214 protein-coding genes, 3 tRNA genes and 1 riboswitch (2 of these 218 only partly in view) are annotated in these 230686 nt (G+C 61.9%); of the genes, 80 read left to right on the top strand and 137 right to left on the bottom strand.

Translation table 11 applies throughout. The features are described from left to right. Nucleotides 1-720 carry the 5' portion of a ribosome hibernation-promoting factor, HPF/YfiA family gene (gene hpf, locus EU811_RS11585; RefSeq protein ID WP_142938555.1) on the bottom strand. Its footprint begins 9 nt before the window's first position, so 720 of the gene's 729 nt are visible here — the first part of the coding sequence; the start codon lies at nucleotides 718-720; the stop codon falls past the left edge of the window. Nucleotides 721-862: 142 nt separating this feature from the next. Further along, nucleotides 863-1111, bottom strand: a complete 249-nt coding sequence (locus EU811_RS24190) for a phosphoribosyltransferase (protein ID WP_223940543.1) — start codon at nucleotides 1109-1111, stop codon at nucleotides 863-865. A 186-nt stretch (nucleotides 1112-1297) separates the two neighbouring features. Between EU811_RS24190 and EU811_RS24185 the strand changes: the two genes are divergently transcribed. Beyond that, on the top strand, nucleotides 1298-1588 hold the full coding sequence (locus EU811_RS24185; protein WP_223940544.1) for a hypothetical protein: 291 nt from the start codon (nucleotides 1298-1300) through the stop codon (nucleotides 1586-1588). A 366-nt stretch (nucleotides 1589-1954) separates the two neighbouring features. On the opposite strand, the gene EU811_RS11575 is transcribed toward EU811_RS24185, so the two are convergent. From EU811_RS11575 to mtrA, 3 genes are read right to left on the bottom strand one after another with little or no spacing between them, the layout of a single operon-like run. After that, nucleotides 1955-3673: an LpqB family beta-propeller domain-containing protein gene (locus tag EU811_RS11575; RefSeq protein WP_142938553.1), complete on the bottom strand. Its 1719-nt coding sequence runs from the start codon at nucleotides 3671-3673 to the stop codon at nucleotides 1955-1957. After that, entirely contained in the window at nucleotides 3670-5658 is a 1989-nt protein-coding gene (gene mtrB / locus EU811_RS11570) for an MtrAB system histidine kinase MtrB (RefSeq protein WP_142938552.1), read from the bottom strand. Before mtrB ends, EU811_RS11575 begins: the two co-directional genes overlap by 4 nt. Further along, nucleotides 5630-6304 (bottom strand): MtrAB system response regulator MtrA, encoded by a 675-nt coding sequence (gene mtrA / locus EU811_RS11565; RefSeq protein WP_090818324.1) that lies wholly within the window; start codon nucleotides 6302-6304, stop codon nucleotides 5630-5632. The genes mtrB and mtrA overlap by 29 nt, the downstream gene beginning before the upstream one ends. Before the next feature lie 223 nt (nucleotides 6305-6527). Here mtrA and EU811_RS11560 point away from each other — a divergent pair, with 223 nt between their 5' ends. From EU811_RS11560 to EU811_RS11535, 6 genes are read left to right on the top strand one after another with little or no spacing between them, the layout of a single operon-like run. After that, nucleotides 6528-7877, top strand: a complete 1350-nt coding sequence (locus tag EU811_RS11560) for a DUF7847 domain-containing protein (protein ID WP_238703388.1) — start codon at nucleotides 6528-6530, stop codon at nucleotides 7875-7877. Further along, on the top strand, nucleotides 7874-8563 hold the full coding sequence (locus EU811_RS11555) for a DUF4129 domain-containing protein (protein WP_142938550.1): 690 nt from the start codon (nucleotides 7874-7876) through the stop codon (nucleotides 8561-8563). Before EU811_RS11560 ends, EU811_RS11555 begins: the two co-directional genes overlap by 4 nt. Beyond that, nucleotides 8560-9753 carry a DUF4350 domain-containing protein gene (locus EU811_RS11550; RefSeq protein WP_142938549.1) on the top strand — a complete coding sequence of 398 codons (1194 nt, stop codon included), beginning with the start codon at nucleotides 8560-8562 and terminating at the stop codon, nucleotides 9751-9753. Before EU811_RS11555 ends, EU811_RS11550 begins: the two co-directional genes overlap by 4 nt. Then, entirely contained in the window at nucleotides 9750-10823 is a 1074-nt protein-coding gene (locus EU811_RS11545; RefSeq protein WP_223940548.1) for an AAA family ATPase, read from the top strand. The genes EU811_RS11550 and EU811_RS11545 overlap by 4 nt, the downstream gene beginning before the upstream one ends. A gap of 32 nt (nucleotides 10824-10855) precedes the next feature. Next, the gene (locus EU811_RS11540) at nucleotides 10856-12148 is read left to right on the top strand and encodes a DUF58 domain-containing protein (RefSeq protein ID WP_142938548.1); all 1293 of its coding nucleotides are present in this window, start codon (nucleotides 10856-10858) and stop codon (nucleotides 12146-12148) included. Nucleotides 12149-12202: 54 nt separating this feature from the next. Continuing rightward, nucleotides 12203-12916, top strand: coding sequence for a DUF4166 domain-containing protein (locus EU811_RS11535; RefSeq protein WP_142938547.1), 714 nt, complete (start codon nucleotides 12203-12205; stop codon nucleotides 12914-12916). A gap of 12 nt (nucleotides 12917-12928) precedes the next feature. Here EU811_RS11535 and EU811_RS11530 read toward each other — a convergent pair whose 3' ends face one another. The 7 genes from EU811_RS11530 to mnmA all read right to left on the bottom strand — a co-directional run bounded on the left by EU811_RS11530 (nucleotide 12929) and on the right by mnmA (nucleotide 21337). Next, entirely contained in the window at nucleotides 12929-13963 is a 1035-nt protein-coding gene (locus EU811_RS11530) for a hypothetical protein (RefSeq protein ID WP_142938546.1), read from the bottom strand. Nucleotides 13964-13966: 3 nt separating this feature from the next. Next, nucleotides 13967-14356 carry a chorismate mutase gene (locus EU811_RS11525; protein WP_142938545.1) on the bottom strand — a complete coding sequence of 130 codons (390 nt, stop codon included), beginning with the start codon at nucleotides 14354-14356 and terminating at the stop codon, nucleotides 13967-13969. Nucleotides 14357-14478: 122 nt separating this feature from the next. Next, entirely contained in the window at nucleotides 14479-16185 is a 1707-nt protein-coding gene (locus EU811_RS11520) for an ABC transporter ATP-binding protein (RefSeq protein WP_142938544.1), read from the bottom strand. After that, complete coding sequence (locus EU811_RS11515) at nucleotides 16182-17195, bottom strand: ABC transporter permease (protein ID WP_142938543.1); 1014 nt, start codon at nucleotides 17193-17195, stop codon at nucleotides 16182-16184. The genes EU811_RS11520 and EU811_RS11515 overlap by 4 nt, the downstream gene beginning before the upstream one ends. Before the next feature lie 2 nt (nucleotides 17196-17197). Continuing rightward, entirely contained in the window at nucleotides 17198-18289 is a 1092-nt protein-coding gene (locus EU811_RS11510) for an ABC transporter permease (protein ID WP_142938542.1), read from the bottom strand. A 129-nt stretch (nucleotides 18290-18418) separates the two neighbouring features. Beyond that, on the bottom strand, nucleotides 18419-20047 hold the full coding sequence (locus tag EU811_RS11505) for an ABC transporter substrate-binding protein (RefSeq protein ID WP_142938541.1): 1629 nt from the start codon (nucleotides 20045-20047) through the stop codon (nucleotides 18419-18421). A gap of 168 nt (nucleotides 20048-20215) precedes the next feature. Continuing rightward, nucleotides 20216-21337, bottom strand: coding sequence for a tRNA 2-thiouridine(34) synthase MnmA (mnmA, locus tag EU811_RS11500; RefSeq protein WP_238703393.1), 1122 nt, complete (start codon nucleotides 21335-21337; stop codon nucleotides 20216-20218). Nucleotides 21338-21515: 178 nt separating this feature from the next. Here mnmA and EU811_RS11495 point away from each other — a divergent pair, with 178 nt between their 5' ends. Then, nucleotides 21516-22757: an NAD(P)/FAD-dependent oxidoreductase gene (locus EU811_RS11495; RefSeq protein WP_142938539.1), complete on the top strand. Its 1242-nt coding sequence runs from the start codon at nucleotides 21516-21518 to the stop codon at nucleotides 22755-22757. 3 nt (nucleotides 22758-22760) lie between these two features. Here EU811_RS11495 and EU811_RS11490 read toward each other — a convergent pair whose 3' ends face one another. The 4 genes from EU811_RS11490 to EU811_RS11475 form a co-directional block, all read right to left on the bottom strand. Continuing rightward, nucleotides 22761-23993: a cysteine desulfurase family protein gene (locus EU811_RS11490; protein ID WP_142938538.1), complete on the bottom strand. Its 1233-nt coding sequence runs from the start codon at nucleotides 23991-23993 to the stop codon at nucleotides 22761-22763. Nucleotides 23994-24019: 26 nt separating this feature from the next. Beyond that, nucleotides 24020-24703 (bottom strand): helix-turn-helix transcriptional regulator, encoded by a 684-nt coding sequence (locus EU811_RS11485; RefSeq protein WP_142938537.1) that lies wholly within the window; start codon nucleotides 24701-24703, stop codon nucleotides 24020-24022. 63 nt (nucleotides 24704-24766) lie between these two features. Then, complete coding sequence (locus tag EU811_RS11480) at nucleotides 24767-25438, bottom strand: hypothetical protein (RefSeq protein WP_187697143.1); 672 nt, start codon at nucleotides 25436-25438, stop codon at nucleotides 24767-24769. A gap of 147 nt (nucleotides 25439-25585) precedes the next feature. Continuing rightward, complete coding sequence (locus EU811_RS11475; RefSeq protein ID WP_238703387.1) at nucleotides 25586-26512, bottom strand: diacylglycerol/lipid kinase family protein; 927 nt, start codon at nucleotides 26510-26512, stop codon at nucleotides 25586-25588. A 123-nt stretch (nucleotides 26513-26635) separates the two neighbouring features. Here EU811_RS11475 and EU811_RS11470 point away from each other — a divergent pair, with 123 nt between their 5' ends. The 4 genes from EU811_RS11470 (at nucleotide 26636) to EU811_RS11455 (ending at nucleotide 29772) form a co-directional block, all read left to right on the top strand. After that, a complete protein-coding gene (locus EU811_RS11470; RefSeq protein WP_142938536.1) occupies nucleotides 26636-27580 on the top strand; it encodes a J domain-containing protein in 945 nt (314 codons plus the stop codon). A 59-nt stretch (nucleotides 27581-27639) separates the two neighbouring features. After that, nucleotides 27640-28107, top strand: a complete 468-nt coding sequence (locus EU811_RS11465) for a tRNA (cytidine(34)-2'-O)-methyltransferase (protein ID WP_142938535.1) — start codon at nucleotides 27640-27642, stop codon at nucleotides 28105-28107. Nucleotides 28108-28295: 188 nt separating this feature from the next. Next, entirely contained in the window at nucleotides 28296-28901 is a 606-nt protein-coding gene (gene sigK / locus EU811_RS11460) for an ECF RNA polymerase sigma factor SigK (RefSeq protein ID WP_165450183.1), read from the top strand. A gap of 1 nt (nucleotide 28902) precedes the next feature. Beyond that, nucleotides 28903-29772, top strand: a complete 870-nt coding sequence (locus tag EU811_RS11455) for an anti-sigma factor (RefSeq protein ID WP_142938533.1) — start codon at nucleotides 28903-28905, stop codon at nucleotides 29770-29772. On the opposite strand, the gene EU811_RS11450 is transcribed toward EU811_RS11455, so the two are convergent. From EU811_RS11450 to EU811_RS11425, 6 genes are all read right to left on the bottom strand, one after another. Continuing rightward, nucleotides 29747-31150: a GntT/GntP/DsdX family permease gene (locus EU811_RS11450; protein ID WP_142938532.1), complete on the bottom strand. Its 1404-nt coding sequence runs from the start codon at nucleotides 31148-31150 to the stop codon at nucleotides 29747-29749. The two genes, EU811_RS11455 and EU811_RS11450, sit on opposite strands and share 26 nt — an antisense overlap. After that, nucleotides 31147-31692 carry a gluconokinase gene (locus EU811_RS11445; RefSeq protein ID WP_142938531.1) on the bottom strand — a complete coding sequence of 182 codons (546 nt, stop codon included), beginning with the start codon at nucleotides 31690-31692 and terminating at the stop codon, nucleotides 31147-31149. Before EU811_RS11445 ends, EU811_RS11450 begins: the two co-directional genes overlap by 4 nt. Nucleotides 31693-31766: 74 nt before the next feature. After that, on the bottom strand, nucleotides 31767-32546 hold the full coding sequence (locus tag EU811_RS11440) for a PIG-L deacetylase family protein (protein ID WP_142938530.1): 780 nt from the start codon (nucleotides 32544-32546) through the stop codon (nucleotides 31767-31769). Nucleotides 32547-32551: 5 nt separating this feature from the next. Further along, nucleotides 32552-33505, bottom strand: a complete 954-nt coding sequence (locus tag EU811_RS11435) for an electron transfer flavoprotein subunit alpha/FixB family protein (protein WP_142938529.1) — start codon at nucleotides 33503-33505, stop codon at nucleotides 32552-32554. 14 nt (nucleotides 33506-33519) lie between these two features. Then, on the bottom strand, nucleotides 33520-34323 hold the full coding sequence (locus EU811_RS11430) for an electron transfer flavoprotein subunit beta/FixA family protein (RefSeq protein ID WP_142938528.1): 804 nt from the start codon (nucleotides 34321-34323) through the stop codon (nucleotides 33520-33522). Nucleotides 34324-34600: 277 nt separating this feature from the next. Then, nucleotides 34601-36226 (bottom strand): S1C family serine protease, encoded by a 1626-nt coding sequence (locus tag EU811_RS11425; protein WP_165450179.1) that lies wholly within the window; start codon nucleotides 36224-36226, stop codon nucleotides 34601-34603. Between the two features lie 321 nt (nucleotides 36227-36547). On the opposite strand from EU811_RS11425, the gene EU811_RS11420 reads away from it, so the two are divergent. Together EU811_RS11420 and EU811_RS11415 are read left to right on the top strand one after the other, a co-directional pair. Beyond that, nucleotides 36548-38599 carry a TPM domain-containing protein gene (locus EU811_RS11420; RefSeq protein WP_187697141.1) on the top strand — a complete coding sequence of 684 codons (2052 nt, stop codon included), beginning with the start codon at nucleotides 36548-36550 and terminating at the stop codon, nucleotides 38597-38599. A gap of 99 nt (nucleotides 38600-38698) precedes the next feature. Continuing rightward, entirely contained in the window at nucleotides 38699-39487 is a 789-nt protein-coding gene (locus tag EU811_RS11415; RefSeq protein WP_142938525.1) for a PspA/IM30 family protein, read from the top strand. A gap of 101 nt (nucleotides 39488-39588) precedes the next feature. Here EU811_RS11415 and EU811_RS11410 read toward each other — a convergent pair whose 3' ends face one another. From EU811_RS11410 to EU811_RS11390, 5 genes are all read right to left on the bottom strand, one after another. Continuing rightward, the gene (locus EU811_RS11410) at nucleotides 39589-40404 is read right to left on the bottom strand and encodes a GntR family transcriptional regulator (RefSeq protein WP_223940558.1); all 816 of its coding nucleotides are present in this window, start codon (nucleotides 40402-40404) and stop codon (nucleotides 39589-39591) included. A gap of 107 nt (nucleotides 40405-40511) precedes the next feature. Beyond that, nucleotides 40512-40585 (bottom strand) — tRNA-Met (locus EU811_RS11405). A gap of 257 nt (nucleotides 40586-40842) precedes the next feature. Beyond that, nucleotides 40843-40916 (bottom strand) — tRNA-Met (locus EU811_RS11400). 133 nt (nucleotides 40917-41049) lie between these two features. Further along, nucleotides 41050-44046, bottom strand: a complete 2997-nt coding sequence (locus tag EU811_RS11395) for a UPF0182 family membrane protein (protein WP_142938524.1) — start codon at nucleotides 44044-44046, stop codon at nucleotides 41050-41052. 125 nt (nucleotides 44047-44171) lie between these two features. Beyond that, entirely contained in the window at nucleotides 44172-45308 is a 1137-nt protein-coding gene (locus EU811_RS11390) for a YlbL family protein (RefSeq protein ID WP_142938523.1), read from the bottom strand. Between the two features lie 210 nt (nucleotides 45309-45518). Here EU811_RS11390 and EU811_RS11385 point away from each other — a divergent pair, with 210 nt between their 5' ends. Next, the gene (locus EU811_RS11385; RefSeq protein WP_142938522.1) at nucleotides 45519-46976 is read left to right on the top strand and encodes a zinc-dependent metalloprotease; all 1458 of its coding nucleotides are present in this window, start codon (nucleotides 45519-45521) and stop codon (nucleotides 46974-46976) included. Nucleotides 46977-47075: 99 nt separating this feature from the next. Here the strand turns inward: EU811_RS11385 and EU811_RS11380 are convergent, their stop codons facing one another. The 3 genes from EU811_RS11380 to nudC are packed head-to-tail and all read right to left on the bottom strand — an operon-like array spanning nucleotide 47076 to nucleotide 50820. After that, nucleotides 47076-47702, bottom strand: a complete 627-nt coding sequence (locus EU811_RS11380; protein ID WP_142938521.1) for a M48 metallopeptidase family protein — start codon at nucleotides 47700-47702, stop codon at nucleotides 47076-47078. Then, a complete protein-coding gene (locus tag EU811_RS11375; RefSeq protein ID WP_142938520.1) occupies nucleotides 47702-49834 on the bottom strand; it encodes an ATP-dependent DNA helicase UvrD2 in 2133 nt (710 codons plus the stop codon). The genes EU811_RS11380 and EU811_RS11375 overlap by 1 nt, the downstream gene beginning before the upstream one ends. Then, the gene (gene nudC, locus EU811_RS11370; RefSeq protein ID WP_142938519.1) at nucleotides 49831-50820 is read right to left on the bottom strand and encodes an NAD(+) diphosphatase; all 990 of its coding nucleotides are present in this window, start codon (nucleotides 50818-50820) and stop codon (nucleotides 49831-49833) included. The genes EU811_RS11375 and nudC overlap by 4 nt, the downstream gene beginning before the upstream one ends. A 193-nt stretch (nucleotides 50821-51013) precedes the next feature. Here nudC and EU811_RS11365 point away from each other — a divergent pair, with 193 nt between their 5' ends. Further along, nucleotides 51014-52159 carry a macrolide 2'-phosphotransferase gene (locus EU811_RS11365; RefSeq protein ID WP_223940559.1) on the top strand — a complete coding sequence of 382 codons (1146 nt, stop codon included), beginning with the start codon at nucleotides 51014-51016 and terminating at the stop codon, nucleotides 52157-52159. Nucleotides 52160-52177: 18 nt separating this feature from the next. On the opposite strand, the gene EU811_RS11360 is transcribed toward EU811_RS11365, so the two are convergent. Genes EU811_RS11360 through EU811_RS11350 form a run of 3 tightly spaced genes read right to left on the bottom strand, consistent with a single transcriptional unit; the run spans nucleotide 52178 to nucleotide 59432 of the window. Continuing rightward, the gene (locus EU811_RS11360) at nucleotides 52178-55681 is read right to left on the bottom strand and encodes an ATP-dependent helicase (protein WP_142938517.1); all 3504 of its coding nucleotides are present in this window, start codon (nucleotides 55679-55681) and stop codon (nucleotides 52178-52180) included. Beyond that, the gene (locus EU811_RS11355) at nucleotides 55678-59019 is read right to left on the bottom strand and encodes an ATP-dependent helicase (RefSeq protein WP_142938516.1); all 3342 of its coding nucleotides are present in this window, start codon (nucleotides 59017-59019) and stop codon (nucleotides 55678-55680) included. Before EU811_RS11355 ends, EU811_RS11360 begins: the two co-directional genes overlap by 4 nt. After that, complete coding sequence (locus EU811_RS11350; protein ID WP_142938515.1) at nucleotides 59016-59432, bottom strand: MGMT family protein; 417 nt, start codon at nucleotides 59430-59432, stop codon at nucleotides 59016-59018. Before EU811_RS11350 ends, EU811_RS11355 begins: the two co-directional genes overlap by 4 nt. A gap of 66 nt (nucleotides 59433-59498) precedes the next feature. Here EU811_RS11350 and EU811_RS11345 point away from each other — a divergent pair, with 66 nt between their 5' ends. The 4 genes from EU811_RS11345 (at nucleotide 59499) to EU811_RS11335 (ending at nucleotide 63026) form a co-directional block, all read left to right on the top strand. Next, nucleotides 59499-60209 carry a 3'-5' exonuclease gene (locus tag EU811_RS11345; RefSeq protein ID WP_142938514.1) on the top strand — a complete coding sequence of 237 codons (711 nt, stop codon included), beginning with the start codon at nucleotides 59499-59501 and terminating at the stop codon, nucleotides 60207-60209. Between the two features lie 355 nt (nucleotides 60210-60564). Further along, on the top strand, nucleotides 60565-61515 hold the full coding sequence (locus EU811_RS23910; RefSeq protein WP_202979310.1) for an ABC transporter substrate-binding protein: 951 nt from the start codon (nucleotides 60565-60567) through the stop codon (nucleotides 61513-61515). Between the two features lie 12 nt (nucleotides 61516-61527). Further along, nucleotides 61528-62292: an amino acid ABC transporter permease gene (locus EU811_RS23905; RefSeq protein ID WP_202979309.1), complete on the top strand. Its 765-nt coding sequence runs from the start codon at nucleotides 61528-61530 to the stop codon at nucleotides 62290-62292. Next, complete coding sequence (locus tag EU811_RS11335; RefSeq protein ID WP_024817418.1) at nucleotides 62289-63026, top strand: amino acid ABC transporter ATP-binding protein; 738 nt, start codon at nucleotides 62289-62291, stop codon at nucleotides 63024-63026. Before EU811_RS23905 ends, EU811_RS11335 begins: the two co-directional genes overlap by 4 nt. Nucleotides 63027-63121: 95 nt before the next feature. Here the strand turns inward: EU811_RS11335 and EU811_RS11330 are convergent, their stop codons facing one another. The 10 genes from EU811_RS11330 to hemE form a co-directional block, all read right to left on the bottom strand. Next, nucleotides 63122-64396: a glycoside hydrolase family 3 N-terminal domain-containing protein gene (locus EU811_RS11330; RefSeq protein WP_142938513.1), complete on the bottom strand. Its 1275-nt coding sequence runs from the start codon at nucleotides 64394-64396 to the stop codon at nucleotides 63122-63124. A gap of 112 nt (nucleotides 64397-64508) precedes the next feature. After that, nucleotides 64509-65828, bottom strand: coding sequence for a glutamate-1-semialdehyde 2,1-aminomutase (gene hemL / locus EU811_RS11325; RefSeq protein WP_142938512.1), 1320 nt, complete (start codon nucleotides 65826-65828; stop codon nucleotides 64509-64511). Between the two features lie 43 nt (nucleotides 65829-65871). Beyond that, entirely contained in the window at nucleotides 65872-67005 is a 1134-nt protein-coding gene (locus tag EU811_RS11320; RefSeq protein WP_187697139.1) for an LLM class flavin-dependent oxidoreductase, read from the bottom strand. Then, entirely contained in the window at nucleotides 67005-67985 is a 981-nt protein-coding gene (gene hemB / locus EU811_RS11315; protein WP_142938511.1) for a porphobilinogen synthase, read from the bottom strand. Before hemB ends, EU811_RS11320 begins: the two co-directional genes overlap by 1 nt. After that, nucleotides 67982-68860: a uroporphyrinogen-III synthase gene (locus EU811_RS11310; protein WP_142938510.1), complete on the bottom strand. Its 879-nt coding sequence runs from the start codon at nucleotides 68858-68860 to the stop codon at nucleotides 67982-67984. Before EU811_RS11310 ends, hemB begins: the two co-directional genes overlap by 4 nt. Continuing rightward, nucleotides 68847-69845: a hydroxymethylbilane synthase gene (gene hemC / locus EU811_RS11305; protein WP_142938509.1), complete on the bottom strand. Its 999-nt coding sequence runs from the start codon at nucleotides 69843-69845 to the stop codon at nucleotides 68847-68849. Before hemC ends, EU811_RS11310 begins: the two co-directional genes overlap by 14 nt. Then, nucleotides 69842-71065 carry a ferrochelatase gene (locus EU811_RS11300; RefSeq protein ID WP_142938508.1) on the bottom strand — a complete coding sequence of 408 codons (1224 nt, stop codon included), beginning with the start codon at nucleotides 71063-71065 and terminating at the stop codon, nucleotides 69842-69844. Before EU811_RS11300 ends, hemC begins: the two co-directional genes overlap by 4 nt. Next, nucleotides 71062-71763, bottom strand: a complete 702-nt coding sequence (gene hemQ / locus EU811_RS11295) for a hydrogen peroxide-dependent heme synthase (protein WP_142938507.1) — start codon at nucleotides 71761-71763, stop codon at nucleotides 71062-71064. Before hemQ ends, EU811_RS11300 begins: the two co-directional genes overlap by 4 nt. Before the next feature lie 87 nt (nucleotides 71764-71850). Continuing rightward, nucleotides 71851-73338 carry a protoporphyrinogen oxidase gene (hemG, locus tag EU811_RS11290; RefSeq protein ID WP_142938506.1) on the bottom strand — a complete coding sequence of 496 codons (1488 nt, stop codon included), beginning with the start codon at nucleotides 73336-73338 and terminating at the stop codon, nucleotides 71851-71853. A gap of 5 nt (nucleotides 73339-73343) precedes the next feature. Further along, nucleotides 73344-74459 carry a uroporphyrinogen decarboxylase gene (hemE, locus tag EU811_RS11285; protein WP_142938505.1) on the bottom strand — a complete coding sequence of 372 codons (1116 nt, stop codon included), beginning with the start codon at nucleotides 74457-74459 and terminating at the stop codon, nucleotides 73344-73346. 158 nt (nucleotides 74460-74617) lie between these two features. Between hemE and EU811_RS11280 the strand changes: the two genes are divergently transcribed. After that, nucleotides 74618-75937 carry a glutamyl-tRNA reductase gene (locus EU811_RS11280; RefSeq protein ID WP_142938504.1) on the top strand — a complete coding sequence of 440 codons (1320 nt, stop codon included), beginning with the start codon at nucleotides 74618-74620 and terminating at the stop codon, nucleotides 75935-75937. A 14-nt stretch (nucleotides 75938-75951) separates the two neighbouring features. On the opposite strand, the gene EU811_RS11275 is transcribed toward EU811_RS11280, so the two are convergent. After that, complete coding sequence (locus tag EU811_RS11275; protein ID WP_142938503.1) at nucleotides 75952-76941, bottom strand: SDR family NAD(P)-dependent oxidoreductase; 990 nt, start codon at nucleotides 76939-76941, stop codon at nucleotides 75952-75954. Nucleotides 76942-76979: 38 nt separating this feature from the next. Beyond that, nucleotides 76980-78182, bottom strand: coding sequence for a molybdopterin-synthase adenylyltransferase MoeB (gene moeB / locus EU811_RS11270; protein WP_142938502.1), 1203 nt, complete (start codon nucleotides 78180-78182; stop codon nucleotides 76980-76982). A gap of 6 nt (nucleotides 78183-78188) precedes the next feature. Between moeB and EU811_RS11265 the strand changes: the two genes are divergently transcribed. The 3 genes from EU811_RS11265 to EU811_RS11255 are packed head-to-tail and all read left to right on the top strand — an operon-like array spanning nucleotide 78189 to nucleotide 79538. Further along, complete coding sequence (locus EU811_RS11265; RefSeq protein WP_142938501.1) at nucleotides 78189-78923, top strand: TetR/AcrR family transcriptional regulator; 735 nt, start codon at nucleotides 78189-78191, stop codon at nucleotides 78921-78923. Nucleotides 78924-78973: 50 nt separating this feature from the next. Next, complete coding sequence (locus tag EU811_RS11260) at nucleotides 78974-79198, top strand: DUF3107 domain-containing protein (protein WP_142938500.1); 225 nt, start codon at nucleotides 78974-78976, stop codon at nucleotides 79196-79198. A gap of 37 nt (nucleotides 79199-79235) precedes the next feature. Further along, nucleotides 79236-79538, top strand: coding sequence for a hypothetical protein (locus EU811_RS11255; protein ID WP_011775413.1), 303 nt, complete (start codon nucleotides 79236-79238; stop codon nucleotides 79536-79538). 153 nt (nucleotides 79539-79691) lie between these two features. On the opposite strand, the gene EU811_RS11250 is transcribed toward EU811_RS11255, so the two are convergent. The 3 genes from EU811_RS11250 to thiO form a co-directional block, all read right to left on the bottom strand. Beyond that, nucleotides 79692-80492 (bottom strand): thiazole synthase, encoded by an 801-nt coding sequence (locus EU811_RS11250; RefSeq protein ID WP_142938499.1) that lies wholly within the window; start codon nucleotides 80490-80492, stop codon nucleotides 79692-79694. Between the two features lie 3 nt (nucleotides 80493-80495). Continuing rightward, the gene (thiS, locus tag EU811_RS11245; protein ID WP_011775416.1) at nucleotides 80496-80732 is read right to left on the bottom strand and encodes a sulfur carrier protein ThiS; all 237 of its coding nucleotides are present in this window, start codon (nucleotides 80730-80732) and stop codon (nucleotides 80496-80498) included. Continuing rightward, nucleotides 80729-81997: a glycine oxidase ThiO gene (thiO, locus tag EU811_RS11240; RefSeq protein WP_142938498.1), complete on the bottom strand. Its 1269-nt coding sequence runs from the start codon at nucleotides 81995-81997 to the stop codon at nucleotides 80729-80731. Before thiO ends, thiS begins: the two co-directional genes overlap by 4 nt. After that, a riboswitch (TPP riboswitch) is annotated at nucleotides 81990-82108 on the bottom strand. It overlaps the preceding gene by 8 nt. A 27-nt stretch (nucleotides 82109-82135) precedes the next feature. Here thiO and thiE point away from each other — a divergent pair. Next, complete coding sequence (thiE, locus tag EU811_RS11235) at nucleotides 82136-82813, top strand: thiamine phosphate synthase (RefSeq protein WP_142938497.1); 678 nt, start codon at nucleotides 82136-82138, stop codon at nucleotides 82811-82813. A gap of 22 nt (nucleotides 82814-82835) precedes the next feature. Here the strand turns inward: thiE and EU811_RS11230 are convergent, their stop codons facing one another. Then, entirely contained in the window at nucleotides 82836-83504 is a 669-nt protein-coding gene (locus EU811_RS11230; RefSeq protein ID WP_142938496.1) for a ferritin-like fold-containing protein, read from the bottom strand. A gap of 156 nt (nucleotides 83505-83660) precedes the next feature. Here EU811_RS11230 and EU811_RS11225 point away from each other — a divergent pair, with 156 nt between their 5' ends. From EU811_RS11225 to EU811_RS11210, 4 genes are all read left to right on the top strand, one after another. Then, nucleotides 83661-84620 (top strand): TM2 domain-containing protein, encoded by a 960-nt coding sequence (locus tag EU811_RS11225; RefSeq protein WP_142938495.1) that lies wholly within the window; start codon nucleotides 83661-83663, stop codon nucleotides 84618-84620. 115 nt (nucleotides 84621-84735) lie between these two features. Continuing rightward, nucleotides 84736-86220, top strand: coding sequence for an RNB domain-containing ribonuclease (locus EU811_RS11220; RefSeq protein WP_142938494.1), 1485 nt, complete (start codon nucleotides 84736-84738; stop codon nucleotides 86218-86220). A 277-nt stretch (nucleotides 86221-86497) separates the two neighbouring features. After that, nucleotides 86498-88210, top strand: a complete 1713-nt coding sequence (locus EU811_RS11215) for a DEAD/DEAH box helicase (protein WP_142938493.1) — start codon at nucleotides 86498-86500, stop codon at nucleotides 88208-88210. A gap of 8 nt (nucleotides 88211-88218) precedes the next feature. Further along, on the top strand, nucleotides 88219-89133 hold the full coding sequence (locus EU811_RS11210; RefSeq protein ID WP_142938492.1) for a DNA-methyltransferase: 915 nt from the start codon (nucleotides 88219-88221) through the stop codon (nucleotides 89131-89133). Here the strand turns inward: EU811_RS11210 and EU811_RS11205 are convergent. Together EU811_RS11205 and EU811_RS11200 are read right to left on the bottom strand one after the other, a co-directional pair. Continuing rightward, on the bottom strand, nucleotides 89106-89714 hold the full coding sequence (locus EU811_RS11205; RefSeq protein ID WP_142938491.1) for a MarC family protein: 609 nt from the start codon (nucleotides 89712-89714) through the stop codon (nucleotides 89106-89108). The two genes, EU811_RS11210 and EU811_RS11205, sit on opposite strands and share 28 nt — an antisense overlap. A gap of 31 nt (nucleotides 89715-89745) precedes the next feature. Further along, the gene (locus EU811_RS11200) at nucleotides 89746-90591 is read right to left on the bottom strand and encodes a PHP domain-containing protein (protein WP_142938490.1); all 846 of its coding nucleotides are present in this window, start codon (nucleotides 90589-90591) and stop codon (nucleotides 89746-89748) included. A gap of 80 nt (nucleotides 90592-90671) precedes the next feature. Between EU811_RS11200 and EU811_RS11195 the strand changes: the two genes are divergently transcribed. Then, complete coding sequence (locus EU811_RS11195; RefSeq protein WP_142938489.1) at nucleotides 90672-92246, top strand: aminopeptidase P family protein; 1575 nt, start codon at nucleotides 90672-90674, stop codon at nucleotides 92244-92246. Between the two features lie 124 nt (nucleotides 92247-92370). Here the strand turns inward: EU811_RS11195 and EU811_RS11190 are convergent, their stop codons facing one another. Then, the gene (locus EU811_RS11190; RefSeq protein WP_187697137.1) at nucleotides 92371-93207 is read right to left on the bottom strand and encodes a general stress protein; all 837 of its coding nucleotides are present in this window, start codon (nucleotides 93205-93207) and stop codon (nucleotides 92371-92373) included. Between the two features lie 76 nt (nucleotides 93208-93283). Between EU811_RS11190 and EU811_RS11185 the strand changes: the two genes are divergently transcribed. From EU811_RS11185 to EU811_RS11175, 3 genes are read left to right on the top strand one after another with little or no spacing between them, the layout of a single operon-like run. After that, nucleotides 93284-94567, top strand: a complete 1284-nt coding sequence (locus EU811_RS11185; RefSeq protein WP_142938488.1) for a magnesium transporter MgtE N-terminal domain-containing protein — start codon at nucleotides 93284-93286, stop codon at nucleotides 94565-94567. Beyond that, complete coding sequence (locus EU811_RS11180) at nucleotides 94548-95279, top strand: DUF1003 domain-containing protein (protein WP_142938487.1); 732 nt, start codon at nucleotides 94548-94550, stop codon at nucleotides 95277-95279. The genes EU811_RS11185 and EU811_RS11180 overlap by 20 nt, the downstream gene beginning before the upstream one ends. Nucleotides 95280-95283: 4 nt before the next feature. Beyond that, nucleotides 95284-96411, top strand: coding sequence for an Mrp/NBP35 family ATP-binding protein (locus tag EU811_RS11175; RefSeq protein ID WP_142938486.1), 1128 nt, complete (start codon nucleotides 95284-95286; stop codon nucleotides 96409-96411). 60 nt (nucleotides 96412-96471) lie between these two features. Here EU811_RS11175 and EU811_RS11170 read toward each other — a convergent pair whose 3' ends face one another. The 3 genes from EU811_RS11170 to sigE all read right to left on the bottom strand — a co-directional run bounded on the left by EU811_RS11170 (nucleotide 96472) and on the right by sigE (nucleotide 98444). Then, nucleotides 96472-96855 (bottom strand): Sec-independent protein translocase TatB, encoded by a 384-nt coding sequence (locus EU811_RS11170; RefSeq protein ID WP_142938485.1) that lies wholly within the window; start codon nucleotides 96853-96855, stop codon nucleotides 96472-96474. 10 nt (nucleotides 96856-96865) lie between these two features. Continuing rightward, a complete protein-coding gene (locus EU811_RS11165; RefSeq protein ID WP_238703386.1) occupies nucleotides 96866-97708 on the bottom strand; it encodes a hypothetical protein in 843 nt (280 codons plus the stop codon). Nucleotides 97709-97820: 112 nt separating this feature from the next. After that, nucleotides 97821-98444, bottom strand: coding sequence for an RNA polymerase sigma factor SigE (gene sigE, locus EU811_RS11160; RefSeq protein ID WP_142938484.1), 624 nt, complete (start codon nucleotides 98442-98444; stop codon nucleotides 97821-97823). Nucleotides 98445-98680: 236 nt separating this feature from the next. On the opposite strand from sigE, the gene EU811_RS11155 reads away from it, so the two are divergent. After that, the gene (locus EU811_RS11155; RefSeq protein WP_142938483.1) at nucleotides 98681-99313 is read left to right on the top strand and encodes an O-methyltransferase; all 633 of its coding nucleotides are present in this window, start codon (nucleotides 98681-98683) and stop codon (nucleotides 99311-99313) included. Nucleotides 99314-99399: 86 nt separating this feature from the next. Here EU811_RS11155 and EU811_RS11150 read toward each other — a convergent pair whose 3' ends face one another. The 4 genes from EU811_RS11150 to EU811_RS11135 all read right to left on the bottom strand — a co-directional run bounded on the left by EU811_RS11150 (nucleotide 99400) and on the right by EU811_RS11135 (nucleotide 102293). Next, nucleotides 99400-99567, bottom strand: coding sequence for a DUF3117 domain-containing protein (locus EU811_RS11150; protein ID WP_009357720.1), 168 nt, complete (start codon nucleotides 99565-99567; stop codon nucleotides 99400-99402). Nucleotides 99568-99793: 226 nt separating this feature from the next. After that, nucleotides 99794-100993, bottom strand: coding sequence for a hypothetical protein (locus EU811_RS11145; RefSeq protein ID WP_187697135.1), 1200 nt, complete (start codon nucleotides 100991-100993; stop codon nucleotides 99794-99796). Nucleotides 100994-101094: 101 nt separating this feature from the next. After that, on the bottom strand, nucleotides 101095-101427 hold the full coding sequence (locus EU811_RS11140) for a DivIVA domain-containing protein (RefSeq protein WP_142938482.1): 333 nt from the start codon (nucleotides 101425-101427) through the stop codon (nucleotides 101095-101097). Between the two features lie 26 nt (nucleotides 101428-101453). Further along, the gene (locus EU811_RS11135) at nucleotides 101454-102293 is read right to left on the bottom strand and encodes an LOG family protein (protein ID WP_187697133.1); all 840 of its coding nucleotides are present in this window, start codon (nucleotides 102291-102293) and stop codon (nucleotides 101454-101456) included. 163 nt (nucleotides 102294-102456) lie between these two features. On the opposite strand from EU811_RS11135, the gene EU811_RS11130 reads away from it, so the two are divergent. The 4 genes from EU811_RS11130 to EU811_RS11115 all read left to right on the top strand — a co-directional run bounded on the left by EU811_RS11130 (nucleotide 102457) and on the right by EU811_RS11115 (nucleotide 105736). After that, complete coding sequence (locus EU811_RS11130) at nucleotides 102457-103212, top strand: amino acid ABC transporter ATP-binding protein (RefSeq protein WP_062072913.1); 756 nt, start codon at nucleotides 102457-102459, stop codon at nucleotides 103210-103212. Between the two features lie 56 nt (nucleotides 103213-103268). Further along, nucleotides 103269-104147, top strand: a complete 879-nt coding sequence (locus EU811_RS11125) for a glutamate ABC transporter substrate-binding protein (RefSeq protein WP_142938481.1) — start codon at nucleotides 103269-103271, stop codon at nucleotides 104145-104147. 93 nt (nucleotides 104148-104240) lie between these two features. Beyond that, nucleotides 104241-104891 carry an amino acid ABC transporter permease gene (locus EU811_RS11120; protein WP_011775440.1) on the top strand — a complete coding sequence of 217 codons (651 nt, stop codon included), beginning with the start codon at nucleotides 104241-104243 and terminating at the stop codon, nucleotides 104889-104891. Beyond that, nucleotides 104888-105736 carry an amino acid ABC transporter permease gene (locus EU811_RS11115; protein WP_142938480.1) on the top strand — a complete coding sequence of 283 codons (849 nt, stop codon included), beginning with the start codon at nucleotides 104888-104890 and terminating at the stop codon, nucleotides 105734-105736. Before EU811_RS11120 ends, EU811_RS11115 begins: the two co-directional genes overlap by 4 nt. 78 nt (nucleotides 105737-105814) lie before the next feature. Here EU811_RS11115 and dapE read toward each other — a convergent pair whose 3' ends face one another. Continuing rightward, nucleotides 105815-106939, bottom strand: a complete 1125-nt coding sequence (gene dapE, locus EU811_RS11110) for a succinyl-diaminopimelate desuccinylase (RefSeq protein ID WP_142938479.1) — start codon at nucleotides 106937-106939, stop codon at nucleotides 105815-105817. Nucleotides 106940-107024: 85 nt separating this feature from the next. Here dapE and dapD point away from each other — a divergent pair, with 85 nt between their 5' ends. Continuing rightward, complete coding sequence (gene dapD, locus EU811_RS11105) at nucleotides 107025-108050, top strand: 2,3,4,5-tetrahydropyridine-2,6-dicarboxylate N-succinyltransferase (RefSeq protein WP_142938478.1); 1026 nt, start codon at nucleotides 107025-107027, stop codon at nucleotides 108048-108050. Between the two features lie 13 nt (nucleotides 108051-108063). Next, nucleotides 108064-108906, top strand: a complete 843-nt coding sequence (locus EU811_RS11100) for a hypothetical protein (protein ID WP_142938477.1) — start codon at nucleotides 108064-108066, stop codon at nucleotides 108904-108906. Between the two features lie 63 nt (nucleotides 108907-108969). Here the strand turns inward: EU811_RS11100 and EU811_RS11095 are convergent, their stop codons facing one another. Both EU811_RS11095 and EU811_RS11090 read right to left on the bottom strand, forming a co-directional pair. Beyond that, nucleotides 108970-109581, bottom strand: a complete 612-nt coding sequence (locus EU811_RS11095; protein WP_142938476.1) for a hypothetical protein — start codon at nucleotides 109579-109581, stop codon at nucleotides 108970-108972. A gap of 110 nt (nucleotides 109582-109691) precedes the next feature. Further along, nucleotides 109692-110318 carry a TetR/AcrR family transcriptional regulator gene (locus tag EU811_RS11090; protein WP_142938475.1) on the bottom strand — a complete coding sequence of 209 codons (627 nt, stop codon included), beginning with the start codon at nucleotides 110316-110318 and terminating at the stop codon, nucleotides 109692-109694. Between the two features lie 80 nt (nucleotides 110319-110398). Between EU811_RS11090 and galE the strand changes: the two genes are divergently transcribed. Then, nucleotides 110399-111439 carry a UDP-glucose 4-epimerase GalE gene (gene galE, locus EU811_RS11085; RefSeq protein WP_142938474.1) on the top strand — a complete coding sequence of 347 codons (1041 nt, stop codon included), beginning with the start codon at nucleotides 110399-110401 and terminating at the stop codon, nucleotides 111437-111439. Nucleotides 111440-111517: 78 nt separating this feature from the next. Here galE and EU811_RS11080 read toward each other — a convergent pair whose 3' ends face one another. The 3 genes from EU811_RS11080 to fdxA form a co-directional block, all read right to left on the bottom strand. Beyond that, nucleotides 111518-112801: a citrate synthase gene (locus tag EU811_RS11080; RefSeq protein WP_142938473.1), complete on the bottom strand. Its 1284-nt coding sequence runs from the start codon at nucleotides 112799-112801 to the stop codon at nucleotides 111518-111520. A 232-nt stretch (nucleotides 112802-113033) separates the two neighbouring features. Further along, complete coding sequence (gene dapC / locus EU811_RS11075) at nucleotides 113034-114182, bottom strand: succinyldiaminopimelate transaminase (protein WP_142938472.1); 1149 nt, start codon at nucleotides 114180-114182, stop codon at nucleotides 113034-113036. A 14-nt stretch (nucleotides 114183-114196) separates the two neighbouring features. Then, entirely contained in the window at nucleotides 114197-114523 is a 327-nt protein-coding gene (gene fdxA / locus EU811_RS11070; RefSeq protein ID WP_017200392.1) for a ferredoxin, read from the bottom strand. 135 nt (nucleotides 114524-114658) lie between these two features. On the opposite strand from fdxA, the gene EU811_RS24725 reads away from it, so the two are divergent. Then, a complete protein-coding gene (locus EU811_RS24725) occupies nucleotides 114659-114910 on the top strand; it encodes a putative acetyltransferase (protein ID WP_446698051.1) in 252 nt (83 codons plus the stop codon). Here EU811_RS24725 and EU811_RS11060 read toward each other — a convergent pair. After that, nucleotides 114843-115274, bottom strand: a complete 432-nt coding sequence (locus EU811_RS11060; RefSeq protein WP_142938471.1) for a hypothetical protein — start codon at nucleotides 115272-115274, stop codon at nucleotides 114843-114845. The genes EU811_RS24725 and EU811_RS11060 overlap by 68 nt on opposite strands. 33 nt (nucleotides 115275-115307) lie before the next feature. Continuing rightward, nucleotides 115308-117224, bottom strand: coding sequence for a translational GTPase TypA (gene typA / locus EU811_RS11055; RefSeq protein ID WP_142938470.1), 1917 nt, complete (start codon nucleotides 117222-117224; stop codon nucleotides 115308-115310). Between the two features lie 284 nt (nucleotides 117225-117508). On the opposite strand from typA, the gene EU811_RS11050 reads away from it, so the two are divergent. Next, complete coding sequence (locus EU811_RS11050) at nucleotides 117509-118351, top strand: SGNH/GDSL hydrolase family protein (RefSeq protein ID WP_238703385.1); 843 nt, start codon at nucleotides 117509-117511, stop codon at nucleotides 118349-118351. A gap of 173 nt (nucleotides 118352-118524) precedes the next feature. Here the strand turns inward: EU811_RS11050 and EU811_RS11045 are convergent, their stop codons facing one another. From EU811_RS11045 to ychF, 8 genes are all read right to left on the bottom strand, one after another. After that, complete coding sequence (locus tag EU811_RS11045; RefSeq protein ID WP_223940589.1) at nucleotides 118525-120240, bottom strand: ABC transporter ATP-binding protein; 1716 nt, start codon at nucleotides 120238-120240, stop codon at nucleotides 118525-118527. Between the two features lie 11 nt (nucleotides 120241-120251). Beyond that, a complete protein-coding gene (locus EU811_RS11040) occupies nucleotides 120252-121235 on the bottom strand; it encodes an ABC transporter permease (protein ID WP_062072945.1) in 984 nt (327 codons plus the stop codon). Then, nucleotides 121225-122154, bottom strand: a complete 930-nt coding sequence (locus tag EU811_RS11035; protein ID WP_142938468.1) for an ABC transporter permease — start codon at nucleotides 122152-122154, stop codon at nucleotides 121225-121227. Before EU811_RS11035 ends, EU811_RS11040 begins: the two co-directional genes overlap by 11 nt. A gap of 209 nt (nucleotides 122155-122363) precedes the next feature. Continuing rightward, nucleotides 122364-124001: a peptide ABC transporter substrate-binding protein gene (locus tag EU811_RS11030; protein WP_142938467.1), complete on the bottom strand. Its 1638-nt coding sequence runs from the start codon at nucleotides 123999-124001 to the stop codon at nucleotides 122364-122366. 313 nt (nucleotides 124002-124314) lie between these two features. Next, the gene (locus EU811_RS11025; RefSeq protein ID WP_142938466.1) at nucleotides 124315-124647 is read right to left on the bottom strand and encodes a HepT-like ribonuclease domain-containing protein; all 333 of its coding nucleotides are present in this window, start codon (nucleotides 124645-124647) and stop codon (nucleotides 124315-124317) included. Further along, nucleotides 124644-125087, bottom strand: a complete 444-nt coding sequence (locus EU811_RS11020) for an XRE family transcriptional regulator (protein WP_142938465.1) — start codon at nucleotides 125085-125087, stop codon at nucleotides 124644-124646. Before EU811_RS11020 ends, EU811_RS11025 begins: the two co-directional genes overlap by 4 nt. Nucleotides 125088-125124: 37 nt before the next feature. Next, complete coding sequence (locus EU811_RS11015; protein WP_142938464.1) at nucleotides 125125-125637, bottom strand: DUF1877 family protein; 513 nt, start codon at nucleotides 125635-125637, stop codon at nucleotides 125125-125127. A 102-nt stretch (nucleotides 125638-125739) separates the two neighbouring features. Further along, a complete protein-coding gene (gene ychF / locus EU811_RS11010; protein WP_026546223.1) occupies nucleotides 125740-126825 on the bottom strand; it encodes a redox-regulated ATPase YchF in 1086 nt (361 codons plus the stop codon). Between the two features lie 111 nt (nucleotides 126826-126936). Here ychF and EU811_RS11005 point away from each other — a divergent pair, with 111 nt between their 5' ends. Next, complete coding sequence (locus EU811_RS11005; protein ID WP_142938463.1) at nucleotides 126937-128211, top strand: DNA recombination protein RmuC; 1275 nt, start codon at nucleotides 126937-126939, stop codon at nucleotides 128209-128211. A gap of 89 nt (nucleotides 128212-128300) precedes the next feature. On the opposite strand, the gene EU811_RS11000 is transcribed toward EU811_RS11005, so the two are convergent. Together EU811_RS11000 and EU811_RS10995 are read right to left on the bottom strand one after the other, a co-directional pair. After that, nucleotides 128301-129386 carry a 4-hydroxy-3-methylbut-2-enyl diphosphate reductase gene (locus EU811_RS11000; RefSeq protein ID WP_142938462.1) on the bottom strand — a complete coding sequence of 362 codons (1086 nt, stop codon included), beginning with the start codon at nucleotides 129384-129386 and terminating at the stop codon, nucleotides 128301-128303. Between the two features lie 24 nt (nucleotides 129387-129410). Further along, nucleotides 129411-130274: a hypothetical protein gene (locus EU811_RS10995; protein WP_142938461.1), complete on the bottom strand. Its 864-nt coding sequence runs from the start codon at nucleotides 130272-130274 to the stop codon at nucleotides 129411-129413. Nucleotides 130275-130456: 182 nt separating this feature from the next. Here EU811_RS10995 and xseA point away from each other — a divergent pair, with 182 nt between their 5' ends. Beyond that, the gene (xseA, locus tag EU811_RS10990) at nucleotides 130457-131734 is read left to right on the top strand and encodes an exodeoxyribonuclease VII large subunit (RefSeq protein ID WP_142938460.1); all 1278 of its coding nucleotides are present in this window, start codon (nucleotides 130457-130459) and stop codon (nucleotides 131732-131734) included. A 73-nt stretch (nucleotides 131735-131807) separates the two neighbouring features. Next, a complete protein-coding gene (locus EU811_RS10985) occupies nucleotides 131808-132074 on the top strand; it encodes an exodeoxyribonuclease VII small subunit (RefSeq protein ID WP_142938459.1) in 267 nt (88 codons plus the stop codon). Here EU811_RS10985 and EU811_RS10980 read toward each other — a convergent pair. The 9 genes from EU811_RS10980 to EU811_RS10940 all read right to left on the bottom strand — a co-directional run bounded on the left by EU811_RS10980 (nucleotide 132071) and on the right by EU811_RS10940 (nucleotide 141663). Continuing rightward, nucleotides 132071-132925, bottom strand: coding sequence for a polyphosphate kinase 2 family protein (locus EU811_RS10980; protein ID WP_142938458.1), 855 nt, complete (start codon nucleotides 132923-132925; stop codon nucleotides 132071-132073). The two genes, EU811_RS10985 and EU811_RS10980, sit on opposite strands and share 4 nt — an antisense overlap. Before the next feature lie 53 nt (nucleotides 132926-132978). Next, a complete protein-coding gene (locus tag EU811_RS10975) occupies nucleotides 132979-134199 on the bottom strand; it encodes a pyridoxal phosphate-dependent aminotransferase (protein ID WP_142938457.1) in 1221 nt (406 codons plus the stop codon). A 120-nt stretch (nucleotides 134200-134319) separates the two neighbouring features. After that, nucleotides 134320-135276: an ABC transporter substrate-binding protein gene (locus EU811_RS10970; protein WP_142938456.1), complete on the bottom strand. Its 957-nt coding sequence runs from the start codon at nucleotides 135274-135276 to the stop codon at nucleotides 134320-134322. Next, nucleotides 135273-136016 (bottom strand): ABC transporter permease, encoded by a 744-nt coding sequence (locus EU811_RS10965; protein WP_142938455.1) that lies wholly within the window; start codon nucleotides 136014-136016, stop codon nucleotides 135273-135275. The genes EU811_RS10970 and EU811_RS10965 overlap by 4 nt, the downstream gene beginning before the upstream one ends. Further along, nucleotides 136013-136753: an ABC transporter permease gene (locus tag EU811_RS10960; protein ID WP_142938454.1), complete on the bottom strand. Its 741-nt coding sequence runs from the start codon at nucleotides 136751-136753 to the stop codon at nucleotides 136013-136015. The genes EU811_RS10965 and EU811_RS10960 overlap by 4 nt, the downstream gene beginning before the upstream one ends. Next, nucleotides 136753-137847, bottom strand: coding sequence for an ABC transporter ATP-binding protein (locus EU811_RS10955; protein ID WP_142938453.1), 1095 nt, complete (start codon nucleotides 137845-137847; stop codon nucleotides 136753-136755). Before EU811_RS10955 ends, EU811_RS10960 begins: the two co-directional genes overlap by 1 nt. Nucleotides 137848-138001: 154 nt before the next feature. Beyond that, entirely contained in the window at nucleotides 138002-139120 is a 1119-nt protein-coding gene (rsgA, locus tag EU811_RS10950) for a ribosome small subunit-dependent GTPase A (RefSeq protein ID WP_446698050.1), read from the bottom strand. A 264-nt stretch (nucleotides 139121-139384) separates the two neighbouring features. Beyond that, on the bottom strand, nucleotides 139385-139837 hold the full coding sequence (locus tag EU811_RS10945) for an NUDIX hydrolase (RefSeq protein ID WP_142938451.1): 453 nt from the start codon (nucleotides 139835-139837) through the stop codon (nucleotides 139385-139387). Between the two features lie 29 nt (nucleotides 139838-139866). Next, the gene (locus tag EU811_RS10940; protein WP_142938450.1) at nucleotides 139867-141663 is read right to left on the bottom strand and encodes a glycoside hydrolase family 35 protein; all 1797 of its coding nucleotides are present in this window, start codon (nucleotides 141661-141663) and stop codon (nucleotides 139867-139869) included. Between the two features lie 50 nt (nucleotides 141664-141713). Between EU811_RS10940 and EU811_RS10935 the strand changes: the two genes are divergently transcribed. Further along, nucleotides 141714-142745: a pirin family protein gene (locus EU811_RS10935; protein ID WP_142938449.1), complete on the top strand. Its 1032-nt coding sequence runs from the start codon at nucleotides 141714-141716 to the stop codon at nucleotides 142743-142745. Nucleotides 142746-142808: 63 nt separating this feature from the next. On the opposite strand, the gene EU811_RS10930 is transcribed toward EU811_RS10935, so the two are convergent. Beyond that, a complete protein-coding gene (locus EU811_RS10930) occupies nucleotides 142809-143744 on the bottom strand; it encodes an N-acetylglucosamine kinase (protein ID WP_142938448.1) in 936 nt (311 codons plus the stop codon). 41 nt (nucleotides 143745-143785) lie between these two features. Between EU811_RS10930 and EU811_RS10925 the strand changes: the two genes are divergently transcribed. Beyond that, complete coding sequence (locus EU811_RS10925) at nucleotides 143786-144817, top strand: NAD(P)H-dependent flavin oxidoreductase (protein WP_187697131.1); 1032 nt, start codon at nucleotides 143786-143788, stop codon at nucleotides 144815-144817. Here the strand turns inward: EU811_RS10925 and EU811_RS10920 are convergent. Beyond that, the gene (locus EU811_RS10920; protein ID WP_142938446.1) at nucleotides 144792-145766 is read right to left on the bottom strand and encodes a LysR family transcriptional regulator; all 975 of its coding nucleotides are present in this window, start codon (nucleotides 145764-145766) and stop codon (nucleotides 144792-144794) included. The genes EU811_RS10925 and EU811_RS10920 overlap by 26 nt on opposite strands. A 97-nt stretch (nucleotides 145767-145863) precedes the next feature. Here EU811_RS10920 and EU811_RS10915 point away from each other — a divergent pair, with 97 nt between their 5' ends. Genes EU811_RS10915 through EU811_RS10905 form a run of 3 tightly spaced genes read left to right on the top strand, consistent with a single transcriptional unit; the run spans nucleotide 145864 to nucleotide 148327 of the window. After that, the gene (locus EU811_RS10915; RefSeq protein WP_142938445.1) at nucleotides 145864-147093 is read left to right on the top strand and encodes an MFS transporter; all 1230 of its coding nucleotides are present in this window, start codon (nucleotides 145864-145866) and stop codon (nucleotides 147091-147093) included. 31 nt (nucleotides 147094-147124) lie between these two features. After that, nucleotides 147125-147766 carry a TMEM175 family protein gene (locus tag EU811_RS10910; RefSeq protein ID WP_142938444.1) on the top strand — a complete coding sequence of 214 codons (642 nt, stop codon included), beginning with the start codon at nucleotides 147125-147127 and terminating at the stop codon, nucleotides 147764-147766. A 54-nt stretch (nucleotides 147767-147820) separates the two neighbouring features. Beyond that, a complete protein-coding gene (locus tag EU811_RS10905; protein WP_026539896.1) occupies nucleotides 147821-148327 on the top strand; it encodes an Lrp/AsnC family transcriptional regulator in 507 nt (168 codons plus the stop codon). Nucleotides 148328-148330: 3 nt separating this feature from the next. Here EU811_RS10905 and EU811_RS10900 read toward each other — a convergent pair whose 3' ends face one another. Next, nucleotides 148331-149602 (bottom strand): MFS transporter, encoded by a 1272-nt coding sequence (locus EU811_RS10900; RefSeq protein WP_142938443.1) that lies wholly within the window; start codon nucleotides 149600-149602, stop codon nucleotides 148331-148333. A gap of 155 nt (nucleotides 149603-149757) precedes the next feature. Here EU811_RS10900 and EU811_RS10895 point away from each other — a divergent pair, with 155 nt between their 5' ends. The 5 genes from EU811_RS10895 to zapE (EU811_RS24585) all read left to right on the top strand — a co-directional run bounded on the left by EU811_RS10895 (nucleotide 149758) and on the right by zapE (EU811_RS24585) (nucleotide 152638). Continuing rightward, complete coding sequence (locus EU811_RS10895) at nucleotides 149758-150291, top strand: Lrp/AsnC family transcriptional regulator (protein WP_142938442.1); 534 nt, start codon at nucleotides 149758-149760, stop codon at nucleotides 150289-150291. 19 nt (nucleotides 150292-150310) lie between these two features. Then, entirely contained in the window at nucleotides 150311-150736 is a 426-nt protein-coding gene (locus EU811_RS10890; RefSeq protein WP_142938441.1) for a DUF1761 domain-containing protein, read from the top strand. Nucleotides 150737-150746: 10 nt separating this feature from the next. Beyond that, the gene (gene corA, locus EU811_RS10885; protein ID WP_142938440.1) at nucleotides 150747-151742 is read left to right on the top strand and encodes a magnesium/cobalt transporter CorA; all 996 of its coding nucleotides are present in this window, start codon (nucleotides 150747-150749) and stop codon (nucleotides 151740-151742) included. Between the two features lie 201 nt (nucleotides 151743-151943). Next, nucleotides 151944-152267 carry an AFG1/ZapE family ATPase gene (gene zapE / locus EU811_RS24590; RefSeq protein WP_274595834.1) on the top strand — a complete coding sequence of 108 codons (324 nt, stop codon included), beginning with the start codon at nucleotides 151944-151946 and terminating at the stop codon, nucleotides 152265-152267. After that, nucleotides 152243-152638, top strand: coding sequence for an AFG1/ZapE family ATPase (zapE, locus tag EU811_RS24585; RefSeq protein WP_250821119.1), 396 nt, complete (start codon nucleotides 152243-152245; stop codon nucleotides 152636-152638). The genes zapE (EU811_RS24590) and zapE (EU811_RS24585) overlap by 25 nt, the downstream gene beginning before the upstream one ends. A gap of 42 nt (nucleotides 152639-152680) precedes the next feature. Here zapE (EU811_RS24585) and EU811_RS10875 read toward each other — a convergent pair whose 3' ends face one another. From EU811_RS10875 to arr, 7 genes are all read right to left on the bottom strand, one after another. Beyond that, entirely contained in the window at nucleotides 152681-153211 is a 531-nt protein-coding gene (locus tag EU811_RS10875; RefSeq protein WP_142938439.1) for a ferritin, read from the bottom strand. Nucleotides 153212-153265: 54 nt separating this feature from the next. Continuing rightward, on the bottom strand, nucleotides 153266-153637 hold the full coding sequence (gene crcB, locus EU811_RS10870; RefSeq protein ID WP_142938438.1) for a fluoride efflux transporter CrcB: 372 nt from the start codon (nucleotides 153635-153637) through the stop codon (nucleotides 153266-153268). Next, nucleotides 153634-154077 (bottom strand): fluoride efflux transporter FluC, encoded by a 444-nt coding sequence (locus EU811_RS10865; protein ID WP_142938437.1) that lies wholly within the window; start codon nucleotides 154075-154077, stop codon nucleotides 153634-153636. The genes crcB and EU811_RS10865 overlap by 4 nt, the downstream gene beginning before the upstream one ends. Beyond that, nucleotides 154064-154585 (bottom strand): universal stress protein, encoded by a 522-nt coding sequence (locus EU811_RS10860; protein ID WP_142938436.1) that lies wholly within the window; start codon nucleotides 154583-154585, stop codon nucleotides 154064-154066. Before EU811_RS10860 ends, EU811_RS10865 begins: the two co-directional genes overlap by 14 nt. A gap of 28 nt (nucleotides 154586-154613) precedes the next feature. Then, a complete protein-coding gene (locus tag EU811_RS10855; RefSeq protein ID WP_142938435.1) occupies nucleotides 154614-156317 on the bottom strand; it encodes an ABC1 kinase family protein in 1704 nt (567 codons plus the stop codon). A gap of 5 nt (nucleotides 156318-156322) precedes the next feature. Next, the gene (locus tag EU811_RS10850; protein ID WP_142938434.1) at nucleotides 156323-156859 is read right to left on the bottom strand and encodes a PadR family transcriptional regulator; all 537 of its coding nucleotides are present in this window, start codon (nucleotides 156857-156859) and stop codon (nucleotides 156323-156325) included. A 115-nt stretch (nucleotides 156860-156974) separates the two neighbouring features. Further along, nucleotides 156975-157385, bottom strand: a complete 411-nt coding sequence (gene arr, locus EU811_RS10845) for an NAD(+)--rifampin ADP-ribosyltransferase (protein WP_142938650.1) — start codon at nucleotides 157383-157385, stop codon at nucleotides 156975-156977. A 221-nt stretch (nucleotides 157386-157606) separates the two neighbouring features. On the opposite strand from arr, the gene EU811_RS10840 reads away from it, so the two are divergent. From EU811_RS10840 to EU811_RS10830, 3 genes are all read left to right on the top strand, one after another. Beyond that, nucleotides 157607-158215: a TasA family protein gene (locus EU811_RS10840; RefSeq protein WP_142936802.1), complete on the top strand. Its 609-nt coding sequence runs from the start codon at nucleotides 157607-157609 to the stop codon at nucleotides 158213-158215. Nucleotides 158216-158386: 171 nt separating this feature from the next. Next, nucleotides 158387-159097 carry a signal peptidase I gene (locus tag EU811_RS10835; protein ID WP_142938433.1) on the top strand — a complete coding sequence of 237 codons (711 nt, stop codon included), beginning with the start codon at nucleotides 158387-158389 and terminating at the stop codon, nucleotides 159095-159097. After that, nucleotides 159081-159491 carry an Hpt domain-containing protein gene (locus EU811_RS10830; protein WP_165450178.1) on the top strand — a complete coding sequence of 137 codons (411 nt, stop codon included), beginning with the start codon at nucleotides 159081-159083 and terminating at the stop codon, nucleotides 159489-159491. Before EU811_RS10835 ends, EU811_RS10830 begins: the two co-directional genes overlap by 17 nt. A 23-nt stretch (nucleotides 159492-159514) precedes the next feature. Here EU811_RS10830 and EU811_RS10825 read toward each other — a convergent pair. From EU811_RS10825 to galU, 4 genes are all read right to left on the bottom strand, one after another. Then, nucleotides 159515-159587: transfer RNA gene (locus tag EU811_RS10825), tRNA-Ala, on the bottom strand. A 115-nt stretch (nucleotides 159588-159702) separates the two neighbouring features. Beyond that, nucleotides 159703-160593, bottom strand: coding sequence for a hypothetical protein (locus EU811_RS10820; protein WP_142938648.1), 891 nt, complete (start codon nucleotides 160591-160593; stop codon nucleotides 159703-159705). A gap of 145 nt (nucleotides 160594-160738) precedes the next feature. Next, entirely contained in the window at nucleotides 160739-161350 is a 612-nt protein-coding gene (locus EU811_RS10815; protein ID WP_142938647.1) for a GNAT family N-acetyltransferase, read from the bottom strand. Nucleotides 161351-161357: 7 nt separating this feature from the next. After that, entirely contained in the window at nucleotides 161358-162263 is a 906-nt protein-coding gene (gene galU, locus EU811_RS10810; protein WP_142938432.1) for a UTP--glucose-1-phosphate uridylyltransferase GalU, read from the bottom strand. A gap of 129 nt (nucleotides 162264-162392) precedes the next feature. Here galU and EU811_RS10805 point away from each other — a divergent pair, with 129 nt between their 5' ends. The 3 genes from EU811_RS10805 (at nucleotide 162393) to cpaB (EU811_RS10795) (ending at nucleotide 164299) form a co-directional block, all read left to right on the top strand. After that, nucleotides 162393-163007, top strand: coding sequence for a 5-formyltetrahydrofolate cyclo-ligase (locus tag EU811_RS10805; protein ID WP_142938431.1), 615 nt, complete (start codon nucleotides 162393-162395; stop codon nucleotides 163005-163007). 154 nt (nucleotides 163008-163161) lie between these two features. Beyond that, nucleotides 163162-163425, top strand: coding sequence for an FmdB family zinc ribbon protein (locus tag EU811_RS10800; protein WP_142938430.1), 264 nt, complete (start codon nucleotides 163162-163164; stop codon nucleotides 163423-163425). Between the two features lie 64 nt (nucleotides 163426-163489). After that, nucleotides 163490-164299: a Flp pilus assembly protein CpaB gene (cpaB, locus tag EU811_RS10795; protein WP_142938429.1), complete on the top strand. Its 810-nt coding sequence runs from the start codon at nucleotides 163490-163492 to the stop codon at nucleotides 164297-164299. Nucleotides 164300-164325: 26 nt separating this feature from the next. Here the strand turns inward: cpaB (EU811_RS10795) and EU811_RS10790 are convergent, their stop codons facing one another. The 7 genes from EU811_RS10790 to EU811_RS10760 form a co-directional block, all read right to left on the bottom strand. Further along, a complete protein-coding gene (locus EU811_RS10790; RefSeq protein ID WP_142938428.1) occupies nucleotides 164326-168480 on the bottom strand; it encodes a DUF4011 domain-containing protein in 4155 nt (1384 codons plus the stop codon). A gap of 163 nt (nucleotides 168481-168643) precedes the next feature. Beyond that, nucleotides 168644-170233, bottom strand: a complete 1590-nt coding sequence (gene guaA / locus EU811_RS10785) for a glutamine-hydrolyzing GMP synthase (protein WP_142938427.1) — start codon at nucleotides 170231-170233, stop codon at nucleotides 168644-168646. Between the two features lie 106 nt (nucleotides 170234-170339). Next, complete coding sequence (locus EU811_RS10780) at nucleotides 170340-170840, bottom strand: DUF3817 domain-containing protein (protein ID WP_142938426.1); 501 nt, start codon at nucleotides 170838-170840, stop codon at nucleotides 170340-170342. Continuing rightward, the gene (locus EU811_RS10775; protein WP_142938425.1) at nucleotides 170837-171706 is read right to left on the bottom strand and encodes an SURF1 family protein; all 870 of its coding nucleotides are present in this window, start codon (nucleotides 171704-171706) and stop codon (nucleotides 170837-170839) included. Before EU811_RS10775 ends, EU811_RS10780 begins: the two co-directional genes overlap by 4 nt. A gap of 42 nt (nucleotides 171707-171748) precedes the next feature. Beyond that, on the bottom strand, nucleotides 171749-172237 hold the full coding sequence (locus EU811_RS10770; protein ID WP_142938424.1) for a PTS sugar transporter subunit IIA: 489 nt from the start codon (nucleotides 172235-172237) through the stop codon (nucleotides 171749-171751). 47 nt (nucleotides 172238-172284) lie between these two features. Continuing rightward, nucleotides 172285-174039, bottom strand: coding sequence for a glycerol-3-phosphate dehydrogenase/oxidase (locus tag EU811_RS10765; protein ID WP_142938423.1), 1755 nt, complete (start codon nucleotides 174037-174039; stop codon nucleotides 172285-172287). 82 nt (nucleotides 174040-174121) lie between these two features. After that, nucleotides 174122-175255 (bottom strand): GuaB3 family IMP dehydrogenase-related protein, encoded by a 1134-nt coding sequence (locus EU811_RS10760; RefSeq protein ID WP_024817526.1) that lies wholly within the window; start codon nucleotides 175253-175255, stop codon nucleotides 174122-174124. Nucleotides 175256-175433: 178 nt separating this feature from the next. Here EU811_RS10760 and EU811_RS10755 point away from each other — a divergent pair, with 178 nt between their 5' ends. From EU811_RS10755 to EU811_RS10745, 3 genes are read left to right on the top strand one after another with little or no spacing between them, the layout of a single operon-like run. Beyond that, entirely contained in the window at nucleotides 175434-176333 is a 900-nt protein-coding gene (locus tag EU811_RS10755) for a WXG100 family type VII secretion target (protein WP_142938422.1), read from the top strand. Nucleotides 176334-176382: 49 nt separating this feature from the next. Beyond that, nucleotides 176383-177012 (top strand): hypothetical protein, encoded by a 630-nt coding sequence (locus tag EU811_RS10750; protein WP_142938421.1) that lies wholly within the window; start codon nucleotides 176383-176385, stop codon nucleotides 177010-177012. A gap of 5 nt (nucleotides 177013-177017) precedes the next feature. Next, nucleotides 177018-177668, top strand: coding sequence for a hypothetical protein (locus tag EU811_RS10745; protein ID WP_142938420.1), 651 nt, complete (start codon nucleotides 177018-177020; stop codon nucleotides 177666-177668). A 3-nt stretch (nucleotides 177669-177671) separates the two neighbouring features. Here the strand turns inward: EU811_RS10745 and EU811_RS10740 are convergent, their stop codons facing one another. The 9 genes from EU811_RS10740 to EU811_RS10700 all read right to left on the bottom strand — a co-directional run bounded on the left by EU811_RS10740 (nucleotide 177672) and on the right by EU811_RS10700 (nucleotide 191377). Further along, a complete protein-coding gene (locus EU811_RS10740; RefSeq protein ID WP_142938419.1) occupies nucleotides 177672-179564 on the bottom strand; it encodes an ABC transporter ATP-binding protein in 1893 nt (630 codons plus the stop codon). Between the two features lie 104 nt (nucleotides 179565-179668). Then, a complete protein-coding gene (gene guaB, locus EU811_RS10735) occupies nucleotides 179669-181180 on the bottom strand; it encodes an IMP dehydrogenase (protein ID WP_142938418.1) in 1512 nt (503 codons plus the stop codon). 242 nt (nucleotides 181181-181422) lie between these two features. Further along, a complete protein-coding gene (locus EU811_RS10730) occupies nucleotides 181423-183507 on the bottom strand; it encodes an acyltransferase family protein (RefSeq protein WP_142938417.1) in 2085 nt (694 codons plus the stop codon). Further along, on the bottom strand, nucleotides 183504-185567 hold the full coding sequence (locus EU811_RS10725; RefSeq protein ID WP_142938416.1) for an acyltransferase family protein: 2064 nt from the start codon (nucleotides 185565-185567) through the stop codon (nucleotides 183504-183506). The genes EU811_RS10730 and EU811_RS10725 overlap by 4 nt, the downstream gene beginning before the upstream one ends. Before the next feature lie 216 nt (nucleotides 185568-185783). Next, on the bottom strand, nucleotides 185784-186881 hold the full coding sequence (locus tag EU811_RS10720) for a flavin-containing monooxygenase (RefSeq protein ID WP_142938415.1): 1098 nt from the start codon (nucleotides 186879-186881) through the stop codon (nucleotides 185784-185786). A gap of 150 nt (nucleotides 186882-187031) precedes the next feature. After that, nucleotides 187032-188666: a response regulator transcription factor gene (locus tag EU811_RS10715; protein ID WP_142938414.1), complete on the bottom strand. Its 1635-nt coding sequence runs from the start codon at nucleotides 188664-188666 to the stop codon at nucleotides 187032-187034. A gap of 162 nt (nucleotides 188667-188828) precedes the next feature. Continuing rightward, entirely contained in the window at nucleotides 188829-190442 is a 1614-nt protein-coding gene (groL, locus tag EU811_RS10710) for a chaperonin GroEL (protein WP_062073085.1), read from the bottom strand. Between the two features lie 84 nt (nucleotides 190443-190526). Continuing rightward, the gene (groES, locus tag EU811_RS10705) at nucleotides 190527-190823 is read right to left on the bottom strand and encodes a co-chaperone GroES (RefSeq protein ID WP_011775524.1); all 297 of its coding nucleotides are present in this window, start codon (nucleotides 190821-190823) and stop codon (nucleotides 190527-190529) included. 191 nt (nucleotides 190824-191014) lie between these two features. Then, nucleotides 191015-191377, bottom strand: coding sequence for a hypothetical protein (locus EU811_RS10700; protein ID WP_142938413.1), 363 nt, complete (start codon nucleotides 191375-191377; stop codon nucleotides 191015-191017). Nucleotides 191378-191444: 67 nt separating this feature from the next. On the opposite strand from EU811_RS10700, the gene EU811_RS10695 reads away from it, so the two are divergent. Beyond that, nucleotides 191445-192674, top strand: a complete 1230-nt coding sequence (locus EU811_RS10695; protein ID WP_142938412.1) for a class I SAM-dependent methyltransferase — start codon at nucleotides 191445-191447, stop codon at nucleotides 192672-192674. A 20-nt stretch (nucleotides 192675-192694) separates the two neighbouring features. On the opposite strand, the gene EU811_RS10690 is transcribed toward EU811_RS10695, so the two are convergent. The 3 genes from EU811_RS10690 to EU811_RS10680 are packed head-to-tail and all read right to left on the bottom strand — an operon-like array spanning nucleotide 192695 to nucleotide 194843. Continuing rightward, a complete protein-coding gene (locus EU811_RS10690; protein ID WP_142938411.1) occupies nucleotides 192695-193507 on the bottom strand; it encodes a shikimate 5-dehydrogenase in 813 nt (270 codons plus the stop codon). A gap of 38 nt (nucleotides 193508-193545) precedes the next feature. Beyond that, nucleotides 193546-193668: a type B 50S ribosomal protein L36 gene (gene ykgO / locus EU811_RS10685; protein ID WP_011775528.1), complete on the bottom strand. Its 123-nt coding sequence runs from the start codon at nucleotides 193666-193668 to the stop codon at nucleotides 193546-193548. A gap of 29 nt (nucleotides 193669-193697) precedes the next feature. Continuing rightward, nucleotides 193698-194843, bottom strand: a complete 1146-nt coding sequence (locus EU811_RS10680) for a GTP-binding protein (RefSeq protein WP_142938410.1) — start codon at nucleotides 194841-194843, stop codon at nucleotides 193698-193700. A gap of 166 nt (nucleotides 194844-195009) precedes the next feature. On the opposite strand from EU811_RS10680, the gene EU811_RS10675 reads away from it, so the two are divergent. Then, complete coding sequence (locus tag EU811_RS10675) at nucleotides 195010-196161, top strand: glutamate--cysteine ligase (RefSeq protein ID WP_142938409.1); 1152 nt, start codon at nucleotides 195010-195012, stop codon at nucleotides 196159-196161. 25 nt (nucleotides 196162-196186) lie between these two features. Here EU811_RS10675 and tsaD read toward each other — a convergent pair whose 3' ends face one another. The 6 genes from tsaD to EU811_RS10645 are packed head-to-tail and all read right to left on the bottom strand — an operon-like array spanning nucleotide 196187 to nucleotide 201484. Beyond that, on the bottom strand, nucleotides 196187-197323 hold the full coding sequence (gene tsaD, locus EU811_RS10670; RefSeq protein WP_142938408.1) for a tRNA (adenosine(37)-N6)-threonylcarbamoyltransferase complex transferase subunit TsaD: 1137 nt from the start codon (nucleotides 197321-197323) through the stop codon (nucleotides 196187-196189). After that, nucleotides 197320-197823 carry a ribosomal protein S18-alanine N-acetyltransferase gene (rimI, locus tag EU811_RS10665; RefSeq protein WP_142938407.1) on the bottom strand — a complete coding sequence of 168 codons (504 nt, stop codon included), beginning with the start codon at nucleotides 197821-197823 and terminating at the stop codon, nucleotides 197320-197322. Before rimI ends, tsaD begins: the two co-directional genes overlap by 4 nt. A 13-nt stretch (nucleotides 197824-197836) precedes the next feature. Beyond that, a complete protein-coding gene (gene tsaB, locus EU811_RS10660; RefSeq protein WP_142938406.1) occupies nucleotides 197837-198508 on the bottom strand; it encodes a tRNA (adenosine(37)-N6)-threonylcarbamoyltransferase complex dimerization subunit type 1 TsaB in 672 nt (223 codons plus the stop codon). After that, nucleotides 198508-199083: a tRNA (adenosine(37)-N6)-threonylcarbamoyltransferase complex ATPase subunit type 1 TsaE gene (tsaE, locus tag EU811_RS10655; RefSeq protein ID WP_142938405.1), complete on the bottom strand. Its 576-nt coding sequence runs from the start codon at nucleotides 199081-199083 to the stop codon at nucleotides 198508-198510. The genes tsaB and tsaE overlap by 1 nt, the downstream gene beginning before the upstream one ends. Then, entirely contained in the window at nucleotides 199080-200333 is a 1254-nt protein-coding gene (gene alr, locus EU811_RS10650; protein WP_142938404.1) for an alanine racemase, read from the bottom strand. The genes tsaE and alr overlap by 4 nt, the downstream gene beginning before the upstream one ends. 56 nt (nucleotides 200334-200389) lie before the next feature. Beyond that, nucleotides 200390-201484: a carbohydrate kinase family protein gene (locus EU811_RS10645; protein ID WP_374206979.1), complete on the bottom strand. Its 1095-nt coding sequence runs from the start codon at nucleotides 201482-201484 to the stop codon at nucleotides 200390-200392. Between the two features lie 64 nt (nucleotides 201485-201548). Here EU811_RS10645 and EU811_RS10640 point away from each other — a divergent pair, with 64 nt between their 5' ends. Further along, nucleotides 201549-202919, top strand: coding sequence for a 6-phospho-beta-glucosidase (locus EU811_RS10640; RefSeq protein ID WP_142938402.1), 1371 nt, complete (start codon nucleotides 201549-201551; stop codon nucleotides 202917-202919). On the opposite strand, the gene EU811_RS10635 is transcribed toward EU811_RS10640, so the two are convergent. Beyond that, nucleotides 202916-203434, bottom strand: a complete 519-nt coding sequence (locus tag EU811_RS10635) for a GNAT family N-acetyltransferase (RefSeq protein ID WP_142938401.1) — start codon at nucleotides 203432-203434, stop codon at nucleotides 202916-202918. The genes EU811_RS10640 and EU811_RS10635 overlap by 4 nt on opposite strands. Before the next feature lie 111 nt (nucleotides 203435-203545). On the opposite strand from EU811_RS10635, the gene mshA reads away from it, so the two are divergent. Next, nucleotides 203546-204790, top strand: coding sequence for a D-inositol-3-phosphate glycosyltransferase (gene mshA, locus EU811_RS10630; RefSeq protein ID WP_142938400.1), 1245 nt, complete (start codon nucleotides 203546-203548; stop codon nucleotides 204788-204790). Nucleotides 204791-204888: 98 nt separating this feature from the next. Next, nucleotides 204889-206577: a formate--tetrahydrofolate ligase gene (locus tag EU811_RS10625; protein ID WP_142938399.1), complete on the top strand. Its 1689-nt coding sequence runs from the start codon at nucleotides 204889-204891 to the stop codon at nucleotides 206575-206577. 211 nt (nucleotides 206578-206788) lie between these two features. Here EU811_RS10625 and EU811_RS10620 read toward each other — a convergent pair whose 3' ends face one another. The 8 genes from EU811_RS10620 to glmS form a co-directional block, all read right to left on the bottom strand. Continuing rightward, nucleotides 206789-207874: an inositol-3-phosphate synthase gene (locus EU811_RS10620; RefSeq protein ID WP_090817844.1), complete on the bottom strand. Its 1086-nt coding sequence runs from the start codon at nucleotides 207872-207874 to the stop codon at nucleotides 206789-206791. 169 nt (nucleotides 207875-208043) lie between these two features. Then, nucleotides 208044-209081, bottom strand: a complete 1038-nt coding sequence (gene mgrA / locus EU811_RS10615; RefSeq protein ID WP_142938398.1) for an L-glyceraldehyde 3-phosphate reductase — start codon at nucleotides 209079-209081, stop codon at nucleotides 208044-208046. A gap of 79 nt (nucleotides 209082-209160) precedes the next feature. Beyond that, nucleotides 209161-210933 (bottom strand): malto-oligosyltrehalose trehalohydrolase, encoded by a 1773-nt coding sequence (gene treZ / locus EU811_RS10610; RefSeq protein WP_142938646.1) that lies wholly within the window; start codon nucleotides 210931-210933, stop codon nucleotides 209161-209163. 90 nt (nucleotides 210934-211023) lie between these two features. Next, nucleotides 211024-213336, bottom strand: a complete 2313-nt coding sequence (gene treY, locus EU811_RS10605) for a malto-oligosyltrehalose synthase (protein ID WP_142938397.1) — start codon at nucleotides 213334-213336, stop codon at nucleotides 211024-211026. Further along, nucleotides 213333-215615, bottom strand: a complete 2283-nt coding sequence (glgX, locus tag EU811_RS10600) for a glycogen debranching protein GlgX (RefSeq protein WP_142938396.1) — start codon at nucleotides 215613-215615, stop codon at nucleotides 213333-213335. Before glgX ends, treY begins: the two co-directional genes overlap by 4 nt. A 69-nt stretch (nucleotides 215616-215684) precedes the next feature. Continuing rightward, entirely contained in the window at nucleotides 215685-217262 is a 1578-nt protein-coding gene (locus EU811_RS10595; protein WP_187697124.1) for an NAD(P)H-hydrate dehydratase, read from the bottom strand. 16 nt (nucleotides 217263-217278) lie between these two features. Further along, entirely contained in the window at nucleotides 217279-217626 is a 348-nt protein-coding gene (locus EU811_RS10590) for a holo-ACP synthase (RefSeq protein WP_011775548.1), read from the bottom strand. Nucleotides 217627-217630: 4 nt separating this feature from the next. Then, nucleotides 217631-219514, bottom strand: a complete 1884-nt coding sequence (glmS, locus tag EU811_RS10585; RefSeq protein ID WP_142938395.1) for a glutamine--fructose-6-phosphate transaminase (isomerizing) — start codon at nucleotides 219512-219514, stop codon at nucleotides 217631-217633. A gap of 139 nt (nucleotides 219515-219653) precedes the next feature. On the opposite strand from glmS, the gene coaA reads away from it, so the two are divergent. Next, on the top strand, nucleotides 219654-220625 hold the full coding sequence (coaA, locus tag EU811_RS10580; protein ID WP_142938394.1) for a type I pantothenate kinase: 972 nt from the start codon (nucleotides 219654-219656) through the stop codon (nucleotides 220623-220625). A 1-nt stretch (nucleotide 220626) separates the two neighbouring features. After that, nucleotides 220627-221496, top strand: coding sequence for a M15 family metallopeptidase (locus EU811_RS10575; RefSeq protein WP_142938393.1), 870 nt, complete (start codon nucleotides 220627-220629; stop codon nucleotides 221494-221496). Nucleotides 221497-221609: 113 nt separating this feature from the next. Here the strand turns inward: EU811_RS10575 and glmM are convergent, their stop codons facing one another. The 3 genes from glmM to rplM all read right to left on the bottom strand — a co-directional run bounded on the left by glmM (nucleotide 221610) and on the right by rplM (nucleotide 224120). Then, nucleotides 221610-222974, bottom strand: a complete 1365-nt coding sequence (gene glmM, locus EU811_RS10570) for a phosphoglucosamine mutase (RefSeq protein ID WP_142938392.1) — start codon at nucleotides 222972-222974, stop codon at nucleotides 221610-221612. Between the two features lie 153 nt (nucleotides 222975-223127). After that, a complete protein-coding gene (gene rpsI, locus EU811_RS10565) occupies nucleotides 223128-223637 on the bottom strand; it encodes a 30S ribosomal protein S9 (protein WP_024817562.1) in 510 nt (169 codons plus the stop codon). Nucleotides 223638-223676: 39 nt separating this feature from the next. Continuing rightward, entirely contained in the window at nucleotides 223677-224120 is a 444-nt protein-coding gene (gene rplM / locus EU811_RS10560; RefSeq protein WP_024817563.1) for a 50S ribosomal protein L13, read from the bottom strand. A gap of 289 nt (nucleotides 224121-224409) precedes the next feature. Between rplM and EU811_RS10555 the strand changes: the two genes are divergently transcribed. From EU811_RS10555 to EU811_RS10520, 8 genes are all read left to right on the top strand, one after another. Next, nucleotides 224410-225054, top strand: coding sequence for a prepilin peptidase (locus tag EU811_RS10555; RefSeq protein WP_142938391.1), 645 nt, complete (start codon nucleotides 224410-224412; stop codon nucleotides 225052-225054). 324 nt (nucleotides 225055-225378) lie between these two features. Next, a complete protein-coding gene (locus EU811_RS10550) occupies nucleotides 225379-225576 on the top strand; it encodes a Flp family type IVb pilin (protein WP_142938390.1) in 198 nt (65 codons plus the stop codon). A gap of 96 nt (nucleotides 225577-225672) precedes the next feature. Further along, on the top strand, nucleotides 225673-226122 hold the full coding sequence (locus EU811_RS10545) for a TadE family protein (RefSeq protein ID WP_142938389.1): 450 nt from the start codon (nucleotides 225673-225675) through the stop codon (nucleotides 226120-226122). Continuing rightward, a complete protein-coding gene (locus tag EU811_RS10540; protein ID WP_142938388.1) occupies nucleotides 226110-227174 on the top strand; it encodes a TadE/TadG family type IV pilus assembly protein in 1065 nt (354 codons plus the stop codon). Before EU811_RS10545 ends, EU811_RS10540 begins: the two co-directional genes overlap by 13 nt. A 44-nt stretch (nucleotides 227175-227218) precedes the next feature. After that, nucleotides 227219-227965, top strand: a complete 747-nt coding sequence (gene cpaB, locus EU811_RS10535; RefSeq protein ID WP_238703384.1) for a Flp pilus assembly protein CpaB — start codon at nucleotides 227219-227221, stop codon at nucleotides 227963-227965. Continuing rightward, nucleotides 227962-229158, top strand: coding sequence for an AAA family ATPase (locus EU811_RS10530; RefSeq protein WP_142938387.1), 1197 nt, complete (start codon nucleotides 227962-227964; stop codon nucleotides 229156-229158). The genes cpaB (EU811_RS10535) and EU811_RS10530 overlap by 4 nt, the downstream gene beginning before the upstream one ends. Further along, nucleotides 229155-230597 (top strand): CpaF family protein, encoded by a 1443-nt coding sequence (locus EU811_RS10525; RefSeq protein ID WP_142938386.1) that lies wholly within the window; start codon nucleotides 229155-229157, stop codon nucleotides 230595-230597. The genes EU811_RS10530 and EU811_RS10525 overlap by 4 nt, the downstream gene beginning before the upstream one ends. Further along, nucleotides 230594-230686: the 5' portion of a type II secretion system F family protein gene (locus tag EU811_RS10520; protein ID WP_142938385.1), read on the top strand. The gene runs 855 nt beyond the window's last position; the window shows 93 of its 948 coding nt (coding positions 1-93); it begins with the start codon at nucleotides 230594-230596; its stop codon lies beyond the right edge, outside the window. Before EU811_RS10525 ends, EU811_RS10520 begins: the two co-directional genes overlap by 4 nt.

Genomic DNA, 230686 nt, shown 5'->3' with positions numbered 1-230686 from the left:
TGTGGCGGCCTGATCATCGGAGCGGTAGGCGTGGATCTTCTCTTCCACGGCTTCCTCGCCGGGCTCGCAGTTGGAGTCGAGGGTGATCACGCCATAGGTCCAGCCACTGCGCCGATACACAACCGACGGCGCGTTCGTTTCCTTGTCCAGGAACAAGTAGAAGTTGTGTCCAACAAGCTCCATGTTGTCCACAGCATCATCGAGGGTCAGCGATGCTGCGGGAAATACTTTCCGGCGGATCAGGACAGGTGAGTCGCCTGCCGGAATGTCGTTCTCGATGTCGTAAGGAGACCGCTCATCTACCGCCGGTGCGGACTCATGATGATTGCTTGCCTCGACGTAAAGCGGCTCACTCGTACTGGCTGGTTCAAGTGTGGCCGTGGCTTCGCGCACAGCCTTGGGTGTGTGGCGGCCGTGGTGCACCTTCTTACGGTCCTTCGCACGACGAAGCCGCTCAAGCAGCTTGTTGTACGCCAGGTCGAAGGCAGCGAACTTGTCGGCGGCTGTGGCCTCGGCACGGATAACGGGGCCCCGGCCCAGGACGGTGACTTCTACGGTGAGCTCGCCAGGCGTCTGCCTGGGGTTGGTTTCCTTGGAAACCTTTGCGTCAACCCGCTGGACCTTATCCCCCAGCGATTCAATCTTTGAGATTTTTTCGCCGGCATATTCGCGAAAGCGGTCAGAAACTGTCAGATTTCGTCCGCTGATCATGAACTCCATGGTGCCCTCCAATAACTCAGGTGACACGACAACGGCGCTGTTGGGGGCTTGTCTGACGGACAGTCGAGCCCCTTTCCGAGCCGCTATCGACAGGTACATCTTTTCTTGGTACCCACAACCGACGTTAGTTCATCGCCACCGGTTATTCATCCTTTAGCCACTTATTTTTTGATTGAGTCTTAAGGACCGAACCGGGGTGGTCCATGGCCGCTGCGGAAGCGTAGGCTGGTGGCCTCGTGGCTGCGAGTACAACTGCGCCTGATACCAAGCCACCGGCAGCCGTGACCGCCCTTGCCGCCTCAGCGAGTGTGGCACCAGTGGTCAGGACATCGTCAACAAGTATGCATTTGCGGCCTTTGAGCTTGTCCGCTTGTCCCCGCCGTACTCTCATGGATCCTCGGACCCGGCGGGCGCGCTCACCTCTTCCAAGCCCCTTTTGACCTCCGCCTCCATATCGAACGGAAGCACGTCCCAGAACTTCGTCACCAAGCCGGGCCGCTCTCTGCCGGACAGAGTCGGGGCCCGCCACAAATACCCTCCACTCCCCCGACTTCTCCAGCACGTCAAGAATGGGGCAATGGAGCAGCATTCGGCGGATTCGGAGGAAAAAGAGCAGAAGGTGTACCGGGCTGAATCCTCGCCTCCGGAACGCCTTACCGCTACTGGGAACGGGCACAAGGCAGTAGCCGGAGCGGCCGCCGATGGCAGCATCCACGGCTTTGCCCAAGCAGGGAGCCAGAACAGAGGCAAGGCGCCATTGGCCGTGGCTCTTGAACGAGAGGAGGCACCGGGCGAGCTCATCCCGATACGGCCCCGCCGCCACCACCCCGATCTTCGCTGTTCCATTGATGTCAATCAAAGCGGGTGACTCAAGTTCGGCCCGAAATGGGTGCCGGCACAGCTGACGGATTCTTCTTGCGCAACTGCTGCAAAGCACCGCATCTTCCATCTCACAGCAGACGCAGTCCACAGGAATGAGCACTGCCAGCAGGTCAACCACAGTGCCATGCAGGGCGGCGATGATCCGGCCCGTTCTTCCTCGAAAAGGGCCACGACGCCGCGCCCCGGCAGGTTCAGGAAAACCGAGGTCGGGATCGATACGGCGGCGGAGCCGGTTACGGAACCATGGACCAAGGGAGGAGAACGTCATTCTGGCAGTTTGAACGTGATGTTCGCCTTGAGGAGGGCACGAGGGGAGCTATGTGGATAAAGGAGGGAAACAGGCGCCGGGCGCTCACCCCGGGAAGGCTGGTTCGGTAGGTCCCTTGAGCTGGAGCTCCCAGCCATTTCCGACGCGTTGGAAGATCCCTGCAGCCGACTGTCCGTAAATTTGCTCGGCGCCGTTTCCGACGCTGAGGCTGGTCAATCCATCCCAAGGGGCCAACTGCTGCGGTTCACCGGATGCCAGCGACAGGAGTTCCGGAACCACTGTTGAAGTAGCCGAGCCGGACATCACCGCCACCGTGGACCCGTTGACCCAGGCGCCTTGATCGGCAGCACTACTACTGAGCAGTGTGATGGGAAGCGTGAGGTCCTTGGGAACACCGTCCGGGTTGCGGACGATGCCCGTGATCTGCACGGCGGATTTACCGTTTGCCTCGGAAATGACCAAGGCCCTGGTTCCCTCGCGAGAAACCCTGAAATCCTTGACTGTTCGTCCCGTGAGCCAGGCCGGCGTCATGGTGACACTGGGAATCGCGGCACCTGGAGCTATCCCTGTGGGTTTGTAAGCCACAACTTCGGCGGCACCGGTTGCACCGGGCCCCGCTGTCCAGACCCAATCGTTCGGACTGAAGGAGGGTCCGGTAAGAGTGCTTCTGGTGGTTAGCTGTCGCGCTGCCTGCCCTGGTTCGATGGAGTAAAGCGTCGTTTTGTCGCCGTTGAGGAAAGCAGCGGTCTGGGAGACCGGCGACTCAGCGGGCGAGTGGGGACCAAGCCCGGCAACCGACTGTATGTCCGGCAGCGGAGTGACCCTGTTGTTCTCGTAGCGCACCAGATCGCCATTGTTCACTGCGATCTGGCGGGCAGGAACACTCTTGTCCAGCACCGGGGGCAGAACTGTCCCGTTGTCTTCAACACGCACCAGGTCCTGGTCGGCACGGAGCTGAACGTTAATGACATCGGGCTGACTACGGAACGTCAGTGCCAACTGATTTTGCATCCTCTGCCGGTCCTCGGCGGAGGCGTCAAAGAGTTCCTTGGCTGAGAGGTCCACCTGAGCTGCGCCGGAAACAACCGGCACAGATTCCCGTGCGAGCTTCATCCCCGAGGGGAAGGCGCTGACCACTGCCCCTCGCAGGTAAGGGGCCGGCCCGGCAAGCAACGCGCTGGTCATGGACTTCACGGTGTTCTTCTTGATGAACCATCGATAGTCCGGCACCGCGTAGGTAAACGTCGGGTCATAGAAGTAGATGGGGTTGGCCCCGTAAATCACTTTGAACGTCTCTTCGGGGATGGCGGTGCCATCGGGCACCTTGGAAATACGCCATTCGCCCTCCACCTTCTCGAGCGTCAAGGGGATGGTTTCCTTGGTTCCGGGAGGGAACTGCGTTGCAACGCCGTCAGCATCCACTGAATAGGCAACGTCGAGCTCGTAAAGGTATTCGTTCTCCCCCGCTGCCTTGACTACCCGTTGCTCGCGAAACACCAAGGCGCGTTTGTCCGGTTTCCACGTCACCGACTGCGCCTGCGTCAGGAACTGGCGTGCCACGGGGTAGTCATCCTCATAACCGCTACCTGCCATGTAGAAATCCTCGATCACGGTTTCCGGGCTGGAACCTGCACGCGGAGCGGCAGGGAAGAAGACCGGGGCGTTGGGATTGCCGGCGCCCTCGTCCTTACTCTTGCCAACAGGCCCGGAGCGGGGAATTTGGGCGCAGGAAGCCAGCAGAATCATCAGCACGGCAAACAATGCGACCACTGCCCTGCCGCGTTGTGACCTTCCCGCACTCATGAGATCTCCCCTGTTCTGCCCTCGCCGGGACCGGGATCTCCCCCGGCGGCTTGGGGTTGCGCCGGAGTGTTGCCGGATTCCGGGGCCAGTACAAGCATCTGCCGTTCGCTTGGCGACCCGGGAAATTTAATGTCCGCAGGCTCCAACTGAAGGGGAGACTTCACAATGGTGCCGCCTTGCCGCAACGGAAGTGTCAACCGGAAGTTGGAACCGGCGCCCTTTCGCCCCCATGCCTGGAGCCAGCCGTTATGGAGCTTGGTGTCCTCGGCAGCGATGGAGAGGCCCAGTCCGCTTCCACCGGTGGTCCGGGCCCGTGCAGGATCTGCCCGCCAGAACCGGTCGAAAACCCTGGCAGCCTCAGCCTGGGTCATCCCAATACCGTGGTCCCTTACTGACACCGCTACAGCATCATGGTTGGCCGCAACGGAGATGTGGATTGGCTTTCCCTCGCCGTGTTCCAGGGCGTTGAGCAACAAGTTACGGAGAATCCGGTCGATCCTGCGCGAATCCATCTCCACGATGATGCTCTTCTGGCGGGCGTTCAGTCGCACTTCGGAGCCGTACTCCGCAGCAACCGGTGCCGCACCCTCCATGACGTGCGAGATCACTTGGAAGATGTCCTGCGGTTCTGCATCAAGGACGGCGGCTCCAGCGTCAAACCGCGAAATCTCCAGCAGATCCGACAGCAAGGACTGAAAGCGCTCAACCTGGTGGTAGAGCAACTCTGCCGACCTCTTGTTCATGGGATCAAAATCTTCGCGGGCATCGAACAGAACCTCGGCCGCCATGCGCACGGTGGTCAGTGGGGTACGCAGTTCATGGGATACATCGGACACAAAGCGCTGTTGCATCTGCGACAGGGTGGCCAATTGGGTGATCTGTTCCTGGAGGCTTGCGGCCATGTGATTGAAGGACGCGCCCAATCTCGCGACCTCGTCTTCCCCCTTGACCACCATGCGTTCCTGCAACTGGCCGGCAGCAAGCTTTTCCGACACCACGGCAGCATGGCTTACCGGACTGACGACGTTACGGGTCACGTACCAGGCGATGGCACCAATCATGAGGACAAGTGCCGCACCACCCGCCCACAGGACGTTCTGGATCTCGTCCAGTGTCTGTTGGGCTGTGTTGAGGTCGTAGATCAGATATAGCTCGTAGGCTGTTCCGTTGAATGTGACAAGGTTCCCCACGGCAATACCGGGTCTGTCCTCGTTTCCCACCGGGAACTGTGTGGAGGCCCAAAATTGCTGCTTGCCACCGCTTTGCACGGCCTTGCGCAGCTCGGGGGGAATGACGCGGACCGTTAGTTGGTCCGAAGCACGTGACTCGACCCACCGGTTACGGGGTTTTGTTTGTTCCGGGGCGGCTTCAAAAACGTATCTACGCTGTATAACCGAGCCGCGGCCTTCCACGGCAGTCAACGTGTCATAGACCAGGGTGATCACGCTTGACTGGTCGGTGACCTGCGCGCCGTCGAACGTGTCCTGTACTTGTTTGACGTTGAACCGTGACTCGGATTCCGCCTGGGCCAGCCGTTCCTGGAACAGGTTGTTGGCGATTTGGTTGGACAGGTATGCGCCCACAATGGCGAATGACGTCACTGCCAGAAGCAATGTGGTGAGGACCGTGCGGAACTCCAAGGACCGGCGCCAACGCCGCAACAGTGAACGCCAGACGAAGCGCAGTCCTGGCCTGATTTGCCTCATGCCAAGAGACACAAGGCGCGTAATCCGAAGGACGAGAATCAGGCCGCGGCGTGTCCAGATCCGTGCCCGGGACAGGAGCCAGGAAAGACTCTTGGTGTTCCTGGCGGGCCGCTCGTGGGTGGCGCCCACTGGCTCAGGGGAAGTTTCCGGGGACTCTGACTGTGCCGGGGTCACATGCTCGACTCCGGCCGCGCCGGGATCCTTGGCCCCCGGGTTCTCGCCCTCCGCGCCGGTCTTTCCGACCGGCGACTCAGGAACCTGCTTTATATCCGACACCACGCACCGTCAAAACGACCTCGGGCGCTTCGGGATCACGTTCAATCTTGGAGCGCAGCCGTTGGACGTGGACATTGACCAGCCGCGTGTCGGCGGCGTGGCGGTATCCCCACACCTGCTCAAGCAGAAGTTCACGTGTAAACACCTGCCACGGCTTGCGGGCCAACGCAACCAGGAGATCAAATTCAAGGGGAGTCAGCGAGATCCGCTCTCCGCCCCGGGTCACCAAGTGACCTGCAACGTCAATAGTGACATCGGCAATGCGCAGGGTTTCGGGGGCCTTCTGGTCCCCGGGCCGCAACCGCGCACGAACCCGCGCTACAAGCTCAGCGGGCTTGAAGGGCTTGGGCACGTAGTCATCGGCGCCGGATTCAAGGCCACGAACCACATCCGAAGTATCAGATTTTGCGGTGAGCATGACGATGGGAACGTCCGACTCGCCGCGGATTTGGCGGCATACCTCGATCCCGTCCGAGCCCGGGAGCATCAGGTCCAGGAGCACCAGGTCCGGCTTCGAGGAGCGGAAGATCTCCAAGGCCTGGCCGCCGTCTGCGCAGAACACCGGCTCGAAGCCATCATTGCGCAGGACGATGCCAATCATCTCTGCGAGTGCTTCGTCGTCGTCAACTACCAGAATGCGTGCCTTCATAGTTATATATTCCCTTATCGCCAAGTCTTTGTCCCGTTGGGCGCAGCGCACGGCATGGCGCCCCCGGGGCACTTCCACCGTACTGCACTGTTATTCACCACGCTCCGTGATGGCCGCGCGGGCGGCAGGCTATGAGGGACGACGGCGGGACTATAGGCTGGGTGCGAAGGTCCGTGTGGGGGACGTCGGGAGTCGGCGGGCCGGATCTTATGGGGAGGAAATCGTGTCACAGCCAGAGCACGGCCAGAATCCACCGCCGGGTGGTCAGCCCGCGTGGGGTAACCAACCACAAGGCGGCAATCAGCCACCGTGGGGCGGCCAACCACAAAACGGCAATCAGCCACCGTGGGGCAGCCAACCACAAGGCGGCAATCAGCCGCAGTGGGGCGGCCAACCACAGTGGGGCGGCCCCCAGGCTTGGGCTGCGCCGCAGGCTGGCGGGCAATATCGTCCAGGTCAACCTCCTGGCGGCTGGCCTCCAGGTCCACCCTACGGGCAACCCTTTTATGTCGCGCCTCCCAAGCCCGGAATCATCCCCCTGCGTCCGCTGCAATTCGGCGAGATCCTTGATGGCTCGTTCCAGACGATCCGCCGCAATGCCGCTTCCATGTTTGGCTCCGCGCTGATCGTGCAAGCCCTCGGGGCAGTCCTGATCGGCATTGTCACGGTGGGCATGGTCCAGTTGTCCACTACCTTTGAATCCGTCAGTTCGGAAGCGGAGTTTGCCGACGCGATGGGTCCGTTCTTCGCGTTCATGGCCGGCACCCTAGGGGTTTCGGTGCTGATTGGGTTCCTGGGATCCGTCCTCCAAGGTGTCCTGGTGGTGCCCGTCTCCCGTTCGGTGCTCAACCGGCGGACAGGATTCAAGCAGATGTGGAAACTGGCGGGCCCCCGGATAATTCCTCTGCTGGGCGTTGCTGCGCTGCTGACGCTGGGCGGCCTTCTCGCCGTTGCCGCGGTGATCGGGATTGCGATCTTGCTGTTCACCGCCATGGGACCTGCCGCGCTGCTGATCGTCCTGCCTCTGGGGCTGGGTGCAGTGGTGGCCTTTGTGTGGATCGGCCTGAAGTTGATGCTGGCCCCTGCAGTGATAGTGGTGGAGCGGACCGGAGTTTACGACGGACTTCTCAGGTCGTGGAAGTTGACCAGGAACAACTGGTGGCGCATTTTCGGCATCACGCTGGTGGTAGCCATCATGGTGGGAATCATCGCCCAAATTGTCCAAATTCCCGTGTCCTTGGTCTCCGCCGCCATCGGTGGAGTAGTGGCCCCCCACCCCGACGCGGAGTCGATGACCTCCACGCTGGTTCTGACGACCGTGATTTCCACGGCGATCGGGGCACTGGTGGGGTCTGTAACGTTCGCCTTTCAAGCGTCCGTTTCCAGCCTGATCTACATGGACCTACGCATGCGGCGGGACGGTCTGGATGTTGAATTGATGCGGCTGATGGAAACGGGTTCCGATCCTGAAGGGATCCCCGGCGGACCATCCAATGCGCCCGCTAACACCGCCTGGCCACCGAGCGAGGGACAGTTTCCGTCCGCTCCCCCAGGGCAGCAACCTCAGGCATGAGGGCAGCCGCGATCGATGTATTTTCGTCATGGGCATTGATGGAACCGCCTGTGATCCCGGACCGGGACGAAGCGCGACGCTGGGCCGTTGAGGAGCTATCTAACCCCCGGTACCCGGACGCGACGCCCGGCTGGCTTGAACAGATGTGGCGGGATTTCATGGATTGGCTTTCATCCTTGGATGGTGGATCCGGTGCCGGGCCCAACATCGCTGTTCCGTTGATGGTGGTTCTGGCTTTGGTGCTCATCATCGCCGCCATCTTCTTCGTGAGGCCGAGGTTGAACGCCCGGAGGGCTAAAGAGGCGGAAGACCTCTATGGAAACGACCGCACAGTCGACGCAGAGGGCTACCGTGCACGGGCGGCGACAGCAGCCGACGGCGGCAACTGGCCGGCCGCCGTCGTCGATCAGTTCCGAGCTCTTGTCCGCTCCGCGGAAGAACGGGACATCATTGATGCTCGAGCCGGCAGGACCGCAGACGAAGCCGCCGCTCAATTGGGCGGGGTTTTTGGTGCGGCACAAGCCAAGCTGATCGCCGCTGCCGGTGTTTTCGATGCCGTGCGGTATGGCGACCACCCGGCAACACGCGCGGACTACGAGTCGGTCCGCCAGCTGGATGCTGAACTTCTTGCGCTGAAGCCTGACTTCGCAGGACAGGCCAACGCTGGATTCGCGGTTCCCCGATGACCACGAAGGAACATGTGGGCCAGGAGGAAATCACTACCACAGGGTTCCCGGCCGGTCGGGGCTTCAAAGCCTGGTTCCAAAAACACCTCGTGTGGATTGCTTTGGGGGCCTTGCTTGCTGGTTTGGTAATTTTCCTGGCTATTGACAGCGTTGCAGGCGCCACCGACTCCCGGCGCTTGTCAGCGCGGAACCCGGCACCGGACGGCGGAATGGCGGTAGCCGAGATCCTGGGGCGCCACGGCGTGTCCGTCACTCCGACCGAGACGTTCGAGGACACGTTGGAGGCGCTATCAAACAAAGATGACGCCACGGTATTCCTCTTTGACGCACAGGGCTTCCTTGATCGGTCCCAGCTTGAGGACATCACAGCAGCAGCAGACCGTGTAGTGGTGGTGACTCCACGCCTCAGGACGCTCAACGGCCTGGCTGAAGGTATCCGCCCTGGCGGCGTGGTTCCGGAAGCGATACAGGTCATTGAACCGGGTTGCGGGCAGGACGATGCCTTGGCAGCGGGCCGCGTATCGGCGCAAGGATCCGTCTTTTCAGGACCCGTAGTTTGCTACGCCCCGCGAGGGAGCGGACCCGGGTTGTACGCGGAATCAGCCGATGGCAGGGTCATTGTTTTGGGCAGCAGGGAGCTCTTGGACAATCAACACGTTGCGCTGGAGGGAAATGCGGCCCTCGCCCTCCGAACGCTGGGCAACAACGCGGACCTCGTGTGGTACCTCCCCGGGATCGGAGATATCCCTGCGTCAAATTCAAGCCCCACGCTCAACGAGCTCGCGCCGCGATGGCTTGCCTTCGCCGGCCCCTGGCTGGGCTTCGTAGCCCTGCTGGCCATCGTATGGCGGGGCCGGCGCATGGGCCCTTTGGTTTTCGAGCCACTGCCCGTGGTGGTCAAGGCCGCCGAAACAGCAGAAGGGCGTGCTCGCCTTTACCAGGACTCACGTGCTGTGGAGCGGGCCGCCCGGAATTTGAGGGCCGGAACCCTGTCACGGCTGGCCCGGCACTTCAACCTTGGAGCCGACGCCACCACCGAAGCAATTCTGGATACAACAGCCCGCCATGTGAAGCTGCCGGCCACGGAAGTGCGGTCCGTCCTGATCGACTTCATGCCCGAAAGTGAAGGACAGCTGGTGCAGTGGGCACAACAGATTGAACGAATCGAACAGGAAGCGATCGCCAGATGAGCAGCCACACGGACAGCAACAGCCACTACGCGGAGACGACGTCCCAGCAGGAAGCCCTGCAGAACGAGGCGTCGCAGCACGAGGCGCCACCTTCAGAAAACGGGCAGAGGCACCCCCTTGAGGATCCGGCACGGCAGTCGTTGCTCAATGTCAGAGCCGAAGTGGGCAAAGCTGTAGTCGGTCAGGACTCCACGGTTACCGGCATGCTGATCGCCCTGCTATGTGACGGACATGTCCTCCTCGAGGGTGTTCCCGGCGTGGCCAAGACCCTTTTGGTCAGGGCTTTGTCCACCGCTCTGAGCTTGGACACCAAGCGTGTTCAGTTCACTCCGGACCTCATGCCCGGTGACGTCACGGGCTCTTTGGTCTATGACTCCCACACGTCCGAGTTCACTTTCCGTGAAGGCCCGGTGTTCACCAACATCATGCTGGCCGACGAGATCAACCGAACTCCGCCGAAGACCCAGGCTTCACTCTTGGAGGCAATGGAAGAGCGCCAGGTTTCCGTGGACGGCGTATCGCGTCCACTGCCAAGTCCGTTCATTGTTGCGGCCACCCAGAACCCTGTGGAGTACGAGGGAACCTATCCCCTGCCGGAGGCGCAGCTGGACCGTTTCCTCCTCAAGTTGACCATGCCGCTGCCCGGCCGGGCTGAGGAGATTGAAGTCATCCGCCGCCATGCCAGCGGGTTTGATCCCCGCAACCTTTCCGCAGCCGGCGTGCGCCCGGTGGCTGGCGCCGTCGAGCTTTCCAACGCCCAAGCAGCCGTTGCGCACGTGGCTGTGGCTCCGGAGATCCTCGCGTACATCGTTGACGTTGTTCGCGCCACAAGGTCTGCGCCCTCATTCCAACTCGGCGTTTCGCCGCGCGGGGCAACCGCGCTGCTCAAAACCTCAAAAGCGTGGGCGTGGTTGTCCGGCAGGTCCTTCGTCACCCCGGACGACGTCAAAGCGTTGTCCTTGCCGTGCCTGAGGCACAGGGTAGGTCTGCGGCCGGAAGCCCAGATGGACGGCATTGTGGTGGACGATGTCTTGGGCAGTATTCTCGCCTCCGTCCCGGTACCGCGATGATCGCCGGGGCGACGTTGGCCGAGGGGGCTTGAGTGGCCATAACGGGTCGTTTTGTGTTGCTTTCTCTGCTGGGTCTGGTGCCGTTGGTGGCTTTTCCCGCGTGGAGCACTGTCCTGTTGGTTGGCGCGGGGCTGGTTCTTGTGCTGGTGTTGGATCTGGTGCTGGCGGCGTCGCCCGCTCAGCTTGCCCTGGAACGCGTCCTCCCTGGAAACGTGACGCTCGAGGGCAAAGCTGACTCTGTAGTGACCATCACCAACCCCACCCGGCGCACATTGCGGGCGGAAGTCAGAGATACCTGGCAGCCCTCAGCGGGGGCCGTGAACTCTGCGCAATCCCTTGTGGTCCCGGCTGGTGAGCGCCGGCGCATGACAGTGACCTTGGTCCCTCGGCGACGCGGCGACCTTACAAGCCCCCATGTGACCATCCGCTCCATGGGTCCCCTGGGAATGGCGGCGAGGCAGCGCACACGCGTCCTGCCTGGCCAGTTGCGGGTCCTCCCGCCGTTCCACTCGAAACGTCATCTCCCATCCAAACTCCGGAAGCTCCGGGAACTGGACGGCAGGGCCGCCGTGCAGATCCGCGGGGCAGGTACCGAATTCGACTCGTTGCGTGACTACGTCCGCGGTGACGACGTCCGGTCCATCGACTGGCGCGCTACCGCACGCCGCACATCGGTGGTGGTGCGGACGTGGCGCCCCGAGCGCGACAGGCGCGTGGTGATTGTTCTTGATACTTCCCGGACGGCGGCAGCAAGAATCGAAGATGAACCGCGGCTCGATACTGGAATTGAGGCCGCTCTGCTGCTCGCCGTGCTGGCCGAGCGCGGAGGCGACCGTGTGGATTTCCTCGCCTACGACCGGAGGCTCCGCGCACGGGTTGAGTCGGCGTCGAAAGGAAATTTGCTGGGTCAGCTCGTTCAAGCCATGGCTCCCTTGGAGGCTGAACTGATCGAGCTCGATTGGCAGCAGGTTCCTGCTCAAGTGCGTGCCGTCTCGGCGCATCGCTCCATGGTGGTGCTGTTGACGGCGCTTGACGGCGGCGCCCCGGAAGAGGGCCTCCTGCCTACCGTTGCCCAACTGGCACGCCAGCACGTTGTGGTGGTGGCATCCGTCCGGGATCCCTTGCTTTCTGCCATGAAGAAAGAGAGGACTACGGCGAGTCAGGTTTTCCGGGCAGCGGCGGCCGAACGCGCGCTCTTGGAACGCTCAGCGGTGATGGCTCAGCTCCGGCAGCTTGGAGCCGAGGTGGTGGATGCCGAACCCCACGATGTTCCTCCACTGCTCGCTGATACGTATATTCGCCTCAAAGCAGCCGGCCGGCTCTAAAGCAAAGCTCCAGCCTAAGTACGGCTCCGATGTTGTGTTCAAGGAAGGACTGCCATGAATAGCCCCATCTACCAGCTGGCGCTGGGCGAGGATTTCGCCCGGCTCACCCCGGAACTCCAAAAGTATTTCTCGTTGGCGGCCGGATCGGGTTTCTATGGAATAGGCGAAGGCGTCTTTGACGTGGTGGGGTGCCGGCAGAAATGGTTGCGGCCGCTCCTCGCATTGACAGGAGGCGAGGAAGCCTTCTTTCCAGAGTACGGCGAGGGAATTCCGTTCCGGATCGAAAACCACGCCCATGTGGATCCTTTCGGACGCCCGGCACTAACAGCGCGCCGGGAGATCTACTTCCCGTCCGGAACACGGCTCTTCCACGATACGACCAGCGCCATCCTGCCTGGCCATGGGGATCGAAACGCCCGCTTGGTGGACCATGTAGGCCGTTACCGCCGACTGGTCACGGACCTGGATGTCAGCGTCACCTCCCAAGGCCGCCTCCGTGGTGTGTCCCAGGCGAGCAGGCTCTTCCTGGGCCCCCTGCGCATTCCGCTGCCGGCAGCCCTCGACGCACGAGCGTATGCCGAACAATGGTGGGACAACGACGAGGGCAAGCACCGCATTCAGGTCAAGGTCATCCAGCCACAGATCGGTCTGGTTCTTGTCTATGCAGGACGCTTCGACTACCGCCTGGCACCGTACTTGCCAGGAATGGCCCCCGGTAACTCCCTCCCCCGCTATGCCGAACCAGACCGCTGGGAAAAGAGAATCTGACTTTCCCTGAGGTCAGCCCTGAGCCAGCTGGTCCAGTCCGTCAGCCACTTGTGTCAGTTTCGTCAGAACGTCTTTGGCCGTTGAAGGAGTGAAGTCTGCCAGTCCAGTGGAGGGTGTGACGCGCAGTCCCGCCAAGCCGGATGCAGGAAGGCCCAGCTGGCGCCACGGTTTCCAGATGCTTTCAACTACCTCGGCCGTACGCGGTAGTTGCGCCCGGGGATCGCTGGTGGAAAGCGCCCCTGCCCACACACGCTTACCGTCCTCCACGGCTGCGGCCAGCTGTTCCCACTGGCGTGACGTCAGGGCCTTCAGGGGAACTGCGACGCCATCAGCACCGGCGGCGAGTACCCTGTCGATGGGCGCTTCAATTTCCGGTATGGAGACCACTGTCTCCATGACGCCAGCAGATTTCAGGGCGTCGATCACCAGCTTCCAGGCACCTGTGACTTCCTCACCGGAGATGGACCTCAACGTGCGGTAGCCACTGGCTGTTGGAATGGTCCCTGCCATGACGGAGGCAATGTCCGGTTCGTCTATCTGGACCACCAACCGGGCGCCCGGGACACCGGCGGCAATGCGGCTGAGGTGCTCTCCCACGCCTGCGGCCAAGGATTCAGCAATGTCCCTCCGAGCGCCGTAGTCCAAGAGTGCCCGTTCGCCACTGTGCAGGTGAAGATTGGCCGCGAGACTCATGGGTCCCAGCACCTGGATCTTGAACTCCGTTGCTGAAACATCCTCGGCGCCGGCGACGTCGGCCAAAATGTTGATGTCGGTCAATAGTGCCGAGCTGGCGCGACGGGCATCTTTACCGGGCCTGTCCACCAAACGCCAGCCGTGGGGTTGGACGTCGAGTGCGAGGTCAATCAGCAGGGAACCTGTCCGCCCAACGGCGTCCGATCCCACCCCTCGCTCCGGCAGTTCGGGCAGGAACGGAAGATGGGGGTCTCCCAACTCGCCCCTGATGATCCGGTTGGCTTCCGCGGGATCGGTGCCGGGCCACGGCCCTAGTGCGGTGGCGCTGGCGCGTACGCTTTCCACTTCTGTCACGGGTTAGGCCTGCTGGCTGGAGATCTGGTGATCCTCGGCGATGGCCTCGTGATGGCGGATCACTTCACTGATGATGAAGTTGAGGAATTTCTCTGCGAAGGCTGGATCGAGGTGCGCATCCTCGGCGAGCCTGCGCAAGCGGGCGATCTGGGCGGATTCGCGGCCCGGATCTCCGGCGGGAAGCTTGTGTGTGGCCTTCAGGATGCCAACTTTTTGGGTGGCCTTGAAGCGTTCAGCGAGCAGGAAAACAAGTGTTGCGTCAATGTTGTCGATGCTGGACCGGATGGACAGCAGCTCATCCATGACGGCACGGTCCACGTGGCCGGCCAAGGAGCTCGCTGCCGGGTTGAAGGAATCGGCGTCATGGGGAAGGGCGTTGTTCTGCTCGGTCATGCACCCCAGTCTATGGTGTGAGGTTGTACCGCCGTGGGTGTTACCTGACGTGATGGCGAAGGCACGCCCTCCGCAGATGAGGGGGCGTGCCTTCGCTTCTTACCAACGTCCTTTCGAACGGTTTAGCCACCCAGCAGCGATCGGTGGGCATCCCGCCGTCGTGCTTGTTCATCCGGGTCCGGTACCGGCAGGGACGCGATGAGCCGCTTGGTGTAGTCGTGTTGCGGTGAGCCCATCACTTGGTTGCCGATCCCCTGCTCCACCAGCCGGCCCTTATACAACACGCCAACCCAGTGGGACAGCATGTCCACCACTGCGAGGTCGTGGCTGATGAAGAGAGCCGCGAAACCGTACTGCTCCTGGATGTCTTTGAACAGGTCCAAGACTTTGGCCTGCACCGAGACGTCAAGGGCGGATGTGGGTTCGTCGGCGATCAACAGGCGCGGATTAAGCGCCAGGGATCTCGCCAGGGATGCGCGCTGCCGCTGCCCGCCCGAGAGCTCGTGCGGGTAGCGTTCGGCGTACGACGCCGGCAACTGGACTGATTCGAGCAGCTCACCTACCTTTTTCCTCGCCTCAGCGGCGCCCGGCCGGGTGTGGATCAGCAGCGGTTCGGCGACGCATTCGCCAATGGTGAGGTGCGGGTTGAAGGACGCCGCCGGATCCTGGAACACGAAGCCGATTTCCTTGCGGAGGGGTCGGAACGAACGCTCCTTGAAGTCCAACATCTCGTACCCGAGGACCTTCAGGCTTCCCCCTGTGGTCCGGGTCAGGCCGGCTATCGCTCGTCCAATGGTTGACTTTCCGGAACCGGATTCACCCACCAACCCGAAGACCTCGTTTTCGGACACCGTAAAGCTGACATCGTTCACGGCCTTGAATCCGTGCCTGCCGAAACGGCCGGGGTATTCGATGGTGAGGTTCTTTGCCTCCACCAGGATTTTGCCATCTTGGTGGAGCCGGCCTCGGGCACCCTCGGAGGCGGAGTTCCGTCCGAGGTGCGGCACAGCGGCCAGCAGTTTCCTGGTGTACTCCTGCCGGGGTTCAGCAAACAGGACCTTGGCCGGGGCCTCCTCCACAACGTCGCCCTGGTACATCACCACTACACGGTCGGCCAGATCTGCCACGACGCCCATGTTATGGGTAATGAGCACGATCGAGGTGCCGTAGTTGTCCCTCAAATCGCGCAGGAGCTGGAGGATTTCGGCCTGGACTGTCACGTCCAGGGCCGTGGTGGGCTCATCGGCCACGATCAGTCCGGGATTGAGTGCCAACGCCGCGGCTATGACCACGCGTTGTTTCTGTCCGCCGGAGAACTGGTGAGGATAGTAGTTGACCCGCGTTTCGGGGTCCGGGATGCCAACCTTGCGAAGTGCCTCGGTTGCCCGTTCCTTGGCTTCCTTGGCGGAGATGCGCCGTCCGTCAGTGGAATGCGCCCTGATGCCTTCGGCAATCTGCCAGCCCACGGTGAAGACCGGGTTGAGGGCTGTGGAGGGCTCCTGGAACACCATGGCCACATCGCGGCCGCGGATTGTGCGGAGGGTGGATTTGCTGACGCTGATGACGTTGTTGCCGTTGATCACCACGGCGCCTGAGCTGATGGCTGTTTCCGGAAGCAGGCCGAGGATGGTCTTGGCCGTCACGGTTTTACCGGAACCCGACTCGCCCACAATGGCAACTACTTCTCCGGCTCCAACGTTCAGGCTTACGTCTTTGACGGCATGAACGTCGCCGCCGTCAGTGGCGAAGGTGACTTGGAGCCGATCAATGGTAAGTACCGGCTGTTCCGTGCCTGTCCCGTCTGAGAGGTTTCCAAGGTTGGTGGTCATGACTTTCCTGCCTCTGCCGGGTTTACCGACGATTCCGGTCCTGCCGGTGTACCGGGTACTGGTGTTCGGCCCGCGCGTTTGCGGCCACGGATCCTGGGGTCGTTGAGGTCGTTGATGCTCTCGCCCACCAGGGTCAGCCCCAGGACGGTGAGGACGATCGCGATGCCGGGGAAGACGCCTGTCCACCAAATACCGGAGGAGGTGTCAGCCAAGGCTTTGTTGAGGTCGAAACCCCATTCGGCCGCGGACGTGGGTTCGATCCCGAAGCCAAGGAATCCCAAACCGGCCAGTGTCAGGATCGCTTCGGAGGCGTTGAGGGTGAACATGAGCGGCAAGGTTCGGGTGGCGTTCTTGAAGATGTGCCGCCCGATGATTCGCACACTGGACGCCCCGAGGACCTTGGCCGACTCCACGAAAGGCTCGGCCTTGAGCCGGATGGTCTCTGCACGGATCACCCGGAAGTACTGCGGCACAAAGACCACAGTGATGGAGAAAGCACAGGAGAAGATGCCGCCCCAGAAGCTGGACTGGCCGCGGCTGATCACAATTGAGATCACAATCGCCAGGAGCAGTGTTGGGAATGCGTAGATGGCGTCCGCAACGACGACCAAAATTCTGTCCAGCCATCCGCCGAAGTATCCGCTGAGAAGCCCCAGCACCACGCCGAGGAACAAGGACATTGCCACGGACACAATGATGACTGTCACTGCCGTTTGGGAACCCCAAATCACTCGAGACAGGACGTCGTAGCCACCAACGGTCGTTCCCAGCAGGTGTTTGCCGCCAGGGGCTTCCTGGGTGGGAAACGAGCCGGAGGCATCGCTGAGTTGGGAGTAGCCATAGGGAGCAAGGAGCGGGGCGAAGATGCTGGTGAGAAGGAATACTCCGCTGAGGACAACACCCACCACCAGCATGCCTCGCTGGAGGCCTACGCTCTTCTTCAGGTGGCTGATCACGGGAAGCCGTGAGAACAAGGGCTGCTTGGCCCGGGTCAATTGAGGGGTGCTCATGGTCAGTACCTCACTCGGGGGTCGATGAGCGCGGCAATGATGTCCACGATGAAGTTGGTGACGGCCACGATGATGGCCAGCAGCACCACGATCCCTTGGACGGCCACGAAGTCGCGGGCATTCAAGTACTGCACCAGCTGGTAGCCAAGGCCTTTCCACTCAAAGGTGGTTTCGGTGAGGATCGCGCCGCCCAGCATCAGGGCAATTTGCAGGCCCATGACGGTAATGATGGGAATCAGCGCGGGTTTGTAGGCGTGCTTGGTCACCAGGCGGAACTCGCTGACGCCTCTGGAGCGCCCTGCCTCAATGTAGTCCTTTCCCAATGTTCCGATGACGTTGGTGCGGACCAGGCGAAGGAACACACCTGCGGTGAGTAGGCCAAGGGCGACTGCCGGAAGAACTGCGTGGGACGCTATGTCACCGAGGGCGGTGAAGTTTCCGCTTCGCAGCGCGTCGAGCCAGTAGATACCGGATGGAGCAGCCAAAGCGCTCATGGTTAGTTCCGTACGAGTGGAGGCGCGGCCTGCTACCGGGAACCATCCGAGCCATACGGAAAACGTCAGCTTGAGGAGCAGCCCTGAGAAGAAGACCGGAGTGGCGTAGCAAAGGATGGCGAAGAACCTCAGCAGGGCATCGGGAGTCTTGTCCCGGTGTTGGGCGGCAATCAGCCCGAAAGGGATACCGACTGCGAGCGCCACGATCAGCGCGTTGATGGAGAGTTCAAGGGTGGCTGCGCCGAAGGTGGTCATCACCTCAACTACAGGACGCCGGTCAGTGATGGTGGTTCCGAAGTTCCCGGTGATCAGCTGGCCAAGGTACTCGAAGTACTGAACCAGGACCGGACGGTCGTACCCGGCATCATGGATGCGTTGGGCCAGGACGTCCGGGGGAAGCCGTCCGCCTTGTGATGCGGTGATGGGATCGCCGATGACCCGCATCAGGAAGAAGACCAGTGTTACCAGGATGAAAACGGTGGGAATGATCAGGAAGAACCTGATCACGATGTATCTGCCCAGCCCTCCCCCGGCTTTGGACTTGCTCTTGGGAGCGACGATGCCGGGTTCAGCCTCGGGAACCTCAATAAGTGTTGTCATGTGCTACCTGCATTTCTTGCCCGTGGATTACGCGGGACTGTCTGATGCGTGCCGGCCACGTTGGTGGTCAGCAAAGGAGGCGGAACACCGGATCAGTGTCCCGCCTCCCTTCTCTTCACAAAGGTGCGGTTACTTGGAAATTACGCCCAGACGGAACTTGAAGGACGGATCCAGGGTCTTGTCGACTCCGTTGACGCCGCTTCCGACGACCGCCACCTGCGCACCCTGAAGCAGGGGCAGTGTGGAGATGTCCTTGGCGAGGGCGTTCTGGACTTCCTTGATGGCTGCCTCACGCTTGGTCTTGTCCGCTTCAGTGAGCTGCTTGCCGATGAGTTCGTTGACCGTGGCGTTGTTGTAGTGGTTCTTCAGGAAGCCGCCCTCGGGGAAGAACGGGGTGAGGTAGTTATCGGCATCGCTGAAGTCCGGGAACCAGCCAAACTGGAACAACGGGTATTCGTCAGCACGGCTGGCCTTGCTGTAGGTGACCCATTCGGTGGACTGCAGGTTCACAGTGAAGAGCCCGGACTTTTCCAGCTGCTCCTTGACCATGGCGTATTCGTCTCCGGAGGATCCACCGTAGTGGTCCGGGTTGTACTGCAGGTTCAGGGCAACGGGTTCGTTGATGCCGGCGTCCGTCAGGACTTTCTTGGCCTTATCCAGGCTTGGCTTTCCGTCATCGCCGTAGGCGTCCTTGAAGGATTCGTTGGCGCCGAGGAATCCGCTGGGGACGTTGGAGTACAGCGGCAGGTAGGTGCCCTTGTACACCTGGTCGGCTATTGCCTGCCGGTCCACCAGGTTGGCTATCGCCTGGCGTACGGCCAGGGCCTTGGCGGGGTCCGCCCCGGTCGCTTTGGTTCCGTACGGCATGGTGTCGAAGTTGAACGTGATGTAGCGGATTTCGCCGCCCGGGCCAGTGAGGACCTTGACCTTGGAGTCCTTGCGGAGATCGTCGATGTCGGTCGCGCTGAGGCTGCGGAAGGCAACGTCAATGGCGCCCTGTTGGATTTCCAGCTTCAGGTTGGTGGGGCTGGCGTAGTACTTGATGGTGGCGGCATCGTTGGCCGGCTTGCCCAGGACACCGTTGTAGTCGGCGAAGGCTTTGAAGCTGACAAGTTCGTTTTTCTTGTAGCTGTCAATCGTGTACTGGCCGTAGAACGCGTTCGCCTTGATGATCTCGTCGTCGGAAAGGATCTTGTCGGCCGGGAAGACTTCATCGTCCACGATCGGCGCGGCGGGGCTGCTGAGGATCTGGCTGAATGTCTGGTCGTTGGCGTTCTTCAATTTGAACACCACCGTGGTGGCGTCTGGCGTGCTCACGCTGTCGATGTTGGTCAGGAGCGAGGCTGGTCCGGCGGGGTCATTGATGGCCACCTGCCGATCGAAGGAGTGCTTTACGTCCTTGGAATCCAGAGTGTGCCCGTTGGCCCATTTGAGCCCGGACTTGAGCTTCACGGTGTATTCCGACGGCGCCGTGAAAGACGACGATTCGGCGAGGTCCGGAACGGGTTCCGCGCCGCCGGGCTTGGAATTGAGCAGGAATGAGTAGACCTGGTTCATCACCATAAATGAACCGTTGTCATAGGATCCTGCGGGGTCCAAAGACGTGACTTTGTCAGTGGTGCCGTAGGCGATGGGGCCTGCGGCGGCCGGAGCGGAAGATGAGCCGCCGCCGGAGGGTCCCGTGCATGCCGTCAGGGCGAGCGCGGAGATGCCCGCCAGCGCGATAGCGCCGTGCAGGGCCTTCTTGTTCAGTGCCATCTGGTGAACCTTCTGTTCGATGGATTCGGCGCGCCGCCGTCAGATATTTGTGACGGCGCGCACTCTTGATTCCACGATTCAACCAGACTTCGCAGGCCGCGAACCCCTCATTTTGTGATTTGAGACACAAAATTTACTTTCCAGTAGCTTTTGCTCTGAACGCCCGGACTATAGGACTTCCCGCTGAAGGGAACGGGCGGCATCTATGGTTGCCTGTCCCAGGACACGACTACCTTGATAAAGAACGATGGTCTGCCCCGGGGCAACGCCGCGCAACGGATCCGTCAACGTGACAACCAGCTGGGCGCGCTCAACGCCTGAATCATCAGCGACGGCTTCCACCCGGGCACGCGCCGGAACGGGATCGCCATGAGCCCTCACTTGGGCATGGCAGTCGAACTCGGCGCCGCTTGCTACCTCGGAAATGGGCAAACCGGCCCACGAAACCTTGATGCCGCGAATCTCGTCGATCGCCAGCAGGGCTTCCGGCCCCACAACCACCTTGTTTTCCTTGGGACGGATCTCCAGGACGAACCGAGGCTTGCCATCTGCCGCGGGCGTACCCAGCTTCAGGCCTCGTCGCTGCCCCACCGTGAAGGCGTTGGCACCTGGATGTTCACCAACCTTGGCACCGGTTTCGTCAACGATGTCCCCGGTGGTCATGTCAATTTTCTCGGCCAGCCAGCCGCGGGTGTCGCCGTCGGAGATAAAGCAGATGTCGTGGCTGTCGGGCTTGTTGGCCACGGACAAGCCCCGGCGTTCTGCCTCGGCACGTACCTCGGCCTTGGAAGGAGTGTCCGCCAGCGGGAACATGGAGTGCTTCAGTTGCTCGTGGGTCAGGACGCCCAGAACATAGCTCTGGTCCTTGGCCCAATCGGCGGCGCGGTGGAGTTCCCGGTTACCGTCAGCGTCTTCGATGACCTTGGCGTAGTGTCCGGTGCACACAGCATCGAAACCAAGGGCGATGGCCTTCTCCAGAAGTGCTGCGAACTTGATCCGCTCGTTGCACCGCATACACGGGTTCGGTGTCCTGCCAGCGGCGTACTCGTCAATGAAGTCCTGGACAACGTCTTCCTTGAAGCGCTCCGAGAAGTCCCACACGTAGTAGGGAATTCCAAGGACATCGCAAGCACGCCAGGCATCGCGGGAATCCTCGATGGTGCAACAACCCCGGCTTCCTGTGCGCAGGGTGCCGGGCATCCGCGACAACGCAAGGTGGACCCCGACGACGTCGTGTCCGGCCTCGACTGCCCGGGCTGCGGCCACAGCGGAGTCAACTCCGCCGCTCATTGCTGCAAGTACTCGCATGCTGGCTTTCTGTCTGTGGGAGTTGGAGCAACTGATCCGGCTGGGAACAGCCGGCGTGCCCATCTATTCTAGCCTGCCGTGCCACGCCTACCCTAAAACCCTTGACTGACCCCACCCGTGCTTCTAAAGTCAAAATAATTGGTTTTAGAATCGAGCTGACATGGCACACGAACACATAGTTATCGTCGGCGGCGGGCTTGCCGGCGCCACCGCAGCCAAAACCCTCCGCGCCGAAGGCTATGAAGGGCCCGTAACCTTGGTGGCCGCAGAGAACCGACCACCTTATATACGCCCTCCCCTTTCCAAGGAATTCCTCCTTGGCAAAGCTGAGGCAGATGCTGCTCTGGTGGTGCCGGATAAATGGTACGGGGAAAACGGCGTCGAGCTTCTTCTCGAAAGCCTCGCCAGCCGGATCGACCCCCGGGGGCACGCTGTGGCACTGGCCGACGGCCGAAGCCTTCACTACTCCAAGCTGCTCCTCGCCACGGGCGCCCGGCCTCGAACCATTCCGCTTCCAGGTGCGGACCTTGACGGGGTAATGACCTTCCGAACCTTCGATGACAGTGTGCAGCTTCAGAACCTCCTTAAGGACGGAGGCAAGAAGGTGGTCATGATCGGCTCCGGGTGGATCGGCATGGAACTGGCGGCAGCAGCCCGCACATATGGCAACGACGTCACACTGCTGGGGCTGGAAGACATACCGCTGAGTGCCGCCATCGGACCTGAACTTGGTGGATTCTTTCATCGGCTCCACGAAGATCAGGGCGTGACGTTCCGCCTTCCGGCAAGCGCTGCCGGAATTGAAGGACAGGACGGCAGGGCGACGGCGGTCCGCACCAATACCGGCGAAACGCTGCCCGCCGATGTGGTGATCGTTGCCGTCGGCGTGGTACCTGACACCGCACTCGGCGAAGCCGCAGGGCTTGCCATCCGCAATGGAATACTGGTGGATACCGGGCTAAGGTCCAGTGCACCGGATGTGCTGGCTGCAGGAGATGTAGCCAACGCACTCCACCCATTTACCGCCGAGCACCATCGCAGCGAACATTGGGCCAACGCGCTCAACGGCGGCAAGGTGGCTGCAAAGTCCATGATGGGCCGGGATGCCCAACTGGACGTGGTGCCGTACTTCTATACGGACCAGTTCACCGTCAGCATGGAGTACTCGGGGTTTCCCTCCTTGACCTCCGGAATCACACCGATGATCCGCGGCTCGCTTGATGACGGCAGCTTCATCGCTTTTTGGTTGAGGGAGGGGGTGGTAGTTGCCGGAATGAGCGTCAACCAGCGCCGGGTTCAGAAGCCCATCAAGGCCTTGATTTCAACCCGCACCCCTGTGAACGTCAACAAACTGACGGATCTCGGGGTGCCACTGGACGAACTGCTGCCCGATGAGCCGTAAGAGCTAGAAAGGTTCCGACGAGGCCTGCCGAGCCACCGTCGCTGCTGTTTGAATGCTGGATTCATGACCGGCCATTCCGGCCTGCCGGGCCCTTAAGCACGCCTCGGGCAGGGCTTTCAAGAGCGCGTCCACATCCGCATCGGTGGAACTGTGCCCCAGCGTAAAGCGCTGGGCGCCGCGTGCAGTATCTTCATCCAGGCCCATTGCCAGGAGGACGTGCGAAGGCCGTGGCACCCCTGCCGTGCACGCCGAACCCGTGGAGGATTCAACGCCTGCCAGGTCCAGGAGAAAGAGCAATGAGTCGCCTTCACAACCAGGGAAGGTGAAGTGGGCGTTCCCCGGCAGCCGCCCGTCCCCGGGAGCACCCCTCAGCACCGCGCCCGGCACGGAATCGTGTACTCCGTTGATAAGGCGGTCGCGCAACAAACTGAGACGTTCTTTTTCAACGGGCAGGTTTGCAGTGACAGCCTCCGCGGCTGCGGCAAAAGCGGCGATTGCGGGAGTGTCCAGTGTTCCCGAGCGCACATCGCGTTCCTGCCCGCCGCCGTGCTGCACCGGCGTCAGCTTCACGGCCCTTCCCAGGAAAAGTGCGCCGACCCCCACCGGACCACCAAGCTTGTGCCCCGAAACGGACATTGCAGAGAGTCCCGAGCCACGAAAGTCCACGGGAATCGATCCGAAAGCCTGGACGGCATCGGAGTGAACCGGGACTCCATGCGGTTTTGCCAGCTCCACAATCTCCGTCACCGGCTGGATGGTACCTACTTCATTGTTGGCCCACATCACTGTGACCAAGGCAATTGATTCGGGATCGCGTTCGATTTCCTGCCGGACGACCTCCAGCCGAATAGCGCCTTCGCTGTCTACCGGAATCCACACAACGTCAGCACCTTCATGCCTTACAAGCCATTCGACGGTATCCATGACCGCATGGTGCTCGACGGCGGAGCAAAGGATGCGTGTACGGCGCGGATTCTCGTCCCGCCTGGCCCAGAACAGACCCTTCACCGCCAGGTTGTCCGCTTCCGTCCCGCCTGAGGTGAAAATAACCTCGGATGGGTGTGCCCCGGCAGCCGCCGCCAGCGCCTCCCTGGCATCCTCCACCGCTCGCCTCGCGCGGCGGCCCGCACCGTGAAGCGACGAAGGATTACCGGTCCGCGCCAGCTCGCGCGTCATCACAGCGAGCGCTTCGGCCGACAGGGGCGTGGTTGCGGCGTGGTCAAGGTATACAGGCACCTTGTAATTCTACCGATGCCTGGCGTTCAGGATTCCTTACCAAGGGCATTGATGCGCGCACAGCAGTGTCCCGGACCATGGTCCGGATCCGGCACGATGATGCCGGCACTGAGTCCGGAGGCCGCAGCAGCACCGCTGAGGAACGCGCCGTTCATTGCGCACACCACTTCCGTGTGGTCCCGCGACAAGCGATGGAACGGACAGTTGAGCAGGCGGTATCCCCCGGCAGCGTCCGGCGAGGGGTCGTATCCGAGTTCCGAGAGTGCACCCAGGAAATGGCCAGGGCGTCCAACCTCGCGCCCTGCAGCTGCAGCGACATCGCGCATCGCTTCCAGCGCCGGCACACCGTCGGCCTGAGAGCGCGTGATCGCCGCGGCCATGAGGTGACCGGCGAGGTCGTAGTGCCGCTCAGGAACAGAGACGCCCACCTCGTCCATGACGGGCCTGTAGAGCTTTGATGGCCGCCCCGACCCAGGCCCTGTCTTCTCAGGGGATTTCCTGAACTCAACCCGCAAGAGCCCTTCGCGGACCAAACGGTCCAAATGGAAGGAAGCCGAACTGCGGGGCAGCTCGAGTGCCAAGGCCGCCCCATCCCGGCTGACGGCCTCCCCTGCACTCAGAACGTACTCATATAGCCTGCGGCGGTTTTCATCGCCCAAGGCAGCAACAGCAGTGATTTTCCGGATCCACGGGAGTTCGGACGTGCCCATACACCAAAGATATATCTAAAAATAAGAATCGTTGCTTTAGCGGAATAGCCAAGAAAGGCAGGGTCAGGACGGCGGTACCACAACGAGCTGGGCCACAGTTTCCGCACGGGCGGCGCTCAACGTTGCGTCGTCCGGGCACGACAGGGAAACATAGACGGAGGACGCGGGGGCGCTGAACAACCTGGCCAGGACCAAGGCAGGCTTACCGCCGGATGCGGCCGAAGACTCCAGGCTCAGGAACTCCACGCTACGCTGCGGTTTATCGGATCCTTCTCCCCAACGCAGAGTCGCCGGCTTCAGGCCGTCCAGCGCACCAACGTTGAGGTAGGTGAACAATTCCTTGGTTGAGGCGACGTCGTCAGCGGCCACCACCAGCGGGCCCTGATTCACGCTCACGCGGACTGCGAGCGTGCACCCGTCAGCCTTCTTGTATCTGCTTTCGCCCTGCAAGCCGGAGTGCACCACTGACCAACCGGGAACCTCCTCCAACCGTGTGGAAACTGTCACGGGCTCCCCCGCAGCCAACGTGCTCCCTGCCGCAAGCGGCAAGTCCTTCGCAGCCACCGCGGCCGCGTCGTGTCCTGGAGTGATGGTGGGCGTCGCCAGCGTGGAGACCGACGGCGACGGCTTAGGCGCAGTAGGGTCAGGGACGTTGACGCTGCAGCCTGCCAGCAGGACACCGGCGGTTCCGAGGGCAGCCAAGCCGGCCAGTCGTCGTCGAACGTTGCTCGCCACTATGTCTCCTTGCCGTGCGCTCTGGAATATGGTGTGGGGACCGCGCCGATCGACTCGCCTGCCACCGCGATCGAGTCTAGCTGCCCGTCGCAGCGAGGCTGCGTCAGTACGGAAGCGCGCTTGAGGACTCACTCATAGACGGACGCACTAGGCGAGAACCCGCAAACCAGCAGGAACCACCTCCACCTCCACCGGCAATGGGCCGATTCGTTCCCCGTCCGCATATGCCACCACCCCGTCAGCCTCCAAGCGCACTTTCCGGACGCGCATGATCTCCACGGCAGGATGGCTGGTGTGCTTTCCGGCGAAAACCTTGGGAAACACGCCCAGGAAACGGAGCCTGGACAGGGGCTTGACCACAAACATGTCCAACCACCCGTCATCGGGCACTGCCTCAGGGGTGATCTTCATGCCCCCGCCAATGAACTGTCCGTTGGCCACTGAAATGAGCAGGGCAGGCTGGCTCCACAACACGCCATCGGCAGTCACGGAGTAGGTGATCCGGCGAAAAGAGCCCAGCTCCCGGAGCATAGCAAGGTTGTAGCGGCTCCTTCCGCGTGGCCAGCTCCACGAATTGGCGCGCTCGTTGACGGCTGCATCGAATCCGGCGGACAGCACGCCTGCGAAGTAGGTGGTCTCACCACCAGCGGTGACCCTTCCGGCGTCGATCCTGCGCCCGCCGGCCTCCAACGCAAGCAGCAGCCTACGGCACGCGGCCGCGGTGTCGTTCAACGGTAAAGCCAACAGCCGCGCCACATCATTGCCTGTCCCGGCGGGAACGATGCCGAGAGGGAAGTCCAGCCCCACGAGCGCGTTGACGCCAAGGTGGACCATGCCATCGCCGCCCACCACTACCAACGCCTCCACCCCGGTTTCCAGCGTCCGGTCCACCGATCTGCGCAAAGCGTCATAGTTCTCCGCTTCAAGTACGACGACGTCCCATCCGGCGGCGCGGATGTACTCTGCGGCTTGGTGCCCGGCACTGCGCCGACGACCAAAAGATGCCTCAGGATTAATGGCAACAGCGATCTTCATCGGCGCGATGGATGGGTTCTTCGCTGCCGGAGGATTCACAGCCTGAATTATGCCAGCGGGAACCACACGCCACGTTACCGACGTTCACAGAGTGGCTGGATAAACTTGCCAGTACCGCACCTCTCCAGAGGCGCGACCACCATCATAGAGAAGGGCCCGTGCTTGGCCGAGGGCAGCAGTTCGCACTATCAGGTTCTCCGCGTTTCCGTCACCGCTACGGACAAGGAGATCAAAGTGGCCTACCGCAAGGCTGCCCGGAAAGCCCACCCCGATCACGGCGGAGAAGCGGAGATGTTCCGGCGGGTGACCCTCGCATACGAAACTCTCATAGATCCCCAACGCAGGGCCGACTACGACCGAAGGTACGGCCGCGGTGCCTCCGATGTGAGCCAGCCTCGGGCGGGCGACTACACAGGCGCTGCGGCACCGGGGCCCTTCGCGACCGCAAACCTCAAACGACCCCAGGCCCAGCGCAACACTGCCGGCGATCCTGCAGTCTATGTTCCCCCCTTTGATGATCCCAACGAGGTTCCGCTCATCCCAGCGGCGGAAGCGGCCCAACAGGTTCACGGCCTCCCCCGCAAACGAGGCATCTTTGGCGCCGAAGCCCGCATCCAACGCGAAATGCGCACGGTCCAGCTCATCAGCCGGCAAGTCCTTCCCGCCATACCCGCAGCCAGGCTCATCAATGGGTTGCGCTCGCCGTCGGACAACAACCACATCGACCACGCCGTCCTGTCCGGCTACAGATTGGCACTGATAGGTTCCATGCTGCTGCCCAAAGGGGCATACGCCTGGGACGGCCATTCGCTGCGCCATGGTGGTCGTTCGGTGGCTCCTCCACAGCTCGGCCATATCGTCCGGCATATGCAGGACCTCTTTCCGGAGCTCAATGTCACCGGATGGGTGGTCCTTCACAGTCCTGACGGAAATCTTCACGAACCTGTCATTGACCAATATGGCAAGGGACAATCGAGCAACACTGCGGTGGAGGTAGTCAATGCGGCGGGGCTGGTAAGGGGGCTGAAGCAGTTCCTCAGCTCCGGGCCGGCGCCGAACACCGTAGTCGTGCCGGTCCTGGCGAGGCTGATTCGCGGAATGCACTAGTCACAGCGGTGCCGTCTCTGGACGCGGCCCTAGCCGCACGGGCTGACTAAGATGGGACGGTGTTCCGCATCCTCTTCCATACTCCAGAAATCCCGGGCAATACGGGCAACGCCATCCGCTTGGCCGCCATCACGGGGGCCGAGCTTCACCTGGTGGAGCCACTCGGCTTTGATTTTTCCGACGCCAAGTTGCGTCGTGCCGGTCTCGATTACCACGATCTGGCCGTAGTTACTGTCCACAAAGACATCGACGCCGCCTGGGCTGCCCTCACCCCGGAACGGGTTTTCGCTTACACCTCCGACGGCGAGACCTCCTATACGGACATCAGCTACCGCGAAGGTGACGTCCTGATGTTCGGGCCCGAATCCGTGGGTTTGCCGGACAGGCTCAAGCAGGATCCACACGTAACCGCTCGTGTCCGCCTTCCCATGAAGCCTTCTCTGCGTTCGCTCAACCTGGCCAACGCTGCTTCAATCGCCGTGTTTGAAGCCTGGCGGCAGAACGGATTTGCCGGCGCCAAGATGTAGCCCATCCAACGGCGCCCCGGCACCGAATACCTTGTGCAGGACAATTCCTGCCTTGGACATTCGTTGAGGGAGCCTACGTGAGCGCGTTGCAGACCAGGGTGATGACGGCAAGTCAGAGCACCGCCGCGCCGCCGACGCGACCCCATGATGCTGCCGCTTTCAAACGGGACGACATATGCTGGACCGTGATGGACATCCCCAACAATCCCGGCCCCCCGGTCTTCGAAGCTACAGGCTCTTCGACTGATCTGAATTCGCAGCTTGCCCTCTTGCTCGAACTCGTGGCAGCAGGCGACCAGCAGGCATTCGCCGAGCTCTATCGCCTCACCTCCAGGCGTGTCTTCGGCATGGCCAGGCGCGTCCTGATAGACCCTGACCTCAGCGAGGACGCAACCCAGGAGGTTTATCTCCAGGTCTGGCAGGGAGCTGCAAAATTTGACCGCGCTGCAGGGACACCGCTGGCCTGGCTCATGACTATCGCACATCGGCGCGCCATTGACCGTGTCCGCGCCGTGCAAGCGGCAACTGACCGGGAAGCCAAGTACGGCGCAGCGAGCCAGGACCCGGACCGGGACCTGGTAACCGAGGAAGCCGACACCAACTTGGAAGCTGAAGCTGTCAGCCGATGCCTCGGTACCCTGACGGACACGCAGCGAGAATCCGTCAGGCTCGCGTACTACGGCGGGCTGACGTATCGGGAAGTCGCCGAGCATCTCGGTGCCGCAGTCCCCACCATCAAGTCCCGCATCCGTGATGGACTACTGCGCCTGAAGACGTGCCTGGGGGTGGGTTGAAATGAGTGAAAACACCAGTGGAGGCTTTATCCGCAGAATGTTTGCCAACGACATCGCTACAGACCTCGCCGAGGGCCGTGTCCTCGAACTCGCCGAACTCTACGCCCTGGACGCCGTGAGTGACGACGAACGGGCCATGATTGACCATTACATCAAGGACGCCCCCGAACGTCCTGAATTCCTGGAGCGGGTACGCGAAGCCCGCGAGACCCTTGCCGTGAGTTTTGCCCCGGAGGAAGAACCGCCTGCAGGTCTCTTCGACGATATCCTGGAGCGCATCACCAAGGATGCCGCCGCCCAGCCCTTCGCACAGCCGGTGGCTCCCTCAGTGGGAAGCCCCGCCGTCGATGACCTCGCTGCCGCCAGGATGAGGCGTGAGGAGCGTACGCGCGTTGGTGGCGCACGCCGGTGGATCGTGGGCGCCGCCGCCGCAGCCGTCATCGCACTCGGTGGCATCGGGGTGGGCGCCTACGTCTCTGCACAAAATGACCCGGTGAACCAAGTACTCCAGGCCCAGGACGTCCAGAAGAAGTCTGCACCGGTTCCCGGCGGCGGTACCGCCACCATCTCCGCATCGTCGGCCAAGGATTCCTTTGTGGTGCTCATGGATGGCGTTTCGCCCGCACCGGAGGGCAAGGTCTACCAGTTGTGGACCCTCCCCAAGGACGGCTCTGCCCCTGTACCGCAGGGCACCATGGATGCTGAGACACTCTCCAAACCGGCGGTAGTGAAGGGCTTGTCCTCAGCGTCGTCCGTAGCCATCACGGTGGAACCCACGGGCGGCTCCAGCGCCCCCACCACGGATCCGGTGCTGGTGGTCGGGCATTTAGCAGTTGTTTCCGCAGCTACAACACGAGCGATAAAAGCATGACGAAGCCGAAGGCCACCACGGAGATCAACGTCTCCATGACAGACCATGTCTTGAAGGTCTGCCCCACGGTAAGTCCGAACAACTCCTTGACCAACCAGAATCCAGCGTCGTTGACGTGGGACAGGAACAAGGAACCCGCACCTATGGCAAGTGCCAACAAAGCCGCGTGCGTGGGGCTCAGGCTGCTGGCAAGGGGTGCCACGATGCCGGCGGCCGTTACAGTGGCCACCGTTGCCGAGCCCGTGGCCAGCCGGAGCGCCACAGCCACGATGAAGCCCAGCACCAGAACTGACATGTTGGTGCCCTCGGCCCACTTCTTGACGGAGTCACCTACCCCGGCACCGATCAGGGTCTGCTTGAAACCGCCGCCCGCGCCAACAATGAGGAGGATCCCCGCAATGGGTCCAAGGCTTTCACCCAGCTTGGCTGTGATCTTGCTGCCGGTGAACCCAACAGCGTATCCGAACGTCACCATGGCCAGAAGCACAGCCAACGTCATGGCCACCAAGGGCTGACCCACGAAGTCGAAGAAGGTCCGGAGGGCTGGTGCCGTCTCCGGGTCCGGCCAGATAATTCCACCCACGGCCTTCAACAGCATGAGGACCACAGGGAAAATGATGGTCAGCAAAGTCACCAGGAACGAGGGCTGGCGTTTGACCGCGCTGAGGTCCACTGCATGCTGCGTGTCTATCCCGCCGGCCACGGCGGGCGCGTCGACGGGTACCCAGCGGGCAGCAAGCCTGGAGAACAGCGGGCCGCAGATAATCACCGTGGGAATGGCCACAAGAATGCCAAGTGCCAACGTTGTGCCAAGTTCGGCTTTGACTGCGCTGATCGCAATCAATGGCCCCGGGTGCGGCGGCACCAGCCCGTGAAGCACGGACAGGCCGGCCAGCGCCGGGATCGCGATGCGCATCAGCTTCATCTTGGAGCGCTGCGTTACCAGGACGATCACCGGAAGGAGCAGGACGAGCCCAATTTCGAAGAACATGGGCAGGCCGATGATCACGGCCACCAAGGTCATCATCCAGACGAGCTTGTTCCCGCTGGCCTTGGCCAACAGGGTATCCACCACCCGGTTTGCGCCACCGGAATCGGCCAGCAATTTACCAAGCATTGCCCCGAGCGCAATGAGTAAGCCGACTTCCTTAAGGACACCCCCCACACCGTCCTCGAAGTTGGAGATGACCTTGCCAAGCTCGACGCCGGACGCCAGGCCCACAAAGGCCGAGCCCAGAACCAGCGCTAGGAACGGGTGAAGTTTGAGCTTTGCGATCAGCACCACAATCAGTGCAATGCCCAGTGCAGCCACCACAAGGAGTTGCGTGTCGTGGGCCGTCCATTCCTGTATCTGCGTCGCTGTATCGAGGACTTTCACGAGGCGGTCGCTTCGGTACCGGCACCTACAGGCCGGAGACCGAGCCGTTCAATAACTTCGTCGGCTTCCTCTGCGGGGGACGCGGAAACACACAAGGAAATGTAGTTCTCGTCCCGGGTGGGTTCCTCAAGTGCGTCGAACTGCGATTCCAAGAGCGACGGCGGCATGAAGTGGCCATGCCTGGAGGCCAGGCGGTCGGAGATCTTGTCCTTGCTCCCCTGCAGGAAGACGAAAACAACGTTGTCGCCGCGGAGCACGTCGCGGTACTTCTTTTTGAGTGCCGAGCACGTAATGATTGCCGGTGTTCCGGCATCCGCGCGCTCACGGATCCAGTCCGAGATGATGCTCAGCCAGGGCCACCGGTCCTCATCGCTCAGAGCCAGCCCCGACTGCATCTTGGCCACGTTGGCCTCCGGGTGCAGGTCGTCGCCTTCGGCAAGATCCCATCCAAGCTTCCCGGCGAGAACGCCGGCCACCGTCGACTTGCCGGAACCGGAGACTCCCATAATCACCAGTACGGGTTGTTGCGCAGTCTTCGCCATCAAAGTCTGCCTTCCTCGAATAAATATGATTTAACCGAGATCAAGCATATGACACGGGTTACACCACAGCAACGTCAGAAGCCGGCGATCGTAGTGGAACCGTTGACTGGGACAACGTGGAAATACTCTGCGCTGGCTCCTTCGGGCAGCCCGGCCCGCTCGCCATTGCCGAGCATCATGGACCTCACCACACGCTCCATGCCCTCGATATCGGGGTGCTGGCTCGCATGAATCCTGATGGCGTCAAGCTTGGCGTCGACATGATCCGAAACATCCACAGAGTGGTTCTCCCTGGCCTCCGGGCTGGAGATGAACCACAGCCACGGTAGCTTGTAGGCCTTTAGTCCGGCCGCATCCAGTTCCGGGTAAGCGAACGGATTCTCCACTGCCGGATAGACTGCCCGGGTCACGGCTTCCCCCGCTGCAAGGTGGTCCGGGTGGCTCTTCTGGAGCCGGTCCCAGTTCCTTTCGGGGTGCATGGTCAACACGATGTCCGGCCGGACTTCCCGGATCAGCTTCACCACCTGCTTGATGACGTCATGTGTCGGCTCCAGATGCCCGTCCCGTTCGTGAAGATAGTGGATATCCGTAACGCCCACCAGAGCAGCAGCACGCTTCTGCTCCTCAGCCCGCAGTTCGATGATCCGTTCGCGGTCCACGGGATCGAAGCCTCCGGCATCGCCGTCGGTCATGATGCAATAGCTGACCTCGACGCCGGCAGCCGTCCAGGCCGCGATGGTCCCGGCCGCGCCAAAATCGATATCGTCGGGATGGGCAGTAAAACAAAGCACCCGCTCAACGCGCTCCGTGGAGGCATCGAACGGGCTCTTTGCTGACGTGATGTCAGTGGTCAAAGGGATCAGCCTTTCCGCTTCTTGATCTCTGCGGTGGCCTGCGGAAGGACCTTGAAGAGGTCACCGATGATGCCGTAATCGGCAATCTCAAACACCGGCGATTCCGCGTCCTTGTTGATGGCCACAATGACCTTGGAAGTCTGCATTCCAGCTTTCTGCTGGATTGCACCTGAAATACCGGCTGAAATGTACAGCTGCGGAGACACCGTGACACCGGTCTGGCCAACCTGCGCATCATGGCCAATCCATCCCGCATCAGTAGCGGCGCGGGAAGCACCTACAGCAGCGCCAAGGGCGTCGGCAAGCTCTTCGAGCGGGCCGAAGTCACCATCTACGCCACGGCCGCCCGCAACCACGATCCTCGCTTCGCTCAGATCAGGCCGCCCGCTGACGGGCTTCTCGGTACGGGCTGCGATCCGTGCGGAGTTCGCCAAGCCATGAGCGGGAACCTCAACAGTGGCAGTTGCCGGTGCAGCGGCGGCACCGGCAGGAACAGGTTCCACGTTGTTGGCCTTGACCGAAAGGACGGTCACAGGAGTAGTAGCTTTCGCCGTGGTGTTGTAAGAGCCCGCCAAGACGGACTTGTGCGCAGTGCCGTCAGCGTCAACACCCACGACGTCGGTAATGACGCCGGCACTGAGCTTAATGCCCAGCCTGCCCGCAATCTCCTTGCCCTCAGGCGAGTTGTCCACGAGGACTGCTGTGGCGCCGGATGCTGCTACAGCAGCGGCAAGGTAGGCGGCCTTCGGGCCCACCAAGTAGTTGTCGAGGTCGTCCACCGACGGCTGGTAAACCGTCGTGGCACCGTAGGCACCCAAAGTGGCGGCGACGTCGTCGTTCAACTCCCCGGTGAACGCGACGGCGGTCTCCCCCAGCGAGCGGGCGATGGTCAGGAGCTCCAGGCTGCTCTTCTTGAGAGCTGATCCCGGGTTGTCAATGAAAACAAGTGCATTTGCCATGGTTCGAGTCCCCTTTAGAGCAGCTTCTGTGCGGCTAGGAAGTCCACCAGCTTGATGCCGGCGTCGCCGTCGTCGGTAATGATGGTTCCTGCTGTCCGCGGCGGGCGGGCCTCTGCGGACTCCACCACTGTCCAGGAGCCAGCCGAGCCCACCTGTGAAGCGTCCACGCCAATGTCAGCAAGTGACAGGGAGGCGATCTTCTTCTTCTTGGCCGCCAGGATGCCCTTGAAGTTGGGGTAACGGGGCTCGTTGATCTGGTCCGTGACGGAAACAACGGCCGGGAGCTCCGCCTCAACGGTTTCCGAGAAGGCGCCGGCGTCACGGCGGGCGCTGACCCGGCCACCCGTAACCTCAAGGCTGGAAGCGAACGTGACCTGCGGGAACTGCAAGCGCTCGGCAAGTTGGGCCGGGATGAGCGAAGTCTCGCCATCGGTGGAAGCCATGCCCGTCAGGACCAGGTCCACCGGGCGGCCATCGGCCGAGATGTGGCGAATAGCAGCGGCAAGCGCCAGCGAAGTGGCAGCCGCATCCGAACCAGCCAAAGCGTCGTCGCTGAGGTGCACGCCGGAATACGCGCCAATCTGTAGGGACTTCTTCACAGCATTGACCGCACCGGACGGGCCCATGCTCAAAGCAATGACCTCATTCCCGGCCTTCGGTCCGCCGCGTTCCTCCGCCAATTGGAGCGCTGCCTCGAGGGCGTACTCGTCCAATTCAGACAAGATGCTCTCATCACGGTCGGTCGTGTTGCCAGGTCCGGTGATGTGCCGGTCAAACTGGGCGTCCGGGACGTGCTTGACCAGAACGACAATCTTCAATGTCTCTTCCACTGTCTTCGAAGCAGCCTTCCATGCTTGTGGACGGCCAAACGCAGCAGCGTGGCCGTGAATAACCCAGCGCGTGGGCTCGTCCTAGCTAAGCATATTGCCCGCAGAAAACCACTCCCAGCGTTAAGCCCTGTTTCAGCTACGCGCGATGCTCTTGTGCTGCAGCGTGCGGTGCCGGGACACCCACAAACGGCGGGCGGCACCGCCAAGGTGCCGTCCGCCGTCGTGGGTTGCTCCTGCCTCCCGCTGGGCCGCCTACTGCTGAGCGCTACTGCTGAGCGGCGTCGAGGGTGACCTCAACCTCTTGTGTCTGTCCCCCGCGCTGAATGGTTACCTTGACCTTGGCACCGGCAGGTTGCTCCCGAACCGCCGCAGTCAGCTGGTTGGGATCGCTCACGGCGTAGTCGCCGAACTTGGTCACCACATCGCCAACCTTGAGTCCTGCCTTCGCAGCAGCAGAACCCGAGGTCACCGACGCAACCTCAGCACCCACCGAGAAGCCTGAATCGCTGCCCGAGGACGACTTCGAACGAACTGACACACCGAACTGCCCGTGGCTGGCTTTACCGGTTTCGATGATCTCCTGCGCCACGCGCTTGGCGTGGTTGATGGGAACACTGAAACCGACGCCGATGTTACCGCTGGACGATTCGGACGTTCCACTGCCCGCCGAAGCGATGGCCACGTTGACGCCGATTACTTCACCCTTGCTGTTCACGAGCGCGCCCCCGGAGTTGCCGGGGTTGATGGCAGCATCAGTCTGGATGACGTTGATGGCAATCGAGCCTTCGTTGGCTGTGCTCTGGCTCTGGCCACCATTTGGCGGCGCGAACTGGAAGCCTTCGTCTCCGCCCTGGCTCTCATCCGGCGTGCCTTCCGGCACAGCAGAGGACGCCACGCTGATGGTTCGGTTGAGCGTGGACACGATGCCATCGGTCACCGTGCCGGTAAGACCCAACGGTGAACCGATGGCGACGGCGGTGTCCCCCACATTGATCTTGGAAGAGTCACCAAGCGTTGCCGGGACGAGGCCAGAGGCATCGCTTACCTTGATGACTGCAAGGTCGGACAAAGGGTCAGTGCCAACCACAGTGGCCTTGAGGACCTTGCCATCGCTGGTGCGGACCTCAATTGCGGCGTTTGCGGTGGCGCCATCGAGCGTGACGACGTGGGTGTTGGTGAGGATGTGGCCCTGGTCATCCAAAATGATGCCGGAACCAGTACCGCCCTCATTTCCGCTGGTCGCCTTGATGGTCACCACGCTGGGCGAAGCCTTGGCGGCCGCAGCGGTAATGACGTTGACGTCATCTTTGTTATTCACGATAACGGTGCTGGATTGTCCGCCGGTTGAAGCAGCCGGGGCGGGGTTATCCCACAGAGCGTTACTGCCGGCCACCACGCCGCCACCGATCAGACCTGCTGCCAGCATGCTTGCTACAAGGGTGCCGACGCCGAAAGCCGGCTTGCGCTTGGTTGTCACCGCGGAAGAGTCCCCTGGAGTGTGCTGCATCCCGGGGCTGTTGTGCCCGTGCTGTTCCTGGAAACCTTGCTGGTTGTGGAACTGGGAAGCGGCATTGTGTCCCGGGTTCGAGCCCCCGTAGAACGGCTGGTGCTGCGGGTAGCTTGGGCGATGAGACGGGTCATGCTGCTGGTAAGACTGATTGTGCGGCTGCGGAGCGCCGTAGTATTGCGGCTGCTGAGGAGCGGCGGGAGGCTGGAAGGCAGGCAGCGGAGTAGTGGGCTGCGCCGGGTTTTCGGTCCCCGCCTCCTGCCGGGAAGTCCACGCGGGCTGCTGCGGAGTGGTGCCGGCATCGCCCTGCTCCCCCGTGCTGTCCCGCGGCTCCGACGGCTCGCGGTTCTCTGGTGCAGTGCCCTGCGCTGGGTTCTCCGTCATGGGTCTTCCTTTCATCCTCGTCTTCAACCACTATGTACCCAATAACTGGAACAAAAGCGGACGTTCGCTGGGAGCTTGCTGAAAGGAAGTCGTCGCTGGTAGCCGCCCCCTCAAGAAGACCCTCAACGGCTCACCAATCCAGCTCTCTCCTATATTTCGCTGGTGGCATATTCAACCCTGTGGACGGGTTCGGGGGTGCACCATAGAATCAAGAGGAATTGCCACAGCGACCTGCGGCTTTACACCATGCGTGGGGGCGCTGAGCATTCTGTGACGATTGGTACGCCTTGTTCCAGTCGCAGACGTGCTGAAGGGTTGCACATGCGGTCAATAGTTAAACGCGTACTCGCCGTAATCGGCCTGGCTGGAATGTTGGCCCTACCGGCCACTTCCGCTTGGGCTGCAGATCCGGTGACCATTCCGTCCGGCCAGAACATTGTGGATGACGCCAATCTTCTGGGTAGCCGTAAGGGCGAAGTTCAGGAAGCGATCCAAAAGACGCTCAAGGACCACAAATACAACTTGTATGTGGTCACTGTGGACTCCTTCACGAATCCCTCCGAACCCCCCGCCTGGGCGGAGGCCGTAGCCAAGAACAAGGGCATGGGTAAGGCAGACGCGATCCTGGCAATTGCCGCTTCCGGCCAGTACACCTTCGTACTGAATTCCGGAAGTTCCATCCGCTCCAAGCAGTCCGCCATTACGCAAAATGCCGTGACAGCCAATCTGGCAGGCGGCAAGAAAGACTTCGCACAGGCGGCCATCGACACAGCGGCTGCCATCGGGGACGCTGCCGGCGGCGGTAGCGGTACCGTTCCGAGCGGAAACGCAGGTGTCGGTGTCCTTGTCGGCGTAGGCGTCGTAGCGGCCGGCGGTGCAGGCACGTATCTGTACCTCCGTAACCGACGCAAGAAGGGCAGCACCAAGGCGGTCAGCGCCAGCTATGGACCACAAGGTGAACAGCTTGACCCCTTGGCGGGCCTGACCATTCCGGAACTGCGCCAGAAGAGCGGCTCACTGTTGATCGAGGCGGACGACGCCATCAAGTCCAGCGAGCAGGAACTGGGCTTCGCCCAGGCTCAGTATGGTGATTCCGCAATTGGTAACTTCACCAAAGCCCTGGAAGAAGCGAAGGGCCACATGACGGAGTCGTTCAAGCTGCAGCAGCAGCTGGATGACCACATTCCTGACACTGAAGAGCAGCAGCGTAGTTGGCTCGGCGAGATCATTCGCCGCTCAGAAGCCGCATTGGCTTCGCTGCGAGATCAGAAGGCTGACTTCGACTCTCTGCGCGAGCTTGAAAAGAACGCTCCTCAAGCCTTGGCAGCGGTAACGGCCGGAGCCAGGGAAGCCGACGCCAAGATCGCCAGCGCGGAACAGTCGCTTGAAGGTTTGCGCGCCAAATATGCCGAATCTGCTTTGACCCAGGTCTCCGACAACATCTTGCAGGCCAAGGAGCGGCTCGCGTTCGTACAGAACGCTGCAACTGCTGCCCAGGAGAAGCTGGCAAGCGGCGAAAACAGCCTCGCTGCTGTTGCGGTACGCGCCGCAGAAGAGAGCCTGCACCAAACCAACGTGTTGATCGATGCCATCTCCAAGACGGCCGGCAGCCTGGATGAGGCCCGGGCTTCCCTGGAAGGCGCTGTGGCAGAAACCAGCCAGGACCTCGCACAGGCGCGGGCAATGATCCAGTCCGGTGCACACCCTGAACTGGCCGGTCCAGTGGCCGGGGTGGAAGCGGCCTTGGCACAGGTAAAAACCGAAATTCAGGGCGGAAAGATCGACCCCATCGCGACGCTTAGCCGTTTGGAGTCTGCTCATCAGGCGCTCGATCAGTCCTTGTCCGGCGTCCGCGATCAGCAGGAGCAAGCCCGCCGGGCCCAGGCCTCGCTTCAGCAAACCATCATGGCGGCGCAGGCACAGATCAGCGCTACGTCCGACTACATCACTGCACGTCGCGGGGGCGTGGGCACAGAGGCCCGGACAAGGTTGGCCGAGGCCCAGCGCAACCTTGACTATGCACTCTCCATCTCACGCAATGATCCAGTCACCGCACTTACCTACGCCCAGCAGGCACACTCGCTCGCGGCGCAGGCTGCACAACTCGCCCAGTCCGACGTCGATCAGTTCGGTTACGCCGATCAGGGCTACGGCCGCGGTGGGATGTTCGGCGGAGGCGGCGGAGGCGGCGGCCTTGGCGGTGCCATCCTTGGCGGTATCCTCATCAACTCCATCCTGAACGGCGGCGGAGGCGGCTGGGGAGGCGGCAACGACGGCGGAGGCGGCGGCGGATTCTTCGGCGGCGACTCCGGCGGCGGAGGCGACTTCGGCGGCGGCGGCGACTTTGGCGGCGGAGACTCCGGCAGCTTCTAGCCAGACAAACTAGGCGGGGTCAACGCCCCGTATAGAAGCGTTACAACAACTGATCACTGATTTCCAGTGGCACCACTGAGCAGGACGAAAGGCAACACCATGGTTAAGCAGTCCATTTTCGGTCGGATCTCACAGCTCGCCAAGGCGAACATCAACGCCTTGCTGGACCAGGCTGAGGACCCGCAGAAGATGCTGGACCAGATGGTCCGCGACTACACGAACAACATTGCCGAGGCCGAATCAGCCGTGGCCCAGACCATCGGCAATCTCCGGATGCTGCAGGCGGACTACAACGAAGACGTCAAGAACGCACAGGACTGGGGCAATAAGGCTCTAGCAGCGTCCCGCAAGGCCGACGAGTACCGTGCCGCCGGTGATCCCGTAGACGCACAGAAGTTTGACAACCTTGCCAAGGTGGCAATCCAGCGCCAGATGACTGCCGAGTCCGAGGCAAAGGCAGCTGAGCCGAGCATCGCCTCCCAGACCGAAGTAGTGGACAAGCTCAAAACCGGGCTTGACCAGATGAAGAACAAGCTGAACCAGCTCACCGCCAAGCGCAACGAACTCGTGGCACGCTCTAAGACCGCCGCCGCACAATCCCAGGTGCACGACGCACTCAAGAGCATCGACATCATGGATCCCACCAGCGAGGTAGGTCGCTTCGAAGAGAAGATCCGTCGCGAAGAGGCCAAGGTCCTGGGCCAGCAGGAACTCGCCAGCTCCAGCCTTGACGCCCAGTTCAACCAGCTCGAAGACCTCGGAGAGCAGACTGAGATCGAAGCCCGCCTTGCGGCCCTGAAATCGGGCGGTGCCAAGCCCGCCATTGGCGCAGGCGCCCCCGCATCAACCGGAGCAACTGTGGACGAAGCCGACTTCGACAAACTCTAAGAAGAAGTTGGGCTCCAGCTACCGATCGGTCAAGCTGCCCAGAGACTGAAACCAGAACCGGGCCGGATCCTGAAGTGGATCCGGTCCGGTTTTTTCATGCACTACATCTGGTCCGTCAAGGGACCTAGCGTGTCTTGGCCGGGGCTGACGTCGGTTGCCACCTCGGCGCGGATTTCGAATCCCTTGGGATGAAAGTAGGTCACCGTACACTCGAGGACCTCCCCATGCGCGCCCAACGTCGTTCGTTCCAAGCGCGGGACCATAGGGAACCCACGGACGTTCAAAGCGTCTGCCAAATGCTCAGGCGGGGCATGCATGGTAACGGTAATTTCAGCCCGGTGGAGGGGCTTCAACGTTCTGTCCTGAATGACCTGATAAATGGAGTTCCGTTCGGCGTCCGCCAAGCTGATATGGCGCCCGATGTGGGAGGGAATGAAAATCTCCGCAATGGCATAAGGCCACCCAGCGCTTGAGTAGGAACGCCGGATCACCAAAACCAGATTGTCGTCAGACACCAGCTTGGCTGGCACTGATTGGTCCTTCTCCATCCACTTATACTCGATGAGTCCCTTGACCGTCTTCATGCCGGCCGCCGTGAACGTCTCCATGAACGGCGCCAGGCGGTTCAGCATCTTGACGGGACGCTGGGCCATCACGAACGTTCCCTTGCCCTGCCTTCGAACCAACAAACCCTTCACAACCAGGGTTTCCAGCGCTTTCCGGACCGTGGTCCGGCTAATGCCATAGGCGTCCATCAGAGTCTCTTCCGTGGGGATCCGTGATCCTGGCTCCAGCCGGCTGACGTGATCCGTCAAAACGTCAGCCACCTGCTGATACACGGCCACCGGGCCATCCCTCTGAAGAACTTCCCGCTGAAGGCCAAATCCATAGTCGTCGTTGACCATTGAGCGTCCCATCTATTTCTTACCTCAGCGAATCCGGTTTGATGCTAGCACTCGCATCCCGACGAACAGTTAAACAAAAGATCCGGATCAGTAATAACTGATCCGGATCTTTTCTCCAGTTGCGGGGACAGGATTTGAACCTGTGACCTCTGGGTTATGAGCCCAGCGAGCTACCGAACTGCTCCACCCCGCGTCGCAAGAACAACTCTACCGCACCCCTCAGGGTGCTTCTGACCATATGGCCCCTAAGGTGCCGCAGATCACTCCCCCGCACCCTAAAGCCCCACACAATGGCTGCCGCAGCACCCCGGCCAGAGGGATGTGAGAGAGGATCCAGCCCGACTCCCAGGGATGTGAGAGAGCGATGGGCCTGAGGGGGCGCCCATCGCGGGGGTGAGGGCACAACAAAAGGTCCGGATCAGTAATTACTGATCCGGACCTTTTCTCCAGTTGCGGGGACAGGATTTGAACCTGTGACCTCTGGGTTATGAGCCCAGCGAGCTACCGAACTGCTCCACCCCGCGTCGCAAGAACAACATTACCGGCCGGTGAATGAGAGACCAAATCCTGGCGACGTGATCTGCATCTCCCCCTACGCGAAAGGCCGGCACCCGCCCCCGAAGGGAACAGGCACCGGCCTTTCAGCTGCCTACAGGACTAGCTGCTCGGCGTAGGTGCGGGCGTCGCGCTGGGAGTAGCCCCCGGCGTCGCCGTTGGAGCTGGAGTGGCGTCCAAACGGGCCTGAGCGTCAATCGCCTTCTTTAGCGCGTCAGACAATTTGGTCTGCTGAGCACCGTAGCCGGCGAAGTCTCCCTTAGCCAATGCTGCCTGGCCGTCCTGGATGGCCTTGTTGGCCTCGTCCAGGGCCGCCTTGAGTTCTGCCTTGGCATCGGTGGGACCAGCCGGCGGCGTCGTAGTGCCGGGCGGCGCTGTCGGTGTCTGGCCATTGTTGGCGACATCCCCGGCAGAAGCGCCGGAGTCTCCGCCAAACAACTGGTTCAGTGCTTCGTCAAGGGTGGGCGCGAAGCCGATCTTGTCACCGAAGGCAACCAGCACACGCTGCAATGTGGGGTAGGACGTCTCGCCGGTGGACTTCAGGTAGACGGGTTGTACGTAGAGCAAACCGCCACCCACGGGAAGGGTCAACAGGTTGCCGTTAAGTACATCCGATGCACCCTGCCGCAGGAGGTTCAACGCCTGGGACACCGTGGGATCGGAGTTGAACTTGTTCTGGGCCTGGCCGGGACCGGGCACCTGGGTGTCGGTTGGCAACTCGAGGAGCCTTAGCTTTCCGTAGCTATCGGCTTTGACTCCCTTCTCGTTTCCGGCATCAGAGTCAGCTGCAAGGAATCCATACAAGATGTTCCTCGCACTGCCGTTGACAGTCTGCGGAATGAACGATGACGTCAGCTGGAAGGCCGGCTTCTCCTGGTCAGGCATCTGCAGGGACATGTAGAACGGCGGCTGCTTGACGGCCTCGGAAACGGTGGGATCGTTCGGCACGCTCCAAGCATCGTTGTTCTGATAGAAGCTGTCCGGATCCGTCACGTGGTAGCGGCCCAGAAGTTCACGCTGAACCTTGAAGAGATCTTCGGGGTAGCGAACGTGGCTCATGAGGTCGCCGGACATTTCCGAGTACGGCTTAATGACTGTGGGAAAGACCTTCTGCCAAGCCTTCAGGATGGGGTCCTGATCATCCCACGCATAGAGGTTCACCGAACCGTCGTACGCATCCACGGTGGCCTTGACCGAGTTCCGGATGTAGTTCACCGAGCTGTTCGGCAAGGCTACTGTGCGCCCTGCGCTGGTTTGGGAATCGGCCGTGGCGTTCTGCAATTGTTGGGGCTGTGAGTACGGGAAGTACTGGCTGGTGGTGTAACCATCCACAATCCACTTGACGCGGCCGTCCACCACCGCCGGGTAGGCGTTGCCGTCCACGGTCAGGTACGGGGCGAGCTTCTCAACGCGTTCGCGCGGATTGCGTTCGTAGAGGATCTGGGATTCCGCGTTCACGCCGTCCGAGAGCAGGAGGTCGGAAGATTGGAACTTGATGGAGTAGAGAATCCTGTTCAGCCAGTTGCCTACGTTCGGTCCACCGTTACCGCTGAAGGTGTACTGGGTCTCCCCGCCGCCTTCGCGGCCCGCCGGCCGGTCCTGCTCGCGGTTGGGGGCACCATCCGGCGCTCCCACAATGGAGTATTCAGGTGAGTTCTCACCGAAGTAGATGCGGGGCTCGTAAGAAGTATCGTTACCGAGAACGCCAGTGGACGGAATCCCCGACTGCAGGAACTCCGGCTTGCCATCGGCGGTGAACTTGTTGCCCTTGGCTGCCACCACACCGTAGCCGTGGGTGTAGACGATGTGCCTGTTGACCCACGTCTGCTGGTTGGCGCTGAGGCCGTCCGGGTTCAGTTCACGAACCGCAATAACGGTGTCCTGGACCTTACCGTCAACCATGTATCGGTCGACATTCAGGGTCTGCGGGAACTGGTAGTACGGACGATACTGCTCCAGCTGAGCGAATGCGGAGGAAATCAGGTTCGGGTCAAGGAGACGGATGTTGGCAGTGGTTTGGGCATCCGCGGCCAAGGCACCGGTGGTGGCGGTGGTAGTGGCGTTATAGGCGGAGACATCGATCTTGTCCAGACCATAAGCAGCGCGCGTCATCTTGATATTTCGATCAATGAACTCCTTTTCCAAGGTGTTCTCCGACGGACGTACCTGGAACTGCTGGATAACCCACGGGTAAACGCCACCGGCCAGTATGGCCGTGATAACCAACATCGCAGTACCGATGACTGGCAGGCGCCAGCGACCAATGATTGCAGCAATGATGAACAGGATGGCAACGAGGCCCGCGGCCACGGCAAGGATCGCCTTGGTAGGTACAACAGCATTAACATCCGTGTAGAGGGCCCCGGCCCAGCGGCCTGAGTTGCTCTGGACAGTCGTGTACCTGTCAAGCCAGAAGTTGATACCAAGCAGGACAAGGAAGAGAGCGCCCGTGACGGCGATGTGAATCTGCGCTGCACGGCTGGTGAAGATACCGCGTTCCATGAGGCGGATGCTGCCGTAAAGGTAATGGGTCAGGATGCCTGCGATGCCGGCGACAACCGCGATGCTGATCAGGAATCCTGTGACAAAACCGAGGAACGGCAGCGTCATCAGGTAGAAGCTGATGTCCATGTTGAACAACGGGTCGTTCTGACCGAAAGGTTCCTGGTTGAAGAACAACAGGGCCTTCTGCCATTGGCTAGCGGCCGCACTGCCGGCAAAGAGCCCGAACAGGATAGGGAGGCCGATCATGACAACCCGGCGAACAGGCTCGAGCTGCGCCTGGTAGCGGTTGAGGTTGTCCCGGGCCTCAGCATCCGGAGCATAGACGGGCCTGGAACGGTAGGCGATCCTGATGGCAAAGAAAACAGCGGCAAACATCATGGCGAAGCCAATGATGAATGTGATGATCCTGGCGAGGTTTTCGCGGAGATAAACTTCGAAGAAGCCAAGCTGCTGGTACCAGAGGACGTCAGTCCACACATTGGCGAAGAAAATGAACCCGACGACGGCCACGGCCACGACAATGAGCGTCGGCGTCAGGGCACCTCGTCTCAGCGGTGATCTTCCGGGCGGGTTGGAGCTGGCGGGACGGGACAAACTCTGTACCTCATTGGTGTCAGTGAACAGTCGGTGTGCGCGTGCTGACAATCTCTACCGCTGGGAGGTGGCAGAGGCCGTCATCTATGCCACGAGTGGCAGTGGAGCTAAGTTCCACCGTCAGTCTAGTTGTTTGTGCAGGTGGGGAGGCTCCCCGTGTCCTGGCCGGCTCCGAGGCGCTCCACGGCGGAGGTGGCGTCTGCAAGGGTTTCCACTTTTACAACCTGAAGCCCGTCCGGTACGTGGCCTACGACGTCGGCACAATTGGAAGCCGGAGCGAGGAACATGGTTGCGCCTTTTTGGCGGGCACCGATCATCTTCTGGGCAATGCCACCGATAGGTCCCACCGCACCATCGGCTGTGATGGTTCCCGTGCCAGCGACGTGTTTGCCGCCCGTGAGATCCCCCGGCGTGAGGTTGTCCACTATTCCCAGAGCAAACATCAAACCTGCGCTGGGTCCGCCGACGTTGTCCAGGGAAATGCTGACATCGAACGGGAAGGTGAAGTCGCTGGCGAGCAGCACACCCAGAACGTAACGGTCAGCCTGGTTCCTGGTAGGAGTTATGGTTTCCGAAACTGCCATACCCTTCCGGTCCAGGCCCACAACGACCGGCGATCCTGCACCTGCGGCCAGTTCTGCTTGGACCACGCTCATGGACGTAATCGCTTTGCCATTGATGGAAACAAGCCGATCACCTTCCTGGATCTTTCCAGCTGACGGCGAAGGATCAGACAGTCCCGCGACGTTGAGCCGTTGCTCAAACGGGATTTCGAGTTCACGCAATGCTGCGGCCACTGCGTTCTCCTGCGATGTTTCCATCGCAATTTCGCCTTGCTGCACCGTCTGTTCGGCCGTGGTGCCCTTGGGATAGATGAGTTCCTCCGGATATATGGCTTTGGAGGGATCCACCCAGGCCCGGAAGACGTCGAAGATGGTTGCCGGGGTTTTCGGACCACCCGTCATGACAACAGTGGTCAGGTCAAGGTTGCCATTCGCCGGAAAGGACTCGCGACCGGAAATACTGATCACAGGTTTGTCGCCGTCCTTGCCCAGAGTATTGAAAGTGGGACCGGCTGACTCAATGACATACGGGACAGGCAACGCTGCCGCACCGATGCCAAGCCCCAGCGCGACAAGCCCGGAGATCACCATGATCATGTACCGGCCATCCCGGGGAGGCGACGTAGGCACGGAGGTGGAATCGGCGTCGGGCGTCTGACGCGGGTCCAATGAGCCCTCGGGGCTGGGCGAAGTAAGCATTGAGGCCTCTCTATGCCGGCATTGCGTGACCGGATCCATGGTTCCTGCCGCCAAGGGCGGCGGCGGCACATACCAAACATCAACACTACGCGGTCTGACGTTGCAGGGCTGCTTTGCCTACAGCGAACGGGACCTCCTCCGGGCAGACAGCCTTCCGGCCGCGCGGTACGGTGAAAGAGATCACCAGCCAGTTCGACGATCGGCGGCACCATGACTTCCAACCCCAATAATCCGTCCAACGACGACGAAACCCCCAAGGATCCGCTGGCAGAAATGCTCCAGAACCTGATGGGTGGCCAGGGCATGGGCAACATCGATCCCGCTGAGCTGGCTAAGGCCGCTGGCTTGCCCAACGATCCCCACCTCCTACAGCAGATGTTCGCCCAGGTCCAGGCAATGATGAGCTCCACCTCCGATGGCCCCGTGAACTGGCAACTCGCCCACGAAAATGCACGCCGCGTGGCCGCCGCCGGTAGCGATCCCTCGGTCAATTCCCAACAGGCCAGAGAGATTGACGAAGCCCTCAGGCTTGCAGAGCTTTGGCTGGACCCCGTTACTGATCTCTCGGCAACCGGCCTGATCGGGCGGGCCTGGTCAAGGGCCGAATGGGTTGAAGCGACCCTGGGCACATGGAAGCGCCTGACAGAGCCGGTGGCCAACAGCATCGCCAACGCCCTTTCCAGTGCACTCACTCAACAAATGCCCGAAGAGATGAAGTCCATGATGGGCGGTGCCTCATCCATGCTGCAGAACATGGGCGGAGCCATTTTCGGCATGCAACTTGGACAAGCAATCGGCGCACTTTCAGCGGAAGTTGTCAGTTCCACTGACATTGGGGTCCCCTTGGCAGACCTCGAAATGGCCCTGTTGCCTGCCAACGTCGCAAAATTCGGGGAAGGACTGAGCCTTCCGGAGAACGACGTCCGACTTTTCCTTGCCGTACGCGAGGCCGCCCACGCACGCTTGTTCGTCCAGGTTCCTTGGTTGCGAGGTCACTTGCTTGGAGCCATCGAGGCCTACGCCCGCGGTATTCACATAGATATGTCCCGCATCGAAGACCTCGCCCGGGACCTTGACCCGAGCAACCCCGAAGGAATTCAGGAAGCTCTGTCCCAGGGAGTCTTCACACCTGAACGCACGCCGGTCCAAACGGCCGCACTGGAGAAGCTGGAAACAGCGCTTGCCCTGGTGGAAGGCTGGGTGGACGAGCTCACAGCGGAAGCCACTGACAAGGTACTGCCGTCCGCTACTGCACTGCGCGAAACGGTGCGGCGCCGCCGCGCCACCGGCGGACCGGCCGAGCACGCGTTCTCGTCCCTCGTCGGTTTGGAACTTCGGCCCCGCAGGCTCCGTGAAGCGGCAACGCTGTGGGCGACCTTGAAGGAAGAGCGAGGCATCGCCGGCCGTGACGCGATCTGGCACCACCCGGATCTCCTGCCCACCGGCGAGGACCTCGACGACCCGAAGGGGTTCTCCGAACGTAGGCGCCTTGCCGAGGCAAGTGACAGCGAAGTTGATGACGCTCTGCAGAAGCTTTTGAGCGGCGGCTACGAAACCTCCGACGCCGATCAAGCTGAAGCTTCAGACTCAAAGGGCACTGCCACGGAGACCGGGTCCGGCCAAGAGCCGGAATCGGATGACTCCGACCCCGAGGCACCCACCAAGTAGGCTCCACTCTTGGAAACAAAAAGTGCAACGGCCGCCATATCCATGGCGGCCGTTGCTCGGTTAAGGCACCGTCATCGGGTAAATTCAGTCACACGGCGCTTAGTCAGTCACGTCCCCAGCTGGTTCGTCGGAGTTTCCAGAGCCTGGCTCTTCCGGGAGTCCCCGGGATGTAGCAAAGGCAACGCCTTCCAGGAAGGCCTTTGCCCGATGAGTCTCAGGGTATGCCTCGACTAGTCTCCAAAACTCGGCGTTGTGGCCCGCCACCAGCAAGTGCGCGAGCTCATGGACCAGGACGTAGTCGATGACCCATTGCGGCATTCGCTGGAGCTTGTTCGACAACCTGATAGTGCCGTCCGCAGGAGTAGCCGAACCCCAACGGGAGTTCTGATTGGAGACCCAGCGAACCGACGTAGGAACCGCACGCCCGCCGAGGTACGTCCGAGAAAGGTGCCCCGCATGATTGGCGAGGGCTTGATCCGTGGCGGGACGGCGCCTGCCAGCACCTGTTTGCCGTTCTCCCTGCTTCTTTAGCTTGGCCAGCATACGCTGGACCCACTCATGTTCCTGGGACTTGGTGAAGCTGGCTGGGATTGCGATCACGGCGTTGCCGTCTTCCCAAAAGGCAGCAACAGTTCGACGGCGTCTGGCTGATCGACGCACGACCACCGGAGCGCCGTCGTCCGTGGTGCGCGAAACACCGGCACCGGGGGCGGGTGGACGCGTCATCAGAGTTCCGAACTCTCAGCAAGTACGGCCAGAACAGCTTCGCCGTAGCGTTCAAGCTTGGATGGGCCAATTCCAGCCAGGCCAGCCAGTTCCTCCAACGATGAAGGCTTGGCCTCCGCGATGGCCGTGAGTGTGGCGTCCGTGAAAACAACATATGCCGGAACGTCGGCCGTCTGGGCTTCGTCCCTGCGCCACTGCCTCAGCGCATCGAACGTTTGTTCCTCATATGTGGGCGGGCACTGGTTACATCGACCCACCTTGCGTTCGGCTCCACTTGCCAGCATGCTTCCGCATACCTTGCATGACGCCGGTGCGGCAGCTTTCCGTCGGGTGGGACCTGTTTTGCTGCGCGCGTTTGCGGAAGCCACGGAATTGGGGCGAAGTCCGTCGAGGAAACGGGACGGCTTGCGGTTGGCCCGACCGCCCGGTGTTCGGGCCGTGGACCATGAGAGATTCAGGTGCTCTCGCGCCCGGGTTATGCCGACATAGAGCAACCTTCGCTCTTCGTCCACATCCTCGGGGGCGTCGGCAAAGGAAATAGGCATGAGGCCTTCGCTGAGGCCCACCAGGAACACTGCATCCCATTCCAGGCCCTTGGCGGCGTGAAGGGAAGCCAGAGTTACACCTTGAACGGTCGGGGCGTGTTGCGCGACCGATCGCTCCTGGAGTTCGTTCACGAACTCACCCAGGGTGAAGGACTCTCCGCGGCCAACAGCTAGCTCATCAGCCAATGCGACCAAAGCTGCCAGGGATTCCCACCTTTCGCGCAGTGCTCCCCCGTTGTGTGGAGCGGCCTCTGTATACCCGAGTGACGCGACGATGTCACGAACGATTTGGCCTAGTGCTTCCTGGGGCCCTTCTGCCACGGCACGGGTTGCCGCCCGCAACTGGAGGATCGCATCACGGACTTCCTTCCGCGCAAAGAACCGTTCCCCTCCCCGGAGCTGGTAGCCGATACCAGCCGAGGCAAGTGCTTGCTCGTACGCTTCGGACTGGCCGTTGGTGCGGAACAGAATGGCAATCTCGCTGGCCTTGACCCCGGTGCTGAGCAGTTCCTGGATTCTGCCTGCGACTACCGCGGCCTCTGCCTCGTCATCCGGGCACTCCATGAAGCGTGGCTCCGGACCGGACGGCCGTTGGGCGACGAGCTTGAGGGGCGAGGCCCACGCGGCATCGGCAACGGGTCCGCCGCTACGGCGGGATCCCAGGAGATCGTTGGCCAACTTCACCACTTGCGGGGTCGAGCGATAATCGCGAATGAGCTTCACGACCGTTGCCTCGGGGAACTGCGATTTGAAACCCAGAAGGTGCTTGGGGGAAGCTCCGGTAAAGGAATAGATGGTCTGGCTGGCATCGCCCACCACACACAACTCGTTCCGACCACCGAGCCACAAATCCAGGAGCCGCTGTTGCAGCGGCGAAACGTCCTGGTACTCGTCCACTACGAAGTGGCGGTATTGTTCCCGGACTGTTGCCGCCACTTTGGGGTCCTCCTGAAGGATCCCCACGGTGATGAGCAGGACGTCTTCGAAGTCGATGACGTTTCGATCGGTTTTGATGTCCTCATAAGCTTGGAAAACCCTGGAGACCGCGGTGAGATCGAAGCCTCCCGGAGTTCCACGTCCTTGGGCATTCTCCAGATAGTTGGCCGGGGTAAGCATGGACACTTTGGCCCACTCGATCTCGGCCGCCAGATCCCTGATGGATGCCCGATCAGTGCTCAGGCGCAGCCTGCGGGAAGCTTCGGCAATCATGTTGGCTTTGTGGTCCAGCAGGCTGGGCAAAGTGCCACCGATTGCCTGCGGCCAAAAGAACTGCAACTGCCTCAGCGCGGCGGCGTGGAAGGTGCGGGCTTGCACGTTTGCAACGCCGAGATCGCGGAGCCTGCTGCGCATCTCGGCCGCGGCCCTGGCAGTAAATGTGACGGCCAAAAGCCTCTGCGGACTGTACACACCGGAGTGAACCCCGTAGGCAATTCGATGGGTAATGGCGCGAGTTTTACCCGTGCCTGCTCCTGCCAGGACGCACATGGGTCCCGTCAGCGTACTGGCTACTTCGCGCTGCTCGTCGTCCAAGCCGCCGAGGATGCGATCCTCAAGTGAGACACCGCCGTCAAAGATTCCTTCAGTCACGGCTGGAGGTCTTCGATGACGCCGCCATACCAATGCTCAATCAGTGAACGTGCTATGGACAAGCGCGTTGAGATGGTGATTTCACCGCTCAGCACGGCCTCCTGCAATTCCTCGCGGCTGAACCACCGGGCACGGGTGACCTCGACGCCATCGGGCCGCGCCACGGTGTCGTCCGTCGTGGCCGTGAACCCCAACATAAGGGAGGCAGGGAAAGGCCAGGACTGAGAACCGAGGTACTGGCAGGCGGTCACACGGACGCCGACTTCTTCCCCTATCTCTCTCACGACGGCTTGCTCAAGCGACTCGCCGGGCTCAACGAATCCAGCGAGCGTTGAGTAATTCCTGGCGTCAAGGGGCCCGCCTCCACCGAGAAGGAGCCGGCCATCGGGGCCCACCACCGTGACAATGATGGCCGGATCAGTCCGCGGATAGTGCTCTGAGTTGTCCTTGGGACACCGCCGAACCCAGCCGCCTGCCTCGATTTCCGTGGGCGTCCCGCACTGCGGGCAATGCGTGTGGGTTGCATGCCAGTTGGAGATTGCACTGGCCTCAATGAACAGAGCGGTGTCGTTCGCGTCCAGACGCGCCGCGACATCCCGGAAGCCTGCCCATTCCGTACCCAGCGGGACCGTAACGGTTCCCGGCGCTGGCGGTTCCGCAACAGTGAACAGCACAACCGACGTGCCTTCGGGCAATGAGGACGACGTCAAGGTGGTGCCCAGGTAGATGGCAGAAACAGCACCGCCGCCCGAGGCGGTGAGAGCGTTATAGAGCGGCGCGGCGTCCCCGAACCAGAGACCGTCACCAGACACCAAAGCTTTGCGCTGCGAAATGACCATGGCCTTCGCCGAGCCGGAGGCAACAAGCTCCTCAACCATTCCCGGTTTCATACGGATGCCCGAGCCGCGATCCACCATGGCGGGGCGGATGGGAAGGACAGTCTCCATCAGGTGGTTGGCAAGCGCCGGCGACTCCGTATAACTCATGTATCTACCGTACTGACTCACACCGACAAAAAACATTTGGAAGGCCCCCCGCTGTGGACACCTGTCTGTGATGTTGCCCGATGGGGTGTCAATACCGGGATTTGCTTCGTATTTCCTGCGCATTTCCTGCGGATCTGAAGACTCGCCGCACCACATCATGGCCACAGGCCGCACTCAATCTACCGTGGAGAACGTGAGAAGAACACCGCTCGAACTGGCCGCCATAGCAACCGCGGCGGTGCCCGGCCTGGCGCCGACGGCCGCAGCATACTCCCCCGACGATGACGCTGACTTCGACTCAGCGTTGCTGCTCGATGCGGAGGGTAAACGCTGGCGGGTTCGTTCACCGCGCCATCCGGAGGCAAGCACGCGGCTTGAAACCGAGTTCATGGTGCTGCGCGCCTTCGCGCCGGCAATCCGTGCCGAACTTCCCTTTCACGTGCCCACCATTGCCGGCACAGTCCGGCAAGGTGCCCTGACGACGTTCGTTTACACGCACTTGCAAGGCTCAATGCTCTCGATCGAAGAACTTTCAGCCGGCAGCCCCGCCCTGGCACGGGAAGTGGGCACAGCTCTGGCGGCTATTCACGACCTTCCATTGACTTTGGTCATCAACGCGGATCTTCCCAGCTACTCGGCAAATGAGTTCCGGCAACGAAAACTCAATGAGCTGGACCAGGCAGCAACCACCGGCAAGATACCGGCCACACTGTTGCGTCGGTGGGAGCATGCCCTTGAAGACGTCGCCCTTTGGCGATTCAATCCCTCAGTAGTCCATGGGGACCTTCACGAGGACAACCTCATGGTGCAGGACGACACCGTGACAGCGCTGACGGGGTGGACAGACCTGCGGATCGGTGATCCCGCGGATGATTTCGCCTGGCTGGTGGCGTCCAACGAAGCATCATTTGTTGAGGCGGTCCTGAACGACTACACCCAGGCCCGACGGGACGTCCCTGACGCCCACCTTCTCCGCCGGGCGGCGCTGCTGGCCGAGTTTGCCCTCGCCCAGTATTTAGTCAAGGCCATGGCGGCTGGGCACCAGAGCATGACGGCCGAGGCAGAATCCATGCTGCAGACACTCGCCGACGACATTGATGAGCAGATGCGCCGCGATGAAGAAGCTGCGCTAGCCGCTGAGAATGAAGCCGCCATGCTGAGGGCTTCAGATTCCCCGGCGGGCGTTCCCGCTGTCAGTGTCGCGGCGATTCCGGATGCAGGCGAGTCGGAAAGCTCCCAGAACGGAGACAGCGGCACTACCCCAAAGTATGACGAGACCTCGACTGCCGCGATCAGCGTGGTCAGCGTAACGCCGCTTCGCGCGGCCGAACGTTCCTGAATTCCGGGCTTCGGTCATTCAGCTGCCGCTCTTCAACGCCCTCGCGACTATCAGCTCCAACTCCTCGGCACTGCCAAGATCGTGTGGGCGTACGACGGCGTCATCCGCAACGTAGTAGAAGGCAGCGCTGACGTCCTCCAGGGGAACGTCCTTGAGTCGAGCCCATGCGAGCCGGTAAACAGCCAGCTGCACCGCGCGGGTTGCCAGTTGTATACCTGCCGGGCGTCGTCCGGTCTTCCAGTCAATGAGCTGCCAACGGCCGTCGGCATCACGGAACACGGCATCGATGCGCCCGCGTACTACGACGTCGCCAATCCGGGTTTCCACAGGTACTTCGACGAAAGCGGGAGCCCTTTGGGCCCACTCGGACTTCTTGAACGCCGCCACCATGTCATCCAGCCCGTAGGCCTGATCAAGATGGGAGTCCGAACCCGGCGCTTCATCAAGGTCCAACATGCCCGTTGTCCCGAAGTACTCCTCCACCCAGGAATGAAAGGCCGTACCTTTGCGGGCCGAAATGCCCGGTTCACGGGGCACCGGCCTGCGAAGCTGGTGCAAGACGGCCGCCGGGTCAGCCCCCAAATCTACGAAAAGTGAAGCGGAGATATGGCTGGGCAAGTGGACATCCTGAACGGTTTTCAGCTGGCGCTGGCGATCCAGCAGGAGTTCTGCCTCCTGTGCCCACTTCCCGGCCGCACCGGTTAGGTCGCCTGAAGGATCCTTGCCGGGTTCCTCCATGTATCGACGAACCATGGCCGCAGCCTGATCCATGGCCAGCCTTCTGCCTGGGGTAAGCCTCAGGCGGGCACCGGTCCGTGGGTCCGAAGGCCCCTCCAAGGGGTCATAGGGAAATTGGGCTACCTCGAGCACTGCGGTCAAGGGGCTTTCCTCGGGCAAGGCCTCCTCGGCTACCGATTGGGGATGGACCACAGCACTGCCCTGCGAATGAGTGACACTGGCGCCCTCTGCCGTTGCAGCCATTCCGGCAAGCGGTGCGAGTTCGGAAAGGAAGGAGGACATTCCGGCCATTCCCGATCGAGAGCCGTTCCAAGCAGCACTGGAGGCCCACAAGACAAATTTGGCACGGGTGTAGGCAACATACGCGAGCCTCCTCTCCTCTGCCTCGCCGTGATGCTGGACCTCGGATTTGAAGTCCTTCTCGGCGTCCAACCATCCTTTTTGGTCAGGCTGCTCCAGGTCCCATTGGGGAAGGTCAGCACGATCGCCCCGCAATGGCCACGGCAAGGCCGCGGCGCCGGTGCTCCACCTCGAATCCCTGCTGCTGGGAAAAGAACCAGCATTGAGTCCAGGGACAAAAACCACGTCCCATTCCAGGCCCTTGGAGGCATGGACAGTCAACAATTGCACCGCCTCCCGGTTGGTCTCAGCGGGGGCCACATCCAAGCCGCCTTCCTCTGAGGCCGCGGCTTCAAGCCACGACAAGAACGCCAGCAGATCAATACGCTGTGAAGTCTGCAGGAACCCTGCTGCTGCATCCTGGAATGCATCCAGGTTGCGGCGTGCTTGGTGAATACTGATTCCTGGTTTGGCGCCAACCTCAATGTCCAGCAGCATGGCACGTTCCACCTCTCCAAGGAGTGTGGTGAGGTCGTCTCCGATGTAGCTCCTGAGCGAGCGGAGCTCCGAGGCAAGGCTGGTCAGTCGATCCAGGGCGGCAGGGCTCAGGCTCCGCCCATGCCCTGAAGTCCAGTCCGGCCGGGGGAGGAAATCAAGGGCCTCCACGAGGCTTGCGGCATCGGTGATATCGCTTTCAACCACGACTGCTGCGGGTTCTTCGTTGTCTTCGAAAGTGTCATGGCGGGCTTCCGGGGTCGACCGGCGACGGGCCAGGAAGCGGGACCAGTCGCTGAACGCCATCAAATCTGCCGGACCAATCCGCCATCGTGCCCCGGCCAACAACCTCATCAGAGCATCGGAACGTCCCGGATCGGCGAGGACCCGCAACGTCGCCACCAGGTCCACGATCTCCGGTGTGTCCAGCAAGCCGCCAAGTCCAACGATCTCGTAGGGAATGCCCTGGAGTTCGAACTCCCGGCGGAGGCACTCCATCTGCGCCCGCCGGCGACACAGGACCGCCATGGTGGGCTTGACGGGGGTGCCGTCCTTCTCCTCCTCGAAAACAGTTCTTTGATAGCGACGGACATCGCGGGCTATGACGGCGGCCTCGTCCTCATCCGTGCCGAAGCGACCGATCACTACACTCCCATCCACCGCTGCAGGGCTGGGTACCAAAGCGGGGACTGAGACATTACCGGCTTTCTTCCTGTCCCCTGCCGGACCCTCCGATGCTGCCGCCCTGTTCAAGGGCGCTGCGATGGTGTTGGCGGCTTCGAGGATGTTTCTGCCGTTCCGCCAGGCAGTGGTCAGATAAGAGGTGGGTGCAATGGAGAAGGAACCATCGCTTCCGGAGGGGTCCAAGCGCTGCACGGGAAACTCCTGCACAAAGTGGAAGAGCTGCCCTGCAGAAGCGCCGCGGAACCCATAGATCGACTGGTTGGGGTCTCCCACCGCGGTAACTGCGTGACCCTGGCCGAAAAGGCGTGAAAAGAGGACAAGCTGTGCGTGGGAGGTGTCCTGGAACTCGTCCAGGAGCACCACCTTGTAGCGGGCACGTTCAGTGGTTGCAGCGAGCGGAATGTCACTGGCGATACGCGCTGCCAGCGCCACGAGGTCGCCGAAATCGAGGACCCCGCGTTGACGTTTGGCCTCCTGATAGCGAACCACCATGTCGGCAACGCTGGCTCGGGTCCGGAGCATAGCCGCGAGGTCTCCCGCGGCCTGGCTGGGATTCTTCTTGGCCCCGGCCACATAAGGAAGCTGCTCAAAGGTCTCAACGCGTTCCAGAACCCACTCGCGCACCTCCCCGGGGTCCTGAAGGTGCTCCGCGCACTCTCCGGCCAGCTGGATGACTGCATTTACGAGGGTGGACTTTGCGGCGGTGAAGTGTTCGTAGTCGCCGTCGTACGCCTCCACCACTTCGCTGGCCAATTGCCAGGACTGTGCACCGCCAAGCAAGACGACGTCCCGTTCGATGCCCAACCGCAGGCCGTAGTCCGACACAATGCCGCTTGCGTAGGAATGGTAAGTGGACACTTTGGGTTCGAGCTCGTCAGCACCGACGAGCCCCTCCGGGAAGCCAATGCTGCCGTCGTCCTCCGCCGCGATCCGCTGGAGTGTGGCCAGCTTGGACCGAATCCGGCTCGCCAGCTCGCCAGCAGCTTTCCGGGTGAACGTTACCCCCAGAACCTCTTCCGGACGCACCCAGCCGTTGGCCACCAGCCACACCACACGGTCGGCCATGGTGGCCGTCTTGCCGGAACCTGCTCCAGCGATCACCAGGCGGGGTGAGAGGGGCGAGGCAATAATCGCCGCTTGCTCGGGTGTCGGGTGGTTCTTCTCGCCAAGGATACCGGCCAGTTCGGAAGGCGAAAATCTGGGCGCGGGGACTGCCTCTACACCCAGGGGGCTGGAGGCGAAGCCGTCCAGGAGCTCGGTTGTCATTCGGTGACCTGCTTTCCTCGGGCGCACAACGGGCAAATGTCGGGCAGACGGCATCCATGGCCGCCATGCCCTGACTTGCCGGGGTCGTGCCGTGCATCGAACGTTGACCCTGCCATGAGCGTGGCCGCCTCGTTGACCAGGCTCTCTGCCCAGTTCTCTGCCGGATCCAATGGATCCTGCTGCTGCACTCCGGGGCTCTTTGTTTTGGTCCCAAGCTGGGCCAACACGGCGCCACCGGGAGCGAAGCCTGTTCCTGCCCCGGTATCAGTGAGCCCCTGTCCCGTTGCAGCGTCCTGGAAAGCACCTTTGAGGACCGCAGCCTGGTAGGCACCCAGCTGCGGGTGCCGGGCAACCTCGGCCTTGCCGGGTTGCCGTTTGCCGGTCTTGAGGTCCACAATCACAAGCCTGCCCTCCGAATCTATTTCGAGGCGATCCACCTGGCCGCGTAATACCGCATGACGTACGGCCACCTCTTCAAGAGCTTCAGGACCACTGACGCCAACGGCATCAACCGTGACATCAGGAAGCTGAACTTCAAAGTCGTGCTCTACTGCCAGCAAGCTTCGTCCGTCGTTGCGCATGATGAGCACATACTGGGCCAACTTCCGGACCATGAGTTCCGCCCGCTGGAAATCAAGTTTCCCCTCCCAGTTATCCTTCATGCCCAAGCTTGGCCAACGGCGGACGAGTTCGGCGACGTACTCGGCTCCCGAGGCCTCGGGAAGCTCCTGCGCAATGGCGTGGACCAACGTGCCCAGACTGCGTGCGAAGTCGGTGGCCGCTTCCCCGCCGGCTGCTTGGACAAACCAGTCCAACGGGGATTTGTGGACAGCTTCCACTTTGGACGGCGAGACGGAGACCGTACCGCCAGCCGGCACGACGGCTGCCTGGGAACTCAGTGGCGCCAAACCCCACCACGTGTCCGGGTGCGCCCCCGGAACCGGCGGGTCCGTAGTGGCGAGCCTGGCCAATATCCGTGCCGCCTCGTGCGCGGAACGGGATTCCCCGGGTGCTTCGTCTTCTGCCTGGGCATGCTGCCTCAGTTCCGCAACGAGTGCCCTTAAGGTCATGGGACGGTCAACAGCTGTATAACCGCGTTTGTACTCACCGGATGCGAGCGGGGCCACGTAGTCCAGGAAGGCAGAAGGCTGTTCGTCCTCGGAAGACACTGCAGTGCAAATCAACACTTCACGGGCTCGCGACACGGCTGTTGAGAAGCTCCTGAGTTCGTCGTAGCGGATATCCCGGAGCCTGCTGAGGGGTCCACGCCGGAGGGCGTAGTCCACTCCATGCTCCACGGCATCGGCGTAGACGGTGCTGCCCAGCAGCTCTCCACGGAGGCGCGTGTTGGGCCACACTCCTTCCTGGAGGCCTGCAACGATTACCACCGGCCATTCCCGGCCCGCCGCACTCGCCGGAGTCATGATCTCCACGCATGCCTCCAGCTGTGCCCGTGCGGCAAGGGTGTCCATGGGCAGTTCCTGGTTCAGCAGGTAGTCGAGGAATTGCTCTGGACCGGAACCGGGCAGCTGGTCGACAAAGCGCTCGGCTGTGTGGAACAGAGCCATCATGGCGTCAAGGTCCCGATCTGCGCGCGCCCCCGCGTTGCCCCCTTCAAGTGCCATCTCCGACCAACGCGATGACAACCCCGTTGCGTGCCATAAGGCCCACAGAACAGATTCCGCGTTGGCGCCGGGCTCGGCGGCAGCAGTGGTACCGGCCGCGATCATACGGGCGAGCCTGCGGGCAGAGCTGCCTTCAATTCCCAGCGATGCCAGTGCCCCCGGTTGGAGCAAGGCTTCGACCAACAGAGCGTCGCTGGAGCGGCCGCCGCCTCCCAAAAGCTCCTCGCGGCGTAGGGATTGCCGCAGCCTCCGCAATTCGATGGCAGTGGCGCCTCCGATCCGCGATGTCAGGAGGGATACTGCAGTTTCCGGTGTGAGTTTTGCCGGGTCCAGAACAACGGCAAAAGCCTCCAGCAGCGGGCGGACAGCGACTTCGTCACGGACAGCTGAGTCCGCGACGGGAACGCGCACCGGGATTCCTTGGCCGCTCAGATACCGCTGCAACTGAGAGATCTGTCCGCCGTTCCGCACGATCACTGCGATGTCGCTGAACTCCCGCGATTCCCGCAGTTGCGCTTCAAGGATGCGCTGCGCGACGTACCGGAGCTCGTGGACTGCGGACGGCAGCACGTGCCCTTCTACGCGACCATCGCCGACGGTCGCCTCACGTGGGCTTTCCGGATGTTGAGGTTGTTCCATCTGTCTGGCCAGCTGACCACCGGAACGCTGCGAGATGCGGGCCGCTACCCGCATCCACGCCTCGGCTACTTCCGGCGTATGCCGGTGGGTCGCCGATAAGGGTCGTTCCAGGACGGATTGCTGGGTGCCGCCCAGCAGCGATGGCAACTCTGAAACCAAGTCCGGGCGTGCGCCGCGGAAACCTTGCACTACCGTGTCCGGTGAGTAGGTGACCACCACATCCTTGCCTTCTCCAATGTCGGCAAGGAGTTCGAATACTGCCGGATTTGATTCCTGGGCGTCGTCCACGAGGATGAGTTGGAGGCGTTGCCTCTCGGCGGCGAGGAACTCCGGCGAGTCTTGGAAAATTTGCCGTGCCGTGGTGATGATCCCGGCGGGGTCAAACGCCTCCGGCATGCGGAGGTCCAGGACGTCCCGGTACTCGCTGTACAGCTGGGCCGCCGCCATCCAATCAGGGCGTCCGCACTCGTAGGCAAGCCCCACCAAGTCATCCGCGGTGCGCCCCGATTCGATGATGCGGTCGAATAGCTGCCTGATCTCGTGACGGAAACCGCGGGTAGGAAGTGCTGCTGCGAGGTCCTCCGGCCAAGGCAGATGGAAGCCGGGACGGGAGTGGCCTTCCAGCAGTTCCTTGATGATGAGGTCCTGTTCAGGGCCTGACAGAAGCTTCGGTGGCCGCGACAGCGGCAGGATGCCTTCAGCCTTTGCCCGCCGGATGACGTCGAAAGCGTACGACGCCCAGGTGCGTGCCGGCGTCGTACTGAGGCTGCGGTCCAGGCGCCCTGTGAAGGTGTCGCGCAAGGCAGCGGCGGCGTGGCGCCCGGGAGCGAGAACGAGAATCTGTTCCGGGTCCAGGCCGTCTTCACGAACACGGCGGACTGCCGATTCCACCAGCACCGTTGACTTGCCCGTCCCAGGCCCGCCGGGCACCAGGACGGGGCCGCTCCCCTGCGGGAGGGAAACGACTGCACGTTGATCCGGGGACAAAACGGGTGCCGCGTAGTGGGTCTCACGCGGCGGGAGCAGGCGGAGGGCTGCCGGTGCTTGGCGGGTTTTGGCAGGAGTGGCGGTCACACAGTCATTTCATCATCGGGCACCGACAATTTATGGAGTTGACGCTCCAACTGGTCAGAGATCACATCAAGTTGATCGAAGTCGCCATCCGAAGGCGCCCAGCGTGCTGCTGTCAGGTCGACCCTCCAACGGCCTTCCCCCGTCCTCAGGAATGCCTCGTACGCGCCATGAAGCGGGGTCGATTCCTGCAGGTAATGTTTCAACGCGTCAACCTCGTGACCGGGAGGCGCCTCCCCGCTGGCCCTGAGCACGCGCCACCAGGCCACAGAGCTACCGTAATGGCTCATGACTGCGCCCACCTGCCGCGGTCCGCCAGCACCCAGGAGCTCCGCGACGTCACCATAGGAGACCGCCGAGCCTGACGGAACAAGGTCTACAACGGCCAGAACCGCCGTCACATACTCCATCCGCATGTGTTCAGCGTAACGGCAGGAGTGTCGTGCCCAAAGAGTGTCGGACCCAGCCGGTAGCTTGAAGGCATGAGTTCCTGGAATACCCTCTCCCGTGCCGCATTCGACCTCGAGACCACCGGGAAAAACTCGCGGTCAGCGCGGATCGTCACCGCTTCCATCACAGTAGTGGATGCTCACGGGGAGCTCATCGCAGAGCACGAGTGGTTGGCAGATCCAGGGGTGGAGATCCCGCTCGAAGCAAGTGAGGTGCACGGAATATCCACGGAGAAGGCCCGCGCCGAAGGCCGCCCGGCAGCAGAAGTCACACGCGAAGTCGCCGGGGTGCTCCAAGGACTGTTCGACGACGGCACTCCCGTCATTGCTTTCAACGCCAGTTACGATTTCACCGTGTTGGCGGCAGAGTCTGCCCGCTACGGTGTTCCCCAACTGAGCCGTTTCCCCGTGCTGGATCCTTATGTCATGAACAAGCAAGTGGACCGCTACCGCAAGGGAAAGCGCACCCTCACCGCTTTGTGCGAGGAATACGGCGTGGACCTGACAAACGCCCATACCTCCGCGGCGGATGCGCTGGCTACGCTCCGCGTTTTGGATGCCATGGCCGGCAAGTTTCCCAAGCTGCAGATGCCGGCGTCCACACTGCATCAGCTGCAAGTAGACTGGGCGGCGTCCCAGGCTGCTGATTTCCAGCAATACTTGCGGCGGAGCAAGCCCACCGCCGTGATCGAGGGTGAGTGGCCGGTGCTGCCGCCTGAGGACGCCAGCCGGTGCGGCTTCTAAAACAGGAAGCACGGCAGGTAGAACAGGAAGCACGCCAGGCATTACTTTTTGCGACGCATGTCACAGCGAATTCGGGAACCTAAAAGGTGGGACTGGCCGCGCGGAGATTCCAGACGAGGCCTCGAACCCGGAATAGTCCAGAGTCCATCGGGCACCTGATGGGAACTTTGTTCGGTTAATTCGATTGCTGGCATTCACTTCTTCGATTCACCGCGGGCTAGTGGGCTGGTGACATAATTAAGTTTGGCGGGTTGAAGTCTGCTAGGGCAGCCAACCTTTGTTCTGCTGCTTTTCTGCTGCCGCATTCCCCGCCCACCGCGAAACGTCTCCGTTACCCGATGAAAGTGATTTCTTCATGAAATTCAAAGCCCCTAAGTGGCTGTCTGTTGCCCCCGTGGCCGCAGCCCTGGTGATTTCCCTGGCAGCATGCGGTGGAGGAACCTCCGAGCCCAGCGGCTCCCCCACCGATGCGCTGGCTGGCAGCGACCAGAAATCGCTCGATACCTTCACCACCGCCGATGTGACGCCTCTGGACAAGATCGACAAGACCAAGCTGGGCCTGATCACCGACGGCACCCTGCGCGTAGGCACCCTCTCAGACGCCCCGCCGAACATCTTCATCGATCCTTCCGGTAAGTTCACCGGCTACGACAATGAGCTCCTGCGGGCCATCGGCGACAAGCTGGGCCTTAAGGTGGAGTTTGCATCCACCGACTTCTCCGCGCTCCTGTCCCAGGTGGGCAACAAGCAGTTCGACGTCGGATCCTCCTCCATCTCCACCACGGACGCCCGCCGCAAGACGGTCGGCTTCACCAACGGCTACGACTTCGGCTACATGGCTATCGTGACCAAGAACGACTCCAAGGTCACCGGCTTCGCCGACGTCAAGGAAGGCCTGCGCATCGGCGTCGTCCAGGGCACCGTCCAGGACGACTACATGACGAACACGCTCAAGATTGAGCCAGTCCGTTTCCCTGACTACAACACGGTCTACGGCAACGTGAAAAACGGCCAGATCGACGCGTGGGTTGCTCCTTCCCAGCAGGCCGAAGGCCAGGTCAAGGAAGGCGATAACACCAAGATCGCCGAGAAGGTTGTCAACACCCAAAACTTCACTGCATACGCCGTGAACAAGGACAACCAGCCGCTGATCGACGCTTTGAACTCCGGCTTGGATGCTGTCATTGCCGACGGCACCTGGGCCAAGCTCACGGCCGAGTGGTATAAGGACCGTCCGACTGCTGCCGAGCAGACCCCCCAGGGCTGGAAGCCGGGCAGCAAGGCCGTCCAGCTCCCCGCCAAGTAACCAGGGCGTTCCATGGATATCCTCAATCAACTAGCCGAGACCTTCTTTGACTGGGAGGCAATGGGCGAAGTCATCCCCAAGATGTTCGCCGTCGGCCTTCCAAATACCATCGTCCTGGCTGTCGTCTCAGGCATCATCGGGACTGCTCTCGGGATGCTGCTCGCCCTGATGGGGATTTCCCGGAACGCAGCGGCACGGTGGATAGCCCGCATCTACACGGACATCCTCCGCGGGCTTCCACCGGTGCTGACCATCCTGGTGATCGGGTTCGGTTTCGGCCCCATCATTCGCGAACTCACGGGTTCAACCAGCCCGTACCCCATGGCCATCGCGGCACTGTCCTTGATGTCGGGCGCTTACATCGGTGAGATCTTCCGTTCAGGCATCCAGAGCGTGGACAAGGGACAACTCGAAGCAACCCGGGCCCTCGGGTTCAGCTACGGCTCGTCCATGCGCCTGGTGGTGGTACCCCAGGGCATCCGCCGCGTTCTGCCCGCCCTGGTGAACCAGTTCATCGCACTGATCAAGGAATCCTCGCTGGTGTTCATGCTCGGTCTTCTGGCCACGGAGCGTGAAATCTTCCAGATCGGCAAGGACGCAGCCGCCAACAGCGGCAACCTGTCCCCTTACGTGGCCGCTGCCATCTTCTATCTGGCGCTGACCATTCCACTCACGCACTTTGTGAACTGGATTGACGCCCGCATGCGCTCCGGCCGGCCGGAGAAGAAAGAACCGGACGAGGCAGCAGCCGTGGTAGGAAAGGGAGCCCAGGCATGAGCGAATTTGCATCAGGCACACTGACAGCCAAGAACATCCATTTGTCCTTTGGCAGCAACCACGTACTGCGCGGCATTGACCTGCATGTTGAGAAGGGCACCACGGCCTCGGTGATCGGCCCGTCCGGCTCGGGCAAGTCCACGCTCCTGCGCGTCATGAACCGGCTGATCGAACCGGACCAAGGCGACATCCTCCTGGACGGACGTTCGGTCCTCAAGGACAATCCGGACGAATTGCGCCGCCGTATTGGCATGGTGTTCCAGCAGTTCAACCTGTTCCCCCACAAGACTGTGGCAGAGAACATCTCCTTGGCCCTGCGTAAGCTCCGTGGCATGTCCAAGGAGCAGGCACGCGACGAAGCCCTGGCCCAATTGGACCTGGTGGGTTTGAAGCACAAGGCTGACTCGCGTCCGGCAAACCTCTCCGGTGGCCAGCAACAGCGCGTAGCCATAGCGCGCGCCTTGGCCATGAAGCCCGAGGTGATGTTCTTCGACGAAGCCACTTCCGCACTGGACCCGGAACTCGTCAAGGGCGTCCTTGCCCTCATGACGGACCTGGCCCAAGGAGGCATGACCATGGTGGTGGTGACCCACGAAATGGGCTTCTCCCGCAATGTCTCCGACGTGGTGACCTTCATGGACGCCGGTGTGGTGGTTGAATCCGGCCCTCCGGAGCAGCTGTTCACCAACCCGCAAACGGAACGCCTTCAGGGCTTCCTTTCGGACGTCCTCTAAGGACCTGTTCACAACAGGACACGCACCACGTACAAAGAACCCCGCTTTCACATGGAAGGCGGGGTTCTTTGTTCCTGATCCCTGACGTGGAGCCGCTATTGACCGGCCTTGACTTGCAACACAGTAAGCGCAGCGGCGTCCACCTTGGCCCGGAAGGCCGGATCTGACGTGGCCTTTTGCACTACAGCTTGGTGCATCGCCGGAATGCTGGTGGGATCGGCACACACCAACATGGTTCCGCCTGCGCCGAAAAAGTTCAGGGCCCGATCAGCATCTGACCAGGCTTCCAATTGCGCAGCACTGCAGAGGTCGTCAGAAAGGACAATCCCTGTGAAACCTGCGTCAGCACGCAGCATGGCGTCCATGATCGTCGCTGAGAATGGTGCGATGTTTGCGGGGTCAATCTTGTCGTAGTAGGCGTTGGAGACCATGACCCACTTGGTACCCGATGCGATGGCGGTGTGGAACGGCTCCAGCGCGGGATCGTCCCTTGTAGTGGTGGTGTCACGGACATTTTTGCTGACGTCCGTATTGGGAACCACTCTGCCCAGGCCCGGGAAGTGTTTGACCACCGGAGCGACGCCGGCGTCTTTCATACCGTCGGCAAAAGCGTTGCCCAGCAGCGAAACGTTACCGGGGTCATAGCCGTACTCCCGCTGGAAATGGCCGATGGGGGCATTTGAGGGTGCAAATTCCGGGCTGGTCACTGTATCCAGGACCGGTGCGAGGTTCACGTTGACCCCTATGCTGCGAAGTTCCTTTCCCCACGTGGCGGCATCCGCCCGGAGCTTGGCCGCCCCGGAAGATGCTTGGACCAGGGCAGTAGGAATCGTGGAGAAGCCCGGGCCGGAGAGCACCTGAACGTATCCGCCTTCTTGGTCGGTAGCAACAAAAAGAGGCAGCCCGCCCGTTGTGGCAGCAGAGACAGTGCCCGTCAAGGCAGACACCACGGCAGCCGTCGGAGCAGTTCCGGCCTTGCTGCGCCCGCTGAGATAAACGTTTCCGGCATGGTACTTGGTCAGTGCTTCCATGGTTCCGGGTTCGGCGCCGGTGGCTTTAGAGGCCACCATGAACAGTTGTCCCACGCGCTGCTCAAGGCTGAGCGCGGCGAGTTGTTTCTCTACAGATGACGGGGTGCTAGGCGCCGCGGAGGGAGGCGGGGAAGTAACAGCAGACGGCGTGGTTGACGCCGGCGGGGATGAGGGTGCCGGTGTGGTTGTCGGCGAGGAAGGAGAAACAGACGGCGTCCCCTCCGCCGTGGCTTGGCCGGAGTTGGATGGGCCACTGGAACAACCCGAGGCCGTCGCCAGAAGTACACCGGCGGTGGCGATGCTGACACTAATCGATGCAATGGACGGGAACTTGCGCATGGTAAACCGTGAATTCGTTGGGGGTGGGTTTCCACCTACGAGCCTACCCCGGGACAAACAACGATGCCCCGGCCACATGCTTCGAGCATCTGGCCGGGGCATCACTAAAAAACTAAGCCGTAGCGCCCGCTGCAGCCTTTGTCGCCGCCGGAAGGGCGTCGATAATCCGGTTCATCGCTGCGTCGTCGTGAGCGGCGGAAAGGAACCAGGCTTCGAAGACCGACGGCGGAAGGTAGACGCCTGAGTCCAGCATGGAGTGGAAGAACGGGGCATAGCGGAAGCTTTCCTGCCGCTGCGCGTCGTCGTAGTTGTGTACGCCATGGGCGGAGGTCCCAAACGCCACGGAGAACAGATTGCCCGCCCGCTGGATCGAGTGGTCCACCCCTGCTGCATCAAGGGCAGAGGAAAGCGCTGCGGAGAGTTCCAGCGAGCGGCCATCAACGTAGGCGTAGACCTCAGGAGTTGCGTGGGTCAGAGTTGCCACTCCTGCAGCCATGGCCACGGGGTTTCCGGACAGGGTTCCGGCCTGGTACACGGGACCGACGGGAGCAAGGTAGTCCATCACGTCGGCACGGCCGCCGAGTGCCGCCGTCGGCATTCCACCACCAATGACCTTACCGAAGGTGAGCAGGTCCGGAGCCCAGCCTTCCTGGCGGCCGGTCAAGCCCCAGTAGCCGGCGTACCCGGTACGGAAGCCGGTGAGGACTTCGTCCACGATCAGGAGCGCACCGTGCTCCTTGGTGATGCGGGACAAGCCTGCGTTGAAGCCCTCACCCGGGGTGACGACGCCCATGTTGGCCGGTGCCGCTTCGGTGATGACGGCAGCAATGTTTTTGCCGTGCGCAGCGAAGGCAGCCTCGACGGCGGCGAGATCGTTGTACGGCAGAACCAGGGTTTCAGCGGCAGTGGCCTCCGTAACGCCGGCAGAGCCGGGCAAAGCCAACGTTGCCACGCCGGATCCTGCCGCTGCCAACAGCCCGTCCAAGTGGCCGTGGTAGCACCCGGCAAACTTGATGATCAAGTTGCGGCCGGTGAAACCGCGGGCCAAACGAACGGCCGTCATGGTGGCTTCGGTTCCAGTGGATACCATCCGCAGGCGTTCAACAGCGGACACCCGGTCCTTGACGATCTCAGCGAGGTTGGCTTCGTCCGGTGTGGAAGCTCCGAAAGAAAGGCCACGATCCACGGCTGCGTGAACGGCATCAAGCACGGCGGGGTGGGCGTGTCCCAACAACGCAGGCCCCCAGGAGCAGACGAGGTCCACGTATTCCTTGCCGTCCGCGTCCGTCAGGTAGGCGCCCTTGGCCGAGACCATGAACTTCGGGGTACCGCCCACTGAACCGAAGGCCCGCACCGGCGAATTCACGCCGCCGGGCATCAGGGACCGGGCACGGTCGTACAGTTGATCGGACACGGGGGTATTTGAGGTCATGGTTCCTATTCTTTCAGTGATTTCAGCTTGGCCGGGCGCAGTCTTATGCGGCGTCGGCCAGCAGCTCGGTGACCCGCGGGGCCACCTCGGTGCCGTAGAGCTCAATGCAGCGCATCATTGACTGATGCGGCAACGTTCCATTGCTGTATTTGAGGTCGAATCGGTCCACACCGAGATTCCTCTTGAGAAGAGCGATTTTCTGCGCCACGGTTTCCGGGGAACCAACATAGAGGGCACCCTCAGGGCCGCACATGGCGTCGAACTCGCCACGGTTCCCTGGCCCCCACCCACGCTCGGCACCGATCCTGTTGCGCTGCTCCAGCCAATGCGGGAACAGCTCCTCGCGGGCGGCCTCGTCCGTGTCCGCGATGAATCCTGGTGAGTGCGTGGCAATCTGGCGCATGGGATGGCCGTACTTTGCCATCGCCTCACGGTACAGGTTGACCAGCGGTGCGAAGCGTCGGGGCTCTCCCCCAATAATGGCGAAAATGATGGGGTAGCCGTATTCGGCGCAGCGCAGCACGGACTCCGGTGTGCCACCCACACCAATCCAGGCCGGCAGGAGGTGATGCTGGAGTTGGGGGTATACCTGCAACCCATTGACGTTGGGCCGCGTGCGCCCCGCCCAATGAACGGGTTTCTGGGCGCGTACTTTGTCGAACAGCTCCAGTTTTTCTTCGAAGAGGACTTCGTAGTCTGCCAAGTCCAAGCCAAACAGCGGGAATGACTCCACGAACGAACCCCTGCCGAGCATGACCTCGGCCCTGCCATTGGACAAGGCATCAACCGTGGCGAAACGTTGGAAGACGCGGATGGGATCATCTGAGCTGAGCACGGTAACAGCGGACCCCAAGCGGATCCGTGATGTCACGGCGGCCGCCGCAGCAAGGAAAACCTCAGGCGCGGACACAGCGAAATCGCGGCGGTGGTGCTCCCCCACGCCAAAGGCATGGATTCCGACGGCGTCAGCCAGTTTCGCTTCCTGCAGCAGCTCCCGCAGGACAAGCGCATGCTCCTTGGGGTTTCCGTCAGCATCCACACCGGCGTCGCCGAAGGTGTTCAGGCCGAGCAGGATCTGGTTGGCCGCCACTGGCGCAGCGGGATCGGAAGGCACGGCGGTCCGGGACGGTGCCGTGGGATCCAGGGGAACAGCGGATTCTGCAGGGAGAGAAGACATCAGGACTCCTTCAACCAGCCTGCCAGTTCGGAGGCCCAGTAGGTCAATACGGTATCGGCTCCAGCACGCTTGATGCCGAGGACAGATTCAGTAATGGCGCCCCGCCTGTCGATCCAGCCGTTGGCGGCGGCCGCTTCGATCATGGCGTATTCGCCTGAGATTTGGTAGGCCGAAACAGGCACCGGACTCATTGCAGCCACATCAGCGAGAATGTCCAGGTAGCTCATGGCGGGCTTGACCATCACCATGTCGGCGCCTTCTTCGAGGTCGAGTTCCACCTCCAGGATGGCTTCCCGGCGGTTGGCTGCGTCCATCTGGTAAGTACGGCGATCACCCTTGAGTTGGGAATCCACGGCCTCACGGAACGGGCCGTAGAACGCTGAGGCGTATTTAGCTGCGTAGGCAAGGACTGCTGTGTTTTTGTGTCCGGATTCCTCCAGTGCTTGACGGATGACCGCGATCTGGCCGTCCATCATTCCCGAGGGCCCCAGCACGTGGGCGCCCGCGTCGGCCTGGGCAACTGCCATCTGACCGTAGATCTCCAGCGTGGCGTCGTTATCCACGTAGCCCTCGGAATCGAGGACGCCGCAGTGGCCGTGGTCGGTGAACTCGTCGAGGCAAACATCGCCCATGATCACCAGGCAATCGCCCACCTCGGCTTTGACGTCGCGGATGGCCTTGTTCAAGACGCCATCCGGGTCCAGCGCAGCGGTGCCTTGCGCATCGCGTTCGGCGGGCACACCGAACAGCATGATGCCTCCTACGCCCAACTCCACGGCTTCGGCTGCGGCCCGTTTGAGGGACTCTGTGGTGTGTTGGACGACTCCCGGCATGGAGCTGATGGGACTCGGCTCGGTGAGGCCTTCCCGGATGAACGCCGGGAGGATCAGGTCCGCGGGCGCCAGGCGGTTTTCGGCGGTGAGCCTGCGCATGGCGGGAGTGGTGCGCAAGCGGCGGGGACGATGGTTCGGAAAGCTCATGACGATTTCCCTTCGTTGGCGAAAACAGATTCCAAGGCGGCCACAATGCCGTCCGGGGTTGGTTCTTTGGCGGTGGCTGCCACGGTGAGGCCTATCCGGGAGGCCTCTGCCGCCGTCGGCCGTCCAATGGCGATCAGCCGGCACCTGCCCAAGGGCATCAATGTTGCAGCGATACGGCGCGTCGCGCTGGGAGAAGCAGCCACCACAGCGTCCACGGTTCCGGCATCCAGTGCTGCCCGCGCGTCTTCCGGAACAAGTGTTGCCGGATCGTCAGTGAAGGACGTCCCGACGCCGGAGGGAAGTACCGCTGTCAGGCGGAGTTCGGCACGGGCAGGGTAGTCAACCGTGCGGTAGGCGACCACGGACGTCACGTCCGCACCGCTTGCCGCCAGGCCGTCGCGCAGGCTGGCCGCCGCAATATCGGCTTGGGGCAGGAACACGCGTACGCGGGACGCTTCCCACACAGCAAGGAGGCCGTCCGCCGATTGGACATCCTCAGGCGCCAGAGCAACGGCGAGGCCTACGGATTCGAGAACCTGATGGGACGAAGAGCCAATGGTGGCCACCTTTGTTCCCGATGGAACAAGATCCGCGAGTGCCATCCCGCGCTGGGCAGCCTTCTCCATGAGAACCCGGACGGTGGTGATACTGCTGATCACCAGCCAGTCAAAGTCACCGGCCGCCAACTTGTCCAAGGCCGCATCAAGGGAAGCCTGGTCCCCTGCCCTCTCAAAATCGATGAGCGGAAGCACCAAGGGCTCGGCCCCCAACTCACTCAGCAGCGCCGCCAAAGGGCGTGCACGGTCGGCGCTCCTGGTGATCAGGACACGCCGGCCGGTCAGCCCATTTACTTCATACGGCTCAGGACGCGGCAAGGTCCGCGATCTCCGCGGCACCGGCAGCGAGCAAGAGCTCAGCCACTTCGATGCCGAGCAACGTGGCTCCGACTTCCGTTAGACCGTCCGTGGCTTTCTTTTCGCGGACTGTCTTGGTGCCGTCCACGGCGCAGACCACTGCTTCAAGGTGCAGCATGCTGCCCTTCCGGAAGGCGTAAGCCCCCACGGGGGCAGCACAACCGGCTTCGAGCCGGGCCAGAACGGCACGCTCGGCCGTAACGGCGAGGCGTGTGTCGTCGTCGTTCAAAGCGGCAAGGGCCTGGGCCAGCACCGAGTTTGATCCCTCGGTGGAACCGCCCAGTGGCGGAGCGTCATCCGTCCGGCATTCGATGGCCAACGCTCCCTGCCCGGGGGCCGGCAGCATGACGTCGGATTCGAAGAATTCGCTGACGGTGTCCAACCGATCCATGCGTTCCAAGCCCGCTGCGGCCAACACCACAGCGTCAAGATCGCAGGTCTTGCCGGGGACAACAACATCGGTCACATTTCCCGGCAAACCAGGGACACGGCCGAGGCGGGTATCCACGTTCCCACGGATGTCGAGCACCTCAATGTCCGGACGTGCAGCCCGGAGTTGCGCGGCCCGCCGTGGTGAGCCTGTACCGACTTTGGCGCCGCCCGGCAGTTCGGCGAGCGTCATGCCATCGCGGGCACAGAGTACGTCGCGGACATCCACCCGTTTGGGTGTTGCAGCGATGCTCAGGCCAAGTGCGGCGCCCGTGGGCAGGTCCTTGAGGGAGTGCACGGCAACGTCACAGGTCTCAGCGAGAAGTGCGTCCCGAAGGGCCGCGACGAACACGCCTGTGCCGCCCATCTGGGAAAGGGACCCGGTTTTGACGTCGCCCTCGGTCTTGATGTGCACGAGTTCCACAGGGAAGCCGCCAACGGCAGCCAACCGGTCCGCAGTTTGCTGCGTCTGCGTCAGGGCGAGCTTGCTCGCCCTGGTGCCGATGCGTACGGTCACTTGGCAGCCTCCGGAGCGGGGTACGCGTCGTGCCCGATGCCCACTGTGGTACCAACTTCCGAAATGACGGGCTTCGCTCCGCGGAAGTTTTCGCAGCAGTTGGGACGGCAGACGTCGTACCAAGCACCCAGGTCCGTCACGTGGGGGCGCTCGGCGATGTTGTTCTCCACCGTGCGTTCGCAGATCAGGTCTACCAGGCCGGACACGAAAGCTGCGTGCGTACCCGGGGTGGGGACACGGGTTGCTTCGATGCCGAGGTCCTTGCAGGTTTCCAGAGCCTCGGTGTCCAGGTCCCAGGCAACTTCCATGTGATCGCTGACGAAGCCGAGGGGAACAATGACGACGCCGCGGACCCCTTCAGGGGCGATTTCCTCGAGGTGGTCGTTGATGTCCGGCTCAAGCCACGGGATGTGAGGGGCGCCGGAACGGGACTGGTACACCAGGTCCCAGGCAACGTTGGGTGCCACAACATCCATGATGGCCTTGGCGTTGGCCAAGTGCTGGGCAGCATAAGCCGAGCCTTCCGCGAATTCGCGGGGCTCGTCCTCGGACCTTCCAGCGGCCTCGGCATCCCGGGTGGGGATCGAGTGCGTAGCAAACAGGACGCGGATCTTTGAGTCCGGGTCAGTCTCGCCGGCTGCGACGAGCTTGCCGCGGATCTCCTCCAAGCCCGCAGATGTACCCTCCAGGAAGGGCTGGACTACGCCGGGGTGGTCGAAGTACTGGCGGATCTTGTCCACCTGGAGCTTGCCATCCAACCCGGTTTCCGTCAGGGCAACGCCGATGTCCTCGCGGTACTGGCGGCAGCTTGAGTAACAGGAGTAGATGCTGGTGGTGAGCATCAGGAGCCTGCGGTGTCCGGCGTCGTAAGCGTCCTGAAGTACCGGGGCGATGTACGGGTCCCAGTTGCGGTTACCCCAGAGGACCGGCAGTTCGATGCCACGGCGGTCCAGCTCGGCCTCAATGGCAGCCTTCAGTTCACGGTTCTGCTGGTTGATGGGGCTAATGCCGCCAAAAGCGCGGTAGTGGTGGGAGACCTCTTCGAGACGTTCATCCGGAATGCCGCGACCGCGGGTGACATTGCGGAGGAAGGGAATGACGTCGTCCTGGCCTTCGGGCCCGCCGAAGGACGCGAGCAGCACGGCGTCGTAATTTTTGGGTTCCTGGCGGCCGCGCTCGGTGACTTCGTTGACGGCCGTGGAAACGACTGGAGTGCTCATGCAAGGACCTCGGCAATCTCGGCAGCGGACACGCGGCGGCCGGTGTAGAACGGGATTTCTTCACGGACGTGGTTGCGGGCCTCGCTGTCCCGCAGATGGCGCATCAGGTCCACAAGGTCCACCAGTTCCGGTGCCTCGAGTCCGAGGATCCATTCCCAGTCACCCAACGCGAACGAGGAGACGGTGTTGGAGATGACCTGCGGGAATTCCCTGCCCAGCAGACCGTGTTCGCGGAGCATGGCGCCGCGTTCCTCGGCCGGGAGGATATACCACTCGTAAGAGCGGACGAAGGGGTACACGCACAGCCAGGTGCTGGGCTCCACGCCACGAGCGTAGGCCGGAATGTGGCTCTTGGAGAACTCCGCTTCGCGGTGCACGCCCATGGCGGACCATACGATCTCGGTGCCGGCAAAGAGTTTGCTGCGCCGGATGGAGCGGACCGCGGACTGCAGGTCTTCGGGCTTGGCCCCATGGAGCCACACCATGATGTCGGCGTCGGAGCGCATAGCGGAGACGTCGTAGCTGCCGCGAACGGTGACTCCGCCTTCGGCAAGCTTCTCTACCAGGGCCTCGTACTCCTGGGCTGCGTCGCCGCTGCGCAGGACATCGGCCGAGCGCTTGAAGACAGTCCAGAGCGTGAAGAACTGCTCTTCGGTATCAGCAGTTTTAGTGACAGATTCGGCAGAAGTGTGGCTCATGGTTCAAGTTTGCCCCGTGCCAGCCGCTAAGTCGAAACGGATTAGTTCTACAAGGCGTAGAAGTGACGCAAATCACCATTCTGGCGATCAGCCTGCATGCACCCGGGCCACTTGCGCACGAGTATCGGCCACTACTGCAGCAAGGCCGTTCCCGGCCAACCAGCCGCCCACCACGGTAATGCGGTCGGCAGACGCGCACGCCTGACGAACCTCCGCCACGCGCTGTTTATGACCGACGGCGGCGAACGGCAGGGCGCCAGCCCAGCGCACCACATCCCAATCCACGATGTCCGCCTTGGATACCGGAACCGTCAGCAGCGCGGAAGCATCTGCTACGGCGGCGGTAAGGAGCGACTCATCGTCCATGACAACGTCCGCGCCGCCGCCTGCCACTTCACGCCGACCATAGGACAGGCGCAGGACGTGGGTGCCCGGACCGGCTTCGTCAGCCAACCAATCCCACTTCGCCGTTGCATGGGTGAGGGCTTTGGCCTTGATCCCCGGGGTTTCGGGTGCAACCAGGATTCCGGTCCCCCTGGGCCTGCCATCAAGTTGCGGCAGGTCCACCACCAAGGTCACCAGGCTTACCAGGGGTCCTGGAGCCGGACGGAGGCCGGACAGCACAGGCAAGGACTTCTCCAGCAACCTGACGGCGGCCGGGCCGTCAAGCGCAACCACCAGGCGGCCGGCGTCGTAGGTGGAACTTTCAGCGGTGACCCGCCAACCCTCTTCAGTTTTCACAACGTCCTCGGCACGCCGACCGGCGAGCAACTGAACCCCCCGCTCCTGCAGGTCAGCGACGAGGGCGTCCACCAGAGTGTTCATTCCACCCTTCAGGCCGGCCACGGCGGAACCCGCTTTTGCCGTTCCGGACGACGCCCCGGAGGATGAAGACGGGGCGTCCTTGGCCCCTTTGCGTTGAGCTGCGACAGCAGCAGCAAGTGAGCCATGAGAGCGGATTCCGGCGCGCAGGCCCGGGGCCACCATATCCACGTCCAAAAGGGCAGGGTCAGCGGAATGAACGCCGCCTACCACCGGCGAAACAAGCCGCTCCAGAACCCTTTTGCCCATACGGGTACCAACCAGAGCGGCAACACTGGTGACCTCCGCGGACGTACCGACAGATGCCGGGAGCCAGCGGTCAAACGAGGCTCTGATGGCTCCGAGGAGACCCAGGGATCGTCGAACCTCAGGGTCCCAGGGATTCGCGGGAATACCGAGTACTCCGGTTTTGGGAAGCTCCTGCGGGCCGTCCGGAAGCTGCACCCAGGCACCTCCGGGATGGGGAGCAACTATATGGTCCGCCAGGCCCAACTCACGCGCGAGGTCGGCGACGGCCGTGGACCGTGTGGCAAACGACTCCGCCCCGCTGTCCAGACGCAGCCCGGCAACAACATGGCTTCCCACGCAGCCTCCCCATGCGGTGGTCGCCTCGAGGACAGTAACCGCTGACCCGGCCGCGGCAAGCTCCCGCGCAGCGATCAGGCCTGAGATGCCGCCGCCAACTACCACGGCAGTTGGCCGTGCAGCTGCTGGTATCGGCTCCGACGCGGACGTCGCATGCCCCGCGCGCATAGCGCCTACTCCGCAGGGATGGAGTGGATGAGCTCCACAACGCGCGTCAGAACGGTGGGGTCTGTTTCGGGAGGAACTCCATGACCAAGGTTCAGCACATGGCCCGGGGCGTGGGAACCAGCAGCGATGACCTCCCGGACGTGGGCTTCAAGGACCTCCCACGGGGCGGACAGAAGAGCGGGGTCGATGTTGCCTTGAAGCGGCACAGTTCCACCCAGGCGTCGGTTGGCTTCGTCCAAGGGCAGCCGGTAGTCCACACCTACGACGTCTACGCCGACGTCGCGCATGGCAACCAGAAGCTCGGAAGTGCCGGTTCCAAAGTGGATCAACGGCGCCCCGAGTCCACGGACGTGGTCCAGCGCCCGGGTGGATGCCGGCGCCACGTACTTGGTGTAGTCAGCCAGGCCAAGGGATCCGGCCCAGGAATCGAAGAGCTGCGCCGCCGAAGCGCCTGCCTCAAGTTGGGCCTGAAGGAACATTCCGGAGGTATCGGCAGCCCAGTTGGCCAGCGCCGCCCACGTCTCGGGATCGGCGTGCATCATGGTTCGGGGCCCGAGGTGATCACGGGAGGGCTTCCCTTCAACCATGTAGGCGGCCAGGGTGAATGGCGCACCGGCGAAGCCGATCAGCGGGGTCTTTCCGAGTTCGGCAACCGTCAGGCGGACGGCTTCGCGGATCGGCTCGAGGGCTTCCCACGTCAGGGTGGGAAGGGCGGCCACATCAGCTGCCGTTCGCACCGGCTTGTCCAACACGGGTCCTACGCCGGGGACGATGTCCACTCCCACGCCGGCGAGCTTCAACGGAATAACGATGTCCGAGAAGAAGATGGCGGCGTCAACGTCGTGGCGGCGAACCGGCTGCAGGGTGATCTCGGCGGCCAGTTCAGGCCGCAGGCAAGAGTCCAGCATGGCAACGCCTTGGCGGACCTTCAGATACTCAGGCAGGGAACGACCCGCCTGGCGCATGAACCATACAGGCCTGCGGGACGGCGTGCCACCGCGGTAGGCAGTGATCAACGGCGAGTCCGAGGTACGGCCGTCGTTGAGCGGGTGGTTGGCGCCGAGGGTTCCCGCCGGGGCGTTGGAAGCCGTACTGTTGGATGCTGCCGCGCTAGAAGTCATGCCTTCGATTGTGCCGAAAATCCGGGGCAAAAGATAACGACAAGCTGTCACGTCGCGCCCGGCCCGGGCCGTTGTGTCGGGGATCACTGGCCTTCGTGGGGATCACCACGGTGCTGCATTGTTCTACCGGGCTACGAAAAAGCTATGATTGGGGTGCTGTGGTTCTTTTCTCATTGGTGGCTACACACGCCGACATCGACCTCGAAACTGTCGCTCAGTTGAGCAACGGTTCCTCTGAGCTTGCCTCGGCAGCCCTGACAGACTCCTCCCTGGTTTCCGGAGCCGTTGTCTTGGCCACGTGCAACCGCTACGAAATTTACGGAGAAACAGCCAACGGAGCTGACCTTGAGGCGGCTCGTTCGGCCCTTGTCTCCCAGATCAGCGAACTCAGTGGCCTCAACGAGCAACTCGTCTCACGCTCCTTCGCCACAAACACCGGTCCGGACGTCACACGGCACCTGTTTGCTGTGAGCGCTGGCCTGGATTCAGCCGTGGTAGGTGAGCGCGAGATCGCAGGCCAGGTCCGCCGGGCACTGATCACCGCCCAGCAGGAAGGCACCGCCAGCTCGGGCCTCGTGCGGCTCTTCCAGGCGGCCTCCAAAACGGCAAAGGACGTGGGCGCACAGACAGCCCTCGGCTCCCGTGGGCTTTCAATCGTTTCCGTCGCCTTGGACCTCGCCACCGACCTCGCCGAGAACGACGATTGGTCCACCAAGAAAGTGGTGGTCTTCGGAACAGGGGCCTATGCCGGCGCCACCATGTCGCTCCTGCGTGAGCGCGGCTGCACAGATGTTTCCGTTTATTCCTCCTCCGGCCGCGCCGAGGGCTTCGTAGCCACCCGCGGCGGAACCGCCCTCGACGCCGACACTCTTCCCGCTGCTGTTGCCGCAGCTGACGTCATGATTGGCTGCAGCGGCTCTGACAACAGAGTGGAGGCCGCCGATCTTGCCCGCGTCCGGGCCCACTCGGGCAAACCCTTGATCGCTATCGACCTCGCCCTCACCCACGACTTCGACCCCGCAGTGGGCGAACTCGATGGCGTTGAGCTCCTGACGCTTGAATCCGTACGGCTGGCTGCGCCTCAGGAGCAGGCAGAGTCACTTTCCCAGGCCAGCGCAATAGTCAACGGCGCCGCCACCTCCTTCGAGTCCGAACGCGAAGCCCGCTCCGTGGACACTGCCATTGTGGCGCTGCGCCGCCACACCATGAACGTCCTTGACGCGGAAATGGAAAAAGTCCGGGCACGGCATGGTTGCACCGCCGCCGCCGAAGAGGTTGAGTTCGCCCTCCGCCGGATGGTGAAGCAGCTCCTGCACATTCCTACGGTCAGGGCACGCGAACTGGCAGCCAACGGCCAACAGGAAGAGTATGTTGCCGCTCTGGAAGCCCTCTACGGCATCGAGGTGGAGAAGCCCCAAGCCGCCCCGGCCGCGGAGTGCCCGGTGGATCACGGGCAACTCCGCTCCGAAAGCGCCTGAGGCCACCTCGCCACTTACGCGAAAGCGTTGATACCTGTCAGCTCGGCGGACAGGTCCCACAGTTTCCCTGCTTCTGCTTTGTCGATAGCGTGCGCGTCCACACCTTGGTAGCGGGCGAGGGGTGAATCTTTGTCGGTGGGATTGGCGATGTCGCAGTCCTCGCAGTAAACCCCGCCTTTGCCTGCCAAAGCCGGTGACGTCGCCGCCCAAACCGAGGTTGCTGCGCCCTGTTCCGGCGTCTTGAATCCTTCCCGGAGATTTCCCTCGCCGTCCATCCAGCCTGCGGCCACCATCTCTTCCTTGGGCAAATGCCGTTGCAGCTCAGTCATGATGCCCCCTGGATGCACCGCGAAAGACCGCACGCCGAATTCCCGTCCCCGCCGGTCAAGTTCCACGGCAAAAAGTGAATTGGCCGTCTTGGCCTGACCATAGGCCCGCCATTTGTCGTAGCCGGTAGCGAAATTGATGTCCTCGAACCGGATCGGGGACAGCTTGTGGCCGGTGGAGGATAAGGAAACTACGCGGGCGTTGCCGGATGCCGACAGGGCAGGCCAGAGGGCGTTGACCAGAGTGAAGTGCCCCAGGTGGTTGGTGTCGAACTGGGCTTCCCAGCCCGGTCCCACGTGTTGTTCCGGGCTTGCCATGATGGCCGCGTTGTTGATGAGGATCTCCAACGAACCGTGCCCGGCCATGTATCGCTGGGCGAATGCTTTAACGCTGTCCTGGTCTGCCAGGTCCATCTCTTCCACCGTGACCGTGTCACCGAGACCGGCGCCAGCCAGCACTTCCTTCGCGTGTTCGGTCCTGCGAGCCGGGACTGTGACTTCCGCGCCGGCTGAAACCAGCGCCCGAACTGTCTCCAGGCCGAGCCCGGAGTATCCGCCGGTAACGATAGCCGCCTTTCCGGCGAGGTCGATTCCATCGATGACCTCCCGGGCGGTGGAACCGTGCCCAAAACCGGAACCAAGAGGGTGTTGCAGGGTCTCTGCCAGATCTTCGCTCATGGTTGAGCTTTACAGACAAAGGCCTGAACGGGCAACGATCAGTAAATGGGCTTCTCCGGTTCCACATCGCGCACCCAGGCGAGAATACCGCCGTCGAGATGGCTGACGCGCGTGTAGCCGGCCTTTTGCGCCGCTTCAAGGACAGCAGCCGATCGAGTCCCGGCCTTGCAGTGGAACACGATGTCCCTGTCCTGCGGCAGCTCCACCCACGCTTCGCCGGAGAGTATGCGGCCCTGCGGAATCAGGATAGAGCCGTCGATGCTCACGATGCTGTGCTCGCCCGACTCGCGGACATCCACGAGTTCGAAGTCCCGCTCCCCCAACTCCCGTTCGGCAAGCATTGCGGCCAGGTCTTTGGCGGAAACAGTGTGCTCCTGGTCCGTGGCCGCCGGCGGCGTTACTCCACAGAAGGCCTCGTAGTCGGTCAATTCCGTAATGGGTTCGGCTTCCGGATCCTTTGAGACCTTGATCTCGCGCCAGTTTCCGCCCAAAGCATCAAAAAGTGCCACCCGGCCCAGCAATGAACGCCCGACGCCGGTAATCAGCTTCACGGCCTCGGTGACCATGAGCGATCCAACCGCTGCGCAGAGCATGCCGAACACGCCACCCTCGCCACAGGACGGCACCGAGCCGGCGGGAGGCGCTTCCGGGTAGAGATCCCTGTACGTGGGCCCGTGGTCGGCCCAGAAGACGCTCACCTGGCCGTCAAAGCGGAAGATGGATCCCCAGACATAGGGCTTGCCGAGGATGGCAGCGGCGTCGTTCACCAGATACCGCGTTGCAAAGTTGTCAGCGCCGTCCAGGATGAGGTCATACTGCGCAAACAGATCCAGCGCATTGGAAGCGTCAAGGCGGACATTGTGCAGGACAACGTTGACCAAGGGGTTGAGTTCTGCGATGGCGTCACGTGCGGATTCGACCTTGGGCGTACCCACGTCCTTCACACCATGGATGACCTGCCGCTGCAGGTTGCTAAGGTCCACCGCGTCATCGTCCAGTATGCCCAGGGTGCCCACTCCGGCAGCGGCCAGGTACAGCAGTGCGGGGGAACCAAGGCCACCGGCGCCTATGACCAGGACTTTGGCATTCTTGAGCCTGCGTTGGCCCAGGGCGCCAATTTCAGGAATGATGAGATGCCGGGAATACCGTTCCACCTCGGCCGGCGTAAGTTCGGCGGCCGGTTCAACGAGGGGCGGGAGGACAGCGGGCGCAGTAGCGTGGGCAGCAACAATTGAGGCCATACCCCAATCTATGCCTGCAGATGCCGCCCGGTCATATTACCCCCCGGTAGAGTAGTCATAACTGCGAAGGAAAGGCGGCAGACTGTGGCTGACGGCACACGGGCAAACGATGGGGCACCGGCCAGGCAGGAACGGGCAGGTACAACGCGTTCACCAAGGTTGCCGCGGGACGAGCGCCGCGCACAGTTGCTGACCGCGGCGCTGGAAGTATTCGTTGCCAACGGCTTCCACGGGGCAGCCATGGACGAAATCGCGGAGGCCGCCCACGTGAGCAAACCAGTGCTCTATCAGCACTTCCCCTCCAAGCGCGAGCTATACATGGCGCTCCTGGACAGCCACCTTGCAACACTGACGCAGCTGATGCTCAACGCCTTGAACTCCACCACGGATAACAAGGAACGCGTCAAGGCCGTCATGCGCGCTTACTACAGGTTCATTGCCGACGACGACCAAGCCCATCGCCTGGTGTTCGAATCGGACCTGATCAATGATGCCGATGTCAGTTCGCGTTTGGAGACTTTCAACAAAACGTTCGCGGACGCCGTGGCCCGTGTTATTGCCGAGGACACCAAGCTGCCCCCTCTGGAAGCGCAGCTTCTTGGCCGTGGTTTGGCCGGAATGGCTCAGGTGAGCGCCAGATATTGGCTCGAAACGGACGGAAACCTGGACCTCGATGTGGCCAGCGATCTGATCTATCGTTTAGCTTGGCGCGGAATCAGTCGATTCCCCAAAGAGTCCTAGGCTACAAATAGAGGACTGACTTAACACTTGATTGGCTTGGAGGCCTTGCTGTGGAAGTAAAGATCGGCATTCAGAACGTTGGCCGTGAGATCGTGCTCGAATCCTCCCTGGATGCCGACGCCGTCGCCAAGATTGTGGCTGAGGCCGTGACCAAAGGCTCCGAGCTTCGCCTCACTGATGACAAGGGCCGACAGGTCATTGTTCCCGGCAACGTGCTGGGCTACGTGGAAATCGGCGCCGAGGAAACCCGGCGCGTCGGCTTCGGCGCTCTCTAGGGTCTTCCTACGTCTCGTCGTCCGCTAAGGAGTTTTCATGCTTTCTCTCGTCGTGGTGGTTCTGGCCACCATTGCCACCGGTTTCATTGTGTGGGCTAACGACAAGCGGCACGGCAAGTACGGGATCGCGCTGCCGGCCGGTGTCTCAGCAGCTGTGGGCACGCTGAGTTGGATCGCGTTCATCAGCGCCGGATTGGGCTACCAGCCTGGCGCAACGTGGATTCCGTGGGTCCTACCTATTGTGCTCGGCACTGCCGCGGCGGTTGCCGTGGTGCTCTTTCTCGGCCGGACCAGGACCCAGCACGATACTGCGGCCCTCACCAAGGCGCTGCGGCTTTAGAACCTTAGACAGTAGTGACCGTCACCCCATGGTGGCGGTCACTACTGTTTAAGCCCCGGCACGACTTAAGCCCCGCACGACGCCGCGTGTGCGCCGAGGTTGTCGTTCTGAAATGAGTCGCCGAGCCCGGCTGCCACATTCCGAGGGTTCGGATCAGAGGAACTCTGCCCGGCCTTCCATCGCCGAGGACGCGAGCGCGTGCTCCCGCCGGGGAATCCGGCCTGCCTGCCGCGCAAGCCTACCGGCGATGACAGCGTGCTTGAAGGCCTCCCCCATCTGCACCGGGTTCTGGGCCCGGGTTACAGCGGTGGCCAGCAGGACGGCGTCACAGCCCAGCTCCATGGCCAACGCGGCATCGGAGGCGGTTCCGATTCCCGCGTCGAGGACCACGGGTACGGAGGCCCGGGACACGATGAGTTCAATGTTGTGTGGGTTCAGGATGCCGAGGCCGGTTCCAATGGGTGATCCCAAGGGCATGACGGCGGTGGCACCCAGGTTCTCGAGCCTGAGCGCGAGCACGGGATCGTCATTTGTGTAGGCGAAAACCTTGAAGCCCCGGTTCACCAGTTGTTCCGTTGCATCCACCAGTTCCACGGCGTCGGGCAGGAGCGTGTGTTCGTCGGCGATGACTTCCAACTTCACCCAATCTGTCTCCAGCGCTTCGCGGGCCAGTTCAGCGGTCATCACGGCGTCCTTGGCAGTAAAGCAGCCCGCAGTGTTGGGAAGTACCCGGATGTTGTGGTCCACCAGGAGCTGGAACAGGGATCCCGTTTCGGCGGGTGAGTAGCGCCGCATGGCTACGGTGGTGAGCTCGGTCCCCGAAGCCAGGAGCGCTGATCCCAGGCCATCAAGGCTCGGCGCGCCTCCGGTGCCCATGATGAGTCGGGAACCGAATTCCACGCCGTCGATCGCCAGCACATCAGTGGTTCGACCGTCAATGTTTGCTGTTGTCATGGTTCAGCCTCCTTGGACTGCTGTTACGAGTTCGAGTTCGTCTCCGTCGGCCAGCGCCGTCACGGCCCATTGGCTGCGGGGCACCACCTCGGAGTTACGTGCAACCGCGACTCCCAGCTTGCCGCCGTCGGCCGCTTGACCGCGAGGGTCCAAGGCGCGGCCCGTGATCGCTGTGACCAGAGTGCTGACGGATGCGTCATCGGAGACTGCGTGATCGGTTCCGTTGAGTTTGATGTTCATGCTGTTTCCTTGGTGGGAGCGTGTGCTGCTGGTGTGAGTACTTGGGGAACTGAAGCGTTGCCCGCGAAGCGATCAGGCAGGAACGGAGCCCATCGAGGGTCCTTGGATCCGTTGATGAGTTCGCCCACGATCCTGGCGGCTACGGGAGTCAGGAGTACACCGTGGCGGAAGAATCCTGTAGCGATCACCAAGCCGTCAATGTCGCCGTGGGGACCGCTGACCCGTCCAAGCAGGGGGGCGTTGTCCGGAGTGCCGGGGCGGGCGCGGGCAGTTGCTTCAAGGAGTTCCAGTTCCGCCACTGCGGGGACCAGAGTTTGGGCATCCCTCAGCAGTTGATAGACGCCGCCGGCCGAGACTGCGTTGGAAGTCGCTGACAACCGGTCTTCGCGTTGCGTCGCTCCGATCACCACGGTTCCGTCGTCCCGGGGAACGATGTAAACCGGAACGCCTCGAACCATCCCCCGAACAGTGGACGTCACCAAGGGCCGGAGCTTTTCGGGGACGCGAAGCCGGAGGATGTCGCCATAGACCGGCCGCACTGGAAGGGTCAGTCCCTCAGGGAGCCCCGACACGTGGGATGCCCCCAGCCCGTTGGCCACCACAGTCTCCGCGGCAAGGACCACGACTCCGGATTCGAGTTCCACTCCGGTGACCCGCCCGCCATCCCGCAGCACACCGCGCGCCGGGGAAAGAACGGCGAATCCGTCATCGGCCCCGGGCACCCAGGAGGCGTCGTCAGGCGAATGGTTAGCCAATCCAGCCAGGATGCACGCGGCGAGCTTTCGTGGATCCACTTGGTGGTCGGCGGGAATGTCGAAAGCGCAGGAAATCTGCGGGCTAAGGAGCGGCTCGCGGTTCCTCGCGTCCCGCAGGGCAAGAGGTTCGACTCCCAAGCCAGCTGCGAGCTGTACGTTCCTGAGGTCTGCGAGCGCCCTGCGGTCGGCTGCGTCGGCACCCACGGCGAGGGTGGGCGTCGTGCGGTATCCGCTGCCCGCTCCCCCCAAGTGCAGTCTGTCCACGAAGGAGGGCCACAGCCGGGAAGACTCAATCATCAATTCCAGGAGGTCTTCCTCCTGGTAATGCAGTTCGCTGACGGGTGCAAGCATTCCGGCGGCGGCGAACGTTGCGCCCGAGGCCGGGGCGGGGTCGATCAGCACCACTGAACGGCCAAGTCGCCGGGCTTCATGAGCGATGCCCAGGCCTATGATGCCGCCGCCAATGACGGCCACGTCTGCCTGGATGGGGGTATGGCGGGGATCTGCCATTGGTTTCCTTCCCTACGCCGGTACTAGCCGGATCAGGTCAAGCGGTCGGCGCTGAAGCCCTCTCAGCCGGACAGTCATATGACGAATGTCGCGGCTCCCGCAGTACGTGCCCAGTTTAGAGGAACTACTCTGGTTTCCATGACCCAGCCTGACGCCCTCGCCTCTGCCCGCCTCTATTTGTGCACTGATGCCCGTCAACGGCAGGGCGATTTTGAAGACTTTGTGGACGCCGCTTTCGCCGGTGGTGTGGACATCATCCAGCTCCGCGACAAGACGCTGGAAGCTGCCGAGGAGCTTGAAATGCTGGCCGTTTTGCGGAGCGTCGCACAACGGCACGGACGGCTGTGGGCTGTCAACGACCGGGCCGATGTTGCCAGTATTTCCGGGGCTCCCGTGTTCCACATCGGTCAGAAGGACCTGCCTCTGACGGCCGCCCGCACACTCCTGCCGAATGTCACCGGCATCGGTCTTTCCACCCACACACCGGAACAAATCGACGCGGCAATTGCTACCGCCCAAGGCCCCTTGGGACTGGACTACTTCTGTGTGGGTCCGGTCTGGGCAACGCCCACCAAACCCGGGCGCGCGGCTGTGGGTCCGGGTTTGGTCACATATGCCGCAGAGGCACAGAAACGTGCAGGCGACGTGACGACACTTCCGTGGTTCGCCATTGGCGGCATCGACCACAGCAACGTTGAACAGGTGGTCGCCGCGGGGGCCAGCCGCATCGTCGTCGTGCGCGCCATCACGGAGGCAACAGACCCGACGGCGGCAGCGAAGTCGCTGCTGCAGGTGTTGGACACCGTTGAGCCCTAGCCGGTCCTGAGCTGGCCGGCGTCTACGCTGTCAGGCCAAGGCCCGTCATCCGGCGGGAATGCTTCCCGGCGAGTTCCGTCGTCAGCCGTTTCACCTCAGCACGCGAGTCCCCTCCGCTTCTCAGCGTTGGGCCCAGCCGCGGGTGCTCCATGCAGACGCGTTGCGCCTGCGTCAAGGCCTCTCCCACCAGGCGGCGGCCCCACAGTGCAAGGCGCGATGCCAGGCGTGGGTCATCACTCAGGGCCCTCCTCAGCAGAACCCGAAGGACTTCAGTGGCTTGATCGGGGGAAGCCACCCGTTCAACAAAATGCTGCGTTTGTGGGTCAAGGAACATCGCGACAGCCCTGTAGAAGTCCGACGACACAGTGTCGATCACATAGGCCTTCATGACGGATTCGAACCAGTCTCCCGGTTTGGTGCGCTCGTGGAAATGGTCGAAGGAACGCTGGAACGGCAGCATCGCATGTTCGGGGTCGACCCCCATCTCCACCAATCGATCGCTGAGGAGCGCGAAGTTGCCGTAGGCACCCACAGCGATCTTCGCCAGCACTGACCTGTCATGAAGGGTGGGAGCATAACGGGAGTCCAGCGAGAGCCGTCCGAAAGCAGACAGCTCGCCATAGGCCATGGCTCCAAGCAACTCCGCTGAGAGTTCCCTGGCAGAGGCTGCGGCGTCCGGGGATATGCCCATGAACCCAGCCTATCCCTGGCCGGGCATGAGATTCCCGGGGTTTGCGTTCTGCTTCCGGCCTCGTTCCTACTAGGCTGGCTCGACGTGAGTTGACTGCCATGTGCCCTGCATACCGCCCGTCCTCCTCCTCGCACCCACTTCACTGAAGGAATTTCCATGAGTCACCCGAGTTACCCGCCCGCGCCCCAAAACGATGCCGGATCAGGAGTTCCGCAGGTCCCGGCCGCGCCTTATGCTTACGGCGGCCAGTTCCAAGGTGGAGCACAGCCTGGCTACCAACCCGGACCGGCTTCAGGCCCTTATGGAACTACGGGCGGGGCGGTTCCGGCCAAGTCCTTCATGACCACCTGGATTTTGGCGCTGCTTCTGGGTGGCTTGGGTGTGGACCGCTTCTATCTGGGCAAGATTGGTACTGGAATCGCGAAGCTGCTCACTGCCGGCGGCTTCGGCATCTGGTCCATTGTGGACCTCATCATCACCTTGACAGGAAACGCCCGGGACAAAGAGGGCAGGCCGCTGGCAGGCTACCTGGAGAACAAGAAGAAGGCGTGGATCATCACCATCGTCGTCTGGTTCGCTGGTGTGATCGTGGGAATTGTGTCCACTGCGCTGTCTTTCACCCTCTTCGCCGCTGCAGTCCAGCAGGGACGAACCACACCTGCTGCACCGCTCCCTTCCGCCAGTCAAGGGCCCCTGGTGCCCTCGCCTGGCACTGCCAACGAGGCGAACTCCTTCACCGTGGATGTTGATGACAGCACCAAGGTAAAGGTGGGCGTGGTCGATTCTCTTTACACCAACGAAATCCCCTCGATGTCGTACATGAAACCCGCCAACGGGGGGTTCCTCGTGGTGGAGGTGTCCTGGGAGACACTGACGGGGACAAGCTTCGCTTCCTCAACGAACTTCCAGGCCTTCGACGCTGACGGAAAAGAAGGTGAGTTGCTGTTCCTCACTGAGGACCTGGGCAGCCTGCCGATGGGGAGCGTCGCCACGGGGGAGGTCAAACAGGGAGTGATCGCGTTCGACATCAAGAACGGCCCCACCAAGATCGTGGTCACTGATGTCTATGGCGATGAGGCCGCAACCTTCACGCTGACACCTCCGGCCGGTCAATAACCCACCCGGACAGGCTTACGCGCTCAAAGAAGGAACCCGCCGTCCCTCATGGACGGCGGGTTCCTTCGCTAGCGCGTCCAAGACTATCGGCCCATTTCGGGCTAACCTGATTTTCGTGTCACATCATCGGATAGCACCCAACGTCGACGACTCATCGGACCAGCTCGCCGCGGCCCTTGCCGCTCTCAGGACAGAGCTGGAACTCCCCGGTGAATACCCTGCAGACGCTGTGGAAGAAGCACAGCAGGCCGTAGACGCCCTCGAGCTTCCGGAACAGGACCTGCGGGACATAGCGTTTGTGACTATCGATCCGGCGACATCCACCGACCTGGACCAGGCCCTGTTCATCGACCGCACCGGTAACGGTTACACGGTCCTCTACGCAATCGCCGATGTTCCGTCTTTCGTGGCTCCGGGTGGGGCGTTGGACGCAGAAACGCGTCAACGCGGACAAACCTTCTACGCTCCTGACGGGCGGATCCCGTTGCATCCGGAAGTTATCAGCGAGAACGCCGGCAGCCTGCTTGCCAACCAGGATTGCAGTGCTTTCGTGTGGCGTTTTGACTTGGATGCCAAAGCCGAAGTTCAGACGGTCACCGTTGCCCGGGCTGCCGTGCGCAGCAGGGCCAAACTGAGCTACAAGGGCGCTCAACAGCAACTCGACGACGGTACGGCCCCACCCGTTCTGCAGCTCCTCAAAGAAGTAGGGCTCAAACGCGTTGAGCTGGAGCGGCAACGTGGGGGCGCAAGCCTGAACATGCCGGAACAGGAAATAGTTCAAGCCACCGACGGCGGCGGGTACAGGATCGTCGCTGCGCCGTCGCTGCCGGTTGAGGACTGGAACGCGCAGATATCCCTCATGACCGGCATGGCCGCAGCTCAGATGATGCTTGATGGCAAAGTGGGGATACTGCGCACCATGCCGGCACCTGACGATCGATCCCTGCTCCATTTCAAGCGCCAGACTTCTGCACTCGGAAAGCCCTGGGACGGCCAAGTATCCTATGGCGAATATTTGCGGACCTTGGACGCATCCGATCCCAAACAGTTGGCCATCCTGCACTCTGCCGGCATGTTGTTCAGGGGCGCCGGTTACACACCCTTTGACGGTGAGGTGCCCGCGGAGGTCATCCAAGCAGCCATCGGGGCTCCGTATGCGCACACCACCGCACCCCTGCGGCGGCTCATCGATCGCTTTGTCTTGGTGATCTGCGAAGCACTCAGCAACAACCACGACATCCCGCAATGGGCCCGGGAAGCACTCCCCTCGCTGCCGGAGATCATGGCCTCCTCAGACCAATTGGCCGGACGCCTTGAGCGCGCCGCACTGGACACCGTGGAAGCAGCCTTGGTGGCCAATCACATCGGCCAGGAATTCGACGCCGTCGTCATTTCCGGATCCAAACCCTCCAACGGATCCAGCTCAAAGAACGGCAACGGCAGCAGCAACGGCAACGGGCCCTTCGGCGTCATACAGATAGCAGACCCCGCGGTTACCGCCCGGTGTGACGGAGAAATGGAGTCCGGAACCACAGTCCGGGTGCGGTTGCTCAAGGCCGACATTGCCAGCCGGGAAATCAGGTTCGAGCTGCTGCCCTGACCGGCGTTCATGCGGCGATCCGGGCTTTCCGGCCCTCAGAGGATAGACTGGGCGTGTAGTAATGGATGCCCGGTCGTTGATTCAGTTAATTTTTGAACTCAACAAGCCCGCCCCTACGCGATCTTGAGATGTACCAACTGGTCACCAGTGCCAGTACTTAGATAGCCCGCGATCGGCTTCCACTGGATTTGCTTGCGCGCCCGTTCGTGCTCCGGTACGGCTCTACCGCCCCGTTGAGCATGCAGCGCCAATGCCTAAATGAATAAGGAAACTCCCTGTGAGTGAATTGCATACCCACGAAGTCCTGACGGACTCCACCGGAACCGAATCCATCGAACCCGAGGAAACGATCATCTCGGATGAGACGCCCCACGAGATCGAAGAGAAGTCGTTCGCTGATTTCAACGTCCGCGCCGACATCGTTGAGTCTTTGGCCGACGCCGGAATCACACACCCGTTCCCGATCCAGGCCATGACCCTGCCGGTCGCCTTGAGCGGCCACGACATCATCGGCCAAGCCAAAACCGGTACCGGAAAAACGCTGGGCTTCGGCATCCCCGCCCTCCAGCGCGTCGCCGGGAGGGATGATGCAGGATACGCCAAGCTCGCTGTCCCGGGCGCACCGCAGGCCCTGGTCATCGTCCCCACGCGTGAGCTTGCCGTGCAGGTAGCCAACGACCTCCAGGCCGCGTCACGCAAGCGCAACGCCCGCATCGCCACCATCTACGGCGGCCGTGCCTACGAACCCCAGATTGATGCCCTGCAGAAGGGCGTGGAAATCGTTGTCGGCACCCCCGGCCGGTTGATCGACCTTTACAAGCAAAAGCACCTCAGCCTCAAGAACGTCAAAATGGTCATCCTTGACGAGGCCGACGAAATGCTGGACCTTGGCTTCCTCCCGGACGTGGAAACCCTGATTGCCGGCACCCCCGCAGTCCGCCAGACCCTCCTCTTCTCGGCAACCATGCCCGGCCCCGTGATCGCGATGGCTCGCCGTTACATGACGCAGCCCACCCATATCCGGGCAGCCGACCCCAATGATGAAGGCCTGACCAAGCGCGACATCCGCCAGCTCATCTACCGCGCGCACAGCATGGACAAGACCGAGGTTGTGGCCCGCATCCTGCAGGCCCGCGGACGTGGCCGAACCATCATCTTCACCAAGACCAAGCGCACCGCCGCAAAGGTTGCCGAGGAACTCGTGGACCGCGGCTTCGCGGCTGCAGCCATTCACGGCGACCTCGGCCAAGGCGCCCGTGAACAGGCCCTCCGCGCGTTCCGCAACAACAAGGTTGACGTCCTGGTGGCCACCGACGTCGCAGCCCGCGGCATCGACGTCGATGACGTTACCCACGTCATCAACTACCAGTGCGTGGAGGACGAAAAGATCTACCTGCACCGCGTTGGACGTACGGGCCGCGCCGGCAACAAGGGCACCGCCGTCACGTTTGTTGACTGGGACGACATGCCTCGCTGGGGCCTGATCAACAAAGCCCTCGGACTTAGTGTTCCCGAGCCCGTTGAAACCTACTCCTCATCGCCGCACCTGTACACGGATCTGGACATTCCCGAGGGCACCAAGGGTCGTCTGCCGCGCAACAAGCGCGTCCTCGCCGGCGTTGACGCCGAAGTCCTCGAGGACCTCGGCGAAACCGGCAAGAAGAATGCACGCTCCGGCGGCTCAGGCCGCGATGGCGGACGTGACGGCAAGCGCGACGGCGGTCGTGATGGCGGTCGTGGACGCTCCGGTAGGTCCGGCGACGCCGAGTCCAGCGGATCCAAGGGCGAGGGTGGCCGCAACCGTACGCGCCGCCGTCGTACCTCTGATGGTGAGACAGCCCCCGCTGCCGGTGCATCGGAAACCCGCACTGCCACCGCAGACAACGCAGAAAAGCCGGCCCGCACGCGCCGGACCCGCACGCGCCGCCGCAACGGCGAAGTGGTTTCCGGTGAGACCGCAGCTGCCCAGTCCGGTAGCACCGAGGCCTAAAAACCTCAATGACTGAATCTGTTTGGGCGCCGGACGGCGGCAACTTGGTGGTGCACGCGGACAACGCGGAATTCCTCCCTACGCTGCCGGACGGCGCCTTCACACTCATCTACGTGGACCCGCCCTTCAACACGGGCCGGGTCCAACGCCGCCAGGAAACCCGCATGGTCCGCAACGCGGACGGCGACGGCGACCGCGTCGGCTTCAAAGGCCGCTCTTACGACACCATCAAGGGCGCCCTGCACAGCTACGACGACGCCTTCAGCGACTACTGGTCCTTCCTGGAGCCCAAGCTCGTGGAGGCTTGGCGGCTGCTGGCCGACGACGGCACCCTGTATCTGCATTTGGATTACCGGGAAGTCCACTACGCCAAGGTGATGCTGGACTCCATCTTCGGCCGGGAATGCTTCCTTAACGAGATCATCTGGGCCTACGATTACGGCGCCCGCGCCAAGAACCGCTGGCCCACCAAGCACGACAACATTCTGGTGTACGTCAAGAACCCCACCAAGTATCACTTCGACAACGCCCAAGTGGACCGGGAACCGTACATGGCACCTGGCCTGGTCACCCCCGCCAAACGTGAGCTCGGCAAGCTGCCCACGGATGTCTGGTGGCACACCATCGTCTCGCCTACCGGCCGCGAGAAGACCGGTTACCCCACCCAAAAGCCCGAGGGCCTGGTACGCAGGATTGTCTCCGCATCAAGCCGTGAGGGCGATTGGTGCCTCGATTTCTTCGCTGGTTCAGGGACCCTCGGAGCTGTGGCAGCCAAGTTGGGCCGCAACTTTGTGTGCGTCGACCAGAACGAGCAAGCCATCGACGTCATGCGGAAAAGGCTGGGCAACAAGGCAGACTTCCGCCGGAGCGGTTCCTTGCCGGACACCAGCCAGGATCAGGCAGCACCTTTCACGAAAGCCTGAACGGCGTCCGCGATCATCTGCACGGCAATGGCTGAGAGCAGCAGGCCGGCGATCCGCGTCACCAGCTCCACACCGTTTTCACCGAGGACCCGCTGAACGACGCCCGCGAAGCGCATCGCCAGGTACAACGAGCCAAGCACCACAGCGATGCCCAGACCCACCGCCAGATACTCCGCGAGCTGGCTGGACTGCTGCACGAACACCATGACGGCAACAATCGCGCCCGGCCCGGCCATGAGCGGTGTGCCCAGCGGCACGAACGCCACGTTCTTGTACTTGGCGGCGTTTTCCTCGCCGCTGGTGGAGCCTGTGAGCAGCTGCAGCGCGATCAGCACCAGGAGCAGGCCACCGGCACCCTGCAACGCCGCCAGCGAGATGTGCATGTAGTTGAGAATCGACTGGCCGAAGATCGCGAACACCACGATCACACCTGTGGCCACCAAGAGGGCTTGGAACGCGGAACGATTCCGGTCCTTGGCGGACATTTGGGCCGTCAAGGACATGAATATCGGGACTGTACCCGGCGGATCCATGATCACGAACAACGTGATGATCACGGAGGCCAGCAGCTGCAGGTCCATCAGCGGACTCCTCTCACGGAATGCCCGTGCATCACCGGATGACCGTGCTGCCCGTTGCCAGCTCCTCGATCCTGGACAAGACCTCGGGCGGGGTGGTGTTCTCGCCCAAGAGATTGGGTTTTCCTGCCCCGTGATAGTCGGAAGATCCTGTCATGAGCAAGCCGTGTTCGACCGCCAGGCCACGGAGGAAAGCGCGGCCCTCCTCCGGGTTGTCCCGGTGTTCAACCTCAAGTCCCAACAGTCCGGCATCAATCATGTCCCGGTAAGTACGCTCCCCCACGATCCGTCCTCTCGATGAAGCCACCGGATGGGCGAAGACGGGCACGCCGCCAGCCGCGCGGACAAGCTCGACGGCGAAAGCCGGGTTGGGCGCATAGTGCTGCACGAAATACCGCGAGTGGGAGGTGAGGATGGAAGTGAACGCTTCCGTTCGATCCGCCACCACGCCGGCGGCCACCAAAGCATCGGCAATGTGGGGGCGGCCCACCGTGGCACCGGGTGCAACATGGTGGATCACGTCGTCCCAGGTCAATGGATAATCCTCGGACAGCAAAGTGACCATATGCTCGGCACGGGTGAGCCGGGCATCCTTGGACTTGGTAATTTCCTCCAGCAGGCCGGCATGGGCGGGGTCGTGGAGGTAACTGAGCAAGTGGACGCTGATTCCCTGCTCCGTACGGCAGGAGATCTCCATCCCGGGTACGAATGCAATGCCATGCTCCCGTGCGGCGGCAGCGGCAGGCTCCCAGCCATCTGTGGAATCGTGGTCTGTCAGGGCCACGGCATCCAGACCGGCCGAGACGGCGGAAATGATCACCCCGGCCGGTGTCTCGGTTCCATCGGAAACATTCGAGTGCGCATGCAGGTCTATCCTCACTTTCCCAGCCTATGGGATACGGGCCCGCTTGGAGTGCTGCGGCGTTGGCCTCCTCACGTAACTGGTGGGACGATGTAACGGTGAACGATGCCGAAAACACCCAAAACTCGTCCTCCCAGCCGCTGCAAGAGCGTGTCAACAACCGCTCGCAAAGGCCCACATCAGATGCCTTCAAGGCATTCATGGCCAGCAATTGGGCGCCCGCCCCGCAGGTGACCCCTGCGCGTGACGCCGTTGCAGACCACGCCGCACGCCGGCGTCGTACTATTTCCGAACAGTTCAAAGGCGAACGTCTAGTCATCCCGGCCGGTCCGCTGAAGGTCCGATCCAACGACTGCGACTACCGCTTCCGCCCCCACTCCGGGTTCGCCCACCTCACGGGGCTGGGGCTGGACCACGAGCCCGACGCCGTACTGATCCTCGAGCCCGTAGCCGAAGGAAAGGGCGACGACGGCGGTCACCACACTGCCACGCTCTACTTCCGCCCGTTGGCCGGCCGGGATACCGAACAGTTCTACGCTGACTCGCGCGCCGGCGAGTTCTGGATAGGTGCGCGCCCCACACTGGCCGAATTCGAAGCCCGTCTCGGCCTTCCCACGGCCCACATCTCCGAGCTCGAAATGGCGATCACCAAGAATGTTGGCGCCCCGGAAATCGGCGGCATCTCCATTCGGCTGGTCCGCAAAACAGACGAGAACATTGACGCCCTAGTGGACACCGCCCGCTACAACACGGCCAAGGACCCCGAGAACCTTGACCTCGGCGAACTGGACGCCTTGGATGAGAAGCTCAGCGAAGCACTGTCCGAACTGCGCCTGATCAAGGACGACTGGGAAATCGAGCAGATGAAGATTGCCGTGGCTGCAACGGTGGAAGGCTTCGCTGACGTAGTCCGCGCACTCCCCCGCGCGTTGACCCATCAGCGCGGCGAGCGGGTAGTCGAAGGCGCCTTCTTTGCCCGAGCCCGCGAGGAAGGCAATGAACTCGGCTACGACACCATTGCAGCGTCAGGCAACAACGCCACGGTGCTGCACTGGAACCGCAACTCCGGTACCGTCAACGCCGGCGAACTCCTGCTCCTCGATGCCGGAGTGGAAGCGGACTCCCTCTACACAGCTGACATCACCCGCACGCTTCCGGCCACCGGCACCTTCACCGACGTCCAGCGGAAGGTGTATGAAGCTGTACTCGACGCCGCAGACGCCGGCTTCGCGGCCGCACAACCGGGCGTGAAGTTCCGGGACATCCACACGGCGGCAACTACGGTCCTGGCCGAACGCCTGGCTGAATGGGGCCTGCTGCCCGTCTCCGTCGAGGAAGCAATCTCCCCCGAGGGCCAACAGCATCGTCGCTGGATGCCTCACGGCACCAGCCACCACCTGGGACTCGACGTCCACGACTGTGCGCAGGCAAAACGTGAGCTCTACCTTGATGGCATCCTCACCGAGGGCATGGTCTTCACGATCGAACCTGGCCTGTACTTCAAGAACGAAGACCTCGCCATCCCCGAGGAGTACCGCGGGATCGGCGTCCGCATCGAGGACGACATCCTCATGACCTCCGACGGACCCGTCAACCTCAGCGCCGCGCTGCCGCGCAAGGCCGACGACGTCGAGTCCTGGATGGCAGGCATCTACCAGGAAGCCCAGGGCTAACCAGGCCCCTGGAATAACCCAGGGACTCAACAGAACAAAAGGGAAGGCCACCGGGGATCCGGTGGCCTTCCCTTTTTCGTGAGGAAAATCTGTACTGAGGAAAATTGTTGTCCTGCGGAGGCGTCTACTGCTTGGAAGAATCCTCGGAGCTGGACTGCTGTGAATCTTCCTGCGGCGCGTTTTGTTCATGATTCCGTGCAGGAGCCTGTCCGTCGCTTACCCGAACACCGTATTGCGGACGTCCGTCCGGGAGGTCGGGGTACCGGACAGCTGCCGGCGCGGGGGATGGTGCCGGCTGGTTCGCCGGGGCTGCGTTCTGTCCCTCCGGGGCACTTGAGCCACTGGGCTCGGGGGCGCGCTGGCCATAGGGATCATTCCACGTGGTGGGCCGCTCAGGCGCCTGACCGGGCTGCTGGAAGGGCGCGCTTGGCTGGTTGTAGCCGCTGGCCTGCGGCTTAGCAGCCTGGGACGGGTTCATCGGCAGCTGATGGAGCAGTCGGCGGGCCTCCTGGGCTGCCTCCACTGCGACAATGACGTCGTAATTAGTGGCCACCACCTGGCTGGTGGAGGTGAAGTCACGCTTTCCGCGTTGCGTGGCATAAGTGACGATGCCGAACAGCATGAAGAATGCCGCACCCATCAGAACTGAGGTGATGATGGAGAACGGACCCCCGGCCGGAGTGAAGAAGGACAGCATGACGCCGACGAACAGGCCGAACCACATGCCGCTGAGGGCACCGGACAGTGCCACCCTCGGGTAACTCAGGCGGCCGGTCACCCGCTCCACCATTTTGAGGTCATTGCCCACGATCGACACCAGCTGAACAGGGAACTGCTGATCGGCCAGGTAGTCCACCGCCTTCTGGGCGTCCAAATACGAGGTGTACGAGCCTACGGTGTCCCCTTGGGGGACGCTGCGGGACTCCTCAACGGCTTTGGGACCACCAAAAATGTTTGACATAGCCCCATTGTGTCTCATGGACATGTGTAGCGGCTGGAATTCAGCTAAAAGAGAGCAGACTCGGTAGCCTGTAAATATGAGCACACATCCCTCACGCGTCTTTGTCGCGCGCTTGCTCGGCTTGGACGTCTTCGACCCCCTGGGCGATCGTCTTGGCCGGTTGCGCGACGTCGTGGTGCTCTCCCGCGGCACCCGTGGCGCTCCCCATGTGGTGGGCATCGTGGTTGAAGTTCCGGGCAAGAAGCGGGTCTTCGTTCCCATGACGCGGATTACGTCCATCGACCAGACGCAAATTATCTGCACCGGACTGGTGAACTTGCGGCGCTTCGAGCAGCGCGGTGCCGAAACTCTGGTGGTGGCTGAGATGTTCGACCGCCGCGTGACGCTGGCCGATGGCAGTGGAGACGCAACGATCGAGGACATCGCCATGGACCAGCACAGGTCCAAGGACTGGTTTGTCAGCAAGCTGTTCGTCCGTCGTGGACACTCCCTGTCGCCCTTTGGCAGGCTCCGCCGCAACGAGACACTGATCATCGATTGGGCCGACGCCCAGACCGGCGGCCACAACGAGCCACAGGCCGCAACGCAGTTCGTTGCCACCCACGAAGACCTCAAACCTGCCGACTTCGCTGAAGCACTGCAGGAAATGAGCGACAAACGGCGTTTTGAAGTGGCCAGTGAGCTTCAGGATGAACGCCTGGCAGATGTCCTCCAGGAACTCCCGGAAGATGACCAGGTGGAGATCCTCTCCGCACTTGATGTGGAACGTGCCGCCGACGTCCTCGAAGAGATGGATCCTGACGACGCCGCCGACCTCCTGGCCGAGCTTCCCTCCGCCCAGGCGGAAGAGCTGCTTCAACTCATGGAACCCCAGGAAGCCGAGGACGTCCGCCGCCTCCTCGAGTACGACGAAGACACCGCCGGTGGCCTCATGACTCCTGTCCCGGTCATTCTGCCTCCGGAAGCCACGGTGGCCGAAGCCCTTGCCCACGTCCGGCGTGAAGAACTCTCGCCCGCGCTGGCGTCATCCATCTTCATTGCCCGTCCGCCCCTGGAAACCCCCACCGGACGTTTCCTGGGCGTGGTGCATATACAGCAGCTCCTGCGTTTCCCTCCGCCGGAACCGCTGGGCAACCTCGTCGATAAAAACCTTGAGCCGCTCTCGGACCAAGCCCACATCTCCGAAGTGGCCCGGACCCTGGCGACGTACAACCTGAATTCACTTCCAGTCGTGGACGACGACGGCCGCCTTGTGGGGGCGGTGACTGTTGATGACGTGCTGGATCACCTGTTGCCGGATGACTGGCGCGCCCACGAGGACGACGCCCCTATAAGGAAACTTGGAGGCCGCATTGGCTGATAACAACGCCACCCGATCCACCAAGTCCACGGGACGCTCAAGCAGCAGCCTCGATACGCCCCTGAGCGGACGTCAACGCATCCTGCCCAAGTTCTCACCGAACCCGGACGCTTTTGGAAACGCCACCGAAGGCTTCGCCCGGTTCATGGGCACGCCTACGTTCCTCGTCTACATGACGGTGTTCTGTGTGTTCTGGCTTGCGTGGAACTCCTTCGCTCCCACGGACTGGCAGTTCGACCGCATGGAGCTGGGCTTCACCCTGCTGACGCTGATGCTTTCGCTGCAGGCCTCCTACGCCGCGCCGCTCCTGCTGCTGGCCCAAAACCGGCAGGACGACCGCGACCGCGTCTCGCTCCAGCAGGACCGCCAGCGGGCCGAACGCAATCTCTCCGACACCGAGTACCTGACACGGGAATTGGCCTCGCTCCGCATTGCCTTGCGTGAAGTGGCCACCCGTGACTATGTCCGGACCGAACTCCGAAGCCTGCTTGAAGACATCATTGATGCCCAAGAGGAACTTCGCGAGGGCGATGCCGCCGCTGACGGCACTGAATCACCCGGCGAGAGGGTCAAGGAGAAGCTGAAGGACAAGCGGGACAAATCGCGCGGGCCCCGCACCCAGCAGATTCCCCGAGTCCGCGCCCCTCGCGCCGCAGGTCCGCAGCATTCAACCACCAAACCATCGCCCGAAAACCCTGAAAGCCGAGCCTGACCATATGAGCATCGCATCGGTCGAGGCGCTGAATGCTGCCTTGGCAACCGTCATTGATCCCGAGCTACGGCGCCCCATTACCGAACTTGGCATGGTGGAGTCGGTAACGGCCAATGATGACGGCACCGTGCATGTGGCTGTTCTGCTGACCATCGCCGGGTGCCCCCTGCGGGAAACAATTACCAAGGACGCTACAGACGCCCTCCTCCATGTGGAAGGCGTCACCGGTGTAGACGTGGAGCTGAAGGTCATGACGCCGGCACAGCGTGAAGCCCTCAAGGAACAGCTCCGCGGACCAGCCGGACAACGCGGCATACCCTTCACTAAACCCGGTTCCCTGACCAAGGTGTACGCCGTGGCCAGCGGAAAAGGCGGTGTAGGCAAATCCTCTGTCACTGTTAATCTGGCCTGCGCACTGGCCGCCCAGGGCCTCCGTGTGGGCATCGTGGACGCCGACGTGCACGGCTTTTCCGTGCCCGGGCTGATGGGGATCACCCAAAAACCCACGCAGGTGGACGACATGATCCTTCCGCCCGTGGCCTACGGCGTCAAGGTCATTTCCATTGGCATGTTCGTTGACGGCAACCAGCCAGTGGCATGGCGCGGCCCCATGCTGCACAGGGCCCTTGAACAATTCCTGACCGATGTCTACTTCGGCGACCTCGATGCCCTCTTCCTGGATCTGCCTCCCGGCACGGGGGACATCGCGATCTCGGTGGCGCAGCTTCTACCCAACGCAGAGATTCTGGTAGTGACCACCCCGCAGGCAGCTGCCGCTGATGTGGCCGAACGAGCCGGCACCATCGCCACCCAGACCGGACAGAAGGTGGCCGGCATCATCGAGAACATGTCCTACCTGGAAATGCCCGACGGCGAACGCATGGAATTGTTCGGAAGTGGAGGCGGTGCAATCCTCGCTGAGCGTTTGAGCACTGCTGTGGGAACCGACGTGCCACTCCTCGGTCAGATTCCGCTGGATATCCGGTTACGGGAGGGTGGCGACGCCGGGAAGCCTGTGGTTCTGGCAGCACCAGAGACGGCTGCCGCGAAAGCGCTGGAGGGTATTGCTGCCTCTTTGGCCACGCGGCCCCGCGGGCTGTCCGGCATGCCGTTGGGGATCCAGCCCCGCTGAGCCTACTGGTCCGGGCCGGCAGAGCGCCGCGTCCTTGGAGGGGCTGCCAGCTCCTCCGGCTCAGGTCGCTTCGGTATCAAAGGGTGCGGCTTCGCCCTCGGCGAGTCTCTCAATGACCCGCACCGGAGTCTTGGGTTTGACATCTACGGCTGCAGCAGCGGCGGCGGGTGCTCCGGCACTGACAGGTTTGTCGTCATCAAGAAGAGCATCCTTGATGATGCGCCGGGGATCATACTGGCGGGGATCGTATTTCTTCCAATCGACCTCATCGATGTCGATGCCGACTTCTTCTTTGATCTGCTCGCGGGCGCCGGATGCCATCCGACGCACTTCCTTAACCAGGTTGGCCAGCTTTTGAGTGTATTCGGGCAAACGGCTGGGACCGATGACGAGTACGCCGATAATCAGAAGAAGTATGAACTCCGGGCCATTGATTCCAAGCACGTAACGAAGATTACCTTGTCTCTGGTGCCGCTCCTAAACCGGCAGGACGGAGTAGGGTTTGCACGCCTCGCAGCACCCTTTTGTACCACGGCTCCTGATCTTCCGGTGCAGGAGCCATGGACATGGAATCCCCCGCGCGGACGATTTCAGGGACAGCATCGTCCGCAGTGTCCGCCGGAAGGTCGGAGGCGTAACTGATAACGGCTGCAGGCATGGTGTAGACAGCCTTCCATGGGGTTCCCTGCGTGAGTGAGAGTTGCGCGGATGTAGATTGCCCCGGTTCTCGGTTCGCAGGCAAGTGTTCCTCCACGATGGTGGCAAAGTGACCGTTGTTTTCCAGCCGGATCTCTACAGCAGGGTTGCCATTGTGCTTGGTTGCTTGGGCGGATACAACGTGGAAGCCCATTGCTGACAGCTCAGGGCACGCCCAACCTTCTGCCCGAAGTGAATCCAACTGGTCAGGGCTCAAACTGACGGTGCTCCCGGCTCGGAACGCAGGTCCCACCATGGCATCGGCGGGGCTGCCCGTCCAGGCACCGGCAAACCCGCTGGCGCTGCTTGTTCCCGCGAGGACTTGCGGCTCGGCATCGCCGGCGATCACGTAGGCAGACACAGCCAGTGCACCCGCACTGACCATCAGGGTGCCCGCAGCAATGCCTGCCATACGAAGGCCCGGGAAACGACGGTACGAATTTCGCAGCGGTGGGAAGTGCGGCGTCGAGCCAGCCGGTCCAGGATCGTTCGCCAGGCGTTCCGTGTGCTGGATCAGTCGCGCGGCAAGGTCCTGGCTGGCTTCAGGTACGGCCGCGCCACGAAGGCGCTCAATGTACTGCCGTTCGCGGCGGAGGGCCATGCGGCATTCAGCGCAGTGCTGCAGGTGTTCCGTGCTGCGAGTATGGCGCAGCGAAGCCAAGGTGCGCCGGGGCGGGGCTCCCGGACGAAGGGGACGTCGAGGCATCGACAACCTAAAGAATGCTGGCGATGCGGGGCATCTTCAACCGCGGCTTGCGCGCCTCTGCCGGGCGGGGATCGCGGTGGGCCAGTTTCTCCCGGAGCATGGTCCGCCCGCGGTGGATTCGGGACCTGACAGTTCCCAGTTTCACACCGAGCGCCTCGGCGACTTCATCATAGGAAAGACCTTCAAGATCACACAGCACCACGGCGGCGCGGAAGTCCGGCGGGAGTTCTTCCAAAGCGCGCTGGACGTCGAGGTCAAGGTTATTGTGCTCGAAGCTCTGCTCAGGTCCGGGTTCACGGCCCGGCAAACGGGATTCGGCATCTTCGGCGAGCGCATCGAAGCGGATCCTGCTCCTGCGCCGTGCCCCGTCCAGGAACAGGTTGGTGGTGATGCGGTGCAACCAGCCATCCAAGGTTCCGGGTTTGAAGTTTTCCAGGGAACGGAACACCCTGACAAAAACTTCCTGGGTGAGGTCTTCGGCGTCGTACTTGTTGCCGGTCAGGCGATAGGCGAGGCGATATACCTTGGCGGAGTGGTTTGACACCACTTCCTCCCAGCTGGGCATGACCCAGTCAGTAACGGCCTCCAGGCTTTCCGCTGTTTGGACTGGCGCAGCATGCGATGCCGGCATCGTCCACTCCCCTCAAACTGTGGTTCACCGAACTTTCGGTGCCGCCCACCTCATGGATGACCGGAGCATTATCATCCCAAGTTTGTCTGGGAATTTCCTGACTGGACGGCGATTTCTCCGCAAGGCTGAAAACGGCCATGGACACAGCCCCAGGGAGCATCCCTTCAGCGGGTTTACCCGTGCGGACACAGTAGTCTTGGTACAAACACCCCTTCCCGCGGAAAGCGAACCCCTTCATGAGTGCCGACAAGTCAAGCAGCTGGTCCTACGCAGAAGATCTGCCGGCTGAGGATGACGTGTTGTTACGCGCCCGTGAGCGGTCCTTTGAGCTGGGTGTTACCCCCATCAGCCCCGGTGTGGGTGCGGTGCTGACAGTGCTTGCCGCGGCGTCCAAAGCGCAGACAGTGGTGGAAGTTGGCTCCGGGGCAGGAGTGTCCGGGGTTTGCCTGCTGCGTGGCCTCAGCCCCCATGCCGTGCTGACCACCATCGATGTGGACGTCGAGCATTTGAAGGCCGCCAGGGAAGCATTCCTTGAGTCCGGTAGCCCTGCCAACCGTACCCGCACCATTTCAGGCCGCGCGGCGGATGTGTTGCCACGACTGACCGACTCCGCATACGACCTCGTGTTCATCGATGCCGACAAGCCCAACTTCCCCAAATACGTGGAACAGGCAATCCGCCTCCTGAAATCAGGCGGCACCCTGGTGATCAACGATGCTTTGGACAAGGACCGCGTCGCCAACCCGGCAGCGCGTGAAGCAACCACGGTGGTTCTGCGTCAGATTGTGAAGGCCATCCGCGACGACGACCGGTTGGCGTCGGCGATGCTGCCGACGGGCGACGGCCTTCTGGTGGCCGTCAAGAAGTAGGGTGCCTGCCAGCATCAGGAAAAGCAGGTTAAACAAAAGCAGGGCCCCGGTTTTCCGGGCCCTGCTTTGTAAATCTATCCAAATGCCTATTCAGTAACGCCTACGAGGCATTCCTTGAGGTTGGCCGCTTCCGCAGCGTTGAGTTCGACAACGAGTCGTCCTCCGCCTTCGAGCGGCACACGCATGATCAAGCTGCGTCCCTCTTTGGTAACTTCCATAGGGCCGTCGCCGGTACGTGGTTTCATAGCCGCCATTAGGAAAATCCCCTCCATTTGTCCCAAGTCACGCCAACCCGGCCGGGCTGGTTCCGCGTCGCAATTGCAGCCGGCGGCACCGCTTGGGAGGCCGCCTTGGCCGGGCACTTTTCGGTGCTTTGTCCTTGCTCTTGTCCTATTATCCCGTAATTACCTGTCCGTAGCTAATCAAACGCGCATTTGTCCGGACTTTGTACATACTCCGCCGGCGCGGCAAACGTCCACGTCAGGGCGGATAGTCCCCGCCGCCGGGGAGCGGAGCCCACGCCCACAGCCACACCACCCAGACGATCTGGAGGAGGACGAACATCACCACGACCGTCCCCCGGTACGCTTTGGATTTGGAGAGCAACGCCACCGCCAAGGCCAGGGGAAAAAGCGGCAGCAGCATTCTGAAGGTACTGGTCTGTGGGTGAAGGAAGACCAGCAGGTAGCCCATGTAACAAGCGCACCAAAGCCGCAACTCAGTTCCCAGCGCCCTGACCGGCCTGGACATCATGACCAGCACGAAAAGCGCCGTGAAGACGAACGGGGCCATCACGCCCAACACAGGACCGAACAGCATCCGACCCGTGTCGAACCACGGCTTGAAAGGCACAAGATCGTGCCCCCGCCACGCTGTTTCCGTGCGTGTGTAGGCAGTGAGTTCGCCGGTGGTTGCCCAGGCAATGGCTGGCCACGCGAGAGCTCCAATGCCCGCCGCAAGCACCATCGCCCCCAGCGAGAGCAAGCTGCGCACCGACGTCGCGTCTTCACCGCCTGACGCGGGGGCTGACAGCGTCCCCGAAGGCCTGAAGCGCTGCCACAGACGCCAGAGCAACAGCAATCCCACCATGGCGGCAAACGGGACTCCCGTGGGCCTGGAAAGACACATGAGAAGCACTACCGGAATTGCCGCCAGATATCGGCCGCGGACCACCAGCAACAACGAGCCGGACAACAGCAGCAGGTTTAAGGACTCGGCATACGGGACCTGAAGGATTGGGGACACCGGAAAAGTGGAAACGAAGACGACGCCCCACAGCGCCGCGCGCTTACCTGCGAACTCACGGAAGAGCTTGTAAATCACCAAAGCGGCGCCCACACCCGCCACCATGGCGATGATGGTGAGCGCCGGGAGGGTTCCTATCCCGGTGGCTGCCGCGAGACCCCGGGCCAGGAAGGGAAAGAGTGCATAGAACGCCCATGCGTTTTGCTGAACGACGCCGTTCGCGTCCACGGGCAGGACCGAGGGATAGCCCTTGTCAGCCGCTTCCTGATACCAGCGTCCATCCCAGATAGTGATGAAGTTCCAGTAATCCGGCGCGGGCGGGAACCACGGGTTGGTTCCTTGGTGAATGGCTGCCGCCATGAAGATGCAGGCACTGACCAGCCGGGCCACCACAAATATCAAGGGAACCTGCAGCCACCAAGGCCATCCGGCCATTCCGGCGACGGCAGCTGATAGACCCAAGGACAGCCGGTCCGCGGGTCCCCGCGCCCCTTGCGTCTTTGAGCCAGGGGGCTGCGAGGCTGGAGTCCGCGAGCTCACTGCCGGGTCCGGCCGGTTTCGCCGTCCTCGCCACGACACTGAACCAGCGCGCCCAACCGTTGGATCTCGCGATCCTTGGCCTGCAACTGGTCCCTGAGCTCGTCGAGGACCTGGTCCACCTGATCCATCCGATAGCCACGGAGGCCAAGCGCAAAACGGAGGGAATCGACGTCGACGGGCTTGGCGTCCTCCGGCAGCAGGACAGCGGGCAGGTTGGGAACGGGTTGCTCCAGTCCCGATCCAAGAGAGCGCCCCTTGACGATTCCGGCACCGAGATACAACGCAGCGCCGACGAGGACTATCGCGAGAAACACCAGGAAAAAGCTCACAGGTCCATCGTGCCAGAAACGAAGGTCTACTCCGGGCGCTGGTCTCCGTTGGGAGTCGGAGGCAACGGCGCGCCATGTAGGACGCGGTGCACGGCGTCGGCGGGGTCATCCACCAACTGGATCAGGTCAAGGTCCTTCTCCGAAACCATGCCCTCTGCCACCAAGGTCTCCCGGATCCACTCGATCATGGGACCCCAGAACCGCACTCCCAGAAGAACAATGGGGAAGGAGGTGACCTTACGTGTTTGCACCAGCACCATGGCTTCGAACAATTCATCGAGAGTCCCTAGTCCTCCGGGAAGCACCACGAAGCCTTGCGCGTACTTGACGAACATGGTTTTGCGGGCGAAGAAGTAGCGGAAATTGATGCCCAAATCCACCCATTGGTTGAGCCCTTGCTCGAAGGGAAGTTCGATGCCCAGGCCAACGGAAACCCCATTGCCCTCCACAGCGCCCTTATTGGCAGCTTCCATGGATCCCGGGCCACCGCCGGTAATCACGGCCACGCCGGCTTCAGCAAGCTTGCGGCCCACATCCACGGCCATCTCGTAGTACTCGGATCCGGGTTTGGTCCGCGCGGAGCCAAACACACTAACGGCAGGACCCAGATCAGCCAGGGCTCCGAAGCCCTCTACGAACTCACTCTGGATTCGCAGGACACGCCACGGATCGGTGTGGATGAACTGCCCGGCACCGCTGGTATCCAGCAAATGCTGGTCCGACATTCCCGTGTCAGCCTGTTTGCGCCGAAGCTCAAGGGAGCCTTTGTGCTTGGCGGGGGCGACCTCCGAAGGGAGGGGCACATGGGTGCCCGTGACGCGGCCGTTGGCATCCGGACGGGGAACGTGGTGCTGGCTCATGCTCATTGCCCAAGGCTAGCGCGGATGAAGGCGCGCTCCGTGGCAGCGACCCGCATCTTGCATTGCAGTCTGGTATATCGCTGTGGGGCAGGTTTCTGTTCAGTCACGATCTTCAGGAAGTTGCCGTGACCGTGGTCATATTTGCTTCTTTGTTCGCTAGATTCGTCGTATGACTACTCAAGCGTCCGGCGATGCCCTCGTCTCCCTGAACGGCGTCAATAAGCACTACGGTCAATTGCATGTCCTCAAAGACATCAACCTTCAGGTTAAGAAGGGTGAAGTGGTGGTGGTTATCGGACCATCCGGATCCGGTAAATCCACTCTCTGCCGTGCGATCAACCGCTTGGAAACCATCGACGACGGCGACATCGCCATCGACGGGAAGAAGCTTCCCGAAGAAGGCAAGGACCTCGCGCACCTGCGTGCCGACGTCGGCATGGTCTTCCAGTCCTTCAACCTGTTCGCCCACAAGACGATTCTTGAGAACGTCACGCTGGGTCCCATCAAGGTGAAGAAAGTGGCCAAGGGTACGGCCGACAAGGAAGCCATGGCCCTCCTGGAACGCGTAGGCGTTGGCCACCAAGCCCCGAAGCTTCCCGCCCAGCTCTCAGGCGGCCAGCAGCAACGTGTGGCCATTGCCCGCGCTCTTGCCATGAAGCCTAAGGTCATGCTGTTCGACGAACCTACGTCGGCACTGGACCCCGAGATGATCAACGAAGTGTTGGACGTCATGATCCAGCTGGCCAAGGAAGGCATGACCATGATCGTGGTCACCCACGAGATGGGCTTCGCCCGCAAGGCTGCCGACCGCGTGGTGTTCATGGCTGACGGCCAGATCGTCGAGGACGCCACCCCCGAGGAATTCTTCACCAACCCGAAGAGCACCCGCGCAAAAGACTTCTTGTCCAAGCTCTTGACCCACTAGCTCCTTACCGCCAGCACCCCCGGCCGTAAGGCGGCCACCCATATGAAAGGAACACCATGAAGTCTCTTATTACCCGGAGGAAGTCACTCCTGGTGGCCGCATCGGCTGCGCTTGCTCTCTCGCTGAGCGCTTGCGGCGGCGGCAGCACCACAACTACTCCCCCGGTTGCTTCGGCAAGCTTCGAAGCCGGCACCACCATGGAGAAGCTCAACAAGGCCGGGACCATCAAGATCGGAACCAAATTCGATCAGCCGTTGTTCGGCCAGAAGGGCCTTGATGGCAAGCCTGTCGGTTTCGACGTTGAAATGGGCAAGGCAATCGCCGCAAAACTGGGCATCGCCGCAGACAAGATCGAGTGGGTAGAGACGGTCTCCCAAAACCGCGAGTCGTTCATCGAGCAGGGCCGCGTCGATCTTGTGATCGCCACGTACACCATCAACGATGCCCGTAAGGAAAAGGTCTCCTTCGCCGGACCGTACTACGAAGCTGGCCAGGCTCTGCTGGTGAATAAGGACGACAACTCCATCACCAAGCCTGAAGATGTTGCCGGCAAGAAGGTCTGCTCCGTTACGGGTTCCACCCCGGCCAAGACCATCGCCGAGAAGTACAACGCAGAGGTAGTCCCCGCGGCCACCTACACCGCTTGCCTGGAACCGCTGCGCAACAAGCAGGTCGTCGCGGTCACCACTGACAACGTGATCCTTGCCGGCTATGTGGACAAGGAACCGGATGCTTTCAAGCTCGCCTCGGATGAAACCTTCACCAAGGAGCCTTACGGCATCGGTCTGAAGAAGGATGACACTGTCTTCCGCAACTGGATCAACGATCAGCTTGAGGGCTTCGCCAAGGACGATACCTACAAGAAGGCTTGGGAAGCCACAGCAGGCAAGGTCATCAAGACCGCACCTGAACTTCCTACGATCAACCGCTACTAGTCGGGACCCGTCAACTGCCGCCGCCCCCTCCGGGCGGCGGCAGTTGACGAATCCAGGACCCTGTTCCCTGATTAGCTGCAGCCAAAGGAAGCCATGGACGCCGTCATAGCAAGCCTCCCCGAATACTGGGACGGATTTCTCCGAACCCTGTATCTCTCCGTAATTTCAGGAATCATTGCCCTCATTGTCGGCACACTCCTGGCGGCCATGAGGGTTTCCCCCGTGGCAGCACTTCGCGGTTTCAGCATGTTCTATGTTGAAGTGGCGCGTAACACCCCGTTGACCATCATTTTCTTTTTCGCCGCCATTGTTTTGCCCCGATTGGGCGTCAAGTTCGAACAATTCGAAGTTGCTGCCATCATCGCGTTGAGCAGCTACACGGCCGCCTTCATCGCCGAAGCGGTCCGTTCCGGTGTCAACAGCGTGCCTGTGGGCCAGGCAGAAGCTGCCCGCAGCGTCGGCATGACCTTCACACAGGTCCTCGGCTTCATCGTCCTCCCCCAAGCCGTGCGGACCGTCATACCCCCGTTGATCAACATCCTGATTGCCTTGGTCAAAAACTCCTCGGTGGCCGGCGCATTCTTCGTCCTGGAGCTTTTCGGTTACGGCCGGCAGCTCTCCAACGACTACGGCAACCAGGTCCTCTGGATCCTCCTCGGGGTGGCGTTCTTCTACCTCTTGATCACAGTTCCCTTGGGACTCCTGGCGCACTTTGTTGAACGAAAGGTGGCGATTGCCCGATGACATCGGTCCTTTACGACGTCCCCGGGCCCAAGGCCCGCCTCTATTCGCTCATCGGCTCTGCCGCCGGCGTTCTGATCATTCTTGGCATCCTGGCTATCGCTGTCATAACGCTGGCGCAGCAGGGTATCTTCGACGCCGACCGCTGGGAGATTTTCTACGGCCCCATGGCGCCGGACGTCTGGAACCTGATCGGCCAGGGCATCGTTTCCACCCTGACCGCTGCTGCCGTTGCAGCCGTGATCGCGTTCCCCCTGGGTATCGCGCTCTGCCTCCTGCGCATCTCCCTGATTCCCTGGGTCCGTATACCAACGCAGGTAGTGCTGGAGTTCCTCCGCGGCATGCCTGTGGTGCTCATGATGTTGTTCGTCCTGCTGGTTTTCGCCACGGGACAGTTCCAAGCCGTTGTTGTTGGCCTGGTTCTCTACAACGCCGCTATCTTCGCTGAAATTCTCCGTGCCGGCATCCAGTCCCTCCCCAAGGGACAACGCGAGGCTGGTTTGGCCATTGGCCTCCGCAGCTTCCAGTCGCGGATGTCCATCGAATTCCCGCAGGCTGTGCGCCGCATGCTTCCCTCATTGGTTGCCCAGTTGGTGGTTCTGCTCAAGGACACCTCGCTCGGCTACATCGTGGGCTACGAGGAACTGCTGCGGAAAATCCAGATCATGGCCGACTTCCTCGGCCCTGACTTCCTGTTCCCGGCGTTCTTTGTGGGCGCGGCCATCTACATCCTGATCAACCTGACGGTGTCACGTATCGCCATCTGGATTGAACGCAGGGGTTCCAAGAAAACCGCTGGCGGCACGGCCAAGGCGACCGCAGCCGGAGCGGTTCCCACCGCCAAGTAGTTCTCTGGCAAGCAAACGGCGGGTCCGGTTCCAATGGAACCGGACCCGCCGTTTTTGATTTCTTGAACGTGCTCGGGACTACGGCGCCAGCCACGTCCTCAGTGCACGGAGGCACTCACGGATGGCATCGGCGTCGACGTGCTCGTTGTCCTTGTGCGCCAGCAAAGGATCGCCGGGGCCGAAGTTCACCGCCGGGATGCCCAGTTCACTGAAACGCGCGACGTCGGTCCATCCGTATTTGGGTTTGGGCTCGGCACCGACTGCGGCGATGAAGGACGCGGCGGCGGGGTGATTGAGTCCGGGCCTCGCGCCGGCAGCAGCGTCTGTACGGACGACGTCGAATCCTTCCAGAAGCTCCCTGACGATGGCCTCTGCCTGGTCCGGATTCTTGTCTGGAGCGAAACGGTAGTTGATCTCCACCACGCAGCGGTCCGGGATGACGTTCCCTGCCGTGCCCCCGTTGATTTTCACGGCATTGAGGCTTTCGCGGTAATCCAGGCCGTCCACGTTGATGGTCTGTGGCTCGTAAGCGGCGAGCCGCGCCAGGATGGGTGCCGCGGCGTGGATCGCGTTGATGCCCATCCATGCGCGGGCTGAGTGGGCTGTTTCGCCGATAGTGGTGGCCTCGAAACGGCTGGTTCCGTTGCAACCGCCTTCCACGGTGCCGTGGGTTGGCTCCAACAAAATTGCGAAGTCACCCTTCAGCAGATCTCCGTGGTTCCGAACCAACCTGCCGAGTCCGCTCTTGACCGCTTCCACCTCTTCATGGTCATAAAAGACGAAGGTGACGTCCTTGTCCGGCTGCCTACCATCGTCGAAGAGTGTTGCCGCAAGCGCCAGCTGCACCGCCACGCCGCCCTTCATATCCGTGGTGCCGCGGCCATACAGCACGCCTTCACCAGGAACGCCGGACTCCCAGGTGGCCGGAACTGTACCCAAGGAGCCCTCAACCGTAGGCAGGGGCACGGTGTCCAGGTGTCCGGCCAGGATGACACGCTCCGAGCGGCCGAGTTCGGTCCGTGCAACGATGGCGTCGCCGTCCCGGATCACGGTATAGGCAGGAATGGCGCGCAAAGCTGCCTCGACGGCGTCGGCGAGTTCGGTCTCGTTGCCGGAAACGCTGTTGAAGTCGATGATCGCAGCCGTCAGCAAGGCAACGTCCTGGCGCAGGTCAAGGAGGGCGGGGGCAGGGTTCAAAGTCACCCGTCCAGCCTAATGCCCGCAAATGCGACTTCTGTGGTGTGAGACAGGTTTTAACCGACCTCCGCCTGCTGGATAGACTTGGCGCATGACTGAAACTGCTTCCTCTGCTGTGCCCGCAACCGCGCCCGCCAACCCCCGATCGGCTTATGGCTTCGGCCTGGCCACCATCGCCACCTCGGCTTCCGGGGAAGCAACCGTGCTGGACGTCTGGTACCCGGCACCCGCACTTGGCGTTGCGGCCGAAACCCTCCGTGACGTTGAGAATGCCGACCCCGCGCTCACTGCACTGGCCAACGACGGCAAGGATGCCGCCCGCGGGACGGAGCAGAAAGTGGTCTTCGCGCAGATCGACCTCGACGCCGCCCCGGCAGACACTGCCGATGCTTACCTGCGTTTGCACCTCCTCTCCCACCGCCTGGTCAAACCGAACAGCATCAATCTGGACGGCGTCTTCGGCAAGCTGCCCAACGTGGTGTGGACCAACTTCGGCCCCGCCGCCGTTGACGGCTTCGAGTTGACCCGCGCACGCCTTCGCAAGCGCGGCAACGTTGTGGTGTACGGCGTGGATAAGTTCCCGCGGATGGTTGACTACGTGGTTCCCACGGGTGTGCGCATTGCCGACGCCGACCGCGTCCGCTTGGGTGCCCACCTCGCCGAGGGCACCACTGTGATGCACGAAGGCTTCGTGAACTTCAACGCCGGCACCCTGGGCACCTCCATGGTGGAAGGCCGCATCTCTGCTGGCGTTGTTGCCGGCGACGGTACAGACGTTGGCGGCGGAGCATCCATCATGGGCACGCTCTCCGGTGGCGGCAAGGAAAAGATCGCACTGGGCGAGCGCGTCCTGCTCGGTGCCAACTCCGGCGTAGGCATCAGCATTGGTGACGACTCCGTGGTGGAGGCCGGACTCTACGTCACCGCCGGTACCCGTGTCCGCGTTCCGGGCCCCAAAGACGAAAACGGCGAGGACACCACCAAGATCATCAAAGCCGTGGAACTCTCCGGCGTTCCCAACCTGCTCTTCCGCCGCAACTCCACCACCGGCGGCGTGGAAGTACTTCCCCGCAAGGGCCAAACGGTGGAGCTGAACGAGGCTCTCCACGCCAATTAGCAGGAGAGAATCAATGCGCCGGTTCCGCCGCGCCATAGTTGCGGTGCTGGCTTTGGCCCTCGTAGCAGGTGCCATTTACGCGATAGTTGCAGTGCTGCAGCGCTCCGAGACACTTGTCACGGAGCGCTGCCTCGCCATGGTCGGTCCCGAAAGCCACGAGCTCGCCACGGATCAGACAGCCAATGCTTCACTCATCTCCGCAATCTCCGTCCAGCGAGGACTTCCACCACGCGCGGCAACTATTGCCCTGGCCACGGCCATGCAGGAATCCAGGCTGCGCAACATCAATTACGGCGATGACGCCGGCCCGGACTCCCGTGGACTGTTCCAGCAAAGGCCCTCGCAGGGATGGGGAACCGAAGAACAGGTCATGGACCCCGTCTACGCATCAAACGCGTTCTATGACGGCTTGGTTAAGGTCCCAGCCTACGAATCCATGGAAATCACCCAGGCCGCCCAAGCGGTCCAACGTTCAGCCTTCCCCCGCGCTTACGCCCAACACGAAGGCATGGGCAGGGCCTTCGCTTCTGCTCTCACCGGTCACTCCGAGGCTGCACTGAACTGCGAACTGCGCATGCCCGAGGCGGCTGGTGACCCTGCCGCCGTCGTTGATGAACTCACGACGGCGTTCGGCACCCAAGCGGCCACCGTACAGGGCCGCTCGGTGCAGCTGGACATCGATGGAACACTGGCCTGGGCTGTGGCCCATTGGGCAGTGGCCAACGCCAAGACGCTGTCCATTACCCAGGTGGACGTTGCTGGCCAGACGTGGAACCGGGAGAAACGGGACGGCTGGCAACCTTCTGCCGCCCCACCTGAGATGGTCACCATCACGGTCTCCGCCCCCGCCACCTGAGTTTTTGTACAGCTCCCGCCCTTATACGCGCGTCTTAAGGGCCGTATCTGTCCAAAAAATCGCTCAGGCGAGAATCTCCACCACAGGTTGGACGTAGCTGCGGAAGACATCCGGCTCGGAGAGCAGTTGGTGGCTCATGATCATGGTGTTGGGTTCCAAATACCAGGCACGGGGTTCATTGAGCGGCAACTCAATAATGGTGAGTTCGAAGTCACGGGAACTGCGGCCAACTTCAAGAAGCCTGTCCTCCACCATTTCGCTTAGCACCTGTGTCATCCCGTTGGCTTCACGGGTGGCCTCAAGGTTGGCATACTCATCGATCCTGTCGGTGGCCCACCCCAAGGCAGAGCCAAAATGAGCTTGCAGAACGCGTTGAAGGGCCGGTGAGTTGCCAAAAGCCTTGAAGCTGGGCGGCGAGAGCTCCGGGGCCGGATGGGGATAGGACTTCACCAGACTCTCCCACCAAGCCTCCCACTCGGTCTTCAGTGCAGGGAGGCCACCCACATCAGAAGTGAGGTGTTTATGGTCTGCATGCCGGACTTTTGGTGTTGCGTGCGAGAGTATGGGTTTTCCGGCGCCATCAAGTCCCGCTACGTCGCGCAAGTACAGGGCGATGAGCATCGGCCCGGACGTATCCATGGTGATGCGCCATCCCGGGCCGCCTGACTCGTGCATGCGAATTCCTCCCTTTGGCAGGTCCCCGACATGTTCCAGTCTATTCCCGATGACTCCGCACGGTAATGGCGTCATCCGCCTCTTATGGGGCTCGGCCGACGCAATGACGCTTAGCGGCTGGATGGCGCGGCCCTGAGGGACCGCAGGTGAGCCGTGAGGACGTCGCTGCACATCTCTGCGGTCATCCACTCGGGCTGCAGCAATGCGTGCATGCACAAGCCGTCCATGGTGGCAAGGAGCCTCTCCGCTTCAGTCACAAGGGTTTGCCGGGAGTCAGCTTCACCGGGGTTAAGGATAAGGATGAGGCGACCGACGACGGCGGCCACGGTGCGGTGGCTGCGCTCGGCTTCAGCGGCCAGGACCGGCCTGATCCGGGCAGCCTGCCGGAACGCCATCCATACACAAGCGTCTACCGCCAGTTCCTCGTCCAACGGCAGGAACTGGCCGAGGAGGTATAGCACGGCATCGTGTTGTTCGGCGCTGTCCGGCGACGCATCCTCGACCGATGCAAGTGCCGCTTCAAGGCGGCCTACGATGCGATCGATCACTGCCCCGAAGGAGAAGACCAAGAGCTCATCGCTGCTTGCGAAGTAGTGGCGCACCGAACCAACAGCCAGTTCTGCTTCGTCAGCCACTTCCCTCAGTGATGCCCGTTCCAAGCCATCGCTGGCAATGATCCGGAAGACGGCTTGGACAACTTCATGGCGCCGGGCTTCGGCATCAACAATTTTGGGCACTAATTGTTTTTAGCACGAACGTGCTTCAACACCGCTCAACAGAGAGCGGCGTGGCTCCAATTTCCGATAGCGTAGGAACCATGAAAATTCTTGTCACGGGTGGCACCGGCTACATCGGTTCCCACACCGTTTTGTCCCTCCAGGAAGCCGGCCACGACGTCGTTGTGCTCGACAACCTCGTGAACTCCAGCGAGGAATCCCTCCGCCGCGTTTCCGAGCTCACCGGCAAGACCGCCGCCTTCCACAAGGTTGACCTGGTAGATGAGCCCGCAGTTGAGGCGGTCTTCGACCAGCACCAGATCGACGCCGTGATCCACTTCGCCGGCCTGAAGGCCGTGGGCGAGTCCGTCCAGGAACCCCTGGCCTACTACTACAACAACATTGTGGGCACGCTGAACCTGCTCCGCGCCATGGACAAGCACAACGTGCGCTCCATCGTCTTTAGCTCTTCCGCCACGGTCTATGGCGAGCACAACCCCAGCCCGTACATCGAGAAGATGGAAATCGGCGCCAACAACCCGTACGGCCGCACCAAAGAGCAGATCGAGGACATCCTCTCTGACCTTGGCAACGCGGACGACCGCTGGCATATCGCACTGCTGCGCTATTTCAACCCCGTGGGCGCACACCCGTCCGGCCGCATTGGCGAGGACCCGCAGGGCATCCCGAACAACCTTGTCCCCTTCATCGCGCAGGTAGCCGTGGGACGCCGTGAGAAGCTCATGGTCTTCGGCGGCGACTACGACACCCCCGACGGCACAGCCCAGCGCGACTACATCCACGTGGTTGACCTGGCCGATGGGCACGTAGCAGCCCTGAACTACATCGCTGAGCGTGCCGGCGTCCGCCGCTGGAACCTTGGCTCCGGCCGTGGCTCCTCCGTCCTGGAGGTTCTGCGGTCCTTCGAGAAGGCCGTGGGCCAGCCCATCCCCTACGAGATCACCGGCCGCCGGGCCGGCGATCTCCCCGCTTTCTGGGCGGACGCTTCCTCCGCCCTTGCAGACCTCGGTTGGTCCACCACCAAGACGGTGGACCAGATGTGCGAGGACCACTGGCGCTGGCAGAAGAACAACCCCTACGGCTACAACTCTGCTCAGCCTGCAGCGGCGAACAACGCCTAGTCTGCAGGCACCGCAACCAACGACGGCGGCCGCTCACCNNGGTGAGCGGCCGCCGTCGTTATTAACGCTGCTGCCGTGTCAGTTGGCCGGGTAGTTGCGCTCCGGCTCCCCTGTGTAGAGCTGCCGCGGACGGCCGATCTTCGTCTGGGGGTCGTTGATCATTTCGCGCCACTGGGCAATCCAGCCCGGGAGGCGTCCGATGGCGAACAGTACGGTGAACATCTTCTCCGGGAAGCCCATGGCCTTGTAGATGAGGCCGGTGTAGAAGTCGACGTTCGGGTACAGCTTGCGCTGGATGAAGTAGTCGTCAGCCAATGCCTTCTCTTCGAGGCGCATGGCGATGTCCAGCAGTTCGTCGTTGCCGCCGAGCTTACCCAGAACTTCGTGTGCCGTTGCCTTAATGATCTTGGCGCGGGGATCGTAGTTCTTATAGACACGGTGTCCGAAGCCCATGAGGCGGACGCCGTCTTCCTTGTTCTTGACCTTCTCCATGTAGTCCTCGGGCTTGATGCCGTCGGCCTGGATCTGGCGGAGCATCTTCAGCACGGCCTCGTTGGCGCCACCGTGTGCGGGGCCGAAGAGGGCGTTGATGCCGGCGGAAACCGACGCGAAGAGGTTGGCATTGGACGAGCCCACAAGACGCACGGTGGACGTGGAACAGTTCTGCTCGTGGTCGGCGTGCAGGATGAGCAGGAGGTCCAGTGCCTTGACGACTACCGGGTCCATTTCGTACTGCTCGGCCGGAAGGCCGAAGCTCAGGCGCAGGAAGTTCTCCACCAGGTTCATGGAATTATCCGGGTAGAGCATCGGCTGGCCGATGGACTTCTTGTGCGCGTAGGCAGCAATGACCGGCAACTTGGCCATCAGGCGGATGGTGGAAACTTCCACGTGCTCCGCGTTGAAGGGATCCAGCGAGTCCTGGTAGAACGTGGACAGCGCAGAAACAGCCGAGGAAAGCACCGGCATGGGGTGGGCGTCACGCGGGAACCCGCCGAAGAAGCCCTTGAGCTCTTCGTGCAGGAGCGTGTGGCGACGGATCTTCTGATCAAACTCTTCCAGCTCCGTGGGAGTGGGAAGGTTGCCGTAGATCAGCAGGTAGGAAACCTCGAGGAAGCTCGAGTGCTGCGCGAGCTGCTCAATGGGGTAACCGCGGTAGCGCAGGACACCTGCGTCGCCGTCGATGTAGGTGATGGCCGAGGTGGTGGCCGCTGTGTTCATGAAGCCGGGGTCATAGGCAACGGCGCCCGTCTGCTTCAGCAGCTTGGAAACGTCGTAGCCTTCGTTTCCTTCTACAACCTTGATGCGCGGCAGTTCGAGTTCGCCGCCGGCATGGCGCAGTGTCGCGCTGGTGGTCTCAGTCATGGAGTCCCCTTCATGAGGCCTCAGGGCCTCTATCGAACGCTTGTCCAACCACCTTCTGGTGTCGCCGCCTTCGGCCCTACTGTTGCAGGGCTCCAACGGCCGAAGTGCTTTCTTAGAGAAGGCCACCATTGATAGTCAGTTAAAAAGCTACCGCCAGTAACCCTGCGGAACTAATCCGTACCGTCCGGTTACTGGCGGAATGACGCTATAAGTGGCGCAAGTCACAGCATTGTTATGAGGCTGTGGCAAGCCGTTCAACTGCGGCATCGATTCGTTCGTCACTGCCGGTGAGGGCCACCCGGATGAATCCGTTACCGGCGTCTCCATAGAACACGCCCGGGCCCACCACAATGCCGAGGTCAGCGAATCGAGCCACGGTGTCCCACGTGGCTTCTCCGGCCGTGGACCACAGGTAGAGCCCGGCCTTGGATTCGTGGATGGTCAGCCCGAACTTCTCCAGCGCAGGCACTATCCTCTCGCGGCGTCCGCGGTACAGGTCCTTCTGGGCCAGCACGTGGCTGGCATCGCCCAGTGCAACGCGCATGGCTTCCTGCACGGGGTAGGGAACAATCATGCCCGCATGCTTACGGCTGTTCACCAGGTTGGCCATGATGGCCGAATCCCCGGCAACGAAGGCTGCCCTGTATCCGGCAAGGTTGGATTGCTTGCTCAGCGAGTACACGCACAGCAGGCCGTCCGTGGAGCCCCCGGTGACGCGGGGATCCAGGATGCTGGGCACAGCTTCTCCCCCGCGTTGGGCATCCCATTCGCCCCAACCCAGCTCGGCGTAGCATTCATCCGAAGCCACCACCGCGCCGAGCTCGCGGGCCTGGCCCACGATCCGCTGCAGTGACTCAACATCACGGACGCTACCTGTGGGATTGCCGGGCGAGTTGATCCAGATCAAACGAACCTTCGCGCGGGTGGCTGCATCAAGTTCGTCGAGGTCATCCGCAGCAACCGCCGTGGCACCTGCAAGTGAGGCGCCGATATCGTACGTCGGGTAGGCAACGGTAGGCCTAACAACAACATCGCCGGCGCTCAAACCGAGCAGGAACGGCAGCCAGGCCACGAGCTCCTTGGAGCCGACGGTTGGCATGACGTCCTTGGGGTCCAGCCCCGGCACACCGCGGCGGCTGGCGAACCAGTCCACTACGGCTTGGCGCAGGGCCTCGGTGCCGTGCACCGTGGGGTAGCCATGGGCGTCCGAGGCCGCAGCAAGGGCCTCACGGATGAGTCCGGGAGTGGGGTCCACCGGCGTGCCGATGGAAAGATTCACTGCGCCACCGGGGTGTTTAGCGGCTGTGGCAACATACGGCGCCATAGCCTCCCACGGGTAGTCAGGCAGGTTCAGGCCGAAAGCCGGCGCCGCGGAAATCAAGGAAACAACCGCCCTTAGTGGTCTTGGTTCTGCGGGGGCAGTGCAGCGATATACGGGTGGTCCTTGCCCGTGTTTCCGATCTTGGCGGCTCCGCCAGGGGAACCCAGGTCATCAAAGAACTCAACGTTGGCCTTGTAGTAGTCGGCCCATTCTTCCGGGGTGTCATCCTCGTAGTAAATGGCCTCAACAGGGCACACAGGTTCACAAGCACCACAGTCGACACATTCATCGGGGTGGATATAGAGGGAACGCTCACCTTCGTAAATGCAGTCGACAGGGCACTCTTCAATACATGCCTTGTCCTTGACATCCACACACGGCTGCGCGATTACGTACGTCACGTCCCAGACCTCTCCACGGTTTGTCCCGGCGATGGCCGGGGTAACACTGCCGGCATCATGCCGGGCACTCAACTTCCGAGCCTATTATCCAACAGTGCGCTAACGCCAACCTAGCCCGCGTCTTAGTATGAAACGGTGACTCCCCCGAATGTGCCGCCCCAACAGTTCCTCCTCAACGCAGAGCCAGGAATCCGGGTAGTGGTCCGGTACAGGATCGAGGACGGTTTGACGGACGCACTCGGCTATCTGGTAGGAACCACCGAAGGCGCCTGTACAGTCCGGACCCGCACGTCCGACGTCGACATTCCGCTGGCAATGGTTATCGCCGCGAAAGAGGTTCCACCTCCGCCGCCGCGCCGGCAATCCGTGCGCGCCGCGTCCGACTGACGGGCAGCCGACTGATGACCACAAGCATGATTAACGTCACTCCGCCGATGCCGAACACCCAGACGTTCCCCACGGCGTCGCCCGGAATCAACTGCTTGGCCGGACCGGCTGAGGACAGGATTCCGACGACGGCGTAGCTCACCACGCCTGCCACCGCCGCCGGTACCACCGAGCGGCACCAGGCAGCGAGCCACAACTGTACGGACGCCACGAGCAGCAGAGCTGCGGCCACGCCCCATGGGAGCTCAACGCCTGCCCAAAGTACGGTCCGCCGATGGAGCGCTGTTCCGGCGAGGGCAACAAAAAGAGCCGCCGGCACGGCCGCAGCAATGCTGCGTGCCATACCGGCGGCTCTCTTCTTCATTCAGCTGTTCCTGACTGCGTCAGAAAGTCCAGGCTAGGACTTGGCGCGGGCGCGGTTGGCCTTGGCGCGCTCGTTCGAGTCCAGGATGACCTTGCGGATTCGGATGGATTCCGGGGTGACCTCAACGCATTCGTCCTCACGGGCGAATTCCAGGGACTCTTCGAGGGTCAGGTCGCGCGGCGGCGTCAGGTTCTCGAAGGTGTCGGAGGAAGCCGCACGCATGTTGGTGAGCTTCTTTTCCTTGGTAATGTTCACGTCCATGTCATCAGCGCGGGAGTTCTCGCCCACGATCATGCCTTCGTAGACCTCGGAGGTGGGCTTCACGAAGAAGGAACCGCGTTCCTGCAGGTTGATCATGGCGAACGGCGTAACAACACCGGCACGGTCGGCGATCATGGAACCGTTGGTACGGTACTCGATCGGGCCGGCCCACGGCTCGTAGCCTTCGGAAATGGAGGCAGCAATGCCGGCGCCGCGGGTGTCCGTGAGGAACCGGGTGCGGAAGCCGATCAGGCCACGTGCAGGAACGATGAACTCCATGCGGCACCAGCCGGTACCGTGGTTGGCCATGTTGGTCATGCGGCCCTTGCGGGCAGCCATGAGCTGGGTGACGGCGCCGAGGTATTCTTCGGGCACGTCGATGGTCATGTGTTCCATCGGCTCGTGGAGCTTGCCGTCGATGGTCTTGGTAACAACCTGCGGCTTGCCAACGGTCAGTTCGAAGCCTTCACGGCGCATCTGCTCAACCAGGATGGCCAGCGCGAGCTCGCCACGGCCCTGAACTTCCCAAGCGTCGGGACGCGCGGTGGGGAGAACCTTGATGGAGACGTTACCGATCAGTTCCTTGTCCAGGCGATCCTTCACCTGGCGGGCCGTAACCTTGGCGCCCTTGACCTTGCCAGCCAGCGGCGAGGTGTTGATACCGATGGTCATGGAGATCGCGGGATCATCCACGGTGATCAGCGGCAGCGGCTGCGGGTTCTCGGCATCCGTCAGGGTTTCACCGATGGTGATCTCCTCGATGCCGGCAACAGCAACGATTTCACCCGGGCCGGCCTCTTCGGCGGGAACGCGGGTCAGTGCCTTAGTGGCCAGCAGCTCGGTGATCTTCACGTTCTTCAGCTCGCCGTTGGCGCGAGCCCAAGCAACGGTCTGGCCCTTGCGCAGGGTGCCGTTGTAAATGCGGAGAAGGGCGAGACGTCCCAGGAACGGCGATGCGTCCAGGTTGGTCACGTGGGCCTGCAGTACACCCTCAGGGTTGTACGTGGGAGCTGGGATGTGCTCGATGATGGTCTTGAAGAGCGGCTCGAGGTCCTCGTTCTCCGGAGCGGAACCGTTATCCGGCTGCTCCAGGGAAGCGCGGCCAACCTTGGCAGCGGCATAGACGACGGGGACTTCGAGGACCTTGTCCAGGTCCAGGTCCGGAACTTCGTCAGCAAGGTCCGAGGCAAGTCCGAGGAGCAGGTCCATGGACTCGTGGACCACTTCGTCGATGCGGGCGTCCGGGCGGTCGGTCTTGTTGACCAGGAGGATCACCGGCAGGTGGGCGGCGAGGGCCTTACGCAGCACGAAGCGGGTCTGGGGCAGGGGACCCTCAGAGGAGTCGACCAGCAGGACGACGCCGTCAACCATGGACAGACCGCGCTCTACCTCGCCACCGAAGTCGGCGTGGCCGGGGGTGTCAATGACGTTGATGGTGATGGTCTCGCCGTTGGACGACGGGCCGTTGTAGGCAACCGTGGTGTTCTTGGCGAGGATGGTGATGCCCTTTTCGCGCTCCAGGTCACCGGAGTCCATGACACGGTCCTCAACCTCACCATGGGAAGCGAAGGAGTTGGTCTGCTTGAGCATGGCGTCGACCAGCGTGGTCTTGCCGTGGTCAACGTGTGCGACGATCGCGACGTTGCGCAGATCGCTCCGCGACGCAGTGTTGGTGATGGTTTCAGACATGCGTTAATGACTCGTTTCAGTGGTGAAGTCAGCTGTTTGTATCCGCGCGCATACCTGATCGACTTGATCGGAACACACAGCGAAAAGACCCCGGGACACAGGGCACCTGCATCCAGTCTAAACGCAGTTGCATTTATGAGCCTAAAAAGCAAGCCATTCACCCCCCGAATGTGGCACTGCTCACACTCCCGCGTTGTGACGTAAACGCAAGTCAAGATGCTGGATTTTCGCGGTCGCGTGCAGCATGATTGGCTCCAGAACCAGTGCCACGTGGAGAACAATAGATGCGACAAGCTCCGGCCGCGTTCCGCATGATCGCACCACTGATCGCCTCCGGCGTTCTCCTGGTGGGCTGCGGATCAAACCCAGCGCCAATCACCGCCCCCTCTGGATCAGTCGCGCCCGTGCCCGCGCAGACAGCGGCCGCCGATAAACCGCTACGAGTGGCCCCTGCCCCCAGTTCCCTCAACCTACCGGTGGGCTCGCTGTACAAAAACCCGGCGAATAACCGCAGCGAGCTGGTCCTGGCGGACGTTCGCCACACCGCTGTACTCATCGGCGATTCCCAATCCATGCCGAAGGATTCATGGCCGCAGCAAGGAATTGCTGCGATGGGCTACAAACTGCACGTCGTGGGCATGGGCGGCACAGGATACGTAGCAACCAACGGGAAAACCGGCAACTACATCGATGCGTTGCAACGCGGAGACTGGGTGTTGCCCTTTGGCGATCCACCGTTGATCGTGATCCAGGGTGGCGGCAATGACGCCACCCAGCGAGCCACCGACGCGCAGATCACCAGCAATGCCGAGCGGCTCCTCGCTGCCCTCAAGAAGCGCTACCCGGGAACCACCTTCGCCATGATTGGAACCCTGGCCAGAGGCGTGAGCAATGGCGGCGGACGCCGTACGGAAATTGACGCCCTCTTGGGACGTATCGCGGCCAAGCACGCCATCCCGTTCGTCAGTGCGGGCGACTGGCTCACCCGCTACGACGCGATCGGGGATCTCCAAGATGGCGTGCACCTGAAGCCTGCCGGGCACGCGAAACTGGGCGCAGCATTGGCTCGCGAATTCACGGCCCTTGGCCTCACGGCCCGCCCGGATACCGCCCCGCCGGCGAAGTAGCCCGCGCCGTCGTCAACCCGAGCGTTGTGAGGCCCGCTTTGCATGCTTTGTGAGCGCCTTGGCATGCAGAGCGGGCCCCGCAACACGTGCCTTAAACGGCAAGAGCCGGTGGTTCCCTTCGCAGGGAACCACCGGCTCTGTTGCGTTACGGCGAAGAGAACGTACGACGCCGGTCAGGCCACCTCTGGCGGCAAGAGCAGCGAACCACCCGGAATGGCGTCCAGGAGTGCCTGGGTGTATGCCTCTCGAGGGTTGTCGAAGACATCATCCGTGCTGCCGGTCTCCACGAGCTTGCCCTTCTGCATGACACAGACGTGATCGGCAATTTGCCGGACCACGGCGAGGTCGTGGGTGATGAACAGGTACGTCAGGCCGAGGTTGTCCTGAAGATCAGCCAGCAGGTTCAGCACCTGTGCTTGGACAAGCACGTCCAATGCTGAGACCGCTTCATCGCAGATGATGACTTCAGGGTCCAAAGCCAAGGCTCGTGCAATGGCAATACGTTGCCGCTGGCCACCCGAGAGCTCGTTGGGGTACCGGCGCATGGTGGACTGCGGCAGGGCCACCTGGTCCAACAGCTCACGGACCTTCTTCTCACGACTGGCCTTGTTGCCGATCTTGTGTGTTCTCAACGGTTCTTCAATGGTGCGGAAGATGTTGTACATGGGATCGAGGGAACCGTAGGGATCCTGGAAGATCGGCTGGACCCGGCGACGGAACTTAAACAGGTCCTTGCTGCTGAGCGTCGACGTATCCACGCCGTCAAAGATGATCTTTCCCGACGTCGGTTCCAACAGGTTGAGAACCATTTGCGCCACAGTCGACTTGCCGGATCCGGACTCGCCAACAATGGCCGTAGTGGTTCCGCGCTTAACGGCAAAGGAAACAGAGTCGACTGCAGTGAAGTCCGTGGACTTGCCAATGCCGCCACGAAGTTTGAAGACCTTCGTCAAGTCCTCAACTTTCAGAACCTCCTCCGGCAGGGCTGCCTCGACGACCACCGGTTCTGCAGGAGCCAGCAGCTCCTCAGATTCGATCCCCTGCTCCTTAGCCACTTGGATACGACGTGAAGCCAGCGACGGCGCCGAAGCGACCAGTCGCTTCGTGTAGGGGTGCCGTGGGTTGCGGAGCAGCTCCAGCGAAGGCCCGGACTCCACAACCTGGCCCTTGTACATGACAACCACCTTGTCCGCACGCTCGGCGGCGAGGCCGAGATCGTGGGTGATGAGAAGCACGGCTGTACCCAGCTCGGACGTCATCTTGTCCAAGTGATCCAGAATCTGCCGCTGGACCGTAACGTCAAGTGCCGACGTCGGCTCATCCGCGATCAGCAGGCGCGGCTGGCATGAAAGTCCGATGGCAATGAGCGCACGCTGACGCATGCCTCCGGAGAACTCATGCGGGTACTGCTTGGCTCTGCGCGAAGCGTCGGGCAAGCCTGCCTCGGAGAGGACCTTGGCGACGTCCTCGGGCCCTGAGGGGAGCCCGTTCGCTTTCAAAGTCTCCTTGACCTGGAATCCGATTTTCCACACGGGGTTCAGGTTGGACATGGGGTCCTGAGGAACCATGCCAATGGAATTGCCGCGGAGCTCGATCATGCGCTTCTCGCTCGCGTGGGCAATGTCCTCGCCGTCAAAGAAAATTTCTCCGCCAGCCACCCGGCCATTTCCGGGAAGTAGTCCAATGGCAGCCAGGGCTGAGGTTGATTTTCCTGAGCCCGACTCCCCCACGATTGCGACAGTCTCGCCGGGCATGACCGTCAGATGAGCGTTCCTTACTGCGTTGACCTCACCATTACTGGTGGTGAAGTTGATTGCAAGGTTTCTGATCTCCAGCAGCGGACGCTCAGAGCCGGCGACTTCTTCCTTGATGTGAACTGAAGAGTTCATGGCTTCGCCTTTCATCGTTTACGCGCCTTGGGGTCCAGCGCATCCCTCAGGGCGTCGCCCAGCATGATGAAGCTCAAGACTGTGATGGATAGAGCTATTGCCGGGTAAAGCAAGGGCATCGGATTGGATCGCAAGGATGCCTGTGCGGCCTGGATGTCATTACCCCATGACATAACGCTCGGGGGCAGGCCAATACCCAGGAAGGACAGCGTCGACTCAGCAACAATGAACGTGCCGAGGGAAATGGTTGCCACCACGATGATTGGTGCCAGGGAGTTGGGCAGCACGTGACGCAACAGTGAACGGAAACGTGAAACACCCAGGGATCGTGCAGCCACTACAAAGTCGGCATTCCTGACCTCAATCACTGCGCCTCGGGTGATGCGGGCAATTTGTGGCCACCCAAAGACGATAAGAATCAGCACCAGTGTCCATACCGTACGGTTCGCACGGAAAACGGGGAGCTGCATCATCACGATTGCGCCAAGGATCAGCGGCAGTGCGAAGAAAATATCCGTCAGGCGGGCCAGCAGTGCATCCGCCCAACCGCCGTAGTATCCGGCGAGGGCACCAACGATGCCCCCGAACAGGACGACGCCGATGGTCGTGAACAGGCCGACGGTCACCGACGATCGGGTACCGAAAATGACGCGAGCGTAAACGTCGCAGCCCTGTTGCGTGAAGCCAAGAGGGTGACCCGATGCAGGTCCGCCGTCTGAGTTGGACAGCTGGCAGGCTTCGTTGGAGGGATCAATTTGAGAGAACAAACCCGGGAAGAGGGAAACCACTACTACGGCCAGGATCATGATGGCCGAGATGATGAACAATGGCTGCTTGCGCAGGTTCTTCCATGCCTCACCCCAAAGGCTGGAGGGAGCGCTGTCTTCCTTGACCTTGTCGGTTGCCTGCAGCGGCGTTTCGTCAAGATCGGCAACGAAGTGCTCAATGTGTCGCCGGGTGGTGTCCTGCCCGGTCAGGTTACTTTCAGGCGTCATAGCGGATCCTCGGGTCAAGCCAGGCGTAAAGGAGGTCAACAAGCAAGTTGGAGAGGCAGTAGATCAACACCAACACCGTGACAATGGAGACCACCGTGGGTCCCTCACCCGACAGGACGGCCCGATAAAGCCTGTTGCCTACGCCGGGAACGTTGAAGATACCTTCTGTGACAATCGCTCCTCCCATCAGGGTGCCAAGGTCTGCGCCCAGGAACGTCACCACTGGAATAAGCGAGTTACGCAAAATGTGGACGTTGACCACCCTGAAACGGGACAACCCCTTTGCCGTGGCTGTCCGGACGTAGTCGGCATTCATGTTCTCGATGACGCTGGTCCGGGTCAAACGGAGAACGTAAGCGAACGACGCGAGGCCAAGAACGATTGCAGGCAGGATCAAGTCCTGCACTGTCGCGGCCGCACTGACAGTTGGTTTAGCCCACCCCAGCTGCACACCGATGAAGAATTGAAGAATGAAGCCGAGCACGAAGATCGGGATACCGATGACGATTAGCGAGGCGATCAGGACGGTGCCGTCGAAGAGCTTTCCCTTGCGAAGACCGGCGATGAGGCCGAAGGCGATGCCGAAGACCGCTTCAAAAATCAGAGCCATCACGGCAAGCCGGGCTGTGACTGGGAAGACCTCGCCGAGGACGGCGGCAATGGGCCGGCCGGAGAAGTCCTGGCCAAGGTCGAAGGTGAAGATGCTCTTGAGGTACAGCAAATACTGGATGAAGAAAGGCTGGTCCAGATTGTACTGAGCCCGTAGTTTCGCAGCAACAGCTTCGTTAACCGGTTTATCACCGAACAAGGCGGCAATGGGGTCGCCGGGAAGGCTGAAAACCAGGAAGTACACCAGCAGTGTGGCCCCCAGGAAAACTGGAATCAGCTGGAGGAATCGTTTGAGGATGTATGTGGCCATCAGCGCATCACACCCCGATCAGCAGGCACCCTGTCCAGGGGTGCAGCGGAGTTGTTCATCAAAGAACCTTTTCGTCTGATGTGCAAACGTTCCCTGCCGGGGCAAGTAGGCCTGCACAAGGACGCCCAACCGTAGTTGGGCGTCATTGATTTGCAACGTGATACGGCGGCGGACATGCTCAGCTGAGCACCCCCGCCGCCGTTTCGCGGTTACTTGCCAGTGATGTTGTAGTACAGCGGAACGCCGTCCCAGCCGTAGTCAACATTGGAGACGCCAGTGCTCCAGCCACCCTGTGAAACCTGGTACCACAGCGGGATGGCGGGGAGATCCTGCAGAAGGATTTCCTGTGCCTTGTTCATTGCCTTGTTACCTTCGGCAACGGAAGGTGCGGAGAGTCCGTCAGAGATAGCCTTGTCAAAGGTGGGGTTCTCATAGCGGGCATCGTTCGAGCCAGCGCCGGTCTTGTAGATCGGGCCGAGGAAGTTGTACAGCGACGGGTAGTCTGCCTGCCAGCCTGCGCGGATGGCGCCAGTGAGCTTGCCGGTGGTTGCAAGATCGCGTGCTTCCTTAAACGTTGCGAAGGGAAGTCCCTCGGCCTTGATGCCGAGGTTGTTCTTCAGCTGGTTGGTGAGAGCCTCAACCCAAGCCTTGTGGCCGCCCTTGTCAGCGTTGTACGCAATGGTGAAGGCCGTGTTCGGGTCCCACTTCTGGATTGCATCTGCCTTGGCCCAGAGGTCCTTGGCCTTGGTGGCGTCGAACTTCAGGTTATCCGAGCCCGGGATGCTGTCGCTGTAACCGTCGAGGACGGGAGCAGTGAAGTCCTTGGCCGGCTGGCGGCCACCGCTGAAGATCACCTTGGTGATCTCTTCACGGTTGATGGCCATGGAGATAGCCTGGCGACGGAGCTTGCCCGCTTCGCCGCTCCATTCCGGAAGGTACTCCGGGATGGCAATGGTCTGGTTGCCTGCGTACGGCTTCTCAATGAAGCGATCGCCCAGGTCAGTCTTGAAGTTCTTGAGCGCGCTGGTGGGGATGACCTGCAGGATATCCAGGTTGTTGGACAGCAGGTCCTGGTATGCAGCGTCGTCATTCTGGAAGATCTTGAACGTCACGCCGCCGTTCTTTGCCTTGCGGGGACCGTTGTAGTCGGGGTTCGGGACGAGCTGGATCTGCACGTTGTGCTGCCAACCGTTTTCGGCCATCTTGTACGGGCCGTTGCCCACAGGCTTTTCGCCGTAGGTCTTGGGGTCGGCAAGTGCCGCGGCGGGAACCGGCATGAACGCCGTGTAGCCGAGACGGAGCGGCCAGTCAGACTCGGGCTGCTTGAGTTCAACGGTGAAGGTGGTGTCATCCACAACCTTCAGGCCGGACAGCGTGTCCACCGTGGAGCCCTCTGCGCTGGCTTCGTCGTAACCCTTGATGCTCTCAAAGAAAGTGGCGCTCAATTGCGCGTTCTTTGCTGCTGCACCGTAGTTCCAGGAGTCCACAAACGTCTTCGCCGTGATGGCGTCACCATTGGTGAATTTCTGGTCCTTCTTGATCTTGATGGTGAAGTTCTGCGCGTCGGGCGCCTCAATGGACTCCGCCAACTCGTTTACCGGCTTGCCGGAAGGGTCATAGCTGACCAGGCCGGAGAAGATCAGCGTTGCGATCTTGCCGCCGCCCACTTCGTTGATGTCTGCCGGCATGAGCGGGCGCTGCGGCTCTGAGCCGTCGGCGATGATGACCTTGTTCGGATCACCCGCGGATGAACCGGAGTCGTTGCTACTGCCGCCACCGCAACCGGTAGCTGCGAGGGCGATGATCGCCGCTACGCCTAGAGCTTTGGAAGTGCGCGAGAAACGCATTCCGCCTCCTATGAGTCGTGGAGTTGAGCAGGGAAAATTCGTGATTTCCCCCAGGCACAGGCACAGTTTCCTACTGTGACGTTGCCTACATGTGAGTGTAAGCCTACCCACATTGTGTCCAGATGATGGGACATGCTGGCCAAACTGTAACCGTTCCGCAACCTACACATGCCTAATTTGCCGCGGATTTCAAGTCAAACGTTACTCGGTGGTAGCATACGCTGTCTGACAGCAGGACAGGACGATTTTCAGACGAAAAAGGAGCCCCGGTCCGCGCTGAACATACAGTGGATCGAGGCTCCTGATAGAGGAACTAGTTGATCGATCGGATAAGGTGCTCTATCGTCGGTAAGTCAGCGTCGAGGGTGTCCCAGACCGCGTCGTAGTCTGTCCCCTCATAGTGATGCGCGAGCCGATCCCGCATTCGCTTGATCAGAGACCACGGAACTTCGGGGTACCGATCGGTCGTCTCGATGCTCAAGCGAGCGACATTTTCTCCGATTTTGATGATCAACGACTCCGCCGCCAAGCCCGGCACATTGTCAGCGTCGCCGAGGTACCAGGCACGGCCGCGCTTGACGCGGGCAGCCCCGACGCCACACAAACGGACGATCTCTCTGAGTGCGGCTGCGTCCCTTTGATTCATAGGGCGACCGCGGTGGTCAGGATTTCGTGATCTTCCCGCAAGCCGCCATCGGTGACGACGTCAACTTCTACCCCCAACAATTCACTTGCTTCGGCGGCAAACGCCGCGACAGTCAATAACCCGACGCCGGGTGATCGTGTGACCAGGATGTCCAGATCGCTTCCTGGGCGATCGAGTCCGCGGGCCACAGAACCGAAGACGCGAACATTGCTGAAACCATAGCGCAGTGCCAGCTGAAGCAATTCCTGGCCCCGCGATGCAAGGACTTCATGCGGCAAAGGGCGCGCTGCTGCACGAAGACGGTCCAACATCACCGGGGATGCCGTGCGCCGACCAGCTTCGTAAGCAGCAATGTTTGGCTGGGCCACCCCAGAGCGCCGAGCCAACTCGCCCTGGCTGATGCCAGCAGCCTCACGGACTTCCCTCACCGCGTTTCCCATGCAGCCATGATATCGCGTGATATGTCGTCGCTGGCTTTTAGCCAATCAGGTAGACCAGCCCGCGACCGACGGCCGCCAGATCCGTGACGAAAACCCGGGCCTGTTGGAGATAGCCAACACCGTACGGGACATTCGAGTCCCTCTCGGTCGGCAAGTACTCCTGCAGCCAGTCGCCGAACTCCGAGTCAGATACATCGTGCAGATCCTCGGCAATGGCCACCACGTCGGACGGAGGAAGGACGCGCACCCATGATTCCCACCCGTCATGATGCATGGTCACTGCACCTTCAAACATGCGAAACGCAGGCCTTGCTTCGCCTCCGGCCCTTGAGGGCGCGGAGAAGGCCTGCAAGTAGCGCCATGCTTTGTCCAGGTAGAGCATGTCGCACTCCGGTACGGCTTGTTCGAAGGTGGCGATCTCAAACCCGTCGGCAGCTTTGAGACCCCAAGCGTCAGCAATTGGGTCTGTCGATAAAAAGCGTCTCGGATCGGCGAGGACTAAGTCCGTGACGTCAGCGTCGAAGGCATATGCGTAGTATCTGATTCCCATTTGCCAAGTATGGCCACTGGCTGACCTCGGAAGGCCCGGCCAGTGGCCATATGTGGATAACGCATGGTCTGCGAGCGGACCAAGGATTTTTTGGCTGTGGACCTACACGTTGAAGCGGAACTCCACCACGTCGCCGTCGGCCATCACGTACTCTTTGCCTTCAATACGGACCTTGCCTCGGGACTTGGCCTCAGCCATGGAACCGGCGTCGATGAGATCGTCGAAGGAAACAACTTCAGCTTTGATGAAGCCGCGCTGGAAGTCGGAATGGATCACGCCAGCGGCCTGAGGCGCAGTGTCGCCTTGGCGAATGGTCCATGCACGGGTTTCCTTGGGACCGGCTGTGAGGTAGGTCTGCAAGCCAAGGGTGTGGAACCCAACGCGGGCCAACTGGTCCAGGCCGGATTCGCTCTGGCCGTTCATTTCCAGCATTTCGCGGGCTTCTTCCTCGTCCAGTTCAACGAGGTCGGATTCGAGCTTGGCATCAAGGAACACCGCATCAGCAGGGGCCACCAAAGCACGCAGCTCATCCTGCTTTTCCTGGTCACCAAGGATGCCTTCATCGGCATTGAAGACGTAGATGAAGGGCTTGGCAGTCAAAAGCCCGAGCTCCTTGAGGTGCTCCATCTCCAGCTTGTCGCTCTTGATCGAGGAGAAGATGGTGTCGCCGCGTTCCAGGACTGCCTGGGCTGCCTTGATGGCGGCCAGTTCAGCTGCTTCGCGCTTTTTGATCTTGACTTCTTTTTCGATACGCGGGATGGCGTTTTCGATGGTCTGAAGATCAGCAAGGATCAGCTCGGTGTTGATGGTTTCCATGTCGGAGCGCGGATCAACCTTGCCATCGACGTGGATGACATCCGGGTCATCAAAAACACGAACCACCTGCGCGATGGCCTCCGCTTCGCGGATGTTGGCGAGGAATTTGTTCCCCAGGCCTTCGCCTTCCGAGGCACCCTTCACGATGCCTGCGATGTCCACGAAGGACACCGGAGCGGGCAGCAACTTCTGCGAACCGAAGATCTCCGCCAGCTTCGCCAGACGCGGATCGGGAAGGTTCACCACGCCGACGTTGGGTTCAATCGTTGCGAACGGATAGTTCGCAGCGAGCACCTGATTGCGGGTCAGTGCATTGAAAAGAGTTGATTTGCCGACGTTGGGCAGTCCGACGATGCCAATAGTAAGAGCCACGAGCATTGATTCTACCCGTTGGAACCACGTCCGGGGTTGTCACCACCCGCAAACCGGGCCCACGCGTACAGCCTCGCTAAAACTGTCGTACCCCTGTGACAGGGTTGCCACATGGATGGATTTGGATTGGTATTGGCCCTGCTCATGCTGCTGATTGGCGCCGCGGTTGGGCTTGCGGCCGGCTATATTGTCTTCCGACGCCGGGGCGCTGGCTTGGAGGAGGACTTCGATGCCGTTTCGTCACGGCTTTCGGAAGTGACGGCACAGCTGGCAGCCGCCGACGCCGAGCGGAGGCTTTTGTTTACACAGAACCGCGAGTTGAGCGCAGCAAGGAACTCCGACGGCAGTGTTTTGCGCGCGCTCGCTCCCGTGGCCGAAAAGCTCACGGCGGTGCAGCAACAGGTATCGCTGCTCGAGCGGGACAGGGTGGAGCAGTACGGCCAACTGGCCCAGCAATTGCAGGATGCGCGTTCATCCGACGAACAGCTCTTGCGGTCAACGCACGCCTTGGCCTCAGCACTCCGTTCCAACAGTGCACGCGGCCAGTGGGGCGAGGTTCAGCTCCGCAGAGTGGTGGAGGCCTCTGGAATGCTCAAGCACGTGGACTTCCATGAGCAGGTTCATTCGGGCCGTAACGACAACACGCTGCGGCCGGACCTGGTGGTTCAGCTTCCTGGTGGTAAGCAGCTGGTAGTAGATGCCAAGGTGCCCTTGGCTTCCTACCTCGCTGCGCAGGAACAACTCCACGGAGACGGATCCTTCGGTGAGTCGGTAGGTCCTGCCATCAGCCATGACTCCAAGACGCTGCTGGCACAGCATGCAAAGGCTCTCAAGGCCCACATCGATGCGTTGGCGGCCAAGAAGTACTGGGACATTCCTGGGAACTCCCCCGAGCTGGTGATCTGCTTCCTTCCGGCAGAGTCCATTCTGGCGTCAGCCCTTGAGGCCGACCCTGCCCTGCTGGAACACGCTTTGTCCAGGAATGTAGTTCTCGCCTCGCCAGGCACCCTGCTGGCGGTCCTCAAGTCCGTAGCCTTCACTTGGCGACAGGATGTCCTCACCGACAGCGCCCATGAGCTGTTCGAGCTCGCCAAGCAACTGTACGAACGCATGGGCACCCTCGGGGACAATGTCAGCAAGCTGGGAAGCTCATTGAAGACCTCCGTGGATCGCTATAACGCCATGGTGGGCACGTTGGAGGCCCGGGTTCTCCCGACGGCGCGAAAGCTCAACACCATGGACGATGCCGGCCTGTCCGCACCGATATCCGTCGAGGTTGTCCCCCGCGCGTTGGCAGCCCCGGAGTTGCTGGCGGTTGACACCCTCGGACATCAGGAGACAGCCCGCGACCAAGATGACAGCGACGACCGGGAGTCGGCAGCCTAGAAGATATGCCGCTTAACTGAACTGGCCCGCAGTGGAGATTTTCCCGAAGGAAGGTAACCACTGCGGGCAAGTTGTCTAGCAACTGTTTGCTAGGACGTTGTGCGGTTTCCGCGACCACCAAGGGCGCGTGTGACGTCGCCGGCCTTTTTCAAGGTGGCCCGCAGTTCCTTGGGAAGCGAGAAAAGCAGGTCTTCCTCTGCTGTCACCACTTCCTGGACCTCACCGTAACCGTAGTCAGCCAGAAGCCGCAGAACATCCTTGACGAGCACCTCAGGAACGGAAGCGCCGGAAGTCACGCCCACGGTGGCAACGCCCTCGAACCAGGACTCGTCCACTTCATTGGCAAAATCCACGCGGTACGAGCTCTTGGCACCATATTCCAGCGCTACTTCAACCAAGCGCACGGAGTTGGACGAGTTGGCCGAACCAACAACGATCACGAGGTCAGCCTGCGGGGCGATCTTCTTGATAGCCACCTGCCGGTTGGTGGTGGCATAGCAAATGTCATCGCTGGGCGGATCCTGCAGGGTGGGGAAACGGTCCTTGAGGAGGCGAACGGTTTCCATGGTTTCGTCCACGCTGAGCGTGGTCTGAGAAAGCCAGATGGTTTTCTCAGGGTCACGGACGGTGACCTTGTCCACTTCATGGGGCCCGTTAATGATCTGGATATGCTCCGGGGCTTCGCCGGCTGTTCCTTCGACTTCCTCGTGGCCTTCGTGACCAATGAGCAGGATGTCGTAATCTTCCTTGGCAAAGCGCACAGCTTCCTTGTGCACTTTGGTGACCAGAGGGCAGGTTGCATCGATGGTGCGCAATCCGCGATCCTCGGCTGACTGCACCACTGCAGGTGAGACGCCGTGTGCGGAGAAGATGACCAGTGCGCCTTCGGGGACCTCGTCGGTTTCCTCAACGAAGATGGCGCCTTGCTCCTCCAGGGAGCTAACAACGTGCACGTTGTGGACGATCTGCTTGCGTACGTAGACGGGAGGCCCGTAGTGCTCCAAAGCCTTTTCCACAGCAATGACAGCCCGGTCTACGCCAGCGCAATAACCTCGAGGGGCCGCCAACAGGACCTTCTTGGGACCCGTGACGGGCGCCGCTGCCTGGACCTCTTCCGGAGAACGGCGTCTGCGGGGCACCGTGGGCATAGGAATGGAAACTGCTGTGCTGGTCATTCCTCCATGCTACCGGCCCGGCCTTTACCCGGGGGCCGAACGTGACCGTCGTCGCCCTGACACGAAAGATCCTATGACGCCTGCCACAAACAATGCGCCGGATGTCACCGCTGCGATCAGGATCCATTGCCCGAAGCTTGTCTTTGCGGCCGTGAGGAACTCTTGTTTGAAAAGCTCAGCCACACCGTTTGCGCTGGACAGGTTACCCACTACTCCTCCGGCCAGGTCCGCGCCCGCCGTCCAGAGCGCAGCCAGCGCCAGGCCGCCAAGCCCAACGAAGACCAGCACCAGGGAACGCCTGCGTGCAACCACAAGAGCCAGCAATAAGGAAATGAGAGCGCCGAGTGCGGCCACCCACCATAGGGGCGCAAACGCAGCCACCCGCTCCACCAGTTGGCGGTGGGAGGGCTCCCCCAGAGAGACCAGGCTTTCCGCTGGAACATCAATCCGGATCCGGGTGGCCTCGGCGAAATGATCGCGAATGAGTCTGACCATGGGGCTGATATCAAGGACCAGTGCAGAGGTGGTGGCTGCTTCCTCTGATTGGTTCGCCGCGCCGAAGTTCAACCTGTGGCTGTTGCGCACTGTCTCTTCCCACGCCCGGGGGTAGTCGCTCCACGATTGCATTCCAGATGCAGCGCTGCGGAGTGCGTCAGCCGCCAACGATTGGATGGGCCCTGGGAGATCCACGGATGACTCGAAGGTTCCAACTGCGGCAGCGGCCAGTTTGCTTTGGAATTCCGGATCATTGCCCAGTGCACCTGCCATCCGGACAAAGCCCTCTTCTTTGACGATGTTCTGGTCAACCCACGCGGTAGGAACGGCGACGGCTGTGAGGAGTAAAGCGAGGATCACTCCCAATGCTGAAACAAAACTACGCAAGGTCATCCTCGGGGTTCGGGGGCTATGCCACCATCCTAGGTGTGTCCACATAGCAGAAAAAATGTCGGAGGCCTCGCCCAAGCTATGGATAGAGTTGGAAGGCCGGTTGGCACCACAGCCGCACCCCTGAGCGAGGACAATGACAATGCAGGTACAAACACGGCGCTTGAACCAGGCATGGACCACCCATGTCCGCTGAAGCAACGCCGGAATCGACGCTGCCTGGGACCGCTGCTGAGACCAGCCCGGACAATCCATGGCCCCTGCAGTTGCTCTCCCGCAAGCTCAAGGCACACATAGAGCGGGCGCCGGCTGCGTGGATTGAGGGTCAGGTCATCGAACTGAACCGCAGGGGCGGTAGCGCTTTTCTGACCTTGCGTGATGTGGACGCGGAGATTTCACTCCCTGCATCTGTGTGGTCAACGGTGCTTGACCGCCAGAAGATACCCCTGGAACGTGGCTCCCGCGTGGTTGCCTTGGTGAAAGCGGACTTCTGGGTGAAGACAGGACGCCTGAACATGTCCGTGAAGGACATCCGTCCGGTAGGCCTCGGCGATCTGCTGGCAAGAATTGAACGGCTGCGCCAGGCGCTGGCGGCCGAGGGCCTGTTCGCTGACTCCCGGAAGCGGAAGCTTCCTCTTCTCCCCCACCGCATCGGCCTCATTACCGGCAGGGATTCCGATGCCAAGAAGGACGTCATGCGCAACGCTGCTTTGCGTTGGCCGGCGGTGGAGTTTGACGTCCGCGAAGTGGCTGTCCAGGGCAACACCGCCGTTTCACAGATCATAGCCGCCTTGAAGAAACTGGATGCCGACCCGCACGTGGATGTGATTGTCCTCGCTCGCGGCGGCGGCGCTTTGGAAGATCTCCTGCCTTTCAGCAATGAGGACCTCATCCGTGCCGTGTCTGCGGCCACTACACCGGTTGTTAGTGCGATCGGCCATGAAGCCGACCGTCCTATCCTGGACGACGTCGCGGACCTCCGGGCGTCAACACCCACTGATGCGGCCAAACGAATCGTTCCGGATGTGGCCGAGGAACTGGCCATGGTCCGGCAGGCCAGGGACCATCTTCGCCGGAGCATTGGCCGCATGGTGGACCGGGAGACTGATCGGCTCCACGCATTGAGGTCCCGGCCCGTCCTGGCCACCCCCTCTTCGATGGTGGATGCCCGTTCCGAGGACATCCACCGCCTCCAGCGACGAACTCATTCAGCGGTCAGCACCGCGGTTCTCCGGGCCTTGGACCAGGTCCACCACCTCCGTGCGCAGGTTCGCGCCCTGTCACCCCAGAAGACGCTGGACCGGGGCTACGCCGTCGTTCAGCTCATTGGCCAGGACCAAGCGGGTCACCACGTGGTCAGCAGCCCCGAAGAAGTTCCGGACGGAACACCACTGAGCGTTCGGGTAGCTGAGGGTCGTTTCAGGGCAGTCTCGGCTGGATCGGGTCAGCTTATGGAACGCTGACAACCCTCCCAGCACCCACCTCTCACCCGAACTTGATTCGCCGGTTACACCGTCACCACCACGAAGGACCACCATGACTGAGAACAACCAGACAGCACCTACCCCGGAATCCCTTGACGGACTTAGCTATGAGGAAGCCCGCGAACAACTTGTGGCGGTGGTGGGACGCCTGGAGGCAGGCGGAGCCAGTTTGGAAGAATCGCTGGCTCTCTGGGAACGCGGCGAGGCATTGGCCAAGCGCTGCGAGGACTGGCTTGAAGGAGCCCGTCAGCGCCTGGCAACCGCCCGCGATGCAAGCAACGACGACGGCACTTCGGCACCCGGCAACCGGACCGTTTAGGACTCCTCCACGAGGGCGCGTTCCTCGGCGACGTCAAAGTCAGCCTTGGGCCAGTCCAGCTGCAGCCCACCGAGGGCATCCAACAGGAGTTGCTGCACTGCGATGCGCGCGTACCACTTCCTGTTGGCCGGCACCACGTGCCAGGGAGCAATCTCCGTGGAGGTCTTCTCGAAGGCAACGCGATAGGCGTCCATGTAGTCGTCCCAGAATGCACGCTCCGCGAGGTCACCGCGGCTGTACTTCCAATGTTTGGTGGGATCGTCGAGCCTGGCAATGAGGCGTTTCTTCTGCTCGTCCTTGCTGATGTTGAGCATGACCTTCACCACGGTGGTTCCCTGCTCGGTAAGGCGAGCCTCGAAGTCATTGATCGCGGCATACCTGCGTTCCAGCTCGGGAGCGTCAGCCCAGCCGTGGACGCGGTGGATCAGGACGTCTTCGTAGTGTGACCTGTCGAAGACCCCCACCATCCCGGCGTCGGGAACCCGCTTTTCGATCCTCCACAGGAAGTCGTGCGCCTTTTCCTCGTCAGTTGGGGCTTTGAAAGCGGACACTTGAACGCCTTGCACATCCATGGCCCCCACCACGTGGCTGACGATGCCGCCCTTGCCCGCAGTGTCCATGGCTTGGAGTATCAGCAGGAGCCGTTTCTGGCTGCCGGCCCTGCCCTCGGCAAAAAGCTTTTCCTGCAGTTCCGCCAACCGCACGTCCTGTGCCTCCAGCAGCGCCTTGCCATCCGCTTTCGCGCCTATGTAGCCGGGCGTGGATTCAGGATCCACTTCTGCCAGCGAAAACCCTGATCCCACCCTGAGGGCTTCGGCCGGACTTGTGGCGAACTCAACTGCTGCAGCCATCGGCATGCCTTTCTGCCCTGCCGCGCCTCCGTGGCGCGGCTATGGACCTCAGGCTAGTTGCCCGGGTACCTCGACAGGAAGTCCGCCATGCGGCCAATCGCTTCTTCAATGTCCTTGACGTTGGGCAAGGTCACCATTCGGAAGTGGTCCGGTCGAACCCAGTTGAAGGCACGTCCGTGGGAAACCAGGATTTTTTGTTCCTTCAGCAAATCGAGGACGAACTTCTCGTCATCCCGAATGTGGAAGACCTCCGGGTCCAACTTTGGGAACAGATAGAGGGCACCCCGAGCCTGCTGGGTGCTGACGCCGGGAATCTCGTTCAGGAGGTCGTACGCCTTATTGCGCTGCTCCAGGAGCCTGCCGCCGGGCAGGATGAGGTCGTTGATGCTTTGGTAGCCCCCCAGCGCAGTTTGGATGGCGTGCTGTGCAGGAACATTGGCGCACAACCGCATGTTGGCCAGCAGGTTGATGCCCTCAAGATAGTCCGCAGCATCCTTCTTGGGACCGGAAATGGCCATCCAGCCGGCGCGATAACCGCACACACGGTAGGCCTTGGACAATCCACTGAACGTCAGGCACAGGACGTCGTCCCCGGTGAGCCCGGCGAGATTCACATGGACGGCGTCTTCGTAGAGAATCTTCTCGTAAATCTCATCTGCGAAGAGAACCAGTCCATGTTTCTCCGCCAAAGCCACGATCTTCTTGAGGGTCTCCTCCGGGTAGACGGCTCCAGTGGGGTTGTTGGGGTTGATCACCACAATGCCCTTGGTCCGCGGCGTGATCTTGGATTCCATATCCTCAAGATCGGGTTGCCATCCGGAATCTTCGTCGCAGAGGTAGTGCACGGGACGGCCCCCGGCAAGGGCCACCGAGGCGGTCCACAGCGGGTAATCCGGAGTGGGAATCAGCACTTCGTCGCCGTCGTCCAGGAGCGCCATGAGGGACATGGTGATGAGCTCACTGACCCCGTTGCCGAGGTAGATATCGTCAACGTGGATGTTCTGGATGCCACGCGTTTGGTAGTACTGCGAGACCGCGGTCCGGGCAGAGAAAATGCCACGGGAGTCGCTGTAGCCCTGGGCATTAGGCAAGTGCCGGATCATGTCCACCAAGATGGCGTCGGGCGCTTCAAAACCAAAAGGTGCCGGGTTTCCGATATTCAGTTTGAGGATCCGATGACCCTCTGCTTCCATTTGCTGGGCGGCCTGAAGAATCGGTCCACGGATGTCGTAAAGGACATTATGAAGCTTGGTGGACTGCTTGAAATTCGCCATCCCTCAAATATGCCATAAGGGTGATGGAGTTTAGCTGAGACTTAACTCACAGAAACGACGACGGCGGTGACGGTCCCGCGCGGGCCCGTCACCGCCGTCGTACGCGGTTTTGTTCAGGTGTTACTTGACGATTCCCTTGTCCTTCAGCCAGGCTGCGGCTGCGTCCTTGGGGGCCTGCTTCTGGTCGCCACTGACTGCGCGGTTCAGGTTGATCAGGTCCTCGGTGGTGAGGATCTTGGAGACGTTGTTGAGTGCTTCCTTGGCCTTGTCCGTCATCTTGGCTTCCTTGACCAACGGCAGGACCTGCTGGGCCTTGAAGTTGTTCTTCGGATCCTCCAGGACCACAAGGTCATTATCTGCGATGGACGGAGTGGTGGTGTAAATGTCCGCCACCTGGACCTTGTCTTCGAGGAGGGCCTGGAGCGTCAGATTGCCGCCACCGTCATTGAAAGGCTGCAAACCCTTGAGCTCACAACCGTAGTTGGCCTTCAGTCCCGGGAAGCCGTAGGCGCGGGTCTCGAAAGTGGCCGGTGCAGCCATGGTGAAGTCCTTGCACACCTTCGCCAGGTCCTCGATGGACTTCAGCTGGTACTTCTCGGCGGTGGCCTTAGTGACCACCATGGCGTCCTTGGACTCGGCCTTGGCCGGCTCCAGGACTGCAAGGCCTTCCGGAAGCTTGCCTGGGAGTGCCTTGTAAACGTCGTCGGCGGAGACCTCGGTAGCTTCCGTGTCCACATAGGACAGGAGGTTGCCGGAGTAGTCCGGGACGAGGTCTATGGAGCCGTCCTGGACCGCCTTGAAGTAGATCTCGCGCGAACCGATGTTCGGCTTGGACGTTGCCGTCAGACCTGCAGCGTTGAGGGCACCAACATAGATCTCTGCGACAACCTGGCTCTCCGGGAAGTCAGCGGAGCCAACCACCAACGAGCCGCCTTCGGCGGAGCCACTGGCTGCGGAGGTGGACGGGGTGGCCAAGGGGCTGCCGCCGCACGCGCTCAAAGCGAGGGCCACGCCCAGTCCAGCGGCGAGGCCGCCGAGACCACGGCGCGTCAGGGTCATGGGGACGGGGTTTTTCATGGTGTACCTCCTTGAACGGCAGCCTCGGCGGGAGCCGCGGCTGTGAGATTGTCGGCTGCCTTCTGGCGGCCGCTTGAGTCGAGGGTGAGTCCTGGCGAAATAACGAGCCGTTGCACTCCGGCGAGGACCAGGTCCACGGCAATGGCCAGCCCCGCTATGAGCAGGGAACCACCGAGCATCCTGGGGAAATCCTGCAGGACCAGGCCATCGAATAGATACCGGCCCAGCCCGCCCAACGGTAGGTAGGCAACCACGGAGACTGTGGCAATGACCTGCAGAACGGCGGTGCGAATACCGCCGAACATCACCTGCAACCCGTTGGGTACTTCCACCCGAAACAGGATCTGAAGTTCGGTCATCCCCATGGCCCGGGCGGCGTCGACCACAGTGGCGTCAACGCTGGAAATGCCGGCATAGGTCCCGGCCAGCAGCGGCGGCACAGTGAGAATGACAAGCGCCCACACAGGAGGCATCAGGCCACTACCGGCCAGCAACGCAAAAAGGACCAGCAACCCGAGCGTGGGGAGAGCACGCAAAGCGCCCGCCACGGCAACCGCAACTACGCGGCCACGGCCGGTGTGCCCAATATAGAGGCCGATGGGTATAGCGATCGCAGCGGCGATAACCAGGACCAACGCGCTGTACTGCAGGTGCTCCAGCAAGCGGGTGGGGATTCCCCCGCTACCGGTCCAGTTTTTGGGGTTGGTCAGCCAGGCGATGGTTTCGGCAAAGATGTTCATGCAGACGCTCCCGGGTCCGGGCGTACTGCCGCGACGGGCTTGGCAGCCCCGGTCTTGGGCTCAGTTACCAGGGCGTTGGTGTCCGGACGCGGCGACTTTCCACCAACTGCCCTGGTCCACGGGGTCAACAGCCGCTCCAAGACCACCAGCACTGCATCCATCAACAGCGCAAGCACCAGGATGGCGATGATGCCCACCACCACTTCGGTAATGAAGGTGCGCTGCAAGCCATCCGTAAAAAGGACCCCCAGGTTGCCCACCCCCAGCAGTGCCGCCACGCTCACCAGGGAGATATTGCTGACCGAAACCACACGGAGACCTGCGAACAGCACTGGCAGGGACAGCGGAAGGTCCACCTGGAAGAAGCGTGCCAAGGGTTTGAAACCCATGGCCACCGCAGCGTTCCGGAGGTCGTCGTCCACGGAGTCGAAGGCATCCATCGCAGCACGCACCAGCAGGGCCACCGCATAGATTGTGAGCGCCACCACCACATTCAGGGGATCCAGGATCCGCGTGCCCAGGATAGTGGGAAGAATAATGAACAGGGCCAGTGATGGAATGGTGTAGAGCAGCGACGTCGCTGTTGCCACTACTGACCTGAGCGTGCTGTTACGTCTGGCCAACTGGGCCAGGGGAACCGAAATCAGCAGGCCAAGGATCATGGGGATGACGGCCAGGACAATGTGCTGACCGGCCAGCCCCAGGACCATGCCACTGTTGGCAAGGAACCACTCCATCAGGTGGCATCCTCCCTGTGGTGGCGGACTTCTTCGATCAGTGCCAGGACTTCCGGGCCCTTCAGGACTCCGGCCACCCGGCCGTCGTCGTCTACCGCAACGCCAAGGCCGGACGGCGACGACAACGCCGCGTCCAGCGCCCGCCGCAAAGTGTCTCCCTTGCGAAAGAGTGACCCTCCGGGGATCAGTCCGGCGCCGTCGCGCGGCGAGGACCAGCCCAGTGGCCTCGAAGCGTCATCGACCACCAATGCCCACTCCCCCGATTGGCGTCCCGCGTGGTGGCCGTCGGAGGGACTCACCATGGTCACCGGGTGCAAGGTCACGGCATCTGCGGCGTTGAAGGCCAAGTGCCGGAAACCGCGGTCACGTCCCACGAAGGAGGCAACGAAGTCGTTGGCGGGTGCGCGCAGAATCTCTTCCGGCGCCGAGTACTGTGCGAGCTTTCCCCCGACGGCGAAAACAGCCACTTTGTCACCAAGAACGGTTGCCTCGTCGATGTCGTGGGTGACGAACACGATGGTCTTGGCCAGCTCCCGCTGAAGTCGAAGAAGTTCCTGCTGAAGTTCGTCACGGACCACAGGATCCACGGCACTGAAGGGCTCGTCCATCAGCAGTACCGGCGGATCAGCAGCGAGCGCCCGGGCAACCCCCACACGCTGCTGCTGACCACCCGAAAGTTGCGACGGATACCGTTTGCCCAGAACGGAAGCCAACCCGACGACGTCGAGCAGTTCCGCAGCGCGTTTCCTGGCCGCCGCTTTGGGAACGCCGTTGAGCCGCGGAACCGTAGCGATGTTGTCCAGTACGGAACGGTGCGGCAGCAGGCCTGATGACTGCATCACGTAACCCATGGAACGACGAAGCTGGGCTGCGGGAACCCGCGAGACATCTTCCCCGGCAACGGTGATGGTTCCGCTGGTGGGCTCCACCATCCGGTTGATCATGCGCAGGGAGGTTGTCTTGCCGCAGCCCGAGGGGCCGACGAACACAGTAATAGCGCCCTTGTCGATGGACATGGTGAGGGCATCCACCGCCGGTTGCCCGCCTTGGTATTGCTTGGTGACGCTCTTGAACTCAATCATGGCTTCGGCCATACCCGGGCTTACCTATCTGTGGAGGAGAACATCGGTAGAGCCTGATGATCATATGCACTCTTATTACTTGGCTGCAAAGCAATCTTCACCCAGCGTAGCCAGCACCACCGACGATGTCAGCGCCGCCACGAGTTCCGTAATGAATCGGCAATGTTCAGCGTTTCCGTCGTTTGCCGCCTTTTCCGGCCCGCTCCTCAGCTTGATCGTGCCTGTACCGCTCAGCGGCGCGCTGGCCCCGGTCAGCCGACATCACCTTCTGGTGCCATTCACGCTGGTAGGCGCGGCGTGCGGCCGCATCGTGTTTTCTGGCCAAGGCTGCCAATTCGCGTTGCAGCTTGAGGTAACTGGCCCAACGCCGGTGATCAAGGGTTTCCTCCGCGAGCGCCTCCTGAACCGCACATCCCGGCTCTGCTTGATGCGCGCAGTCCGTAAAGCGGCATTTGGAGAAAAGTTCCTCCAGATCGCCGAACATTTCCTCCATGCCCTCATCGGCGTCGAAGAGCCCGAAGCCACGGACTCCCGGGGTATCCATGAGTACGGCGCCACCGGCTAGAGGCACCAGCTCCCGCGAGGTGGTGGTGTGCTTGCCTTTGCCGTCACCGGCTCGGACGGAACCTGTCTGTTGGATGTCACGCCCGGCGAGGGCGTTAATGAGTGTTGACTTACCGGCGCCGGAAGGACCCAGTAATACCAACGTGGCACCTTGGGGTATGTGCTGCATCAGTTCCTCCAGGCCGTCGCCCTGCTCCGCGGAGGTAGTGACAACGTCCACGCCGGCGGCCTGCAGGATAACCTCCCCTACAACGTCGTCCGCAAGGTGGGCGAGGTCTGCTTTGGTGATGACCACCAGCGGCGTGGCACCGGAATCCCATGCCGCCACCAGCGTCCGCTCGAGCCGGTTATGGGTCAGCGGACGATCCACGGGGACCACAACGGCAACAATGTCAATGTTGCTGCCCAGGATTTGTTCCTCCGAGGAGGCCTCAAAGGCACGCTTACGGCTTAGAGCGGAATGGCGGGGCAGGACCTCGACGACGGCCGCCTCACCGGCGTTGTTGTGGCCGAGCCAGACCCAGTCCCCTGTGGCCGGCACAAGGCCGTGGTGTGGATACGGCAGATGCAGGAGGCCTTCTGCCGAGGCTACAAGGACCCGGTTCCGATCCAAGCGGACTACGCGGCCGGGGACGGCCGTTTCCTGGCCGTCAGGAGCGGCATGGGCACGGAACAGGTCCGCGGTTTTGTCTGTGAAGCCGTACTCCACAGGCCCCTGCATTTGTTCTGACGTGGTGCTGAAAAATGGTTCGCTTGAAGAAGCGTAAGTGTTCAATGAAATGCCTCTGATGAGGCCCGGCCGCCTAGTTTTGGCAGGCTGACGCCGGGACAGGAATGGTGGGCTGATGACGGCGCGCCGCACCTGAGTGCGGGGCGCGCAAGGTCTCGGCAATCATCAAATCCACCTCCTTGGCATCCGCGCCGGCAACTGGTGAGCCGGCAACGATGTATAGCGTAGCCAAGGCGAAGTGCTCTTGGCTAGGCTTTAGCTCAGTTTTCCGTTGGCAGGACGCTCCCGGTGTAGGCGGAGTGCTGTATCCACCAAGGAGACGCGGTTGAGTTTCTGTACGTCCTCCAGCGGGATCCATGCTGCGTGGGTGGTGCTGCCATCCACTTCGTGTGTCAGTTCGCCGCCCACGACTGTGGCCTCGTAGACCAGCCTGAGGGCTTGAAAATCCTTCACCGAACCGTCGGGGCGGATCTCGCCCGGCCAGTGTCCGACATCGATACCCAGCATTCGTTCAATCCTGGCTTCGTATCCGGTTTCCTCAAAGACCTCACGCCTGCAACCATCCACAGGATGTTCTGCCAGATCCAAGCCGCCGCCCGGCAATGTCCAACCTTCTTTGCCGTCCTGCTTCCAATACGCCAGCAGGATCTTCCCTTCATGGATCATCACGGCGTAAGCGGCTGGGCGGGTATCGAACTGCAGGGTCATGGTGTCAGCATAAATCCTTGCGTCGAACGCTAGGGAAATTCGGCGGCCTCGATGGGGCTTGCTTCTTCGGAACCAAGGTCCGGCGCCTCACGAAGTTCGACGACGGTCCCCGGCTTCACGAGTTCAAGCACCTTGATGCTGTTGCGGCCTTCTTTTAGCAACGGAGCGGGTGCGTAGAGGGTCACCTGTGGGCCCTTCTCCCAGTACCTGCCCAGCAGGAACCCGTTGAGCCAAACGAAGCCCTTCCCGGAATCCGGCAATGCGATATAGGTGTCGGCCGGCTCGTCCACCTCGAAGTCGGCTCCTGCCAAGCTTTCAAGGTCTTCAAGCTTCCAGTCGGCGAGCGCCACGGGGGTCTGTGTCCAGTGGAAGGTGTAGCGCTGGTTGACCAGAACGCCGCCCAGAATTCCTTTGCCGTGACCCGTCAGGGGGCCGTAATTGATGCGGCCCAGGTTCTCTACGAGGATCTCCAGCTTGGCGGCGACGCCTGTGCCCGTAACGGCGAGACCCTCCGCTCCTGTGACGTCATCAAGGACCCCGGCGAAGGTGCCGTCCACCCACACGTAGGCACGGTCGTTAAGCCCTGTGATCTTCAACCGGCTCTCTGTGGGAGCATCGGCGCGCCCGGGAAGGATGGCTTCGGAGGCGTAGAGGACCATGCCGGTGTCGAGTCCCAGCTGCTCGAAGCCCAGTGGCTTGACACTGGTTATCGGCGTTCCGGCGGAGCGCGCCAACTCCAACAGGTCCAGGCCATCGCTCAGAGGCAAGGACTGGGCGGGCAGTACGGGAGCGTCAGCCAGCAATTCAGCGGGCAGCTCGGGCAGCTCTTCGATTCCCTGGGCGCGGAAGAACTCTTTGCGGAAGGCATGGAACTTGGCCGTCAGTGCGCCGTTCTCTGCGATGGGCGCGTCCGAGTCGTAGCTGGTGACCGTCGGCTGCAGCATGGTGCCATCGTGGTTACTTCCGGAGCTGAGGCCGAAGTTGGTCCCGCCATGGGCCATGTAGACGCAGATCGATCCGCCAAGGTCCAGCATCTTGCGCGCTTCAACAGCAGCTTCATCGGCATCCCGGCGGTGATGGTGTTCACCCCAGTGATCGAACCAGCCTCCCCAGAACTCCACGTTGAAGAAGGGTTCGCCGGGCCGGCGTCGCTGCCATGTGGCCATCGCTACGTCGCCCCGGCTTCCCAGCGTCGCCGTCGCCCAGGTGCCTTCCACCGCGCCGCCGTCGAGGAAGTAGTCCGTGCCGCCGTCGGCGGTGAAAAGGAGCTCAGTGATGCCGCGGTCCTCCAGTGCGCGCCGGTTCCAGCGAATGTACTCGTGGTCATCGCCGTAGCTGCCGTACTCATTCTCGATTTGTACCGCCACCACCGGGCCACCCGCGGACGCCTGCCGTGAGGCGACGATGGGAAGCAAGTGATCGAACCATTCCTCGATGGCAGCGGTAAACACCGGGTCCATGCAGCGCAGGCCGATGCCGGGGATGCCGGTCAGCCAGGCGGGGAAGCCGCCGTTGTCCCATTCGGCGCAGATATAGGGGCCGGGGCGGACGATGACATCCAGCCCTTCCTCGGCGGCGAGGTCGATGAACCGGCCCAGGTCTCGCCAGTCGCTAAAGTCGGGCGCCTCATCGCGCTTAGGCTGGTGGAAGTTCCAAGCAACGTACGTGTCCACCGTGTTGGCGCCCATCGCTTTGAGCCGACGCAACCGGTCCTGCCACAGGGCCGGGTGAACACGGAAGTAGTGGATGGCTCCGGCGAGGATGCGATACGGTTCACCCGAACGGTAAAGGACAGCGTCACGGTAGCTCAGGAGGGCGTTGTTCACGTGCAACAGATTAGCTCAATTTCCAACATTTATGCACAGGCGATGATCACATGACCAATCTTGATACTTCCCCCGCCCAAGAAGTCTGCCCCGCGGCTCCGGAAGGTCAAGGTCCCTGCGTTCAACTGTGGCCCGAGCGCGAGGTTCCTTTGGGTGGAGTGCGCGCCATGAACGTGATGCGGACACTGCCCCAGCGGGGACTGCCCACCGTAGGTGCGTGGTGCTTCCTGGACAGCTTCGGTCCGGATCGGGTGGCCATGAGCGTACTCCCCCACCCGCACTGCGGGCTTCAAACCGTCACCTGGCCCATGGAAGGCTCGGTCCGGCACCGCGACAGCGTGGGTAGCGATGTTGTAGTCCAGCCCGGTGAGCTGAACATCATGACAGCAGGCCATGGCATCTCCCACTCCGAGTTCTCTGTCCTTACAGCCGGGCCCCAGGGCGGCTCCGCTGCGTTGGTGGAAGAAATTCCCATGTCCCGCGGACTCCAACTGTGGGTGGCGCTACCGGACGAGCACCGGCACCGGGCGCCGTCCTTTGAACAAGTGAAGAATCTGCCGGTGGCAGTAGGCGATGGGTTCAGGGCCACCGTTATGGTGGGAGAGTTTGCCGGTCACCGTTCCCCCGCCACCATGTTCAGCCCCATAGTTGGAGCGGACATCACCGGAACAGGCTCCCTTGAACTGCCGTTACGGCCGGACTTCGAGCACGCAGTGTTGGTCCTTGACGGCCACCTCTTGATCGATGGTGAGGACATTGAAGCGGGCCCCCTGGCCTACCTGGGAGCCGGAAGGTCCAGCCTTTTTGTGGAAGCGCAGCCGGACACCCGCTTCATGCTCCTCGGCGGCGAACCGTTCGGTGAAGACCTGCTCATGTGGTGGAACTTTGTAGGCAGGACGCACGAAGAAGTGGAGAAGGCCCGTGAGGAATGGGAAGCCGAAGGGCTGCTCGACGACGATGCTGCCGCCAGCTCACGCTTCGGTTTCGTTCCCGGCCATGGCCCTGACGCAGGTCCGGAAGCCGGCCGCATTCCGGCCCCGCCCCTGCCGGGTGTAAAGCTGCGTCCACGAACCCGCGGCTGAGATTTTGTACAGCTAATGCCCTAAAGAGGCCCCTTTGAGGTCATTAGGTGTACAAAAACTTCGCTAGGGTCGCTGCTCCGCTACAAGCCGCGGGACACCAAACACGGGGTCCTGCTGGAGGATGCGCACATCAGTGATACCGCCCTCGGCCAGCTTGGCCTTGAATGCTTCCTGAAGCCGGGGGACGTTCATGCCGAGTCCGCTGCCGAGGATCACCGGACCGTCGAGGCCGAGTTGACGGACGGCTTGTTCGGCAAGGTCAGCCAGGTCACCACCCGCCTGATCCACCAATGCCCGGCAGGTTTCATCACCGGCATCGGCGGTTTCCACCACCAACCGGGCCTGCTGGGCCCAATAGCGACGGCCCGTGTCCGGGGAGTGGAACAATGCGATCAGCTTGCCCGGCTCGTCCACACCGACGGATTCCAACAATGCCCGGCTGAGCCGATCAGGCTCCAGGCCCTGGTTCATCCGGCGCAGGCTGTGCCGGACAGCTTCCCGTCCAAGCCAGTAACCGCTACCTTCATCCCCAAGGAGGTAGCCCCAGCCGCCAGCCCGGGCTTCCTCACCGGCGTCGTTCCGTCCCCACGCGGCCGAGCCGGTGCCGGCGATGACCGCAACGCCCGTGCTCGCTCCCCCTGCTGCCAGCAACAGGCGCGAATCGTGCACCACAGTGATGCGCGCGCCCGGCGCATGCGGTGCAATCAGATCAGCCAGCGCCTGGGCGTCTTGGTCGGTATCGATACCGCCGGCACCGGCGTACACCTGATCGACATGGCCGCCACCGATCTTCCCGAACAGCTCAGCCAGGTTGGCTGCGGCTTGCTCCCGGCTGACGTTCTGGACGTTGGAACTGCCTGCATTCTCATCACGGACCGGCGTACCGTTTTCGAACCGAACGCCGCGGGTCTTTGTGCCGCCAATGTCGAGCCCTATGACGGTGCCGCTCACGGCTTCCGGGCGGGCGTGGGAATGCTGGCCAGAGTCAGGATTGTTCACCGTGAAAGACTAGCTTGGAGCGTCCGGAGGAGAAACCGCACATGTCCGAATCGTTGTTTGGAACACCGTTTATTGCAGCTCCCATGGCTGGGGGAACGTCCACACCGGCGTTGGTGAAGGCAGTTCATGAGGGTGGTGGGCTGGGTTTCATCGCAGCCGGATACAAGACCCCCGAAGCCATGACGGCCGAAATCGCTGCCACGCGGGCCCTCAACGTTCCGTTTGGCATGAATGTGTTCGTACCGGATGCAAGTCAGCTCCCTCCAACTCCTCAAGCCCAGGCAAGCCTGGAGGCGTACCGTGCCGCATTGGAAACCGAGGCAGCCCGCTACGGTGTATTGATTCCGCCCCTTCGGCTCAATGACGACGACTCATGGCAGGACAAGATCGACGCCCTGCTGGCCGACCCGGTGGAGTTTGTAAGCTTCGCGTTTGGCCTCCCGGGAAAGCCGGTGGTCCGGGCCCTGCAAAAAGCCGGCAGCCGGGTCATCTCCAGTGTCACCAGTGTGGAGGAAGCTCTAGCTGCGGCAGAGGAAGGCCCTGATGCCATCGCCGTGCAACATAGCTCCGCGGGGGGACACGCGGCAGCCTTTCTGCCTGGCGGCCGGGAACCATTAGCCCGTACGACGGCGGAACTGGTCGCCCAGGTGCATGCCGCCGTCGGGCTTCCGCTCATTGCGGCAGGCGCCATCATGGACAGTTCCGCGCTGCGTGAAGTGCTGGCAGAGGGTGCGGAGGCCGCGCAGGTGGGTACCGCTTTGGTGCGCACCGAGGAGAGCGGTGCACGGAAGCCGCATAAGGACGCGCTGGGCGATCCGGCATTTACGGAGACGGCAATGACGCGGGCTTTCACGGGACGATGGGCCCGTTCCCTGGTTAACGACTTCGTCCGGGACCACCGGGACGCGCCGGAAGGCTATCCCGCGATCCACCATCTCACCAGCCCTGTCCGGAGTGCAGCATCTGCTGCCGAAGATCCTCATCGCCTCAACCTATGGGCCGGGACCGGCTGGCAGCAGGCCAGAGGAGGATCCGCGACGGACGTGGTCAGGGAGTTCCTGAACGGGCTCTGACGAGTTCGGCGAGCAACTCCCCGCCCTCATTGACCACGAGTTCGCGGAACAGCTTGACGGCGTCCGGCTCAAAGCTTCGCTCCCGCCAGGCAAGACCAATCTGCCGGAAGGCCAGGTCCGATTCGATGGCTACTTCCACGAGCCCGAGTTCGGCCTTCGGAAGGAACTGCCCTGTCCCGGCCCCGGGGCCTGCCGGGGGCAGGATGCTGAACCCCAGCCCGGCGGAGACCAGGCCACGGGCCGAGGTGGACTCCTGGACTTCAAAGGCAATCCGCGGACGAAAGCCGGCTTCCCGCAGCAGCGCCTCCCCAAGCGCCCGCAGGCCCACTCCCTCGGGCAGGGTGATGTAGGGATCGTGCCGGAGCTCGGAGAGGTGCACGCTGCTCCGCTCCGCCAAGGGATGCCTGTAGTGCAGCACGGCTCTCAAGGGTTCCCGGTAAAGCGGCATGGCGTGAATGCCCCGCCCCTCCGGGACGATGGGTGCTGTCAAAGCGAAGTCCATGTCCCCGTTGGCCAGTTGCGTCAGGCAATCGTCGCGAGGACCCTGCCAGAGTTCGAAAACAGTGTGTGGGTGGCGGCCGCGGAAGGCGCTGATGAGCAGGGGAAGTGTCGCTTCACCGAAGGTGTGTTGGAAAGAGACCCCGATGCGCCCCCGGACCACGTCCGATTCGTGCCGTACCCTGTCCAACCCGGCCTGGAAATCCTGCAGTGCTGCCTCGATGTAGGGCAACAGGGTCCTGGCTGCAGGGGTCAGCCGGATGCCCCGGCCGTCCCGGATCAGCAGGTCCATACCCACTATGGCGCTTGCCCTGGCCACAGCCCGGCTCACAGTTGACTGTGGAACGCCGAGGATCTCCGCGGTTTCAGTCATGTGTTCCGTGCGGCCAAGTTCGGCAAGGACGGGCAACAGGGGCAGAAGCTGGACGAGTTGCTGATGATTCGGCTCCACAGCATTCCTTTGCCATTCACGATTGATGCGTCAATGCATTGATCCTAGTAGACCTATGCATTGGAACGGGGAGTGTGCTCCCTCCTAATCTGGCCCAGTGAGCAAAACAACCTCCGTGACCAGCACCGTAGCCTGGGACGGGCATGCGAAGGGATCCCGTGGTTACAGCCGCGTATTGGCCGCGTTGGCCCTCGCCGGCGTTGCGACCTTCGCCCAGTTGTATTCCACCCAGGCCGTGCTTCCCCTCATGGCGGCTGAGCTGCAGATCACGGCCTCCGAAGCCGCCTTGAGCATTTCCCTCGCCACCGTAGGCCTGGCCGCCACCGTGCTTCCGTGGTCATTCCTGGCCGACAGGATTGGGCGGGTCCGCGCCATGACCTTGGGAATCGCCACCGCCACGCTGTTGGGTCTGGTGGTGCCACTGGCCCCCACAGTGCCTGTGTTGCTGGGACTGCGCACCTTGGAAGGCATGGCCTTGGGCGGCATCCCCGCAATCGCCATCGCGTATCTCAACGAGGAAGTCACCAAGGTCCACACGGCGCTGGCAGCCGGCACCTACGTTGCCGGAACTACACTCGGCGGATTGGCCGGACGCTTGGTGGCCGGGCCCGTTGGAGAACTCTGGGGATGGCGTGCCGCAGCCCTGGCGGTATCCCTGTTGGCCACGGTCTCAGCTGTCCTGTTCCTGGTGCTTGTTCCGAAGCAACGCAGGTTCAGCCCCACCCCTGCTTTGGGATTTCGCGGAGCTCTCCGGACCCTGGGTGGGCACTCAAGCAATCCCAAGCTGCTGTCCCTCTACTTGCAGGCGTTCCTGCTCATGGGTGGCTTCGTGGCCGTCTATAACTACCTCGGATTCCGTTTGCATGCAGAACCGTTTGGGCTTCCCGCCACCGTTGTCAGCCTCATCTTCCTGGCGTATTTGTCCGGGACGGTCAGTTCACGCTGGGCTGCGGGTCTGACCACCAGGTTTGGCCGGCGGAACGTTCTGGTGGCCGGTATCGCCATCATGTCGGCAGGTTTGTCCATGACGTTGGTGGAGAACCTGGTAGCCACCTTGGCCGGGCTGGTGATCTTCACCGGTGGCTTCTTCGCCGCCCATAGCGTCGGCTCAGGGTGGACCGGGGCCATCGCCACAACAGGCAGGGCGCAAGCAGCGTCCTTATACAACCTGTCCTATTACCTGGGTTCCAGCGTCATTGGCTGGGCGGGCGGTCTTGCCTTTCAGGCTTTTGGCTGGCCGGCTTTGGCGTTGAGCGTGATCGCACTGTCTTGCACGACGGCGGCCGTCACTTTGATTGTTCACCGCCCACCGCGCCACTCCCGCTGATTCAAGGCGGTCTGCCCCTACAATCGGAGGCATGACACAGGTCACGAAAAACCGGGAGCTGTCGTCACCGGAGCGTTTGCAGGCGTTTACGGATGCCGTGGTGGCGATTGCATTGACGTTGTTGATCTTGCCGCTCATGGAGAGCGTGGGTGAACTGGCGGACCATGACGGCACTACGGCTGAGTGGTTGGCGGAGGAACAATACGCCCTTCTCGGTTTTGCCCTGAGTTTCATCCTCATCGCCGTTTTTTGGGTTCACCACCACAAGATCTTCCACAGCGTCAAGCGTGTAGACGCGGGCTTGCTGTGGTTGACGGTTGGATGGATGTTCACCATTGTGGTGATGCCCGTAGCGACGTCACTATCCACCCAGATGGAGTCTGATTGGGCACAGCCACTGGTCTATATAGGAACCTTATTCGCCACCAGCCTGATGCTTCTTATGGCCCGCATCTACCTCCGGTCCCACCCTGACCTCCACCAGATGTCTGACGACGACGCTGTTATGGGCATTCGAGCCAGTTTCATCGTTTCCGGGCTCTTCCTGGCGGCCCTGGTCCTGTCCGTCGTTATCCCCGGCGCGGGAAATTGGCCCCTGCTGTTGATGCTCCTGAGCGAGCCGCTCCAACGCTTGGACCGGCGACGTGGCGCCCGCTCGTCCCTGAAACGATAGTCACCTGAAGAATTGACGGCCTAAGATGAATGAAAGGCAATTTCAGGAGGATCCGTGAGCAACCCCACGAAGAATGTTCGGTCAAGCCCGGGCAGCGCAGAGCCGCTGGACGCGATCGACGAACGGATTCTCGCAGCGTTGGTGGACGACGCCCGCATCTCCAATAAGCAATTGGCTGAACTTGTGGGGATCGCCCCCTCCACGGCCCTGATGCGCACCAGGGCACTCTCCGAACGCGGAATCATTGAAGGCTTCGAAGCAGTCTTGAGCCTGCCGGCCATCGGCCGCTCTGTTCAGGCCCTCATCGCTGTACGCCTGCGCGCCCATGACCGTGACCAGATTGACCGCTTCACGGCGCGGGTCCCCAAGCTCCCGGCGGTCATTTCCACGTTCCACACCACCGGCTCAGTGGACTATCTCCTCCACATAGCCGTCGCCAACACAGATGACCTCCGCAACTGGCTCCTGGACAACCTCGCCACTGATCCCGTGGTCGGCCACACCGAAACCACCATGGTCTTCCAGCACATTCCCGGCAACCGCGGACCGCTACCCGAATAAACCTCAGGAACCCGAAGAACCTCGAGGAGACAGGGCGCTACGGCGAGACACTGAACTCCGCAGGGACACTGCCGCGAGGATCATGGCTGCCACACCGCACAGAGCAGTGAAAACTACGACGGCGGTCTGCAGGCCGAGTGCGGTGACTGCCAGTCCCAGCCCAATCACCGGAACAGCACTGCCCAGGTAGGTGATGACGTAGACGGTGCTGATCACCTGGGCGTGACGCGCTGCTTCGACCTTTCCGGCCACCTCGTTGAAAACCTGCCGGAAGGCAATCCCTTGGCCTACCCCGGCAGTTATGCTGGCAGCCACCAGCAGCCAAGGGCTGGACCACGCCGCCGCGGCTCCCACCAGAACCACCGAGACCCCCAGCACGCCAAGGGACACAGGAACAACCAAGCTTCCACGGGCACCCAGCAGCTGGCTCAGGGCCGAGGCACCCAAAGTGACACCGGCAAGCAGCCCGATCAGGGGCCTTGAATCGGCGTGGACCACGCTGGCGAAGTATCCGGGTGCCAACGAAAGGCAGAACCCGAATACCGCGAAGCTGAGGAACCCCGTTGCCGCAGCCATCCAGAACGCTCCGCGGGCATCCCGGGAGATGGACGGCTTCCGGGGAGCCAGGACCTTGAGGGGTTTGGGGCCTTCCGCCGGAGCGATCGCAGGCCTGGCCTTCAGGAGCCACAGGGGAATGAGGGCAGCAATCAACACCGCCGAATGGACGTAGTACGGGGTGCGGGTGGGGTCCGGCAAGAGCGACAAGAGGCCACCGATGGCGGGGCCTGCCGCTACACCTCCGGCTGAGGACAGCAGTGTAAAACGGGAGGCCCAGTCAGGTCGCTGGGGAAGCAGTTCGCGCAGCGCCGCGGAGCTGGCTCCCGTAGCAAGTCCCACGGCCACGCCCTGCAGCGCCCTGCCAAGGCACAACCAGACCAGCGAGTCCGCATTGGCGAAGATGATCCCGCCTGCCAAACCGACAAGGACAGCCAGGACCAGCGCCGCCCTCCGCCCTATGTGGTCTGACCAGTGGCCGGCCACCATGAGGACAGCTACCAGGGCAAGGACGTAGCTCGAGAAAGCGACAGTGACGCCCAGCGATGACATTCCGAGCCTGGCTTGGAGCAAGGGATACAAGGGCGTAGCGAGGTTGGCGCCAACCAGCAGCGTAAAGATCACAACCCCTGCCAGGACCAGCCTGGCGGTAGTGGAGGCATCCCATCCCCAGCGCGCGGCTGTGGCCGGGCGCATGCGGAGTTCGCTCAAGACAGTCATTTCATTGCCTTCGGGCTCGGTGGCCGGGCTGTTGATCTCCTTGTGGGAAGCGCAGTCCGGCCAAGTATTGATGGCAACAGAATGCAATGGCACTGACCTCGAAGAGCTATGGAGATGCAAGAATTGAGCAAAATACTCAAAGTACTGCGAGCCAAATGAGCTGGAGTGAACATTTGAACACCCTTGACCCCATGGACCTGAAGATCCTCCTGGAACTCATCAAGGATCCACGCATCCAGATCGCCGAGTTGAGCGAGGAACTGGGCATAGCGCGTAACACTGCTCAAAGCCGGGTCAAGCGCCTTCTCCGGTCCGGGGTGCTTCATGCAGCCGGACGGGAAGTAGACCTCGAAAAGGTGGGGTACGACGTCGTCGCCTTTGTGACCATTGAAGTCACCCACCGGGAACTCGACGGCGTTATTGGCGCCTTGCGCCTGATCCCCCAAGTGTTGGAGGTCCACGAAATTTCCGGTCGCGGCGACCTGTGGTGCCGGGTGGTGGCAACGGACACCCACAACCTGCAGTCTGCATTGCGCTCGGTGCTTCGCACTAAGGGAGTCATCAGAACCGAAACGGTGCTTGCTCTGCACACCCATATCCCGTACCGCACGGAGCCATTGATCGGCAGGATGGCGGCAACGCCAACACGGCCCCGGCAAGAGGGCCGGAGCGCCGGCTCGGAGGGCTAAACGGACTAGGCTTTTAGGCATGGATTGGCTCTCACACATTTCCCAGATCAACTGGCTCGCCGTACTTCTGGCTTTCGTTTCATCCATGGTGATCGGCTTTGTCTGGTACATGCCGGCCGTTCTGGGCCGCAGGTGGATGCAGGCAATCGGTAAGACCGAAGACGACCTCAAGAACATCGAAGGCGGAGCGGGCATCTGGGTTCCCATGATGGTGGCAGCGGCCGTGACCAGCATTCTCCTGGCCGTCCTCATCAGCGCCCTGGATCTCAATACTTTTGTTGCGGGCGGTTTCCTTGCCCTCATCCTTGCCTTGGTATTCCGTGCCGGGGGCCACGTCATTCACAACGGGTTCGCTGGCCGCCCCACCGCAGTAACCGTCATTGATTCCGGCCACGACCTCTTGGCAATGACCGTTGCGGGCGCCATCATCGGTGCCATGCAGTAGCGTTCAACCAGTGACCATTATCGACAACGCCGTATATGTAGACGGCGTGCGCACTGCCACCCCTCATAACCTTGAACAGACGTTTGAGACGCTCTCCGAACATGGGGGCATGGCTTGGATTGGGCTGTACCGTCCCACCAAGGATGAGATGGCCGCCGTCGCTCACGAGTTCGGGCTTCACCACCTCGCCGTGGAGGACGCCGTATCGGCGCACCAACGGCCCAAACTGGAGCGCTACGACCACAACCTGTTCACCGTCCTACGGCCGGCCCGGTACCTGGACGAAACCGAGACGGTGGAATTCGGCGAGCTCCATGTCTTCACCGGACCAAACTTTGTGGTGACCATCCGCCATGCCGAAACCGGTGGCGTGGCTCGAGTGCGCAAACGGCTTGAGGAGCGCCCCGATCTCCTTCGCCATGGCCCCGAGGCTGTGCTGTACGCCCTCCTGGACCAAGTGGTGGATGATTACGCTCCCGTGGTCGCAGGCCTGGAAAACGACATCGACGAGATCGAAGACCAGCTCTTCAGCGGCGACAGCGCTGTTTCACGTCGTATCTATGAGCTGGCCCGTGAAGTGATCCAGTTCCAGCGTGCCATCCACCCCCTGCCGGACATGATGGTGCTCCTGGAAAAGGGCTTCGAAAAGTACGGCGTTGACATCGAGCTCCAGCGCTCCCTCCGTGATGTGGAGGACCACGTCCAACGGGTGATCTCAAGGGCCAACTCGTTCAGGGACCTCCTCCAGAATGCGCTCACCCTTGATGGGACGCTAACGGCCAACCGCCAAAACGAGGCAAGCGCCGCCCAAAACGAGCAGGTCAAGAAGATCTCATCCTGGGCGGCCATCTTGTTTGCGCCGTCCTTCGTAGCCGGCGTCTACGGAATGAACTTCGACCATATGCCCGAACTCCACTGGGACTTCGGTTATCCCCTGGCGGTAGGGCTGATGTTTGGCGCAGCCCTCCTCATGTACGCCATCTTCAAACGCAAAGGTTGGCTGTGACGCCTTCCTTGGGACGTCCTCAAAGTCAACGCGACATTGCCAGGACTTTACTCGAGGGCATGGCACACGACGCCGGGCAGTCCGGTTTTGCCTTTGAACCCAGCCAGCGGCAAGCAGCTGAGCGGTTGGCGACCTTTGGCGCCCAGGTGACAGGCCGCCGTCGGGCGCTTCCCCGAAAGCCGCCACGAAGCTTCCCGACTCTTGCGGACCGCCGCGCAGCGTCGCGTCTCCCTCGTGGTGACATCCAACTACGCCCCGGACGATTTGCTGCCCAATCCCCTATGGCATGACCATTTCCTGCCCACCATTGAAGCCATCAAGGACATGATGGACGTGGTGGAGATCAACGGCAGCACGGACTTTCGGCGCTATCCAGCCACTGGAACCCGCCCTGCCAGGGAGACCGGGGCATTTCGATCCGGACGCATCATTACCCCGGTACGCGCGGACAATTGGGCCGCCTCGGACTTTTCCGGCCGCCGCCAGCCCGGGGACGTGTTGTGCAACCGACAACCCAGCCGATAGTGGTCAAGAACTCCGACCCGGACCTTCTATGGGTTGGTTTTGCGGAACTGTGCGGTGGCTTGACCTCGACGTCGGACTTTCTGGTCCTGGCCGAAACATTCAGGACGTGGGTCATCGACGACGTCCCTTCGCCAGCGGTAGGTGACGCTGCGTCCGCGCCGGCCTGGCAGCGCTTCAGCAACGTGGTGGATGTGCTCTACGACCAGGACATCACCCTCTTCCTGATCGGCAACGGCCCCCTCGACTGGGACATCGAGCCTAACGGCAACGCTCTACCCGTGGATCTCGCGCGCATCGCCAGCCGGTTATCCCCGCTGAGCCGATCCCATCCGGACCAGGCCTTGGAACGCGAAGAGGCCGCCGGAAGGTAAGGTTCCAACGGCCTCCTGTAGTAAATACCCCGAGGCTGGCAGCTAAATGACGCCGCCGGCCGCGGAGGGAGCACTGGCGTCGTGACCGCCGTCGCCAACGGTTTCGCGGGCTACATAATTCTCGATGTCGAAGAGGTTCTCGGCGCGCTCGGTGATGTTCAGCAGCGTGGTCATGGAGGCAACTTCCTCAACCTGCTCCTTCAGGAACCACAGCATGAACTGCTCACCCAAGGCATCGCCCTCTGAACGGGCAACACGGAACATCTCCTCGATGTTGCGGGTGACTTCCTTTTCCTGCTCCAAGGCGAGCGCAATGGGCTCCTTGGCGTTGGCGAAGTTATTGCGAACCGGGGCGATGCCCGGAATCTCCACGTGGACGTTGCGGTCCAGCATGTACTGGACCATCATCATGGCGTGGTTGCGCTCTTCCAGGGACTGGCGATAAAAGTGGCGGGCCAACTGTGGCAAGTCTTCGCCATCAAAATACACAGCCACGGCGATGTATTGCTGGGAGGCCGCAAACTCATTGGCAACCTGGGCGGACAACAGCTCATTGAAAGTCTTCTTAGCCATGGCTCGATCCTACAGCCGGGGCATGACACTTTTATTGGTGAGGTTGGCCACTACTCAAGGCAGCAGAAGGCTGATCCCAACACCGGCCGCAGCAGAGATAACGCTCGCCACCATGGATCCCAATCCATTGATGAGCGCCAAACCCACCCTTCCACTCTGTACCAGTCTGATGGTCTCCAGACTCGCCGTGCTGAAGGTCGTGTACCCGCCCAGGAAGCCCGTCCCCAGTATTAGCAACAGGGACTCCGGCGCCTGGCCCCGCATTACCAGTCCGGCAAGGAACCCGAGAACAAACGAGCCCGTGACATTTATCAGGATGGTTCCCCAGGGAAGTGCAGTCCTGAGGCGCTGGCGGATCAATCCGTCCACCATAAACCTGACCGCTGCACCGACTCCGCCAGCAAGGGCGAGAAGTATCACCGTCACGGCACACGCCCGGTAACGCGACGGTGATGCCAGGCACCCAACCAGATGCCGGCAGTAGTGGCAGCGGCCCCGCCGAACAAGCTCGCTGCGAGGTACCCGGCAGCCTCCGGGGCCGCATCCGCTCTGAATAAGTGGATGGCATCCAAAGCCAGTGTGCTGTACGTCGTAAACGCGCCCAGGAACCCCGTACCCAAGGCGAGGCGCACAACCCGGCGGCTGCCGACGTCGGGCCCCCTGCGCGAGAGTCCTTCCAGCAGGGCCCCCAGGGCCAAGGCACCTGAGAGGTTGATGACCAAGGTAGGCAGCGGCCAGGCATCCGGCGCTGGGATCACCAGTCCAAGGCTGTACCGGGCGAGCGTTCCGAACACGCCGCCTGCCGCCACGATGCCGATGAAACCCCAGTGAAGGTGAACTGGCTTGCTTGCCTCAGTCCTCGTCATCGTCGTCCGGGACCCGGGGGTTCACGGGCACCACAAGGACCGGCACGTCCTGCCGATGAAACAGATGCCGGGCCACGGAACCAGCCGTCAGTTCCTTGATCGCGGCCGTCAGCTTATGCTCACGGGTGCCCACCACAATCATGGAGGCGCCGATGCTCCTGGCCTCGCGGGCCAAGGCGTGCGCTGGTTCCCCTGCAAGCGGGACAATGGACCACTCAACGTCTTGATCAGCCAAGAGTTGGGCAATGGTGGTCGCTAGTGATTCCGGGATCCCTTGGGCTCCATCAACGGTATCGGGGTCGATGGGCGCTGCCGGCCCTCCGGTGGTCCCATCGACTGGATACACCGTGACGTCGGCATACGCGCAAACAAGTGGCAGGCCCGCACGGGCGGCAAACCGTGCTGCCTGCTCCAGGACTGCGGGCTGCTGCCCGGGCATCACGCCTACCAGGATGGGTCCGGACATCTTGCCGGAGGCCTCGGGATGGGGTGTAGGGGTCTCAGTCACAGCGCAATTCTACGACGACGGAGTCGTCTCACAGATTGCCGCGGCCGGGCCACAGACCATAGAGCAGCGGAACCGCCGACGCGATCATCACCACGTTGCCAAGTACGAGGTCGTCAGCTCTCATCACCGATCCAGCCACCAGGAGGGCTGCAAAGATCACGGCAGCTACTGCTCGCCGCGCCAGGATAATAAGCCGGGACATTTGTCGTTCCAGACGGCGGTTGGATACTTGGAGTGTTCCGTCTTCGAACCGGGTAACCAGCCCATCCAGCCGTTTCGGCAATCGCAAGGCGACCGCCGCGGCCTCGAATGCCTGCCCTGCGACGTCAGTTACCAGATTGCCGCGCTCATCCCGCAGCAGTTGCGCAGCGTAGGGTTCCACCGAGTCCCACAAGTTGAACCGGGCATCCAGCGAACTACATACACCCGACGTCAGTGACATGGCGCGGATGATGAGCAGGAAATTCTCCGGCAGCTGAAACGGAAGCGACCTGATGACGCTGCCGAACTCCGTCCCAAAATCTCGAAATTCCCGTTGGTCCACTTCTCGAAGTTCGGCAAAGCCCATGCCGCCAAAGCGTGCGAAGAGCTGCGTCATGGCCCGCTCCAGCTCGGCCGTGTCAGCCGAAGGCATGAGAACGCCAACATCGCTGATGGCAGCCACGAGCCCCCTTCCATCCCGCGAAGCAGCCGCAATCAGGAGCTTGCGCAATCCGCTTCTGGTCTTCGCAGGAACCTCCCCCATCATGCCGAAGTCGATGAACGTCAGCTTCCATGGATGTTCCACTGACCCGGAATCGGGTGTGACAAAGATGTTGCCGGGGTGTGGATCGGCGTGAAAGAAGCCCTTGGTGAACAATTGGTCAAACATCACTGACGCGAAAACGGGGGCAACCTCCGCCGGGTCAATCCCCGCCATACGAAGCGACTCTGCGTCCGTGATCTTGATGGCTGTGACGTCTTCCAGGGTGAGCACCCGGCGTGTAGTCCGTTCCCAAACCACCCCCGGCACGGTCACCCTGCCATCGGCGGCGAAATCAGCTGCAAAGCGCTCTGAATTTGCGGCCTCATTAAGGTAATCGATCTCCTCAAGGCTGGTCTGCGCAAACTCCTTGATCAGAGCAGGAACATCGGCGCGGTTTGAGACGAGGCGGATGCGGCTAAGCCAGCCTCCCACCCGTCGCAGAGCGGCAAGATCGACGTCCACGATCTTGTCGATGCCCGGCCTTTGTACCTTGAAAACCACGCTGCTTAGGCCAGTATCCTCGGCATTGCCCGCGAGCAGCTTCGCCCGGTGCGCCTGCCCCAAGGATGCCGCGGCTATGGGCGACTCCTCTATCGAAGCGAACACTGATTCCAAGGGCGCCCCCAGCTCCGCCTCGGCAAGGGCCCTGATGGCGGGGAAGGGAACCGGCGGCACTTCGTCCTGAAGGCCCTCCAGTTCAGCCGTAATCTCAGGCGGTAGAACATCCAGCCGGGAGGACATGAACTGGCCTACCTTGATCATTAGCCCACCAAGCTCCACGGCGAGGCCATGGAATCGCCGGGCAAAGCGTTGCATCCTCCGCGAACGGCTGCGTTCAGTCAGTTTTCGCAGGCCCACACGAGGAAGGAACAGCTCAAACCACCAGGTCACCAGCAAATGCCATGCAGCAAACCTGAGGATTCGACGATAGCGGGCACGGGCTTCCCCGGCCATGGGATCTGTCCGGTCGCGTCGAAGCGACGTCACTCCCTTCAGTCCCGGGCGAGGATCGAATACAGCCGACGACGAGCCTCTTCCAGCACCGTCACGGCCTCTTGCACCTGTTTGGGGGTTCCTGTCCGCCCTACTTGCGCAGCAGCCTGGGCAAGCTCCACCCCCGCTTTGGGCAATGCCGCGAAACCTGAGGTGCTGCCTGTGGATTCCCAAGGCGCTGCCGTTTCGGCGCTTGCGACATCTTCGCGGCCCGCCTCAGTGAGGGAGTATATTTTGCGGCCATTGGATTCCTCAGTGCTGACGAAACCCTCATCTGCCAGCAGTTGCAAGGTGGGGTACACCGAGCCGGCGCTTGGCTTCCAGCTTCCGCCACTGCGCTCTTCGATTTCACGGATGATCTGATAACCGTGCATGGGTCGTTCAGCGAGGAGGGCCAGAATGGCTGTCCTCAACTCACCCCGTCCAGCACGGGTTCCGGAGCGCTTTTCAAACCGCGACCTGAACTCCTCCACGGCCTGCCACATGCCGTCAAGGTTGTTACCCATAAATCCGCTTGCAGGGAATGAATTGTGCATCAAGCTCACCTCGGTTGGTCGTGAACGATACTGAACGATACTTAACGATATACATGCTGGATGCGCGAAACAATGGCTGCCTGGCAGGCTAACGCACCCTTCGTGTTCGTCATCCTTAGTTGATGATTTCGCCGCGTTCGTCCGCAACGATCGCCGCCAGTCGTACCCGCCACTCCTGCAGCGCCTCAGGAGTTAGGCGAGTCCACCCGTCAACTTCACCGATAACTTTGAGGGGGGCGCTGCTGCGATAAGACCGGGTGGGGTTGCCAGGAAATTTCTTGTCCGTCACATTCGGGTCGTCCTCGAAAGCTCCGGTTGGCTCAACGGCATAGACGCGCGGTTCGCCATCGCCGGCAGCGAGCTCGGCAGCCAGCCCCGCGCCATCCCGAAGAGCTGTGAAGTAGATGTGATTCATCACGACTTCAGGACGATAGTTGGATCTGAAGCCGGGACTCAGGAGATCGCCCGTCGTGAGGTCGGCCTTCGTCCCGTGATAAAAGGGACCCTCGTCAAGCGGTTGATTCATCAGCGGTTGACTCACACCTACAGCCTACTTCCACGGGCAACAGTATCGGAGTTCCAGTCTGGACCTGTGCGGGAGTCTTGAGGTTTTCCTGAGGAAGTGTTGCGGGTATGCAGGATTTGTTCTTGATTCTGGCCCGGCACAGTAGTTCTTGTCAGCCACACAGGCTGGAAACGAACGGCCGGCCGGTCTCACGGTGGCCTCCCGAAAGGAAACTGATTCCCATGGCCATCAGCCTCAAGACCACCTCCGGCAAGATCCTCGCTTCCGTCGCACTGGTCGGCACCGCAGCCGCCGTCGCCGGCATGGGCACCTACGGCGCGTTCACCTCTTCGACCTCCGCCTCCCAAGCCGTCACCGCAGGAACGGTCACCATCGCCCTGGGCGCACCCGGCCCGGCGAACACCCTTAACGTCCCGGTCGCTGGACTGCTGCCCGGCGACAAGGTCGAAAAACTCGTCACCTTGGCCAACACCGGCAACTCGGACCTGAACAACGTCACCCTCACCACCAACGCCGGCACCACCGCATCCCTGCTCACCACGGACGTGACCAACGGCCTGCAGCTGACCATCGAAAACTGCTCCGTGGCCTGGACCGGCGCCGCAGCCCCCTATAACTGCACCGGGACCAAGACCACCGTCCTGGCCTCCGGACCGGTCATCGCAGCGAACAAGGTCCTGAACAACCTCACCTCGCTGACCTCGGCCAAGACCGACAACCTCAAAGTCACCACCGCGTTCCCCACCACCGCGAACAACGACTTCCAAGGCGCCACCTCCACCATCGCCTTCGCCTTCACCGGCACCCAACGCACCGAAACCACCAAGTAAAGCCAGAGGGAGCCAAAGGCTCCCACCCAAGGCCCCGGGGGCCGGCCCGTTTGCCCTTCAGGCCGGTCCCCGGTCCATATCCTGAGCAAGTCTTGAGGGCATTGCACACCAACCCTTGAGCCTGTCCAGAGACACTAAAAGCACAACGAACACCTGAAAGGAACGCCAGGCATGAGCGCACTGAGCACCATCTCCACCCCCGCCGTCCACGGCCGGCGTTCAGCCGCAAAGTCCGTAACCGCCGCCGAGACCGCCGCTGTGAAGCAGCCCGCAGCGGCCCCTACAACTGCTGCCAGCGCCGCTGGCACTTCGGGCCGGTTCCGTCGGATTGCCGGCAAAGTGGTCAAGGGCATCGGCGTGGGCATGCTGATCCTAGGCGCGTTGGTGTTCCTGTTCCTGGCGATCGGGCCACGGATCCTGGGCTACCAAACCTCCACCATGCTCACCGGTTCCATGGCCCCGCTGATCAACCCGGGCGACGTCGTGGTCACCGTCCCCACCCCCACCACCGACGTCAAAGTAGGCGACATCATCACCTACCACATCCCCGTCGAAGACCAGCGCGTGGAAACCCACCGCATCACCGAGATCACCACCACCGCCGACGGCGGCATCGCAGTCCAGACCAAAGGCGACGCCAACAACGGCCTCGACCCCTGGATCGCCACCCTCCAAGGCAAAACCGTGGACAAGCACGTAGCCACCATCCCCTACGTTGGCAACGCCATCCGGGCCCTGCGCGAACCCATCGTCATGAACACCCTCATGTACGGCGCACCCGCCATCCTCGTCATCGGAATGCTCGCCTCCATCTGGACCAAAAACCCGGACAACACAGCCCCGCAAGTAACAGTAGGAGCCGGGGATGAAAGCGCCGCGTAGCGCTGCCGCCGGCGACTGGGACTTGAGCCGAATCCAGTCACTAGCCGACGAGCTTGGAAACCCGAGGCCGGCATTGCGGTTCTTGGCGAAGTACCTTTCAATGCTCCCCCAACGGGTGGAAAGGATCGTTCATGCTGTGGATGAGGGCGACGCATCAGAGACCACAACGGCACTCCTCAGCCTGAAGATCAGTTCAGCCATGGTGGGCGCCTTGGAAACAGAGCACCAGTGCCGGGCGATGGAATCAATGATCCGTGAAAATCATTTCGACGACGCCGCCCAAGCACTCCCGGCGCTGAGGCAAACAACGGACCGCTGCCTTGCATCACGGTCCAACCTCATTCGCGCAGCGCATGTTTCGCTCAGCCGGCATGGTGGATACTTCCGCACTTGAACGATTGAGTGCAATAAAATCTGTGGAGCTAAGGAGATTCGAACTCCTGACCTCTTCGATGCGAACGAAGCGCTCTACCAACTGAGCTATAGCCCCTGGACCGAGAGCCTCAACTGCCCGGCCAGTGTCCCTAGGCTACAAACTTTCCCTGCGCTTTTCCAACCACCACACGAACGTCTCCTGGCCTTGCACCTGTGGTCGATTCCAGGACTTAGGCGCGGCGACGCTGCAGGACATCGTCCAAGTTGCTCAGGGCGCTGTGGTTCTTAGCAGTGGCCACTACAGCAACTGCTGCCTCGGCCTGCTCAACGTTCTGCTTCAGCACAGGCTTGCCAACGGGCTTTGGTGCCTCGGGCAGGTCCAAGGGCTCTGGAGCTGGGCGCTGTGCTTTCGCAGCGGCCACGTACGTTGGCTTGGGGACCTCAACCGGCTGCCAGCTGGCCCCTTTGGAGTCGTTGGCAACTTGAGCGGATTTATCGCCTGCGGCAACTGCCACAGCAAGCGCTGCCTCACGCAATTCCTTGGCTGACAATCGCGCAGCTTCACGGCTAGAGGCTTCGGCGTCGAAAACCGTGGTTTCCTTCGCTGCGACAAGCGGCTCCTTGGGCAAGTACCGGGCAGGTGTGGGGATGGGTGAGGCCTGAGCCGCACGGCGAGCCCGCCGTTCACGAAGGTCCCGCAAGGCGAGCTTACGCAAGGTAACGACAGCCAGCACAGCGCCAATGAGGGAAACCAGCGGCAACCACACAGAACCGATGCCGAGAATTCTGAGAACCCCTGACACCGCGGCCGTAACTAACAGGGCCAGGCCTGCCAAGGCGAGCGTGAGCCGGGCGTAACGGATAGTGAACGGCGTAGGGGGCGCCTTCCGGAGCGAGGACTCCGCCGCTGGGGAGTCCTGGGGCGACGCCGGTGCTTTGCTGTGCATGGTCTCCATCGGTTTCTCCTGCTGAGGTGCCAAAGTCAGTACCACCCCTGCCTGCGTTTCGTCTGGTTCGTCATCAAAAGCCCCTGCTGGAACAGTGGCCGTTTGGACTTGTTGGCGCCTGTTCCGCAAAACATAGGGCGCCACCCAGACCATCCACAGCGCGACAGTGACCACGAGTATCACTGAGCTGCTGAGAGGGAAGTCCACATTCAAAACCGTAGAAGCAAATCGCCGGGTGCGGCGGCATTGCGGCCGGTGTGTCGTGGGCGAGTCCGCAAATGACTGGAGATATGAGCGAAATGGCCGATGACCTGCCCGTTTATCCTCTCAGCCACCTGCGCAGGAGTCCTTCCGGCACCTCCTCGGCCGTCAACGCAAAAGAGCGGTGATCAGCCCATTCGCCGTTGATGTGCAGGTAGCGTTCCCGGTAACCTTCATCGCGGAATCCGAGCTTCTCCACAACCCTCAAACTCGGAGAGTTCTCTGGACGGATGTTGATTTCCATACGGTGCAAGCCCAGCACCCGGAAGCAGTGGTCGGTTGCCATGGCAACCGCCGTTGGAGCGATGCCGCGCCCGGCCCGGTCTTTATCAACCCAGTATCCAAGGGTGGCCATCATGGCCGATCCCCACACGATGGATGAGACCGTCAACTGGCCGACGATTTGCGGCTCGCGAAAACCGGCCGTTCTCTCAACTATGAGAAACGGCAAAGCGGTTGACTGACGGGCCTGCTCATTCAAGGACCCCACCATTTGACGGTAGCTGGGCAGGCGCCCACCCGGAGCCGGGTTGGACGCCTCCCACGGCGCCAGCCACTCGCTGTTCCGCGAACGGACTTCGGACCATTCCCGCTTGTCGCGGTATCGAATGGGCCGGAGCAGCAGGTCTCCGCTTTCCAGCGTTACCGGCCAGATCGCAGAGCCATACATCATTTGTCTATTTGGGAAGTGTGGCGGTGAAGTTGGGCAGCCACTCGCGAAGCTCAGGACCGAGGTCTTCGCGTTCGCAGGCAAGCTCGATGCAGGCCTTGAGGTAGCTGAGCTTGTCGCCGGTGTCGTAACGACGGCCACGGAACACAACGCCGTAGACGCCGTAACCTTCACCTTCGCCGGCAGCAAGCACCTCAAGGGCATCGGTCAACTGGATTTCTCCGCCGCGACCGGGAGCCGTCTTCTCCAAGACGTCGAACACGGCCGGGTGCAGCACGTAACGTCCAATCACGGCAAGGTTGGAGGGCGCCTCTTCCGGAGAAGGCTTTTCGACGAGTTGCTTGATGCGCACGTAGCCATCTTCACCGTTGTCCTCAACATCGGCGCAACCATAGGCGCTGATCTTGGAAGGCTCTACCTCGATGAGTGCAACAACGGAACCACCGGTCTTCTGCTGAACAGCAATCATTTCGCTCAGCAGGTCTTCACGGGCATCGATCAGGTCATCGCCGAGCAGAACGGCGAAGGGCTCGTACCCAACGTGCTGCTTTGCACGAAGGACAGCATGACCGAGGCCGTTAGGGTCGCCCTGGCGGACGTAGTGGATATCACCGAGGTTGGTGGCGGACTGAATGGCTTCAAGCTTGGCGGTGTCGCCCTTTTCAGCAAGCGTGGCCTCAAGAGCCGGCACACGGTCAAAGTGGTCTTCGAGTGCCCGCTTGCTGCGCCCTGTAATCATCAGGACGTCATGCAGGCCCACCTTGACCGCTTCTTCGACGACATACTGGATGGCAGGCTTGTCCACCACGGGCAGCATTTCCTTTGGCATCGCCTTGGTGGCGGGCAGGAAGCGGGTGCCAAGGCCTGCTGCGGGAATGACGGCCTTGCGGACAGCGTTGTTTTCTAGAGTCACCGGACTAATGTAACGGACGGAACACACCAACGGCTAAACCCCTCGCCGCGTCGTTAGCACATTTGGTTTTCCGCAGTGGATAACCTCTGCAGCTCAACCGGCGCGCGACAACCACCCGAACGGACAGAGATGGCATCGAAGGAAGACATTCGCAGCAGTCGGCGGCTGCACAGGCGGGCCCTCAGTCCTGAACACCTGGCTCGCGCTGGAGAGTCCCTTGCACAGCATGGCACGGCCTGGGCGGCCAAGGTCTCCCCCGGCGCTTCCTCGACCTTTGCCGTGTACCTGGGCGTCGCTTTCGAGCCGCCCACCATCCCTTTGATCACAGCCCTGCACAAGGCCGGGCACCGGGTGCTACTGCCCGTCTGCGAGCCGGGGCGGCTTTTGAGCTGGGTGTATTGGACACCTGACACAGCATTTGTCCGGTCCACCTTTGCGCCGATAGACGAGCCGGAGGGTGAGCGGCTGGAGAGCTCGGTAGTTGCCGGTACCGCGGGGATCTTCATGCCCGCGACGGCGGTGGACCGGGACGGCAACCGGATCGGCCAGGGAGGCGGCTATTACGACAGGCTCCTCCAAGGCCTGGATGCTTCCGGCGGCAGGCCGCCCACCATCGCCGTAGTGTTCGACGACGATTTGTTACCTTCGGGGTCCATTCCCGCCGAGGCCTTTGATCGCCCCGTGCGTCAAGTGCTGACACCGTCCGGAGTGGTTGAACTCGGCGACGACGCCGAGCAGCGCTGATGGTGGCCGGCTTATCAAGTGAGGCCGGAACTACCGCGGGTACGCCCTGCGGCGACCGATGATAGAATTAGCACTCAGGCCCTGTGACTGCTAAGGCGGACTATCTCCACCGACGCTGCCCAGGACCTGAACTTTGTCCTAAAGGAGGAACTCAGTGCCCACATACGCATACGCTTGCAAAGACTGTGACCATGCCTTCGACATCGTCCAGTCCTTCTCTGACAGCTCCTTGACGGAGTGCCCCGAATGCAAAGGCGCCCTGCGGAAGAAGTTCAACAGCGTAGGCGTCGTTTTCAAGGGCTCCGGGTTTTACCGGACTGATTCCCGGGATGCCAAGGGCAGCACTGTTTCAGCGGCGCCTGCTGCTTCTACACCCGCGCCTTCAGCAGCACCGGCAACTGCAGCGGCAACCAACTAACTGGTTTTCCACATAGGGCACCCGGGCGCTGTTTGCGGCCCGGGAAGCTGGCTACCGTGGCGGCATGCCACATATGTCACGCAGCGCCCTCCTCGCCCGTGCTGAACGCTCATCGCGAGCCGCCGGTACTTGGCCGCCCATCAGCCCTTCGCGCTCCCTGCAACCGCATTCCCGCTCCCGGACCAGTTCACGGTTCAACCGCGGTCGTCCAGGAGGGCGCTCAGGTCAGCGCGGGCGCCGGACGGGATTTGGTTCCTGGATTGCACGTAACCGCCGCTTGGCAGTAGCGCTGCTGTTATGCGTGGCTGCCGGCATCGCAGTCCAGGAACTCACCCCTGCGTCTGAGCAACAGGTGAGCGTCCTCGTGGCAGCCCGGGACCTTCCAACGGGGACCCACCTCACCGCAGCGGACTTCACCACTGTTGAGGTACCACCCAATCTCGCGAGCAGCGGAGCTTTGGACAGCGTCGGCGCCCTTGTTGGCCGCCAACTTGCGTCCCCTCTGGGTAAGGGACAGATCCCTTCGGAGACGAGTCTGCTGGGACCCGGCCTTCTGATAGGCGCACCCGTGGGATCGGCAGCTGTCCCCCTCCGGATGGCCGATCCTTCGTCCATCCAGCTACTCTCCCCCGGTCAGCTGGTATCAGTGGTCCTCACGGCAGCGGGGTCCTATGACGAATCACGGCAAAGCCAGGTCCTCGCAGGACCTGTACCCGTACTCTGGACGTCAGCCCAGGGCGGCAAGCCCGGTGAATGGCTGGGTACAGGTGACACCGACGGTCTGGTGGTGGTGGCGGCTGATCCTCAACAAGCAGAAAAGCTTGCCGGCGCATCAACGCAAGGCAAGCTTTTCTTTGTTTTGGTTAGCCCCTAGCGGGCTTCTCAACGATCATTGTCCGCTCAGCCCCAGTGCGGGGGTTTCTGTTCCTTGAGCCACTGCTCATGGTCGTAGTTGGAGTCATCGCCCCACCGCCGGGGATCATCCTCAGCGGCCTTGGTGGGCAGAATCCCGCTCGGGCCGGTCTTGGCTGCCGGGGACTTCGGTTCCCCGGCCGCTTCCGTAGGACCACCGGTGTTCTCGCCGGTTTCCTCCGTAGCGCGGTCCTCGCCGCCTGTTTCCTGATCCATCAGTGGTGCTTCTTTCGAATTCTCTGCTTCATGGACGTCGTGTTGAGGTTCTTCACCCTCAGCATGCTCAACGGAATCTCCGGCCAACAGAGGCTGGTCAGTTACCGAGGTCAATTCTTCCTCAGGGGCGTGAAGGAAACCACTGTGGGTGGAGGCAGACTGTGCAAGGTGATTCTCAAGGCCCAAGTAGGAGCCTATCCGGTCCGCGCAGGACGAAGGATCGGTGAAGACCTCGATCGTCCAGAGCGACATATAGCGCCATCCCATGCGCTCCAACAGTTGCGGCCGCAGGCGGCTCCGTTCACGGACGCTCATCCGCCGGTAGCGTTCAGTACCATCGGATTCGATGGCAACGGGGGTGGGGATTTCAGCACCCTCCCGGCCAATGGTGTGGACGGGGTCCGCAGCCGCCGCTATATCCAGCACGCCGTCGTAGAGATGCCATACCCTGGCTCCGCGGGCGCGCAAACGGTCGCCCAGATCGGCCACCAACGGATCTTCACCTAAAGCCTGCTCACTGGCGACAGCGCGGGAGGCGGGCGTTCCGAGGTTGCTGTTGCCGGAGAGCTCCCGGTCCAGGAGTTCGTAGAAGTCCACAGCACCATGGGCCAGGCGATCAAGGTCGAGATCCTCGGGCCGGAAGCACGTCAGGACGTGCATGGAGCGCCGGGCACGTGTCATTGCCAGGGCGAAACGGTTACGCCCGCCCTCGGCGGACAACGGACCGAAGGAATGGAGCGCACGGCCATGCGGTGTGCGGCCATAGCCCAGTGAGAAGATCACATGGTCGCGTACAAGGCCCTGTGCGCGCTCAAGGTCCACCACACGGAAAGACTCGGGGCCGGCTCCGAAGAAGCTGGACAGCAGGGGGTGGTTGGGCAATTGCAGCCTGATGGCTTCGCCAATCCTGGCAGCATGGCGCAGGCTCGCCGTCACCACGGCGAGTGATGTACGGGGCCGGAGCCTTGCGTGTTCGAACACAAGATCCACAACGCGGTTGACCTCCGCGGTGACGGACTCAACGCCCTCATGGTCCGCCCCGGGCAGCCCGGTGCCGTCCGGTATGTACTCTACGTGGATCGAACGGTCCAAGCCGGTGACCGAGTTGCCGTCGGGCAAACGACGCAGGCCACCGTCGTAGTAGTTTTTGCTCAACTGGAGGATCAGGTCCTCGTCCACCGCACGGTAGACCCAGTTCAGCTGCCAGGTGGGAAGGACCCTGGCCAATGCCTTGAAGGCACTGTCCACATTCTCGTGGCTGGCTACCCCGGCCACAGGCGGCTCCACGGCGACGCTGAACGTGCGCGCATGGGCAATTTTCGCGTCGCCGAAGGCAACTACCTGGCGTGCCCGGGCGATGGCCGGGAGAACAGCCTGCAATGAAGTGGATTCGGCGTCGATGATCACCACGGCATCGAATTTTTGCTCGGCCGGGAGCACCCCGGTGAGCAAGTAAGGACTGACGGACCATACCGGCACCAGCAGGGGTACCAGGTCCGGGGCCTGGGCGCTCAGGGCGGGCAGCGTCACCCGGCCATCCTTCAACAGGGCGCGGAGTAGCTCCGCCTGCCTGGGATGTTCAAGGAGACCCTGACGCCATTTCTGGGCCAGCTGCCAACGGAGGCGAGCGGCGCCACTGGCAATGTGGGCTTGGTCCGCAAGGCGGTATTCAGCTTCGAGGCGGCGCAGTGAATCACCGTCGGACATGGCGAGGTAATCATCACCGCTGATCATCGCCTCCAGCGCGGACTGCCACCAAGCCAGATCCAGTTCGGCGGCTACAGAAGACGCCGGGACTTCCCGGGCAGCAAGATCCGCCAGCAGTTCACCGAGCCCGTGCTCGCGCATTTCCTCGATAAGGAGCGTCCGCTCAGGAAGCGTCTCCAACGTGGCTGTGTCTGCAACGAGCCGCTCCAACCGTTCCATGAGTTGGGCATACCGCGTCCCGTGCAGGGCTCCACCATCGGAGGTGTACTTGAGCGCATCACCCAGGCGGCGCAGCTCGCCATCGAGTTCCCGGTAGAGTGCACCGAGATCGGCAAGGCCGGAAGGAACAGCCGGGTGCCGCTGGGTTGTTGCATACCCTGCCCACAGAGCACGCTGCTCCTGGACCAGCGCTAAGGAGCTGTGAAGGTCCGCAATGTGAACACCGGGCCGCACGTATTCCTTAGCTACCCGACGCAGGCGGGAGCGCTGCATGGAGGGCATCTCAAGGTTGCGCTCACGGCGCCAGGCAGAGGTGGCAGTGGCGGAGATGAGATCGTGCACCGGCCGGTCAAAGATATCTGGGGTGAACTTATCCAGGCTCTCGCGTACGGCAATGAGCAGTTCCAGCTGAGCGCCCCATTCGGTGAAAGTTTCACCTAGGCGAATCTCGGCGTGATCGGAAAGCTGCTTCATGCGATCCCGCAGGACCGGAAGTTTCTCCTCGGCCGAGCGGGCAAGCTGCTGTGCTTCCTCGGTCTCCTTGCGGGTCACCAAACGGGCGCCATACCAGGGGCTCGAGGTGGAGGACCGGCTGAAGCTGCCAAGCTCGGCGGCCCGACGCAATCGGCCAGCGAGCTCTTCACGGTCCTTGATATTGTCCAGGACACTTCGCTTCAAGCGCACCGTAGTGGAGGGTGCAGGGTGAATTGAGGTCAATTCGGCAAGTGACTGCATTGCCTGGTACGGCGAGCAACCCCACCGCTCACGGACGTTATGCAGGGAGGCTACATGGTCCATCAGTGCATGTCGGTGGCTGGTAAGTGTCTGGTGAAGGTTGCCCAGCTGTGGCTCAAGCGCTTTCTCATTGCGCATGATGGCTCTGACCAACTGGCCTTTGAGTTGCTGAGGAGTGGTTCCATTACCGGGCCGGAAGAGCATCGACTCCAGGCCCAGAGATTCAAGGTGGCCGGAAAGTCCTGCAAGGCTGGTCTGCCTGTCCCCCACCACCAGAACGGACTTGCCCTCGCTGACCAACGCACCTATTGCGTTGATTGCTGTTTGCGTTTGGCCGCTTCCTGGCGGGGTGCTGACAACAAGCGAGTCCCCGGCACGAACGGCATCAACTACATACTGCTGATCCGTATCAGCGTCGAGCAGGAGAAGCTCATCGGCCGGATCCCGAAGGTCCAGGCTTGGGAACCGGCCTGCCTTGATCGGATCTGGTTCAATGTCTCCGCCGTTGGCGGCAGTCGAGAGTGCTGCAACCGTGGGGTTGTTCATGTTGATCCATGGATCATCCAGGTTGCCGGAGAGATCAGCCAGCGTAGTGACCAGCAGGTTAAACTCCACCTCTGCGCCATGAATCGGCTGAATCAGCGTGGTTAACCGATCCAGGACAGGCTGGGGATCGAGCCGCGCAGTGTTGTAGGCCATGCGCGCTACAGCGTTAACGTCAAAGACGATGCCATGAACTGTCTTCAGATGGCGCACCAGGGCAGGGTTCATTCGCGCCTGTTCGGTGAGCTGAAGCTCAAAGTCGTCCTCGCCAGGCCTGACCGTGAGGACGATGGAAGTAAGCATCACGGGGGCAGAAACGCGTTGGGGCTTGCCGCCGACGGCAGAGGTCCATACGACGGTCCCGGCGGACAAGTACCCGGCCTCGATGCCGCGGTCGTTGCTGAGCTCGAAGATCTTGGACCGGATGTTGCGGGCCGCCCTGGCTGCTACCAGGTACTGTTGACGATCCCTGATGAGCGTGGAAAGCCGTGTTCGTCGGCCTGCAAGCAACTGCGCCAGCCCGGACGGGTGGGCGTTGCTGAGATCGATGGCGCCTTCAGGCGTCTTGACGAAGCGCAGCATGGTGTCGGCCCCGGTGACGGGTTTGAGACCAGACAGCCATTTGCGGAGCTCTTCGGAGCCCTCTTCCTGGCCTTGACCTACTGACACGACTTCTGCCTTCTTTTCTGTACTAGCTTTAGACGCCTTGGACCATACCGGCATACTTTCGAGGGTAGCGGGAATCCGCGGACAGCTCGCTCCGCAACGCTGTTCCACTGCGAAATTCGCCGTCATTTCACAGCCGAGGGCAATGAGTGGGGCAAAGAAGCATCCCGGCTTCAAACAAAGTGGCCGGCCTCCCAGAGGAAGCCGGCCACTCAATGTGCTATTCCCACTCGATGGTTCCCGGTGGCTTGCTGGTGACGTCCAGCACCACGCGGTTGACTCCATCCACCTCGTTGGTAATTCTGTTGGAGATCCGGGCAAGCAGGTCATACGGCAACCGCGACCAGTCTGCCGTCATGGCGTCCTCGGAAGACACCGGACGCAACACAATCGGGTGACCGTAGGTGCGGCCATCGCCCTGGACACCAACGCTGCGAACATCAGCCAGGAGAACTACCGGCATCTGCCAGACGTCGTTATCCAAGCCTGCGGCCGTGAGTTCCGCACGTGCAATGGCATCAGCCTTACGCAGTAGATCCAGGCGCTCCTTGGTCACTTCGCCCACAATGCGGATTCCCAAGCCGGGGCCCGGGAACGGCTGGCGGCCGACGATCTCCTGCGGCAGGCCAAGCTGTGCACCCACAGCGCGGACTTCGTCCTTGAACAGGGCTCGCAGCGGCTCAACGAGTTCGAACTGAAGATCTTCGGGGAGTCCGCCCACGTTGTGGTGGCTCTTGATGTTTGCAGCACCTTCGCCGCCGCCTGATTCCACGACGTCCGGGTAAAGCGTTCCTTGGACGAGGAACTTGATCTTTTCACCCTCGGCAGCGGCCTGGGCAATGATGGACCGTTCCGCTTCTTCGAAGGCACGAATGAACTCGCGGCCAATGATCTTGCGCTTGGTCTCAGGATCGCTGACGCCTGCCAATGCCGACTGGAAACGTTCCTGCTCGTTGGCAACGTAAAGGTTGACGCCGGTGGCGGCCACGAAGTCGCGTTCAACCTGCTCGGCTTCGCCTTCACGCAGAAGGCCATGGTCAACGAAGACACACGTCAGCTGGTCACCAACAGCGCGCTGGACCAGAGCAGCGGCTACGGCGGAATCGACGCCGCCGGAAAGGCCACAGATAACCTTGGAGTCCCCGATCTGCTGGCGGATCCGGTCCACCTGCTCTTCGAGGATGTTGCCCGTTGTCCAGTTGGGGCTCAAGCCCGCGCCCTTGAACAGGAAGTTTTCCAGGACGTGCTGTCCAAGAACGGAGTGCTTCACTTCGGGGTGCCACTGCACACCGTAGAGGCGCTTCTCATCATTGGCGAAGGCAGCCACCGGAGCTCCGGCCGTAGTTGCCAGCACCTCGAAGCCCTCCGGAGCCTCATGAACGGAGTCTCCGTGGCTCATCCATGTGTTCTGGGAGGACGGGACGCCGTCGAGGATGGAGCGTGCATCACCCACAAGAAGGGCTTCGGTAGCTCCGTATTCCCGCAAACCAGTCTGGGCCACCTTGCCGCCCAAGGCATTTGCCATGGCCTGGAATCCGTAGCAGATGCCGAATACCGGAACGCCGGCCTCGAAGAGGTCGGCACCCACGAAGGGCGCGCCCTCCGCGTAAACACTGGAGGGCCCTCCGGAGAGAATGATGGCTGCCGGGTTCTTGGCCAGAAGCTGCTCGGTGGTGAAGGTATGCGGAACAATTTCCGAATACACATTCGCTTCGCGGACGCGGCGGGCAATCAGCTGCGCGTACTGGGCACCGTAGTCAACAACCAGCACCGGCTTCTGGGAAGTTTGGGGTGCGGTGGGAGTAGTCACCAGACAAGACTACTTTGCCGAGCCGTCCCGGTGCACGTTGGCAGAGGCGTCAGAGGACCAAAACGGCCCCGCCGTTAGGCATCTCACACCGGGACGCCGTGAGGTGCTAGTAGCGCTTGGACGCCTGCGGATTGGCTGCGAGTTCCGCTTCAACCTGCGCGTGGAATTTCTTCTCCACGAAGAAGGACAGCAAGGGGATGACTCCACCAAGTGCCAAAAGGATCATTTTGGAGAACGGCCAGCGCATGAGCGACCACAAGCGGAAGTTGGAGACCAGGTAAACCACGTACATCCAACCGTGCACAATCAGAATCGAGGTGGAAATGTTGAAGCCGCCAATGACGCCCTTGGGTTCGGATTCAGCGAAACCGAAGCCAAACGGCTGGCCCGTCACTGCGTTCGTGCCGCCCGCGAAGAGCGAGACGCCAAAGCCGTAACGGGCAATCAATTCAGCGCACAGCAGGAGAAGCATGGCACCCGTGAGGTAGGCCATGACCTTGTAGAACTTCAACGCCGAACGAATTTGCGCTTCCGTCCCGCCGAAACGCCGCTTCCTGGGCTTGGGTCCGGACTGTTCGGGCTGGATAGCCGGTTTTGGCTCAATCATTGCTGCACCTTTTGTTCTGGCTCTGGGTTTGTAGGTTCTGTAGTTGCCTCGGGGTGGCCTGCCTGGTCCAAGTCGTCATCGGCGAATTCGTCGTCGAATTCGTCCTCTTCCAAGTCCCGCCGGTAGTCGTCCTTCACCAGGCGCCACCAGATGAAGATCGAGAAACCGGCAAAGACAACCCATTCCACCGCATAGAAGAGGTTCAGCCAGTTGACCTGCTCCGCAGGAGGCTGGGGAGGAATGTTCAGTGCCTTGACGTCATCTCCGAGGGGAATTTGCGCGCCTCCGGCCACCTCCGTGGTAGCTGCGATAAAGCCCTGGTAGCTGGAAACTTCCCATTTATTGATGAGTTCCGCCGTTGAGACTGCGGACGCGCGGTCCGGGCCGGCGTCGACGTTTGGAAGCGGCGCTTCGGACGGGATGAGGCGGCCCGTCACGGTGATGGTTCCCGACGGCGGCGGGCCGGCTTGGGCGGCATCCGCCACCCACCCGCGGGCTACCGGAATCCACGTCTTGGGTGAGGCACCAGCGCCCTTGAGCGTGGGGGCGTCATTGACGGCAAAGGCGGAGACGATCCAGAAGCCCTTTTGGTTGTTGTAGAGGCGGCCTTCAACCAGGACCTGCTTGCTGGGATCGTAGGCACCCGTGGCCGTGACCATCTGGTCCGAAACCGAGCCGGGAAAGAACTGGCCCGGTTGGAGGACGTCCACCAGGGGTTTCACTTCTTCGATGCTGGACGGTGCCGGGGGCTCATGCTGGGCGGACCGGCTGAGCTGCCATTGGCTGAGCAGCACAAACACCCCGGACAACAGAAGCGCAAAGATCAGTCCTGCGATCCAGCGGGGTTTCAACGCGGTTTTCAACACCCCTTAACCGTACTTCGTCCGGCTGTAGAACAACGAAACGCCCTAGTGGTCGAAGAACACCAGGCTGGAGTTGATGAGCTCGGAGATGACTTCGGGGTCATGCGCCCGCCGGAGGGACTCGCGGAAGGACTCCTTGGACAGGGAGCGGGCCAGCGTGGCCAGAACCTCGAGGTGGTCGGAGAAGGAACTGGCAGGCGTGGCGATCAGGAGGATCAGGGTTGCCGGACCGTCGGTGGCTCCGAAGTCCAAGGCATGGCCAAATTTGGTTACCCCTACGGCTATGGAGATCCTGTCCACGAATTCGCTGCGGGCATGCGGCAGACCGATGCCGCCCGGAAGGCCGGTGGCAAGCTGGTGCTCCCGTGAATGTACTTGCTCCAAGAAGCCCTCAAGGTTGGTAATCCTGCCGGCTGCATAGAGCCTGTGAGCCAGTTGCGCCGCGGCATCGATCTTGTCTTGGGCAACAAGTTCAAGAATGACCGTATCCGGGGTTGTCAGTTCCGCATCGTACCGGTCAAGTGGTTCAGCCAAGTTGTGTTCCCTCCGTGTGGCCTGCAGGCCTCAATTCCTTGAGCTGGTCAGCGGAGGGGAACGATGTCATCCACTCCCATGCGCGCAGCATCAGCCGATTCGTCGTCGGGTTGCTGCTGACTAAGCCGTTCAGCTTCCACTCGCGCCAGGTAGTGCTTGATTTCGCTTTCGCGCTGAGTCTCGCTCCAGCCAAGGATTTCTCCCATCAGCTTAGCTACTACGGGCGCGGCAGACACACCCCGGTCCCATGCTTCGATGGAGATGCGGGTGCGGCGGGTCAAGACGTCGTCAACGTGCCGTGCGCCCTCGTGGGTTGCTGCATAGACGACTTCGGCAGCCAAGTAGTCATCCGCACCGGGAAGAGGCTCCCCCAATTCGGGTCGGCCGGCGATGATTTCCAGAACTTCGGGGGTCATGGAGCCAAAACGGTTGAGCAGGTGCTCCACCCGCGCCACATGCACTCCCGCCTGTTCCGCCAACCTGCCGCGCCGGTTCCATGCGGCTTTGAATCCCTCAGCGCCGAGCAGCGGAATGGTTTCGGTGCAGCTGGATGGAACACGTTCATCCATGGCCCTTGTTGCCTCGTCCACGGCATCTTTGGCCATGACCCGGTAGGTTGTGTATTTCCCCCCGGCTACCACCACGAGTCCGGGCACTGGATGCGCCACTACGTGCTCGCGGGACAACTTGGCGGTGGAGTCATTGTCCCCGGCCAGCAACGGGCGGAGGCCTGCGTAAACGCCTTCCACGTCCTCACGGGTCAGCGGGCGCTTGAGGACCTTGTTGACATGTTCCAGCACATAATCGATGTCCTTGCTGGAAGCTGCCGGGTGGGCTTTGTCCAGCGTCCAATCCGTATCAGTAGTGCCGATAATCCAGTGCCGACCCCAAGGGATCACAAAGAGCACTGATTTCTCCGTGCGAAGAATCAGCCCGACGGTGGACTGGAACCGGTCGCGCGGCACCACAAGGTGGATTCCCTTGGACGCGCGGACCTTGAGCTGGCCACGGTCGGTCACCATAGCCTGCGTTTCGTCAGTCCAGACGCCAGTGGCGTTGACCACTTGCTTGGCCCGTATCTCGAAGACGCTACCGTCCTCCTGGTTTTCCACCTTGGCCCCAACAACGCGTTCCCCTTCACGGAGGAAGTCCACCACACGTACGCGATTCGCTGCGTGGGCTCCATAGTGTGCCGCAGTCCTTACGACGTTGACCACCAGACGCGCATCGTCTACCTGTGCGTCGTAATAGCGGATGGAACCTACGAAGGCATCTTCCTTGAGGCTGGGAGCCGCGCGGAGGGTTCCACGCCGGAACAGGTGCTTATGCATGGGGACGCCCCGGCTGTTGCCGGACGTCAAACCCAGAGTGTCATAGAGCATAATCCCAGCACCCACATACGGGCGCTCCCAGATACGGCGGGTCAGTGGGTACAGAAAAGGTACTGGGCGCACCAGGTGCGGTGCGATGCGCTGTATCAGCAGCCCCCGCTCTTGGAGCGCTTCCTGGACGAGGCCAAAATCCAGCATCTCCAAATACCGCAGTCCGCCGTGAATGAGCTTTGAGGATCGGGACGACGTGCCGGACGACCAGTCCCTTGCCTCCACGATGCCTACGGTGAGGCCACGCGTCACGGCATCCAAAGCCGCACCGGCGCCCACCACACCGCCCCCGACAATCAGGATGTCGAGCTCTTTGCCCGCCTGGGCGGTGGACTTCAAGACTTCGATTGATGCGGCGCGGGATTCCGGGCTTAGTGCTCCCGGTGAATTCACCTGTGGACCGCCTGCGACATTGCTCATCGGACCCCTCCTCAAACGCAACAGCTTGGTAGTCCCCTACCCTACTTGCTGCTCGCCGCCTTGGGCAGGGGCTCCCGGAGGCTTAGCCGAGATACGGCGAGACGACGACGTCCACCCGCTGGAACTCTTTCAGGTCGGAGTAGCCGGTGGTCGCCATCGAGCGGCGCAGGGCGCCAATCAGGTTGGACGTTCCATCGGTATGGTGGCCTGGTCCGAACAGGACCTCCTCAAGCGGGCCCACGGTGCCCACGTTGACGCGGTCACCACGCGGAGACTCGAGGTGGTGGGCTTCCGGACCCCAGTGCCAGCCACGGCCAGGGGCCTCTTCGGCGCGGGCAAGGGCGCTTCCGAGCATTACGGCATCCGCACCCATGGCGATTGCCTTGACGATGTCGCCGGAGCTACCCATGCCGCCGTCGGCAATGACGTGGACGTACCGTCCGCCGGACTCGTCCATGTAGTCGCGGCGGGCGGCAGCGACGTCGGAGATAGCGGAAGCCATGGGTGAATGTATACCCAACGCACGGCGGGTGGTGCTTGTGGCGCCGCCTCCAAATCCGACCAAGACGCCGGCAGCACCTGTTCGCATCAAGTGAAGGGCAGGGGTATATCCGGCTGCACCGCCAACGATGACGGGAACATCAAGTTCGTAAATGAACTGCTTGAGGTTGAGCGGTTCGTGGTTCTTGGAGACATGCTCGGCTGAGACGGTGGTGCCACGAATAACAAAGATGTCGACGCCGGCAGCCACCACAGTCTTGTAGTGCTCCTGGGTGCGCTGCGGCGTGAGGGAACCGGCTACGGTCACGCCCGCGGCGCGGATCTCAGCCAGGCGGGAGCTGATGAGTTCCGGCTGCACGGGAGCCTGGTACAAGTCCTGCATGCGCCGGGTGACGGCTGGGCTACTGGTCTCGTCCGCCAGGGCGGCGATCTCGTCGAGCACCTTCTGCGGGTCTTCGTAGCGGGTCCACAGTCCTTCAAGGTCCAGGACACCCAGCCCGCCCAAGCGCCCCAAGGCGATGGCGGACTCAGGTGACATCACCGAGTCCATGGGCGCGGCGATGACGGGCATGTCGAACTTGTAGGCGTCGATCTGCCACGAAACCGAGACGTCCTTCGGATCACGCGTCCGTCGGTTGGGAACGATCGCGATGTCATCCAGGGAGTAGGCACGACGCCCACGCTTGCCACGGCCAATCTCAATCTCATAAGTCACGGCTCTTACTTTACTGGACCCCTCCCGGAACCCCGATTCGAGGAATCGTGTGTGTCCCCGGCAACGGGAGCATCCCCGCGCGTGCCGGGCCTCTGCCATGGGCAGGGCTGCCCATGGCAGAGGCCCGGACGCATCCGATAGCCTGCGAAACCATACGCACATCTTGCAAGGGGGAACCATGGCGCCTGGGTTATACGGAGCCGACATTGAACAGCTCAACTCGCTATCCCAACAAATGGGACAAGCGGGAAGCCGGCTCCAGAACCAGGAACTCCAGGTCAATGGCCTGATCTCGGGCGTTGCGTGGAAGGGAGCCGACGGCGAGCGCTTTCGCCGCGAATGGAACAGCACCCTGCGGCCTATGTTGCACAGGGCCTCCCGTTCCTTGGATGACGCCTCCAGAATGCTGCGCGCCCAGGCTGATGAACAGCAAAAGGCCAGCACCCAGGGCGGGTCCTCCAGCGGAGGGTCTACGGAGGCCAACAGCCCGCAGGCTCCCGGCGGCACTGTCAACGACGACACCGCGACCACTGGGTGGGAGGGGCTGTTGGGCGTCACCGGCAGCCAGGGTTGGTGGGCCGGCAACGCCCTCGTCACCGCCAGCGGTTTGGCGACGGACTCAATTCTTACCCAGATGGCCAAGGGCGGGTTGGTCACGGAACTGACCCGGTGGCCTTGGCTCAGTGCCCAGTACGGCCAGGCGGCAGGCGCCGGGTATGTCAGGGGCACCCAACTGCTCAACGGCAGTTCAATGCTCGGGCGGTTGTCGGGGGCCTTGGGCTTTGTCACCGGCGGAATTCAGGTCTACCAGGGTATCCAGACGGGTCATCCCGGAATGGCGGTGGACGGCGGAATCTCCGCCGCGTTGGCCGTGGGTAGCTTTTTTCCGGTGGTTGGCCCTGCCTGCGCCATCGCTGGCATCGCCTGGGGTGGCTTAGGCCTCCTGGCGACGAACATGGGCTACGACTCCGCGTCCTCCATGATCGCTGATGGCGCAGAACATGTCTGGGAAGGAGCACAGGACGCCGCCGGAGCAATAGCCGACGGCGCAAAGAAGGTCTGGGGATGGCTTACATGATCGCGCCACTTCCTACACTGGACAGAGCAACCCATAACAGAAGGCAGAAATGACCACCCAGACAGAAGAAACCCAGGCATTGCTCATCACCGAACACGAGCTCATCGCCCTCATTGCGCTGGCCGGCACCGACGGCGCACTGAAATGCCAGACCCTCTTCCGCCTCGATCACGCCGCCGGGTCGCCGCTGGAACAGGCCGGTGTTGCCACGCTGTTGGAACGTGGGTTGATGAAGATCGAAAACGACGCACTCCTGCCGGTTGGGCCGGCCGCCACCGTTACGGCTGTCCTGGCGGATGCCACGGCATGGCTGGAAACAGCCCTGGTCACCCCGGCCTCGGAACACGTTTCCTTCATGTTCGGCGCCGAGCAGGGTGCCCTGTTGCTCAATCTGAGCAAGTACGGCGTTCACGAGCTGCACCCCATTACGGGCTCCGAAGGTATGGTCACCACCGCAGTGCAGATGGCTGACTATTACCTGAATCAGGCGCCGGACGGCTTTCCCGCGGCCGCAACTACCCGCCGGCACTTCAACGACGGAACCTCCCGAGCGGTGCACGTCAAAGCTGAGGCCGACGGTTCCCTGTCAATCGCTGCGGGCGAAGGCGAAAATCTCGACTCTACGGCCCTAACGCGTGATCAACTCGACGCACGGGTCCGCGCAGGCTTGGAGCGATAGCCCCGGTGAGCTACCAGTCAGGTCCTGCACCGCTTTACCACTCAGACCGTTCCCTTGACTATTGGCTTTCCCCGGAGCTCTCGGCCATCACCCCGACGAATGCGCGTTCCCGCCTGCGTGAGCTCGCCAGCGCCCGGGGAGCTTACATGGGCGCGTGGGCTGCGGGAATCGGAGTGGGCGGGTTCCTTGTCCTCCTGGGTGTCGTCCTAGCTGTTCGGTTCGGCACCCCGGTAACGCTGGCTGCCCTCGGCATTCCCGGCGCAGCCCTCGCCGTCCTGTGCGGAATCTACTTCGCGCGGGTTAGGAACCGGTTGCCACGGACAGACCGGGCGCTGGTCAATCGTGGTCCTGGAAACCTGCGCGGTGCATTCTCTTTTGTGGCGTTCGTCCTGCTCGTCTTCACGGGACTGTTTGCTTTCACGGCCAAACCGTCCACCTGGCAGGATCCTGCCGCGCTGCTGACACTGGTTACGGTTCTTGCCTTCATGGTGTCGCTCCTGGTGGTTGGGATCATCGTCCCGGCCACCATCGCGGGCCGTTCGAGGGAGTCGCTTCGCCGCAAGGCTGCAACTGATCCCCACTTCCGGGCGCTTCTGGAGCAGGACCTCGCCACGTGGCGTGATCCCTACGGCAACGCAGGATACGGCCCGCTCTAAGCCTCAGGGTGTGTTCTGAGTGCTCTCATCCACGGAGAGCTGGGATTCGAACATCCGGAAATACCGGCCCCGCAACGCTACGAGTTCCTTGTGTGTCCCTTGCTCAGCAACGCGCCCATCCTCCAGCATGTACACGATGTCCGCCTTCTCGATGGTGGCCAAGCGGTGGCTGATGGCAATGATGGTGCTGCTCCGGTCCGCGAAGAGCCTGGTGAAGATGCGGTGCTCCGCCAGGGCATCAATGGCAGATGTGGGCTCGTCCATGACCATGAACGAGGCATCCCGGTAGAAGTTCCGGGCCATCGCCAGCCTCTGCCATTGGCCACCTGAAAGCCCGCTTCCCTTCCGTCCCCTGGGGTCCTCCATCCAGTTACTGACGTGGTTCTCCAGACCGTTGGGCAACTTGTTGATGAACTCCATGGCTTCGGCGTCCGAGGCCGCCCGCCGGATGCGGGTGTCGTCACGGGGCTGGTCAACATCTCCCAGGTAGATGTTCTCCGCAGCGGTAGCGAATTCGTATTTCAGGAACTCCTGGCTCAAAACCGCGAGGTGCCGGTGCCAGCTGGTGACGTCAATCGTGGTGAGGTCCACGCCGTCCAGAAGGACCTGGCCGGAATCGGGCCGGTATAAACCAGCCAGGATGCGGATCAGCGTGGACTTGCCGGCACCGTTCTCCCCCACAATGGCGATGTGCTGGCCGGCCTTGATGGTCATGGATATGCCCTTGATGACCTCAATGTCGCTCCCGGTGTAACTGAACCGGATGTCCCGCAGTTCCACCGTGGTTGGCGACTTCGGGAGCGGTTCCTCTTCTCCGCTGGGAACGGGAAGTGCCATGAAAAGCTCGTAGTCTTTGAGGTTGGCCAGGTCCTCATCAATGGAACTCAGCGACGAGACGAGGCTATTGGCCGTGGACAGGGCACGGCTCACAATCTGCTGCACGTAAAGGAACTGCCCCACCGGTTGCGCCCTCGCGATGATCTGCCCCACCACCCAGACCAAGGACACAACCTCGGCGCCGTATTGAAGGGCATCAGCGGCCAGCTGCTTGGGGATGTAGCGCTTTTGGAAATCCAGGCGCCTGCGTTCGTCAGCGTCGCGAAGCCTGGACCTCAGGTCCATGAGATACCCAACGATCCCGTAAAGCCGCATCTCTGCGATGTGCTGGGGCCGGAGGAGGTTCTGTTCGATCATGCGGCGTTGCCGCCGCGAATCCACCTGCGTATTCCAGTGCGCAATCTGCTCGCGGGACAGTTTGAACTGCAGGTAGACGCTGGGCACGATGGCAACCAGCACAATGACCGCGATCCACCAGCTGACAAGCAACAAAGCACCAATGGCCAGGACCACTGAGACGAACTGGGTGAAGATAGCTGCGATACGGTCCAGCACGCGGGCGTAAGAATCGGAGAACCTTTTGGCGCGGTCGTAAAGATCCACTGTTTCTTTGTCGTCATAGCGCCAGAACTCCAACGCCAGAAACCGCTGGTACATCATGTCCCCCACGATCGCACCGACTTTGAAGCTCATCAGCTGCTGGATGTACCGGTCCACGCTGTTGAAGGCTCCCCAGAACAAGCCCAGCGCCGCCGTGATGATGACGTACAGGATGGCCCGTGGACCGGCGTCGGGGTCTCCCGCATAACCTGCTGCCAGCGCGGTGGTGGTGAGGGCCGCGAAATACGTGGTGACCAGCGGAAGGGTGGCCGAAATCAAGGACCCTGCCACCTTCATGATGACCGCACCAGGTGAGGCTTTGAAACTCACCTTGAGGACCTGCCCGACGGCGCGTGCATAAGGACGCAGGGCCAACTTGCGGGGCGGCGTCTTGCCCGGTGGGAAGGCATTTAGCCTGATCGACTCCGGGTGCCGCGGTTGCGCGGGCTTTTCTGACATGTGCCCAGCCTATTCTTCGGGACCGACAATTCTGCCGCGTCATGTTAAACAGTTGTTCCCCGTGGAAACTTCCACGGGGAACAACTGTTGATGCAGGTGATGGATCAGCGGGAACCGTAGTTGGGTGCCTCAACAGTCATCTGGATGTCATGCGGGTGGGACTCTTTGAGTCCTGCCGGGGTGATACGGACGAACTTGCCGCGTGCTTTCAGTTCCGGGATGGTGGGGGCGCCGGTGTAGAACATGGTCTGGCGGAGGCCACCAACCAGCTGGTAAGCAACCGAAGCCAGCGGACCACGGTAGGCCACACGGCCCTCGATGCCTTCCGGGATGAGCTTGTCGTCGCCGGAAACGTCCGCTTGGAAGTAGCGGTCCTTGGAGTAGGAGGTGTTCTTGCCGCGGGACTGCATGGCTCCCAGCGAACCCATGCCGCGGTAGCTCTTAAACTGCTTGCCGTTGACAAAAATCAGGTCACCCGGGGATTCCTCGCAACCGGCCAGAAGCGAGCCCAGCATGACGGTGTCTGCGCCGGCAACCAGCGCTTTGCCAATGTCGCCCGAGTACTGGAGGCCGCCGTCGGCGATCAGCGGAACTCCTGCCGGGATCGCGGCCTTGGCAGATTCGTAGATAGCGGTGATCTGCGGCACGCCAACACCGGCAACAACGCGGGTGGTGCAGATGGATCCGGGACCCACGCCCACCTTGATGCCGTCAGCGCCGGCGTCGATGAGTGCCTGGGCACCTTCCCGGGTGGCAGCCTGGCCGCCGATGATGTCCACGTGCGCAGCAATGGGATCGGACTTCAGGCGGCGGATCATGTCCAGCACGCCCTGGGAGTGTCCGTTGGCTGTATCAACGAACAGTGCGTCCACGCCGGCGTCGATGAGCTTCATGGCGCGTTCCCAGCCGTCACCGAAGAAGCCGATTGCGGCACCCACGCGGAGGCGGCCTTCGTCATCCTTGGTGGCCAACGGGTACTGTTCGGCCTTGGTGAAGTCCTTGGTGGTGATCAGGCCCATCAGGCGGCCTTGCTCGTCAACCAGCGGGAGCTTCTCGATCTTGTTGGTGGCCAGCTTGTGCGAGGCTTCTTCACGGCTGATGCCCACATGACCGGTGATGAGGGGCATCTTGGTCATGGCGTCGCTGACGCTACGCAGCGGAAATTCCGATTCCGGGATGAAGCGGGTATCGCGGTTGGTGACAATGCCCAGGAGGCGTCCGTCCGTGTCCACCACGGGAAGGCCGGACACGCGGTAGCGGGAACACAGCTCGTCCAGTTCCTGCAGCGTTGCCTGCGGGCCAATGGTCAGCGGGTTGGTGATCATGCCGGATTCACTGCGCTTGACGCGGTCAACGTGCTCGGCCTGGTCATCGATGGAAAGGTTGCGGTGAACCACGCCCAAACCACCTTGGCGGGCCATGGCAATGGCCATGCGCGACTCGGTCACCGTGTCCATTGCTGCTGAAAGCAAGGGCGTCTGGACGGAGATGCGCCTGGAAATGCGTGACGAGGTGTCTGCGTCGGACGGGATGACGTCCGTGTGGCCGGGCAGCAACAGGACGTCGTCGTAGGTCAGGCCAACAAAGCCAAAGGGATCGTGTTCGGGCTGGGTCATGAGTGTGCGCCTCTTACCTGGGTTTCCGGGGGCTTAACTGGTAGGGGTTGCAACTGATGACCAGCCCGTCATTACGGGACTGGCCTGTGCATGAGGTACCTGTGCAGAAGTTGCCTGCGCAGAAGGTATTGGATAAATACTAGAACCTCCGCGCCTATCGCCATATTCCGCGACGCCCGACTGTGAGCAATCGCACTGGCGGCAGGCCGGCGTCGTGCGTTTAAAACCGCCGGACAGCGAACCTAGCTGGCGGACCAGCCGGTAGCGGCGAGCAGCCGCTCCTCAAACATTGGAATCATGGTCTGCACGTAGGTCTTGGAAAGATGGTTGTCGTCCTTGTAGACGTAGACGTTCCCCACAACAGCCGGGCATGTCCCTTGCTCGCAGATGAAGTCGCTCATGTCCATGAGATGGAGCCCTTCCACCTTGCCGACGTAGTCATCCAAGGGTGAGGACGCCGCCAGGGATTCTTCAAGCGGAACGTTGCAGTCGGGAGAATCCTTGCCTTTTTTTTGGACGCACTCAGGCATGTTAAAGCTGAATCGCGGGTTGTCCCGGACACCCACCACATCAATTCCCAGGTCCGTGAACGGCTTGATGCCTTCAAGGTAACCGGGGACTTCAGTCTCGAAAGGCGCGTCAACGTGCGTCAGCGATGCCACCGTAAACACGGCGTCGGGTTTGTGTTCCAGAACGTAAGCAGAACTCGCCTTATTGAAGTCGTTACAGAACTCCGGGCGTTCCGGCGATTGCGCGCCAAACCGGCACCCACCCTTGAGCAGCGTGACCACTTCCCAGCCGTGCTGCTTGGCAATCGGGCCAAGTGCGGCCATGTACTGCTGGGAGTGGGAGTCACCCAACACCACAATTCGTTTGGTGACCACCTCGGGTTCCTCATTCTGCAGGCATCCCTCCAACACGGGGTCGGTGGGCACATTGTCCCCCGTGCACGCGCCGTCTACGTTGGCCCATTCGTCCTTCATGGCCGCCGGTGCCGGGATGATCAGGGCTTCTTCGCTCGGCTTACCTGCGTAATCCGGGGCCAGCGCTGCGGCGCCGGGCGTCAGTTCGTGAGGCTGATCGGCAATCGCTGCCGCTTCCGCGGTGATGGCGCTTTGCCAGGCGGTGACAGGTAGCGCCAGCAGCGCACCGCAGGCAGCAATCACGACGGCGGCCCGCCAGGACCGCACGTCCGGCCACTTCCAGCTGCGCAAGGGAAGTTCGACGAACCTCGTGGTGGCTACCGCGAGGAGAAGGGAAACCGCCATGATTCCCAAGCCCTGGAGGAGGCTCGGCTGCTTGGTGCCGGAGGCCAGAAGGAAGAACACCAACACCGGCCAGTGCCAAAGGTACAGGGCATACGAGTTGTCCCCCAGCACCACCAGCGGGCGCGAACTCAGGAGACGGTCTGCGCCGAAGCGGCTTCCGCTGTGGCCGGCGACGATCACGGCCGCGGCTGCAAGGGTTGGCCAGAGAGCCACAAAACCCGGGAAGGAACGATCCACGGGGAGCACCAGCCCGCACGCTAGCATCGCAGCAATACCGCCCCAGCCCAGGACGACACGGAGGCAGCGTCCCGGTTTCAGATAGGGAATCGCCAAGGCAAGCAGGGAACCCAGGGCGAACTCCCACAGACGGGCACGGGTATCAAAGTACGCGTATGCCTGGTTGGTGGCGGTCTGCTCCACGGAGAACACGAGCGATGCCAGAAAGACCGCACCGAAGGCGATGAACAGCAGTTGCCTGTGGCCCACGGCCTTCCGCTGCGGGAACCGCCTGGCCAGCAGCGGCTGGGCAAGGCCGACCCCGGCGAAAATCAAAGGCCACAGAATAAACACCTGGCCTTGGACGGATAACGACCAAAAATGTTGGAGCGGGCTGGCGTCCACGTGCTGCTGGGCGTAGTAGTCAACCGCGAAAGCGGCAAGCTGCCAGTTTTGGCGATACATCAGCGATGCCCACGCCTCGGTGAGGACATCCGGCCACCTGCTTTGCGGGATCAATGCCCAGGTGCCGACGAGGATCGCCAGCAGGACAACGACGACAGCGGGCAGCAGACGCTTGAACACGTGCAGCCAGTGCCGCACAAGCCTTAGTGGCGCGCGGCTTTCGAGCTTGCGCGTGAAGGATAACGTCAGAAGGAAAGCCGAAATCAGCAGGAAGACGTCCACGCCGCCGGAGACTTTGCCGAGCCAGATATGGTAAGCCGCGACCATCAGCACAGCCAGTGCACGCAGCCCTTGGACTTCGGGCCGGAAGCCTGGTTTGGCCCGGGTCGCGGGCTTTTCTGCGGGAGTGGCCGGTGCGGCGGCCTTCTTCTCCATCATCGCTGCCACCCTGTCGCGGTAAACCACCTTTCATCCAACATGCCTGCCATGCTCTTGACGTAGGTTTTGGTCAGGTGGTTGTCATCCAGGTAGACGAACGTATTACCGATGATCGGCGGGCAATAGAGTCCTTGGCACATCAGGTCGGACATATCCAGCAAGGAAAGGTTCTGGTACTTGCCAGTCACCGCATCAAAGGGGCTGGGTTCGGCCAGGACGTCAGCTTTGAGCGGGCGGCAATCCGGGCTGTCCACCCCCTTGGAAAGGGTGCAATCCGTCAGGCTGTAGGTAAACCGCGGATTGTCACGCACCGCCACTACGTGGATGCCCAGCCCCGTGACCTCGGGAATGAGGTCCTCGAATCCGTGCGTCAGTCTTTCATCAGGCAAGGAGGAAACAGCCGCCGTACCCACCATGAAGAGGGCGTCCGGCGCCTGTTCCCGGATATGGCTGCGCACTTCACTGTTGAACTTGTTGCAGCCCGGCTCGGACTCGGGATCTTCAGTCATAAAGGGGCAGGCCCCGTACAGCAAGGAGTAGAGGCGCCAATGGTGCTGCTCCGCCAGCACTTCCATGGCAGCAAGCCATTGCTGGGAGTGGGAGTTGCCTACAACAAGGACCGTCTTGGTGGCATCATCTCCCACGCCGTTCTGCTTGCAGTTGTCCTGCAGCAGCCGTGATTCGGGTTTCGTGTCACCGGAGCATCCGTTGGGCAGATTGGCCCAGTCACGCCCAATCCTTTCAGCGGTGGGTTGAGTGAGCGCATTCGGAGCTGCTTCATTGACGTACCCGGGCAGGAGGGCCTTCGCGCCGGGGTTATCAAAGACCATCCGCGCCTCCGCAGCTTGCTGGTCCAGGTCCAAGCGGTATTGGAATGCCATCAGGGGTGCGGACACCACGGCCAGGCAGGCCACGATCGCGATGACCGAGCGGCGCCTCTTTACCTCGGGCCATTTCCATTCGCGGAACGGCTTCTCCACGAATTTGGTGGTGAGGAAAGCCAGGATGAGCGACAACGCCACGATTGCCGTACCGGACAGCCAGCCAGCGTGATCCTTTCCGCTCCAGGCCAAAGCAATCACCAGGATGGGCCAGTGCCAGAGGTAGAGCGCGTACGAATTGTCACCGAGCCGTACCAGGAATTTGGAACTCAGTATCCGGTCCACACCGAAACGGCTTCCGGTCTGTCCGGCCGCAATAACGGCCACCGCAGCCAGTGTTGGCCACAATGCGACGAATCCGGGGAAGGCCGTTTGTACTTGCAGCAGGATGCCGCACGTGAGCATCGCCACCACACCAACCCAGCCCATGACAATACGGACAGGTTTGGAAAAGTTCAGGGCGGGAAGAATCAACGCCACCAACGTGCCCAGGGCGAACTCCCACAAACGGGCAAAGGTATCGAAGTATGCCACTGCCTGATTGCTGGCCGTGAAAATGATGGAGTAGACAAACGAGACCAGGAAGATGATGGCAAAGATGTACACCAACGTGGCCCGGTATCGCAGGGCGAAGCGTCGGCACACCAGCGCTGCAGTGGCGAAAATGACGGGCCACAGAATGAATACCTGACCCTGGATGGACAGCGACCAGAAGTGCTGCACAGGGCTGGCCATGCTGTGGTCAGTGGCGTAATAGTCCACGGCCAGATCCTGCAGCAGCCTGTTTTCGAAGTAGAACAGCGACGCCCAGGTTTGCTGGACAATCTCGAACCATCGCGTGGCCGGCAGGAAAATAAAGGTTGCTGCCAGAGTTGACACAAGAACCACGACGACGGCGGGCAGCAGACGCCTGAACAAGTGCAGCCAGTGCCGCACGAGGTCCATGGGACGGCCTTGTTTGTACCGGCCCGTGAACTGGAGAGTCATAAGGAATGCGGAGATCAAAAGGAAGACATCAACGCCGCCGGAGACCCTGCCGATCCAGATGTGGTAGCTCACCACCATAAGGACAGCCAAGGACCGAAGGCCTTGGATTTCGGGTCGGAATTTGGATTTCGCAACGGGTCCGGAAGCCCGCCTACCGTGGTGGGCAGGGGCTGGAATCGTTGGCGTCGTCACGGTAGGCAGTTCCTCAAAGCTGTGGCACAAAGCATCAATATTACGCGTTTTCAGTCACGCAACCCATGTGGGAGAGTGTTCCCGGCCGCCATTCGATGCCCCATCAGCACAGGTCCAGCCATACATTCTGCCACCCAAACCTGTGCGTGACCTGTGCTGATACTCCTGGCGCTCCTCACCCTTGACGCCCGGCACAACCCACTACGACGTGAGCTATTACACGTTGACGAGGCCGCTGGAACGCGGCGCCGTGACCCGCCCGGCGAGGTATCGGGCGTCCCGGCAGGCACCGGGCAGCGTTGCCGAGGCTGCCGCGAACAGGAACTCCTGGCCAAGGAAATACAGGCCCGGGACGCTGTCTGCCACTCCCCTGGTCTGCTGTGGTTCCCCGTGACTGTCGAATGCCGGCAGGTTCACCCATGAGTAATCCTCGTGATAGCCAGTGCACCATATGACGTTCGCGGCCTCCACCTGCGTCCCATCTTCCAGTACCGGGAGTCCGTCCTGCATACCAGCTAACCTGGGATGGAGGCGGACACCGGCAGCGGCCAGGTCCTTGCTCTTGGTGCGGATCAGCGGGGCCGCCATGGATTTGAACTTGGGAGCCGCTTTTCGTCCCATGGGGGTATTGAGGTTGAGCACGTAAAGGCCCAGGAAGCGGACTACCGGCAGGGCAAAACGCGCAGCTGCACGGCCATGCCGCATAGGCATCTCGGCGCTGGGCTTGCCAGCAAGAAGTGTGGGCCGGGAGCGGGCAACTTCAAGGGCAATCTCCGCACCGGAATTGCCCAGGCCCACCACCAGGACAGGGCCTTCCTTTAACTGACCGGGGTTTTTGTAATCCTGAGAGTGCAGCTGAAGGATGCTCCGATCCAGTTCGCCCGCGAAGGCAGGAACTTTGGGGATACGGTGACCGCCTGTGGCGATGACCACATTCCTGCTTCTCCATTCGCGGTCTCCCGACCGGAGCACGAAAGCCTCACCCTCAGAGCTGATGTCGTCCACGCGTACGCCGGGAACGTAAGGCAGTTCAAAGCGGCGCACATAATCTTCCAGGTAGTCAGCCAGCTGATCCTTGGTGGGAAATGCCAAGGGGTCGCCGGGGAAAGGTGCGCCGGGAAGGCCGTCATACTTGGCCGGAGTGAAGAGGCGCAGGGAGTCCCAGCGTTGACGCCAAGCATCCCCTGGCCTCTGGTGCTGGTCCAGGATGAGGAAGTTCCTGCCCTGCCTTGCCAACCAGTACCCGAGCGCGAGCCCGGACTGGCCGCCACCCACAATGACGGTGTCAACTTCTGGATTGTGGTGAACGGACATCATCGTCTCCTATCTCGCTTGCAGTGGATCACTGATCTTTGCTGTGACCTGATAGGAGCCACGCTATGAGCGCGGCGCCTGGGTCCGCATCGGTCAAGTGAGCCACTCATTTCCAGCGGGATGGGTATTTCTGACCACTCGCAGTGGTTTTCAGCGAATCAGGCCGTGCTCAAAGGCGTAGCCGGTCGCGGCCGCTCTGGACGGCACCGCGAGTTTGGAAAGAATGTTGCTCACATGCCTGGCCACTGTCTTTTCACTGAGGTAAAGCTCCCGGGCGATGGTTCGGTTGGAGTGCCCATCGGCCACCAGCCGGAGCACTTCCACCTCGCGGTCAGTCAGCGGTGAGCTGCCTTTGTTCTTCTCGCCGGTGAGTTCCAGGACCTCTGCTACTGCCGGCATCGCCCCAAGATCTGCCAACTCGGCTTTGGCAGCCTCGAACTCCATGGCGGCAGAATCGGGATCGCCCAACAGGGCACACGCACGCGCCGCAAGTACCCTGCACCGGGCGGCCTGATAGGGAGCTTCGAGGCTGTACCAGATCCGCCACGCCCTTCTCGCCTCACGAAGCGCGGCCTGGGGCTCGGCTTCGACCAACAGCACCTGGGCAGCGGCATAGGCAACCAGGGCCATCTCCAATGGACGGCTGCCCTGCTGAAGAGGCTCGGACAGTTCGTCCAGCGCGAGCCTGGCAGCAGCCGCGTCGCCAGCGGCAAGTTCAACCTCGACGACGGCAGGCAGCAAGCGACGTCGATTGGCTGGGTCGGCCCCTGCCATCGCCCGCCGCATGGTGGCCTGTGCCTGGGCCGTTTTGTGCTCGGCCAGCTCAAGCAGCGCGATGCCGGGAACAGGTTCGAATCCGGTCCCGGCAGCTATGGCGTAGGCTTTCCCCGCTTCCTCCAGGAAACCTTGCAGGCGAAGTACTTCGCCCTGTTGATACCAGGATCCAAACGTGGCATCCGGGTCGCCCTTCCGCACCCTGCCTTCGGCGGCCCGCGCCACCGACAGGGCCTCTTCCCACGCTCCGTGAAGTATCAACAGTTCGGCACGGTAAGCCTGGCATTGTCCACTGAACATCACCATGTCCGGGCGATCCCCGCACCAGCGTTCCAAGGCCGCAGTCCACTCGTGGGCGCGGCGCACATCGTTGGAAAGACGACAACTGCCCAAGACTGCACAGTAGATGATCCCTGCGGGGATGGGAGAGACCTCACCTGAGGTGACAGAGACCATCACTTCATCCAAAAGCTGCAAACCTTCTTCCACGTGCCCGAGGGAAACGCGGGTGGTGCCGACACCGAGCCGGCCCAAGGCCTGGAGGTCTTTGTCGTGGAAGGAGGTTCCCAGCTCCAAGGCTTTGGCGAACAGACCGTGTCCAGCTGCCGGGGCTCCACTGCGCAACAAACCGAGGGCCGCTGGAATCATGAGGTATCCCTCGGCTGCACAGGGACCTGACATACCTTCCAGCACGTGCTTGGCACGGGACAACCACCCGTTTCCACGGGCCGGCTCTCCCATGTCCATCAGGAACATAACCAGCCAGGCCGCACACCTCGCGGCATTGTCAGTGTCTCCCATGGTCAGGAATTCGTCGTGCGCTCGGGTCAGGTACTCAATGCTTTGGCTATTCAAGCCAAGCAGCATCGCCACAGATGCCGCCAATTCGATGTCCGGCGGAGGTAGTCCGCCCTCTGAATCGGCGCGGGTGAGGCACTCAAGCGCATCGCGCCAACGGCGCTCGTGGAAGGCCGAGCGTCCCAAATCCAAGTCTGTGTCCGGAACTGTCATGGCTCACCTTGCGACCGGGAACAGACCGAATGACGCACCCAAGCCGCCCTAGTAGCGTCAGGTTACCGCCGCCGTCGTACGCTCACAATAGCCGCCCCGCGGAAAGCCGCAGACAACAAAAGCCCCGGTCAACGTGACCGGGGCTTCTGTTAAACCAGGCCGTTAGTGCTGGTGGCCTGCGTGTGCGTCTTCTTCCTCAGCCGGCTTTTCGGCAACCAGGGTCTCGGTGGTGAGAACCAGAGCAGCGATGGAAGCGGCGTTGCGGAGAGCCGAACGGGTGACCTTCACGGGGTCGATCACGCCAGCGGCGATCAGGTCCTCGTACTCGCCGGACTTGGCGTTGAAGCCGTGGTTTGCTTCCAGCTCGGAAACCTTGGCAACAACAACGAAGCCGTCGAAGCCAGCGTTCTGGGCGATCCAGCGCAGCGGCTGGACCAGGGCGCGGCGGACGATGCCCACAGCAGCTGCTGCGTCACCCTCCAGCGCCTTGACGGCCGGGGACTCGTCCAGTGCCTTGAGGGCGTGGATGAGAGCGGAACCGCCACCGGAAACGATGCCTTCTTCGAGGGCTGCACGCGTGGAGGAAACAGCGTCCTCGATGCGGTGCTTCTTTTCCTTCAGCTCAACCTCGGTGGCTGCGCCAACCTTAATCACGCCGATGCCTCCGGCCAGCTTGGCCAGGCGTTCCTGCAGCTTTTCCTTGTCCCAGTCGGAGTCCGTCCGGGTAAGCTCGGCGCGCAGCTGTGCAACGCGGTCAGCGACGTCCTCAGCCGTACCGGCACCATCAACAATGGTGGTGTTGTCCTTGGTGACTGTGATGCGGCGTGCGGTACCGAGTACCTCGAGGCCAACGGTGTCCAGGCTCAGGCCAAGGTCCGGGGAAACAACCTGGGCGCCCGTCAGCGTGGCGATGTCCTGGAGCATGGCCTTGCGGCGGTCGCCGAAGCCCGGAGCCTTGACGGCAACAACGTTGAGCGTGCCGCGGATGCGGTTGACGATCAGCGTGGACAGGGCTTCGCCTTCAATGTCTTCAGCAATGATGAAGAGCGGCTTGTTTGCCTGCAGGGCCTTCTCCAGCAGCGGCAGGAAGTCCTGCAGCGAGGAAATCTTGCCCTGGTTGATCAGGATGAGGGCGTCCTCGAGGACGGCTTCCTGGCGCTCAGCGTCGGTGACGAAGTACGGGGACAGGTAGCCCTTGTCGAACTGCATGCCCTCGGTGAGGACCAGTTCGGTCTGGGTGGTGGAGGATTCTTCAATGGTGATGACACCATCCTTGCCAACCTTGCCGAACGCTTCGGCCAGCAGTTCGCCAACCTCGTCGCTCTGTGCGGAGATGGCTGCGACGCTGGCAACCTGGGTGCCTTCGACTTCGCGGGCATTCTCCAAGAGGCGGGCGGCTACTGCTTCAACGGAAACCTCGATGCCGCGCTTGATCTCGCCCGGAGCGGCGCCGGCAGCCACGTTGCGCAGGCCTTCCTTGACCAGGGCCTGTGCCAGCACGGTGGCCGTGGTGGTGCCGTCGCCGGCAACATCGTTGGTCTTGGTGGCTACTTCCTTGGCCAGCTGTGCGCCAAGGTTCTCGTAGGGGTCATCAAGCTCAACTTCACGGGCGATGGTTACGCCATCGTTGGTGATGGTGGGTGCGCCCCACTTCTTGTCCAGCACGACGTTGCGGCCGCGCGGACCAAGCGTCACCTTGACAGTGTTGGCGAGCTTGTCGATACCGGCCTCAAGAGACCGGCGGGCAGCATCGTTAAAAGCAAGCTGCTTTGCCATGGTTGTGTCCTTTCAAGACAGAAAACCCGCACCGCTGGCGGCTGGAATCATTCCAACTCGACGGCGGTGCGGGGCTCCGGGAAGTTACTTTACGACGATCGCAAGGACGTCGCGGGCGGACAGAACGAGGTACTCGTTGCCGCCGGTCTTGACTTCGGTTCCACCGTACTTGGAGTAGATGACGACGTCGCCAACAGCTACGTCAACCGGTACGCGGTTTCCGTTGTCATCGAAGCGGCCGGGGCCGATTGCAACAACTTCGCCTTCCTGCGGCTTCTCCTGTGCGGAGTCCGGAATGACCAGGCCGGAAGCGGTGGTCTGCTCTGCTTCGAGCGGGCGAACAACAATACGATCCTCAAGAGGCTTAATCGAGACCGACACTCGGACTCTCCTTTTCATGAGCTGATTCATGGACTAAGAACTAGGGTGCCTGGGCGTTCAACCGTCGTCGCGGTGCCGGAGAACGCTTGGCGTAGTTAGCACCCTCCGGGGGAGAGTGCTAACAAGACTCTATGTAAGCGTTAGCACTCGGTCAAGGTGAGTGCCAGCATTTCGTCATGGGTGAACGTCCCTTACCTGCCCGTCAGGTCGTCCAGATCGTAGTCTTCGCCGTCGTCATCCTCATCCAGCGGAGCATTGCCGCGGTTCAGGTACAGCACCACGGCGGCGGCTATAGCCACGATGCCGGAGATCACCAGCGTGATAATTCCACCGGTCCGGGCGCCGCTGTAAAGTTCGCGGATGCCGCGCGCTTCATCGGTGGCGTCATTGACGCTCTTGCCGGCCACCGAGTAAGTAGCCGCATTGAAGGAATCCAACGCGAAGATAATGATCAGCAGGCCGATGCAGACCACCGCGATCACGACCCCCGCTATCAGGGCGGGGCGCGCAATCTTCGTCAGGGTGGAGGGGTGCGGTGCTGCGTTGTCTTCCATGAAAACAACCCTATCCGGCTGATTCGCCGGTCACGCTGTCAAGCGCCGCGCCGTTAGGCTTGATTCCATGCCTCACGCACCTCAGGAACAGATCGCACCCTTGCTGACTACTGAAGGATGGGAACTTCTTGCCTCACTGGGACCCTATCGGGAGGCCGATTCCTTCAGCGTCAACGCAGACCTCCGCAAAGCGGGTCACTCCCCGGAGCTGGTAGCTGCGGTCCTCACGCAATCCAGGCTGCGGACGCGCGCAGAGGCAAAGTTCGGCGAGTTTGCCCGGCAGATGCTCTTTACCCAAGCCGGCTTGGAGCAGGCAACGCGATTGAACGTCGCAGCCCGTCACGCCGAGCGCTTTGCGAAGGCCGGCATCTCGCACGTTGCAGACCTGGGCTGCGGCCTTGGCGCCGACTCCATGGCGATGGCGTCAATGGACATTTCCGTGACCGCGGTTGAGATGGATGAAACCACCGCCGCCTGCGCCACCATCAATCTCATGCCCTTCCCGCATGCCACCGTGGTGCACTCCGACGCAACAACCGTGGAATTGGACGGGGTGGACGGCGTATGGCTGGATCCCGCCCGGCGAACCACGTCCACCTCCGGAACCAAACGGATCTGGGACCCTGAAGCCTTCTCTCCCCCGTTGTCCTTCGTGGAACGCCTGGCGGCTACCGGCCGCGCCATCGGCGTCAAGATGGGTCCCGGCATCCCGCATGAGTCCGTGCCTTCAGGCTGCGAAGCCCAGTGGGTTTCGGTAGGCGGCGACGTCACCGAAGTGACCCTGTGGTTCAACGCAGTGTCCCGCCCCGGCGTGCGTCGCGCCGCGCTGGTGATTGGCGGCCAAGGCGCCGCTGAGATCACCAGCGGCACGGATTTCGACGGCGGCCCGGTAGCCGCCGTCGGGCCTGTAGAAGGTTTCCTCTACGAACCCGATGGTGCGGTGATCCGCGCAGGACTGGTGGCCGACGTCGCCGAACGGCTGGGCGGGCACCTGGTGGACGAGCACATTGCCTACATCTGCGCGCCTGCGCTGCACGACACTCCCTTCGCCCGTGCCTACAAGGTTCTTGAGGTGATGCCCTATAACGTCAAGGCCCTCAAGGCCTGGGTCAAGGCCAACGGAATCACTGTGCTGGACATCAAAAAGCGCGGCACGGCTGTCACTCCCGAGGAACTCCGGAAGCAGTTGCTGCCCGCCAAACCGGATAAGTCCCTTAGGACGAAAACAGCCACCCTGGTCCTCACCAGGATCGGCGAGGAGAGAGTGGCTGTTGTGGTGGAACCGGTGACGGGCTAGCAGTCAGCGGCACCCGGCAGTCAGCGACGTGAAAACTCCGAGGCTTCGCGGACCTGCTCAGGGCTAGGGCGCACGCCGGTGTAGAGGACAAATTGTTCCTCGGCTTGGATGGCAATAACTTCAGCGCCTGTGATCACCTTCTTGTCCGCTTTCCGGGCAGCACTGATAAGTGGCGTCTCGGACGGCAAAGCCACGACGTCAAACACTACTTGCGCCGCGGCAATCGTGGCGTCGTCGAAGGACTGCGCTGTTTCGTCCGCACCTGCCATTCCCAACGGCGTGACGTTGATGATGAGATCAGCTGTGGAGCCGTTGACGTCATCCTGCCAGGCGAAGCCGTAAAGATCTGCCAGTGCACGGCCGGTGTCCTCGTTGCGGGCCACGATGGTGACGGCGGTGAACCCGGCGTCCCGAAGTGCTGCGGCTACGGCCTTGGCCATACCGCCTGCACCGCGGAGGAGCACGCTGTGGCTGCTGGGAACCTGGTGGTCCTTTAGCAGCCGGGCAATGGCGATGTAGTCCGTGTTGTAGGCAGTCAGCACGCCATTGTCGTTGACGATGGTGTTCACCGAATCAATGGCCTTGGCCGACGGATCCATCACGTCAACCAACGGGATGACGGCTTCCTTGTACGGCATGGAAACCGCGGCGCCCCGGATCGGGAGGCCGCGGATGCCAGCCACTGCAAGGGTGATGTCCGCAGGGGCGAATGCTTTGTAGACAAAGTTCAGGCCGAGCAGATCGTACAAATAATTGTGGAACCGGGTGCCGATATTGCTGGGCCGGGCCGCAAGCGAAATGCACAGGGACATGTCTTTGTTCAGGATTGGCATTCCCCCATTAAACACGCCCCTTTATCACCGACGTGCGGTTAGCCCTGCCGCGCCTTCATCCGCGGGTTGTTCTTGTTGATGACGAAGGTACGCCCGCGCCTGCGCACAATCTGGGCGCCGGGGATCTTCTTGAGGGCACGCAGCGAATTCCTGACCTTCATGGTGTTTCTCCTTTGGTTGGGTGTTTGTTTTAAAGGGCGTCGCTGAGTTCCAGGGGGTCGTCCCACACGCCGAAATCCTGCTGCATTTCAGCTTGGGTGAGTTGGCAACCGTCCAGGAGCCCGCGAAATTCCGGGGCGTCGATGTCCTCCGAAAGGCCAGTGATCGCCAGCACAGTTCCACGGTCGCCGCGGCTGGGGTGCCAGTCCAGGACAGAGTCGACGTCGGCACCCGCCTTTCCGGGGTGCGCCTGGCCAGGTTCGGCCGAGTCCGCCAGCCATTTCCCGGTACTTTCGAGCCAGACCCTTGGCCCAATACCTTGGACGGCGATCCGTGTCTTGGGCGCTGATGCGATCCAGAGGCGGCCTCGCAGCCAGTGCGTTCCGGCGGCCAGTTGGGGCAGGGCTTCGCGGAAGCGTCCCGGATGCAGCGGCCGACCCACTTTGTGGAGCACCGTCCGGTAGGACCCACCCCCATCGCTGACGGGCACACGCACGACGCCGGGACGGTTGCGTGCCGCCGCTTCAGCGTCGTCGAAGCATCCCGGCCTGTAGGCGTCAGCGGCGCCAATGACGCCTGCGTGGGACGCCAACTGGCCAAGCAACTGGACACCCAACTGCCACTGCGAAGTGCCTTCGCGAGGTTCGCCGCTCAGCACTGCACCCAGGCCGGGGTGCACCATCACCGTATCCACCTGCCCGAACTCGCCGATCAGGAATTCTCCGCTGGTTCGCTCATCTGTGGGCATGGACGTAAACCCGGACTCGAACAGCGTGTGACGGTCCCAAATATGGTCATCCAAGTCCGCAGGGTCCAAAGCCAGTACGGCGTTGTCTATCACCGCAGGGCGGCTCAGGCCACGCCGAAGCTCGCCAACGGCCATGCCGGCCGCAACGCCGGGAGGGAGGCCCAGCACTACATGGTCGAAACCGCAGGAGGCGAGACGTTCCGCCGTCGGGACTACATCTAATCTGACAGTGCAGCTGAGGCAACCATGCTCCAGAACTGTGGTTTCGCGCTCGAACAACTGGCCGTTCCGGTATACCCGCCGCAGGACCATCGAGCCATCAAGGAGATCGTGAAGGACCACCACGGAATTGGCGTGGGTTTGGCCGAGCCGGGCCGCGGCGGACTCGCGGCATTGGGTGTCCAAGGAACTGACAACTGTGAGATGCATGCAGCAATTCTATTGAGAAGCATTCTCAATAGCAAATGACAGGGCTTTCCCCCTGCAGGACCACAGCAGAAACCTGCGTTCCGGCTGCATTAGACTTGTTCCGACCGCTGGCGGCCCCACAGCGGGGAACCGTGTCCGGCTGAGACAAGACAAATGAGGGGACTACGTGCAGATTGATTTTGCGCCATCCAGGCAATCGACACTGGGTGTGGAATGGGAGTTGGCGCTCGTCAATGCACGCACCGGGGAACTGGTATCAGTGGCCAACGACGTCCTCAAAGGCGTCGCCGCGAACCACCCCGACCTCAACGAGGACGACGAACACCCCCATATCAAGCGCGAACTGCTTCTCAATACGGTGGAACTGGTCACCGGCATCTGCGAAACAGTCAAAGACGCCAAGGAAGACCTCAGCCGCTCCCTGGCCGCCGTGCGTGAAGTCACCGATCCCATGGGCGTCGAAGTGTTCTGCGCAGGCAGCCACCCCTTCAGCCCTCCCCTGCTCCAGCCCGTCACGGACAAGGAGCGTTACGCCAAGCTCATTGAGCGGACCCAATGGTGGGGACGCCAAATGGTGATCTACGGTGTTCACGTCCACGTGGGCATCGACCGCAAGGAAAAGGTCCTTCCCATCCTGGACGGGCTGGTCAACTACTTCCCGCACTTCCAAGCCCTGTCCGCCTCAAGCCCTTACTGGGCCGGAGAAGAGACCGGCTACGCCTCCCAGCGTGCGCTCATGTTCCAGCAGCTTCCCACCGCAGGCCTCCCCTTCCAATTCGACACGTGGGAAGCGTACGAGTCCTATGTCCAGGACATGTTCACCACCGGCGTCATCGATGCGACCTCAGAAATCCGCTGGGACATCCGCCCGGTGGCCAACCTTGGGACCATCGAGATGCGCATCTGCGACGGGCTGGCCACTCTTGAAGAAGTAGGAGCCATTGCCGCGCTGACCCAGTGCCTGGTGGACGAGTTCTCCTCCATCCTTGATGCAGGCGGCAGCATCCCCACCATGCCGCCCTGGCATGTGCAGGAGAACAAATGGCGGGCCGCGCGTTACGGCATGGAAGCCATCATCATCCTCGACGCCGAAGGCAACGAGCAGCTTGTCACAGAGCACCTCACGGAGACCGTCGCGCGGCTTGAGCCCGTGGCAGCAAAGCTCGGCTGCTCCGAAGAATTGGCAGACGTCCTGAAGATCATTGAGCGTGGGGCAAGCTACCAGCGCCAGCGCCGCGTCGCCGCCGAACACAACGGTGACCTGCAGGCAGTGGTCATGGACCTCGTGCACCAAATGCGCAAAGGACCTGACGCCTAGTTCCCTGTTTGCCTGAGTCTGAATCTCAGGCGGGCACTGACACCGTGGTCACCGGCATGGAGGAATCCGGCGCGAAGGAGACTCCGCTGGGGCCGATGCCGGCCATGATCAGCTGGGCACCGAGCGCTGCAACCATGGCGCCGTTATCCGTGCACAGGTCCAGCGGCGGGACGTGGAGCTTGATTCCGGCGGAAGTACAGCGCTGCCCGGTCAGTTCCCGGAGCCGAGAGTTCGCTGCTACACCCCCACCGAGCAAGACGTCCGTGATGCCATGCTCTTTGCAAGCCAGGACTGCCTTGGAACTGATGACGTCCACCACGGCTTCCTGGAACGCTGCGGCAATGTCCGCCACGGGGACTTCTTCGCCACGGGCTTCGAACTGCTCAACGCACCGGGCCACCGCTGTTTTCAGGCCGCTGAAAGACCAGTCGTAGCGGTGCGGCCCCTTCTCCTCCGCCGTACCCATGTACTTGGGCTGAGTGAGTCCGCGCGGGAAACGGATGGACTTGGGGTTGCCCTGGCGCGCCAGTTTGTCGATTGCGGGCCCACCCGGATACCCGAGGCCAAGGATGCGGGCCACTTTGTCGTAGGCTTCGCCGGCGGCGTCGTCAATGGTTGAACCGAGAAGCTCGACGTCGTCCGTGATGCTGCGGATGCGCAGGATTTCCGTATGCCCGCCCGAGACCAGGAGGGCTCCGAGGTTCTCCGGCAGCTTGCCGGCTCCCAAGCCGGCGGCAGCACCGGCGTCGTTCTTTCCCTCAGTTCCTTGACGTCCGTTCAGGAGTCCCACGCCCACATGCGCCACCAGATGGTTGATGGCGTACAGCGGTTTTCCCGTGGCCACAGCCAGCGCCTTGGCAGCACAGACGCCTACCATGAGCGCACCTGCCAAGCCGGGACCGGATGTCACGGCAATGGCATCAATCTCGTCCAAGGTGACACCGGCTTCATGCAGCGACTCCTGCAAAGTGGGCACAAAAGCGTCCAGGTGCGCGCGCGACGCGATCTCCGGGATGACACCGCCGAAGCGGACATGCTCATCCATGGACGAGGACACGGTGTTGGTCAAGAGGGTGGTCCCCCGCACGATCCCCACGCCGGTCTCATCGCAGGAAGACTCGATGCCCAGCACCAGCGGCTGCTTGTGATCAGGACCGCTCATGCGGAAGCTCCTTCGGAAGACTGGGGTTTGTTCAACGGGAGCCGCATGATCAGGGCGTCGGTGCCGTCCCGGTAATAGCGGGGGCGGACGTGGATCTGTTCGAAGCCGAAGCGGACGTACAGCTGCTGGGCGCGGGGGTTGTCCGCCCGGACCTCCAGCAGGACGTCTGCCGCACGGCGGCGACGCGCTTCATCAATCAGTTCAGTCAGGACAGCCGAACCGATGCCCTTGCCCTCGAATTCAGGCACGACGGCGATCGTCTGGACGTCCGCGATCGGCTCAATACACATCAACCCGGCGTAGGCCACGATCTCCCCGGAAACCTCCGCCACCACGTACCGCCGCGTCTCGGGCTGGGCCAATTCGTCGAAGAACATCTGCAACGGCCAGGCATCCACGGGGAACAACCGGCGCTCCAACGTCTCCACCGCCGGGATATCAGCCTCGGTCATGTCCCGCAGGGAAACACCGGCGAGTTCCAGCTTGGGTGACAGTTTCACAGTGTCCTTCCCATCAAAGAGCACGCTTTCTGGGTCCAGGCACCTGGGCATCGGATTCGCGCAGATACAACGGTGTAGAGTCCAGCAAGGTCTGACCGGCCGTGAGCTTTGCCAAAGCGAACTGGCCCAGCGAGGCCGCGTCCGGCTGGGTCTGAGCGAAGTCAACGTCCGCAGTGAGGACATCGGCGTACAAACCTGCACCCGCCCCAAACACCGGCAAGTCCGGGAGCTCGGAGGCGAAACCCACATGAGGGCCGTCCACGAGTTCCGGAAGCTGGCCCTCAGCCAGCGCATAACGGGCCCAGTAAACCTCTTTGCGTCGGGCATCCGTGGCTATAAGGAACTCGGGTGTCGCGGCCGTTGACTCCGCAACTTCCAAGGCAATGGCGTCCAGGCTCATCAGCCCATACAACGGCTTGTTCCAAACGTAGGCGAGGGTGCGGGCCGTCGCAATGCCCGAACGGAGCCCGGTGAACGGGCCAGGCCCCACACCCGTGACGATCGCGTCAATGTCAGCGCCGGTGACACCGGCACCGGCCAAAAGCTTTGCGATCCCGGGAGCGAGGACTTCTGCGTGGCTGCGGGTATCCTCCGTGGCGAAAGATTCCACCACGGACTCCATGGCATCGTCCGAAATCAGCGCCGCACTGGCAACCGCCGACGTATCAATGGCCAGGATCAGCATTAGAGACCTTCCACAGGTGATGTAGTTTCAAGGACCTGCGGCGCTTCGGCCCAGCGGGGACCGAATCCACGGAAAACAATGGTGCGGGGCTCGTCGTCATCGGTGTCGAAGTCCATAACGTCCCCGTCCGTAGTGGGCGCAGCGGCTGCCCCGCCAACGGACCGGTGCAGGTCAACCTCCAGACGGCTGTCCGAGAGATGCTCCACCCGGTCCCTGCCCCACTCCACCACGGTGACCGCTGTATCCATGGTGTTCTCAAGATCGATGTCGTCGATCTCCGCTGTCGAGTCCAGCCGGTAAGCATCAACATGGACCAGGTCCGGACCACCGGGCCTGGGGCCATCCGGGAGATTTGGGTGGATCCGTACCAGGACAAACGTTGGCGAAATGATGCCTGCACGCACCCCCAGGCCTTCGCCAAGTCCCTGGGTGAACGTGGTCTTGCCCGCACCCAGCTCGCCTGTCAGGACCAGGAGATCCCCGGCCTCAAGCACCCCGCCCACAGCTGCTGCGAGCGCGTGCGTCTGTTCCGCCGTCGTGACTGTGAGCGTGCGCTCCCACTGGGCGTCGCTCACAGCGTTGCCGTTTCAGCTGCGTCGTTGAGGGCAGCGGGTGACTCCGGCGTGGCGGGCATTTCGTTGACGTAGCTGCGAGGGACCCGGGGGCTGATGCGCGTCACGATTTCGTAGTTGTTGGTTCCTGCTGCGGCCGCCCAATCATCGGCGGTGGGGCCACCGTCTGCTCCATTACCAAACATGACAGCCTCGGCACCCTTGAGGCCTGTCGCCTCCTCCGGGGACAGAGGTCCGAGGTCGATGACCATCTGATCCATGGCGATCCTGCCAACAACCGGATACGTCGTGCCGTTTACCCGTACAGGACCCCCGGTGGCGACCCTGGGGACGCCGTCCGCATAGCCCAGCGGCACCAGGCCCAGCGTGCTTTCCTCGCTGGTCCGGTAATTGAGTCCGTAAGAGACGCCTTGGCCTTCGGGTACCTTTTTGCAGTTGGACAGGAGAGTCCGGACAGTCATGGCGGGATGCAGGCCCAATTCGGCAGATGTGGCCCCTTCGAAGGGCGAGAGTCCGTACACACCGAGGCCTACGCGGACAAGGTCGAAGTGAGAGTCGGGTCGGGACAAAGCCGCCGGCGTGTTGGCTATATGCCGGACCTCGGTGTCAACGCCGGCGTCCTCGGCCATGGCGATTGCCTCGCGGAAGACGGCCAGTTGATGGTCCGTTTCCGGGCGTTGCGGCTCGTCTGCAACGGCCAGGTGCGAGAAGATACCCACAACCCGCAGGAGGCCCTGATCCTGGTAGTCCATGGCCTGTCCCAACAGCTGGTCCCAATCCGCAATGGTGCAGCCATTCCGGCCCAGTCCCGTGTCCACTTTGAGATGCACCCGCGCGGGTCGCTCCTGTTCCCGCGCTGCGGCGACTACCGCTTCGAGCTCCCAACCGGAGATCCCGACGTCGATGCCGGCGGCGACTGCCGCTTGGAAGTTGCTTTCGCGGGTGTGCAACCAGGCGAGGAGCGGGGCCTCGACTCCGGCGGCGCGCAAGGCGAGCGCCTCGGAAATGTGGGCGACACCCAGCCAGGCAGCTCCGGCGTCGAGGGCTGCCCGCGCCACCTGCACGGCACCGTGCCCATAGGCGTCCGCCTTCACCACAGCCATCACAGCGGCCGGGGAGGCAATGCCCACGAACTGACGAACGTTGTGCCGCACGGCGTCCAGATCGATCACGGCGGAGCGCTCCAGGACCGCTGACTTTGCTATGGAGGTCTTCGCGCCGATCCCGATTTCTGCAGCTGCTTCGTAAGTCACCCTAGAGATTCTAGTGCTGTCAGTGAACTCGGGTTAACTTCGGAGCCCGGCCATGGCTACTGCGCGTCAGACAGATGCGCGATGGTGGCCCGGGCTCGTCGTTGGGCTTCGGCCGGGATGTCCTTCACGATCGGTTCCAGGAAGGCGAAGCGCCGCAGCCATTGACTGGACTGACGCTCCTTCCGCGCGTTCGCCCGTTGCCACCAATCCGCGATGTCTCCCCATCCTGGTGCAGCCAGTGAGCCCCCCACTTCCTGGACCGCCAGGGAAGCGCAAAGGTTAGCGAACCGGAGCCGGTCCCCCAGCCTCCACCCTGCCAGGCACCCCACAATGAAGGCCGCCCCGAAACAGTCCCCGGCGCCGGTGGGATCTGAGGCTGATACGGGCAGGGACGGCACCCATTCTTCTTCCCCCGTCTCCGAGTCCACTGCCACGGCGCCTTGGGGGCCGAGGGTTACCACTGCCACTGGGACGCGGTCAGCCAGCGAATACAAGGCCGCCCACGGGTCGGTTTTGCCGGTGAACGCCATCGCTTCAGGGGCATTAGGCAAGAAGGCGTAGAAGTTAGCCAGCTGGTCAAGGCGACGCTCGGACCACTTCCCCGTAGGATCCCAGCCCACCACGCCAAAGAGCTTGGTGCCGGCATCCTTCGCGGCCAGCATCCACGGCTCCAGTTCCTCGCCTAAATCTGCGACGGCGGCGAGTGCCTTGGGTGGTTTCCCGATCAATTCCGAGGAACTGATCGGGGCGGGGTGGCCGTGTGTCACCATGGACCGGTCCTGATTCACGCACATGGATACCGTCACGGGTGAGTGCCAGCCCGAAACCCGCTGCGAGAGCGAGAGGTCAACGTGTTCCTGGCTTTCCAGGATCTGCCAGTTGTAATCGCCGTATCCGTCGTCTCCGAAGGTTGCCGCGAGGTTGGTGCGCAAGCCAAGCCGTGCGGCAGCAATGGCCTGGTTGGCTACGCCCCCGGGGCAGCTGCCCATTCCTTCGCTCCACACCTCCGTGCCGGGTTCGGGTGCGTGCGGAAGGCCGGTGAAAATGATGTCCTGGAAAACCGTTCCTGTCAGGAGGAGATCGCATTGGTGGTCCCCGTCCGACCGGACGGTAGCCAAGGGGTCGTATCGTCGCTGGGGCATAGCGTCCATGCACGGCAGACTACGCTGCACGTGCTGGGCTGCATAGACTTGCATGCCTGCATAGACTCGGACCATGCGGCTCATGATCGCCGGTGGCGGCGGATTCCGGGTTCCCCTCGTGTACCGGGCTTTGTGTGAGGGACCTTTCGCAGGTTTGGTGGACGAGCTTGTTCTCTTTGACGTGGATGAATTACGGCTCGCTGCCATTGAGGCGGTGCTTCGCGACATGCCCACGGGCGGTTCCGGGCCCGTCGTCGTTGTTTCCACGGATCTTGGGCAGGCACTCACCGGCACGGACATGGTGTTCGCGGCGATCAGACCCGGTGGTACCGCGGGGAGGATCGCGGACGAACAGATTCCCCTGAGGTTGGGGTTGCTGGGCCAGGAGACCACCGGCGCCGGCGGCATCTCCTATGCGCTGCGCTCCATCCCCCGGATGCTGGAACTCGCTGAGGCCATGCGGGAGTATTGCCCCGATGCGTGGCTCATCAACTTCACCAATCCGGCCGGCATGGTTACCGAGGCTTTGGTGCCGGTTTTGGGTAACCGGGTGATCGGCATCTGCGATTCCGCCGGAGGATTGGTCCAGCGTGCTGCCCGCGCCGCCGGGGCCCCCCTTGCTGAAGGGCACCTCGACGGCGTGGGCTACTACGGGCTGAACCACCTCGGCTGGCTTTACCGGCTGGCACCCGCTGGACGGGACCTCTTACCGGATCTGCTGTCTGATCACGGTGCACTTGAAACCATGGAGGAGGGCCGCTTGTTCGGGCAGCACACCCTCCTTCTCCTTGGCTGCCTGCCCAACGAATACCTTTATTACTACTACCAAACGTCGCAGGCCACCCAGGCCATTGGACAGCAACAGCAAACCCGCGGGGCCTCCATCCACGGCCAGCAACAGTTGCTGTACCCGTCGCTTCTCCATGCTTCACAGCCATACCGGCTGTGGGATGACGCCCGGCGCTCCCGGGAGGAAGGTTACCTGGCAGAAGCGAGGACCCACGGGGAACAGCGGGACGAGTCCGATCTCGCAGGAGGCGGATACGAACGTGTAGCGCTTTCGGCAATGCGTGCGCTGTCCGGCGGAGGTAGGGCGCAGTTGATCCTCAATGTGCCCAACTCGCCGGTGTCTCCCACTGGGCCCGCTGCCGAGGCGGCGGTGCCCGGACTGCCTGGGGACGCCGTCGTCGAGGTTCCCTGCGAGGTAACGCCCGACGGCGCGTTGCCGCTGGCCCAGGACCGGCCGGACGGGCAGTTCCTCACCCTGATGCAGCACATCAAGGAGGTGGAGCGGCTGACAATCCGCGCCGTGGTGTCCGGCGAGCGCGAGGCAGCTGTGGAAGCCTTTGCGGCACATCCCCTGGTAGGTTCGCTCGCCCTGGGCCGGCAACTGCTTGACGGATACGAGGCCGCTTTTCCTGAATTAACCCAGCTGTGGGCCTAAAGTTTTCGGTACATCACGTGCAAGCCCACGTAGCCGATTTCAGGGTGGTTGAAGGCTTCAGGCACCGTAGCCAGAATCTTGAAACCCATGGACTGCCACAACCACACGGCACGCACGTTGCTCTCCACCACGGCGTTGTACTGCATGGAACGGAAGCCTGCCGCTTTCGCTTCGCTCAGTGAGTAGGCGCACAGGGCCCTGGCAATACCTTGACCCGAGTTGTTGGCCCCCACCATGTATCCGGCGTTGGCAACATGGCTTCCACCACCGGCTTGATTGGCGTGGAACTCCCCTGTTCCCAGGATCTCGCCGCTGCCCTGGCGCACAGCAACGAAGGTCTGGCCGGGAGCTTCCTTCACCCATTTGCTCCTGGCCACCTCTTCTGTGGTGTCGCGATCCCATGTGAAGGTCTCGCCCTCGCGGATCACCGGCTGCAGGATCGACCACATTCCGGGCCAGTCCTCAGGTGTTGCTTTACGGATGTCAAAGGATTGTTCTTGGCTCACAGCGGCCACGCTAGCAGTCTTGTCCACATAGCGGAGCTTGCCCGGCTGAGGACTCAACGGCAGGAGTAATGTTTTCTGCAGCGCAAAGTTGAATTTGCTGTGATCGTGAGGAGGTCCCGGATGCCGTTGATCCGTCGTGTGGCCTTTCTGTCCCTCCATACCTCCCCCATGGAGCAGCCCGGCGCGGGAGATGCCGGCGGAATGAACGTTTACGTGCGCGCCTTGGCCATGGCACTTGCGGAGTCCGGGGTGGAGGTGGAAATCTTCACGCGATCCACCAAGGCCGGCCAGCCCGCCGTCGAGCACCCTGGCCCCGGCGTCTGCGTACACAACGTCATGGCAGGACCACGCCGCAAACTGCCCAAGGAAGAACTGCCGGCACTTCTGCACCACATGGTCGAGGAAATCGACAAAATCCGCCACCAACAGCTCCACGGCCGCTACGACGCCATCCACTCCCACTACTGGGTTTCAGGCGTGGCAGGGCTCGAGCTCTCAGAACTCTGGGGCGTCCCCCTCATCCACACCATGCACACCATGGCAAAGGTCAAAAATCTTGTCCTGGAATCCGGTGAACGGCCTGAGCCGCGGCGCCGGGAAGACGGCGAGCAACGCATTGTGGACGGCGCTTCAAGGCTGGTTGCCAATACTCCTGCCGAAGCGGAGGAATTGGTTTCACACTACGGGGCCGATCCTGACCGGATAGATGTAGCCCCGCCGGGAGTGGACCTCAAGGTGTTCACGCCCTCGTTCCGGCGAAAATCGCGTTCATTGCGGGGCGTCAGGCCGGACAGCTTCCACATCCTCTTTGCCGGCAGGATCCAGCGGCTCAAAGGTCCCCAGGTATTCGTCAAGGCGGCCGGCATACTCCGAAAACGCCGGCCGGACATTGATTTGGAAATGACCATACTGGGCTCTCTGAGCGGGGCGAAGGACTTCAACCTCCAGCACATCATTGAAGACGCTGGACTCTCCGACGTCGTTACTCACCGGCCGCCTGTAGTGGCACCGGAGCTGGCCAGCTGGTTCCGGTCAGCAGATGTGGTGGTGATGCCCTCCTTCAGCGAGTCCTTCGGTTTGGTGGCGTTGGAAGCACAGGCGTGCGGTACACCTGTGGTGGCCACCAATGTTGGTGGTCTCTCCCGCGCCATCTCCGACGGGCGAACGGGCATCCTGGTAAACGGACACGATCCTTCCGATTGGGCAGACGCCCTCGAAGATCTTTACGACGACGTCCAGACCCGCGAGGACATGGGCCGGCTCGCTGCCACCTACGCCGAGTCCTTCGGATGGCAACGCACCGCCGCCATCACGTTGGAAAGCTACCGTGAGGCTGTGGGCGGACTCTTGGTCCCGCGGCGCTGAGTCTCCGCCGGTATCTGCACCGGGGCTGATAGATTGTCGCGCACAGCGTAAACCCCCGGCAGCAGCATCCCCGCTGCGGGCAGAACCGAAGGACAAAGATGTCTGAAAACAAGGTCATGAGTGATCTTGAGATTGCCCACCACGCCACCATGCTTTCCATTGAAGAGGTGGCCGAACGCGCCGGCATTCCCGTGGATGCACTTGAGCTGTACGGGCCCTACAAGGCCAAGATCAACACGGCCAAACTGGGCCTGCCTCAGGGAAAGGCCCCCGGCAAGGTAGTGCTCGTCTCCGCCATGTCCCCCACTCCTGCCGGCGAAGGCAAGTCGACCACCACAGTGGGACTCGCGGATTCCCTGGCCCGCGCAGGCCACAACGTGATGATCGCCCTGCGTGAGCCCTCTCTCGGTCCGATTCTGGGCATGAAAGGTGGAGCCACGGGCGGTGGGTACTCCCAGGTGTTGCCCATGGATGACATCAACCTGCATTTCACGGGCGACTTCCACGCCATCACATCGGCAAACAACGCCCTCATGGCCTTAGTGGATAACCACATTTTCCAAGGCAACCACCTCGGCATCGACCCGCGCCGCATGACGTTCAAACGCGTGCTGGACATGAACGACCGCGCTCTGCGGGAAGTCATCATCGGACTCGGCGGCCCCATGCAGGGAGTGCCCAGGCAAGACGGCTTCGATATCACCGTGGCCTCGGAAATCATGGCAGTCTTCTGCCTCGCCTCAGATCTCGACGATCTTCGGGACCGGCTGGGACGCATCACCTTCGGGTACACCTACGACCGCACGCCAGTCACGGTTTCGGACCTCGGCGTCGAAGGTGCCCTCACCATGCTCTTGAAAGACGCCGTCAAGCCCAACCTCGTCCAAACCATCGCAGGGACTCCCGCGTTGGTCCATGGCGGTCCCTTCGCGAACATTGCCCACGGGTGCAATTCGTTGATCGCCACCCGCACCGCCATGCAGCTTGCCGACGTCGTGGTCACCGAAGCAGGCTTCGGCGCGGACCTTGGTGCGGAGAAGTACATGGACATCAAGGCGCGCATCGCCGACGTGGCGCCATCCGCCGTCGTAGTAGTAGCCACCATCCGCGCCCTCAAAATGCAGGGCGGAGTTGCCAAGGAGAACCTCAGCGAGCCAAACATCGAAGCCGTGGCGGCCGGCGTCGAGAATTTGAAAAGGCACGTGGGAAACGTGGCCAAGTTCGGTATTTCCCCCGTTGTGTCCATCAACAAATTCGGAACGGACAGTCCGGAGGAACTTCAGTGGCTCCTTGCCTGGTGCGCCGCGGAAGGCGTTCAGGCGGCGGTTGCCGATGTTTGGGGGCGCGGTGGCGGAGGCGACGGTGGTGATGAGCTCGCCGCCAAGGTGGCAGCCGCACTGGATGTGCCAACCGACTTCCACCACCTCTACCCGCTGGAACTCAGTGTTGAGGACAAGATCCGGACGATCGCGCAGGAGATCTACGGGGCCGACGGTGTGGAATTCTCCGTGCCGGCAATAAAACGTCTCGCCGAGATCGAGAAGAACGGCTGGTCAGAGCTCCCCGTGTGTATGGCCAAGACACAATACTCCTTCACCGACGATGCTTCCCGGCTGGGTGCGCCCAAAGGATTCCGCGTGCACGTTCGCGATCTGATTCCCAAGACCGGTGCTGGATTCATCGTTGCGCTGACCGGTGCGGTGATGACCATGCCCGGCCTTCCCAAGGAACCGGCCGCCATGCGCATGGATGTGGATGTCGACGGCAACCCTACCGGCCTCTTCTAACCCTCTCTCACTTCCCAGGCCCTACACCCCAACCCTCTCTCACTTCCTTGAGGAAAGGGATAGAGCGTTGCGCTCAGAGGCCAAGGATCTGATAGAGCGTTGCGCCCAGAGGGCAGGGATCTGATAGAGCGTTGGGTACGGCAAACGCCCCCGTATCGGAAGACGAGGGCGTTTGGCGTCGCGCGGTTTGGCGCTTGGTAAGCCGGGGTGTTTAGCGTTCGATGTCGCCGCGGATGAAGGCTTCAACCTTGTCGCGGGCGATGTCGTCGTTGAACTGCTCCGGCGGCGACTTCATGAAGTAGCTGGATGCGGAGAGCAGCGGGCCGCCGATTCCGCGGTCCAGGCCGATCTTCGCAGCGCGGATGGCGTCAATGATCACACCGGCAGAGTTCGGGGAGTCCCACACTTCGAGCTTGTATTCGAGCGAAACAGGGGCGTCTCCGAAGTTACGGCCTTCAAGGCGGACGAAGGCCCACTTGCGGTCATCGAGCCAGGCAACGTAGTCGGACGGTCCGATGTGGACGTCGTCGGCGTGCAGCTCAGCCTCAACGTTGGAGGTGACGGCCTGGGTCTTGGAGATCTTCTTGGACTCGAGGCGATCGCGCTCAAGCATGTTCTTGAAGTCCATGTTGCCGCCAACGTTCAGCTGGTACGTGCGGTCCAGGGTGACGCCGCGGTCTTCGAACAGCTTGGCCATGACACGGTGGGTGATGGTGGCACCGATCTGGCTCTTGATGTCGTCGCCCACAATCGGGACGCCGGCTTCGGTGAACTTGTCAGCCCACTCCTTGGTCCCGGCAATGAAGACGGGCAGTGCATTGACGAAGGCCACGCCTGCGTCGATGGCGCACTGGGCGTAGAACTTGGCGGCCTGGTCCGAACCGACGGGCAGATAGCAGACCATAACGTCTGCTTTGGCTTCGCGGAGCGCGGCAACGATGTCTACAGCTTCTTCCGGAGCCTCCACGATCGTCTCGCGGTAGTACTTGCCCAGACCATCGAGGGTGTGACCGCGCTGGACAGTCACGCCTGTTGCGGGAACGTCGGCGATCTTGATGGTGTTGTTTTCGCTGGCGCCGATGGCGTCAGCGAGGTCGAGCCCAACCTTCTTGCTATCGACATCGAAAGCAGCAACGAAGTGAACGTCGTTGACGTGGTACTGGCCGAACTCGACGTGCATCAGACCCGGGATCGTGGCCTTGGGGTCAGCGTCGCGATAGTACTGAACACCTTGGACCAGCGATGCGGCGCAGTTGCCTACGCCGACAATGGCAACACGAATCGGATGTGAAGACACGGAACTCCTTTTTGAGAACTAACCTCAGGTGCCAGGCGCATCCCTGACTGAGTCCAGGGCACGGCTGAGTGGCACGGCGCCATTCGGCGCACACTTGCATTGTAACCAACACAGCGGAAGCCGGTTTTGTTCCCTCCCGGCCTCCGCTGTTTATGTCAGTTGTTCAAGGCTACTTCTGAGCCCAAAGGTTGATGTCCGATTCCACAGCAAATTCGTCAATGGCCGTGAGCTCTTCGGTGGTGAACCCCAGGTTGTTGATCGCGCTGAGCGTGTCCTCAAGCTGGGCAACGCTGGAAGCACCAATCAGGGCTGAGGTCACCGGCGAGCCCTTGGGCTGATCACGCAGGATCCACGCGATGGCCATCTGGGCAAGGGTCTGCCCACGCCCTTCGGCTATGGCGTTCAAGCCCCGCACGCGGTCGAGTTTGTCTTCAGTGAGTGCAGATTCGGACAGGAACCGTTCTTTGGCGGCCCGCGAATCGGCGGGCACACCGTTGAGGTAGCGGTTGGTGAGCATCCCCTGCGCCAGCGGCGAGAAGGCGATGGAACCGGCGCCCACCTGGTCCAAGGCCTCGTACAGGTTGGGTGAGCCGTTCTCCGTCCACCGGTTCAGCATGGAGTAGCTGGGCTGGTGGATGAGAAGAGGAGTGCCGAGTTCCTTGAGGATCCGGGCGGCTTCGATCGTCTGTTCCGGCGTGTAGGAAGAGATTCCCGCGTACAGTGCCTTGCCGGACCGGACTGCATAGTCCAAAGCGCCCATGGTTTCTTCCAGTGGAGTTTCAGGATCGGGGCGGTGGCTGTAGAAGATGTCCACGTAATCCAGGCCCATGCGCTCCAGCGACTGGTCCAGGCTGGAGATCAGGTATTTGCGGGATCCCCACTCGCCATACGGGCCGGGCCACATGTAGTAACCGGCTTTGGTGGAGATGACCAGTTCGTCACGGTACGGCTTGAAGTCGTCCTTGAGGTGACGGCCGAAGTTGGTCTCCGCCGAGCCATCCGGTGGTCCGTAGTTGTTGGCGAGGTCAAAGTGGTTGACACCGAGATCGAACGCACGGCGCAGGATGGCGCGTTGTTCGTCGAATCGTTTGTCATCGCCGAAGTTGTGCCAGAGGCCCAACGAGATGGCGGGGAGTTTGAGTCCGCTGCGTCCGACGCGGCGGTAGGGCATGGTTTCGTAGCGGTTTTCCGCGGCCGAATAAGTCATACGTACCATCCTGCCACTGCAGAAACAGTGGTGACGGCGCCGTCCGCTATGTGGGCGCCGTCACCTCAATTTCTGTGGCTTACTGGACGCGCACGACGGCGGCGCTACCGCCGGGAAGGGTCAGCGTCCCGTCGTTCAGGGCTGCTTCGTCGTCGGTAGCCAGCAACACGGAGCCATTCAATGGCGTGCCCAGTGCTTCGTCCCCGAAGTTGCAGACTACCCGGATGGGGCCGCGGGAGAACTGGAGCCAGTGCTCGTCGTCGTCAAACTCAACGTGTGTCTCGCCGAAGCCGCCGTCCACCAATTCCGGAGTGTTGCGGCGCAGCTGTGCCAAATCCTTGTACAGCTGCAGCAAGCGTGCGTGCTCACCTTCACCGGCTTCGTCCCACTTGAGTTTGGAGCGCTGGAACGTCTGAGGATCCTGCGGGTCAGGAACGACCGCCGGGTCCCATCCCATACGTTCGAATTCCTTGATTCGCCCTTCTGCTGTAGCTTTGCCGAGCTCAGGTTCCGGGTGGGAGGTGAAGAACTGCCATGGAGTGGAGGCAGCAAATTCCTCACCCATGAACAGCATGGGCGTGAAGGGGGATGTCATGGTCAGCACAGCACCGATGGCCAGCTTTCCGTACGACAACGACGCAGTGAGGCGGTCCCCGGTGGCCCTGTTCCCGATTTGGTCGTGGTTCTGCAGGCAGACCACAAGCGCGGAAGGGTGGGCCATATCGCGGCGGATCGGGCGGCCGTGGTGCCTGCCCCGGAAGCTGGAGTAGCTGCCGTCGTGAAGGAATCCGTGCTCCAGGACCTTCGCCAGGACTGCGAGCGAGTCAAAGTCCGCGTAGTAGCCGGTGGTTTCCCCGCTGAGGTTGACGTGGACGGCGTGATGGAAGTCGTCGCTCCACTGGCCTTCCAAGCCGTAGCCGTTGTCTTGCCGCGGGTAGATGAGCCGCGGGTTGTTCAAATCCGATTCCGCAATCAGCGTCCTGGGGATTCCGGTGGCTGCCTCCACCTCGTCTCCCAGCGCGCCGAATTCCTCAAGGATGTGCACGGCACGCTCATCACGCAACGCGTGCACGGCATCGAGGCGGAGTCCGTCCACGTGGTAATCCCGGAGCCACATCTCTGCGTTCTCCAGGATGTATCGACGAACATCGTCCGAGCCGGGGCCGTCAAGGTTCACGGAGTCACCCCAGGTGTTGCCCTCCCCCGATTTCAGGTAGGGGCCGAACTTGGGCAGGTAGTTGCCGCTTGGACCGAGGTGGTTGTAGACGACGTCCTGAATAACGCCCAAGCCCGCGGCATGCGCTGCATCCACAAAGCGTTGGTAGGCGGCGGGGCCACCATACGGCTGGTGCACGGCGTACCAAAGGACGCCGTCATAACCCCAGTTGTGAACACCATTGAATCCGTTGACCGGGAGTAGCTCTACGAAGTCGACGCCAAGGTCCACCAAATACTTCAGTTTCTCGGCTGCGGCATCCAGCGTGCCTTCCGCGGTGAAGGTGCCGAGGTGTAGCTCATAGATGACCGAACCCTTGAGGCTCCGGCCTTTCCATTCGCTGTCCTTCCACTCATGGGCGGAAGGATCGAAGGTCGCTGACAGACCATGGACCCCGTCCGGCTGCCTCCGCGAGCGCGGATCGGGAAACGGTCCCTCGCCGTCCACGATGTAGCCGTACCGCACGTCGTCGCCATCCTGGGCCACTGCGTCAGCAGGCGCCCGCCACCAACCGGCTGCGGCGCCGTCGTGATGCCTCTCCATGGAGTACTCGTGGCCTCCGGCGAGCAACTGAACCGAATCCGCATTCGGAGCCCAGACGTCGTAAAGATTCTTTCCAGCAGCGTGCTCCAGCATCATGCTCCCCTGTACGTGTTTCAAGCGTGCTTTGCAATGACGGTGTTGACGGTGCGATCACCGCTATTCGGTGACCGCACCGTCCGAAAATCAGTCCGTAGGGACCAACAAAGCCACCGGGTAATGCTCCAGCAAGGTGGCCAGAGGGACGGCGCCTGCCCCGTAGCTGGCCCCCGTAAGTTCGTCCCGGCAGGCCACCGTCAATTCAATGGCCGTGTCCCGCCAGCCGCCTTCACTGGCCAGCCGCTTGGGCAGGCGGGTGGCAACGGTGAGAGCTCCACGATGTTCGGCTCCCCGGTCGAAGGCCACCACGTGTCCCGCAGCGGCGCCTTGGGCAGCCACCGGGAGGTAGCCGGCGAACAGTTCCGGCCTGTCGCGCCGTAGCCTCAGGGCACGCGAGGTCACCAGCAGTTTGGCGGCTTCATCGGTGAATGCGGGCTTGGCGCCGCCGTCCAACTCTTCCAGGGCTGCGATCCGAGCCTTGAAGTCCACGGGACGCCGGTTGTCGGGGTCGGTCAGCGAACCGTCCCTGAATTCAGTGCCTTGGTAGACGTCCGGAACGCCGGGCATGGTCAGCTGGATCAACTTGGCGGACAACGAGTTGGATGTTCCATACGGTTCGAGCTCGTTGACGAAGTTCGTCAGGGCGGCTGCAACCTCCGGAACATCGAAGACGGCGTCGACGGCGGCCGCCAACTGGCGTTCGAAATCCTGGTTGGGATCGGTCCAGTTGGTGGAATTGCCGGCTTCCCGTGCCGCTTTCAAGGCGTAGGACTGCAACCGTTGGCGATCTGCCGGCCACGCGCCTGCGATGGATTGCCAGACCAAGGCCGAGAGGGGCCCATCGGGGATGGGCGCGAGCTCATGGACGATTCCGAGGAAGAGCTCCCATTCCGGTACGGCCTCGGAGATCACCGAGATCCTTGCCCTCGCATCCTCGCTCCGTTTGGTGTCGTGGGTGCTCAGCGTTGTCATGGACAGCGGCAAGAGCTGCTGCCTCCGGGCCATGCGTTCGTGGAAGACATTGCCGGGAATGGAGAACTCCGTGGGATCCGCACCCACTTCCGTCAGTGACCCTAGACGGGTGTACCGGAAAAATGCGGTGTCCTCCACACCCTTGGCCATCACCATGCCGGACGTCTGTTGGAAACGCCGGGCCAGCAGGCTGGACTCATCCAGCAAGAGCGGCTGAAGCCCGCTAAGGACAGCGGCCAGGTCAGGGCGCTGCTTGGCGGCGTTCTCCACGGACTCGATCAGCGTTTTCCCACCATAGGGCAGATACGTCCTGTAGATGGGGAAACAGCAGATGACTTCAGCCAAGGCATCGGCTACCTTCGCGAACGGCAGCTCCAAGGATTCAGGCACAAGGCGGGCCAGCCTCAGGACTTCCGATCGCAGGATGCCGTCGGCGATCCGGCGCTTGGTCGCATGGATCATGGAGTGGTAGTCCGCGGGAGCATCTGCATTCCGGAGTCGGGCATCGAGGGAGTTCAGGTACTCCTCAGCCGCCGGGTCCACGAAAAGGCGGTCGACGTCGGCCAAGGCGTCGTATCCCGTGGTCCCTTCGCACTCGAAGGTATCCGGCAATTGCTCCCCCGGTTCCAGGATCTTCTCCACCAGAAGGTAGGAGCCACCAGTAGCTTCGCGCAACCTTGCGAGGTAGCCCTCGGGGTCGGCCAGACCATCGGGGTGGTCGATCCTCAGCCCGTCCACCAGTCCTTCACGGAACCAGCGGACGATCTCTGCGTGGGACTCGTCAAAGACCCATGGAACTTCGACTCGTAAGCCGGCCAAGGTGTTCACCGCGAAGAAGCGGCGGTAGTTCAGATCGGCGTCGGCGCGGCGCCAGCCAACCAACTCGTAGTGCTGCCGTTCGTGGACCTCACGCGGGTTGTCCCCGGCCGTGTACGTCCCCTCTGCCAAGGGGAAACTGTGATCGTAGTAACGCAGTTCGTCGTCCACTATTTTCAGTTCATCAAGGTCGTCATCACTTCCCAGGACCGGGATGCGGATCTTCCCCCCGCCAAAGTCCCAGTCGACGTCGAAAGCCTCGGCGTACTTTGAACCCTGGCCTTCCTTGAGCAGCTGCCACCACCAGGCGTTTTGCTTCGGCGAAGCGACACCCATGTGATTGGGGACGATGTCGGCAAGAACGCCCAGGCCTTTGTCTTTGGCAGCACGGGACAACGCGGCTAGTCCTTCGGAGCCTCCGCGGGAGGGGTCGACGGTGGAGGGATCGGTCACGTCATAGCCGTGATCGGAACCCTTTTCCGCTGTCAGGATGGGTGAAACATAGACCCAATCAATTCCCAGGGATTGCAGGTATCCGGTGAGCTCCGCCGCATCCTGCAGGGTGAAGCTCGGCCGGATCTGGAGTCGATACGTGGAGACAGGCGTCCTCATGATCCAGGCTCCTTCGTTTCATCTGCCTTTTCGTCGTCCTCCGGGGCTGAGCCTTTGTAATCGAAAGGCAAGGACGTCACTGCCGGGGCGGTAATGGATGCCGTCTCCGGAGTGCTCGTTTGCGTCAAAGCTGCGAGGGAAGCTGCCACCGAGTGATCGGGTTCAATTTCCGGGGTGCTGTGGGCACGGAGTACCACCAGCGACTTGCCGCCTACCATCAGGATCTGGTCCGGCTTGACCACGCCCGCTTCGGCGCCTTCCCCGGCGGTGTCGATCATGACGTCCCAGGCCGGCGCGTACTCGTCGGAAGGAATCCGGAAGCCTACCTCGTCCTGGTCCGCGTTGAAGTACAAGAGGAAGTTGACGTCCGTGATGCGTCGGCCCTGGGTGTCCAGGCCGTGGATGCCATCGCCGTTGAGGAACACACCAACGGAGCGCCCCAAAGCTTCGTCCCAGTCGGACGGAGACATGGTGCTGGCGTCGGCATCGAGCCATACGATGTCCGGGAGCCGTTCGCCTTCACCACGAAGCACGGGACGGCCATCGAAGAAGCGGCTGCGGCGCAGGCTGGGGTGTTTGGCACGGAGCGCGCTGACCGCGGCAGTGAACTCGATCAGCGGCTGGTCCACGTTCTCCCAGTTGATCCAGGTGAGTTCGGAATCCTGGCAGTAACCGTTGTTGTTGCCGTTTTGCGTCCTGCCCAGTTCGTCGCCGTGCAGCAGCATGGGGACGCCCTGGGACAGGAACAGCGAGGCAATGAAGTTACGCTGCTGGCGGGCCCTGAGGCCAAGGACGGTGGGATCGTCCGTGGGTCCTTCTGCGCCGCAGTTCCAGGAACGGTTGTGGGACTCGCCGTCGTTGTTGTCTTCGCCGTTGGCCTCATTGTGTTTCTCGTTGTAGGACACAAGGTCGGCCAGCGTGAAGCCATCGTGCGCGGTGACGAAGTTAATGGACGCCACGGGTCGACGGCCAGAGTGCTCGTAGAGGTCCGCCGATCCGGTCAGACGTGAAGCGAACTCGCCAAGGGTGGAAGGTTCGCCGCGCCAGAAGTCACGGACCGTGTCGCGGTATTGGCCGTTCCATTCTGTCCACTGAGGCGGGAAGTTGCCCACTTGGTACCCACCGGGCCCAACGTCCCACGGCTCAGCGATGAGCTTCACCTGAGAGACTACCGGGTCCTGCTGGATGAGTTCGAAGAAGGTGGAGAGTTTGTCCACGTCGTAGAACTCACGTGCCAGCGTTGAGGCGAGGTCGAACCGGAATCCGTCCACGTGCATCTCGGTCACCCAGTAGCGCAGGGAGTCCATGAGCAGTTGGAGGGAGTGGGGGCTGCGGACGTTAAGCGAGTTGCCCGTGCCGGTGTAATCCATGTAGTACTTCTGGTCGTCTTCCACCAGGCGGTAGTACGCGGAGTTGTCGATGCCCTTGAAGGATAGTGTGGGTCCGAGGTGGTTTCCCTCGGCTGTGTGGTTGTACACGACGTCGAGGATGACCTCGATGCCAGCCGTATGCAGCGCCCGCACCATGGCTTTGAAGTCCTGGACCTGCTGTCCGGTGTCTCCCTTGGAGCTGTAGCTGTTGTGGGGTGCGAAGAACCCGATGGTGTTATAGCCCCAGTAGTTGTTCAGGCCCTTGTCCTGCAGGATGCCATCGTTGACGAACTGGTGCACCGGCATGAGTTCGATCGCCGTGATGCCCAGCTTCTGCAGGTGGGAAATAACCGCCGGATGCGCGACGCCGGCGTAGGTGCCGCGCTGCTCTTCGGGCACCTCGGGGTGCATCTGGGTAAGGCCCTTGACGTGTGCCTCATAGATCACGGACTTGTGATACGGAATGCGCAGGAGTTTGTCGCCGTCCCAGTCAAAGAAGGGGTTGATGACAACGCCCAGCATCATGTGCGGCGCAGAGTCCTCATCATTTCGCGAATCTGGGTCACCCATGTTGTATGAGAACAGGGACGGGTCCCAGTCAATCTGCCGGTGGATGGCCTTCGCGTAAGGATCCAGCAGCAGCTTATTGGGGTTGAAGCGTTGGCCGGCGTCAGGGTCGTAGGGACCGTGCACCCTGTAGCCGTACTTTTGCCCCGGTTGGACCTGCGGCAGATAACAGTGCCAAACGTAACCATCTACTTCGGTAACTTCTACGCGGACTTCCCCGCCGTCGTCGTCGAAGAGACACAATTCCACTTTTTCGGCCTTCTCGCTAAACAGCGCGAAGTTGGTGCCGGTGCCGTCAAACGTGGCACCTAGCGGATAAGCCGATCCAGGCCAGACTTCCATGCGTTCTCCTCTTGATGATGCGAACAACTGTTGCAAGCCTACTCAAGCCCCCAGACACCGACAGCAACCTTAGGGTATTGTTCGGTCGTATTCCGCGTTGAGCGAACCAATGACGCGCGGAACCGCATTCATGACGGCCGAGGCTGTAATGGGACCTTCGTCAAGATGAGCGGATGCAAGGGCTCCGGCTCGCCCGTGGACGCTGGCAGCAACGGCTGCCAGAGCAGCCCAGCGGTCGGCGGGATCCAAGCCCAACGCGGCATATGCGCCGTCGTCGTGCCGTACCATCTCCGCAGACTGTGCCAGCAAGGCTCCCAGCACGCCCGCCAAGACATCGCCGCTGCCCGCGGTTGCCATCCACGCGGTGCCTTCGGATTGACTGAAAACAACGCCCGACGGCGACGCCACCAGTGTGGTGGCACCCTTCAGGAGCACTGTGGCGCCGGTTTGTTGGGCGGCCTGCCGCACATAGTGCAGGGTACGGGATTCGACGTCGTCGCGGGTTACCTCTATTTCGCCAGTCGAAGGAAGCGAGTTCAACAACGCAGCCAGCTCTCCGGCGTGAGGTGTCAGGATCCAGTGGGCCGGGCAGCGTTCCGGCAGGAGGCTCAAAGCTCCGGCATCTACAACCACGGGCAAATCGTTGGAGAGGGCCGACGCACCGGCGTCCCTTGCCCGTTGCAGCTGCTCCTCGCCGTCCACCCCGGATCCCAGCAGCCACGCTTGGACGCGGCCGGGGTTGTCGGCCTCCCAAAGGGCTTCCGGGGTTCGCGCGAGCACCAGCTGCGCCGCGTCCCGGGGCCCGTTGTAGCGCACCATTCCCGCCCCCGAGAGGGCGGCAGCGTGGACACTCAGGACAGCAGCTCCGGCAAAGCGCGCGGAACCGGCGACTACGCCCAACACGCCCCGCGAATATTTGTGGGCGCGCCGGCCAGGATGGGGCAGCAAGGATCCAAGGTCCGAGGCAGTGAGGCGTCGAAGCTCAGGGCGGTAGCATTCCAAAGAATTCTCAATGCCGATGGGGATCAGCTCCACGCGCCCGGCACACCCTTCACCCGGGTCAGTCATCAGCCCGGCCTTGATGCCGCCAAACGTCACGGTCACGTCCGCACCAAGCACCGGCCAATGCACTTCGCCGGTGTTGGCGTCCAGTCCACTGGGAAGGTCGCAGGCCACTACCAACCGTGGACGCAACTCTTGAAGCGAAGCCACCAGTTCGGCAGAGGCGTCCCGCAGCCCACCGCGCGCACCGGTCCCGAGCAGGGCATCAATAATGACGTCATGGCCCGCGCACAGGACGGCCAGCTCTTCCGCGTTAGCGGCTTCCAACGTCACAACAGTTCCGCCGGCGGCGACTAAAGCAGCCAGCGCCTCCGGGTGTACTTCAGCGGCGGCGAGTACCGCCGTCGCTCGGACACCGCGGCGGGCAAGGAAAGCTGCAGCGAACATGCCGTCGCCACCGTTATTACCCTTCCCAACCAGCACTGCAACACTCGCCCCTGCAAGCTTCCGCTTGCTTTTGACCTCGCGAGCCACAACGTGGGCCAACCCGTAGGCGGCCCGTCGCATAAGAACAGCGCCCTCACCGGAGTCCATGAGCGGTTTTTCCGCATCCCTGATCTGTTGTCCGGTGAAGGCGCTGATCATTGCTTGTGAAGTCCCTTTAGCCTTCGGCGAGGACAGTAGCCGTAGCTATGCCGCCGTCGTGGCTCATGGACAAGTGCCAGCGCTTGACGCCCTTGGCCTCGGCAACGGCAAGCACCGTTCCCTTGACCTGGACGGTGGGTCCATTCTCATCGAGGCCGATCCAGCAATCCTGCCAGTTCATGCCTGCCGGAGCGCCCAGCACTTTGGCAACAGCTTCCTTGGCCGCGAAGCGCGCCGCCAGGGACCGGGTGTTGAGTTCCCGCTCGGCAGGAACAAACAGACGGTCTCGGAGCCCCGGTGTCCGTTCCAACTGCCGACCAAACCGCTCGATGTCTACGACGTCCACGCCGATGCCAACAATCATGGCACTACTCTACGGTGACGCTCTTGGCGAGGTTACGCGGCTGATCGACGTCGTAACCCTTGGCACCGGCCAGTTCAGCAGCAAAGATCTGCAGCGGAACCGTGGTGAGCAGCGGCATCAGCAGGGTGGGGGTTTCGGGTACGTAGAAGACGTGCTCTGCGTAATCCTTGACCGATTCGTCGCCCTCTTCAGCGATGACCAGGGTCCGGGCACCACGTGCACGGACTTCCTGGATGTTGCTGACAACCTTCGAGTGCAGCGAGTCGCGGCCACGCGGGGACGGAACCACCACGAAGACCGGCTGGCCGTCGTCAATCAAGGCGATCGGACCGTGCTTGAGCTCGCCGGCGGCAAAGCCTTCAGCGTGGATGTATGCGATTTCCTTGAGCTTCAGCGCGCCTTCAAGGGCTACCGGATAGCCAACGTGGCGGCCCAGGAACAAGACGGATTTCTCGTCCTTCATGCTGCGGGCAAGCTCACGCAGCGGCCCTGCGTTGTCCAGGATTTTCTGGATCTTGGCGGGGATCTTGTTCAGGTCCGCCAGGACATCCTTGATTTGGCCGGAGAAGATGTTGCCCCGCAACTGGGCCAGGTACAGGCCAAGCAGGTAGGCAGCAGTGATCTGCGCCAGGAACGCCTTGGTGGAAGCAACAGCGATTTCGGGGCCTGCGTGCGTGTAAAGCACAGCATCGGATTCACGCGGGATGGTGGAACCGTTGGTGTTGCAGATGGAGATCGTCTTGGCGCCCTGTTCGCGGGCGTAACGGACAGCCATCAGCGTGTCCATGGTTTCGCCCGACTGGCTGATGGAAACCACCAGGGTGTTGGAGTCAACAATGGGATCGCGGTAGCGGAACTCATGCGCGAGCTCCACCTCGGTGGGAATGCGGCACCAGTTTTCAATGGCGTACTTGGCTACCAGACCAGCGTAGGCCGCGGTACCGCAGGCCAAAACGATGATCTTGTCCACCTGCTTGAGGAGCTCAGGGTCGATGCGGACTTCGTCCAGGGTGAGCTTGCCGTTGAGGTCCGAGCGGCCCAGGAGGGTCTGCGCTACGGCGTCCGGCTGGTCGTTGATTTCCTTCTCCATGAAGGAGCTGAAACCACCCTTTTCGGCGGAAGCCGGGTCCCAGTCAACGTGGTATTCCTTGCCCTCGGCAGGAGCGCCGAAGAAGTCGGTGATCTCCACGGAGTCCGCGGTAATGGTGACGATCTGGTCCTGACCCAGTTCGACGGCACGGCGGGTGTAGTCGATGAAGCCGGAGACGTCGGAGCCGAGGAAGTTCTCGCCGTCGCCCAGGCCCACTACAAGCGGGGAGTTACGGCGGGCGGCCACGACGACGTCGGGCTGGTCAGCGTGGACGGCGAGAAGAGTGAAAGCGCCCTCGAGTCGCTGGCAGGCCAGGCGCATTGCCTCGGTGAGGTTGCCGCCGTCGCCGTTGAGCTGGGTGCGGAAAATGTCGCCGATAAGTGCGGCAGCAACTTCGGTGTCCGTTTCGGACTCGAAGGTGACGCCCTTGCCCAGCAGTTCCTGCTTGAGCTCGGCGAAGTTCTCAATGATCCCGTTGTGAATGACCGCCAGCTTGCCACCGTCGGAGAGGTGCGGGTGCGCGTTACGGTCCGTGGGTCCGCCGTGCGTTGCCCAACGGGTATGGCCGATGCCGGTCAGGGACTCAGGAACCGGGCTTGCTTCCAGTTCTGCGATCAAGTTGCTCAGCTTGCCGGACTTCTTGCGGGAAGAAATGCTCCCGTCAGCCACTACTGCGACGCCTGCGGAGTCATAGCCGCGGTATTCCAGACGGCGCAGCCCTTCCACCACAACGTCAAGAGCGCTGTATCCAGCTGCCTTGCGAGACGAATTGCCAACATAGCCTACGATTCCACACATGGGTACAAGCCTAGCGGCTAGTGCAAACAACTGATGTGGGACATCCTCCCTCCTTCTGTTCATTGACGGGGTTCCAGCCCTCGCAATTCACCTGCCCTTCGTCGCGCATTTCCTGATCCGCTCCGCGGAGGGCAGAATCATGAGCGTGACTTTGCAACGCACCGAAGCTAATGGCGACGGCGCTTCCCCGTTTGTAGAGCTGGACCGTCAAACGTGGTCCAGGCTTGCAGCGCAGATGGAGCAGCCCCTCAACGAAGAGGACGTCTTCCGTCTCCGCGGCCTCGGCGACCCCCTGGACATGAAAGAAGTTAGGGAGGTTTACCTCCCTCTCTCCCGCCTCCTTCACCTGTACGTGGAGGCCTCACACCAACTCCACGCAGCCACCACTACGTTCCTGGGTGAGCAAACCCAACGCACGCCGTTCGTGATCGGGGTGGCCGGGTCCGTTGCCGTTGGCAAGTCCACCATTGCCCGTGTGCTCCGGGAAATGCTCCGGCGCTGGCCCGGAACGCCCAACGTGGAACTCATCACCACAGATGGCTTCCTTTATCCTTTGGCTGAGCTGAAGCGCCGGCACTTGCTGGAGCGGAAAGGTTTCCCGGAGTCCTACGACCGCCGTGGACTTCTTCGTTTCGTTTCTGAAGTCAAAGGCGGCGCCGAGGAAGTCCGCGCGCCTTGGTACTCCCACGTCACCTATGACATCGTGCCGGGAAAGGAAGTCGTAGTGCGGCGCCCCGACGTCCTGATTGTCGAGGGACTGAACGTCCTGGCCCCGGCCCGCCCGCGGATGGACGGCAAGCAGGGACTGGCCGTCAGCGACTTCTTCGACTTCTCCATCTACGTGGATGCCAAGACCTCCTACATTGAAGAGTGGTACGTGGACCGCTTCCGGAAATTGCGGACCACGGCATTCGCCCAGCCCGAGTCCTACTTCCACCGCTACGCCACACTGTCGGACGAGGACGCCGAGTCAACGGCACGGGGCATATGGAAACGCATCAACGAGCCGAACCTCGAGGAAAATGTGCTGCCCACCCGCGGACGTGCACAACTGGTACTCACCAAGGACGCAGACCACTCGATCCGCCGCATGCTGCTCAGAAAGGTCTAGGGTGCCCAACAATTCCCAACCGTTGCCTAGCCGGAGGGTCTTCGCGAGCCTGCTGACCGCCGGCGCTGGAATGGCAGCATTGGCGGCCTGCACGCCTGAGGACGCCGCCCCATCCCCCGTCGCGGCCAACGCCGCCGGCGAGGCCCCTTCGTTACCCACACCGTCCTCCGTGGGCACCCCCAGCGCCGCAGCAAGCGAGCCTGCACCCGTTGAATCAGCCCCCAGCGCGACTCCCTCCAATACAGCCCCCTCGCACGCCGTTGCCCAGCAGCACTCCCTTACGGATCCAACGAGTCCCTGGGTAGTGGTGAACAAGCACCGGCCCTTGGTTCCCCAGGACTTCGTTCCGGCAGACTTGGTGCAGCCAGGCGTTAGGCTCGCCGTCAGCGGCGAAGCGGCCCTGCTTAACAGCACGACGGCGACTGCCGCTGAAAAGATGTTCGGGGCCGCAGCCACGGAGGGCGTCATCATGACGCTGGCCTCCGGATACCGTTCGTATTCCACCCAGGTTGCTACCTACAACGGCTACGTCGCCAGCACCGGCCAGGCCGCCGCCGACCGCGCTTCCGCCCGCCCGGGGCACTCCGAGCATCAAACGGGCTGGTCCTTTGACATCGGCGACGGTGCGGGAGCCTGCAGCTTCCAACCATGCTTCGCCGAGCAACCCGCTGCCATCTGGGCCAAAGCCAACGCCCACAAGTTTGGATTCGTGGTCCGCTATCCGTGGATGTTCCACGACACCACAGGGTACTTTTACGAGTCCTGGCATCTGCGGTACATCGGGGTGGAGGCAGCTACGGACATGACCGCCCGCGGCATCGCAACCCTGGAAGAGTATTTCGGGCTTGAAGCAGCTCCGGACTACTTCTAATCCGTAATAACTGAGGCTCTCATCCTTAGTAACTGAGGCTCTCATCCTTAAACACCGAGGCCCGCACCCCTGCTCCGACTCAAGCTGGGGTACGGGCCTCAAAATGTGGTCTCCTAGACTGCCATTTCGCTGGGAGCGCCCAAACGTTCCTTGACGACGGCGGCGAGCCCCTTGCAGACACGCTCGGCCGTTTCCATGTCAGCGGCTTCCACCATCACACGCACCAACGCCTCGGTCCCTGAGGGCCTGAGGAGCACACGGCCGGTCTCACCCAGTTCAAGCTCCGCCGCGGCAACAGCCTCGGCAACGCCCTCGTCAGTGGCAGCCCGGGCTTTATCAACGCCCTTGACGTTGATCATGAGCTGCGGCAGCTTGGTCATGGCGCTGGAGAGGTCCTTGAGGCTGCGTCCGGTCAGGGCAACCTGGGCTGCAAGCTGCAGACCGGTCAGGACGCCGTCACCTGTGGTGGCGAAGTCGGAGAAGATCACATGGCCGGACTGTTCACCACCAAGGTTGTATCCGCCGTCTCGCATTGCCTCCAATACGTAACGGTCACCAACACCAGTCTCGCGGATGGCGATACCCGCATCGCGCAGGGCGATCTTCAGGCCGAGGTTACTCATGACTGTGGCCACGAGGATGTTGTCCTTGAGCTTTCCTGCATCCTTGAGCGCCAGTGCCAGAATCGCCATGATCTGGTCGCCGTCCACTTCGTTGCCTTCATGGTCGACGGCCAGGCAGCGGTCAGCGTCACCGTCGTGGGCTACGCCAAGGTCCGCGCCATGCTTGACCACGGCCTCCTTGAGCGGGCCCAGGTGCGTGGATCCAACGCCTTCATTAATGTTCAAGCCGTCCGGCTCTGCGCCGATGACCACCACGTCGGCGCCAGCATCCTTGAAGACCTGGGGCGAACAGCCGCTAGCTGCACCATGGGCGCAGTCCAGAACTACCTTCAAGCCTTCCAAGCGCTTGGGAAGCGTGCCAAGCAGGTGCACAATGTACCGGTCCTCGGCGTCTGAGAACCTCTGGATGCGTCCGACGTCGGCTCCCACCGGGCGCTGCGGCTCTTTGCCCAGCTGTGCCTCGATGGCGTCCTCAACATCGTCCGGAAGCTTCTGGCCGCCGCGGGCGAAGAACTTAATTCCGTTGTCCGGCGCAGGGTTATGCGACGCCGAGAGCATGACTCCAAAGTCGGCGTCGAGATCCGCCACGAGGTAAGCCGCGGCAGGGGTGGGGAGCACGCCGGCGTCGTAGACGTCGATGCCGGAACTGGACAGCCCGGCTTCGACGGCAGCGGCGAGGAACTCGCCGCTGGCTCTGGGATCCCTTGCGACGACGGCGCGCGGCCGCTTGCCATCGGTAGAGCGTTCATGGCCGAGTACGACGGCGGCTGCTTGCGCGAGCTGCATAGCCAGTTCGGCGGTGAGCAATCCGTTCGCGAGACCGCGGACGCCATCTGTTCCAAATAATCTAGACATCGGGTCAAGTTTAGACGACGACAGGACAGCCCTGGTTCAAGCGGCCGCCAGAAGGTCATGTGCGGCGCCTTCCTTGACTCCGCTGCCTGGTATCTGAAACGGCTAAAGCCCGCCCCGCCGAAACGGCGGAACGGGCTTTCGAGCAAGCGTAGATTAACGCTTGGAGTACTGCTGAGCCTTGCGGGCCTTCTTGAGACCAGCCTTCTTGCGCTCGATGACGCGTGCGTCACGGCTCAAGTAACCGGCCTTCTTGAGGGTGGCGCGGTTGTTGTCGACGTCGATCTCGTTCAGCGAGCGAGCAACGCCAAGGCGCAGTGCGCCGGCCTGGCCGGAGATGCCACCACCGTGGATACGGGCGATGACGTCGTAGGCGCCTTCGAGATCAAGGATCTTGAAGGGCTCGTTGACATCCTGCTGGTGCAGTTTGTTCGGGAAGTAGTTGTCCAGCGTGCGGCCGTTGATGGTCCACTTGCCGGAGCCAGGCACAACGCGAACGCGTGCAACGGCTTCCTTGCGGCGGCCAACAGCTGCGCCGGCAACGGTCAGTGCCGGGCGCTCCTTCTTGGGAGCATCTTCGGCAGCGTTGCTGCTTTCAGAGGTGTAGCTGGTGAGGGTTTCCTCGGCCTCGACGGCTTCGGCGGTCAGTTCTTCGTTCTGAGCCACGGTTCTCCTTGTAATAAAAAGTTTAGTTGGTGGCCAGGACTACTGGGCGACCTGGGTGATTTCGAAAGTCTTCGGCTGCTGTGCAGCGTGGGGGTGCTCAGCGCCACGGTAGACCTTGAGCTTGCCCAACTGCTGTGCAGCGAGGGAGTTCTTGGGGAGCATGCCCTTGATGGCCTTCTCAACAGCGCGAACCGGGTTGGATTCCAACAGCTCGGCGTAGTTGACGGAGGTCAGGCCGCCCGGGTAACCGGAGTGGCGGTATGCGCGCTTCTGCTCCAGCTTGGCGCCGGTGAGGGCTACCTTTTCAGCGTTGATGATGATGACGAAGTCGCCCATGTCCATGTGGGACGCAAAGGTCGGCTTGTGCTTTCCGCGCAGCAGTGTTGCGGTCTGGCTGGCAAGACGACCAAGGACAACGTCGGTGGCGTCAATGACGTGCCACTGGCGGTTGATATCGCCGGGCTTCGGGGTGTACGTACGCACGGTTTTGCCTCGTTCTTGTTCTGGCGTTCATGTTTTAGGCGACACGCAATAAGGCGTGTACCTATCTATGTATGCGCTACCGGAGCAGAGGTGAGGGCTCTATGTACCAGTTATCCCAAGATCTCGAAAATGCCTAGGGAGTTAGCGATCCTGCAACTGGATCCCCCGCAAGGCATGTGTCATCGAGATAGGACACGCACAACGACTCTAAACAATACCGTCATGAGGGCGTCCGGGTCAAAATGGGGTAACCGCCCTTGGGGGCCATGCGCTGATTGAGGGAGAACAGATGCCCAACGGACCCGGCTTCGCACTCCTTCTTGCGCTCCTTGGTTTGCTGCTGAGCCCTGTTGCCGAGCTTCTGATTGCCCGCGCGCTGCCGCGACTCGGCGGCCTCCCTGTAGCTAAGGTCCGGATCACGACGGCGGCCGTCACCGCGCTGCTGTTTTGCTTGCTTGCGTGGCGGCTCGGTTTCTCTCCGGAGTTGCCGGCATTCCTTTTATTGGCATTACTCGGAGTGCAACTTTCACGGATCGATTTCACTCTCCATTTGCTGCCCAACCGCCTTGTATTGCTGTTGCTCGCTGGGGGTTTAGTACTTTTTTCCACATCCGCAGCTCTCGCGCCGGGCTGGCCGGACCTCTTCCGCGCCCTCGCCGGCGGGGCGATGATGTTCGCCGGCTACGTCATTCTCAAACTTATTTCGCCAAGAAGCCTCGGAATGGGCGATGTGAAGCTCGCAGCGCCCCTGGGTTTGTACTTGGGCTACTTGGGTTGGCAGCAAGTACTCATTGGCGGGCTACTGGGATTCGTGGTGGGCGGGTTGCTGACGGTGCTGATGTTACGCCTGCGATCCGCCGAAAAGCCCGCAGAAACAGCCCATGGACCCGCAATGCTCATTGCTGCGGTTGGCGTAGTTCTGTTCATGAACTAGCCCGTGGTTAGTACGTCCTTACCCAGGCTTCAGCCCGCCCGGAATACATAAGGCTCCTTTGTAAAGCAAGTAGTTTCCGCCCGTCCAGGCACCGAAACTGAGTACTTTCTGCTTGCTGGCACATCCGGCAAGTAATAGGCGCCCGGATAAATCGAGTACGGCTACGCATTGTGACTTCAGCGGCCCAGGGTGAATTCTTATCTCATCGAATTACGAACAGCTAAAGGCTCCACAGACGCGGTTCGATATTCGGGTAAATTTAGATAATTTGCCGCCCTGCTATTCATGATTTACTGCCACATTAATTCTGGGAAGGATTTTCCAATGTCATCTCTTATGGTTTCCGTTATCTCGTTCATCGCCGGCGTCAAGGATCGCTTCACCTCCGAGGAGAAGGGTGCGACGGCTGTTGAATACGGTCTGCTCGTGGCCCTCATCGCCGCAATCATCGTTGGCACTGTGGTTACTTTGGGCACGGACGTCCTCAAGGGCTTCCAAACCGTAGAAAAGGCGCTGCCGTAACCCATACCGGCCGGCTTCACTACCGATCCCGGGCCGGCTGCCCCGATGCATTCATCGGCTGCAGCCGGCCCGGATTCGTTTTATCTGGGAGTAGCTATGAGATCCAACGATAAGAAGAGGAAAAAGCTCCGCACACGGAAGCCCTCCACATCCAAGAACCAGTCCGGAGCCGTTGCGGTTGAATTTGCATTGGTGTTGCCCATATTCCTCGTGCTGGTACTGGGAATTTTTGAGTTCGGCCGCGCATTCAACATCCAGATTTCCTTGTCTGAAGCCGCCCGGGAAGCCGCCCGATATGCAGCCATTCACCAGTCGGACTCCACCTACACCGTGGGCGATGCACAGGCTGCCGGTGTGGCTGCGGCACCTTCGGTGGATCTGGATCCTGGTGACATTGCCATTACGTCAACCGGAACCAACCCTTGCAACGTGGAAGTCACCATCTCCTACAGCACGCCCTGGATGACAGGGTTCCCGGGCCTCGTGCCTGGAATGCCGGCTGAACTGAACATCTCAGGGACAGGGGTCATGCGATGCGGCGGCTGAAACACGGTGATGCCGAACGCGGTGCTGTTGCTCCCATGACGGCCATGCTGATGGTGGCGCTGCTGGGAATGACCGCCTTCGCCGTGGACGTGGCAATGATGTACTCCGAGCATGCTCAACTGCAGAATGGCGCCGACTCGTCGGCAATAGGCATCGCCCAGGCTTGCGCCAAGAGTGCAGGCTCTGCCGACTGCGTCTCGCCCGCATCCACAGCTACCACCTTGGCAGGACTGAATGCCCTGGACGGTGTCAGCAATGCGCCTGTGGCAACGGTGAATCTGGCCACCGGAACCATTGATGTCACTACCCAATCCCGCAACGCCTCCGGTGACAATCACTTCAGCTTGGTGTTCGCTCGGGCACTGGGTGTCCAGACGGCGGATATCAAGGCCACCGCCCAAGCCAAATTCGGTGGCTTTTCCGCAACGGATGCAATACCGCTGACTTTCTCGCAATGCGAAGCGGACCCGGGTTTCACTAAAGGCCTTCAGTTCTTCCCGGTCCACGGGACCAAGTTGTCCGATGACCCGGATTACGCGTGTAAGCATCAGTCTTCGTCCGGCTTCGAGCTTCCCGGCGGTTTCGGTTGGCTCAAACATCCCGGTGCTACGTGCACCGTGCATGTGGACATTGATGATCCGTGGGTGGAGGCCAACGAGGGCAACGACTTCGATTCCACATGCAGCTCGGCCTTCGCATCCTGGGAGGCCAAGCTCAAAGCCGGCAAGCCTGTGGAACTCCTGATTCCCATTTTTGAAACTGCCTGCCCGGTGAAGAAGGGTACGGGAACCAACCCCTGCGCTTCTTCTCCGTATAAGAAGTCCTTCAAGATCGAGGCCTTTGCCCAGATCTCACTCCGAGGATGGCATCTGACAGGCGGCGGACCGACCTACATGACCTCCGATGCCTCGGCGCTCCAGAAGTCTCTTGGCCTCAAGAACAGCGATACCGGGCTGTTCGGCACCTTCATCAAGAAAGTAAGTCTGACGGAAGCCGCAACTCTGGGCGGCCCCACCACGTACGGCGCCTTGGGCGTCCAACTCACCGAGTAGTAACCAATCTGGGAGAAAACTCCATTGCATTAAGGAGAATCAAAGTGAAAACTCGCCTACTGGGAGGCATAGTCGCAGTAGTGCTGGCAATAGTCGGCACGCTGTTACTGGTCACATACGTTCAAGCAGCAGACGCGCGGGCTCAAAAGGACCTCCAGCCCGTCGATGTTCTCGTTATTCAAAGTCAGGTTCCAGAGGGAGCCGATCTTCAGCAGATCAGGTCTGCTGTAAAACTTGCTTCGCTACCTGCGGCTTCGGTGCCCAATGGCGCCCTCAAGAGCCTCTCCGGTATGGAAGGCAAAGTCGCCGGGGCAGAACTCATGCCGGGTGAAGCGCTGCTGGGAAACCGTCTGGTGGACCCCAACAGCCTGGCGGCTCCGGGATCAGTCCCCGTTCCAGACGGACTTCAAGAAGTTTCAGTTCAACTGGACGCCCAGCGTGTAGTTGGCGGGCGATTGGCTGCCGGCGACACCGTCGGCGTCATGGTGCTGCTTGGCCAGTCCGGGCAGGCCGAATCTGAGGCATCAGCGCAGCTCGTCTTCCACAAGGTTCTTGTGACCAGCGTTCAGCGGGCCACCTCGAGAAACACCAATACGGCGCAGGCAAGCTCCGAGCAGGCCAATACCCAGCTGCCGGAAGGTTCCTTCATAGTGACCCTGGCCCGTAGCGATGTAGACGCTACCAAGATTGTTTATGGCGCCAAGTACGGGGACATCTGGCTGACCAAAGAACCCGCAGAAGCACAGGAAAGCGCACGCGTCACCATCAAGAAGGCAGAGGTACTCCAATGAGCCGCTTCCTAGTCATCACAGCTGACGTTGAGTTTGAAAAGCGCGTCCGGCACGCTGCGTCCGGTCTGCACGGCGATGTGCAGTCCATCATTGCCGACTACTTGCCGCAGGGCCCGGACGACGTCCTACGCGTGTTGTCCGGTCAACTGCTGGAAGTCCTGGTGCTGGGCCCCGGACTGCAAGCAGACGACGCCATCCGTTTGGCAAGCCTGTTCGACCTCCAGTATCCCGAGATCAGCGTCGTACTCGCGTCGACGGATGCGGCCGAGATCGCGCTGCCAGCCATGCGTGCAGGAATCCGTGACTTGTTGGAGCCATCTGCAGATGCAGTGGCCATTCGAGCACTGTTGGAGCGTGCCAGCCTCGCAGCTGCCGGGCGACGCAGGGGCTTGGGTGCCCAAGTGGACGCAGGTCCACAGGGAGGCCGGATCATCGCCGTTATGTCTCCCAAGGGTGGCGTGGGCAAAACAACCATCTCAACCAACCTGGCCATTGGCTTGGGGCGTACCGCGCCCATGAAGGTAGTCATAGCCGACCTGGACCTCCAATTCGGCGACGTCGCATCCGGTCTGCTCATAGACCCTGAACGGACCATCGCGGATGCCGTCACTGGCGCGGCAGTCCAAGACAGCATGGTGCTCAAGTCATACCTCTCAGCCCATCCCGCTGGCATCTACGCACTCTGCGCGCCGCGCAACCCATCTCAAATCGAACAGATCTCCGCAGAACAAGTGGGGCATCTCCTTGAACAGTTGGCCAAGGAATTCGATTACGTGATTGTGGATACGGCCCCCGGTCTCGGTGAACATGTCCTGGCCACTCTGGAACGTGCCTCCGACGTCGTCTGGGTATGCGGAATGGACATCCCCAGCATCAGGGGGCTCCGGAACGGCTTGGAGATTTTGGACGAGATTGGGTTGGTCCCGGAACAGCGCCATGTTGTCCTGAACTTCGCGGACAAGCGGAGCGGGCTCACCTTGGTGGATGTGGAAGCCACCATCGGTTGCCCGGTGGATGTCACGTTGCCCCGGTCCCGCTCACTCCCCTACTCAACCAACAGAGGCATCCCCGTACTCCAAGATGGAGCGAAGGATGTCACCCTTCGGGGTCTCCGCCAGCTTGTGGAGCGGTTCAAGCCCGGATGGGAAGAACGGCCACACAAGCAGTTGCATCGAAGGGCGGTAGTCAAGTGAACCTCGCAAAACGCCTTCAAACGGTCCGTGGACTTGAAGTTGAGGCACCTGGAACATCAACGCCGGGAGATCCGTGGGCCGGACCGGCAACGCAAGCCCCAGATTATCTCGCCGATTCGCCGGGGTCCGGAGGAGCCACCGAGGACTCCAGCCAGGCCTTGTCTGCGGTCAAGGAACGTACCAGCAGCGCTTTGTTTGACCGCATGGGCTCCCGGATCTCGGATACCACACTCGATGAAGCCGAGCTGCACCGCTATGTCAAAGAGGAACTCCGCGCCGTCATCGACGAGGACGATATCCCCCTCACGTCCTCGGAAAGGCAACGGCTGGTTCAGGAAATCGCTGACGACGTGCTTGGCCTGGGGCCACTACAGCGTTTTCTTGACGACAAGGACGTCACCGAAATCATGGTGAACGGCGCAGATAAGGTCTACGTGGAAATTGCAGGAAAACTCCATTTGACCAACGTTCATTTCTCGTCCGAAGAGCACCTGCGCAGAATCATTGAGCGGATCGTCTCAAAGGTTGGCCGCCGCATCGACGAGTCCTCACCTCTGGTGGACGCGCGGCTTTCGGATGGGTCCCGTGTCAACGCGATCATTCCGCCGCTGGCCGTCAATGGATCGTCGCTCACTATCCGTAAGTTTGGGCGCGTCCCTCTAACGGCCCAGAATCTCATCCAGTTGGGAACTACGAGCCCCGAGATCACGGAACTCCTTCATGCATGTGTACAGGCCCGGCTGAACATCATCGTCTCCGGCGGTACTGGAACGGGAAAGACAACTCTCCTTAATGTCCTTTCGTCCTTCCTGCCCTCCGATGAGCGCATCGTCACCATCGAAGACGCAGTGGAGTTGCAACTCCAGCAATCACATGTGGTTCGTTTGGAAAGCCGCCCCAGCAACATCGAAGGCAAGGGCGAAATCGCCATCCGGGACCTGGTTCGCAATTCGCTGCGCATGCGCCCGGACAGGATCGTGGTGGGCGAGGTTCGTGGCGGCGAAGCCTTGGACATGCTTCAGGCAATGAACACCGGCCATGATGGATCCATCTCCACTGTTCACGCGAATTCGCCACGGGACGCCATTGCACGCCTCGAGACGTTGGTGCTTATGGCTGGAATGGATTTGCCCCTCAGGGCAATCCGCGAGCAGATCTCGTCCGCCGTGAACCTGGTGGTTCAGATCTCTCGGCTGCGCGATGGAACCCGCCGAATCACCCACGTGACAGAAGTCCAGGGCATGGAAGGTGACGTTGTTACCTTGCAGGATGCTTTCACGTTCGACTACTCGGCAGGCATGGACGCCAACGGGAGGTTCCTTGGGAAGCCCGTTCCTACAGGGGTGCGGCCACGGTTCGTGGACCACTTCGCGGACCTTGGAATCTACTTGTCGCCGGCGGTCTTTGGCAGCGTGCACACTGGCGGTGGTCAGCGATGACCGCCACCAACCCGCTCCTGCTCATAGCCGGCGTGCTTCTCGGATTCTCCGCTCTGGCGATCGGGCTGTTCCTCATCCCCAGGTCGAGG

It is taken from the genome of Arthrobacter sp. TS-15 (assembly GCF_006964045.1).
GTDB lineage: Bacteria > Actinomycetota > Actinomycetes > Actinomycetales > Micrococcaceae > Arthrobacter.
Note: the sequence above shows the minus strand (reverse complement) of the source record. Positions and strands in the feature narration are given on the sequence as shown.

Bases quoted from the DNA above. Each gene is read 5' to 3' on its own strand.
- EU811_RS24190 (WP_223940543.1), bottom strand. From the start codon at position 1,111: ATGAGAGTACGGCGGGGACAAGCGGACAAGCTCAAAGGCCGCAAATGC.
- EU811_RS24185 (WP_223940544.1), top strand. From the start codon at position 1,298: ATGGAGCAGCATTCGGCGGATTCGGAGGAAAAAGAGCAGAAGGTGTAC.
- EU811_RS11575 (WP_142938553.1), bottom strand. From the start codon at position 3,673: ATGAGTGCGGGAAGGTCACAACGCGGCAGGGCAGTGGTCGCATTGTTT.
- mtrA (WP_090818324.1), bottom strand. From the start codon at position 6,304: ATGAAGGCACGCATTCTGGTAGTTGACGACGACGAAGCACTCGCAGAG.
- EU811_RS11555 (WP_142938550.1), top strand. From the start codon at position 7,874: ATGAGGGCAGCCGCGATCGATGTATTTTCGTCATGGGCATTGATGGAA.
- EU811_RS11550 (WP_142938549.1), top strand. From the start codon at position 8,560: ATGACCACGAAGGAACATGTGGGCCAGGAGGAAATCACTACCACAGGG.
- EU811_RS11545 (WP_223940548.1), top strand. From the start codon at position 9,750: ATGAGCAGCCACACGGACAGCAACAGCCACTACGCGGAGACGACGTCC.
- EU811_RS11535 (WP_142938547.1), top strand. From the start codon at position 12,203: ATGAATAGCCCCATCTACCAGCTGGCGCTGGGCGAGGATTTCGCCCGG.
- EU811_RS11525 (WP_142938545.1), bottom strand. From the start codon at position 14,356: ATGACCGAGCAGAACAACGCCCTTCCCCATGACGCCGATTCCTTCAAC.
- EU811_RS11520 (WP_142938544.1), bottom strand. From the start codon at position 16,185: ATGACCACCAACCTTGGAAACCTCTCAGACGGGACAGGCACGGAACAG.
- EU811_RS11515 (WP_142938543.1), bottom strand. From the start codon at position 17,195: ATGAGCACCCCTCAATTGACCCGGGCCAAGCAGCCCTTGTTCTCACGG.
- EU811_RS11510 (WP_142938542.1), bottom strand. From the start codon at position 18,289: ATGACAACACTTATTGAGGTTCCCGAGGCTGAACCCGGCATCGTCGCT.
- EU811_RS11505 (WP_142938541.1), bottom strand. From the start codon at position 20,047: ATGGCACTGAACAAGAAGGCCCTGCACGGCGCTATCGCGCTGGCGGGC.
- mnmA (WP_238703393.1), bottom strand. From the start codon at position 21,337: ATGAGCGGCGGAGTTGACTCCGCTGTGGCCGCAGCCCGGGCAGTCGAG.
- EU811_RS11495 (WP_142938539.1), top strand. From the start codon at position 21,516: ATGGCACACGAACACATAGTTATCGTCGGCGGCGGGCTTGCCGGCGCC.
- EU811_RS11485 (WP_142938537.1), bottom strand. From the start codon at position 24,703: ATGGGCACGTCCGAACTCCCGTGGATCCGGAAAATCACTGCTGTTGCT.
- sigK (WP_165450183.1), top strand. From the start codon at position 28,296: ATGGACATCCCCAACAATCCCGGCCCCCCGGTCTTCGAAGCTACAGGC.
- EU811_RS11455 (WP_142938533.1), top strand. From the start codon at position 28,903: ATGAGTGAAAACACCAGTGGAGGCTTTATCCGCAGAATGTTTGCCAAC.
- EU811_RS11445 (WP_142938531.1), bottom strand. From the start codon at position 31,692: ATGGCGAAGACTGCGCAACAACCCGTACTGGTGATTATGGGAGTCTCC.
- EU811_RS11435 (WP_142938529.1), bottom strand. From the start codon at position 33,505: ATGGCAAATGCACTTGTTTTCATTGACAACCCGGGATCAGCTCTCAAG.
- EU811_RS11425 (WP_165450179.1), bottom strand. From the start codon at position 36,226: ATGACGGAGAACCCAGCGCAGGGCACTGCACCAGAGAACCGCGAGCCG.
- EU811_RS11420 (WP_187697141.1), top strand. From the start codon at position 36,548: ATGCGGTCAATAGTTAAACGCGTACTCGCCGTAATCGGCCTGGCTGGA.
- EU811_RS11415 (WP_142938525.1), top strand. From the start codon at position 38,699: ATGGTTAAGCAGTCCATTTTCGGTCGGATCTCACAGCTCGCCAAGGCG.
- EU811_RS11410 (WP_223940558.1), bottom strand. From the start codon at position 40,404: ATGGGACGCTCAATGGTCAACGACGACTATGGATTTGGCCTTCAGCGG.
- EU811_RS11390 (WP_142938523.1), bottom strand. From the start codon at position 45,308: ATGCTTACTTCGCCCAGCCCCGAGGGCTCATTGGACCCGCGTCAGACG.
- EU811_RS11385 (WP_142938522.1), top strand. From the start codon at position 45,519: ATGACTTCCAACCCCAATAATCCGTCCAACGACGACGAAACCCCCAAG.
- EU811_RS11380 (WP_142938521.1), bottom strand. From the start codon at position 47,702: ATGACGCGTCCACCCGCCCCCGGTGCCGGTGTTTCGCGCACCACGGAC.
- nudC (WP_142938519.1), bottom strand. From the start codon at position 50,820: ATGAGTTATACGGAGTCGCCGGCGCTTGCCAACCACCTGATGGAGACT.
- EU811_RS11360 (WP_142938517.1), bottom strand. From the start codon at position 55,681: ATGACAACCGAGCTCCTGGACGGCTTCGCCTCCAGCCCCCTGGGTGTA.
- EU811_RS11350 (WP_142938515.1), bottom strand. From the start codon at position 59,432: ATGCGGATGGAGTATGTGACGGCGGTTCTGGCCGTTGTAGACCTTGTT.
- EU811_RS11345 (WP_142938514.1), top strand. From the start codon at position 59,499: ATGAGTTCCTGGAATACCCTCTCCCGTGCCGCATTCGACCTCGAGACC.
- EU811_RS23910 (WP_202979310.1), top strand. From the start codon at position 60,565: ATGAAATTCAAAGCCCCTAAGTGGCTGTCTGTTGCCCCCGTGGCCGCA.
- EU811_RS23905 (WP_202979309.1), top strand. From the start codon at position 61,528: ATGGATATCCTCAATCAACTAGCCGAGACCTTCTTTGACTGGGAGGCA.
- EU811_RS11335 (WP_024817418.1), top strand. From the start codon at position 62,289: ATGAGCGAATTTGCATCAGGCACACTGACAGCCAAGAACATCCATTTG.
- EU811_RS11330 (WP_142938513.1), bottom strand. From the start codon at position 64,396: ATGCGCAAGTTCCCGTCCATTGCATCGATTAGTGTCAGCATCGCCACC.
- hemL (WP_142938512.1), bottom strand. From the start codon at position 65,828: ATGACCTCAAATACCCCCGTGTCCGATCAACTGTACGACCGTGCCCGG.
- EU811_RS11320 (WP_187697139.1), bottom strand. From the start codon at position 67,005: ATGTCTTCTCTCCCTGCAGAATCCGCTGTTCCCCTGGATCCCACGGCA.
- hemB (WP_142938511.1), bottom strand. From the start codon at position 67,985: ATGAGCTTTCCGAACCATCGTCCCCGCCGCTTGCGCACCACTCCCGCC.
- EU811_RS11300 (WP_142938508.1), bottom strand. From the start codon at position 71,065: ATGAGCACTCCAGTCGTTTCCACGGCCGTCAACGAAGTCACCGAGCGC.
- hemQ (WP_142938507.1), bottom strand. From the start codon at position 71,763: ATGAGCCACACTTCTGCCGAATCTGTCACTAAAACTGCTGATACCGAA.
- hemG (WP_142938506.1), bottom strand. From the start codon at position 73,338: ATGCGCGCGGGGCATGCGACGTCCGCGTCGGAGCCGATACCAGCAGCT.
- hemE (WP_142938505.1), bottom strand. From the start codon at position 74,459: ATGACTTCTAGCGCGGCAGCATCCAACAGTACGGCTTCCAACGCCCCG.
- EU811_RS11275 (WP_142938503.1), bottom strand. From the start codon at position 76,941: ATGAGCGAAGATCTGGCAGAGACCCTGCAACACCCTCTTGGTTCCGGT.
- moeB (WP_142938502.1), bottom strand. From the start codon at position 78,182: ATGGCCTCAATTGTTGCTGCCCACGCTACTGCGCCCGCTGTCCTCCCG.
- EU811_RS11255 (WP_011775413.1), top strand. From the start codon at position 79,236: ATGCTTTCTCTCGTCGTGGTGGTTCTGGCCACCATTGCCACCGGTTTC.
- EU811_RS11250 (WP_142938499.1), bottom strand. From the start codon at position 80,492: ATGACAACAGCAAACATTGACGGTCGAACCACTGATGTGCTGGCGATC.
- thiS (WP_011775416.1), bottom strand. From the start codon at position 80,732: ATGAACATCAAACTCAACGGAACCGATCACGCAGTCTCCGATGACGCA.
- thiO (WP_142938498.1), bottom strand. From the start codon at position 81,997: ATGGCAGATCCCCGCCATACCCCCATCCAGGCAGACGTGGCCGTCATT.
- thiE (WP_142938497.1), top strand. From the start codon at position 82,136: ATGACCCAGCCTGACGCCCTCGCCTCTGCCCGCCTCTATTTGTGCACT.
- EU811_RS11230 (WP_142938496.1), bottom strand. From the start codon at position 83,504: ATGGGCATATCCCCGGACGCCGCAGCCTCTGCCAGGGAACTCTCAGCG.
- EU811_RS11225 (WP_142938495.1), top strand. From the start codon at position 83,661: ATGAGTCACCCGAGTTACCCGCCCGCGCCCCAAAACGATGCCGGATCA.
- EU811_RS11210 (WP_142938492.1), top strand. From the start codon at position 88,219: ATGACTGAATCTGTTTGGGCGCCGGACGGCGGCAACTTGGTGGTGCAC.
- EU811_RS11205 (WP_142938491.1), bottom strand. From the start codon at position 89,714: ATGGACCTGCAGCTGCTGGCCTCCGTGATCATCACGTTGTTCGTGATC.
- EU811_RS11190 (WP_187697137.1), bottom strand. From the start codon at position 93,207: ATGTCAAACATTTTTGGTGGTCCCAAAGCCGTTGAGGAGTCCCGCAGC.
- EU811_RS11185 (WP_142938488.1), top strand. From the start codon at position 93,284: ATGAGCACACATCCCTCACGCGTCTTTGTCGCGCGCTTGCTCGGCTTG.
- EU811_RS11175 (WP_142938486.1), top strand. From the start codon at position 95,284: ATGAGCATCGCATCGGTCGAGGCGCTGAATGCTGCCTTGGCAACCGTC.
- EU811_RS11165 (WP_238703386.1), bottom strand. From the start codon at position 97,708: ATGGCCCTCCGCCGCGAACGGCAGTACATTGAGCGCCTTCGTGGCGCG.
- sigE (WP_142938484.1), bottom strand. From the start codon at position 98,444: ATGCCGGCATCGCATGCTGCGCCAGTCCAAACAGCGGAAAGCCTGGAG.
- EU811_RS11155 (WP_142938483.1), top strand. From the start codon at position 98,681: ATGAGTGCCGACAAGTCAAGCAGCTGGTCCTACGCAGAAGATCTGCCG.
- EU811_RS11150 (WP_009357720.1), bottom strand. From the start codon at position 99,567: ATGGCGGCTATGAAACCACGTACCGGCGACGGCCCTATGGAAGTTACC.
- EU811_RS11145 (WP_187697135.1), bottom strand. From the start codon at position 100,993: ATGGCCGGATGGCCTTGGTGGCTGCAGGTTCCCTTGATATTTGTGGTG.
- EU811_RS11135 (WP_187697133.1), bottom strand. From the start codon at position 102,293: ATGAGCATGAGCCAGCACCACGTTCCCCGTCCGGATGCCAACGGCCGC.
- EU811_RS11130 (WP_062072913.1), top strand. From the start codon at position 102,457: ATGACTACTCAAGCGTCCGGCGATGCCCTCGTCTCCCTGAACGGCGTC.
- EU811_RS11125 (WP_142938481.1), top strand. From the start codon at position 103,269: ATGAAGTCTCTTATTACCCGGAGGAAGTCACTCCTGGTGGCCGCATCG.
- EU811_RS11120 (WP_011775440.1), top strand. From the start codon at position 104,241: ATGGACGCCGTCATAGCAAGCCTCCCCGAATACTGGGACGGATTTCTC.
- EU811_RS11115 (WP_142938480.1), top strand. From the start codon at position 104,888: ATGACATCGGTCCTTTACGACGTCCCCGGGCCCAAGGCCCGCCTCTAT.
- dapD (WP_142938478.1), top strand. From the start codon at position 107,025: ATGACTGAAACTGCTTCCTCTGCTGTGCCCGCAACCGCGCCCGCCAAC.
- EU811_RS11100 (WP_142938477.1), top strand. From the start codon at position 108,064: ATGCGCCGGTTCCGCCGCGCCATAGTTGCGGTGCTGGCTTTGGCCCTC.
- EU811_RS11095 (WP_142938476.1), bottom strand. From the start codon at position 109,581: ATGCACGAGTCAGGCGGCCCGGGATGGCGCATCACCATGGATACGTCC.
- galE (WP_142938474.1), top strand. From the start codon at position 110,399: ATGAAAATTCTTGTCACGGGTGGCACCGGCTACATCGGTTCCCACACC.
- EU811_RS11080 (WP_142938473.1), bottom strand. From the start codon at position 112,801: ATGACTGAGACCACCAGCGCGACACTGCGCCATGCCGGCGGCGAACTC.
- EU811_RS11060 (WP_142938471.1), bottom strand. From the start codon at position 115,274: ATGAAGAAGAGAGCCGCCGGTATGGCACGCAGCATTGCTGCGGCCGTG.
- typA (WP_142938470.1), bottom strand. From the start codon at position 117,224: ATGTCTGAAACCATCACCAACACTGCGTCGCGGAGCGATCTGCGCAAC.
- EU811_RS11050 (WP_238703385.1), top strand. From the start codon at position 117,509: ATGCGACAAGCTCCGGCCGCGTTCCGCATGATCGCACCACTGATCGCC.
- EU811_RS11045 (WP_223940589.1), bottom strand. From the start codon at position 120,240: ATGAACTCTTCAGTTCACATCAAGGAAGAAGTCGCCGGCTCTGAGCGT.
- EU811_RS11040 (WP_062072945.1), bottom strand. From the start codon at position 121,235: ATGACGCCTGAAAGTAACCTGACCGGGCAGGACACCACCCGGCGACAC.
- EU811_RS11035 (WP_142938468.1), bottom strand. From the start codon at position 122,154: ATGGCCACATACATCCTCAAACGATTCCTCCAGCTGATTCCAGTTTTC.
- EU811_RS11030 (WP_142938467.1), bottom strand. From the start codon at position 124,001: ATGCGTTTCTCGCGCACTTCCAAAGCTCTAGGCGTAGCGGCGATCATC.
- EU811_RS11025 (WP_142938466.1), bottom strand. From the start codon at position 124,647: ATGAATCAAAGGGACGCAGCCGCACTCAGAGAGATCGTCCGTTTGTGT.
- EU811_RS11020 (WP_142938465.1), bottom strand. From the start codon at position 125,087: ATGGGAAACGCGGTGAGGGAAGTCCGTGAGGCTGCTGGCATCAGCCAG.
- EU811_RS11015 (WP_142938464.1), bottom strand. From the start codon at position 125,637: ATGGGAATCAGATACTACGCATATGCCTTCGACGCTGACGTCACGGAC.
- EU811_RS11005 (WP_142938463.1), top strand. From the start codon at position 126,937: ATGGATGGATTTGGATTGGTATTGGCCCTGCTCATGCTGCTGATTGGC.
- EU811_RS11000 (WP_142938462.1), bottom strand. From the start codon at position 129,386: ATGACCAGCACAGCAGTTTCCATTCCTATGCCCACGGTGCCCCGCAGA.
- EU811_RS10995 (WP_142938461.1), bottom strand. From the start codon at position 130,274: ATGACCTTGCGTAGTTTTGTTTCAGCATTGGGAGTGATCCTCGCTTTA.
- xseA (WP_142938460.1), top strand. From the start codon at position 130,457: ATGTCCGCTGAAGCAACGCCGGAATCGACGCTGCCTGGGACCGCTGCT.
- EU811_RS10985 (WP_142938459.1), top strand. From the start codon at position 131,808: ATGACTGAGAACAACCAGACAGCACCTACCCCGGAATCCCTTGACGGA.
- EU811_RS10980 (WP_142938458.1), bottom strand. From the start codon at position 132,925: ATGGCTGCAGCAGTTGAGTTCGCCACAAGTCCGGCCGAAGCCCTCAGG.
- EU811_RS10975 (WP_142938457.1), bottom strand. From the start codon at position 134,199: ATGGCGAATTTCAAGCAGTCCACCAAGCTTCATAATGTCCTTTACGAC.
- EU811_RS10970 (WP_142938456.1), bottom strand. From the start codon at position 135,276: ATGAAAAACCCCGTCCCCATGACCCTGACGCGCCGTGGTCTCGGCGGC.
- EU811_RS10965 (WP_142938455.1), bottom strand. From the start codon at position 136,016: ATGAACATCTTTGCCGAAACCATCGCCTGGCTGACCAACCCCAAAAAC.
- EU811_RS10960 (WP_142938454.1), bottom strand. From the start codon at position 136,753: ATGGAGTGGTTCCTTGCCAACAGTGGCATGGTCCTGGGGCTGGCCGGT.
- EU811_RS10955 (WP_142938453.1), bottom strand. From the start codon at position 137,847: ATGGCCGAAGCCATGATTGAGTTCAAGAGCGTCACCAAGCAATACCAA.
- rsgA (WP_446698050.1), bottom strand. From the start codon at position 139,120: ATGCAGGGGCCTGTGGAGTACGGCTTCACAGACAAAACCGCGGACCTG.
- EU811_RS10945 (WP_142938451.1), bottom strand. From the start codon at position 139,837: ATGACCCTGCAGTTCGATACCCGCCCAGCCGCTTACGCCGTGATGATC.
- EU811_RS10935 (WP_142938449.1), top strand. From the start codon at position 141,714: ATGACCAATCTTGATACTTCCCCCGCCCAAGAAGTCTGCCCCGCGGCT.
- EU811_RS10925 (WP_187697131.1), top strand. From the start codon at position 143,786: ATGTCCGAATCGTTGTTTGGAACACCGTTTATTGCAGCTCCCATGGCT.
- EU811_RS10910 (WP_142938444.1), top strand. From the start codon at position 147,125: ATGACACAGGTCACGAAAAACCGGGAGCTGTCGTCACCGGAGCGTTTG.
- EU811_RS10900 (WP_142938443.1), bottom strand. From the start codon at position 149,602: ATGACTGTCTTGAGCGAACTCCGCATGCGCCCGGCCACAGCCGCGCGC.
- EU811_RS10895 (WP_142938442.1), top strand. From the start codon at position 149,758: ATGAGCTGGAGTGAACATTTGAACACCCTTGACCCCATGGACCTGAAG.
- EU811_RS10890 (WP_142938441.1), top strand. From the start codon at position 150,311: ATGGATTGGCTCTCACACATTTCCCAGATCAACTGGCTCGCCGTACTT.
- EU811_RS10875 (WP_142938439.1), bottom strand. From the start codon at position 153,211: ATGGCTAAGAAGACTTTCAATGAGCTGTTGTCCGCCCAGGTTGCCAAT.
- EU811_RS10865 (WP_142938437.1), bottom strand. From the start codon at position 154,077: ATGACGAGGACTGAGGCAAGCAAGCCAGTTCACCTTCACTGGGGTTTC.
- EU811_RS10850 (WP_142938434.1), bottom strand. From the start codon at position 156,859: ATGCACAATTCATTCCCTGCAAGCGGATTTATGGGTAACAACCTTGAC.
- arr (WP_142938650.1), bottom strand. From the start codon at position 157,385: ATGAATCAACCGCTTGACGAGGGTCCCTTTTATCACGGGACGAAGGCC.
- EU811_RS10840 (WP_142936802.1), top strand. From the start codon at position 157,607: ATGGCCATCAGCCTCAAGACCACCTCCGGCAAGATCCTCGCTTCCGTC.
- EU811_RS10835 (WP_142938433.1), top strand. From the start codon at position 158,387: ATGAGCGCACTGAGCACCATCTCCACCCCCGCCGTCCACGGCCGGCGT.
- EU811_RS10830 (WP_165450178.1), top strand. From the start codon at position 159,081: ATGAAAGCGCCGCGTAGCGCTGCCGCCGGCGACTGGGACTTGAGCCGA.
- EU811_RS10815 (WP_142938647.1), bottom strand. From the start codon at position 161,350: ATGTATGGCTCTGCGATCTGGCCGGTAACGCTGGAAAGCGGAGACCTG.
- EU811_RS10805 (WP_142938431.1), top strand. From the start codon at position 162,393: ATGGCATCGAAGGAAGACATTCGCAGCAGTCGGCGGCTGCACAGGCGG.
- cpaB (WP_142938429.1), top strand. From the start codon at position 163,490: ATGCCACATATGTCACGCAGCGCCCTCCTCGCCCGTGCTGAACGCTCA.
- EU811_RS10790 (WP_142938428.1), bottom strand. From the start codon at position 168,480: ATGCCGGTATGGTCCAAGGCGTCTAAAGCTAGTACAGAAAAGAAGGCA.
- EU811_RS10780 (WP_142938426.1), bottom strand. From the start codon at position 170,840: ATGATTGAGCCAAAACCGGCTATCCAGCCCGAACAGTCCGGACCCAAG.
- EU811_RS10765 (WP_142938423.1), bottom strand. From the start codon at position 174,039: ATGAGCAATGTCGCAGGCGGTCCACAGGTGAATTCACCGGGAGCACTA.
- EU811_RS10755 (WP_142938422.1), top strand. From the start codon at position 175,434: ATGGCGCCTGGGTTATACGGAGCCGACATTGAACAGCTCAACTCGCTA.
- EU811_RS10750 (WP_142938421.1), top strand. From the start codon at position 176,383: ATGACCACCCAGACAGAAGAAACCCAGGCATTGCTCATCACCGAACAC.
- EU811_RS10740 (WP_142938419.1), bottom strand. From the start codon at position 179,564: ATGTCAGAAAAGCCCGCGCAACCGCGGCACCCGGAGTCGATCAGGCTA.
- guaB (WP_142938418.1), bottom strand. From the start codon at position 181,180: ATGACCCAGCCCGAACACGATCCCTTTGGCTTTGTTGGCCTGACCTAC.
- EU811_RS10730 (WP_142938417.1), bottom strand. From the start codon at position 183,507: ATGATGGAGAAGAAGGCCGCCGCACCGGCCACTCCCGCAGAAAAGCCC.
- EU811_RS10720 (WP_142938415.1), bottom strand. From the start codon at position 186,881: ATGTCCGTTCACCACAATCCAGAAGTTGACACCGTCATTGTGGGTGGC.
- EU811_RS10715 (WP_142938414.1), bottom strand. From the start codon at position 188,666: ATGACAGTTCCGGACACAGACTTGGATTTGGGACGCTCGGCCTTCCAC.
- groL (WP_062073085.1), bottom strand. From the start codon at position 190,442: ATGGCAAAGCAGCTTGCTTTTAACGATGCTGCCCGCCGGTCTCTTGAG.
- EU811_RS10700 (WP_142938413.1), bottom strand. From the start codon at position 191,377: ATGGAAGACAACGCAGCACCGCACCCCTCCACCCTGACGAAGATTGCG.
- EU811_RS10695 (WP_142938412.1), top strand. From the start codon at position 191,445: ATGCCTCACGCACCTCAGGAACAGATCGCACCCTTGCTGACTACTGAA.
- EU811_RS10690 (WP_142938411.1), bottom strand. From the start codon at position 193,507: ATGCCAATCCTGAACAAAGACATGTCCCTGTGCATTTCGCTTGCGGCC.
- ykgO (WP_011775528.1), bottom strand. From the start codon at position 193,668: ATGAAGGTCAGGAATTCGCTGCGTGCCCTCAAGAAGATCCCCGGCGCC.
- EU811_RS10680 (WP_142938410.1), bottom strand. From the start codon at position 194,843: ATGCATCTCACAGTTGTCAGTTCCTTGGACACCCAATGCCGCGAGTCC.
- tsaD (WP_142938408.1), bottom strand. From the start codon at position 197,323: ATGAGCGGTCCTGATCACAAGCAGCCGCTGGTGCTGGGCATCGAGTCT.
- tsaB (WP_142938406.1), bottom strand. From the start codon at position 198,508: ATGCTGATCCTGGCCATTGATACGTCGGCGGTTGCCAGTGCGGCGCTG.
- EU811_RS10645 (WP_374206979.1), bottom strand. From the start codon at position 201,484: ATGGACGCTATGCCCCAGCGACGATACGACCCCTTGGCTACCGTCCGG.
- EU811_RS10640 (WP_142938402.1), top strand. From the start codon at position 201,549: ATGCGGCTCATGATCGCCGGTGGCGGCGGATTCCGGGTTCCCCTCGTG.
- mshA (WP_142938400.1), top strand. From the start codon at position 203,546: ATGCCGTTGATCCGTCGTGTGGCCTTTCTGTCCCTCCATACCTCCCCC.
- EU811_RS10625 (WP_142938399.1), top strand. From the start codon at position 204,889: ATGTCTGAAAACAAGGTCATGAGTGATCTTGAGATTGCCCACCACGCC.
- mgrA (WP_142938398.1), bottom strand. From the start codon at position 209,081: ATGACTTATTCGGCCGCGGAAAACCGCTACGAAACCATGCCCTACCGC.
- treZ (WP_142938646.1), bottom strand. From the start codon at position 210,933: ATGCTGGAGCACGCTGCTGGAAAGAATCTTTACGACGTCTGGGCTCCG.
- treY (WP_142938397.1), bottom strand. From the start codon at position 213,336: ATGAGGACGCCTGTCTCCACGTATCGACTCCAGATCCGGCCGAGCTTC.
- glgX (WP_142938396.1), bottom strand. From the start codon at position 215,615: ATGGAAGTCTGGCCTGGATCGGCTTATCCGCTAGGTGCCACGTTTGAC.
- EU811_RS10595 (WP_187697124.1), bottom strand. From the start codon at position 217,262: ATGATCAGCGCCTTCACCGGACAACAGATCAGGGATGCGGAAAAACCG.
- EU811_RS10590 (WP_011775548.1), bottom strand. From the start codon at position 217,626: ATGATTGTTGGCATCGGCGTGGACGTCGTAGACATCGAGCGGTTTGGT.
- glmS (WP_142938395.1), bottom strand. From the start codon at position 219,514: ATGTGTGGAATCGTAGGCTATGTTGGCAATTCGTCTCGCAAGGCAGCT.
- coaA (WP_142938394.1), top strand. From the start codon at position 219,654: ATGAGCGTGACTTTGCAACGCACCGAAGCTAATGGCGACGGCGCTTCC.
- glmM (WP_142938392.1), bottom strand. From the start codon at position 222,974: ATGTCTAGATTATTTGGAACAGATGGCGTCCGCGGTCTCGCGAACGGA.
- EU811_RS10555 (WP_142938391.1), top strand. From the start codon at position 224,410: ATGCCCAACGGACCCGGCTTCGCACTCCTTCTTGCGCTCCTTGGTTTG.
- EU811_RS10550 (WP_142938390.1), top strand. From the start codon at position 225,379: ATGTCATCTCTTATGGTTTCCGTTATCTCGTTCATCGCCGGCGTCAAG.
- EU811_RS10545 (WP_142938389.1), top strand. From the start codon at position 225,673: ATGAGATCCAACGATAAGAAGAGGAAAAAGCTCCGCACACGGAAGCCC.
- EU811_RS10540 (WP_142938388.1), top strand. From the start codon at position 226,110: ATGCGGCGGCTGAAACACGGTGATGCCGAACGCGGTGCTGTTGCTCCC.
- EU811_RS10530 (WP_142938387.1), top strand. From the start codon at position 227,962: ATGAGCCGCTTCCTAGTCATCACAGCTGACGTTGAGTTTGAAAAGCGC.